Genomic DNA, 228,294 nt, shown 5'->3' with positions numbered 1-228,294 from the left:
CGGCTTCGGGGTCAGCCTGCCCTCGATGAACTCGACCTCGCTCATGTGCAGCCACTGGACGTTGCCGTCCTCGTCGCCCTCGAAGTGGGTGGTGGAGACGGCGTAGACCCGCTCGCCGCCCTCCTCGTGGGCGCTGGTGACCTTGTAGAGCATGGGGAAGGTGGGCCACGGCTGGCGCACCGCGTCCCGCTCCTCGCCCGGCCGGGGCATGATCTCCAGCTGGGTGACGGAGGCCGCGCCCTGGCGGTGGGCGGTGCCCACGCAGTCGGCGCCGGTGTCGCCGCCGCCGATGACGACGACGTGCTTGCCCTCGGCCGAGATCGGGGGCGCCACGTAGTCGCCCTCCTGGACCTTGTTGGCCAGCGGCAGGTACTCCATCGCCTGGTGGATGCCGTTCAGCTCGCGGCCGGGGACCGGCAGGTCGCGGGCGGTGGTGGAGCCGGCGGCGATGACGACGGCGTCGTAGCGCTTCTTCAGGTCGGTCGCCTTGAGGTCGCGGCCGATCTCGACGCCGGTGCGGAAGCGGGTGCCCTCCGCGCGCATCTGCTCTATGCGGCGGTTGATGTGCCGCTTCTCCATCTTGAACTCGGGGATGCCGTAGCGGAGGAGGCCTCCGATGCGGTCCGCGCGCTCGTAGACGGCGACGGTGTGACCGGCCCGGGTGAGCTGCTGGGCGGCGGCGAGACCCGCCGGTCCCGAGCCGATGACGGCGACGGTCTTGCCGGACAGGCGCTCCGGGATCCGCGGGGCGACGTCCCCGGTCTCCCACGCCTTGTCGATGATGGAGACCTCGACGTTCTTGATGGTGACCGGCGGCTGGTTGATGCCGAGCACGCACGCCGACTCGCACGGGGCCGGGCACAGGCGGCCGGTGAACTCCGGGAAGTTGTTGGTGGCGTGCAGGCGCTCGGACGCCGCCGACCAGTCCTCGCGGTAGGCGTAGTCGTTCCACTCGGGGATCAGGTTCCCGAGCGGGCAGCCGTTGTGGCAGAACGGGATGCCGCAGTCCATGCAGCGGCTGGCCTGCTTGCTGATGATCGGCAGCAGGGAGCCGGGGACGTAGACCTCGTTCCAGTCCTTGACGCGCTCCTCGACGGGGCGGGTCCTGGCGACCTCGCGTCCGTGGTTCAGAAAGCCCTTGGGATCAGCCATTGGTCGCCGCCTCCATCATCTTCTCGGTGGTCTCGGTCTCGGAGAGACCGGCTCGCTCGGCGGCGTCCTTGGCGGCGAGCACTGCCTTGTACGTGCTGGGGATGAGCTTGCTGAAGCGCTCCACGGCGGCGGGCCAGTCGGCGAGCAGCTTCCCGGCGACCGTGGACCCGGTCTCCTCGGCGTGGCGGCGCACCACGTCGTGCAGCCATTCCTTGTCGGCGTCGTCCAGGGCCTGTACGGCGTCGGCGTTGCCGGCGTTGACGTTGTCCGGGTCGAGGTCGACGACGTAGGCGACGCCGCCGGACATGCCGGCCGCGAAGTTGCGTCCGGTCTCGCCGAGGACGACCGCGTGGCCGCCGGTCATGTACTCGCAGCCGTGGTCGCCGACGCCCTCGGAGACGACCAGCGCGCCGGAGTTGCGGACGCAGAAGCGCTCGCCGACCTTGCCGCGCAGGAACATCTCGCCGCCGGTGGCGCCGTAGCCGATGGTGTTGCCGGCGATGGTGGAGTACTCGGCGAGGTGGTCGGCGCCCCGGTCGGGGCGGACGACGATCCGGCCGCCGGACAGGCCCTTGCCGACGTAGTCGTTGGCGTCGCCCTCCAGGCGCAGCGTGACGCCGCGCGGGACGAAGGCGCCGAAGGACTGGCCGGCGGAGCCGGTGAAGGTGATGTCGACGGTGTCGTCGGGCAGGCCCGCGCCGCCGAACTTCTTGGTCACCTCGTGGCCGAGCATGGTGCCGACCGTGCGGTTGATGTTGCGGATGGCGACCTGGGCGCGCACCGGGGCGGCCTGGGTGGCGTCCGCGGCGGCCAGCGCGTCGGAGGCGAGCTTGATCAGCTGGTTGTCGAGCGCCTTCTCCAGGCCGTGGTCCTGGCCGACGGCCCGGTGGCGCACCGCGCCCTCGGCCAGTGCGGGCACGTGGAACAGCGGCTCCAGGTTCAGGCCCTGCGCCTTCCAGTGGTCGACCGCGCGGGTCACGTCGAGGGTCTCGGCGTGGCCGACGGCCTCCTCGATGGAGCGGTAGCCCAGCTCGGCGAGGATCTCGCGGACCTCCTCGGCGATGAACCGGAAGAAGTTCACGATGTACTCGGCCTTGCCGGAGAACCTCTCGCGCAGCACCGGGTTCTGGGTGGCGATGCCGACCGGGCAGGTGTCCAGGTGGCAGACGCGCATCATGACGCAGCCGGAGACGACGAGCGGCGCGGTCGCGAAACCGAACTCCTCGGCGCCGAGCAGCGCGGCGATGACGACGTCGCGGCCGGTCTTGAGCTGGCCGTCGGTCTGGACGACGATGCGGTCGCGCAGGCCGTTGAGCAGCAGGGTCTGCTGGGTCTCGGCGAGGCCCAGCTCCCAGGGGCCGCCCGCGTGCTTGAGGCTGGTCAGGGGCGAGGCACCCGTGCCACCGTCGTGACCCGAGATCAGCACCACGTCCGCGTGCGCCTTGGACACACCCGCCGCGACCGTGCCGACGCCGACCTCGGAGACCAGCTTGACGTGAATCCGCGCCTGCGGGTTCGCGTTCTTCAGGTCGTGGATCAGCTGGGCCAGGTCCTCGATGGAGTAGATGTCGTGGTGCGGCGGCGGGGAGATCAGGCCGACGCCCGGGGTGGAGTGCCGGGTCTTGGCGACCCACGGGTAGACCTTGTGGCCGGGCAGCTGTCCGCCCTCGCCGGGCTTGGCGCCCTGGGCCATCTTGATCTGGATGTCGTCCGCGTTGACCAGGTACTCGGAGGTGACGCCGAAGCGGCCGGAGGCGACCTGCTTGATGCTGGACCGGCGCGCCGGGTCGTACAGGCGCTCCGGGTCCTCGCCGCCCTCACCGGTGTTGGACTTGCCGCCCAGCTGGTTCATGGCGATGGCGAGGGTCTCGTGCGCCTCCTGGGAGATGGAGCCGTACGACATGGCGCCGGTGGAGAAACGCTTGACGATCTCGGAGACGGGCTCGACCTCGTCGAGGGGGATCGGCTGCCGGTCGCTCTTGAAGCCGAAGAGGCCGCGCAGCGTCATCAGCCGCTCGGACTGCTCGTTCACGCGCTCGGTGTACTTCTTGAAGATGTCGTACTTGCCGGAGCGCGTGGAGTGCTGGAGGCGGAAGACCGTCTCCGGGTCGAACAGGTGCGGCTCGCCCTCGCGGCGCCACTGGTACTCGCCGCCGATGTCCAGGGCGCGGTGGGCCGGCGCGATGCCGCTGGCCGGGTACGCCTTGGCGTGGCGGGCGGCGACCTCCTTGGCGACGACGTCGATGCCGACGCCGCCGATCTTGGTGGCGGTGCCGTTGAAGTACTTCGCGACGAAGGCCTCGTCCAGGCCGACGGCCTCGAAGACCTGGGCGCCGCGGTAGGAGGCGACGGTGGAGATGCCCATCTTGGACATGACCTTGAGGACGCCCTTGCCGAGGGCGTAGATCAGGTTGCGGATGGCCTGCTCGGTCTCGATGCCGGGCAGGAAGGTACCCGCGCGGACCAGGTCCTCGACGGACTCCATCGCGAGGTACGGGTTGACCGCGGCGGCGCCGAAGCCGATGAGCAGGGCGACGTGGTGGACCTCGCGGACGTCGCCGGCCTCGACCAGCAGGCCCACCTGGGTGCGCTGCTTGGTGCGGATGAGGTGGTGGTGGACGGCCGCGGTGAGCAGCAGCGAGGGGATCGGCGCGTGCTCGGCGTCCGAGTGGCGGTCGGACAGGACGATGAGCCGGGCGCCGTTCTCGATGGCGGCGTCGGCCTCGGCGCAGATCTCCTCTATGCGCGCGGCCAGGGCGTCGCCGCCGCCGTGCACCCGGTAGAGACCGGAGAGGGTCGCGGCCTTGAAGCCGGGCATGTCGCCGTCGGCGTTGATGTGGATGAGCTTGGCCAGCTCGTCGTTGTCGATCACCGGGAAGGGCAGCAGGACGCTGCGGCACGAGGCGGCCGTCGGGTCCAGCAGGTTGCCCTGGGGGCCCAGCGAGGAGCGCAGGGAGGTGACCAGTTCCTCGCGGATGGCGTCCAGCGGCGGGTTGGTGACCTGCGCGAAGAGCTGGGTGAAGTAGTCGAAGAGCAGCCGGGGGCGCTCGGAGAGCGCGGCGATCGGCGAGTCGGTGCCCATGGAGCCGATCGGCTCGGCGCCGGCCTTGGCCATCGGCGCGAGGATGACGCGCAGCTCCTCCTCGGTGTACCCGAAGGTCTGCTGGCGGCGGGTGACCGAGGCGTGGGTGTGCACGATGTGCTCGCGCTCGGGCAGGTCGGACAGCTCGATCTCGCCGGCTTCCATCCACTCGGCGTACGGCTGCTCGGCGGCGAGCTGGGCCTTGATCTCGTCGTCCTCGATGATGCGGTGCTCGGCGGTGTCCACGAGGAACATGCGGCCGGGCTGGAGGCGGCCCTTGCGGACGACCTTGGCGGGGTCGATGTCGAGGACGCCGACCTCGGAGCCGAGGACGACGAGGCCGTCGTCGGTGACCCAGTAGCGGCCGGGGCGCAGGCCGTTGCGGTCGAGCACGGCGCCGACCTGGGTGCCGTCGGTGAAGGTGACGCAGGCGGGGCCGTCCCAGGGCTCCATCATCGTGGAGTGGAACTGGTAGAAGGCGCGCCGGGACGGGTCCATGGAGTCGTGGTTCTCCCACGCCTCCGGGATCATCATCAGCACGGAGTGCGGCAGCGAGCGCCCGCCGAGGTGGAGCAGCTCCAGGACCTCGTCGAAGGAGGCGGAGTCGGAGGCGTCCGGCGTACAGATCGGGAAGATCCGCTCCAGGTCGGACGACGAGCCGAACTGGCCGGAGGCCAGCTGGGACTCGCGGGCGCGCATCCAGTTGCGGTTGCCCTTGACCGTGTTGATCTCGCCGTTGTGGGCGACGAAGCGGTACGGGTGGGCGAGCGGCCAGCTCGGGAAGGTGTTGGTGGAGAACCGGGAGTGCACGAGCGCGATCGCGGAAGCGAAGCGGCGGTCGGACAGGTCCGGGAAGAACGGCTCCAGCTGGCCGGTGGTCAGCATGCCCTTGTAGACGATGGTCCGCGCGGACAGCGACGGGAAGTAGACACCGGCCTCGCGTTCGGCGCGCTTGCGCAGCGCGAAGGCGTGGCGGTCCAGGGCGATGCCCTGCGAAGCCCCGTCCGTCACGAAGATCTGGCGGAAGACCGGCATGGTCGAGCGGGCGGTGGCGCCCAGCATCTGCGGGGCGACCGGGACCTCGCGCCAGCCGAGGACGGTGAGGCCCTCCTCGCCGGCGATGGTCTCGATGCGGGAGACGGCGTCCCCGGTGCCGTCGACCGGCAGGAAGGCGATGCCGACGGCGTACGACCCGGCCTCGGGCAGTTCGAATCCGGCTACCTCGCGGAAGAACGCGTCCGGCACCTGGGAGAGGATGCCCGCGCCGTCGCCCGAGTCGGGCTCGGAGCCGGTGGCGCCGCGGTGCTCCAGGTTGCGCAGCACGGTGAGTGCCTGGTCGACCAGGGTGTGGGACGCCTCGCCGGTGAGGGTGGCGACGAAACCGACGCCGCACGCGTCGTGTTCGTTGCGGGGGTCGTACATACCCTGCGCGGCAGGGCGAGCATCCATGAAGGACCAGTTCTGGCCATTCGCGGAGTGCTGGGACGGCTGGCGCGGCGTACGCATCGGCTCTCCCGTCGTCGTCATCTGGCATGTGGCAAGTGCCGAGGGACGACGTTGGCCCTCTGCGGTGGGTGTAAGCGGGTGCAAAATTCGGTGCAGGTTACATGATGGATCGGTTCTCGGTAAACGGGACAATCCGTTCCAGCATGCGGACACCAGAGGGTCGCGGCAAGGGTTCCGCACCCGTGATGGAAGCTTTGGAGACCGAAGCGAACAGATCGATGTCCGTCGGTCCGAGGGCGCGGAGGGAGCGTCGTCGCCCACTCCGCGGATGCGCGGCAGGCTTCATTGCCCACAGCGCTTACGGCTCATGCCCGGAGATTACGCACTCGAAACCAGCGAGTAACGGCTACGAGCGGCGGCCATGTGCAGCAACCACGCGCAGCGACTACTTATGCGGCCCGCCGCATAAGTTCGAGCCGGGCTATCCTACGGCCGTTCCGAACAGACTGCCCAGGAGATACGTCACACCGGCCGCCGCGCCACCGAGGGCGAGCTGCCGCAGGCCGCTGTACCACCAGCTGCGGGCCGTGACCTTGGCGACCACCGCGCCGCACAGGAAGAGCCCGGCCAGCGCGAGCAGCACCGCGGGCCACAGCGCACTGGCGCCGAGCAGGAACGGCAGGACGGGGAGCAGGGCGCCCAGCGCGAAGGACCCGAACGAGGACACGGCCGCGACCGTCGGCGAGGGCAGGTCGGAGGGGTCGATGCCCAGCTCCTCGCGGGCGTGTATCTCCAGCGCCTGCTCGGGGTCGCTGGACAGCTGGCGGGCCACCTCGCGGGCGAGCTCCGGCTCGACGCCGCGCGCCTCGTAGAGCGCGGCCAGCTCGGCCTCCTCGTCCGCCGGGTGCTTGCGCAGCTCGCGGCGCTCCACGTCCAGCTCGGCCTCGACCAGCTCGCGCTGGGAGGCGACGGATGTGTACTCGCCGGCGGCCATGGAGAAGGCACCGGCGGCCAGCCCCGCGAGCCCGCTGATCACCACGGTCTGCTGGCTCGCCGTACCGCCGGCGACGCCGGTCATCAGGGCGAGGTTGGAGACCAGTCCGTCCATGGCGCCGAAGACGGCGGGGCGCAGCCAGCCGCCGTTCACGTCGCGGTGGGTGTGGTTGTCGCGGTGCGCCTCGTGGAGCGCCGCCTCGGTCTCGATGATGGCCATGAACGTTCCCCCCGGGAACTTGTTTGGACTCGTTCTACTTTTTAACAACAACCAATCTACGCCGATCATTTCCGTCCTGCCAGCTAGGAAAGGCTGGGCTTACCTGCGGCTTTACCTCTCCGTACTCATTCGTGATCATGCTCGCTCATATGTCGACCGGGTGACGCTGCCCCCGGTTCGGCTGCGGCGCACACCGCACCGGGGACAGATACGCCGAGGGAGAGGAGAGGCCGCATGGCATCCACCGCCTGCATTCCCCCGGCCCCCGCGCCCCAGGGCGCCGTCGGGCTCCGCGACCGGGCCCGGGGCGCGCTGCTCGGGCTGGCCGTCGGGGACGCCCTCGGGGCACCGGCCGAGAACATGAAGCCCTCGGAGATCCGCGCCCGCTGGGGCCGCATCACGGGGTACGTGGCCGACCGGCCCGCCGGTACGGACGACACGGAGTACGCGATCTTCTCGGGCCTGCTGCTGGCCCGCCGCGGCGCCGGGCTCACCCAGGCCCACGTGGAGACGGCCTGGCACGAGTGGATCGCCGACCGGGAGGAGGGACCGTTCCGGGGCGCGGGCTTCAGCGAGCGCGGGACCCTGGAGAACCTGCGCCGGGGTCTCGCCGCCCCGATCTCCGCCCAGCACCGGCACGCCTGGAGCGACGGACTTGCCATGCGGGCCGCGCCGCACGGCGTGTTCGCGGCCGGGCGGCCCGCGGAGGCGGCCCGGCTGGCGGCGATCGACGGCTCGGTCAGCCACGAGGGCGAGGGCATCTACGGCGGCCAGGCGGTGGCGGCGGGCGTCGCGGCGGCGATGGCCGGGGCATCGACCGTCGCGGTCGTGGCCTCCGCGCTGGCCGTCGTCCCGGACGACTCCTGGACGGCGCGCTGTCTGCGCCGCGCGATGACGGCGGCCCACCGCGGCGAACGCGCGGTGCGCTCCGCCGTCGTCATCGGCGGCTACCCGTGGACCGACCTGGCGCCCGAGGCCGTCGCCCTCGCCTTCGGCGCGTACGCGGCGGCCGACGGCGACTTCACGGACGCCGTACTGACGGCCGTCAACATGGGCCGCGACGCCGACACCACGGCCGCGGTGGCCGGCGCCCTCGCGGGGGCGACCCGGGGCGTCCACGCCATCCCGGCCGACTGGGCCGCCGCCATCGGCCCGGTCCGCGGCACCTGCCTGCCGACGATGGCCGGACACCACGTACTGGAGGTGGCGGACCTGCTGACGCGGGCGCCGCGGGAGGCTCCGCCGGGCGCGGAGCCCGTACCGGGGTCCACGACGCGGGCACCCGGATGCCCGGAGCGGGTGCCGCCGGGCACGGAGCGGCTGCCGTCGGGCCCGGAGCGCGGTCGGCCGGGCACTGAACCCGCGCCAGAGGTCACGGAACCCGTGCCAGGGCTCACCAACCGAGCACCCCGAGGCCCGGAACAGGTACCGCCAGGCACGGAGCAGGTACCACCAGGCCCGGAGCGAGGCCGACCAGGCACGGAACCCGTGCCCGGGCTCACCAACCGGGCACCCCGAGACCCGGAGCAGGTACCGCCAGACACGGAGCGCGGTCGGCCGGGCACGGAGCAGGTGCCGTTGGACACGGAACCCGCAGCGCCCGGCGCGAACGGATCGGCCCAGAGCCCGGAGCGGGCTCCGTGGGGAGCAAGGGGGGCACTGTCCCGGGAGCCGGAGCGGGTGACGTCAGGTCCTGAGGCGGCTCCGTCTCCCGTACGGGGCGAACCACCCGACGGCGCCGCCCCCGTCGGCACCCGGCCCCCGCCCGCCCCCGCCGTGCATCCGCCCGTCCCGGGGACCGACGCGGCGGCGCAGACGCCCCGAAGCCCGGACGGGGCTCCGCACCCCGTACCGGACGAACCACCCGCCGACACCCTCGAGCCCGGCGGCACCGACCTCGCCGCACGTCCACCCGTCCCGGACCCCGGCGCACCGGCGGAGGTGGGGCCATGAGCAGGGCACGGGGCGGGGACGGGGTGACGGGCACCACGGCGTACGTCGAAGGGCCCGGTGTTCCGGAGGGGAGGGTGTCCAGCGGGAGCGGGCACCGGACGGGAGCCGAGCCGGGTACGGCTGTGGCCTCCCGCGCGGTACCGCTCTCCGACCGCATCGAGGGGCTCCTGCTCGGGCTCGCCGCGGGAGACGCCGCCGGCTGGCCCGCCGCCCGGCACCGGGCCGCCCGGATGCCGGAGTGGACGCGCCGGCTCACCCGCGAGCTGGACACCTTCGCCGAGCAGAACGCGACCACCACCCTCCCCGTCCCCATCGCCCTGAACCAGTCCCCGGAACCGCTGCGCCTCGGCCCCTCGGACGACGCCGAGTGGGCGGCGTTCGCGGCGGAGGCGGTGCTGCGGGCCGGGGACGACAGCCTGCTCGGGGACCTGAGCCGGGACCGCCGGATGCGAGCCGCGATCGACCTGACCTGGAACGCCGTCGCCAGCGAGGTCGCCGCGGCGGCCGACCGCGCTCCCGAGGTCGAGTCGGCGGTGCTGCCGCTGCGCGCCCGCATCTCGGTGCGCGCCGGGCTCGGCAACCTTGCCACCGGCCTGCGCCCGCCCGCCACCGGCCACGACAACCCGCACTACTTCGACGACGCCGCCTGCGTACGGGCCTGCGTCCTCGCCGTCGCCCACCCCGGCGCCCCGTGCCCCGCCGCCGACCTCGCCGAGTTCGACGCCCGCTACACCCAGGACGGCGACGGTGTGCACGGCGCCCGGGCCATGGCGGCGGCGCTGGCCTGCGCCCTCGACGGCGCCGCCGTGGACGCCTGCGTGACGGCCGCTCTCGCCGAACTCCCCGAGGCCACGGAGATCGGCCGCAACGCCCGCCAGGCCCTGGCCCTCGCGGCGGACGCCGAGAGCACCTTCGCCCTCGTCCCGCTCCTCGAGCACCGCATCGTCGACCACGTCTACAGCTACGGCATCGCCGCCGCCGAGACCGTCCCGGTCGCCCTCGCCCTCGCCACCGCCGCCGGGGGCCGCATCGCCGAGGCGGTACCGGCGGCGGCCTGTCTGTCCCGGGTCGCGGACTCCGCCCCCGCCCTGGCCGGCGCCCTCACCGGCGCGCTCGGCGGCGGTACGTCGATCCCAGCGCCGTGGCGGGACGCCTGCCGCACCCTGCCCGGCTGCGTACTGCCCCGGCTCACCGGGACCGACCTGGTCGAACTCGCCGCTCTCCTGCACGCCACGCAACCGTCCCGACCGGAAGGACGAGGCACCACGCCATGACCCCCAGCACCCCGGACCACAGCACCACCGCGCCCCTCGACGAGCGCGTCACGGGCGCCCTCGTCGGCGCGGCCGTCGGCGACGCGCTCGGCGGCCCCGTCGAGGGCTACTCCCCCGAGCAGATCCTCGAACGCCACGGCGGCCGCGTCCACGGCGTCGTCGGCCCCTGGAACGGCGACGCCTGGCGCACCGCGCGCCCCGTCGCCCCGTACCACAAGGGCGACGGCCACGTCACCGACGACACCCTGATGACGCACGCGCTGGTCCGGGTCTACGGCACGGTCCGCGACCACCTCGACGCGTACGCGGTCGCCGAGCACCTGGTCCCGGACCTGATCACCAACCCGCGCTGGATCCCGGAACTGGAGGCCGAGGCGCTCCCGCTCCAGCGGATCTTCCTCGCCGAGAAGTGGCTGGTCGCCCGGATCCACTACGGCCACGTGGACCCGCGCGAGGCCGGCACCGGCAACATCGTCAACTGCGGTGCCGCGATGTACATGGCCCCGGTCGGCCTGGTCAACGCGGCCCACCCCGCGGCCGCCTACGCCGAGGCCCTGGACGTCGCGGGCGCGCACCAGTCGTCGTACGGCCGTGAGGCGGCCGGTGTCTTCGCGGCGGCGGTGGCCGCGGCCTGCGTACCGGGAGCGACTCCGGACTCCGTGGTGGCCGCCTGCCTGTCCCTGGCCAAGGACGGCACCCGGGCGGCGATCGAGGCCGTGTGCGAAGTGGCCGCACGCCACTCGGACTTCGAGTCGGCGCTCGCACCAATGCGGGCGGCGGTCGCGCCGTTCGACACGGTGGGCCCCGACTACCGCGCACCCTCGCTCGGCGCCCGCCGCCCCTCGCGCCTGCACGCGATCGAGGAACTGCCCGTCGCCCTCGGCATGCTGCTCGTCTCCGGCGGCGACTTCCGGCACGCGGTCCTCGGCGCGGTCAACTACGGCCGCGACTGCGACTCCATCGCCACGATGGCGGGCGCGGTCGCCGGGGCGCTGGGATCCCCGGTTCCGGAGGACTGGGCCAAGACCGTCGCGGAGGCGAGCCGTCTGGACCTGTGGGCGCCGGCGACGACGCTCACCGCCGTCGCGCGGGAGGTCTTCGCGCGTGACGTACGGCGCCGCCGGGCCCATGAGGAGGCGTTCGCCGCGATCGGGGGCGCGGGATGCTCCGACTGACCTGGGTGCAGCCCGAGGACCTGATCGGCCACGAGTTGCGCCAGGCACGGCTGGACGGCCGCGACGCCTCGGCGGTCGCGGCCCGATGGCGGGCGGCGGGCGGCGGCGAGGCACCACCCCGGGCAGGCGCCTCCGCCCGGCCCGTCTCCCCCGGCCTCCGTCGCCTGGCGGAAGACCTCCTGGACGAACTGGCCCGTCTGCCCGCCCCGTTGGCGGAGTCCGAGCCGACGGACCTCGGCCGGATCAGGGCGCTGTGCCCCGACTGGCCGTCCCCGCACCCCGCCGCCTCCGTGTCCCCCGCCCGGCTGGAGGCCGCCTGGCTCGGCCGCGCCGTCGGCTGCCTCCTCGGCAAACCCGTCGAGAAGCTGCCCCTGACCGGCATCCGTCTCCTCGGCCGGGCCACCGGCAACTGGCCCCCGGCCACGTACTTCACCGCCCGGGGCGTCCCCCACGACCTGCTCACCACGTACCCCTGGAACCGCCGCTCCGCGGCCACCTCACTCGCCGAGAACATCGACGGCATGCCGGTGGACGACGACCTCGACTACCCGCTCCTGAACCTCCTGCTCCTCCAGCGCCACGGCAGGGCCTTCACCACCGACGACGTGGCCCGCGTCTGGCTCGACGAGCTCCCGCCCGGCCGCGCCTTCACCGCCGAGCGCGTCGCCCACCGCAACCTCCTCACCGGCCTCGAACCCCCGGACACCGCCCGCCACCGCAACCCCTTCCGCGAGTGGATCGGCGCCCTGATCCGCGCCGACGTGCACGGCTGGACCAACCCCGGCGACCCGGCCGCCGCCGCCGAGCAGGCGCACCGCGACGCGACCCTCAGTCACACCGCCAACGGCGTCTACGCGGCGATGTTCGCGGCGGCCGTCATCGCCACCGCCGCCGCCACCGACGCGCCCGACGTCCACGCCTGTCTGCGCGCCGGACTCGCGGTCGTACCGCCCCGCTCCCGCCTCGCCAGGGCCGTCCGGCACGCCGTACGACTCGCGGGCGCGCACGGCGACTTCGACACGGTCGTGGACGAGCTCCACGCCGTGCACTCCCCCGCGCACCACTGGGTGCACGCCGTTCCCAACACCGCCCTGATCGCCGCCGCGCTCACCCACGGGGACGGCGACTTCACCGGTTCGCTCGCGCGCGTCGTCTCCGGCGGCTGGGACACCGATTCCAACGGCGCCACCGTCGGCAGCGTCGCCGGACTGCTCGCCGGCTCCCCCGCCGCGCTGCCCGGGCACTGGACGGCCCCGCTGAAGAACCGCCTGGCCACCTCCGTCGGCGACTTCGACGGCACCGGCTTCGACGCCCTCGCCCACCTCACCCACCGGGAGGCCACCCGCCCATGCCCGAGCCAGAGCACGCCGTGACCGCCGCCCCCACCGCCTCCGCCGCCCCCGGCCCCGCCCCGCTGACGGGCCTGCGCGTCCTCGATCTCGCCACCCTCTTCGCGGGGCCCCTCGCCGCCACCATGCTCGGCGACTTCGGCGCCGAGGTGATCAAGGTCGAGCACCCCAACCGGCCCGACCCGTCCCGGGGGCACGGCCCGTCGAAGGACGGGGTCGGCCTGTGGTGGAAGCTGCTCGGCCGCAACAAGCACACGATCACCCTGGACCTGTCCAGGCCCGCCGGGCGCGCCACGCTGCTCCGGCTCGCCGCCACCGCCGACGTCGTCGTCGAGAACTTCCGGCCGGGCACCCTGGAGAAGTGGGACCTGGGCTGGGACGAGCTGTCCGCCGTCAACCCGCGCCTGGTCCTGACCCGGGTCACCGGTTTCGGCCAGTTCGGGCCGTACGCGCGCCGCCCCGGCTTCGGCACCCTCGCCGAGGCCATGAGCGGCTTCGCCGCGATGACCGGCGAACCGGACGCGCCCCCGACACTGCCGCCGTTCGGCCTCGCGGACTCGATCGCGGCGCTGGCGACGGCGTACGCCGTGATGACCGCGCTGGCCGCACGCGAGCGCACCGGCGAGGGCCAGGTCGTCGACATGGCGATCATCGAGCCGATCCTGACCGTGCTGGGCCCGCAGCCCCTCTGGTACGACCAGCTCGGCCACGTCCAGCCGCGCACCGGCAACCGCTCCCAGAACAACGCCCCGCGCAACACCTACCGCACCGCCGACGGCACCTGGGTCGCCGTCTCCACCTCGGCCCAGTCGGTCGCCGAGCGCGTGATGCGGCTGGTGGGCCGCCCCGAGCTGATCGACGAGCCCTGGTTCGCGACGGGCGCCGAGCGGGCCCGGCACGCCGACGTGCTGGACGCGGCGGTCGGCGACTGGATCGCCAGGCACAGCCGCGCCGACGTGCTCGCCGCGTTCGAGAAGGCCGAGGCGGCGGTCGCGCCCGTCCAGGACGTGCGGGACGTGATGAGCGACCCGCAGTACCGGGCGCTCGACACGGTCACCACCGTCGACGATCCCGAGCTGGGCCCGCTGCGCATGCAGAACGTCCTCTTCCGGCTCTCCGCCACCCCGGGAGCGATCCGCTGGGCGGGCCGCCCGCACGGCGCGGACACCGAGGAGGTGCTGACCGGGCTGGGGCTCACCCCGGCGGACGTGAAGGAGCTGCGTGAGGAGGGCGTCGTATGACCGCACCCCCGCTGACCTGGTTGTACGCCCCCGGGGACCGGCCCCGGGTGGTGGCCAAGGCGCTGGCCGCCGGTGCCGACGTGGTGGTGGTCGACCTGGAGGACGCGGTCGCCGCCGACCGCAAGGAGTACGCCAGGGACGCCACGGCCGAGCTGCTCACCGAGCCGCAGCCGGTGCCGGTGCACGTCCGCGTCAACGCCCTGGACGGTCCGCTCGCCGCCGCGGACCTGGCGGCGCTGGCCGCGCTGCCCGGCCTGTCCGGGCTCCGGCTGCCCAAGGTGACGGCGCCGGAACAGGTCGCCGAGGTCGCAGCGGCCGTCGGCGGGCCGCCGCTGTACGCCCTGCTGGAGACGGCCCTGGGGGTCGAGCGGGCGTACCGGATCGCCACCGCCCACCCGGCGCTGCGCGGCATCGCCCTCGGGGAGGCGGACCTCCGGGCGGACCTGGGCGTGCGCGGGGACACCGGCCTGGACTGGTCGCGCTCGCGCGTGGTCGTGGCCGCGCGGGCGGCGGGCCTGGCGCCGCCGTCCCAGACGGTGCATCCGGACACCCGGGACCTGGAGGGCCTGGCGGCGTCCTGCGCCCACGGCCGCGCCCTGGGGTTCCTGGGGCGGGCCGCGATCCACCCCCGTCAGCTGCCGATCATCGAGCGGGCGTACCTGCCGACCGAGCGGGAGCTGGAGGAGGCGGAGACGATCGTGAAGGCGGCCACGGTCCAGCCGGGCGCGCAGGCGCTGCCGGACGGCCGGTTCATCGACGCGGCGGTGGTGGCGACGGCCCGGCGCACCCTGTCGCTGGCCAGGCGCCCCTCCCTGTCCTGAGCCGGGTTCCCGGCAGACGCCGAGGGCGCCCGGTGGGTCCCGGGCGCCCTCGGCGGCATGTACGGCGGGCGGGGTCAGCCCTTCTTGGCGGAGTCGGCCCCGTTCGTCACGCCCTCGGTGTCCTTCGTGTCGTCCTTGTCCGCCGCGTCCGTGTCCTCGGTGGCCCCGGCGTCCTCGGGGGGACCGGTCTTCTCCGCGGTGTCCGCATCGTCGGTCCCGGCGTCCGCGTCCTCCTTGGCGTCCTTCTCCCCTTCGGGCCCGGCTTCGCCGGCGGCGGACTCCGCGCCCGGCTCCACCACGGCCTCCCGGCCCGGCCGCATCCGCGCCGAGAGCACGATGTACAGCACGGCGAGCAGGAACACGAAGAGCGCGGTCCAGTTGTTCAGGCGCAGGCCGAGGATGTGGTGGGCGTCGTCGACGCGCATGTACTCGATCCAGAACCGGCCCGCGCAGTACGCCGCCACGTACAGGGCGAAGGCGCGCCCGTGGCCGAGCTTGAAGCGGCGGTCGGCCCAGATGACGAGCAGCGCGACACCGATGCACCACAGCGACTCGTACAGGAACGTCGGGTGGTACGTGCCCGGCAGCCGTCCGTCCGCCGTCGAGGTGATCTCCACGGCCCACGGCAGGTCGGTCGCCTTGCCGTACAGCTCCTGGTTGAACCAGTTGCCCCAGCGGCCGATGGCCTGGGCGAGGGCGATGCCGGGGGCGACGGCGTCGGCGTACGCGGGCATCGGAACGCCCCGGCGCCGGGCACCGATCCAGGCGCCCACCGCGCCGAACGCGATCGCACCCCAGATGCCGAGCCCGCCCTCCCAGATCTTGAAGGCGTCGACCCAGTCACGGCCCTCGCTGAAGTACAGCTGGTAGTCCGTGATCACGTGGTAGAGGCGTCCGCCGATCAGGCCGAAGGGAACGGCCCAGACCGCGATGTCGGCCACCGTGCCGGGCCGTCCGCCCCGGGCGATCCAGCGCTTGTTGCCGAGCCAGACGGCAACGAAGACGCCGATGATGATGCAGAACGCGTAGCCGCGCAGCGGGATGGGACCGAGGTGCAGCACCCCGCGCGACGGGCTGGGAATGAAGGCAAGTTCCATGGCAGGGTCGACGCTACCGTGTCGGACGGGACGCGCGGCGGGCAGCCCGGCTACGGGTCCGTAACGAGCGGGCGCGCTACTTGTTGGCGTCCTCCACCATCTGCTTGAGCTTGGCCGGTGTCATGGAGCGGTCCTGGTAGATGTTCTTGCCGTCCAGGAGCACGGTGGGGGTGCCGCTGAAGCCGCCGTTCTGGAAGGCCTTGTTGGACTTCTCCACCCAGCTGTTGTGCTTGCCGTTCTTCAAGCACTCCTGGAACAGGGTGGTGTCGAGGCCGTCGACCTTGCCCGCCAGGTCGAGCAGCTTGTTCTCGTCGGCGAAGGCGTCGTCGGTCTCCGACGGCTGGTTGTCGTACAGCACGTCGTGGTACGCCGGGAACTTGCCGGCGTCCTGGGCGCAGGCGGCGGCGTTGGCGGCCTTGCGGGAGCCGGTGCCGCCCATGTTGCCGTCGATGATCGTCGCCAGGTGGTACTCGACCTTGAGCTGCCCGGCGTCGGTGAGCTCGTGAACGGTGTCGCGGTACGCCAGCTCGAAGGCCTTGCAGGCCGGGCAGCGGAAGTCCTCCCAGACGGTGAGCGTCGACTTGGCGCTCTCCTTGCCGACCGGGATGGCGAGGCTGTCCTTGCCCTGGGCGCCCGAGGGCGCCACGATCGGGCCCGCCGACTCGCTGCCGTCGTCCTTGCCCGCGTTCGCGGCGATCGCGCCGATCACCGCCGCGAGTCCCAGGACGCAGACCACGCTCGCGCCGACGATCAGCGCACGGCGGCGCTTGTCCCTGGACTTCTGCTTCTCGCGCTCGGCCGCCAGCTTCTCGCGGGCGCTGCGCTTTCCCTGTCGGTTCTTCTCGCTCACACCCCGCAGAACGAACCGGGGAGGCGCAGCGCGCCTCCCCGGTCCCAGGTCCACTCGTACGAGGGACCTCTGTCATGCTCTCGTCCGTCACATGCGGGCGGTCACGCCTGTCCGCGCACGCCCTTCGCCAGGTCGGCGGCGAGCTCGCGGACGCCCTCGAGGCCGGCCGCGTCGTCGGGCGCGTCCAGCATCCGCTTGACGAAGGCCGAGCCGACGATCACGCCGTCGGCGAAGCCGGCGACCTCGGCGGCCTGAGCGGCGTTGGAGACGCCGAGACCGACGCAGACCGGGGTGTCGGTGGTGGCGCGGGTGCGCCGCACCAGGTCCTCGGCCTGCGCGCCGACCGACTCGCGGGTGCCGGTGACGCCCATGAGGGAGGCGGCGTAGACGAAGCCGCTGCCGGCCGCGGTGATCTCGGCGAGCCGCGCATCCTTGCTGCTGGGCGCGACCACGAAGACCGTGGCGAGCCCGTGCTTGTCCGCGTGCTCCCGCCACAGCGCCGACTCCTGGACCGGCAGGTCGGGCAGGATGCACCCGGCGCCGCCCGCCTCGGCCAGCTCGGCGGTGAAGCGCTCCACGCCGTAGCGGTCGATGGGGTTCCAGTAGGTCATGACCAGGATCGGCTTGCCGGTGGCCGCGTGCGCCTCGCGGACCGTGCGCATCACGTCGGCGATCTTCACGCCGCCGCGCAGCGCGATGTCGTCGGCGGTCTGGATCACCGGGCCGTCGAGCACCGGGTCGCTGTGCGGCAGGCCCACCTCGACGACGTCGGCGCCGCCGTCGATCGCGGCCTTGACCGCCTCGATGCCGCCGTCCACGGTCGGGAACCCGGCCGGGAGGTAGGCGATGAGGACGGCGCGGCCCTCGGACTTCGCCGCGGCGAGGGTGTCGTTCAGCAGCTGTACGTTCCCGCTCACTTGGCGTCCCCCTCGATCTCGGCGGTGCCGGAGGCGTCCTCGGCGACCTCGGCGTCGGTGTCGTACAGCCCGAAGTAGCGGGCGGCGGTGTCCATGTCCTTGTCGCCGCGGCCGGACAGGTTGACCACGATCAGCCCGTCCTTGCCCAGCTCCCTGCCGACCTCCAGGGCTCCGGCCAGGGCGTGGGCGCTCTCGATGGCCGGGATGATGCCCTCGGTGCGCGACAGCAGGCGCAGCGCCTGCATGGCGGCGTCGTCGGTGACCGCGCGGTACTCGCCGCGGCCGGAGTCCTTGAGGTAGGCGTGCTCGGGCCCGATGCCGGGGTAGTCCAGGCCGGCCGAGATCGAGTACGGCTCGGTGATCTGGCCCTCGTCGTCCTGGAGGACGTAGGACCGGGAGCCGTGCAGGATGCCGGGCTCGCCCGCGGTCAGGGTGGCCGCGTGCTCGCCGGTCTCGACGCCGTGCCCGGCGGGCTCGCAGCCGATGAGGCGTACGTCCGCGTCGGGGATGAAGGCGTGGAAGAGGCCGATGGCGTTGGAGCCGCCGCCGACGCAGGCGATCGCGGCGTCGGGCAGGCGTCCGGCCTGCTCCAGGAGCTGGCGGCGGGCCTCGACGCCGATGACGCGGTGGAAGTCGCGGACCATCGCCGGGAAGGGGTGGGGTCCGGCGACGGTGCCGAACAGGTAGTGGGTGCGGTCGACGTTGGCGACCCAGTCGCGGAACGCCTCGTTGATCGCGTCCTTGAGCGTGCGGCTGCCGGACTTCACGGCGATGACCTCGGCGCCGAGCATGCGCATGCGGGCCACGTTGAGGGCCTGGCGCCGCGTGTCGATCTCGCCCATGTAGATGGTGCAGTCGAGGCCGAACAGCGCGCAGGCCGTCGCCGTCGCCACGCCGTGCTGGCCGGCGCCGGTCTCGGCGATGACGCGGGTCTTGCCCATGCGCTTGGTGAGCAGGGCCTGGCCCAGCACGTTGTTGATCTTGTGCGAGCCGGTGTGGTTCAGGTCCTCGCGCTTGAGGAAGACGCGGGCGCCTCCGGCGTGCTCGGCGAAGCGGGGGACCTCGGTGAGCGCCGAGGGGCGGCCCGTGTAGTGGACCAGGAGGTCGTCCAGCTCGCGTGCGAACTCCGGGTCGGACTTCGCCTTGTCGTACTCGACGGCGACCTCGTCGACCGCCGCGACGAGGGCCTCGGGGATGAACTTGCCCCCGAAGGCGCCGAAGTAGCCCTCGGCGGAGGGGACTTGGCCCTCCGGGTCGGGGATGAAGAAGTTGCTGGGCATGCGTGTACCTCACGGTGAGTCTCTGGTGGTGACTGATCGCCGTGGGGGCGGGGACCTATCTGTCGGCCGCGGGCCGTGTGTGGTTGCTCGGGCCCGCGCGACGGAGTCGCAGACTCAATACAGCCCCGCGCCCCTTGCAGGGCGCTTGAGCCATCGCATGCCGTTTACTTGCCCCGGTTCGTCTCCGATGACGTACCGCACCCGGCGGCCGTGCACCCTGCGTGCGGGCGCGCGGCAGCCTCGGGGCCGGCAGCCGCGCGCGAGGCGGGCGTACGGGTCCCGGGGGGCCGGAGTGAGTGCGGGTGTCATCGGGGTCAGCCTATCGGGGTCTCAGCCCCGGCCGTGGCGGAGCGCGGGATGTTCGCCCGCCGCCACCAGGTCGGAGACGGCCGTCTTCGGGTCGCGGCCGGTGACCAGGGACTCGCCGACCAGGACGGCGTCGGCGCCCTCGTTGGCGTAGGCGATGAGGTCGTGCGGGCCGCGGACGCCGGACTCGGCGACCTTGACGATGTGCGCGGGGATCTCGGGGGCGACCCGTTCGAACGTGCCGCGGTCGACCTCGAGGGTCTTCAGGTTGCGCGCGTTGACGCCGATGACCTTGGCGCCCGCGTCCACCGCGCGCTCGGCCTCGTCCTCGTCGTGCACCTCGACGAGCGGGGTGAGTCCGATGGACTCCGCGCGCTCGATCAGCGACTCCAGGGCCGGCTGGTCGAGGGCCGCGACGATCAGCAGCACGAGGTCGGCACCGTGCGCGCGGGCCTCCCACAGCTGGTACGAGGTGACGACGAAGTCCTTGCGCAGTACGGGGATGTCCACGCGTGCGCGGACCGAGTCCAGGTCGGCGAGCGAGCCGCCGAAGCGGCGCTCCTCGGTGAGGACGGAGATGACGGCGGCGCCGCCCGCCTCGTAGTCGGCGGCGAGCCCGGCCGGGTCGGCGATGGCCGCCAGCGCGCCCTTCGACGGGCTGGAGCGCTTGACCTCGCAGATGACCTTGACGCCGTCGCCGCGCAGCGCGGACACGCCGTCCTTGGCGGGGCGAGCCTTGGCCGCGCGCTCCTTGAGCTCGTCGAGGCTGACGCGCGCCTGCCGCTCCGCGAGGTCGGCACGGACTCCGTCGATGATCTCGTCGAGCACACTCACGCGAGCGGCCCCCTTTCAGACGGCAAAACGTGTGGTCACTGTGATGATATCCGGAGCCGGGCACCGGTCCCGCATCCGCCCGATCCGGGTCCCACTACCTGGGCATTCCATGGATGATCAAGGAAGGAGCCAGCCGCCGAACGGCAGGTTCCGGACAACGGTGAAGACCAGCACCAACGTCCCCAGCGTCCACAGGTGGACCGGTCCGAGGTCGATGCGTACGGGACGCCCCCGGGCCGCGCGGATCACCCAGACGGTCCACAGGACGGCGAAGCCCAGGTAGGCGAGGACGGCGGGCGCGTTGGCGTGCAGCGCGGCGGTCAGGTCCCCGTGGACGAAGGCGTGGGCGCTGCGCAGGCCGCCGCAGCCCGGGCAGTAGAGGCCGGTGAAACGCAGCAGGGGGCAGACGGGGTAGTGGCCGGGTTCGTAGGGGTCCACGCTCCCCACGTACGCGAAGGCCCCGGCGACGGCCGCGAGCACTCCCGCCGGGACGGCCAGGCGGAGGACCGCGCCGCGGGGCTGGATGGTGCTGGTCCGGCTGGGTTTCCCGCTCTCGACGTCCACGCCCGCATTCTGCCCCCGCCGGCCCTCACCCGCACGCGAGGGGCGGTCCCGGCACCCGTGTGCCGATCCGCCCCTCGGGAACTCCGTGCCCGGTCAGCCCTTGGTGCCGGCCTCCGCGCGCTCGCCCGCGACCTGGTGCACGGGGTGGTTCTGCTTCGGCTGGCCGAGGCCCATCATCCGCATGATGTAGCCCACGACACCGCCGAGGAGCACGACCGCCAGGCCGGCCCAGAAGCCCCACGGCTGGGCCGCCACCATGAACATGCCCGCGATGCAGAAACCGATGAAGGCGATGATGACACCGGTCCAGGCGGCCGGGGTGTGACCGTGGCTGCTGCCCGCCATTGCTTGCTCCTCGTTGCTGTGTGCCATGTCTGAGCAGGACGCTCACACCCATTGTCGCGCACGGGGGCACGCGCCGTGAGCGGGGGTGCTCCGGTGGGTGAACGCCGGTCCGCAGGCGGGTCAGGCGCTGGTGGGGTCCTCGCCGCGGTCGATGGCCTTCCACAGGTCCTCGGGGCGGTCCGGGTCGACGGTCTGCGGCCTGCGGCGCGGGCGCGGGGTGCCGTCTCGCTCGTAGCGGCCGGACATCGCGGGCCACTGGCGGCCGTAGCGCAGCGCGAGCAGCCCGGCCACCAGGAGCAGGGCCCCGCCCACGGCCGCCACGTACGGCCAGGCGGTGTGGGAGAGGGCGTCGACGGTGGCCGAGGTGTCGCCGGCCGCCTTGGCGGCCTGGTCGTCAAGGGCGGAGCTGTCGGAGGCGCCCACCAGGGCGGCGGCGACGGTGCCCGCGCCGCTCAGCGCGAGCAGCGCGGCGACGGCGAAGCGGCCGGCGCGGCGGACGGCGAAGACGGCGACGAGCGCGGCGAGGCCGACTATGGCGAGGGCCGCGGGGACGCCCGTGACGTCGCTGCCCTTGGCGGTCAGCGAGAACGCGCCGCCGGCCACGGTCGCGGTGCCCTCCGCCCACTCCTGCCGGGTGGCGAGCAGGGCGACGGCGGCGCCGAGCGCGCCGCACAGCAGGGCTACGGCGAGGCTCCGGCGGCCGGCCCGGGCGGGTCCTGCGGCGGGGGTGCGGGGATGAGGAACGGCTGTCACGTACTCCACTATCACCCGAACACCGGGCGAACCGTCACCCGGGGTTCGGATTGGGGTACGTGAGAATTACCCCACCATCGTGTCCGGTTGGCCCTGTTGCGCCAGCCGGTTGGCCGTGTGCACGGCCCTGAGCACCGCCGCCGCCTTGTTGCGGCACTCGGTGTCCTCGGCGACCGGGTCGGAGTCGGCGACGACTCCCGCGCCCGCCTGGACGTAGGCCGTGCCGTCGCGCAGCAGCGCCGTGCGGATGGCGATGGCGGTGTCGGAGTCGCCCGCGAAGTCGAGGTAGCCGACGCAGCCGCCGTACAGGCCGCGCCGGGAGGGTTCGAGCTCGTCGATGATCTGCAGGGCGCGCGGCTTGGGCGCGCCGGAGAGGGTGCCGGCCGGGAAGCAGGCGGTGAGGACGTCGAAGGCGGTGCGGTCCGGGGCGACCCGGCCGGTGACCGTCGAGACGATGTGCATGACGTGCGAGTACCGCTCGACGGACATGAAGTCGACGACCTCGACGGAGCCGGGTTCGCAGACGCGTCCGAGGTCGTTGCGGCCGAGGTCGACGAGCATCAGGTGCTCGGCGCGCTCCTTGGGGTCGGCGAGCAGTTCGTCGGCGAGGGCCTGGTCCTCCTGCGGGGTGGCGCCGCGCGGGCGGGTGCCGGCGATGGGGTGCACCATGGCACGCCCGTCCTCGACCTTGACCAGGGCCTCGGGGGACGATCCGACGACGTCGAAGCCGTCGAGGCGGAGCAGGTACATGTACGGGGAGGGGTTGGTGGCCCGCAGCACCCGGTACACGTCGAGCGCGCTCGCCGTGCAGGGCGTCTCGAAGCGCTGGGAGGGGACGACCTGGAAGGCCTCGCCCGCGCGGATGCGCTCCTTGATGTCCTCGACGGCGTCCTGGAAGTCGGGGCCGCCCCACAGCGCGGTGTACTCGGGCAGCTCGGAGGGCGGCAGCGCGGCCGGGGGCTGGGCGACCGCGCGGGTGAGGTCGGCCTCCATGGCGTCCAGGCGGGCGATCGCGTCGGCGTAGGCCTCGTCGACGCCGGTCTCCAGGTCGTTGTGGTTGATCGCGTTGGCGATCAGCAGGACCGAGCCCTCCCAGTGGTCCATGACGGCGAGGTCGCTGGTGAGCAGCATGGTCAGCTCGGGCAGCTTCAGGTCGTCGCGCTCGCCCGGGCCGACCTTCTCCAGGCGGCGCACGATGTCGTAGCCGAGGTAGCCGACCATGCCGCCGGTGAAGGGCGGCAGGCCCAGGTCGTGGGCGAGGTCGCGCGGGGTGTGCAGGGCCTCGACGGTGGCGCGCAGGGCGGCGAGCGGGTCGCCGTCGGTGGGGACGCCGACGGGCGGGGTGCCCTGCCAGTGGGCCTGCCCGTCCTTCTCGGTGAGGGTGGCGGCGCTGCGGACGCCGACGAAGGAGTACCGGGACCAGGAACGTCCGTTCTCCGCGGACTCCAGCAGGAAGGTGCCGGGGCGCTCCGCGGCGAGCTTGCGGTACAGGGCCACGGGGGTGTCGCCGTCGGCGAGGAGCTTGCGGCTGACCGGGATCACCCGGCGGTCGGCGGCCAGCTTGCGGAAGGTGTCGAGGTCCATGTCATGCGTGACGTCCATGGCGGCAGACCCTACTGACCCGCGTGGGGCGCGTCGGCGCCCGTGACGTCTTCGGCGAGGAGCACGTCGGTGTCGAAGCAGGTGCGGGTGCCGGTGTGGCAGGCGGCGCCGACCTGGTCGACCTTGACGAGCACGGTGTCGGCGTCGCAGTCCAGGGCGACGGACTTCACCCACTGGAAGTGTCCGGAGGTGTCGCCCTTGACCCAGTACTCCCGGCGGCTGCGCGACCAGTAGGTGCAGCGTCCGGTCGTCAGCGTGCGGTGCAGCGCCTCGTCGTCCATCCAGCCGAGCATCAGCACCTCCCCGGTGTCGTACTGCTGGGCGATGGCGGGCAGGAGGCCGTCGGCGCTGCGCTTGAGACGGTCGGCGATCTCCGGGGCGAGCGGGCTGGGGCGCCCGGGGCCGCCGCTGGTGGGGGAGCTGCTGGTCATGCGCCCATTGTGCCGCGCGGGACGGACAGGTCCCCGGGATGTCCATTGGGCGGACCCTGCCGGGCGCCGTAGGCTGACTCCATGTCGACTTTCGCCAAGCGTGAACGACTTCTGCTCGCGGACCTGTTGGAGACGGCTGGTCCGGACGCCCCGACCCTGTGCGAGGGCTGGCGGACCCGTGACCTGGCCGCGCACGTGGTGGTGCGCGAGCGCCGGCCGGACGCCGCCGGGGGCAGCATGATCAAGCAGCTGGCGGCCCGCCTCGACCGGGTGATGGAGGAGTACGGGGCGAAGCCGTACGAGGAGCTGCTCCAGCTGATCCGCACGGGCCCGCCCCGCTTCTCCCCCTTCCAGCTCAAGCAGGTCGACGAGGCCGCGAACACGGTCGAGTTCTACGTCCACACCGAGGACGTCCGCCGTGCCCGGAGCGACTGGTCGCCGCGCGAGCTGGACCCGGTCTTCCAGGACGCCCTGTGGTCCCGCCTGGAGCGGGCCGCCCGCCTGATGGGCCGCGGCATCCCCACGGGCCTGGTGCTGCGCCGCCCGAACGGCCAGACGACGGTCGCCCACCGGGGTACGCCGGTGGTGACGGCGACGGGCGAGCCGTCCGAGCTGCTGCTGTTCGCGTACGGCCGGCAGGGGGCGGCGAAGGTGGAGCTGGAGGGCGAGCAGGACGCGATCGCCAGGCTGCGGGAGACCAAGCAGCTCGGGATCTGATCTCGGGGTCGCTCACTTCGGCAGCTCGGCCCGCCGTACGCCCGGCGCGCACAGGGCGACGACCCCGCCGAGGCCGCAGACGGCGGCGCTGACGGCGAAGACGGGGCCGGTGCCCCAGACGCCGATGGCGGCGGCCGACAGGGGCATGCTCAGCGGTGCGATCCCCAGGCTGACGATGCCGCCGACGGCGGTGACGCGGCCCAGGTAGGCGGGGTCGGACTGGGTCTGCAGCAGGGCGCCGCACATGGCGCCGCTGAGCCCCGTGAGCAGCCCGACGAGCACCGCCGTGCCGACGGCCGCGGGAAGGCCGGGCGCGTGGGCCAGGGCGGCGATCGCGGCCGCGCCGGGGATGATGGCGCCGGCGGCGACGCACCCGGCGCGCGGCAGGCGTCCCCGTACGGTCAGCAGCAGGGCGGCGACTCCGGCGCCCGTGCCGAAGCCCGCGAGCACCCAGCCCATCCCGGACGCGCCCCAGCCCCGCTCGTCCGCGAGCAGGGTGAGGCCCACGTTGAGGGGGCCGACGAAGCCGAGGTCGCCCAGGGCGATGGCCACCATGAGCGGGCCGAGGACACGGTGCCGGCGGACGTAGCGGAGCCCGCCCACCAGGTCCCGCCAGGCGGTGGTCTCGCGCGCGGCGCTCGCGTCGTCGGCGGGCAGGCCACGCATCCGGACGGAGATCAGCAGCGGCACGGACACGGCGATCAGCAGCCCGGCGAACGCGAAGGCCGCCGCCGCGCCGCCGGCCGCCACGCCGAGCCCGCCCAGCGGTGCCCCCACGACGGCGGCGAAGCGTATGGCGAGGCCGCGCATGCCCTGGACGCGGGCGAGCTGGTCCTTGCCGGTGATCCGCGCCGGGAGCGCCCCCACGGCGGGCATGAACACGGCGTCGACGGTGCCGAAGACGACGGCGAGCAGGGCGAGGAGCCACAGCCCGGGGTCGGCCGCGAAGAGCACGGCGGCGACCGCCAGGACGGTGACGCACCGTACGGTGTCGCTGCCGATGACGACCCGGCGCGGCCCCAGCCGGTCGGCGACCACTCCCCCGCCGAGCATGAGCAGCGCCCGGGGCACCGCGCTGACGGCGGTGACGAGGCCGGCCTGCGCGGGAGTGCCGTTCTGCACGGCGGCCCAGGACAGCGCGAGGAAGAACACCATGTCGCCGACCATGGACGCGGTGTAGGCACCGACCCAGCGCAGGACGTTGGGGTCACGGTGGGCGGGGACGGAGACGACGGCGGGTATCTGTACGTCCGTCACGGACGTGGTCGCCTCAGACACGGAAGGGGAATCCGTAGACGTGCAGCGCGACGTTCTCGCGCCCCTCGGTGTCGCCGGCGGCTTCCGCGGCCCGGCCGCGCTCGTCGTACTTCTTCGCCAGGGCGAGCAGTTCCTCGCCCAGTTCTTCCAGGTCGGCGGGGGTGAGCCGCAGCAGTGACTCGTTGTCCGGAGCGGCGGAGTTCCACTCGGGGCCCCAGGTGGGGCGTTCGTCGAGGTACCGGCGGTACATGTCGGCGCGCTGCTCGTGGAAGAGCCGGGTGGCCGCCAGGTGGGCGGCCGCGCGCTCGGGGGCGTCGCGGAAGTTCTCGTCGCGGATGCTCACCCCGTCCGAGGCGGGCTGCCACCACCGTTCCCTGCCGTCCGCGCTCTGCGGCTCGGCCTCCTCGACCAGCCCGTGCTCGGCCAGCTTGCGCAGGTGGTAGCTGACCAGGGAGACGGCCTCGTCCACCTGCTCGGCGAGCTGCGACGCGGTCGCGGTGCGCGCCACGCACAGCCCGCGGTAGAGCTGCATGCGCAGCGGATGGGCCAGGGCTTTGAGGGTGCCCAGGTCGGTGATGGAACGGTTCTCCTGACTCGGCATGCCGCACACGCTAGACTGCGAAAGGAAAGTTGCGCAATACTCGTTGCGCAACTTTCCTTTCGTATCGCTGGTGCTCCCGACGGGCCTACCTGACGGGGTGTCCCGCCTCGCGGAGCGTGTTCTTGACCTCGCCGATCCGCAGGTCGCCGAAGTGGAAGACGGACGCCGCCAGGACCGCGTCCGCGCCCGCCTCGACCGCCGGGGCGAAGTGGGCGAGGCTGCCCGCGCCGCCCGAGGCGATGACCGGGACGGTCACGTGCTTGCGCACGGCCGCCAGCATCTCCAGGTCGTAGCCGTCCTTCGTGCCGTCCGCGTCCATCGAGTTGAGCAGGATCTCGCCCGCGCCCAGCTCGGCGGCCCGGTGGGCCCACTCGACCGCGTCGATGCCGGTGCCGCGCCGGCCGCCGTGGGTGGTCACCTCGAAGGTGCCGGCCTCGGTGCGGCGGGCGTCGACCGACAGCACGAGGACCTGCCGGCCGAAGCGCTCGGCGATCTCGCGGATCAGGTCGGGGCGGGCGATGGCGGCCGTGTTCACGCCCACCTTGTCCGCACCGGCCCGCAGCAGCTTGTCGACGTCGTCGGCGGTGCGCACCCCGCCGCCGACGGTCAGCGGGATGAAGACCTGCTCGGCGGTGCGGCGCACCACGTCGTAGGTCGTCTCGCGGTTGCCCGACGAGGCGGTGATGTCCAGGAACGTCAGCTCGTCGGCGCCCTCGGCGTCGTACACCTTGGCCATCTCGACGGGGTCGCCCGCGTCGCGCAGGTTCTGGAAGTTGACGCCCTTGACGACCCGGCCGTTGTCCACGTCCAGGCAGGGGATGACTCGGACCGCCAGGGTCATGAATCCACGGCTCCTCTATACGCTTCCACTTCGACTGACACCAGGACCCGCGAGTCGATGAAGCCCTGCACGACCAGCAGGGTCGTGACCGGGCGTACGGAGTCGAACAACTCCTTGTGGGCGCGGCCCACCGCATCGACGTCGCGGGAGTGTGCCAGGCACACACGGGTCCGGATCACGGACTCGATGCCGAGCCCGAACTCGCCGATCGCCTCGACGGCGGTGGCGAAGGCGACCTTGGTCTGTTCGTACGGGTCGCCCTCGCCGTAGAGCATGTCGCCCTTGAAGGCGGTGGTGCCCGCCACGATGACTCGGTCGCCCGCCGCCACGGCGCGTGCGAAACCGAAGGACTCTTCCCAGGGACTTCCGCTCTGCACGCGCCGTACGGCTTCGGATGTCATGGCGACACAGCCTCCAAGGCTTCTTCCAGGGTGAACGCCTTCGCGTACAGGGCCTTCCCGACGATGGCCCCCTCGACACCGGCCGGGACGAGGCCCGCGATCGCGCGCAGGTCGTCCAGGGACGAGACGCCGCCCGACGCCACGACCGGGCGGTCGGTGGCCGCGCAGACGTTCTTCAGCAGCTCCAGGTTGGGGCCCTGCAGGGTGCCGTCCTTGGCGATGTCGGTGACGACGTAGCGGGCGCAGCCCTCATTGTTCAGGCGGTCCAGCGTCTCGTAGAGGTCACCGCCGTCGCGGGTCCAGCCGCGGCCGCGCAGGGTGGTGCCGCGTACGTCGAGGCCGACCGCGATCTTGTCGCCGTGCTCGGCGATGACCTTGGCGACCCACTCGGGGGTCTCCAGGGCGGCGGTGCCGAGGTTCACCCGGGTACAGCCGGTGGCGAGGGCGGCGGCGAGGGTGTCGTCGTCGCGGATGCCGCCGGACAGCTCCACCTTGATGTCCATGGCCTTCGCGACCTCGGCGATCAGCGCGCGGTTGTCCCCGGTGCCGAACGCGGCGTCCAGGTCGACCAGGTGCAGCCACTCGGCGCCGGAGCGCTGCCAGGCGAGGGCGGCCTCCAGCGGGGAGCCGTAGGAGGTCTCGGTGCCGGACTCGCCGTGCACGAGGCGGACGGCCTGGCCGTCGCGGACGTCGACGGCGGGGAGGAGTTCGAGCTTGCTCATCTCTACAGGGTCTCGATCCAGTTGGTGAGGAGCTGGGCTCCGGCGTCGCCGGACTTCTCGGGGTGGAACTGCGTGGCCCACAGCGCGCCGTTCTCCACGGCGGCCACGAAGGGCTCGCCGTGCGTGGACCAGGTGACCCTGGGGGCGGCGATCAGCGGGTTGTGCGCCTCCTGGGTCCACTCGTGGACGGCGTAGGAGTGCACGAAGTAGAAGCGGGCGTCGGCGTCCAGGCCGGCGAAGAGCTGGGAGTCGGCCGGCGCCTCGACCGTGTTCCAGCCCATGTGGGGCACGACGTCGGCCTGGAGCGGTCCGACCGTGCCGGGCCACTCGTCCAGGCCCTCGGCCTCCACGTCGTGCTCGATGCCTCGCGAGAAGAGGATCTGCATGCCGACGCAGATGCCCATGACCGGGCGCCCGCCCGCGAGCCGTCGGTCGACGATCCAGTCGCCGCGGGCGGCCTTCAGGCCGTCCATGCAGGCGGCGAAGGCGCCGACGCCGGGGACCAGCAGCCCGTCGGCGTTCATGGCCTTGTCGTAGTCACGGGTGATCTCGACGTCGGCTCCCGCGCGCGCGAGGGCGCGCTCGGCGGAACGGACGTTGCCGAAGCCGTAGTCGAAGACGACGACCTTCTTGGCCGGGGCGGCGCCGGTCAATTCCAGACCTCCAGCCTCAGGACGCCCGCGAGCAGACACATCGCGGCGCCGATGGAGAGCAGCACGATCAGGCCCTTGGGCATCTGCTGCTTGGCGAAGGAGTAGATGCCGCCGAGGAGGAACAGACCGACGACGATCAGTGCGGTGGACGTACCGTTCATCGGTTACAGCGCGCCCTTCGTGGAAGGCAGGATGCCGGCCGCGCGCGGGTCTCGCTCGGACGCGTAGCGCAGGGCCCGGGCCAGCGCCTTGAACTGGCACTCCACGATGTGGTGCGCGTTGCGCCCGTACGGCACGTGCACGTGCAGGGCGACCTGGGCCTGGGCGACGAAGGACTCCAGGATGTGCCGGGTCATCGTCACGTCGTACTCGCCGATCATCGGCGCCATGTTCTCGGGCTCGGTGTGCACGAGGTAGGGGCGGCCGGAGAGGTCGACGGTGACCTGGGCGAGGGACTCGTCCAGCGGGACCGTGCAGTTGCCGAAGCGGTAGATGCCCACCTTGTCGCCGAGGGCCTGCTTGAAGGCGGCGCCCAGCGCGAGGGCGGTGTCCTCGATGGTGTGGTGGGAGTCGATGTGCAGGTCGCCGTCGGTCTTCACGGTCAGGTCGAACAGACCGTGCCGGCCGAGCTGGTCGAGCATGTGGTCGTAGAAGCCGACGCCGGTGGCGATGTCGGTCTTGCCGGTGCCGTCGAGGTCGATCTCGACGAGGACCGAGGTCTCCTTGGTCGTGCGCTCCACGCGTCCCACGCGGCTCATGTGTTCTGCTCCTTCTTGACTTCACGGACCGCGTCGAGGAACGCGTCGTTCTCCTCCGGGGTGCCGGCGGTGACCCGCAGCCAGCCCGGTACGCCGTTGTCCCGGACCAGGACGCCCCGGTCGAGGATCTTCCGCCAGGTCTCGTGCGAGTCCGCGAACCGCCCGAACTGGACGAAGTTGGCGTCGGACTCGGTCACCTCGTAGCCGATGGCCCGCAGTTCGGCGACCAGCCGGTCCCGTTCGGTCTTCAGCTGCTCGACGTACTTCAGCAGCGTGTCCGTGTGTTCCAGGGCGGCCAGCGCGGTCGCCTGGGTCACGGCCGACAGGTGGTACGGCAACCGTACGAGCTGGACGGCGTCGACGACGGCCGGGTGCGCGGCGAGGTAGCCGAGGCGCAGGCCCGCCGCGCCGAACGCCTTCGACATGGTGCGGGAGACCACGAGGTTGGGCCGGCCGTCCAGCAGCGGCAGCAGCGAGGCGCCGTGGCTGAACTCGATGTACGCCTCGTCCACGACGACCATCGACGGCTTGGCGCGCTGCGCGGCCTCGTGGAGGGCGAGGACCGACTCGGCCGGGACCGCGTTGCCGGTGGGGTTGTTGGGGGTGGTGACGAAGACGACGTCCGGGCGGTGCTCGGCGATCGCCCGCTCGGCGGCGGGCACGTCGATGGTGAAGTCCTCGTGGCGCGGCCCGGAGATCCAGCCGGTGCCGGTACCGCGCGCGATGAGGCCGTGCATCGAGTACGAGGGCTCGAAGCCGATCGCGGTGCGGCCCGGCCCGCCGAAGGTCTGCAGCAGCTGCTGGATGACCTCGTTGGAACCGTTGGCCGCCCAGACGTTGCTCACGTCCAAGGGGTGCCCGGAGGTCTTCGTCAGGTACTCGGCGAGCTTCGTGCGCAGCTCGACCGCGTCCCGGTCGGGGTAGCGGTTGAGGTCGCGGGCGGCCTCGCGGACCCGCTCGGTGATCCGCTCGACCAGCGCCTCGGGCAGCGGGTAGGGGTTCTCGTTGGTGTTCAGCCGTACCGGCACGTCCAGCTGGGGCGCGCCGTAGGGGGACTTGCCGCGCAGCTCGTCCCGTACGGGGAGATCGTCGATGCCGAACGTCACTTGCTCTCGGGGACCTTCCACTCGAACCTCGCCTTGATCGCCGCGCCGTGCGCGGGCAGGTCCTCCGCCTCCGCCAGCGTCACCACGTGGTGCGCGACCTCGGCGAGCGCGTCGCGCGTGTAGTCGACGATGTGGATGCCGCGCAGGAAGGACTGCACGGACAGGCCGGAGGAGTGGCAGGCGCAGCCGCCGGTGGGCAGGACGTGGTTGGACCCGGCCGCGTAGTCACCGAGGGAGACGGGCGCCCAGGGGCCGACGAAGATCGCGCCGGCGTTCTTGACGCGGTCTGCCACGGCGGCGGCGTCGGCGGTCTGGATCTCCAGGTGCTCCGCGCCGTAGGCGTCGACCACGCGCAGTCCCTCGTCGAGGCCGTCGACGAGGACGATCGCGGACTGGCGCCCGGCGAGGGCCGGGCGGATCCGGTCCTCGATGTGCTTGGTGGCCTCGACCTGGGGCTGGAGCTCCTTCTCCACCGCGTCCGCCAGCTCCACGGAGTCGGTGACCAGGACGGCGGCGGCCAGCGGGTCGTGCTCGGCCTGGCTGATCAGGTCGGAGGCGACGTGCACCGGGTCGGCGGTCGAGTCCGCCAGGACGGCGATCTCGGTCGGTCCGGCCTCGGCGTCGATGCCGATCTTCCCGGTGAAGAAGCGCTTGGCGGCGGCGACCCAGATGTTGCCCGGGCCTGTGACCATGTTGGCGGGCGGGCAGGACTCGGTGCCGTAGGCGAACATCGCGACGGCGGTGGCGCCACCGGCCGCGTACACCTCGTCGACGCCGAGCAGGGCGCAGGCGGCCAGGATGGTGGGGTGCGGGATCCCGCCGAACCCGGCCTGCGCGGGCGAGGCGAGCGCGATGGAGCCGACCCCGGCCTCCTGCGCGGGCACGACGTTCATGATCACGGACGAGGGGTAGACCGACCGGCCGCCGGGTACGTAGAGCCCGACCCGCTCGACCGGCACCCACTTCTCGGTGACCGAGCCGCCGGGCACGACCTGCGTGGTGTGCGTGCTGCGGCGCTGCTCGCGGTGGACGAGGCGGGCGCGGCGGATGGACTCCTCCAGGGCCGCGCGGACGGCCGGGTCGAGCTCCTCCAGCGCGCGTGTGAGCGCGGCGGCCGGGACGCGCACCTGGTCCAGCCGGACGCCGTCGAACTGCTCGGTGAAGTCGATCAGCGCCGCGTCCCCGCGATGATGCACGGCCTCGCAGATCGGACGCACCTTCTCCAGGGCGACCGAGACGTCGAAGTCGGCTCGGGGCAGCAGGTCGCGCAGGGCGGGGCCCTCGGGGAGGGCGTCGCCGCGCAGATCGATTCGGGAGATCACGGAACCAATTCTCTCAGACCCGCGTCCGGCACCGTCCGCGCGTATCAATGGCTGATACAGAACGCGACGGAGCTCACACCCCACGGTGAACTCACGCGATCCGTGCTCACTTTGAGTGTTCGGAAGGTCACGCAGTGGGCATGAACGGTTGTACGAAGCGTGAGCGACCGACGAGTAGTTGGGGAGGGAGTGAAGCACCGTGACCGAGGGGGCCGGCCATCGTGACGGAGAGCTGCCGGACGACCTGACCACCGCCGAGGCCGGCATGTGGCAGGCCTTCCGCAACGGCAGTGTGTACGACCTGAGCAGCGGCGACCCGCTCGTCGACGACCCGCACGGCGGGCGTCCGTGGGGGCCGGAGCGGACGGTGCGGGCCCGCGTCGTGTGCTGGCTGCTTCTCGACGGTCCGCCGGCGCTCGCGGGCCGGGTGTCCTCGCTGCAGCTGGTGGGCGTGCGGATCAGCGACACGATGGATCTGGCGGGCGGCACGGTGGTGCCCTACGTGGAGCTGCGGCGCTGCCGCTTCGACCGGGAGGTGCTGCTGCCGGAGACCCGGTTCACGACGGTGCGGCTGGTGGACTGCGCGGTGCCGCGCCTGGAGGCGGCCCGGCTGCACACCGAGGGCGACCTGCACCTGCCGCGCTCCCGCTTCCCGGGCGGCATCCGGCTCACGGACGCGCAGATAGGCACCGACCTGCTGCTCAACCAGGCGATCGTGCACCGGGACCGCAGCGGGCGTTCCATCGCCGCGGACGGGATGACGGTCGGGCAGGACCTCCAGGCGGAGATGCTGGAGTCGCACGGCGAGGTGAGCCTGCGCAGCGCCCAGGTCGGCGTGTCGCTGAGCCTGCGCGGCGCCCGGCTCCTGAACCCGTACACGCGGCACGCGCTGAACGCGCCGCAGCTGACGGTGGAGCGCACGCTGTACCTGACCCCGGCGGGCCTGGGCAGCCCGCTGCTGCGCGGCACCACCCCGGCGCAGGGCACCCGCATCCAGCACTTCGAGTGCGAGGGCGGGGTGCGGCTCGACGACGGGCGGTTCGGCGACGCCCTGGACCTGGAGCACGCCCGCTTCACCTTCACCGACGACCAGGAGCTGTCGCTGCGCCGGGTGCAGACGCCCGAGCTGCGCTTCCTGGGCGAGCGTCCGGCGCGCGGGCGGGTGGTGCTGTCGGGGGCGCGGGTGGTCAACCTGATGGACCGGGCGGACAGCTGGCCGGGCCCGGGGCGGCTGCACATGGGCGGCTTCGCCTACGAGAACCTGGTGCCGCGCGGGCCGTTCCCGTTGGAGAAGCGGCTGCGGTGGGTGGGCGCCGCGACGGCCGAGTACCACCCGGAGCCGTACGAGCGCCTCGCCGCCGTGCTGCGGGCCGGCGGCGAGGACGAGGACGCCCGCGAGGTGCTGCTCGCCAAGCACCGCAGGCGCCGCGAGAGCCTGCCGGTCGCCGCGAAGCTGGTGGGCTACGCGCAGGACTGGACGGTCGCCTACGGCTACCGGCCGGGCCGGGCGGCGGTGTGGATGGCGGTCCTGTGGGCGGCCGGCTCGCTCGCCTTCGCCCGCGCGGAGCCGCCCCCGCTGAAGAGCGGCGAACACCCGGACTGGAATCCCGCCCTCTTCGCCCTCGACCTCCTCCTCCCGGTGATCGACCTGGGCCAGGCGGGCTCCTGGCAGCTCCAGGACGGCTGGCAGTGGCTCTCGACGGCCCTGGTCCTGCTGGGCTGGGTCCTGGCGACCACCGTGGCGGCGGGCGCCACCCGCCTGCTCCGCAGAAACTGACCGCTCCGGAGGGTGCCGTCGCGAAGGCCCGTGACCCGCCGGGGCCGCCCGCGCCCGGCGGCGCGTTCCGCGTGTGTGGTGCGGGTGGGGCACGGCCGGTACGGGGTGGCCACACGACCGGCCGAAGGGGGAGCCGGGGCCGCACAACCATCCCGAACCCTCGACCGTCGTACTGGCCATGCTGCGCGCGTTCCTGCGGACCGCCGCTGCCCGGGCCCGTTCCCGGTCACCACGGCCCGCCCAAGACGACGACGTGCTCCTCGACGCCCCCGACGACCGCCTCGCCCCCGCCCTCGTCGCCGCGGCCCGCGGCGAGCACGGCCCCGCGGCCGGCCTTCTCGCCGGTACCCGCGAGAACGCCGAATGGGACCACCGCGACCGTTACGCGACCCGGCTCGCCGCCTTCGCCCGCTCCCGTTCCGAGTGGCTCGACACCTGGCGGGCCACCGCCCCGGACGACCCCGACGCCCTGCTGGTGGCGGCCCGGCTGGCGGTCCACCGTCGCTGGGACTCACCGGCCCGCACCGAACTCCTGCGCGAGGTGGTCCCCGCGGTCGTCGCCGCCGCCGAGGCCGCCGGCCCCGTCGACCCGGTGCCGTGGCGGACCGCGCTGGACGCCGCACGGGGCGCACGCGCCCCCCACGCCGAGTTCGAGCGGCTGTGGGAACAGGCGGTCCGCCGCTCCCCGCACCACTACGGCAGTCATGTCGCCGCCCTGGAGTACCTGGCCGACGCCTCGCCCGACGCCCACGGCGAGTGCCTGGACTTCGCGGAGACGGCCGCACAGGACGCTCCCGAGGACGCGCTCGTACGGGCGCTGCCCCTGCGCGCGGCCTTCACCTGCCTGACGACGGTCGCCGGCACCTCCGCCGACGGCGCCACCGCCGTACGCGCGCACCGCCCCCGCCTGGACGCCGCCGCCGACCGTGCGACCGCCCTCTCGGCGGCCCACCCGGCGGCCGATCCCTGGGCGGCCGAGCTGCGGAACCTGCTCGTCTACGTCCTCGTACGCCTGGAACGCCACCGGGATGCCGCGGAGCAACTGCGGCTGACCGGCCCGTATGTCACGTCCTTCCCGTGGGAGCGGGACACGGACGACCCCGACCCGCTCGGCCGCTTCCTCCAGGTGCGCGCGGACGTCCGTGCGCACCTGGAGGAAGCGGCCGCGGCGGCCGGCCCGACGGGTCCGGGACGGCCACGAAGCGGGCACGGCGGACGCGTCCGGCCCGACGACCATTAGGCTTCTGCGTCGTGACCACCGTCCGGCTCCCCCTCTTCCCCCTGAACTCGGTCCTGTTCCCGGGGCTGGTGCTACCGCTCAACATCTTCGAGGAGCGCTATCGCGCCATGATGCGCGAGTTGCTGAAGACCCCGGAGGACGAACCACGCCGGTTCGCCGTCGTGGCGATCCGCGACGGCCACGAGGTGGCCCGGACCGCCCCCGGCCTGCCCGATCCGACGGCCACCGTCGAGCGCGGGCCGACGGCCGGGTTCGGGACCGACCCGCTCAAGGCGTTCCACAAGGTGGGCTGCATCGCGGACGCGGCGACGATCCGCGAGCGGGCCGACGGCACCTTCGAGGTGCTCGCCACCGGCACCAACCGGGTGCGCCTGGCCTCCGTGGAGACCTCGGGCCCCTTCCTGACCGCCGAACTGGAGCCGCTGCCCGAGGAGCCCGGCGACGAGGCGGGTGCGCTGGCCGAGGGCGTGCTGCGATCCTTCCGGCAGTACCAGAAGCGGCTGGCGGGGGCCCGCGAACGGTCGCTGGCGACCGGCGCCGACCTGCCGGACGAACCGGGTGTGGTCTCCTACCTGGTCGCCGCCGCGATGATGCTGGACACGCCGACGAAGCAGCGTCTGCTCCAGTCCCCGGACACCGCCTCGCGTCTGAGGGACGAGCTGAGACTCCTTCGCTCCGAGACCTCCATCATCCGTACGCTGCCGTCCCTGCCGGCGTCGGACCTGACGCGCGGCCCGACGAGTCTCAACTGAGGTACTGGCCCGCATGGCGAAGAAGCCGAGCAAGGCGAACAAGAAGCAGCAGCAGTCCGGCGGCACGCCCGCGACGGTGGCGCTCACGGCGGCCGGGGTGACGTACACGGTCCACGCCTACGAGCACGACCCGGCCCACCCGTCCTACGGCGAGGAGGCGGCCGAGGCGATGGGCGTCTCCCCGGAGCGGGTGTTCAAGACGCTGGTGGCGGACGTCGACGGCGCCCTGACGGTCGCGGTGGTGCCCGTGGCGGGTCAGCTGGACCTCAAGGCGCTGGCGGCCGCGGTCGGCGGCAAGCGCGCCGCGATGGCCGACCCGGCCCTGGCCGAGCGCACCACGGGCTATGTGCGCGGCGGCATCTCCCCGCTGGGCCAGCGCAAGCGGCTCGCGACGGTCCTGGACGCCTCGGCCCCGGACCACGCCACGATCTGTGTCTCGGCGGGCCGCCGCGGCCTGGAGGTCGAGCTGTCCCCCGACGACCTCGCCAAGCTCACGGACGCGGTCCTGGCCCCGATCGGCCGTGCCTGACCCCTCGACGGACGTCCCGTTGCCGGCTGATCGGACAGGACATGCCGAAACGAACGCGCGAACGCCGGTGGCGCACCGAGAAGGGCCGGGCGAACCACGGCCGCCGCCCCGCCTAGGCCGACTTGTCCCCGTACGGCGCCGACGGAAACTGCCCAGGTGCCGGCCAGGGATCGGGCTCCGGGTCCCGGGGCCCGAACAGTCCCGTCAGCCCCAGATGGACCACCAGCGCCGCGAACGACCACGCCAGCAGCACGCCCTTCGCCCCCAGCTTCAGCGGGGCGGAGAACGTCACCCCCTTGCCCACGTCCTTGGCGTGCGCGATCACGTCCTGCGTCGGCCCGAGCCACACCCCGAGCCGCCACGCCAGCAGCGACCCGAGCAGCCCGCCGACGCCGAGGGCCACCACCAGCGGCACACCCCCGCGCCGCCGCAGCAGGAAGACCACGACCGCGCTGAGCGCCCCGAACGCCAGCGCGAGCAGCGTGAACGTTCCGTCGACGCCGATCGCCTGCTCACCCTCGGAGTCCTTGAGGTAGACGACCCAGCTGCCGCCGACCACGTCGCCCACCAGCGGCACGCTCGGCGCCAGCTTCCACCACAGCACGCCCAGCAGCGCGCCGAAGAGCGCGACCGCCACCACGGTCACGGCGGCCTGCCGCACTTCCTTCAACATCCCGGGGCCGTCCTGTTCGCCATGAGGGTCACCGTGAAAGTCGTACGGGCCGCCGGGCGCGGCGCCCACAGCGTGCGCGCCGACGGGCGGCGGCACCGGCCCGCCCTGGTACGACGAGCGTTCGTTCGGCGGCGGTGGCGGGGTCAAGGGTGCGGTCACCGTGCCATCGTGCCAAACCCGCCTGTGCGGCGCGTCACCGGACGGCGGCCCGGCGGTACGCCCAGGTGGCCACGGCCAGCGAGATCACCCCGACCGCGGCGCACACCGCGAGGTCGCCGAGGACGAAGCCCCAGTCGGGCCGTCCGCCGAACGTGCGCGCGAAGGCCTCCACACCGTACGTGGACGGCAGCAGGTCCCGGGCCAGGCGCACCACCTGCGGCATCCGTTCGGGCGGCAGCACGCCGAGCAGCAGGGCCGCCGACATGCCGAGCTGGCCGAGGAGCGTGGCGAACTCGGGCCGGGGGGCGAGCAGGCCCAGCGCCGCGCCCAGCCCGGCGAGGGCGGCGCCCGCCAGCGGGATCACGGCCAGCAGCACCCACAGGTGGGTCATCGGGAGGTCGAACAGCAGGCAGCCGAACACCGCCGTCACCACGGTCCCGGGCGCGGTGAAGGACGCGTACGCGCCCGCCGCGCCCAGCACCACCGCGGCGGGCGGCACCGGCAGCGTCGCGTAGTGGTCGAGGCCGCCGCTCGCGCGCAGCTGCCCGAAGTACTGGGCGAGGAGGTTCAGCGCGACGAAGGCCACGACGAGCACCGCCGACCCGGCGACCACGGCCCGCGCCTCGCCGCCGCCGTCCACGACGCCCCGCATCAGGATCATGATGCCGATCGACTGGAAGGTCGCCACGAACAGCAGCGGGATGCGCGCGACCCGCGCCCGGGACAGCTGCGCCCGGTACACGGCCGCCAGGGAGGGCCACAGCCGTGCCCTGGGCCCCAGCTCGGCCGGGCCGGCCACGTGCCCCTCGGCTGCCGGGGCAGCACCCTGCAGGGCATCGGCGGGTACGACACTCACGTCGCGCTGCTCCCCTTCGCTAGGGTCGTTCGAAGCGGTCGCCCGAACGGGTGCGGTCGCCCCGACGGGTACGGATGCCGCGGCCGGTGCGCTCACCGCTCGCGCGCTCACGCCCTCACCAGCCCCTGCCGCGCGGCGCCGCCCAGCGCCAGGTACACGTCCTCCAGGCTGGGCGTGGCCAGGGTGAAGTCGTCCAGGGCGGCGAAGGCGGCGCCGCCGGTGACGGTGGCGACGACCGCGCGGGCCTCCTCGGGGGCGAGCCGCAGCGTCCAGCGGCGCCCCGACTCGACGACGCGGTCGCGCAGGGCGGCCACCTCCGGGACGTTCAGCGGCGCGCTCTCGCGCCACACCAGGTCGACGCGGACCTCTCCGGCGACCTTCTCCTTGAGCCCGGAGGGCGTGTCGCAGGCGATCACGCGGCCCCGGTCGAGGACGGCGACCCGGTCGAGCACGGTCTCGGCCTCGATGACGTTGTGGGTGACGAGCAGCACGGTGGTGCCCTGTTCGGCGCGCCGCCGGTCGACGGCCGACCACACCGCGCGCCGGGCCACCGGGTCCATGCCGGTGGTCGGCTCGTCCAGGACGAGCAGCGGGCGCTCCCCCACCAGCGCGGCGGCGAAGCAGGCCAGGCGGCGCTGGCCGCCGGAGAGCTTCTTGATCGGGCGGGCGGCGAGGCCGGTCAGGCCCAGTTCCTCGAGCACGGCGTCCCGCTCGGCGCGGGCCCGGCGCACCTCGAGGCCGCGCAGCCGCCCGGTGGTCTCGGCGGCGAGCGACACGGTCAGCTCGTCCAGGGCACTGGACTCCTGGCCCAGGTAGGCGAGGATCCGCGCGGCCCGCTCCGGATGGCGCACGATGTCGTGCCCGAGGATCTCCACGCTGCCGCCGTCGGGCCGCATCAGCCCGGTGAGCTGGCGGACGAGTGTGGACTTGCCGGCGCCGTTGGGTCCGAGCAGTCCGAAGATCTCGCCGCGCCGGATGTCCAGGGTGACGTCGTCGGTGGCCCGTACCTCGGGGGTGGCCGGAGCGCCGCGCCGGCCGCGCACGGCCGGGTAGGTCTTCGTCAGTTCGCGCACCACGCACACGGCATCGCCACCGGGTCGAGATGCCTGTGCCGCGCGCGTACTCACAAGGGAGGAGACTACGGGGTCGGTCGCCCCGGCCCGCTCCCGGGTCCGCGCATAAGTGTCGATTCGGCCAGTGCCGGTCCGGCCGGGGAGCCGCACAGCACGCCGGAGCGTCTCACTCCGCCGCGGGCGTGCGTTCGGTCGCCGTCCGCACGTCGACCTCCCGCCAGAATCCGGCCCGGATCGCGTACCGGTCGTGCTCGTCGATCTGGTCGTCCTTGTGCGCGAGCAGCCCGAAGCGGGCCGCGTAGCGCAGCAGTTCACCGTCGACGCGGTGCGGGATGCGCGGGTACATCCCGGACAGTTTCTGCAGGTGGCCGTGGTCGCCGAGGCGTTCGAGCCAGCGGCGGGCGAAGACCTGCCCGACCTCGTACGGGTCGCCGCCGACGGTGGTGATGTCCTCCTCGCGATCCGCCCAGCGCTGCTCGGCCGTGGTGAGCTGGGCGAGCGTCGGCAGCGATGCGGCCTCGGACGGCTCGGCGGCGGGCCGGTCGACCCAGCCCTTGTCGGAGGACCAGCGCAGGGTGGCGTTGGCCGGCTGCGGGGCGGGGTGGGCGCCGGGGGCCCGCAGGGCGGCGAGGTCCTTGGGGGTGGGGACGCCCTTGGCGGGCGGTACCCGCTCGTCGGTGCCGGCCGGCCCGGCGGCGGCCGTGGTGGGGTGCTCGGGCGCCTCGGTGGACCGCCGGCCGGCGGCGGAGAGGGCGGACTCGGGCAGCGGCGCGGAGAGGATCGCGGCGATCTCGGGGCGGGGCACGGGCGGCGGCGCGCAGATGCCGCCGACCTCCTTGGCGCGTACGGCCTTGGTGATCCACACACGGTCGAGGACGCGGCGTTCGTCGGCCTCGGCGACCAGGTCCTCGGACTGGTTGTAGTCGCCGTCGGCGGCCTGTACGGCCCACAGGTGGACGGCGACGCCGTGTTCCTTGGCGGCCATCATGCCGGGCAGCAGGTCGCCGTCGCCGGTGACCAGGACGACGTCGGAGCAGGCGCGGTTGCGGGCCAGCTCGGTCAGTTCGGCGTGCATGGCGGCGTCCACGCCCTTCTGGGCCCAGCGCCCGTCACTGCGCGTGAGGGCGCCGAGCCGGACGGTGACCCGGGGCATCACACGCAGGCGGCGGTGTTCGGGCTGCGGGACGCGGTCGGGGGCGCCGTCGAACCAGTAGATGCGCAGCAGGGGCTGCTGCGTGTCGGATTCGGCGCGGTCGCGCAACCCCTGGATGAGGGCGGCGTGATCGACGGTGATGCGCGAGCGCGAGGGCTCTCCTGCCAGGAGACTCGCGGCGGCCCCCAGCAGATACCCGGCGTCCACCAGGACGATGCAGCGGTCCACGCGATCCACCCTCTTTCCGGGAGGTTTGCTTCGGGCTTCCTTCGAGTCTGCCCGACCACGCGGAGGTTAACGGCCCGAACTCGATCTTCGGCGTGGCGTTTCGGCGCTCCGCACCCTGCCCGGCCGCGTCACGGACGGTAATTGCCCGATATGCGTTCTTTGTTGGCCTATGTGAATCTGGTTTCGGCCCTGGCCCCTAGATCCCCCTCAGGAGGTAGATCACCATGGCCAAGAACAAGAACAACCGTGATCGTAAGCAGCCCCGGTCCGAGCGCTCCCCGCAGGCCGCCGAGTCGGCCGTACTGGACCGCGAGGAGCAGCACTCCCCGCAGCTGACGACGCCCGGCGACGCGGCCTCCCGCAAGCGGCAGAAGCGCTTCGGCCACAACTGACATCCGCGGTACGGGCCGTCGCGGCCCCCCGCACGACGAGGGGCGCACCCGGCAACCGGGAGCGCCCCTCGCTCGCTTTCTCCGAACCCGCCGAACCCGCTCAGCCCGCCAGGCAGGACGGACCGAGCAGCACCTTCAGGTCGCCGAACAGGGCCGGATCGGGCTTCACCCGGTGCCGGTCCAGACGCAGCACCGTCGTCTTCGTCGGCCCCTGCAGCTTGATCCGCACCTCGCTGTCGCCCCGGTGGTGGGTGAGGATCTCACCGAGCCTGCTGACCATCGGCGGAGTGACGCGGGTGGCCGGGATGGTGAGCACGACGGGCGCGTTGGCGCCCGCGTTGGACAGGTCGGGGATCATCAGCTCCATCGCGACCAGCCGGGGCACGTCCTCCCGCTTGTCGAGGCGGCCCTTGACGAACACCACGGCGTCCTCGACGAGTTGCGTGGACACCAGCTGATAGGTCGCCGGGAAGAACATGCACTCCAGCGAGCCCGCGAGGTCCTCGACGGTGGCGATGGCCCAGGCGTTGCCCTGCTTGGTCATCTTGCGCTGGAGGCCGGAGATGATGCCGCCGATGGTGACGACCGCGCCGTCGCCGAAGTCACCGCCGGTGAGCTGGGAGATGCCCGCGTCGGCCTTGTCGGACAGCACGTGCTCCAGGCCGAAGAGCGGGTGGTCGGAGACGTAGAGGCCGAGCATCTCCCGCTCCTGGGCGAGGAGATAGGTCTTGTCCCACTCGTCCTCGCCGAAGACGACGTCGAGTCCGAAGCCCGGCTCGTCGTTCTGCTCGTCGCCCATGCCGCCGAAGAGGTCGAACTGGCCCTCGGCCTCCTTGCGCTTGACCGCGACCACGTTGTCGATCATCGGTTCGTACTGCGCGGTGAGGCCCTTGCGGGTGTGCCCCATCTCGTCGAAGGCGCCGGCCTTGATCAGCGATTCAGTCGTCCGCTTGTTGCAGACGACCGCCTCGACCTTGTCCAGGTAGTCGGGGAAGGACGCGTACTTCCCCTTGGCCTTGCGGCACCTGATGATCGACTCGACGACGTTGGTGCCGACGTTGCGCACGGCGGAGAGGCCGAAGAGGATCACGTCGTCGCCCTGTGCGGCGAAGTTCGACATGGACTCGTTGACGTTGGGCGGCAGAACCTTGATGCCCATGCGCCGGCACTCGTTCAGGTAGACGGCCGACTTGTCCTTGTCGTCCTTGACCGAGGTGAGCAGGGCGGCCATGTACTCGGCCGGGTAGTTCGCCTTCAGGTATCCGGTCCAGTACGAGACCAGGCCGTACGCGGCCGAGTGCGCCTTGTTGAAGGCGTAGCCGGCGAAGGGGACCAGTACGTCCCACAGCGCCTGGATGGCCTCGTCGCTGTAGCCGTTCTTCCTGGCTCCGGCCTGGAAGAGGACGAAGTTCTTCGCCAGTTCGTCGGGCTTCTTCTTGCCCATCACGCGGCGCAGGATGTCGGCCTCGCCGAGCGAGTAGCCCGCGATGATCTGGGCGGCCTTCTGCACCTGCTCCTGGTAGACGATCAGGCCGTAGGTGACCGCGAGGACCTCCTGGAGGGGCTCCTCCAGCTCCTTGTGGATCGGCGTGATCTCCTGGAGCCCGTTCTTGCGCAGCGCGTAGTTGGTGTGCGAGTCCATGCCCATGGGGCCGGGACGGTAGAGCGCGGAGACGGCGGAGATGTCCTCGAAGTTGTCGGGCTTCATCAGCCGCAGCAGGGAGCGCATGGGGCCGCCGTCGAACTGGAAGACGCCGAGCGTGTCGCCGCGCTGCAGCAGTTCGAAGGTCGTGGGGTCGTCCAGCGGCAGCGACAGCAGGTCGAGGTCGATGCCCTTGTTGGACTTCACCATCTTGACGGCGTCGTCCATGATCGTGAGGTTGCGCAGGCCGAGGAAGTCCATCTTCAGCAGGCCGAGCGACTCGCACTGCGGGTAGTCCCACTGCGTGATGGTCACGCCGTCGGTGTGCCGCACCCAGATCGGGGCGTGGTCGACGATGGGCTCGCTGGACATGATGACGCCGGCCGCGTGCACGCCCATCTGCCGCACCAGGCCCTCGACGCCCTTGGCGGTGTCGATGACCTTCTTCACGTCCGGCTCGTTCTCGTACATCGAGCGGATCTCGCCGGCCTCGCTGTAACGCGGGTGGGTCGGGTCGGTGATGCCGTTGAGGTCGATGCCCTTGCCGAGGACGTCGGCGGGCATGGCCTTGGTGAGCCGGTCGCCCATCGCGTACGGGTAGCCCAGCACGCGCGCGGAGTCCTTGATGGCGTTCTTCGCCTTGATCTTGCCGTACGTGCCGATCATGGCGACCTTGTCGGCGCCGTACTTCTCGGTCACGTACCTGATCACCTCGACGCGCCTGCGCTCGTCGAAGTCGATGTCGACGTCGGGCATGGAGACGCGCTCGGGGTTCAGGAACCGCTCGAAGATCAGACCGTGCGGGATGGGGTCGAGGTCGGTGATGCCCATCGCGTACGCCACGATCGAACCGGCCGCGGAGCCTCGGCCGGGGCCGACCGCGATGCCCTGCTTCTTGGCCCACATGATGAAGTCGGCGACCACGAGGAAGTAGCCCGGGAACCCCATCTGGATGATGACGTCCATCTCGTACTCGGCCTGCTTCTGGCGATCCTCGGGGACCTGGCCCGCGAAGCGGCGCTCCATCCCGCGGCGGACCTCCTCCTGGAACCAGGTGACCTCGGTGAAGCCCTCGGGGATGTCGAACTTCGGCATGAGGTCGCGCTTCTCGAACATGCCGGTCGTGTCGACCATCTCGGCGACCAGGCGGGTGTTGGCGCAGCCCTCCTGCCAGGCGTCGGAGGAGTCGACGGCGTACATCTCGTCCGTCGACTTCAGGTAGTAGCCGGTGCCGTCGAAGCGGAAGCGGTCCGGGTCGGAGAGGTTCTTGCCGGTCTGGATGCACAGCAGCGCGTCGTGGGCGGTCGCCTCGTGCGCGTAGGTGTAGTGCGAGTCGTTGGTCACCAGCGGCGGGATGCCGAGCTTCCTGCCGATCTCCAGCAGTCCGTCGCGGACCCGGTGCTCGATCTCGATGCCGTGGTCCATCAGCTCCAGGAAGTAGCGGTCCTTGCCGAAGATGTCCTGGTAGTCGGCGGCCGCCTTCAGGGCCTCGTCGAAGTGGCCGAGCCGCAGCCGGGTCTGCACCTCGCCGGAGGGGCAGCCGGTGGAGGCGACGATGCCCTCGGACCACTGGCTGATGGTCTCCTTGTCCATCCGGGGCCACTTCTGCAGCCAGCCCTCGGCGTAGGCGTCGGAGGAGAGGCGGAAGAGGTTGTGCAGGCCGGTGCTGTTCGTCGCCCACATGGTCTTGTGGGTGTAACCGCCCGAACCGGAGACGTCGTCCCGCTTCTGGTGCGGCTGGCCCCACTGGATCTTGCGCTTGTTGCGGCGGGACTCGGGGGCGACGTACGCCTCGATCCCGATGATCGGGGTGACCCCGGCCTTCTGCGCGGAGTGGAAGAAGTCGTACGCCCCGTGCAGGTTGCCGTGGTCGGACATGGCGATGTGCGTCATGCCCATCTCGTTGCAGGCGTCGAACAAGTCCTTGAGCCGCGCGGCACCGTCCAGCAGCGAGTACTGGGTGTGGACGTGCAGGTGCGTGAACGGCGGCTTGGTCACGTGCGGCCTCCTGAGAAAACTGCGGACGACGGACGGGCGACGGGCTGCGGTCGGTCCGGGGGGTCAGCGTCGAAGTCTATGCCTCGGGACTGACACTCCGAGGCTCCCCACGCGTACCTTCTGGGGCGGGCACTCCCGCACCCCTTCGAACGTTGGCCCGAGTGGAGATCCGCTCCACTCGTCAGGCACCACCCGCACCAGGAGGCACCAGGCATGTCGGTCCCGCAGCTCAACGAGGAGCACCGCGGCGAGGAGATCCTCGCCGTCTTCGACACCGCCTTCGGCCGGCTGCTGGCCGCGGATCCCGCGGCGTTCCGCGTGAAGTTCCGGAAGATGGCGGCCTCGGCCTTCGCGTTCTACCGCGGCACCGCAGGTCTCTTTTACCGCGATTTGACCGAGGACCCCGAGTTCGGTGATCAGCAGGGCGGCGCCTACCTGGACGAGCGGACCTCCCGGGTGTGGATCCACGGCGACCTCCACGCTGAGAACTTCGGCACGTACATGGACTCCACCGGGCGGCTGATCTTCAACGTCAACGACTTCGACGAGGCCTACGTCGGCCCCTTCACCTGGGACCTCAAGCGCTTCGCCGCCTCCGTCGCGCTGATCGGGTACGCGAAGGCGCTCAGCGACGAGCAGATCACCGAGCTGGTGGGGGTGTACGCGGGCGCGTACCGCGAGCGGATCCACGCCCTGGCCACCGGCGCCAAGAGCGACGAGGTGCCGCCCTTCAACCTGGACACCGCGGAGGGGCCGCTGCTGGGCGCGCTGCGGGTCGCCCGCTCGCTGACCCGCTTCGGGCTGCTGGACTCGATGACCGAGATCCGTGACTTCGAGCGCCGCTTCGCCCCCGGCGGCGGCTCCATCGAGCTGGACGCCGCCACGCGCTACAAGGTGCTCGCGGCCTTCGACGGCTACCTGGAGACGCTCCCCGAGTCCTCCCTGGCCCGCCCTGACTCCTACCGCGTCAAGGACGTCGTCGGCCGCCGGGGCATCGGCATCGGCTCGGCCGGCCTGCCCTCGTACAACATCCTGCTGGAGGGCAACAGCGACGCCCTGGAGAACGACGTCGTGATCTACATCAAGCAGGCCCAGACGCCGGCCGTCTCCCAGCACATCACCGACCCGGCGATCCGGGACTACTTCCAGCACGAGGGCCACCGCACGGTGATCTCCCAGCGCGCCCTGCAGGCGCACGCCGACCCGTGGCTGGGCTGGACCGAGCTGGACGGCGCCGGCCAGCTGGTCGCCGAGGTCTCGCCGTACGCCGTCGACCTGGACTGGGGCGACATCGACGACCCGGAGGAGATCGCCGAGGTCGTCGCCGACCTGGGCCGGGCCACCGCCACCATGCACGCGGCGGCCGACGACCAGTCCGGGGAGTCCCTGGTGCCGTTCTCCACCGAGCGGGCCATCGACGCGGCGATCGCGGCCGACGAGGAGGGCTTCGCGCCCCTGCTGGTCGACTTCGCGCACCGGTACGGCGCACGCGCGCGTGCCGACCACCAGACCTTCGTCGACCTGTTCCGCAACGGCCGGATCCCGGGCCTGTAGCAAGCCCGCCGCCTGTCGCTACGCTCACAGGAACCCTTTAGGGGTCCCTTACCGGACCCCGTGACACACTCTTCTACTGCTATGGACATATCCGGAACCCCGCTCAGAGCCGTACGCGCGGCGCTGTTCACGGCACTCGCCGTGACCCTCAGCACCGCGTCGCACGTGCTGCTGTCCGGGGTTCCGCTGCCCCTGCCCACGGTGGCGGCGGTCGCCGCCGCCGTGTTCCTGATCGCGTACGCCCTGGCCGGGCGGCGCGAGCGCGGCTTCGGGCGGATCGCCGCCCTGCTGATCCCGCTGGAGCTGGCCGCCGACACGGTCTTCACCACCGGCCAGCACGTCTGCTACGGACGGGCGGGCGGCCCGGTCGCGGGCCCGCTGCGCTCGGTCGGCTTCGACGTGCTGTGCGGCGACGGGACCGGCATCCACGCCGGGGTGACCGCGCCGCTGACCCGGGTGACCGGGGCCGAGACCGACCGGATGGCGTCGGTGCTGGCCCAGGCCGGCCCCAGCACGGCCTGGCTGCTGCTGGGCGCGCACGTCGGCGTCGGGCTGCTGGCGGCGGCCTGGCTGCGGCGCGGCGAGCGGGCTCTGGCCCAGTTGCTCGGCGCGGTGGCCGCGACCACCTTCCGGCCGCTGCTGCTCGCGGTCGCGGCCGTGAGCGGACGCCGGGCGCCGGCGGTGCGCCGCCCGGCGCGCCCGGCCCGCCGCACCGCCGGCGCCCGCCGGCGGATCCTCACACACTCCCTGGGACGTCGCGGACCGCCGCGCCCGGTGGTCGCCCCCGTGTGACCCGGCCCGCGGGCCGCACGAGCACCACCGAGCACGGCAGTCCCCCGTACGTACTTCCGCACACCCCCGTGTGCGCGTCCCCGGAGAGATCACCATCATGAGCAAGCGGAACAGCCAGGCGGCGAAGACGGCGGCCCGTGAGCGCCTGCGCCAGGAGCGCGAGCGTCAGGCCAAGCGCGACAAGGTCAAGCGGCAGGCCATCGTGGCCGCCTCCATCGTCGGTGTGCTGGCGATAGCCGGCGGCATCAGCTACGCCGTCGTGCAGAACAACAAGCCCACCGGCTGGGACAAGGCCGCCGAGGCCGAGGTGGTGGCCCCGGCCAACACCTCGGGCAAGGACGGCACCACGGTCGTCATGGGCGAGTCCAAGTCCGACAATGTCGTCCACCTCTACGAGGACCCGCGCTGCCCGGGCTGCGCGGCCATGGAACAGAGCATCGGCGAGACCGTCAACAAGGGCATGGAGGACGGCGACTACAAGCTCTCCTTCACCATCGGCACGTTCCTCGACGGCAACCTGGGCGGCGAGGGCTCGAAGAACGCGCTGAGCGCGCTCGGCGCCGCGCTGAACGTCAGCCCCGAGGCGTTCGTCGACTACAAGACCGCGCTGTACTCCACCGAGTACCACCCGGAGGAGTCGACCGACGAGTTCGCCAAGGACGACTACCTGATCAAGGTGGCGAACTCGGTGGACGCCCTGAAGAACAACAAGAAGTTCCAGAACGCCGTGGAGAAGGGCACCTACGACGCCTGGGCGATGCGGATGAGCAAGTCCTTCGACAAGGCCGAGGGCGTCGAGTCGACGCCGACGGTCAAGATCAACGACAAGGTGATCGAGACCCCGAGCACGCCGGACGCGTGGCAGAAGGCCCTGAAGGACGCGGGCGTCACCAAGTGACCCGGTGACTCCGCCGGTTCCGGTGATCGTCATCTGACGAGTGGGCGAACTTTTGCGAGTTCGCCCACTCGCGCGCATACCGATCAGTAACCTGATCGGCCGTGACCAGTCGACACAGAGCGTCCGAAACCAACGACAACTCCGAGAACGTCCGCACCCCGAGCCGCCGTACGGTCGTCAAGGCCGCGGCGGCCGGTGCCGTTCTGGCCGCCCCGCTCGCGGCGGCGCTGCCCGCGGGCGCGGCCGGCGCGGCCCCTGCCTTCCTGCACGGCGTCGCCTCCGGCGATCCCCTGCCCGACGGCGTCCTGCTGTGGACCCGGGTGACACCGACGCCCGAGGCCATACCCGGCTCCGGGGCCGGCCCGGACACCGAGGTGAACTGGGTCCTCGCCATGGACAAGGCCCTCACGAACATCGTCGCCAAGGGGTCCGTCACCGCGACGGCAGCCTCCGACCACACCGTCAAGGCGGACGTCCGCGGCCTCGCGCCCGCCACGGACTACTGGTTCCGTTTCTCCGCCGGCCCCACCGACTCCCCCGTCGCCCGCACCCGCACCGCCCCCGCGCACGACGCCGCCGTCCCTGGCCTGCGCTTCGGCGTGGTCTCCTGCGCCAACTGGGAGGCCGGGTACTTCTCGTCGTACCGCCATCTCGCGGCCCGCGGCGACCTGGACGCCTGGCTGCACCTGGGCGACTACATCTACGAGTACGGCACCGGCGAGTACGGCACCCGCGACACCGTCGTGCGTCCGCACGCCCCGGCCCACGAGATCCTCACCCTCGCCGACTACCGGACCCGCCACGGCCGTTACAAGACCGACCCCGACCTCCAGGCGCTGCACGCCACGGCTCCGGTGGTGGCGATCTGGGACGACCACGAGATCGCCAACGACACCTGGTCGGGCGGCGCCGAGAACCACACCGAGGGCGCCGAGGGGAGCTGGGCGGCGCGTCAGAGTGCCGCCAAGCGGGCCTACTTCGAGTGGATGCCGGTGCGCCCGGCGATCGCCGGCACCACGTACCGGCGGCTGCGGTTCGGCAAGCTGGTCGACCTGTCGCTGCTCGACCTGCGCTCCTTCCGTTCGCAGCAGGTGGCGCTCGGCAACGGCGAGGTCGACGACCCGGACCGCACCGTCACCGGCCGTGCCCAGCTGGACTGGCTCAAGGCCGGGCTCGCGTCCTCCGACGCCACGTGGCGGCTGGTGGGCAACCCGGTGATGATCTCGCCGTTCGCGATCGGCTCGCTGCCCGCCTCGCTGCTCGGGCCGCTCGCCGAGCTGCTCGGGCTGCCGAAGGAGGGCGTCGCCCTCAACACCGACCAGTGGGACGGCTACACCGACGACCGCCGTGAACTGCTGGCCCACCTGCGCGCGCACGCCATACGCAACACCGTGTTCCTGACCGGCGACATCCACATGGCGTGGGCCAACGACGTGCCGTACAACGCCGGGACCTACCCGCTGTCCGCCTCGGCGGCCACGGAGTTCGTCGTCACGTCGGTGACCTCCGACAACCTCGACGACATCGTGAAGGTCCACGAGGGCACCGTCTCGGCGATCGCGGCGCCGGTGATCCGGGCCGCGAACCGGCACGTCCACTGGGTCGACACCGACCGGCACGGCTACGGCGTGCTGGACATCACCGCGGACCGGGCGCAGATGGACTACTACGTCGTCTCCGACCGCACCGACGCGGACGCCACGTCCGCGTGGGCGCGCTCCTACCGCACGCGCAGCGGCACGCAGCGCATCGAGCGCGTCTACGCCCCGGTCTGAGCCTCCTGAAGGGACTCGAGGAAGCCGAGCGCCACCCGCCAGGTGGCCTCGGCCGCCTCCGCGTCGTAGTCGGGCAGCTCCGGGTCGGTGTAGAGGTGACCGGCCCCGGCGTATCTGTGCACCTCGACGTCGGCGCCGATCCGGCCCATCTGGAGGTACCAGGCGCTGAGCCAGTCATCGGTCTCGAAGGGGTCCGGCTCGGCCACGTGCAGCTGGACCGGCAGCTCGTCCACCGAGGCGTTGGGCGCGATGTCCGAGGTGCCGTGCAGGAGCAGCAGTCCGCGCGCCCGGTGATCGCCCAGGGCGAGGGTCTGGGCGATGGAGGCGCCGAGCGAGAACCCGGCGTACACCAGTCCCCGCTCGGAGTAGGGCGCGGCGGCCAGCACGGCGCGCTTCAGCAGCTCCTCCCGGCCGATCCCGTCCTGATGGGCCATGCCCTCCTCGACCGAGTCGAAGGTCCGGCCCTCGTACAGGTCCGGGGTCCACACCTGGTGCCCGGCGTCGCGCAGCCGGTCGGCGGCCTGCCGCACCGCGGGCCTCGGGCCGAGGGTCGAGTGAAAGAGCACGATGTTCATGAGGCCATGGTGCCAGCCGGGTGTGACAACGCGGCGCGCGGTGATGCCCCGGGCGGGACGTATGTCACAGGTTCACAGGGCCGCGCGTCCGGTTACGTTCGAGGGATGGAGACCATACTCCGCCCGCTGATCGTGGTCGGCGGCTCCGTCCTGCTGACCCTGGTCATCGGCTGGGCGACCGACCTGTTGCTGTGCAAGGCCGACGGACGACACCCCGAGACACCGCTGTGGGGGCTGCTGCGGCGCGCCCGCGTGCCCTACCAGATCGTCCTCTGCGCGGGCCTGCTCAGAGGCTCGTACGTCGAGGCCGAGGTGTTCCCCGAGCACCAGACGGGGGTCGGCCGGACGCTGACGCTGGCGCTCATCGGCTCGGCGGCCTGGCTGGTGGTCCGGATCGCCGCGGCGGTCGTCGAGACGTCATACTCCCGTTACGCCCACGCCCACGCCGAGCGGGATCCGGCCCGGGTGCGGCGGGTGCGGACCCAGGTGTCGTTGATCATGCGGGTGGTCACGGCGGTCGTCGGCGTGGTCGCCGTGTCGTCGATGCTGCTGACGTTCCCGGCGATGCGCGCGGCGGGCGCCTCGCTGCTGGCCTCGGCCGGGATCATCGGCATCGTCGCCGGTGTGGCGGCCCAGTCCACGCTGGGCAACCTGTTCGCCGGGTTCCAGATCGCCTTCGGCGACATGGTGCGCATGGGCGACACGGTCGTGGTGGACGGGGAGTGGGGCACCGTCGAGGAGATCACGCTGACGTACCTGACCGTGCGCACCTGGGACGAGCGCCGGATCACGATGCCGGTGTCGTACTTCACCTCCAAGCCGTTCGAGAACTGGTCGCGCGGCACCCCGCAGATGACCGGGACCGTCTACTGGCACCTCGACCACACGGCGCCGCTGGAGGCGATGCGGGAGCGGCTGCGTGACCTGCTGCGCGAGTGCCCGGCCTGGGACGGGCGCAGCTACAACCTGACCGTCACGGACACCACCCCGAACACCATGGAGGTGCGGGCCCTGGTGACGGCGAAGGACGCGGACGACATCTGGACGGTACGGGTCACGGTCCGCGAGGGGATGATCCGCTGGCTGGCCGACGAGCACCCGTACGCACTGCCGCGGATCAACGCGGCGGAGGCGGCGCTGCGCCCGCTCCGCGACGGCTTCCCGCACGCCCGCCGCTCCCCCGACGCGGACTCCCGGCGCTCGTCCGACGGGGGCTCCCGCCACTTCACGGAACGGCCGACGAAGAGCAGGTGACCGGGGCGGGGCCGCGCAGGCGGGTCAGCGCAGGCTGCGTACGTCGAGGTGGCGCAGGACCCGGTCGACGATCTCCGGGTCGGCGCCGGGTTCGCTGCGGGCCGCCAGCACCTCGTGCCGGGCGGCGCTCAGCATCTCGCCCTGGATGCGCCGGACGCGTTTGATCCGGCGCGCCCGTTGCCGCTGCGCCTCCCGGCGCTCCTCGTCCCCGAGGTCCGGGCTGATGCGTATGCCGATGTCGAAGGCGCGCCGCAGCATCTGCTCGGACAGCTCTTCCGGCAGCTCCTCCACCGACTCGATCTCCTTGAGCCGCTGCTTGGCCGCCCGGGCCGCCCGCAGGGCGAGGTCCCGCTCGAACTCCTGCTCCCGCTCGGTGTCCGCCCGTACCCCGAGCCGGCCCACCAGCCAGGGCAGTGTCAGACCCTGCAGCAGCAGCGTGCCCATGATCACGCCGAACGCGATGAAGACGATCTCCTCCCGGTGGGGGAAGGCCGCTCCGTCGTCCGTCTCCAGCGGGATCGCCAGGGCCAGCGCGACCGAGGCCACGCCCCGCATCCCCGCCCACCACATGACCACGGTCTCCCGCCAGCTCGTCGGGATGTCCTCGTCCTGGTCGCGCCTGGCGTGCAGCCGCTGGGTCAGCCAGGTGGCCGGCAGCAGCCACAGCAGCCGGACCAGGACGACGACGACGAGGATCGCTGCCGCCCAGCCGAGCAGTTCCGTCCACCGGCCGGAGGCGGTGCGGACGGCGTTGTGCAGTTCGAGTCCGATCAGGCCGAAGGCCACCCCGGTGACCAGGGTGTCGACCACGTCCCAGACCGTGTGGCCGCCGAGCCGGGTCACCACGTCGTCGGCGTCCGAGGCGTACTCGGCGAGGAACATGGCGGTGGTGAGCACGGCGAGCACGCCCGAGCCGTGCAGTTCGTCGGCGGCGACGTAGCTCACGAACGGCACCAGCAGGGTCAGCCCGATCTGCAGCGTCGGGTCCCCCAGCACGCTCATGAGCTTGTTGGAGCCCCAGCCCAGGGCGAGCCCGATCGCGACGGCGACGACGGCGGACAGTACGAGGTCGAAGCCCGCCTGCCACGGCGAGAAGGAGCCGCCGACCGCCGCGGCGATGGCGACGTGGTACAGGACGATGGCCGTCACGTCGTTGAAGAGCCCCTCGCCCTCCAGGATCGACACCAGGCGCCGCGGCAGCCCCAGTTGCCCGGCGACGGCGGTCGCGGCGACCGGGTCGGGCGGCGCCACCAGCGCGCCCAGCGCGAAGGCGGCGGCGAGCGACAGCCCCGGCACGATCGTGTGGGCCACGGAGGCCACGCAGACCATGGTGACGAAGACCAGGGCGACGGCGAGCAGGAAGATCGGGCGTTTGTTGGCCGCGAACTGCCGCCAGGACGTGCGCCGCACGGCGGCGTACAGCAGCGGCGGCAGCAGTCCGGGCAGGATCAGTTCGGGCGGGATGTCGACGTTGGGCACGAAGTCGAGCAGGGCCAGGACGATCCCGAGGAGCGTCATCAGCACCGGCGCCGGCAGTCCGAGCCGGTCACCGATCGGGACGCTCAGCAGGGCCCCGAGCAACAGCATGAACAACAGGGCCAGCTGATCCACGGTCACCGCTCCGGTGGGTTTCGGCGTTACACGGCGGACCTCAAGCCTGCCACGCCACCGCCCTCACCAGCCCGTTCGGCGCCCCGGCTACAGGGGTCGCCGCATCGCGCGGTGCGGAATCCCGGCGTCCGGGAACTCGGGTCCGTAGGCCTGGTACCCCAAACGTTCGTAAAAACCCAGGGCTTGGGTCTGCGCGTGCAGGTCCACGGCGGTGAGCCCACGCGCGCGTGCCGCGTCCTCGATCGCCCGCACCAGCGCGGCCCCGACGCCGAGACCGCGGGCCGCCGCGGTCACCGCGAGCCGGCCCAGGGAGCCGACGGCCGGATCGCCGTCACCGTTCTTCGCCGCGGCGGCCGCGCCGTGCAGCAGCCGGCCGGTGCCGAGCGGCACGCCGTCCGCCCGGACCGCGAGGAGATGCACGGCTGCGGCGTCGTAGGCGTCGTACTCGATGTCCTCGGGGACCTTCTGCTCGGCGACGAACACGTCCTTGCGCACCGCGAAGCAGGCCTCCCGGTCGGCGGGGTCCTCGGCGACGCGCACCTCGTAGGCCGGGGCCCGGCTCGGGGTGCTCATCCGTAGGTCTCCTCGCGGACCTGGTCGAGGGCCTGCTGGAGGTCCTCGGGGTAGTCGCTGGCGTACTCCACCCACTGGCCGTCGCCGGGGTGCTCGAAGCCGAGGCGTACGGCGTGCAGCCACTGGCGGGTCAGGCGCAGCCGCTTGGCGAGGGTGGGGTCCGCGCCGTAGGTCAGGTCGCCGACGCAGGGGTGGCGGTGGGCGGCCATGTGGACGCGGATCTGGTGGGTGCGGCCGGTCTCCAGCTTCACGTCGAGCAGGGAGGCGGCGCGGAAGGCCTCGATGAGGTCGTAGTGCGTGACGGAGGGCTTGCCCTCGGCGGTGACGGCCCACTTGTAGTCGTGCTGCGGGTGGCGGCCGATGGGGGCGTCGATGGTGCCGCTGGTCGGGTCGGGGTGGCCCTGTACGAGCGTGTGGTAGCGCTTGTCGACCGTGCGCTCCTTGAACTGGCGCTTGAGCGAGGTGTACGCGCGCTCCGACTTGGCCACCGCCATCAGACCGGAGGTGCCGACGTCGAGGCGGTGCACGATGCCCTGGCGCTCGGCGGCGCCGGAGGTGGAGATGCGGTACCCGGCGGCGGCCAGTCCGCCGATGACGGTCGGCCCGTTCCAGCCGGGGGACGGGTGGGCGGCGACGCCGACCGGCTTGACGATCACGACCACGTCGTCGTCGTCGTGCACGATCTCCATGCCCTCGACGGGCTCGGCGACCACCTGCACGGGCGCGGGCGCCTGCGGCATCTCGACCTCGAGCCAGGCACCGCCGTGGACGCGCTCGGACTTGCCGACCACCGATCCGTCGACCTGCACCTTCCCCGCCGCCGCCAGCTCGGCGGCCTTGGTGCGGGAGAAGCCGAACATGCGGGAGATGGCGGCGTCGACGCGCTCGCCCTCCAGGCCGTCGGGCACGGGCAGGGTACGGATCTCGGGAATCGTGCTCACCCGTCGAGTATGCCGGACGGCCCGGACACTCCCGAACGCGCGCCCGGTCCCTGTGGACGGCCGGGCCCCGGTGGAGGTCAGTCCTTGTGGACGGTCCCGTCCGGGTCCAGGCCCCGGAAGGAGAGGATCACGATCAGGATGCCGCCGCAGACGATCGCCGAGTCGGCGAGGTTGAAGACGGCGAAGTGCTTGGGCGCGATGAAGTCCACGACCGCGCCCTCGAAGACGCCGGGCGCGCGGAAGATCCGGTCGGTGAGGTTGCCGAGGGCACCGCCGAGCAGCAGGCCGAGTGCGATCGCCCACGGCAGGCTGTGCAGCTTGCGGGCGAGGCGGGCGATCACGACGATCACGGCCGCGGCGATCACCGTGAAGATGATCGTGAAGGCCTCGCCGAAGCCGAAGGCCGCGCCCGCGTTGCGGATCGCGGCGAACCTCAGCCAGTCGCCGATGATCTCGATCGGCTCGTGGTGTTCCAGCTTCGCCACCACGATCATCTTGCTGACCAGGTCGAGCAGGTACGCGAACACCGCGACCGCGAACAGCACGGCGACCCGACGCTTGCCCCGAGGGCGCTCCGGAGCCTGCTCCTGCTTCCGCTCCTGCTCGGCGTCGGGCCGCTCCCGCCCGTCCCCCGCCGCGTCCGGGGTGTCCGGAGTACCGATGATGCGCTCCGCCTCTGCCACGTGAGTCCCTCAGCCTAGGTCCTTGACTGAGGACGAGGGTACGGCACGCCTCCCGTCCCGGCTGCTGCTCAGTACCGGCGCTCCTGCTTCTGCTTGCACTCGACGCACAGGGTGGCTCGCGGGAAGGCCTGCATCCGCGCCTTGCCGATCGGGTTGCCGCAGTTCTCGCACAGGCCGTAGGTGCCCGCGTCGAGGCGTTCCAGGGCGCGCTCGGTCTGGGTGAGCACGTCGCGCGCGGTGGCGGCCAGCGCCAGTTCGTGCTCGCGCGTGATGTTCTTGGTGCCGGTGTCCGCCTCGTCGTCGCCGGCGCCGTCGCCGGAGTCGCGCATCATGCCCTGGAGCGAGCGCTCCGAGGAGTCGATCTCGGTGCGCAGCCGGTCGGCCTCGGACTGCAGCTCCCCGCGCGCCTCCTCGACCTCTTCCGGCGTCCAGGGTTCCTCGCCGGGGCGTACCGCGAGTTCGCCGGGGTCCGCGGCGGTGCCGCGGGCCTTGGGGACAGCGGTCTTGGCCGCCGTGGCCGTGCCAGGAGTCTTCTTCGCAACCACCGTCGTGGCTCCCGTCTGCTCCGCGGCCTCGGCCGCGCCCGCTTTCTTGGCCGTGCTCTTCTTCGCCGTGCTCTTCTTCGCAGCACTTCCGCTCGCCGCGGTCTTCTTTGCCGTGGTCTTCGTTTCCGTGCTCTTCGTTTCCGTGGTCTTCTTCGCAGGGGTCTTCTTCGCCGCGGTCTTCTTCGCCGCGGTCTTCTTCGCCGCGGTCTTCTTCGCAGGGGTCGTCTTCGCCGGGTTCGTCCTCGCCGCCGCCTTCTTCTCCGGGTCCTGCTCAGCGGCGCTCTCCTCGGCGGCGCTCTGCTTCGCGGCCGTCGTCTTCTTTTTCGCCACCATGGCCGCGGCCCCTTCACATATTGTGATCTTGCGCGCGAATCGTGCTGGGACGATAAATCGACTCCGGTCCCGCGGCAACGGGGCACGCCGCCCGACTCGCCCGCCCACCGTGCACCGCGCGGCGAGCATGAATGCGTTGTGCCCAGCTCCCCGCCCGGTAATCCGCCCGAAGGCCCCCGGCCGGGCCGCCCGGGACCCGTATCTGGGACAGCGGCATTCGGGTCACACGAAATCCGGTCGGCCGCTGTCCGCCCGGCGCCGTACACTGGGCGCAGCGGAAAGCGTGGATGGGGACGAGTAGCGGCGTCAGCAGCCCAGAGCGACCCGGGGACGGTGTGAGCCCGGGGGCGAGCGCGACGTGAAGATCACCCCGGAGCCGCCGGAAGAAAGCCGTGGCAGGACAGCCGCGGCGAGTAGAACCGGCTCGCGACCCCAATGAGGGGGCTCACCGGAGCACACGACGCACCGGCGGGCCAAGGAGGGTGGTACCGCGGGAGCACGGCTCTCGTCCCTCCGACGGAAGGCAGCACGTCCGCCGGAGGAAGCTCGTTGAATACGCAGCCGCAGTACCGCCAGGTGCCCGCCCAGGTCGACCTGCCCGCGCTCGAACACGCGGTGCTCGACTTCTGGCGTGAGCAGAAGATCTTCGCCAAGAGCCTGGAGCAGTCCGAGGGCCGCCCCGAGTGGGTGTTCTACGAGGGCCCGCCCACCGCCAACGGCATGCCCGGTGCCCACCACATCGAGGCGCGCGTCTTCAAGGACGTCTTCCCCCGCTTCCGCACGATGCGCGGCTACCACGTGGGCCGCAAGGCCGGCTGGGACTGCCACGGCCTGCCGGTGGAGCTGGCGGTGGAGAAGGAGCTGGGCTTCTCCGGCAAGCAGGACATCGAGGCGTACGGCATCGCCGAGTTCAACGCGAAGTGCCGCGAGTCGGTGACCCGCCACACCGACGCCTTCGAAGAGCTCACGACCCGGATGGGCTACTGGGCCGACCTCCAGGACCCGTACCGCACGATGGACCCGGAGTACATCGAGTCCGTCTGGTGGTCGCTGAAGGAGATCTTCGACAAGGGCCTGCTGGTCCAGGACCACCGCGTCGCCCCCTGGTGCCCCCGCTGCGGCACCGGCCTGTCCGACCACGAGCTGGCCCAGGGCTACGAGACGGTCGTCGACCCGTCCGTCTACGTCCGCTTCCCGCTGACCTCCGGCCCGCTGGCCGGCGAGGCCGCGCTGGTCGTCTGGACGACGACCCCGTGGACCCTGGTCTCCAACACCGCGGTCGCCGCACACCCCGAGGTCACCTACGTCGTCGCCACGAACGGCGAGGAGAAGCTGGTCGTCGCGGAGCCCCTGGTGGCCAAGGCGCTCGGCGAGGGCTGGGAGACCACCGGGCAGTCCTTCACCGGCGCGGAGATGGAGCGCTGGACGTACCGGCGCCCCTTCGAGCTGGTGGAGTTCCCGGCGCCCGCGCATTATGTGGTGAACGCCGAGTACGTCACCACCGAGGACGGCACCGGCCTCGTCCACCAGTCCCCCGCCTTCGGTGAGGACGACCTCAAGGTCTGCCGCGCGTACGGCCTGCCCGTGGTCAACCCGGTCCGCCCCGACGGCACCTTCGAGGAGGACGTCCCGCTGGTCGGCGGCGTCTTCTTCAAGAAGGCCGACGAGAAGCTGACGGAGGACCTGGACACCCGGGGCCTGCTGTTCAAGCACATCCCCTACGAGCACAGCTACCCGCACTGCTGGCGCTGCCACACGGCCCTGCTCTACTACGCGCAGCCGTCCTGGTACATCCGCACCACCGCCGTCAAGGACCGCCTCCTCCAGGAGAACGAGAAGACCAACTGGTTCCCGGAGGCGGTCAAGCACGGCCGGTACGGAGACTGGCTGAACAACAACATCGACTGGGCGCTCTCCCGCAACCGCTACTGGGGCACCCCGCTGCCGATCTGGCGCTGCGAGGAGGACCACCTCACGGTCGTCGGCTCCCGCACGGAGCTGACCGAGCTGTCCGGCACCGATCAGTCGGCCCTGGACCCGCACCGCCCGTTCATCGACGACGTGACCTTCGCCTGCCCCGAGGACGGGTGCGGCAGGACGGCCACGCGCGTGCCTGAGGTGATCGACGCCTGGTACGACTCGGGTTCGATGCCGTTCGCGCAGTGGGGCTACCCGTACAAGAACAAGGAGCTGTTCGAGAGCCGCTACCCGGCGCAGTTCATCTCCGAGGCCATCGACCAGACCCGGGGCTGGTTCTACACGCTGATGGCGATCGGCACGCTGGTCTTCGACAAGTCGTCCTACGAGAACGTGGTCTGCCTCGGTCACATCCTCGCCGAGGACGGCCGCAAGATGTCCAAGCACCTGGGCAACATCCTGCAGCCGATCCCGCTGATGGACCAGCACGGCGCCGACGCGGTCCGCTGGTTCATGGCGGCCGGCGGTTCGCCCTGGGCGGCCCGCCGGGTCGGCCACGGCACCATCCAGGAGGTCGTCCGCAAGACGCTCCTCACGTACTGGAACACGGTCGCCTTCCAGGCCCTGTACGCCCGCACCTCGGGCTGGGCGCCGAGCGAGGCGGACCCGGCCCCGGCCGACCGCCCGGTCCTGGACCGCTGGCTGCTCTCCGAGCTGCACGCGCTGACCGACCAGGTGACCCAGGCGCTGGACGCGTACGACACCCAGCGCGCCGGCAAGCTGCTGTCCGCGTTCGTCGACGACCTGTCCAACTGGTACGTGCGCCGCTCCCGCCGCCGCTTCTGGCAGGGCGACAAGGCAGCGCTGCGCACCCTGCACGAGGTCGTCGAGACGGTCACCAAGCTGATGGCGCCGCTGACCCCGTTCATCACCGAGCGGGTGTGGCAGGACCTGGTCGTGCCGGTCACCCCGGGAGCCCCGGAGTCGGTCCACCTGTCCTCCTGGCCGGAGGCCGACCTCACGGCGATCGACCCGGAGCTGTCGAAGCAGATGCTCCTGGTCCGCCGCCTGGTCGAGCTGGGCCGCGCCACGCGCGCGGAGTCGGGCGTCAAGACCCGGCAGCCGCTCAGCCGCGCCCTGATCGCCGTGGCGGGCTTCGACGCGCTCTCCCCCGAGCTGCACACGCAGATCACGGAGGAGCTGAACGTCGAGTCCCTCGCCTCGCTGAGCGAGGTCGGCGGCTCCCTGGTCGACACGACCGCGAAGGCCAACTTCCGGGCGCTGGGCAAGCGGTTCGGCAAGCGCGTCCAGGACGTGGCGAAGGCCGTCGCCGGCGCGGACGCCGCCGCGCTGTCCCTCGCGCTGCGCGAGGGCACGGCGTCGGTGGAGGTCGACGGCGAGACGATCACCCTCGCTCCGGACGAGGTGATCATCACGGAGACGCCGCGCGAGGGCTGGTCGGTCGCCTCCGACTCGGGCGCGACGGTGGCGCTCGACCTGGAGCTCACGGAGGAGCTGCGCCGCGCGGGCCTCGCCCGGGACGCGATCCGCCTGATCCAGGAGGCCCGCAAGAACAGCGGCCTCGACGTCGCCGACCGGATCGCCCTGCGCTGGACGTCCACGGACCCGGCGACGATCGCGGCCCTGACCGACCACGCGGGTCTGATCGCCGACGAAGTCCTGGCGACGGACTTCACCCAGGGCGAGGCGGACGACACCTACGGGGCTCCGTTCACGGACGAGGGCCTGTCCTTGGTGTTCCGCCTGCGCAAGCAGTAACCAAGCAACGCCCGGGCCCGGCCTCCCTTCTCTGAGGGGAGGCCGGGCCTTCTTGTCTGCGGGCAGCCGCCGACGCCGCCACAGCTATGGGCAGCCGCCGTCGCTGCGGGCAAGCCGCCGTAGCTGCGGGCAGTCGTGCCGCTGGGGCGGCACGGGTGGGCGGTGGGGGTACCTCCCGCTCGAGCGAAGCCGAGAGTGGGGGAGGCACCCCGCCACGCCGGGCAGCGCACCCCCCGCCTGCACCGACATCGGCACCGGCACCGGCACCGGCACGCAACACAGGGGCGGGCCCCGGGTTCGAAAACCCGGGGCCCGCCCCTGAACGCTGCCGAAGGCAACGCCGTACTACCTACCGGACGTCAGTCCGAAGCAGCTCAGTTGTCGTCCTCGTCGATCAGGAACCCCCGCATCGGCGAAGGCGCCTGCCCCATCGGCGACGGCCCCTGCGGCCGCACCGGTGCCATCGGCTGGGTCATCGCCGGCGACATCTGCTGCTGACCGCCGTAGGACGGACCGGACTGGCTCGGGCCGTTGCCCATCGACTGGTTGCCGCCGTAGGACGGGGCACTCGCGCCGGCCGGTGCCATCGAGGGCGCCGGGGACGGCGGCAGAGAGGCCGTCGCGGGCGTACGCGGCGGGGCGAGCGAGTCGTCCGCCTGGGTCTCCAGCTGACGCAGCTGCGACTCCAGGTACGACTTCAGCCGCGTCCGGTACTCGCGCTCGAAGCCGCGCAGGTCCTCGACCTTGCGCTCCAGCGTGGCGCGGGCGGACTCCAGGGAGCCCATCGCGACGCGGTGCTTCTCCTGCGCGTCCCGCTCCAGGGCGTCCGCCTTGGCACGGGCGTCCCGCTCCAGACCCTCGGCACGCGAACGCGCCTCGCCGACGATCTTGTTGGCCTCGGAACGGGCCTCGGCGATCGCCTGGTCGGCGGTCTGCTGGGCCAGCGAGAGGACGCGGGCGGCGCTGTCGCCACCGGGGCCGCCCTGACCGGGCATGCCGGGACCACCAGGGCCACCGGGCCCCTGCGGGCCGCCCATGGGGCCGCCCATCGGGCCGGGACCCATCTGGCCCTGCATCGGACCCGGGCCCTGGCCCATCGGCCCCGGACCCTGACCCATCGGGCCGGGACCCTGCGGGCCGCCCTGTCCGCCGGGGCCGGCGGGCAGCTGCGGGGCACCGCTCGGCAGCTGGGGCGGACCACCCATGGGGCCACCCATCTGCTGCTGCGGCGGGCCCGATATGCCGGCGGGCACCGGAGCGCCGGGACCTCGCATGCCCTGCTGCGGCATACCGCCCTGCTGCGGGGGATGCCCCTGCTGGTGCTGCGGCGGCTGCTGATCCTGCGGCGGTTCCGGAGGCTTGCGCATGTTCTGCTGGTTCTGCGCGGCCGCACGCGTCGCCGCGGCCAGCTTGGCGCGCAGGTCCTCGTTCTCGCGGAGCAGCCGGGTCAGTTCGGCTTCGACCTCGTCGAGGAAGGCATCGACCTCGTCCTCGTCATAGCCTTCTCGGAGGCGGACGGTCGTGAACTGCTTGTTCCGCACGTCCTCGGGGGTCAACGGCATCTCTTCACCTCAACGTTGTCGTCGGCATTCGGCAAGCCCGTATCTCTCTCATCGATCACAGCCGGCTCACGATCGAGATCAGGATGTAGACGATGATCATCAGTACGAAGAAGGACAGGTCGAGCGCCACGCCCCCGAGACGCAGCGGCGGGATGAACCGCCGCAGAAGCTTCAACGGTGGATCGGTGACAGTGTAGGTGGCCTCAAGAACGACCACCATCGCCTTGCCGGGTTGCCACGAGCGGGCGAACTGGAAGACGTAGTCCATGACCAACCGGAAGATGAGCACGATGAGGAAGCACATCAGCGCGATGTAGACGACATCCAGGACCACGCTCATGACCCTTGCTTCCCTCTCCCCTGAACCATCTCTCGGACCCGTTGTCGGGCCCGTGGCTTGCTCACTGCCGGTGTTGCGTCTCAGCTCTGGTTGAAGAACCCGCCCTCTGCGATGCGGGCCTTGTCCTCCGCCGTGACATCGACGTTAGCAGGAGACAGCAGGAACACCTTCTGCGTCACCCGCTCGATACTGCCGTGAAGACCAAACACCAAACCGGCCGCAAAGTCGACAAGTCGCTTCGCATCTGTGTCATCCATCTCAGTGAGATTCATGATCACCGGAGTGCCCTCACGGAAGTGTTCCCCGATGGTACGGGCCTCGTTGTAGGTCCGGGGGTGAAGCGTGGTGATCCGGTAGGGCTCTCGTTCGGACACGACCTTGGGCATGATGACCGGTGCGCTCTTTTCCAGGCTTGCGCGTTCTTGTGTGATGGACGCCACGGGCGCGATGCGCGCCGGACGACTCGATTCCGCCGCGAGCGAAGCGGAACGGGGCATCGGCTCGCGCTGCGCGGGCGGTTGTACGACTCGTACCTCTTCGTCCCTTTGGGGCTGATGTGAACCATGTGACTGGTGCGCCGGTTCATGGCGCCGGTGATCCCGCTCGGGTTCCGGGTCCAGTTCGGGTTCGAAGTCGTCGTCGGGGTCGAACCCCCTGCCGTCGTACCCATCGTCCTCCACGAGGCCGAGGTAGACCGCCATCTTGCGCATCGCGCCGGCCATGCTCTGAGTCCTCCGCTCTGTGGTGGATCTGCTGACGACTCCAAGTGCCTGCGATCCACGAGGTCGTTGCGTCCGCCTTTCGGCGGTAATGACCATATTTTCTGCTGTGGTCCGACTTCTTGGCGACGTTACCCGAGCCTGGGTCGGACTCCGAGTACCGCAGTGCCGACGCGTACATGTGTCGCCCCGGCGGCCACGGCCTGTTCGAGGTCCGCACTCATCCCCGCGGAGACCATGTTCGCAGCCGGATGAGTTCGGCGCACGTAGGTCGACAAATCCATGAGGTGCTCGAACGCCGCCTGTTGGCGTCCCGCGTACTCGCCGGTGAGCGGGGCCACGGTCATCAGGCCGTCGAACCTCAACCCGTCCGATCCGGCGACCAGGTCGGCCAACTCTTCGATTCCGGCGGGCGAGACCCCGCCACGCTCCCCGCGCCCGCTCTCCCCCGCGTCGAGCGCGACCTGGAGGAGGCAGCCCACCTCGCGACCGGCCCGTACGGCCTCCTTCGACAGAGCCGTGACGAGCCTGGCCCGGTCCACGGACTGCACGACATCCGCGTAACCGACCACGGAACGCACTTTGTTGGTCTGCAGCTGGCCGACGAAATGCCACGAAAGCGGCAGATCCGAGCATGCGGCGGCCTTGGGCGCCGCGTCCTGGTCGCGGTTCTCCGCGACGTGGCGCACGCCGAGTTCGGAGAGAATGCGCACATCGTCCGCCGGGTAGGTCTTGGTGACCACGATGAGGGTCACCTCTTCCCGCGGGCGGCCCGCGGCCGCGCAGGCGGCGGTGATGCGCTCTTCCACTTTCGCCAGGTTCGCGGCGAGTTCCTGCTTACGGTCCGTCATGCCCCATCAGTCCAGCCACACATAGCCCGCGAGCCGCCCGGTGGTGCGGTCGCGTCGGTACGAGAAGTGGTCCTTCGACTCCCGGGTGCACACCGGCGACTGCGCCCGGTCGCGCACCCCGAGGCGCTCGAGCTGCGCGTGCACTCCGGCGCTCACGTCGAGAGCCGGCGTGCCCCAACCGGTGTCGGCGTACGCGGCCGGCTCGACGGCGGCCACTTCGGCGCGCATCTCCTCGGGCACCTCGTAGCACCGGCCGCACACGGCGGGTCCGGTGCGTGCGGTGATCCGGGCGGGGTCCGCGCCGAGTTCGGTCATGGCCCGTACGGCGGCGGGGACGACCCCGGCGACCAGTCCGGGCCGGCCCGCGTGGGCCGCGGCGGCGATGCCGGCGACCGGGTCGGCGAGCAGGACGGGCACGCAGTCGGCGGTGAGGACGGCGAGGGCGAGACCGCGTTCGGCGGTGACCACGGCGTCGACCCGCGGAACCGGCCGCTCCCCCCAGGGTGCGTCCACCACGGCGACGTCGGCCCCGTGCACCTGGTTCATCCAGACCACCCGGGCCGGGTCGACGCCCAGCGACCTGGCCGCCAGCTCCCGGTTGGCCGTGACGGCGCCGGGGTCGTCGCCGACCGCGCCGCCGAGATTGAGCTCCTCGTACGGAACGGCGCTCACTCCGCCCCACCGGTCGGTGAAGCCGAAGTGCGCGCCGTTCACGGTGTCGCGCTGTCCTATCACTTCAGGAAGTCCGGCACGTCCAGTTCCTCGGCGGCGCTGTCCGAGTAGGTGCGGGACGGCGGGACCGGCGGCGGGGAGACCGGCGGCAGGTCGCTCACCGGCTCCGGCGCGGGGGCCGGCTCCGGCTCCTCCTTCGGCTTGACGCTGCCGAGCGAGCCGAAGGACGGGCGGCTCTCGGACGGCCGGGCCGGGGTGGGCTCCTCGCGCTTGGCCGAGGAGGACCCGAGGACGTTGTCCCGCTTGGACGGCGGCTGGCCCCCGTCGAAGCCGGCCGCGATCACGGTGACCCGCACCTCGTCGCCGAGGGCGTCGTCGATGACCGCGCCGAAGATGATGTTGGCCTCGGGGTGGGCGGCCTCGCTGACCAGCTGGGCGGCCTCGTTGATCTCGAAGAGGCCGAGGTCGGAGCCGCCGGAGATGGAGAGCAGCACGCCCCGGGCGCCGTCGATGGACGCCTCGAGCAGCGGGGAGGAGATCGCCATCTCGGCCGCGGCCACCGCGCGGTCGTCGCCGCGGGCGGAGCCGATGCCCATGAGCGCCGAACCGGCCTCGGACATGACCGACTTCACGTCGGCGAAGTCGAGGTTGATCAGGCCGGGGGTGGTGATGAGGTCGGTGATGCCCTGGACACCGGACAGCAGCACCTGGTCGGCGGACTTGAACGCGTCGAGCACGCTGACCTGGCGGTCCGAGATGGACAGCAGCCGGTCGTTGGGGATGACGATGAGGGTGTCGACCTCTTCGCGGAGCTCGGCGATGCCGTCCTCGGCCTGGTTGGCCCGGCGCCGTCCCTCGAAGGTGAACGGGCGGGTGACCACGCCGATGGTGAGGGCGCCCAGCGAGCGGGCGATGTTGGCCACGACGGGCGCGCCGCCGGTGCCGGTGCCGCCGCCTTCACCGGCTGTCACGAAGACCATGTCGGCCCCCTTGAGGACCTCCTCGATCTCCTCGCGGTGGTCCTCGGCGGCCTTGCGGCCGACGGCCGGGTTGGCTCCGGCGCCGAGTCCGCGGGTGAGTTCGCGGCCGACGTCGAGCTTGACGTCGGCGTCGCTCATCAACAGCGCCTGCGCGTCGGTGTTGATGGCGATGAACTCGACGCCCTTGAGACCGACCTCGATCATCCGGTTGATGGCATTGACACCACCGCCGCCGACACCGATGACTTTGATGACTGCGAGGTAGTTCTGCGGTGCTGCCACGTCGAAGGCCTCTCGCCTCGAGTTACGTGTCGTCCGGCCGCCGAAGCACTGATGCCCCCGCGACCCGACGACTGATGCCGATTGGGACGGTCCGTAGCGCCGACCCGAACCCTAACGCTGAAGTTTAGGGTTACCAGTGTGTCTGTTCCTTGGACTCTTCCGAACAGGACACTAAGTCGACAAGTGGCGCACGTTCAACGAACACGCCGAACCTCCCGTTTTTCTTTTCACCCTATGTGATCAGCCGTAGCGCTGCCCAACCAGGGTGCTGGCCTGCACGTATACCCGTCAACTCCCGGATGACGCCGGGGCGGTGGGAACACTTACGTCGAAGTGCCGCGCCTCGGGCGTCGCTTTCATGAGCGCGGTGAGCGCGCGGGCTTTGCGCACACCCTGCTCACCGCTCCCCCACGACACGGTCCGCTCGCCGCTCAACTCCAGTGAGATGTCGTCGTAGGAACGGACCTTGACGAGCCGTGTGTTCCGGGCGACCTTGTCCGGGAGCCGGCCGGCCACCCGTACCGCCTCGCGCACCAGGCGGTCGTCGTCGAAGCGGCGCAGGCTCGCAGCGGCGGATCCGGAACGGGCCGGTTCCAATTCCAGCTCGGGCACGTCTTTCGGAGCGCGGGAAACCGTGGCGAAACGGACGCCTTCATCGTCCACTTCCACGAACTTTCCGCCCTTTTGCACAATCAGGACCGCAGTACGCTCCGTCACTTTCAGCCCGATTCCGTGCGGCCAGGAACGCTCCGCCTCGACCTCGTCAATGCGCGGCAATTTCCGGCGCAGTCGGGCCTCGACCGCTTCCGTGTCGACCGAGACCAGCGGGTCCCCGACCGGCACGTCGGCGGCCTCGCGCACCTGCGCGGGCGTCAGGACGCGGGTTCCCGAGACCGACACGTCTTCGAGGCGCGTCCAGTTGGAGCCGTAGAGCACCCAGACGGTTCCGCCCGCGACGAGCACGAGCGCGACGACAAGGATGATGATCGTACGAAGACGGGGTGGGCGGAACCGGCGCGCCCGGGGCGGGCCGGACGACTCCTGCTGGCGTGCACCGCGCTCGGCGGTGGTCGGTCCGGCCACGCTCCCTGCCTTCCGTCAGACGTGTCTAGCGGTGCGCACGGGCGGCGATCGCCTCGTACACCATGCCGACGAGGAGGTCGTCGGCGTCCCGGCGGCCGAACTCGGCGGCGGCGCGGGACATCTCGTACAGCCGGTGCGGGTCGGCGAGCACGGGCAGGACGTTCTGCTGGAGCCACTCGGGCGTGAGTTCCGCGTCGTCGACCAGCAGTCCGCCGCCGGCCTTGACCACCGGCTGGGCGTTGAGCCGCTGCTCGCCGTTGCCGATGGGCAGCGGGACGTAGGCGGCCGGGAGCCCGACGGCGGAGAGTTCGGCGACGGTCATCGCGCCCGCGCGGCAGAGCATCATGTCGGCCGCGGCGTACGCGAGGTCCATCCGGTCCAGATAACTTACCGGGATGTACGGGGGCATCCCGGGCATCTGGTGGACCTGCGGCAGTTCGTTCTTGGGCCCGACCGCGTGCAGGATCTGGATCCCGGCCTGCTGGAGCCAGGGGGCGACCTGCTGGATCACCTCGTTGAGCCGGCGGGCGCCCTGCGAGCCACCGGTCACCAGCAGCGTCGGCAGGTTGGGGTCGAGCCCGAACATCGCGCGGGCCTCGGGGCGCGCGGCGGCGCGGTCGAGGGTGGCGATGGAGCGGCGCAGCGGGATGCCGATGTAGCGGGAGTTGCGCAGCTTGCTGTCGGGAGTGGAGACGGCGACCTGGGCGGCGTAGCGCGAGCCGATCTTGTTGGCCAGGCCGGGGCGCGCGTTGGCCTCGTGGACGACGATCGGCACGCCGAGCCGCTTGGCCGCGAGGTAGGCGGGCAGCGCCACGTAGCCGCCGAAGCCGGCCACGGCGTCCGCCTTGGTGCGCTCCAGGATCTGCTCGGCAGCCTTGATGGTGCCGCGCAGCCGGCCCGGGACGGTGATCAGCTCGGGGGTGGGCTTGCGCGGCAGCGGTACGGCCGGGATCAGCGCCAGCTCGTAACCCCGCTCGGGCACCAGGCGGGTCTCCAGGCCACGTTCCGTGCCCAGGGCCGTGATCCCCACGGTCGGATCCTGCCTGCGCAGGGCGTCCGCGAGGGCGAGCGCGGGCTCGATGTGGCCCGCGGTTCCTCCGCCGGCGAGTACGACATGCACCGAAATTCACCGCTCTCCGGACGTACGCGCCGCCGAGGCGCGCCGTCGCATCGTGTTCCAACTCCCAGGGCTCCGCTTGGCCGCGGGTCCCCTGGCTCCCCGCTTTCTACCAAAGCGAGGTTGCCGCAACGCAAGCGCCGCCCGCGCACCGGGTTCGTCACGCGCGAAGGCGATCAGCAGACCGATGGCGAACATGGTCGGCAACAGGGCGGAACCCCCGTAGGAGAACAGCGGGAGCGGGACACCGGCGATCGGCAGCAGCCCGAGGACCGCACCGATGTTGATCACGGCCTGGGCCGTGATCCAGGTGGTCACGCCTCCCGCGGCATACCTCACGAAGGGGTCCTCCGTGCGTCCGGCCACGCGGATACCCGCATAGCCTAGAGCCGCGAACAGGGCGAGCACCGACAGTGTCCCCGCCAGGCCCAGTTCCTCACCGGTGACGGCGAAGATGAAGTCGGTGTGCGCTTCGGGGAGTTGGCCCCATTTCTCCACACTGGCACCGAGCCCGGAACCGAACAGTCCGCCCGAGGCGAGGGCGTAGATTCCGTGCACGGCCTGCCAGCAGGAGTCGCCCGGTCCCGGGTCGGTGGCGCCCAGGCAGTTGAGCCGGGCCATACGGTTGGGGCTGGTCTTGATGAGGACGAAGCCGAGCAGCACCGCGATGGACAGCACGCCCGCGAACAGCCGGGTGGGCGCGCCGGCCAGCCACAGCAGGCCGAACAGGATCGCCGTCAGGATGATCGCGGTCCCCATGTCGCCGCCGATCATGATGAGCCCGAGCAGCATGAACGCGGCCGGCACCAGGGGCACCAGCATGTGCTTCCACTGCGTCAGCAGCTTCTTGTCCTGCTTGCGGGCGAGCAGGTCCGCGCCCCACAGCACCAGGGCCAGCTTGCCGAACTCGCTGGGCTGGATCTGGAAGGAGCCGCCCAGCGCGATCCAGTTCTGGTTGCCGTTGACCGCGACTCCTATCCCCGGCACCTGGACCAGGATCATCAGGAAGACGGCGCCGGCGAGGATCGGGTAGGCCAGCGCCCGGTGCAGCTTGACCGGCATGCGCATCGCGGCCACCAGGAGACCGGCCCCGATCAGGGCGGCCATGGCCTGCTTGCGGAAGAAGTACGAGCCGGGCAGCGACAGCTGGAGCGCGGTGATCTGGGAGGCCGAGTAGACCATCACCAGGCCGAGCACGGTGATCAGCGCGCTGCCGCCGCAGATCAGGTAGTACGCGGTCAGCGGCCGGTCCCAGGCGCGGCGCAGGCGCAGATACAGGCGGAGCACCGGGTTCTCGTGCTGCGGCCCCGGCGCGGCCGGTCGCTTGACGGCCCGCTGTACGGGCGGTCGTCCGGTGCGGCTCTGGGGACTACCGGGCATCACGGCCTCCGCTGTACGTCGGCATGGACCGTCCCACGCGTCCTCCCGAGTTCACCCGGCGGCAGGAGGCGGCCGGGTCAGGCGCCGAGTTCGCGAACGGCCTGCGCGAACGCGTCACCGCGCTGGTTGTAGTTGGTGAACATGTCCATGGAGGCACAGGCCGGGGCCAGCAGCACCGTGTCACCGGGCCGGGCGAGCCGCCGCGCCTCCTGGACGGCCTGGAGCATCGCACCAGTGTCGGTCCGGTCGAGGTCGACCACGGGTACTTCGGGGGCGTGTCGCGCCAGGGCTTCGCGGATCAGGGCGCGGTCGGCGCCGATGAGGACGGCGCCGCGCAGCCGCTTCGCCGCGCCCGCGACCAGTGCGTCGAAGGTCGCGCCCTTGGCCAGCCCGCCGGCGATCCACACGATCGACTCGTAGGCCGCCAAGGAGGCTTCGGTGGCGTGGGTGTTGGTGGCCTTGGAGTCGTCCACGTACGCGACGCCGTCCACGTCGGCGACGTGCGCGATGCGGTGGGCGTCCGGCGTGAAGGCACGCAGTCCGTCCCGTACGGCGGCGGCGGAGACACCGAAGGCGCGGGCGAGGCCCGCGGCGGCAAGGGCGTTGGCGATGTTGTGCGGGGCCGGCGGGTTGACGTCCGAGACCTCGGCGAGTTCCTGGGCGTTCTTCTGCCGGTCCTCGACGAAGGCGCGGTCGACCAGGAGGCCCTCCACGACGCCGAGTTGGGAGGGTCCGGGCGTGCCCAGGGTGAAGCCGACCGCCCGGCAGCCGTCCTCGACGTCGGCGGCGCGGACCAGGTCCTCGGTCGCCTTGTCCGCGACGTTGTAGACGCAGGCGATCCGATTGCCCTCGTAGATCCGGCCCTTGTCGGCCGCGTATGCCTCCATGGAGCCGTGCCAGTCGAGGTGGTCCGGGGCGAGGTTGAGCACGGCGGCCGAGTGGGCGCGCAGGGAGGGCGCCCAGTGCAGCTGGTAGCTGGACAGCTCCACGGCGAGGACGTCGTACTCCTCCTCGCCCGTGACCGCGTCCAGCAGGGAGACGCCGATGTTGCCGACGGCGGCGGTGCGCAGACCGGCCGCCTTCAGGATCGAGGCGAGCATCTGGACGGTGGTGGTCTTGCCGTTGGTGCCGGTGACGGCGAGCCAGGGCGCGGCCTTTCTGCCGTCCAGGCCGCGCAGGCGCCAGGCCAGCTCCACGTCGCCCCAGACCGGGACGCCGGCCTGTCCGGCCGCCGTGAACAGGGGCTTGGTGGGCTTCCAGCCGGGTGCGGTGACGATCAGCTCGGTGCCTTCGGGCAGCGTGTCCCCGTCGCCGAGGCGCACGGTGACACCGAGCGACTCCAGCTCCGCCGCCTGCGCGCGCGCCCGTTCGTCGGCGCCGTCGTTGACGACGGTGACGTGCGCGCCGAGTCCGTGCAGGACCTTGGCCGCCGGGACGCCGGAGACGCCGAGTCCGGCGACGGTGACGTGCTTGCCGGTGAATTCCGAAGGCACCGAGGAGGTCACTTGTCCGCTGCCCATCCCGCGTAGAAGAGGCCGAGTCCGACGATCACACAGATGCCCTGGATGATCCAGAAACGGACCACGACGAGGACCTCGGACCAGCCTTTGAGTTCGAAGTGGTGCTGGAGTGGCGCCATCCGGAAGACCCGCTTGCCGGTGAGACGGAAGGAGCCGACCTGGATGACCACCGACATGGTGATCAGGACGAACAGGCCGCCGAGGATGGCCATCAGCAGTTCGGTGCGCGAGCAGATCGCCAGACCCGCGAGCACACCGCCGAGCGCGAGCGAACCGGTGTCGCCCATGAAGATCTTGGCCGGCGAGGTGTTCCACCACAGGAAGCCGAGGCAGGCGCCCATCAGCGCGGACGCGACCACCGCGAGGTCCAGCGGGTCTCTCACCTCGTAGCAGGCGCCCGGGTTGGTCAGGGTCAGCGCGTTGGCGCAGGACTCCTGGAACTGCCAGACGCCGATGAAGGTGTAGGCGCCGAAGACCAGGACGGAGGCACCGGTGGCCAGGCCGTCCAGGCCGTCGGTGAGGTTCACGCCGTTCGACATCGCGAGGATCATGAACAGCGCCCAGATGACGAACAGCACCGGGCCGATGGTCCAGCCGAAGTCGGTGATGAACGACAGCTTGGTGGACGCCGGGGTGTTGCCCCGGTTGTCCGCGAACTGCAGCGAGAGCACGGCGAAGCCGATGCCGACGATCAGCTGGCCGGCCATCTTCGCCTTGGCCCGCAGTCCCAGCGAGCGCCGCTTGACGATCTTGATGTAGTCGTCGAGGAAGCCGACCAGGCCCATGCCCACCATCAGGCCGAGCACCAGCAGACCGGAGAAGGTCGGCCCCGCGTCGATGTCGGGGTCCAGATAGCTGGTGATGCCCTTGGCGAGGAAGTACGCGGCGACCGTCGCCAGGATGAAGGCGATACCACCCATGGTCGGCGTACCGCGCTTGCTGGCGTGCTCGCGCGGTCCGTCGTCGCGGATGTACTGGCCGTAGCCCTTGCGGGCCAGGAGCTTGATCAGCAGCGGGGTGCCGACCAGCGTCAGGAAGAGGCCAATGACTCCTGCGAACAGGATCTGCTTCATCATCGGGCGGCAACCTCACCCTCGGCGCCGGTCTCCAGCAGCGCCGTGGCGACGCTCTCCAGACCCACCGAACGGGACGCCTTCACGAGCACGACGTCCCCCGGGCGCAGCTCGCTGCGCAACAGGTCGACCGCCGCCTGTGCGTCGGACACGTGCACCGACTCCTCACCCCACGAACCCTCGTTATATGCGCCCAGTTGCAGCCATTGGGCTTCCCTGCCCCCGACCGCGACGAGCTTGCTGACGTTGAGCCGGACGGCGAGCCGTCCGACCGCGTCGTGCTCGGCGAGCGCCTCGTCCCCGAGCTCGGCCATCTTGCCGAGCACCGCCCACGTACGGCGCCCCTTGCTCATGGCCACCAGCGCACGCAGCGCGGCCTTCATGGACTCGGGGTTCGCGTTGTAGGCGTCGTTGACGACCGTCACGCCGTCCGGGCGCTCGGTGACCTCCATCCGCCAGCGGGAGAGGGAGCCCGCCTCGGAGAGCGCGGTGGCGATCTCGTCTGCGGACATGCCCAACTCGTGGGCGACGGCGGCCGCGGCGAGCGCGTTCGACACGTGGTGCTCACCGTACAGGCGCATGGTCACATCGCTTGCACCGGAGGGTGTGTGAAGGCTGAAGGAAGGCTGTCCGCTGTCCGTGAGTCGCACGTTCTCGGCGCGAACGTCCGCTTCGCCGGACTCTCCGAAAAGGATCACCTTCGCCTTCGTTCGGGAGGCCATGGCCCGTACGAGCGGGTCGTCCGCGTTGAGGACCGCGGTGCCGCCCTCCTCGGCCGACGGCAGCGCCTCGACGAGCTCGCCCTTGGCCTGGGCGATCTGCTCCCGGCCGCCGAACTCGCCGATGTGCGCGGAGCCGACGTTCAGGACGAGGCCGACCTTCGGCGGGGTGAGTTCGCAGAGGTACCGGATGTGGCCGATGCCGCGGGCGCCCATCTCCAGGACGAGGAACTTCGTCTCGTCGGTGGCGGTGAGCGCGGTGAGCGGCAGCCCGACCTCGTTGTTCATGGAACCGGGCGTGAACACCGTGGGCGCCTTGCGCCGCAGTACCTGGGCGATCAGGTCCTTGGTGCTGGTCTTGCCGGCCGACCCGGTGAGGGCCACGAGGGTGGTGCCGAGGCGGCGTACGACGTGCCGGGCGAGGGCACCCAGGGCGGTCTGGACGTCGTCCACGACGATCGCGGGCACGCCGACGGGGCGGGAGCCGAGGACGGCCACCGCGCCCGCTTCGACGACCTGCGCGGCGAAGTCGTGGCCGTCCACCCGTTCGCCGACGAAGGCGACGAAGAGGCTGCCGGGCCCCGCTTCCCGGGAGTCCCGGACGACCGGCCCGGTGACCTCGGCGGACGCGTCCGGTATGTCGTGCATCCGCCCGCCGACGACTTCTGCGATCTCGGCGAGTGAGAGGGTGATCACAAGTTCGTCCCCTGGATCAGGATCAGGATCGGCTGGATCATTCGGGATCTCATCCCTGGATCTTCTTGATGGCTTCGCGAAGCACCTGGCGGTCGTCGAAGGGACGGACGACCCCGGCGATGTCCTGGCCCTGCTCGTGGCCCTTGCCCGCCACCAGCACGGTGTCGCCGGGCTCGGCCCGGGCGACGGCGGCGGCGATCGCGGCGGCCCGGTCCTCGAAGACCTGCACCTCGCCGCGCTCGTGCGCGGGCACGGACGCCGCGCCCTGGAGCATGGTGGCGAGAATCGCGAGGGGGTCCTCGGAGCGCGGGTTGTCGGAGGTCAGTACGGCGGTGTCGGCGAACCGGGCCACGGCGGCGCCCATCGGCTCCCGCTTGGTGGTGTCCCGGTCGCCGCCGCAGCCGAGCACGGCGTGCAGCTTGCCCTCGGTGACCTTGCGCAGGGCCCGCAGCACCGACTCGACGGCGTCGGTCTTGTGGGCGTAGTCGACCACCGCGAAGAAGGGCTGGCCCTCGTCCACGCGCTCCAGGCGGCCCGGCACGCCCGGTACGGCGGCGACACCGTCGGCGGCGCTCTGCGGATCGAGTCCGGCGGCGGCCAGGGCGACGATCGCGGCCAGGGTGTTCGCCACGTTGAACGGTCCGGCCAGCGGCGACTTGGCGGCGATCCGCTCGCTCTTGGGCCCGAGCACGGTGAACGTGGAGTCCAGCGGGCCGACCTCGACCTCGTCGGCGCGCCAGTCGGCGTCCGGGTGGCCCTCGGCGGAGTAGGTGACGACCGGGACGGTGGCCTCGTTGGCGAGGCGGCGCCCGTACTCGTCGTCGACGTTGACCACGCCGAGCCTGCTGCGCTTCGGCGTGAAGAGCTGCGCCTTGGCCTGGAAGTAGTCCTCCATGCCGGAGTGGAACTCCATGTGCTCCGGGCTGAGGTTGGTGAAGACCGCGATGTCGAAGACGCAGGCGTCGACGCGACCGAGCACCAGGGCGTGACTGGAGACCTCCATGGCGACCGCGTCGGTGCCGCGCTCGCGCATCACCGCGAACAGGGCCTGGAGGTCGGTGGCCTCGGGCGTGGTGCGCTCGGACTTGATGCGCTCGTCGCCGATGCGCATCTCGACCGTGCCGATCAGCCCGGTGGACTTCGCCGTGCGCAGGCCGCCCTCGACGAGGTAGGCGGTGGTGGTCTTGCCGGAGGTGCCGGTGATGCCGATCTGGAGGAGATCGCGGCCGGGGTGGCCGTAGATCGTGGCCGCCAGTTCGCCCATCCGCGCGCGCGGGTCGTCGACGACGAGCGCCGGCAGCCCGGTGGCGGCGACGCGCTCCGCGCCGGCCGGGTCGGTCAGCACGGCGGTGGCGCCGAGACCGGCGGCCTGGGTGACGAAGTCGGCGCCGTGGGCGCGGGCTCCGGGGAGGGCGGCGTACAGGTCGCCGGGGCGGACGGCGCGCGAGTCGTGGGTGATGCCCGTGACCTCGGCGGAGCCGTCCGGCGCGGCGGCACCCAGCTGATCGGCGAGTTCCGCCAGGGGTGTGGCGGAGATCCGCACCGGCCGGGGCGGTCCCGGGTATGTCACGGGGTGGCCCTTCTGGGTGGTTTGGGACTGATCAGGGTGTGGCACGGCGGTGAGCGTACCGGGAGTACCCGTCTGGGGGCGAAGTGAGGTGCGGGGGCTGCTCTGGTTCCCGGGGTCGGGGGTGATCGTCGTCACGGGTGGTTCCTGGTGGCTCGGTACTGAAACGGCGCTGGCTCGGTACGGGCTCGGTGGGGCTCAGGGCTTGAAGGTGACCGGGAGCCTCGCGGGGTCGGCCCCGGTCGGCGGTACCTGAAGGGTCTTCAGGGCGAACTCCATGACCTGCTTGTAGATGGGGCCGCAGATCTGGCCGCCGAAGTAGCTGCCCTCGGTGGCGTTCTGGATGGCGCAGTAGACGGTGACGCGGGGCTTGTCGGCGGGGGCGAACCCGGCGAAGGACGAGGTGTAGCCGCGGTACTTGCCGGTGGCCGGATCCACCCGGTTGGCCGTGCCCGTCTTGCCCGCCACCCGGTAGCCGGGGATACGGGCCTTGGTGCCGGTGCCCTCCTCGTCGTCGACGACGGACTCCAGCATCTGCGCGAGCGTCTTCGCAGTCTTCTCGCTGGTCACGCGGGTCTTCTCGGGTTCAGGGGCCGGGGTGAAGCGCCCGTCGGCGCCCTTGGTGCCGCGGACGAGCGTGGGTTCGACTCGGACGCCGCCGTTGGCGATGGTCGAGTAGATGGAGGCCGCCTGGAGCGCGTTCACGGAGACGCCCTGGCCGAAAGGAATCGTGTACTGCTGCGAGGTCGACCACTGGTCGGGCGGCGCGAGGATGCCCTTGGTCTCGCCGGGGAAGCCGAGCCCGCTGTAGCCGCCGAGGCCGAACTTGCGCAGGTAGGAGTAGAGCACCTTGTTGGCCTCGGCCTGGGTCTTGCCCAGTTCGCCGGTGGCCATGATGGTGCCGATGTTGCTGGACTTGGCGAGCACGCCGTTGAGCGTGAGGTACCAGGTCGGGTGGTCGATGTCGTCCTTGAAGAGCCGGTCGCCGCGCTTGAGCCGGTTGGGGACGGTGATGTGGGTGCCGGGGGTGGCGGCGTTCTCCTCCAGCACGGCCGCCATCGACAGCACCTTGGCGGTGGAGCCCGGTTCGAAGGCGTCCTGGAGGGCGGCGTTGCCGAGCGCGTCCGCGTCGGCGTGGGCGAGGTCGCCGGGGTCGAAGCTCGGCGCGTTGGCCATGGCGAGGATCTCGCCGGTCTGCGTGTCCTGGACGATGACGTAGCCGCCGTCCGCCTTGGACTTCTCCACCTGCTCGGTGATGGCGTGCTGCGCGGCCCACTGGATGTCGCGGTCGATGGTGAGCTCGACGTCGCTGCCCGGCACGGCGGGCGTCTCGGTGGAGCCGGCGGTGGGCACCTGGCGCCCGCCGGACTGCGCGTAGCGGATCTTGCCGTCCTCGCCGGCCAGCGTCTTGTCCAGCTTCCGCTCCAGGCCGCCGCCGCCCTTGCCGTCGGCGCCGACCCAGCCGAGGACGCCGGCGGCGAGGTCGCCGCCCGGGTACACGCGCTTGCTGCTGGGGTCGGCGAAGACGCCCGCGAGCACGTTGACCGCGGACTTGTCGGTCTCCGCCTTGGTGGTGAGCGCGGTCTTCAGGTCCTTGATCTGGTTCCAGACCTGGGGGGTCTGCCGGCGTGCGAGGCGGACGTAGCGCAGCTTCTTGTTCTTCGGGCGGAGCACCTCGGCCAGCTGCTCCTGGTCCTGGCCGAGGATCGGGGCGAGCAGCGCCGCCGCCTGCTCGGGTCCGTCGCCGACCTTCAGCTGCTCGCGGGTGAACATCGTCGGGTCGGCGGTGATGTCGTAGGAGTCCACGGTGCTCGCGAGGGCGACGCCGTTGCGGTCGGTGATCCCGCCGCGCTCGGCGGGCAGGGTGTGCACCACGTAGCGGTTCTGCTCGGCCTTCGCGGAGTACGTGCCGGCGTCGACGGCCTGGACCTGCAGGAGCCGTACGACGAAGGCGGCCAGCACGAGGGTCAGCGCGAGGCCGATCATGCGCAGGCGGGGGCGCGGGCTGCCCAGCCGGAAGGCGCGGGGCGCCGGCCGGGGCGGTCCCGGCCGGCGGGCCGGCCGGGCGCCGGGTCCCGGGCGACGTCCGCCGCCGGGGCGGGCGGGCCTCGCGGGTCCGGGCACACGGCGGCGCGGCGGTTCCCTGTCGGACACTTCCGTCACCTGCCGGGAGTCGGGGTCGGGGTGGGCGTCGCCGCCGTGGTGGGGGTGGCGGCCGTGCCCGCGGTGGTGGACGTGGGGGCCGGGGCGGACGGCTCGGCGTAGGGGGACGGTGGGTCCGCGGACGGGCTGCCGGACGTCGCGGTCAGCGCCTCGGGGGCGAGCACGAGCGGGGTGGCCGCGGCGGGCGCGGGGCTGGGCGAGCCCTTGACGGTGCCGTCGGGGTCGAGGAAGGCGGGGTCGCCGCCGGGCACCATGCCCAGTTCGCGGGCGCGGCGCTGGAGGGCCTGGGGGGCGGAGTAGGCGTCGATGTCCCGCTGGAGCGCCTGTTCCTCGTCGGTGAGCTCCTTGGTCTGCTGCTTCAGGTCGTCCAGCTTGAAGGAGCCCTCGCTCAGGGCGGAGTTCAGCACCAGGAGCCCGATGAGGCCGCCGCCGAGGAGAACGACGACGAGGAGGACGAAGGGGGCACGGGCCGCCTGGCCGCGGGCGCTGCCCGTCGGGAGGAGCCGGGCGAGGCGGGCCGCCCTGCCCTTCAGTTCGGGTTTCCTGCTCACTCGCCCTCCCCTGGGTCCGGGCGGGCCGTCCGCGTCCGCCCGGCCCTGACCTGCCGCACTGGTTTCACCCGAGGGACTCCCTGATGCGCTCGGCGCCGCGCAGTCGTGCCGGTGCCGCCCGCCGGTTCTCGGCGATCTCCTCCTCGGTGGGAAGTTCGGCACCGCGCGTCAGCAGCTTGAGGCGCGGCGCGTAGCGTTCGGGGACGACGGGCAGACCGGGCGGCGCGGTGTTGGCGGCGCCGGCCGCGAACACCTGCTTGACCAGCCGGTCCTCCAGCGAGTGGTACGACAGCACGGCGATCCGCCCGCCGACCGCGAGCGCCTCGACGGCCGCCGGGATCGCCTGCTCGAGCACGGACAGCTCGCCGTTGACCTCGATACGCAGGGCCTGGAAGGTGCGCTTGGCCGGGTTGCCGCCGGTGCGCTTGGCGGCCTGCGGCAGCGCCGCGCGGATCAGCTCGACGAGGCGGGCGCTGTTGGTGAACGGCTCCTTCTCGCGCTCGCGCACGACGGCGGACACGATCCGCTTGGCCTGCTTCTCCTCGCCGTACGCCCTGAGGATGCGGACGAGTTCGCCGGGCGGGTAGGTGTTGAGGACCTCGGCGGCGCTCATGCCGGTGCTCTGGTCCATCCGCATGTCGAGCGGGGCGTCCTGGGCGTAGGCGAAGCCGCGGTCGGCCTCGTCGAGCTGCATGGAGGAGACGCCGAGGTCGAAGAGCACGCCCTGGACGCGGGGGACGCCGAGCCGCTCGAGCACGTCGGGCAGCTCGTCGTAGACGGCGTGCACGAGGATGGCGCGCTCGCCGTACGGGGCGAGCCGCTCGCCGGACAGGCGCAGGGCCTCCTTGTCGCGGTCGAGCGCCACGAGCCGGGCCTCGGGGAAGCGTTCGAGGAGCGCTTCGCTGTGCCCGCCGAGTCCCAGCGTGCAGTCGACGACCACGGCTCCCGGCTCCTGGAGGGCGGGCGCCAGCAGGTCCAGACACCGCTGGAGCATCACCGGGACGTGTCGACTCTGGCTCAAGTGGGGCGGCCTCTCAGGTCCGGCGCGGCGTCACGCACCGCCGGGTCCCCTCCCGCTCGCATCTGAAGGGGAGGCCTGCCGGCGCCAAAAGCGTCGGCCGGCCGGGAGCGGGAGGAGGCCGAGCCGTACGTACGCGCCGCGCACGTGGGGAGATCTGGCGGGACGTCGCCCAGGTCTCCGGGGAATTCAGTCCAGCAGGGAGATCCTCGCCTCCCGCTTCGCGTCACTTTAGTCCACCGTGTCGCCCGGTCAATCAACCGGCCTGCGCGTCGCGGTCGCCGGCGTCCGCAAACCGGCATCGCACGGCTTTTCACTCATACGGCCGCCTTCGCACCGCCCTGTGGGTTGGCTCACAACAGGCCTCGATGACGTTCTTTGTCCCGCTTCACAGCGGGCCACCGGCCGGGACGGCCAGTAACGTCATGCATATGACGACTTCTGCATCGGTACCCGCAGGCTCCGAATCCGCCACTGTGGCCGACCACACCGTCACCGACCGGCTCGTCGAAGCGAACGAGCGCTACGCCTCGGCGTTCAGCGACCCCGGGATGGATGCCCGCCCCGTCCAGCGCGTCGCGGTCGTGGCCTGCATGGATGCACGCCTTGACCTGCACGCCGCGCTCGGTCTGAAGCTCGGTGACTGTCACACGATCCGCAACGCGGGCGGTGTCGTCACCGACGACGTGATCCGCTCCCTGACGATCAGCCAGCGGGCGCTCGGCACTCGCAGCGTTGCCCTCATCCACCACACCAACTGCGGCATGGAGTCCATCACCGAGGAGTTCCGGCACGATCTGGAGCTGGAGGTCGGCCAGCGTCCCGCGTGGGCGGTGGAGGCTTTCCGGGACGCCGACCAGGACGTGCGGCAGTCGATCGAGCGGGTGCGCACCTCGCCGTTCCTGCTGCACACCGAGGACGTGCGCGGTTTCGTCTTCGATGTGAAGACGGGCCTGCTGCGCGAGGTCGACCCCGCCTGACCCGGTGGCACACCCCCGACATTCCCGCCGGGCGAGCGCCGCCCGGCCCGCACGGGCCGTAACGGCGGACATGTCGCGGCCAGTTGTCCACAGGCAGTGACACGAATCGGTAACGGCGGCAAGAATGCGGGAAGTGGTGTCGCACGGAACTTTTTCCGGGCGGCGTCCGTGATTCGGGGTGGGCCGGTCCGCGCAGTGGGGCCGGCCCGGCAAGTTGGGGTACCCCCATTTCTCAGGGAGTGCGGGGAAAGGCCGAGGAGGGCCGGGTGACGACCTATGACGATCAGGCGAGCCAGGGGGGCGCCGCCGCGCGAGCGTACGGAAGCGTGGGGGAAGATCTGACCGCCGTGGTCGAGCGGGTCCGCGGTTCGGTGGAGGACGTGATCGAGGGCAAGCCCGAGGTCGTACGGCTCTCGCTGACCGTGCTGCTGGCCGAGGGACACCTGCTGATCGAGGACGTCCCGGGGGTCGGCAAGACGATGCTGGCCAAGGCGCTGGCGCGGTCCATCGACTGTTCCGTGCGCCGGATCCAGTTCACGCCGGACCTGCTGCCCTCGGACATCACCGGCGTGTCCATCTGGGACCAGCAGCGCCGGGACTTCGAGTTCAAACCGGGTGCGATCTTCGCGCAGGTGGTGATCGGCGACGAGATCAACCGCGCGTCGCCGAAGACGCAGTCGGCGCTCCTCGAGTCGATGGAGGAGCGCCAGGTCACCATCGACGGCCAGACCTACGAGCTGCCCAGCCCCTTCATGGTGGTGGCGACGCAGAACCCGGTCGAGATGGAGGGCACCTATCCGCTGCCGGAGGCTCAGCGGGACCGCTTCATGGCCCGGGTCTCCATCGGTTATCCGAGTCCGGACGCCGAGCTGCAGATGCTCGACGTGCACGGTGGGGTCAGCCCGCTGGACGATCTGCAGCCCGTGGCGCACGCGCACGAGATCCTGAAGCTGATCGAGGCGGTCCGCGGCGTCCACGTGGCGGATCCGATCCGGCGGTACGCGGTGGACCTGGTAGCCGCGACCCGCACCCACCCCGACCTCAGACTCGGGGCCTCGCCGCGTGCCACGCTGCATCTGCTGCGCGCGGCGAAGGCGTCCGCCGCACTGAGCGGCCGGGACTACGCGCTGCCGGACGACGTGCAGGCCCTCGCGGTCGCCGTCCTGGCCCACCGGCTGCTGCCGACCGCGCAGGCCCAGCTCAACCGCCGCACCGCCGAGCAGGTCGTCCAGGAGATCCTGCAGCGCACCCCGGTGCCGGCGGAGCCCCAGCAGCAGACGGGTCTCGGCGTGGGCCGCGGCCCGTCGGCGTACGGTCAGCAACCGCCGCGGAGGCTGTGATGGACGCCGGGGGGACGGCCGGGGCCGGGGAAGACCGGGGCGAGGGCGGCGGCATGCGGACCGCCCTGGCCGGTCTGACCACCCGCGGGCGCTCCTTCCTGGCCGCCGGCATCGCGGCCGCGGTCTGCGCCTACGTCCTCGGACAGAGCGATCTGCTGCGCGTCGGGCTGCTCCTTGGCGTGCTGCCCCTGGTCTGCGCGGCCGTGCTCTACCGCACGCGCTACCGGGTCGCGGGCAGTCGCCGCCTCTCCCCCGGGCGGGTGCCCGCGGGCAGCGAGGCCCGGGTTCATCTGCGCGTCGACAACGTCTCCCGGCTGCCCACCGGTCTGCTGATGCTCCAGGACCGGGTGCCCTACGTGCTCGGCCCGCGGCCCCGCTTCGTCCTCGACCGGGTCGAGCCGGGCGGTCGCCGCGAGGTGTCCTACCGGGTCCGTTCCGACCTGCGCGGCCGCTACCCGCTGGGTCCGCTGCAACTGCGCCTGACCGACCCGTTCGGCCTGTGCGAGCTGACCCGCTCCTTCTCGGCGTACGACACCCTGACCGTGATCCCGCGCGTGGAGGCGCTGCCGCCGGTGCGGCTGAGCGGGGAGGCGAAGGGGTACGGCGAGGGCCGGCAGCGCTCGCTCGCCCTGGCCGGCGACGACGACGTGATCCCGCGCGGGTACCGGTACGGCGACGACCTGCGCCGCGTGCACTGGCGCTCCACCGCCCGTTACGGCGAGCTGATGGTGCGCCGGGAGGAGCAGCCGCAGCGGGCCCGCTGCACGGTGCTCCTGGACACCCGGGTCGTGGCCTTCGAGGGCACGGGCCCCGACTCGGCCTTCGAGTGGGCGGTGTCGGGCGCCGCGTCCGTGCTGGTGCACATGCTGGAGCGGGGCTTCTCCGTCCGGCTGCTCACCGACACCGGCGACTCGGTGCCGGGCGAGGGCGCCGACGGCTTCGCGGGCGCGAGCCAGGGCACGGCCGACGCGGCCGGCCTGATGCTGGACACCCTCGCGGTGATCGACCACTCCGACGGCACGGGCCTGTCCTCGGCGTACGACATGCTGCGCGGCGGGAACGAGGGGCTGCTGGTGGCGTTCTTCGGCGACCTGGACGAGGAGCAGGCCGCGGTGGCCGCGAAGATGCGGCAGCGCAGCGGCGGCGCCCTCGCCTTCGTCCTGGACAGCGAGACGTGGTCCCGGGAGCCGGCCGATGTGCCCGGCCCGTTGGACGGGAGCGGGGAGCGACTGCGCATGCTGCGCGAGTCGGGCTGGACCGCCGTGACCGTCCCTCGGGGCGCCACGGTGGAGGAGCTGTGGCGCACGGCCGACCACGAACGCACCACACTCACGGCCCCGGCCGGCGGAAAGGCGACGCGATGAGCGGGCGGGCGCGACCGGCGTACTCCGGCCCGGCGACCGGACGGGCCCCGGGCGCCGGACCGGGCGGGCGGGCGCGGCTCGCGGCTCATGCGGGCGGTGCGGCGCACGGGCCGCAGGGGCGGCCGGCCGGCACCGGTCACCACCTGCCCGCCATCACGACCACCGACCGGAGGGCGACGCGATGAGCGGGCGGGCGCGGCTGGCTTTGTGTGCGTGGGCGGCCACCTTGATGGCGTCGTGTGCGTTGTTGCCGTTGGTCGACCCGGCCACGTGGATTCTGCAGGCGGCGGTCCTGCTGGCGGTGCAGTCCGGGGTGGGCGCGGCGGCGCGGCGGGTGCCGCTGGCGCGGCCGCTGATCATCGCCGCCCAGGCCCTGGTCGCGCTGCTGCTGCTCACCCTGGTCTTCGCCCGGGAGCAGGCGATCGCCGGGCTCGTCCCCGGCCCGCAGGCCTTCCAGCACTTCGCCGACCTGTTTCAGCAGGGCGGCGACGACATCGCCCGGTACGCGATCCCGGCGCCGCTGGAGTCCGACGGCATCCGGCTGATGCTCGTCGGCGGGGTCCTGGTGATCGGGCTGCTGGTGGACACCCTCGCGGTGTCCTTCCGCAGCGCCGCCCCGGCCGGCCTGCCGCTGCTCGCGCTCTACTCGGTGGCCGCGGGGCTGTCCGAGGGCGGCGCCGAATGGCTGTGGTTCCTGGTCGCGGCGGCCGGCTATCTGATGCTGCTCCTGGCCGAGGGCCGTGACCGGCTCTCGCAGTGGGGCCGGGTCTTCGGCGGCTCGTCACGTGCCCCGGGCGCGGACCAGGGGCGCGCGCTCGCCCCGGTCCGCACCGGACGGCGCATCGGCGCCTTCGCGCTGGGCATCGCCCTGGTGGTGCCGCTCGCCCTGCCCGCGATGGACGGCGGGCTGCTGGACAGCGCCCGCGGCGGCGTGGGTTCCGGGACCGGGGGCGGCGGCACGATCTCCGCGGTGAACCCGCTGGTCTCCCTGCGGGACAATCTCAACGTGAACGAGGACCGCGAGGTCCTCACCCTCCAGACCGATTCCGAGAACCTGTCCGACCTGTACCTGCGCATCGTCTCCCTGGACGACTTCGACGGCACCACCTGGAAGCCGTCCAAACGGCACATCACCGCTGTGCCGGACGGCACGTTCCCCACCCCGGCCGGCCTCGGCCCCGACATCAAGCGCACGGAGATCCGGTCCCTGATCTCGGCCGCGGACGGGTTCGCCCAGGACTGGCTGCCGATGCCCTACCCGCCCAGCGGCGTGCGCGTCGCGGGCAACTGGCGCTACGAACCCGTCGGCATGACCCTGGTCGGCGACCACGGCCAGAACACCCGCGGGCTGACGTACGAGGTACGGAGCCTGAGCCTGCAGCCGACGGCGCAGCAGCTCGCCGCGGCGCCACAGCCGTCGGCGGCGCTCAGGCGCGAGTACACGGAGCTGCCGGACTCGCTGCCCGAGGTGGTCTCCCGGACCGCCCGCGAGGTCACCGCGGGCGCGGCGAACCCCTACGAGCAGGCCGTCAAGCTCCAGGAGTACTTCGCGGTCAACGGCGGCTTCGAGTACGACACCCAGGTCGACATCGGCAGCGGCTCGGAGGCGATCGCCCGGTTCCTCAAGGAGAAGGAGGGCTTCTGCGTCCACTTCTCCTTCGCCATGGCGGCGATGGCCCGCTCCCTGGGCATACCGGCCAGGGTCGCGGTGGGCTTCGCGCCCGGCTCCCCGCAGGCGGACGGCTCGATCTCGGTGGGGCTGCGGGACGCGCACGCGTGGCCCGAGGTGTACTTCGAGGGCGTGGGCTGGACCCGTTTCGAGCCGACGCCGACGCGTGGCTCGACCCCGGCGTACACCATCACGGACCGGCCGGGCAGCTCGGTGCCGGACCCCGCCCTGCCGTCGCGGAACACCCAGACGGAGCCGTCGGCGGCGCCCTCGGAGAGCGACACCTGCTCCCCGCAGGACAAGAAGCTGGACGCCTGCGCCAGCGAGTCCGCGGTGGCCGTGCCCGTCGCCGGCGGCGACGGACCGAAGTGGTACGCGCTGCTGGCCTGGGCCCTGGCCGGACTCGTCGTGCTGCTGGTCCCCCTCGCACCGTTGCTGTGGCGGCTGCGCGTCAGGGCGGTACGGCTCGGGGCGCACGGCCGCGGTGAGGCGGACGCCGGCCCGCACACCCTCGCGGTCTGGCAGGAGCTGACCGACACGGCGTGGGACCTCGGGATCCTGCCGGAGGAGTCGCAGACCACGCGCAAGGCGGCGGCCCGCGTCGTCCGGCTGGGCGGGCTCGGCCCGGAGGCCGCGGCGGCGGTGCACCGGGTGGCGGACGCCGTGGAGCAGGTCCTCTACGCGCCCCGCCCGCGCCTGACGGCCGGGCTGACCGAGGACGTCCGGCTGGCCACCGCCGGTCTGCGGGCCACGGCCGGCCGCGGCACACGGTTGCGTGCACGGCTCGCCCCGCGTTCGGCCGTACGGGTGGCCTGGGCGGTGTCGGCCCGGTGGACGGCCCTGAAACGGCGTGCCGCGGCGGCCCGCCCGGTGTGGCGCAGGACGTCGGACCAGCAGGGCTGAGCCCTGAGGGCGCCGGCCCCCCGCGGGGCGGTGCCCTCAGACGTCCCCGGGCGCCCTCAGGCATTCACGGTCACCCGGGCACTCATGGCACGGCCGCTCCGGGCACTCAGCGCACGGCCGCTCCGGGGCACTCATGGGCACGCGTGAGGGGGTGACCACCCGGACGGTGGTCACCCCCTCACGCGGATGTCCTGGTGAGCGGTTGCTCGGGCGCGCTACTGGCCGCCCTGCTGCTCGTCTCTGCGGCGCTGCCAGCGCTCGTCGATACGGTCCATCATCGAGCGTTTCTGTCGTCCCTGGCGGCGTGCCGCCTGCGGACCGGCGCCGGCCGCCTGCTGCTCGCCCGGCTTGGGGGCCTTGCGCCAGCCGGTCACGGCGAGCACCGCGCAGCCCAGCATGACGAGGAAGCCCACCACACTGAGCCACACCTGCTGGGCGACCATACCGGCCATGAGGAGCGCAATACCTACGAGGAAGCCCGCGACCGCCTGGTAGACCCGTCGCCGGGTGTACGTACGCAGCCCGCTTCCCTCGAGCGCTGTCGCGAACTTGGGATCTTCGGCGTACAGCGCTCGCTCCATCTGCTCGAGCATGCGCTGCTCGTGCTCCGAGAGCGGCACGGAGTCCTCCTCATCGTGCAGTCGCCGGGGCGACCCGGGGGGTCCCTTCAGGATAGGCAGGGAATCGCCCCCGTGAAACCCGCCCCTCTGCGCCAATTGACCAACCGGACTCCGTCATGGCCGTGCCGGCTCGCTGAAGTTCCCATTCCCCAGCGGCCGACCCGTCATGCCGGGCCGTCTCCCTCGATCATACGGCGACTGCCCCCCGTTCGGGGGGCCTGTGGCGTACTCCATCTGCAGTCGCGCCCCTGATCAGCGCCTTACCCCACCGGGCGCTCAGGCCTCGTCGGCACCTCGCGTCTCACCGAGCACATGGAGCTGCGTGGCCACGGAGTGGAACGCGGTGAGTTCGGCCGCCGCGGCCTCCAGCTTCAGCAGGGCGTCCATGGCGCCCGGCTCGGTGTCCACCAGCACGCCGGGAACGAGGTCGGCGAAGACCCGTACGCCGTGCACGGCGCCGATCCGGAGCCCGGCGGCCTCGACCAGTCCGGTGAGCTGTTCGGCGGTGAACCGGCGCGGCACGGGGTCACCCGTGCCCCAGCGGCCGTCCGGGTCGGCCAGGGCCTGCCGGGCCTCGGTGAAGTGACCGGCGAGGGCACGCGCGAGCACGGCACCGCCCAGGCCCGCGGCGAGCAGGCTGAGGACGCCGTCGGCGCGCAGGGCCGCCACCGCGTTGCGGACGCCCTCCGCGGGGTCGTCGACGTACTCCAGGACGCCGTGGCACAGCACCGCGTCGTAGCCGCCGCGCTCGACCACGTCGAAGAGGCCGCGGGCGTCTCCCTGGACGCCCCGCACCCGGTCGGCGACGTCGGCCTCGGCGGCGCGGCGCTCGAGGGCGAACAGGGCGTTGGGGCTCGGGTCCACGACGGTGACGCGGTGGCCGAGGCCGGCCACGGGCACCGCGAAGTTGCCGCTGCCGCCGCCGGTGTCGAGGACGTCCAGCGTCTGCCGGCCCGTGGCCTTGACCCGGCGGTCCAGGGCGTCCTGGAGGACGTCCCAGACCACGGCGGTACGAAGGGCCGCCCGGGAACGGGAGGGCTCGGAGCGCGGCGACGCCGTCTGCGGTCGGGGATGGGAGGCGGGCGGGCGCATCGGGTCCGACACGGCAGTTGACTCCTCGGCGCGGCACCGCCCCGGACACGGGCGGAGCGAACGGGCTGCCGCCCCCGCCCGGTGCGGGGAGGGGGAGGCTTCAGGCGTCTCCCACCCTATTGCCTCAGCTGCGCCCGCCGGTCACCCGCTCGTCACCCGCTCATCCCGCGTCCGGCAGGTCCCGGCCCGGGTGACCGGCGTCGGGGCGGTCGGGGTGCTCCGGGCCCGGTGGGTCCGTGTCGGGGCGTGGCTGGGGCAGGACCGGCTGGAGCACCAGCATCCGCTCCACCAGGCGCAGGAACATGGCCACGTCGCGTATCAGGTCGTCGGCGTCCCGGCGGCCCGCCGCGCCCTGGATACCCGCCTCGGCCCGCGCCCTCCGGCGAGCGCCGGAGGCGAACAGCGCGCTCCAGTCGGACAGCTCGGGCGCGATCTCGGGCAGCACCTCCCAGGCGCTGCGGATGCGCGCCCTGGCCCGTGGGCTGGTCTCCGGGCGGCCGCGCGCGGCCAGCACCGCGGCGGCGGTGCGCAGGGCGGCGAGATGGGCCGTCGCGTAACGCTCGTTCGGCGTTTCGAGGACGGCGGCCTCTTCCAGTCCGGCCCGGGCCTGGGCGAGCAGGTCGAGGGCGGCGGGCGGGGCTGTTGTCCGGCGGAGCACGGGGTGCACGTCGCTCGCCGGTCCGGTCAGTGAGGGTGCAGGGCCGGCTGCGCGGCGCCGCCGGGCGGCGGCTGCGGACGAGTGGGCCATGACGATCCTCCTGTCGTCTCCGTGACGGCACGTCCTGGCAGGAGGTGCCGTATGTGCCCATCGTGAGGTATGGCACTGACAATCCGTTCTGACCTGGTCTTTTGTTTCGATCGACAGTTCGGTTCGGTGCGTTGGTCCGTAGGGTTCGGTGCGTTGGTCCGTAGGGTTCGGCGGGTCGGTGCGGCCGGTGGGCGTGCCCTGCGGTGACATCGCCGCGCGGGGTGCTGTGAGAATCGGGACCATGGAAAGCAGCAGCACCGCCTCGCAGAGCGGCAGTCGTCGCGAGGCCACCCGGCAGAAGCTGTACGAGGCGGCGGTCACCCTCATCGCCGAGCAGGGCTTCTCCGCCACCACCGTGGACGAGATCGCCGAGCGGGCCGGGGTCGCGAAGGGCACGGTCTACTACAACTTCGCCAGCAAGTCCGTCCTCTTCGAGGAACTGCTGCGGCACGGTGTCGGCCTCCTGACCGCCTCGCTGCGCCAGGCCGCGGAACGGGCGGCCCGGGAGGGGCTCGACCACGTCGACGCCCTGGACGCGATGATCCGCGCGGGGCTCGTCTTCATCGACCGGTACCCGGCCTTCACCCAGCTGTACGTGGCCGAGCTGTGGCGCACCAACCGGGCTTGGCAGTCCACGCTGCTGGTGGTCCGGCAGGAGGCCGTGGCGGTGGTGGAGGGCGTGCTGCGCGAGGGCGTGGCGAGCGGTGAGTTCAGTGAGGAGATCGACGTGCCGCTGACCGCCGCAGCGCTCGTCGGCATGGTTCTGGTGGCCGCGCTGGACTGGAAGGCGTTCCAGCCGGAGCGCTCCCTGGACGACGTGCACGCCGCGCTGTCGCGGCTGCTCCAGGGGCGGGTGAGCGGACGGGGCTGAGCGGCCACCGGCCCGCACGGGCCGGCGCGGGGCGCACGGGCCGGTGTGGGTCGCGCACGAAGAACGCCGGTCCGTGGTGGCCGCGTCCCCCGCGGGCCGCCGTCGGACCGGCGCCTTCTCCTGTTCCCCCGTACGTCCCCTCGTCGGAACTCCCGTCGCCGGTCGTCCCTCCGGGCTCCCCCGTGTCTCGCTCCCGCCGACCGTGGCCGGCGGAAGGAGCGGATCGCGGGCCCGGCTCCGTTCCGGCGCCCCGTGTCGCCGGTGCCGGAGCCGTGCCCCTCTCCGTGTCTCCACTCTCTCGTTCCCGCAGGTCGGGGCCCATCCGCGCGCGTACTCATCTGCCGGACTAGGTACACCTACTCAGGCCTGGGCACCCCGCCCCACGGCGCGGCGCCGCCGACCGGTCACATGGACGTCCGTTGCGGTGCTCAGCCCTCGCACGGCGGTGTCGGTGGTGGCGGATAAAGTCCCTGGCATGGCACGGATTGCGGTGATCGGCGCCGGGATGGGCGCGATGGCGGCCGCCGCCCGGCTGGCCGTCGCGGGCCACCGGGTGGTGGTGTACGAGCGGACGCGGACCTACGGCGGAGCCCTGGGCCGCTTCGAGCGGGACGGGTTCTCCTTCGACACCGGTCCCGGTCTCCTCCCGCTGCCGGCGGTCTGGCGCGATCTGTTCGTGAAGACCGGCAAGGAGCCGCTGGAGTCGTGCGTCGACCTGGTCCAGGTCGACCCGTCGTCCCGGCACGTGTTCGCGGACGGCACGGAGGTCTCGCTGCCGAACGCCTCACGCGCGGGTGTCGTCGCCGCCCTGGACGCCGCGCTCGGTGCGGGCGCCGGGCAGCGCTGGGGCGACTTCCTGGTGCGGGCCCGGGAGACCTGGGACCGGACCCGCCGCCCCCTCCTGGAGGAGCCGCTCTGGCCGAACTGGCAGGTGCTGGCCGAGCGCGAGCCCTATCCGGCGGTCCCGCACAAGCGGCTGCTGCGCACCCGCCGGGCCGGCACGCTCGCCGAGGTCGGCGCCTGGGAGCTGCGCGACCCCCGGCTCGCCGCTCTGCTGGAGAGCCACGCCCTCGCGTACGGCCTGGACGCCCGCACCGCCCCGGCGAACGCCGCCGTGCTGCCGTACATGGAGTACGCGTTCGGCGTGTGGTACGTGCGCGGTGGCGGTCTGCGGGAGCTGGCGCGGGCGGTGTACGAGCGGTGCCTCGCCCGCCGGGTCGAGTTCCGCTTCGAGGCCGAGGTCACCGGGATCGTCGAGAAGGACGGCCGGGTGGCGGGCGTGGAGCTGGCCGAGGGGGCCGTGGCGGAGGCCGAGTTCGTGGTCTCCGGCGTGGCGCCGGGGGTGCTGGACCGCCTGCGCGGTGGATCGCCGATGCGCGGCGAGGGCGAGGTGCCGGCGCAGCGCCGTGGGGCGAGCCGGCTGACGGTGCTGCTGGCGCTGCGGGGCGGGCGTCCCGGGGGCACGGCGCACCGGACGGTGGTGCACGCGGCGGACCGGGAGACCGAGTTGGACTGCTTGTTCGGCGCCGCTCCCGGGATGGCCGCGCGGCCGACCGTCACCGTCCTGCGGCCCGACGACCCCGCGCTGGTGCCGGACGCGGGCCATGAGGCGGTCGCCCTCTCGGCGGTGGTGCCTGCCCTGGGCGGCGAGTCCGACTGGGCCACGACCGAGGTGTTCGCCCACTGGGCCGAGCAGATGATCGACGTGGCCGAGCGGGCGGTGCCCGGCCTGCGCGACCGGCTGCTGTGGCACGAGGTGCGGACCCCGGCCGAGGTCGCGGCGGACACCGGTGTGCCGGACGGCGCGATTGCGGTGCCGGCGCTGGCGGGGGCCGCCGGACGCCTGCTGCACGCGGCGAACGGCACGCGTACGGGCGGCCTGTTCACGGTCGGCGGCTGGTCGCACCCGGGCGGGGGTCTCCCCCACGCGGGTATGTCGGGCGCGCTGGTGGCCGGACTCGTGGTGGAGGGACCGGAGTTCCGCGGCTCCCAGTGAGCGGCCGACGGGCCGGTCACCGGGCGCCGGAGTCCCTGTAGGCGGACAGGGCCCTCAGAAGCGGACAGGGCCCTCAGTAGCGGTACTGCTCGTCGTAGCCCTGGCCCTGCGTCTGGTCGTTGCCCTGGTAGGGATACGGCTGCTCGGCCGGGAGTTCGCCGCCGTAGGGGTCGTCGGTGCTGCGCTGCTGCGGCACCCACACCCCGCCGGCCGGGGTCTCGCCGCCGTAGCCGCCGGGGGCGCCGGTGGCGTACGGGTCCTGCCCGTAGCCCTGCTGGCCGTACCTCTGCGTACCGGTCGTGTCGTAGCCGCCGGTGTCGTACGCCCCGCCGCCGTAGGTGTGGGTGCCGATGTACGGGTCGGAGTAGGCGGCGTACTGCTGCTGCGCGCCGGTGTCGTAGCCGTAGCCCTGCTGCTGCCCGTAGCCCGAGTAGTCGTAGGCGTAGGCCTGGTCGGCGCCCGGCTCGGCCGCCGCCTGCTGCTGGCCGGTGCCGTAACCGGCGTCGGCGTACACGCCGTACGAGCCGGTGTCGTCCGGCATGGGCTGCGGTTCGTAGACGGCGGTCGTCTCCGCGGCCGTGGGGTCGGCGGCGGGGCGGGCCGGGGCGAAGACGTCGTCGCGGTCGTAGTCGTCGGGTCCGTACGGCGGGCCGTCCTGGCCCGGGGCGTGGCCCTGGGCGCGCTCGTCGTAGCCGTCGTGGTGGCCCTGGGCGCGCTCGTCGTAGCCGTCGTGGTCGTCCTGGCCGCCCTCGGCGGGTTCGAGCCCGGAGACCTCCAACGTCGGGTCCTGGCGGCCCCGTTCGGGACGCCCGCGTTTGCCGACGAGGCTCGCCGGGGCGTTGACCGCCCAGCCCGCCTCGAAGCCGCGGCGGAACGACAGGGTGACGTAGGTCTGGCCGACCGCGAAGGCGGCGGCGCCGACACCGATGACGAGCACGTTCGACATCAGCACACCGGCGACGACGCCGACGAAGCCGCCGAAGGCGAGCAGCCGCCAGCGCAGCCGCGCCTTGTACTGCAGCAGCACCTCGCCGAGCAGCCACAGCGCTACGACGCCGAACGCGATGTAGAGGACCGTCCAGCCCATGTACGCCCCTCTCCCAGTGGCCGTTACGCAGTGTGTCGCAAATACGTGCGGCCGGTCTAGGCCCGCGGTGGGTGGTGCAGGCCCAGGTTCTCGTAGATTTCCAGCGTCGCCGTGGAGTTGTTGAGCGTGATGAAGTGCAGTCCGGGCACACCCTCGGCCAGCAGCCGCGCGCAGAACTCCGTGGCGAACTCGATGCCGATCGAGCGTACAGCGGCCGGATCGTCCTTGACCGCGAGGATCCGCTCTTTCAGCTCCGCGGGGAACGAGGCGTTGCTGAGCTTCGGCAACCTCTCCAGCATCTTCACACTGGTCACCGGCATGACCTCGGGAATGACCGGGGTCTCGCAGCCGGCCGCGGCGACCCGGTCGCGCAGCCGGAGGTAGGACTCGGGCTGGAAGAACATCTGGGTGATCGCGTAGTCGGCGCCGGCCCGGCACTTGTCGACGAAGTGCGCCACGTCCGTGTCCCAGTCGGCGGAGCGCGGGTGCATCTCGGGGAAGGCCGCGACGCCGACGCAGAAGTCACCCGACTCCTTGATGAGCCGGACCAGTTCGGCGGCGTAGGTCAGGCCCTCGGGGTGCGCGATCCAGTCGGCGTTCGGGTCGCCGGGCGGGTCGCCGCGCACGGCGAGCATGTTGCGGATCCCGGCGTCGGCGTACTGGCCGATGATGTTGCGCAGCTCGGCGACGGAGTGGTCGACGGCGGTGAGGTGGGCCACCGGGGTCAGCGTGGTGTCGGCGACGATCTGCTGCGTCTCCCGGACCGTGCCCGCGCGCGTGGAGCCGCCGGCGCCGTAGGTCACGGAGACGAAGTCCGGGGCCATGGCCTCGACCCGCCGCAGCGCGCTCCAGAGGTTCTTCTCGCCCTTGGGCGTCTTCGGCGCCGAGAACTCGAACGAGTACGTCGTCTTGCCGGTGGCGAGGATGTCACGCACCGTGCGGGCGCGATCAGTCCTCGTGCTTGCGGTTCCGAGGGCCATACGGGCAGGTTAGCCAGGGTGTGGCGGCCACCCAACCGGATGCGGGATATTTGTCCATATTGTCGAGTTGTTGTCCACCTTTTGGACACCCGGCCCGCGATCGGCTCCGGTGCGGCTCCCCGCGGCCCCGTGCGACTCCCCGCGGCCTCGTGCGACTCCCGCGTCTCCGTGCGGCTACTGCCCTGCCGGGGCCTGTCGCAGCCGCTTCGCGAACTCGGCGGCCGCCGCGCCCGGGTCGTCGGCGGCGGTGATCGCGCGGACGACGACCACGCGCCGGGCGCCCGCCTCCACCACCTCGTCGAGGTTGGCGAGGTCGATGCCGCCGATCGCGAACCAGGGGCGGTCGGTGCCCAGTGCCGCCGTGTACCGGACCAGGTCGAGGCCGGGTGCGTGGCGGCCGGGCTTGGTGGGGGTCGGCCAGCACGGACCGGTGCAGAAGTAGTCCACGCCCTGCTGGACGGCGGCAGCGGCGGCCTCGGACTCGGCGTGCGTGGAGCGGCCGACGAGGACGTCCTCGCCGAGGATCGCCCGGGCGGCGGGCACCGGCAGGTCACCTTGGCCGAGGTGCAGCACGTCGGCGCGGGCGGCGTGCGCGACGTCCGCGCGGTCGTTGACCGCGAGGAGCTTGCCGTGGCGGGCGCAGGCGTCGGCGAAGACCTCCAGGTGTTCCAGTTCCTCGGCCGCCTCCATCCCCTTGTCCCGCAACTGCACGATGTCGACCCCGCCGGCGAGCACGGTGTCGAGGAACTCGGGCAGGTCGCCCTGGCTCCGGCGGGCGTCCGTGCACAGGTAGAGCCGGGCGTCGGCGAGCCGGGCGCGGGCGGTGGTCGGGGCGGTGTCGGGCATGCGGGTGTCCCCCCGGTTCGGTGGCGTGGGCCCACGACGGGCCGCGCGATTCTGGCATACGGGCCGCGGACCGGGCCTCTCCCGGGCCGGGGTCCGCGGCTCGTACGCCGGGCAGTGTGGCGGATCAGCGACGGGCGAATCCGCGATGTGGCGGATCAGCGACGGGCGGATCCGTGATGTGGCGGATCAGCGACGGGCGGATCCGCGATGTGGCGGGTCAGACGGCGAGCGCCTGGGCGCGGCGCTTCACCTCCGTACCGCGATTCTCGGTCAGCGCCTGGGCGGGGGTGCCGGGCAGGCTCGGGTCCGGCGTGAAGAGCCACTCCAGCATCTCCTCGGCCGTGAAGCCGTCGTCCCGCAGCAGCGTCAGCGTCCCGACCAGGCCCTTGACGACCTTGTCCTCGTCGATGAAGGCCGCGGGGACGTGCAGTGCGCGGTTCTCACCGCGGCGGACGGCGATGAGCTGGCCTTCCTTGATCAGCTGGCGTACCCGGGTCACCTCGACACCGAGCTTCTCGGCGATGTCGGGAACGGTGAGCCAGGCGGGCACGAGAGCATCGGTCTTTGCGTCAATCTCGGTCACGCCCCAAGCCTGCCACCTGGCACTGACACTCGGAAACCGGACTACGCCGTCGCCGCCGTCGCCGCCTTCAGCGGCTTCGCCGGGTCGGCCAGCAGATCCGGGTCCATCGTCGTACCCGCCTGGATCAGGCGTTTGCCCTGTGCCAGGTCGCGGGGGCGGCCCACCGCCAGCAGGGCGACCAGGCGGCCCTCGCGCAGCCAGCAGACCGTCCAGGCCGGGCTCGACGGGTCGCCGCGCCACAGGGTGGTGTCCGCGGCCGTGTGGTGACCGGCGTACTGGACGAAGCGGCCGAACTGCTCGGACCAGAAGTACGGCACCGGGTCGTAGGCGGCCGGGGCCTCGCCGCCCGGGGCGCCGACGATGCCGGCGGCGACCGTGCGCGGCCCCTGGAGGGCGTTGTCCCAGTGGTGCACCAGCAGTCGCTCGCCGTAGCGGGCGGAGGGGAAGGAGGCACAGTCGCCCACCGCGTGGACGTCCGGCGCGGAGGTGCGCAGGCGGTCGTCGGCCAGGACCTCGCCGTGCGCGCCGAGGGCGATGCCGGAGCCGGCGAGCCAGCCGGTGGCCGGGCGGGCGCCGATGCCGACGACGACCGCGTCGGCGGGCAGGCGGGTGCCGTCGTCGAGGACGACCCGGCCGGACTCGCCGGGGCCGCCGGGCTCGACGCGCTCCACGCGCGCGCGGGTGCGCAGTTCAGCGCCCGCGTCGGCGTACCAGGCGGTCATCGGCGCGGCCACCTCGGCGGGCAGCGCGTCGGCCAGCGGCCGGTCGGCGGCCTCCACCACGGTCACCGCGCAGCCCGCCTCGCGCGCGGCGGTGGCGAACTCGGCGCCGATCCAGCCCGCGCCGACGACCACGACGTCGTGCTGCCGGGCGAGCACCGGGCGCAGCCGTTCGGCGTCGTCCAGGGTGCGCAGCAGGTGCACGCCGGGCACGCCCTCGGCGCCGGGGAGCCGGACCGGTTCGGCGCCGGTCGCAAGGACCAGGACGTCGTAGGGCACGGGGCCCTCGGCGGTGTCCAGGACGTGCGCGTCGGGGCGGACGCCCAGGGCCTCGCAGCCCAGCCGCAGGGTGATGCCGAGTGCCTCGAAGTCGACGTCGAAGGCGGAGCCCTCGGCGGTGCCGAGCAGGACGGCCTTGGACAGCGGGGGGCGGTCGTACGGTTGGTGCGGCTCCGCACCGATCAGGGTCACCGTGCCGGTGAAGCCCTGTTCCCGCAGGGCGACCGCGGTCTGCACGCCGGCCATCCCGGCGCCCACCACGACCACACGGCGCTCCGCGTCCGCTGCCGGTCCCTGTCCCCGCGTCTGCTCACTCACCTGATCACCATAGACACCTGGCAAATCGTCAGTCAGCGCTCGCGCACGGTGAGCTGCGCGACGTCCCCGGCCGCGGAGGCTCCCTTACACGTGCGACACGCTGCGGGCTAGGGTGGCCGACGTAAGGCACTCGCGGGAGCCCGGACGCACCGGGCTGAGAGGGAGGCTGGCGGCCTCCGACCGTACGAACCTGATCCGGGTCATGCCGGCGAAGGGAGGGGCTGGACGCCCATGTCGTCTCCACCACACACGCCTCGTACGCCTCGTACACCCGACGTGCTCGTCGTCGGCGGCGGGATCATCGGGCTGGTCACGGCCTGGCGGGCCGCGCAGCGCGGGCTGGTCACGGCCCTCGTGGATCCCGAGCCGGGCGGCGGGGCGGCCCAGGTGGCGGCCGGGATGCTGGCCGCCGTCACGGAGCTGCACTACGGCGAGGAGACGCTGCTCGCGCTGAACCTCGCCTCGGCCCGCCGCTATCCGGAGTTCGCGGCCGAGCTGACCGAGCTGACCGGTCACGACCTCGGTTACCGCCGCTGCGGCACGCTCGCCGTCGCACTGGACGCCGACGACCGCGCCCACCTGCGCGAGCTGCACGCGCTCCAGCAGCGCTCCGGCCTGGAGTCGGAGTGGCTGTCGGGGCGTGAGTGCCGGCGTCTGGAGCCGATGCTCGCGCCGGGCGTGCGCGGGGGGCTCCGGGTGGACGGCGATCATCAGATCGACCCCCGTCGTCTCGCCCGCGCGCTGGTGGCCGCCTGCGAACAGGCGGGCGTGGCCTTCCACCGGGCGTGGGCCGAGCGGCTCACCGTCGGGCGCGGGGACCGGGCCACGGGTGTCGTCACCGCCGACGGCACGGCGCTGGAAGCCGGGCGGGTGGTGCTGGCCGGGGGCAGCCTGAGCGGGCGGCTGTCGGGCGTGCCGGAGGCCGTACTGCCGCCGGTGCGGCCCGTGAAGGGTCAGGTGCTGCGGCTGACCATGCCCCGCACGCGGTCGCAGGCGCCGCTGCTGAACCGGACCGTGCGCGCCGTGGTGCGCGGCAACCACGTCTACCTGGTGCCCCGGGAGAGCGGCGAGCTGGTCGTCGGCGCCACCAGCGAGGAGCTGGGCTGGGACACGACGGTCACCGCGGGCGGCGTCTACGAGCTGCTGCGCGACGCCCACGAGCTGGTTCCCGGCATCACGGAGCTGCCGCTGACGGAGACCCGCGCGGGTCTGCGCCCCGGCTCCCCGGACAACGCGCCGCTGCTCGGCCCGACCGCTCTGGACGGCCTGCTGCTGGCCACCGGGCACTACCGCAACGGCGTCCTGCTCACCCCCGTCACCGGCGACGTCATGGCGCACGCCCTGACCACCGGGGAGCTGCCGGACGATGCCCGTCCCTTCACCCCGCGGCGCTTCGGCCCCGCCCCCGCACTCCCGGAACTCCCGGCACCCTCGGAACTTTCGGAGCAGCCCGTATGAGTCCTCTCCACATCTCCGTCAACGGCGAGCCGCGCGAGGTGGCTGCCGGCACGGCCCTGGACGCGCTGGTGGGCACGCTCACCGCGGCGCCGTCCGGAGTGGCCGCCGCCCTGAACGAAACCGTCGTCCCGCGCGCGCAGTGGCCCGCCACCGCTCTGGCCGACGGCGACCGCGTCGAGGTCCTCACCGCTGTCCAAGGAGGCTGACCATGGCCGACGATCCCTTTGTCCTCGGCGGTACGTCGTACGGGTCCCGTCTGATCATGGGTACGGGCGGGGCGCCCAGCCTGGACGTGCTGGAGCGCGCGCTGGTGGCCTCCGGGACGGAGCTGACGACCGTCGCGATGCGGCGGGTGAACGCCTCGGTGCACGGGTCCGTGCTGTCCGTCCTCGACCGGCTCGGCATCCGCGTCCTGCCCAACACGGCCGGCTGCTTCACGGCCGGGGAGGCGGTGCTCACCGCGCGGCTGGCGCGCGAGGCGCTCGGCACCGACCTGGTCAAGCTGGAGGTCATCGCCGACGAGCGCACGCTGCTGCCGGACCCGGTCGAGCTGCTGGACGCGGCGGAGACGCTGGTCGACGACGGGTTCACGGTGCTGCCGTACACCAACGACGACCCGGTGCTCGCGCGGAAGCTGGAGGACGTCGGGTGCGCGGCGATCATGCCGCTGGGCTCGCCGATCGGCTCCGGGCTCGGGATCCGCAACCCGCACAACTTCCAGCTGATCGTGGAGCACGCGCGCGTGCCGGTGATTCTGGACGCGGGGGCCGGTACGGCGTCGGACGTCGCGCTGGCGATGGAGCTGGGGTGTGCGGGTGTGATGCTGGCCTCGGCGGTGACGCGGGCGCAGGAGCCGGTCCTCATGGCGGAGGGGATGCGGTACGCCGTGGAGGCGGGGCGGCTGGCTCGGCGGGCGGGGCGGATTCCCCGGCGGCACTTCGCCGAGGCGTCTTCTCCTGCGGAGGGCTTGGCGGTACTGGATCCGGAGCGGCCCGCTTTCTAGCGCACCGGTGTCGGGGCCGGGCGGGGGGTGCGCAGCCCGGCGTTGCGGGGTGCCTCCCCCAGTGCCTGAACGGCCTGGGAGGTGCCCCCATCGCCCACCCTCCCCCACTCACGGTTTCGCTCGAGCGAGGGGGCCCCGTCGCCCCAGCGGCACGACTGCCCGCAGCGGGGGTGCGGTACGTCACAGCTCCGCTTCAGTCCCGCCCCGATTTCGGGCAGCGGCGCGGGGTGTCCGTGGCGGCTCGTAGACTCACCTGCGTGGACACGACCCTTCAGGACCCTCTCGTCGGGCAGATGCTCGACGGCCGGTACCGCGTCGAGGCGCGGATCGCGGTCGGCGGGATGGCCACGGTCTACCGGGCCGTGGACACCCGCCTGGACCGCGTGCTCGCGCTGAAGGTGATGCACCCGACGCTCGCGACCGACGCCACCTTCGTCGAGCGGTTCATCCGCGAGGCCAAGTCGGTGGCCCGGCTCGACCACCCCAATGTCGTCCAGGTCTTCGACCAGGGGGCCGAGGGGGCGTACGTCTACCTGGCGATGGAGTACATCGCCGGCTGCACCCTGCGGGACGTGCTGCGCGAGCGCGGGGCGCTCAGGCCGCGGGCCGCACTGGACATCCTGGAGCCGGTGCTGGCCGCGCTCGGCGCCGCGCACCGGGCGGGGTTCGTGCACCGGGACATGAAGCCGGAGAACGTGCTGATAGGGGACGACGGCCGGGTCAAGGTCGCCGACTTCGGCCTGGTCCGCGCCGTGAACACCGTGACCAGCACCACCGGCGCCGTCCTCGGCACCGTCTCCTATCTGGCGCCCGAGCAGATCGAGCACGGCACGGCCGACCCCAGGGTCGACGTGTACGCGTGCGGTGTCGTGCTGTACGAGATGCTGACCGGCGCCAAGCCGCACGACGGGGACTCGGCCGCGGCAGTGCTCTACAAGCACCTCCACGAGGACGTGCCGCCGCCGTCGGCCGCCGTGCCGGAGATGGCGTTCGAGCTGGACGAGCTGGTCGCCGCGGCGACCGCGCGCAACCCGGAGATCCGGCCGCACGACGCCGTGGCGCTGCTCGCGCGGGCCCGCGAGGCGCGTGAGGCGCTGAGCGCGGCCCAGCTGGACGCGGTGCCGCCGCAGGCGCTCGCCGCGGAGCACGACAACGCCGAGGACCGTACGAGCGTGATCCCGCGCGCGCTGACGATGCCTCGCCCCCTGCCGGTGAACGAGGACGAGGGCGACGGCACGGGCGGCGGGTTCGCCGCGGACGGGGTCCACCGCACCAGCCGGCTGGCGGCTCCCCCGCCGGCCCCGCCCCGGTCCCGCCTGCGCCGGCCGCGGCGCGGTCCGCTGGCGATCGTCGTGGCCGTCCTGCTGGTGCTCGGGGTCGGTACGGGCGTCTGGTACATCAACTCCGGCCAGTTCACCAAGGTGCCGCCGCTGCTGTCCAAGACCGAGGCGCAGGCCCGGGACCGGCTGGACGAGGCCGGTCTTGACGTCGGCAAGGTGCGGCACGCCTACAGCGACACCGTGGAGCGCGGCAAGGTCATCAGCACCGATCCCGGGGTGGGCGACCGCATCCGGAAGAACGACTCCGTGTCGCTCACCGTCTCCGACGGCCCCGACACCGTGAAGCTGCCGGACGTGGCCGGCTACAAGCTGGACCGGGCGCGCAAGCTGCTGGAGGACGAGGGCCTGCAGCCCGGCATGGTGACCAAGGCGTTCAGCGACGAGGTGGCCAAGGGCTTCGTGATCTCCACCAAGCCCCGGTCGGGCACCACGGTGCGCGCGGGCTCCGCGGTCGCCCTGGTCGTCAGCAAGGGCAGCCCCGTCGACGTCCCGGACGTCACCGGCGACGACCTGGACGACGCGCGGGACGAGCTGGAGGAGGCCGGCCTGAAGGTGAAGGTCGCCGACGAGCGGGTGAACTCGGAGTACGACAGCGGCCAGGTCGCCCGGCAGACGCCGGACCCGGGCGGCCGGGCGGCCGAGGGCGACACGGTGACGCTCACGCTGTCCAAGGGCCCCCGGATGATCGAGGTCCCGGACGTGGTCGGCGACAGCGTGGACGACGCCAAGCAGAAGCTGGAGGACGCGGGCTTCGACGTGGACGAGGACCGCGGTCTGCTCGGCCTGTTCGGCGACACCGTCAAGAAGCAGTCCGTGGACGGCGGGGACACGGCTCCCGAGGGGTCCACCATCAAGATCACCATCAGGTGACGGGGCACCGCCCGCCGCATGACACCCTGAATGGGTGAAGAGTCAACAGTCCGCCCCCTCGGCCATCCCCGCCGCCCTCCCCCGCAACCCCGTCGGCGGCCACGTCCCGGTGGCCGGCGGGCTGCACTCCGTGGGGCTCTCCTACGCCCGTGAGCTGAAGGCGGAGACCGTGCAGGTCTTCGTCGCCAACCCGCGCGGCTGGGCCACGCCGGCCGGCAACCCGAAGCAGGACGAGGCCTTCCGGGAGGCCTGCGCGGCCGGGTCGACCCCCGCGTACGTGCACGCCCCGTACCTGATCAACTTCGGTTCGCACACCGAGGCGACGGTGGAGCGGTCGGTGGAGTCGCTGCGGCACTCGCTGCGGCGTGCGCGTGCCATCGGGGCGCTCGGCGTCGTCGTGCACACCGGGAGCGCCACCGGCGGACGGGACCGGTCGGTGGCGCTGAAGCAGGTGCGGGAGCACATGCTGCCGCTCCTCGACGAGCTGACCCACGACGACGACCCGTACCTGCTCCTCGAGTCGACCGCCGGACAGGGCGCCTCGCTGTGCTCGCGGACCTGGGACTTCGGGCCCTACTTCGAGGCGCTGGACGCCCATCCCAAGCTGGGCGTGTGCCTGGACACCTGCCACATCTTCGCGGCCGGCCACGACCTGACCGGTCCGTCCGGCATGCACCGGACCCTCGACCTGCTGGTGGACACCGTCGGCGAGGGCCGGCTGAAGCTGATCCACGCCAACGACTCCAAGGACGTGGCCGGCGCGCACAAGGACCGCCACGAGAACATCGGCGCCGGTCACATCGGCGAGGACCCGTTCCGGGCGTTGATGACCCACCCGGCGACCGAGGGCGTGCCGCTGGTCATCGAGACACCCGGCGGCAAGGAGGGGCACGCGGCGGACGTGGAGCGGCTCAAGAAGCTGCGCGACGGCTGACCCCCGAGGGGGCCGCGGCGGGTCACAGCTCGGGGCCGTCCCCGGGCTCCTCCTGGTAGGAGTAGCGCTGCTCCCGCCACGGGTCGCCGATGTTGTGGTAGCCGCGCTCCTCCCAGAAGCCGCGCCGGTCGGCGGTCATGTACTCGATGCCGCGGACCCACTTCGGGCCCTTCCAGGCGTACAGGTGCGGGACGACCAGCCGCAGCGGAAAGCCGTGCTCGGCGGTGAGCAGCTCGCCGTCCTTGTGGGTGGCGAAGAGGGTGCGCTCGGCGGCGAAGTCGGACAGTCTGAGGTTGGAGCTGAAGCCGTACTCGGCCCACACCATCACGTGGGTGACGCCGGGTGCGGGCGGGGCGAGGTCCAGGATCGTGGTGGCCGGAACGCCGCCCCATTCCGAGCCGAGCATGCTGAACTTCGTGACGCAGTGCAGGTCGGCGACGACCGTGGTGTACGGCAGGGCGGTGAACTCGTCGTGGGCCCAGCCGTGCTTCTCGTCGTCGGTGGTGGCGCCGAAGACCCGGAACTCCCAGCGCTCCGGGCGGAACTTGGGGACCGGGCCGTAGTGCGTGACGGGCCAGCCGCGCTGCAGTCGCTGCCCGGGTGGGAGCTCGAACCGCGACGCTCCTTGCGAACCGTCTTCTCCCGATCCGTGTTCCACCGGCTGACCCATGCCTCCATCCTGACAGACCCGGACCGATGCCCCTGACCCGCCCCACTTACATTCGGGCAAACCACCCTCAATCTCCGCCAAGGCGACTAAGCCTGTACTTACTTACTAAGTCAACACTTACTGGACGATCTTCGACTCCGGTGCAATCATGCCGCGCAACACGCCTGTTCCCGTTCGAAGGAGCGTCAAGCGATGCAGGGCGACCCGGAAGTCATCGAGTTCCTCAATGAGCAGCTGACCGCCGAGCTCACGGCCATCAACCAGTACTTCCTGCACGCGAAGCTGCAGGACCACAAGGGCTGGACCAAGCTCGCGAAGTACACGCGCGCGGAGTCCTTCGACGAGATGCGCCACGCCGAGGTGCTCACCGACCGCATCCTGCTCCTGGACGGCCTGCCGAACTACCAGCGGCTCTTCCACGTGCGGGTCGGCCAGAGCGTGACCGAGATGTTCCAGGCCGACCGGGAGATCGAGCTCGAGGCGATCGACCGGCTGCGCCGGGGCATCGAGGTGATGCGGGCCAAGCACGACATCACGTCGGCCAACGTCTTCGAGGCGATCCTCGCCGACGAGGAGCACCACATCGACTACCTGGAGACCCAGCTCGACCTGATCGAGAAGCTGGGCGAGTCGCTGTACCTGTCGACGGTGATCGAGCAGACCCAGCCGGACCCGTCGGGACCGGGCTCGCTGTAGCCGGACCCGGCCTCAGGCCGCCTCGGGAAGCTCCGCGAGGACCGGTGCACCCTGGTCGGCCAGCTGCCGGCGGGGGCAGGCGCCGCGGCCGAGCAGGGCCTGGATGCGGCGTACGCAGCCGCCGCAGTCGGTGCCCGCCTTGCAGGCGGAGGCGATCTGGCGGGGCGTGCACGCGCCGGCCTCCGCGTGGCTCTTCACCTGTTCCTCGGTGACACCGAAGCAGCTGCAGACGAACACGCGGTTCACCTCCCGGACGGGGTACAAGGTCGTGCCGTACCGACGACCGGAGGGCCCGCTGATCGGTGAGGCAAACCTAACCTTACCCATCGCGCAAGGCCGGCAAAAGTGGGAGGGGCGCGGATCCCGTGTGACCCGCGCCCCATTTCACCCGCCCGCCCGGGGGCGGACCGTCACTGGTCCCGGTACATCTCCGCCACCAGGAACGCCAGGTCGAGCGACTGGCTGCGGTTGAGCCGCGGGTCGCAGGCCGTCTCGTAGCGCTGGTGCAGGTCGTCGACGAAGATCTCGTCGCCGCCGCCCACGCACTCGGTGACGTCGTCGCCGGTCAGCTCGACGTGGATGCCGCCCGGGTGGGTGCCGAGCGACTTGTGCACCTCGAAGAAGCCCTTGACCTCGTCGAGCACGTCGTCGAAGCGGCGGGTCTTGTGACCGGAAGCCGCCTCGTAGGTGTTGCCGTGCATCGGGTCGGTGATCCAGGCGACGCCGGCACCGGACGCGGTGACCTTCTCCACCAGCTCGGGGAGCTTGTCGCGGATCTTGTCCGCGCCCATCCGGACGATGAAGGTCAGCCGGCCGGGCTCGCGGTCGGGGTCCAGGCGCTCGATGTACTGCAGCGCCTCCTCGGCCGTCGTCGTCGGGCCGAGCTTGATGCCGATCGGGTTGCGGATCCGCGAGGCGAACTCGATGTGCGCGTGGTCCAGCTGCCGGGTGCGCTCACCGATCCACACCATGTGCCCGGAGACGTCGTACAGCTGCCCGGTGCGCGAGTCGACGCGGGTGAGGGCCGACTCGTAGTCGAGCAGCAGCGCCTCGTGCGAGGAGAAGAACTCGACGGTCTGGAACTCGGCCGGGTCCGTGCCACAGGCCCGCATGAAGTTCAGCGCGTTGTCGATCTCCCGGGCGAGCTGCTCGTAGCGCTGGCCGGAGGGGGAGGACTTCACGAAGTCCTGGTTCCAGGCGTGCACCTGCCTGAGGTCGGCGTAGCCGCCGGTGGTGAAGGCGCGCACCAGGTTCAGCGTGGACGCCGAGGCGTGGTACATGCGCTTGAGCCGCTCGGGGTCCGGGACCCGGGCCGCCTCGGTGAAGTCGAAGCCGTTGACGGAGTCGCCGCGGTAGGTGGGCAGCGTCACGCCGTCGCGGGTCTCGGTCGGCTTGGAGCGCGGCTTGGAGTACTGGCCGGCGATCCGGCCGACCTTCACCACGGGCACGGACGCGGCGTAGGTGAGGACGGCGCCCATCTGGAGGAGGGTCTTGAGCTTCGCCCTGATGTGCTCGGCGGACACCGCGTCGAACGACTCGGCGCAGTCGCCGCCCTGGAGGACGAACGCCTCTCCCCTGGCGACCGCGGCCATGCGAGCACGCAGTTGGTCGCACTCTCCGGCGAACACGAGCGGCGGATACGATTCGAGCTCGGCGATCACATCGCGCAGAGCCTCGGCATCCGGGTACTCGGGCTGCTGCGCCGCGGGCAGGTTTCGCCATGTCGCCTGAGCGGCGACACTTCGGGAATCAGCGTTCACGGTCACGCGCCCAACAGTACGCGGTCGGCCGTGGCGTCCAGCACCACGCCCAGTCCGTGAGACGGGCGCACCCGTCGCAGGAGTACGCCCGTCAGCCCCGCGGGTGCGGGGAGCACATCGACGGTTCGGCCGAGGGCTCGCGCCCGGTGGTCGTGGGCGACACCGCGTCTCAGGCGTCCGGATGCGCTAGGGTCGACGGCATGTTCGCGCACTCGACCCAGAACTGGTGGTGGACCGCTCATCCGGCGGCCCACTGACTGCGCGTACGCAAGACTTCGCGAAGGCCGCCCGAGGGGCGGCCTTCGGTGTTTCCGCGACCGGGCCCGTCCCTCCTCGACACAGGGACACCACTCATGACACCGCCCGCCGCACCGCGCACGACTCCGCTCGACGGCCTCCTGGCCGATCCCCGCCCGTTCGCCCTGCTCCGCCGCCGCGCCCCCGGCCACGACCACGACCTCGTCGAGCTGCTGCTCGGCCCGGTCACGGAGCACGGCAGACTCGCCGACCTGCCCGACGAGGGGCTGGCGCTCGTCCCCTTCCGGCAGATCCGCGAACGCGGCTTCGACGTCCGCGACGACGGCACACCGCTGCTGATGCTCACCCCCGAGGAGCGGTACGACATCCCGCTCGCCGAGGCGCTGGCGCAGCTGCCCGCGCACGAGGTCCGGGTCGAGGGCGGCGGCTTCGATGTCGGCGACGAGGAGTACGCGCGGATCGTCGGCCGGGTGCTCGACGAGGAGATCGGGCGGGGCGAGGGCGCCAACTTCGTGATCCGGCGGACGTACGAGGGACGCATCCCGGGGTTCGGGCGGGCCGACGCGCTGGCGCTGTTCCGGCGGCTCCTGGAGGGCGAACGGGGCGCGTACTGGACGTTCGTCGTGCACACCGGGGACCGCACGCTGGTGGGCGCCAGCCCGGAGGTGCACGTCCGGATGTCCGGGGGCACGGTGGTGATGAACCCGATCAGCGGCACGTACCGCTACCCCGCCGAGGGGCCGACCCCCGAACACCTCCTGGACTTCCTCGCCGACGGCAAGGAGATCGAGGAGCTGTCGATGGTCGTCGACGAGGAGCTCAAGATGATGTGCACGGTCGGCGACAGGGGCGGGGTGGTCGTCGGCCCGCGGCTGAAGGAGATGGCGCACCTCGCGCACACCGAGTACGAGCTGCGCGGGAGGTCCTCCCTGGACGCGCGCGAGGTGCTGCGGGAGACGATGTTCGCGGCGACGGTCACCGGCTCGCCGGTGCAGAACGCCTGCCGGGTCATCGAGCGGCACGAGACCGGCGGGCGGGGCTACTACGCGGGCGCGCTGGCGCTGCTCGGGCGGGACCCGGGCGAGGGGCCGGGGCGGGCGGCCGGACCGCAGACGCTCGACTCCCCCATCCTGATCCGTACCGCCGACATCGACGCGGCCGGGCGGCTGCGGGTGCCGGTCGGCGCCACGCTGGTGCGGGGTTCGGACCCGGCGGGCGAGGTCGCGGAGACCCACGCCAAGGCGGCCGGCGTACTGGCGGCGCTGGGCGTACGCCCGTCCCGGCCGCGTGCGGAGGCCGGGCGGCCGGGGCTGGCCGACGATCCCCGGGTGCGGGCCGCGCTGGACGGGCGCCGTGCCTCGCTGGCCCCGTTCTGGCTGCGGATGCAGGAGCCGTCGGCCGCGCTGACCGGGCACGCGTTGGTCGTCGACGCGGAGGACACCTTCACGGCGATGCTCGCGCACGTGCTGCGCTCGTCGGGGCTCGCGGTGAGCGTGCGGCGGTACGACGAGCCGGGGCTGCGCGAGGCGGTGCTGGGGCACGAGGGCGGCCCTGTGGTGCTGGGGCCGGGTCCCGGCGACCCCTGCGACCCGGCCGACCCGAAGATGCGCTTCCTGCGGTCCCTGACCGCCGAGCTGCTCGGGGCGAACCGCCACGACGTCCTCGGCGTCTGCCTCGGGCACGAGCTGATCGCGGCGGAGCTGGGGCTCGACATCGTCCACAAGGAGGTGCCGTACCAGGGCGCGCAGACGGAGATCGACCTGTTCGGGCGGCCGGAGACGGTCGGCTTCTACAACAGCTTCACCGCGCGCTGCGACGACGCGACGGCCGCCGGGCTGGCCGCGCACGGCGTCGAGGTGAGCCGCTCGGCGGGCGGCGAGGTGCACGCGCTGCGGGGCGAGGGCTTCGCCGGCGTCCAGTTCCATCCCGAGTCGGTACTGACGCTGAACGGCACGGCGATCGTCCGGGAGCTGACCGGTCAGCTGCGCGGGACGAGCACGTTCTCCGAGCGGCGGCCCTCCCGGTAGTCGAGGACGTTGCGCACCGTCGTGTCGACGATCTGACCGACGGCGTCCTCCGTGTAGTACGCCTGGTGCGAGGTGACCAGGACGTTCGGGAAGGTGACGAGGCGGGCCAGGGTGTCGTCCTCGATGGCCTCCAGGGACTTGTCGAGGAAGAACAGGCCCGCCTCCGCCTCGTACACGTCCAGGCCGACACCCGCGAAGCGGCCCGCGCGCAGCTCGCCGACGAGGGCCGCGGTGTCGATCAGGCCGCCGCGGCTGGAGTTGATCAGGATGGCGTCGTCGCGCATCGCCTTCAGGGCGGCCGCGTCGATCAGGTGCCGGGTCTCGGCCATCAGCGGAACGTGCAGGGTGATCAGGTCGGAGCGGGCGAGCAGCTCGTCCTTCGGGACGTACCGCATGCCGAGTTCCGCGCAGGCCGGGTTCTCGGCGACGTCCCAGCCGAGCAGGCGCATGCCGAAGCCGTGGGCGATCCGGGCGAAGGCCTCGCCGATCTTGCCGGTGCCGAGGACGCCGGCGGTGCGGCCGTGCAGGTCGCGGCCCATCAGGCCGTCGAGGCGGAAGTCGAAGTCGCGGGTGCGGATGGAGGCGCGCACGATCCGCCGGTTGACGGCCATGGCGAGGGCCCAGGCGAACTCGGCGACCGAGTACGGCGAGTAGTACGACACCCGGGCCACGGTCATGCCGAGCCGCTCGGCCGTGTCCAGGTCGACGTTGTTGAAGCCGGTGGAGCGCTGGGCCACCATCCGGGTTCCGCCGGCCGCGAGGATCTCCAGGACGTCCGCGCCGAGGTCGGCGTTGACGGACGTGGAGACGATCTCGTGTCCCGCCGCGATGGGGGCGGTGTCCCCGTTGAGGAAGACGTCCAGGCAGCGGACGTCCTCGTGGTCGCGGAAGGCCCGCTCGATCAGGGGCTTCTCGTCGGCCTGTACGCCGAAGGCAAGGATCTCCATGACCGCTCCCGTTCCGGTGGGCTCCGGGCCGAATATACGACCCTCGGCCCACCCTCGCCGGTCAGCCGAAGAAGACGCCGACCTCCTCGTACAGCGCCGGGTCGACCGTCTTCAGCCGGGCCGTGGCCTCGGCGATCGGGACGCGGACGATGTCCGTGCCGCGCAGGGCGACCATCTTGCCGAAGTCCCCGTCGTGGACGCAGTCGATGGCGTGCAGGCCGAATCTGGTGGCGAGCCAGCGGTCGAAGGCGCTGGGGGTGCCGCCGCGCTGGACGTGCCCGAGGACGGTGGTGCGGGCCTCGTTGCCGGTGCGTTTCTCGATCTGCTTGGCCAGCCACTCGCCGACCCCGGACAGCCGGACGTGCCCGTAGGAGTCCAGCGACTCGTCCTTGAGCACCATGTCGCCGTCGCGCGGCATCGCCCCCTCGGCGACGACCACGATCGGGGCGTAGGACGCGCGGAAGCGGGAGGTCACCCAGGCGCACACCTGCTCGACGTCGAAGCGCTGCTCGGGGATGAGGATGACGTTGGCGCCGCCGGCCAGGCCCGAGTGGAGGGCGATCCAGCCGGCGTGCCGGCCCATGACCTCGACGACCAGGACGCGCATGTGGGACTCGGCGGTGGTGTGCAGCCGGTCGATGGCCTCGGTGGCGATGCCGACGGCGGTGTCGAAGCCGAAGGTGTAGTCGGTGGCCGACAGGTCGTTGTCGATGGTCTTGGGGACGCCGACGCAGGGCACGCCGTACTCGTCCGCGAGGCGGGTGGCGACGCCGAGGGTGTCCTCGCCGCCGATGGTGATGAGGGCCTCGACGCCGAGTGCGGCGAGGTTGTCCTTGATGCGCCGGATGCCGTCCCGCTGCTGGAGCGGGTTGGTGCGCGAGGAGCCGAGGACGGTGCCGCCGCGGGGCAGGATGCCGCGGACGGCCGGGATGTCGAGCGGGACGGTGTCGCCCTCCAGGGGGCCGCGCCAGCCGTCCCGGAAGCCGGTGAAGTCGTAGCCGTACTCCTGGACGCCCTTGCGGACGACGGCCCGGATGACGGCGTTGAGCCCGGGGCAGTCGCCGCCTCCGGTCAGAACTCCGACCTTCATCGCACAACCCCTTTGCCAGGGTGAGTGGTTGAGGCCACTGTCCCGCGTGGGTCAGGCGTCGTCCAGACCCCGTTCTATCGCGTACCGCACCAGCTCCACCCGGTTGTGCAGCTGGAGCTTGCCCAGGGTGTTCTGGACGTGGTTCTGCACGGTGCGGTGGGAGATGACGAGGCGTTCGGCGATCTGCTTGTAGCTCAGGCCCTTGGCGACCAGGCGCAGCACCTCGGTCTCCCGGTCGGTGAGCCGGGGCGCGCCGGGGTCGTCGGTACCCGCGGCGGGCGCGGGTTCGGAGGCCAGGCGGCGGTACTCGCCGAGGACCAGTCCGGCGAGACCCGGGGTGAAGACCGGGTCGCCGGCGGCCGTACGGCGCACCGCGTCGCGCAGTTCCTCGGTGGAGGCCGACTTCAGCAGGTATCCGGTCGCGCCGGACTTCACCGCCTCCAGCACGTCGGCGTGCTCCCCGCTCGCCGAGAGGACGAGCACGCGCAGCTTCGGGTCGGCGCCGACGACCTCCTTGCAGACCTGGACGCCGGGCTTGCCGGGCAGGTTGAGGTCGAGTACGAGGACGTCGGGGCCGGCGGCCCGGGCCCGGCGCACCGCCTGGTCGCCGTCGCCGGCGGTGGCGACCACGTCGAAGCCGGACTCGGCCAGGTCCCGGGCGACGGCGTCGCGCCACATCGGGTGGTCGTCGACCACCATGACCCTGATCGGGTCCTGTCGTTCACTCATGGTCCGCTGCCTTCCCCCGTGCGGTGGTACTGACGGTCTTCTTCGGTGCCTTCAGTTCGACCTCGGTGCCCTGCCCGAGCACCGAGATCAGTTCGGCCGTGCCGCCGAGGTCGCGCAGCCGGCCGCGGATCGACAGGGCCACGCCGAGCCGTCCCTCGCCCTCGGCCTCGGCGAGCCGCCCGTCCGGGATGCCGGGCCCCTCGTCGCGGACGGTGACGATCACCTCGTCCGGTTCGTCCTCGACCAGGATCCACGCGCGGGCCCGCTCGCCCACGTGCTCGCGGACGTTGTCCAGGGCCGCGCCCACGGCGGCCGCCAGCTCCCGTGCGGCGAGGGGGGCGAGGAGGACCGGGGCGCCCGGCTCGGCGAGGTTCACCAGCGAGCCGGCGTACGGGGCGAGCAGGGCGCGCAGGTCGACGGGACCGTCCGGGTCCTCCCCCTCCGGTTCCTCGACCATCCGGACGACCGCGCCCTCGGCGGCGTCCTCCGACACGCGGGAGACGGGCACCAGGCCCCCGGAGACCAGGGTGCGCAGGGCCACCTCCTGCTCACCGGCGAGGCGGCCCAGCTCGGCCGCCTCGCCGCCGATGACGGCGCCCCGGCGCTGCACCATCGCCAGCACCTGGAGGACGCTGTCGTGGATGTCCCGGGCGAGCCGCTCGCGCTCCCTGGTCGCCGCCTCGATCTCCAGGGCGCGCGCGAGGGTGCGCTCGGAGGCGCGGGCGACCTCGACGACGTAGCCGATGGCGATGGAGGCGACCCAGACGAGGATGACGTTGTGGACGGTGTCGCGGGCCGGGGTGCCGCGTTCGACCAGGTTGGCGACGGCGACGAGGGTGGAGGCGGCGGCCGCCCAGCGCCAGCCGCCCTTGATGGCGAAGGCCAGCACGGAACCGGCGGTCCATATCGACGGCAGGGTCGGGCCGCCGTCCATGACGCGTTCGTGGGCGTCGGCGAAGGGCGTGAGCAGGATGCCGGTCAGGGCGACCGTGAGGTCGGCGGCGAGGAACCGCTTGGTGCAGCTCGCGGCGTTCGTGACCTTGGGGAGGGTGGCCAGGGTCCAGACGAAGAGCACGGCGTAGTAGGCGACGGCGAGCCAGGGGCGGGCGAAGCCGGAGTAGGCGGTGGCGAAGAAGCCGATCGCGTACAGCATGGTGAGCACGCGGTAGCCGGCGAGCGCGCGCCACAGCGGCAGCTCGACCGACATCCTCATGACTCTCTCGCGCCTGGCCATGTCCCCCCTCCCCCGGCGACCGGTGCCCGGATGCCCGGTGCCCCGGTGCCCCGGTGCCCGGACTAAGTCCCGCTCTTGTCGGCCTTGGCCGCCTTCTCGCTCTTTGCCGCCTTCTCGGCCTTCGCCGCGTCCGCGAGCTGCCGCTTCATGGCGGTCGCGTACATGTCGACGTACTCCTGGCCGGAGAGCTTCATGATCTCGTACATGACCTCGTCGGTCACCGCTCGGAGCACGAAGCGGTCGTGCTCCATGCCCTGGTAGCGGGAGAAGTCCAGCGGCTTGCCGATGCGGATGCCGGGCCGCATCAGCTTCGGCATCACCTGACCGGGCGGCTGGATCTTCTCGGTGTCGATCATGGCGACCGGGACGACGGGCGCGCCGGTGGCGAGCGCCACGCGCGCGAGCCCGCCCGGCTTGCCGCGGTAGAGGCGGCCGTCCGGGGAGCGTGTGCCCTCGGGATAGATGCCGAACAGTTCGCCGCGCTCCAGGACCTCTATGCCGCTCTTGATGGCGGCCTCCCCCGCGCCGCGCGCGCCGGACCGGTCCACCGGGAGCTGGCCCACGCCCTTGAAGAAGGCGGCGGTCAGCCTGCCCTTGATCCCGGGGGTGTTGAAGTACTCGGCCTTGGCGATGAAGGTCACCTTGCGGTCGAGGACGGCGGGCAGGAAGAACGAGTCGGAGAACGACAGGTGGTTGCTCGCCAGAATCGCGGGACCGTCGGCCGGGATGTACTCCAGGCCCTCCACCCAGGGCCTGAAGGCAAGCTTCAGCGACCCCCCGATGGTGACCTTCATCGTGCCGTACAACAACCCAGTGCCTCCCGTGTCCGTGGCTCAGACCTTAACCCGGGACACCGTCAATGGCCCCGACGGCCCTGGTCGGTGTCAGTGCGGTCGCGTACGGTGAAAGACCCGCGAGTACCCCTGACGACAGGAGACCGAGACGTGTCGGTCCTGCCCGGAGCCGAGCCGTTCCGCCACGAGGGCGGTGAGGTCGGCGTCCTCCTCTGTCACGGTTTCACCGGTTCCCCGCAGTCGCTGCGTCCCTGGGCCCGGTACCTGGCCGCGCGCGGACTGACCGTGTCGCTGCCGCTGCTGCCCGGGCACGGCACGCGCTGGCAGGACATGCAGGTCACGGGCTGGCAGGACTGGTACGCGGAGGTGGACCGCGAACTGCGCGCCCTGCGCGAGCGCTGTACCCGGGTCTTCGTGGCCGGCCTGTCCATGGGCGGCGCGCTGGCGCTGCGGCTCGCCGCGAAGCACGGGGACGCGGTGTCGGGCGTCGTCGTCGTGAACCCGGCGAACCGGATGCACGGCGTCGCCCAGCACGCCCTGCCGGTCCTGCGCCACCTGGTGCCCGCGACGAAGGGCATCGCCAGCGACATCGCCAAGCCGCTCAGCGCGGAGCTGGGGTACGACCGGGTGCCGCTGCACTCGGCGCACTCGCTGCGCGCCTTCTTCCGTCTGGCCGACGGCGACCTGCCGCAGGTGACCCAGCCGCTGCTGTTGCTGCGCAGCCCGCAGGACCATGTGGTGCCGCCCGCCGACTCTGCGCGGATCCTGGGCCGGGTGTCGTCGACGGACGTGACGGAGATCCTGCTGGAACAGAGCTACCACGTGGCGACGTTGGACCACGATGCGGACCGGATCTTCGCGGAGAGCGTCGCGTTCATCGGCCGGCTCGCGCCCGGTTCCGTCGGGGAGCCGGAGCCCGGTCTCGGCAAGGAAGGGACGGCCGCAGGTGGCTGAGCACGACTCCGACCGCGAGGACCGCGAGGAGCGGGACCTGGAGCGGGAGCACCACGAGGCACGGGGGCGCGCGGCGGACGGCGGGCCCGAGGCGCAGGGCGTGCCCTTCGACGAGGACGCCGCCTGGGACGCGATCGTCGCCGGGTACGGGGAGGAGCCCCCGGACCCGCCGGGCGCGAAGCCGTTCAAGTCGGTCGAGGACCTGGCACTGCTCGAGCCCGAGGTGAACGACGAGAAGCCCGCGGCGGACCGGCCCGCCTCGGACCGGCCGCTGGGCAGCTCCGTCGCGTTCGCGCCCGGCATCGGTCCGCGCGACCACACACCCGCCGAACCGTCCGACGACGACTTCGACGCGGACGACGAGGGCCACTTCGTGCCGCCCGAGCCGCCGCCGCTGCCCGACGCGGACCCCACCGCGAAGTTCGCCTGGCTGGGCGTGCTCGGCGGCCCGGTGCTGCTCCTGCTGGCGGTGGTGCTCGGCTGGGACATGACCTGGTGGCTGACGACCCTGAGCATCGGCGGCTTCCTCGGCGGCTTCGCCACCCTGGTCATGCGAATGCGGACGGGCGACGAGGACGACGACGATCCGGGGCGCGGCGCGGTGGTGTAGCCCGCGGGACCTGCGATCAGGCGGTCGTGGAGGGTACGCGGAGGGCGGTCAGGACCGGGAGGTGGTCCGTGGCCGCCCTCAGGTCGTCCTCCGCCACGCCGGGCAGTCCCGACGGCACCCCGCAGCCCAGCACCTCGACGCCCTCGGTGACGAAGACCGCGTCGATACGGCGGTCCGGGGCGGTGGCGGGGAAGGTGTACTCCCCGCCCCAGGGCGCGGCGGTCCAGCAGTCGCGCAGCCCGTCGCCGAGCCGCCGGAAGGTGCGGCCGCCGGGGCGCTCGTTCAGGTCGCCGCCCGCCACGGCGTGCGTCACGCCGAGGGCGGCCAGTTGGTCGAGGAGCAGACCGGCCTGCTCGTGGCGCTCGTCCGGCCGCAGCGACAGATGGGTGCTGAGTACGCCGAGACGGGCCCCGCCGATCCGGACCACGGCGGTGGCCAGGCCCCGGCGGTGCTGACCGGGGGTGAGCGGGAGCAGCACGTCCTCGGTGCGCTCCACGGTGGCCCGCAGGTTGCAGAGCAGCGCGGGGCCGGCGGCGGTGCCGCCACCGGAGAGGAGCACCAGGCCGGACGCGGCGGCGAGCCGGGTGATCTTCTTGCGCCAGCGGAAGAAGCGGGGGGCCTCCTGGAGGAGGACGAGGTCGGGGGCGCAGGCCTTGATGACGCGGGCGAGGGCGTCGGTGTCGTCGCGCAGGGAGCGGACGTTGTAGCTCAGGACGCGGACGACCGCGGAACCGTCCGGTTCGGTACGGGAGTTGGGGAGGGGAGGAAGGGAGGACGTTGCCATGCGGATCAAGATACGACGAGGCCCGTCGTCCCCCGGAGAGGGCTCGACGGGCTCTGTCGTACCGGAGGGCCTCGCGGCCGCTACATGATCGGGTCGGGTTCCCTCGCCAGGTCGGCGGCGCCGACCAGGCCGGCCTTGTTGCCGAGCTGGGCGGCGATGACGTCGGCGACCGGGCGCCAGTTGCCGCCGACCAGCCAGCGCTTGTAGGACTTGCGGATCGGGTCGAGGACCAGGTCGCCCTCGTCCGAGAGGCCGCCGCCGACGATGAAGGCGGACGGGTCGAAGAGCGAGGCCAGGTCGGCGAGGCCGGCACCGGCCCAGCGGGCCAGTTCCCGGTAGGAGTCGACGGCGACGGGGCAGCCCTGGCGGGCGGCGACCGAGATGTGCTTGCCCTCGATGCCGTCGGGGGTGCCGTCGCCGAGCGCGAGCAGTACCTCGGCGCGCTCGGGGGTGGCGTTGGCACGCTGCTTGGCGTACCGCACCAGTGCCCGTCCCGACGCGTACTGCTCCCAGCAGCCCTGCGAACCGCAGCCGCACAGCAGGCCGTCGGGCACCATGCGGATGTGGCCGAACTCGGCGGCCACCCCGAAGTGACCGCGGCGCAGCTTGTTGCCGATGATGATGCCGCCGCCGAGGCCGGTGCCGAGGGTGATGCAGATGACGTTGCGGTGGCCCTTGCCGCCGCCGAACTTGTACTCGCCCCAGGCCGCGGCGTTGGCGTCGTTCTCCACGACCACGGGGAGGCCGACGCGCGCCTCGACCTTCTCCTTGAGCGGCTCCTGGCGCCAGTCGATGTTGGGCGCGAAGTAGACCGTCGAGCGCTGGCGGTTGACGTATCCGGCGGCACCGATACCGACGCCGACGATCTCGTGCCCCACGCGCGCGCCCTCCACCGCGGAGGCGATGGCGTCCACGATGGCCTCGGGTGTGGTGGGGGTCGGCACCTTGTGGGTCGAGAGGATGTTGCCTTCCTCGTCGACCACGCCGGCCGCGATCTTCGTGCCGCCGATGTCGACGCCGATGGTGAGTCCCATGAATCCCTCAGTTCGGTCGAGCCCCGCTAAGGGCAACCGTACCCGAGGCGGGGCTCAGTCCAGGTCGATGCGCTGTCCGGGGCCGGTGCCCCCGTCGCCCTCGTCACGGCCGTCGGCGCCGCGTCCGTCCAGGTCGCGGGGGTCGCGGGGATCCTCGGAGGCGGTGTCCCCGCTGGTCCAGCGGCGTTCCTGGTTCTGGACGGCGGAGCGGTAGGCGGCGAGGAGTTCACCGCCGGCGGCGGCGAGGTGGTCGAACACGTCCGGGTTGCGCTCGATGACCGGTTCGACGGCGGCCTTCGCCTGCTGGACGACCTGCCGGACCACCTGCTGGGCGGCGGGTCCGGCGACCTGGCCGAGCAGCGGGGACTGGAGGCCGGACAGCTTGTCGGCGACGGTGTCGACGAGCCGGCGCAGCTCCTCGGCGGCGGAGCCGGGCGGCGGCCCGTACGCGGCACGGCGGCGGGACTTCTCCGCCTCCAGGTCCTCGGCGCACGCCGTCGCCCAGGCGTCGGCGTCGGTCGCACGCGCCTCGTCGGCCGCTCGCGCCTCACCGGTCGCACGTGTCTCGTCGACCGCGTCGGCCTCGTCGGGGCGGGACGCCTCGGACGGGGGGAGCTCTTCGCTCATGACGGACTCCTGACTACGGTTCGTCCTTACGACGTTACCCGAACGGGCGCGGCCCCCGTCGGGTCATCGTCCCTGCGGCCACAGTCCCGGGTCCGGCGCGAACCGGACGGCGAGCGTGCCGTCCCGCAGCGCGGCCCCGTCGACGGTGCAGCGGCGCAGCGCGGACGGCAGCGGGACGATGCGGCGGAAGGAGCCTGCCGCTACGACCAGTTCGTCCCCGCGGCGGATCAGGTCGAGCTCCTCGCGTACGGCGCCGGGCAGCGGGATGTGCCAGACCAGCACGCCGTCCTCGGCCAGCCGGTCGGTGACGGGCCACTCGACCGGGGAGGCATCCGGGTTGACGCCCGGCACGTCGAGGGCCGCGAGGTCGTCCGTGCCGCGCGGGTCGCGGCCGAGATGGGCGACGGCGCGGACGTCGTACGTCCCCCGCCACTCCTCCAGTGTCTTGCGCTGCTGGGCGAGGGGGCCGCTGAGCCAGCTGTCCGCCGGGGCGTCCTCGGGCAGGACGCGGTTGGCGACCAGCAGGTCGGTGCGCAGGCCGCGCAGGGCGAGGCCGAGGGTGGTGGTGCGGACGGCGTCGGCTCCGGCCGGTCCGGGTTCGGCGACGAGCCGTACGGCGGTGTTCCGGTCGGCCAGGACGGCCTCGGCGGCGGCGAGTTCCAGGTCCCAGCGGGCGGTGGCCTCGTAGAGTGCCTCGGCCGGCATGGGGACGCCGGCGAGTCGGCCGAGTACGGGGCGCAGGGCGCGGGCGGCCTGCCGCTCGGGCGGGAGCAGGCGGCGCAGACTGCGGCGCAGTTCCTCGGGCGCGGCGAGCAGGGCGAGGGCGCGCGGCGCGGGCGGGAGGTCCACGACGAGGAGGTCGTGCGCCTCGGCGAGGGCGGCCTCGCGCAGGGCGCGCAGCAGGGCGAGGTCCTCGGCGCCGGGCAGCGGGGTGAGGTCCTCGGGGTCCAGGCGGGAGGCGCCGAGGAGGTCGAGGGCGGAGGCGGCGCGGTCCTGGAGGGCGGCGAGGGCGTCCCGGAAGCCCTGGGCGGAGTCGGGGCGCCAGGCGGTGAGGCCCGGTTCGACGGGGGTCGGCGCGGGGCCCGTGGGCACGCCGAGCGCGGCGCCGAGGGTGTCGTCGCGGTCGGTGCCCAGGAGCAGGGTGCGGGTGCCCTGGCGGGCCGCGGTGAGCGCGGTGGCGGCGGCGACGGTGGTACGGCCGGTGCCGCCGGGGCCTGTGATCAGGAGGGTGCGCATGGGGGTGAACGGTACCGGTGCCTGGGCGGCGCCGGGTGCGGGTGCGGGGGGGTGCGGGTGCCGGGAGGTGCGCAGCCCGGCGTTGCGGGGTGCCTCCCCCACTCTCGGCTTCGCTCGAGCGGGAGGTACCCCCACCGCCCACCCGTGCCGCCCCAGCGGCACGACTGCCCGCAGCTGCGGCGGCTGCCCGTGGCTAGGGCTGGTTCGACTCCACGCGCTTCTTCAGGCCTGCCAGGGCTCGGTCGATGATGACCTTCTCGGCCTTGCGCTTGATCATGCCGAGCATCGGGATCTTGACGTCCACCGTGAGGCGGTAGGTGACCTCCGTGCCCGTGCCCGCCGGGCGGAGCAGGTAGGAGCCGTCGAGGGAGCGCAGCATCTGGGACTTCACCAGCGTCCAGGACACCTCGTGCTCGCCGGTCCAGGTGTAGCCCAGCGTCTGGTCGTCCTTGATCGCCCCGGCGTCCATGACGAGCCGGACCTGCTCGGCGCGCCCCTGCGCGTCGGTCGCGAGGACCTGCGCCTCCTTCACCTCACCGGTCCAGTCCGGATAGCGCGCGAAGTCGGCGATCACCGCCATGACGTCGGCCGGTGCCGCCTCGATGGTGATGCTCGAGCTGGTGTGTTCCGCCATCGCCGTGGCTCCTCCGGATGCGGGCCGCTACTGAGGTCGTCGTGCGCCCGTCGCGCGCACGTGTGTGCCGCGTGAAGGCTATCGCGCACGGGCGGAGCGCATGTCACCACCCACCTGCGCGGGTCCGCCGCACAGGTTCACCACTCCAGCGCCCACGGCCGTCCCGTCGACGCGAAGTGGCCGACGTTCACGCACTCGGTCGCCCCGACGCGCATCCGCCGTGTCAGCGGCTGGTGGACGTGCCCGAACAGGGCGTAGCGGGGACGGGTGCGGCGGATCGCGTCCAGCAGCGCGCGACTGCCCCGCTCGAAGCGGCGGGCCACCGTGTCGTAGACCAGTTCCGGCACCTCGGGCGGGATGTGCGTGCACAGCACGTCCACCTCGCCGACGGCCTCGATCTTCGCGGCGTACTCCTCGTCGCTGATCTCGTACGGCGTGTTCATCGGGGTGCGCAGCCCGCCGCCGACGAAGCCGAAGACGCGGCCGCCGATCTCCACCCGCTCCCCGTCGAGCACGGTGGTGCCGGGGCCGGCGTACTCGGACCACAGCGGCGGCACGTCGACGTTGCCGTAGGTGGCGTACGTCGGAGTGGGGAACGCGGCGAACAGCTCGGCGTACTGCTTGCGCACCGCCCCTTCGATCAGCTCGCGCGGGTCCCCGCCGGTCTCCGCCCACAGCCGCCTGCCGAACTCCCGGGCCTCGGCGAAGCGGCGGGCGGTGCGCAGCGCGACGATGCGGTCGGCGTTCGCGACGCCGAACAGGTCGGGGAAGATGCCGCGCGAGTGGTCGGCGTAGTCGAGGAAGAGGACCAGGTCTCCGAGGCAGATCAGGGCGTCGGCGCCCTCGCCGGCCCGGGCCAGGTCGCGGGCGTTGCCGTGGACGTCGCTGACCACGTGGACGCGTGTGCTCGTGTTACGGGGCGGTGTGGGTGCCATGGCGATCAAGCGTAAGCAGCGCACACCTCTTGTGAACAGTGGCGGTCGGACCTGCGGTTACTGGCTGGTCGGTTGATCCGTCGACTACTGTGCGCAAAGCAAACCCCATCCGTGTGACGCAGCGAACATCTCGCGGGGACCCCCTGTCGGAGAACGCATACCGGCGGGTAACGTCCGGGCAGTCCAGTCGTGCTCTGGATTTCAACATGTGAATCGCGCATGAGTTCTCCCGAGCACTTGCCCGAGCCTTGGACCGCACCGTCGCATCACACAGTGTCGTGGCGCCGGCGCCCTATGAGGAGCAGCAGTCTTGCGCGAGTTCAGCCTTCCGGCCTTGTACGAGGTCCCTACGGACGGAAACCTGACCGACATCGTCCGCAGAAACGCCGCGCAGCATCCCGACGTCGCCGTCATCGCCCGCAAGGTGAGCGAAGCGAAGTGGGGGTCCCCCCGGACGGAGTCTGGGGGAGACGCCTGGCAGGACGTGACCGCGCGCGCCTTCCTCGCCGAGGTGCACTCCGCCGCCAAGGGCCTCATCGCCTCCGGTGTCCAGCCGGGCGACCGGGTCGGGCTGATGTCCCGTACGCGCTACGAGTGGACGCTGCTGGACTTCGCGATCTGGAGCGCGGGCGCGATCACCGTGCCGGTGTACGAGACCAGCTCGCCTGAGCAGGTGCAGTGGATCCTCAGTGACTCGGGTGCCACGGCGTGCGTCGTGGAGTCGGCCGGGCACGCCGCCACCGTCGAGTCGGTGCGCGAGCAGTTGCCCGCCCTCAAGAACGTCTGGCAGATCGACGCGGGCGCCGTGGAGGAGCTGGGTCGTCTGGGCCAGGACGTCACGGACCGGACCGTCGAGGAGCGCGGCTCGATCGCGAAGGCCGACGACCCCGCGACCATCGTGTACACCTCCGGCACCACGGGCCGCCCCAAGGGCTGCGTCCTCACCCACCGCAGCTTCTTCGCGGAGTGCGGCAACGTCGTCGAACGGCTGCGTCCGCTCTTCCGCACCGGTGAGTGCTCGGTCCTCCTCTTCCTGCCGCTCGCCCACGTCTTCGGCCGCCTGGTCCAGGTCGCGCCGATGATCGCGCCGATCAAGCTGGGCAACGTCCCCGACATCAAGAACCTCACCGACGAGCTGGCCGCCTTCCGGCCCACGCTGATCCTCGGCGTGCCGCGCGTCTTCGAGAAGGTGTACAACTCGGCGCGCGCCAAGGCGCAGGCGGACGGCAAGGGCAAGATCTTCGACAAGGCCGCGGACACGGCGATCGCGTACAGCAAGGCGCTGGACACCCCGTCGGGCCCGTCCGTCGGCCTGAAGATCAAGCACAAGGTCTTCGACAAGCTCGTCTACAGCAAGCTCCGTACGGTCCTCGGCGGCCGCGGCGAGTACGCCATCTCCGGCGGTGCCCCGCTCGGTGAGCGGCTCGGCCACTTCTTCCGCGGCATCGGCTTCACGGTCCTGGAGGGCTACGGCCTGACCGAGTCCTGCGCGGCCACCGCCTTCAACCCCTGGGACCGGCAGAAGATCGGCACGGTCGGCCAGCCGCTGCCCGGCTCCGTGGTGCGCATCGCGGACGACGGCGAGGTGCTGCTGCACGGCGAGCACCTGTTCAAGGAGTACTGGAACAACCCGGGCGCGACCGCGGAGGCGCTGGCCGACGGCTGGTTCCACACCGGCGACATCGGCACCCTCGACGAGGACGGCTACCTGCGGATCACCGGCCGCAAGAAGGAGATCATCGTCACGGCCGGCGGCAAGAACGTCGCCCCGGCCGTCCTAGAGGACCGCATCCGCGCGCACGCGCTGGTCGCGGAGTGCATGGTGGTCGGCGACGGGCGGCCCTTCGTGGGCGCGCTGGTCACCCTCGACGAGGAGTTCCTGGGCCGCTGGTGCGCGGAGCACGGGAAGCCGGCCGGCTCGAGTGCGGTGTCGCTGCGGGAGGACCCGGACCTGCTGGCGGCGATCCAGGACGCGATCGACGACGGGAACGCGGCGGTGTCGAAGGCGGAGTCGGTGCGGAAGTTCCGGGTGCTGGGGGCGCAGTTCACCGAGGACTCGGGGCACTTGACGCCTTCGCTGAAGCTGAAGCGGAATGTTGTGGCGAAGGATTATGCCGACGAGATCGAGGCTATCTACGCCAAGTAGCCGGGCGGGGGCGCCTGGTGGGGTGCCTCGTTGTGGTTTCTCCCGCAGTTCCCCGCGCCCCTTGGCGGCATGCACCCGCCCCTTGCTTCCCAAAGAGCACCCTGCGTCACAGCAAGGCCTTCAGGTGCTGCGCAAGCAGGTCCCAGCGCCACTTTTCCTCGACCCACGACCTGCCCCGTTCGCCCATTCTGCGGCGGAGTTCCGGGTCGGCCAGGAGGGTCGTGATGCGGTCGGCGGACTGGTTCGGGTCGTCGCCGCGGACCACCCAGCCCGTCTCACCGTCGAGTACGGCGTCGGGCGCGCCGCCCGAGTCGCCGGCGACGACGGGCAGGCCGGTCGCGGAGGCTTCGAGGTAGACGATGCCGAGGCCCTCCACGTCGAGGCCGCCCCGGCGGGTGCGGCACGGCATGGCGAAGACGTCCCCGGCGCCGTAGTGGGCGGGCAGCTCGGACCAGGGCACGGGGCCCGTGAAGTGGACGGAGGCGGCCACGCCCGTCTCGACGGCGAGGCGGCGCAGGTCCTTCTCGTAGGGGCCGCCGCCGACGATGAGCAGGACGGCGTCCGGCTCGGCGGCGAGGATGCGGGGCATCGCGCGGATCAGGGTGTCCTGGCCCTTGCGCGGGACCAGGCGTGAGACGCAGACGACGACGGGGCGGTCGGTGAGTCCCAGGCGGGCGCGCACCTCGTCGCCGCCGCTGGCCGGGTGGAATGTCTTCTCGTCGACACCGGGCGGCAGTTGCACCATCCGGGCGGCGGCCTCGGGCGTGAGCGCGCTCGCGATGCGGGAGCGGGTGTACTCGCCGAGGTAGGTGATCGTGTCGGTCGACTCCCCGATCCGGCGCAGCAGTTGGCGGGCCGCGGGCAGCTGGGCCCAGCCCGCCTCGTGGCCGTGGGTGGTGGCGACGAGGCGCTCGGCGCCCGCCTTGCGCAGGGCCGGGGCCATCAGGCCGAGGGGCGCGGCCGCCCCGAACCACACCGACGTGCAGCCGTGCTCGCGCAGCAGGCCCACCGCCCGCCGGGTCGCGCCCGGCGTCGGCAGCAGCATCGTCGTACGGTCCCGTACGACCGTGAAGGGCTGTTCGGCGTCGAAGGCGGCGGTGGCCTCGATGCCCTCGCGGCTCCGCTTCCACGTGGAGGCGTGGACGACCAGCCGCTCGGGGTCCAGGCGCAGCGCCATGTTGTGCAGAAAGGCCTGGATGCCGCCCGGGCGGGGCGGGAAGTCGTTCGTTACGATCAAGGTCTTTCGCACGCCGCCGACCCTACCGAACCGGCCGCCGGATGCTGGGCCCGGCCGCCTCCTGTGGCACGCCCACGACTGTCCGGGTCATCATGTCCGCACCAGCAGGCAGGCATGGACCGGCGGGCACGGACGGGCAGGGAGCACGTGAAGACGAAGGACGCGGGGCGGTCACCGGTGTGGCTGCTGACGACCTGGGGCGCCTCGCGGCTGGTGCTGATGCTGCTCGTGCTGAAGGTGCTGGTCTTCCCCGGTCCGGACGTCACGAGCGACGTGTCCGTCATCTACCACGGCTGGTACGACGTCCTGCGCACCGGAACGTTTCCGCTGGACGACGTCACCTGGCAGTACCCGCCCGCCGCGGCCTTCGCGATCCTCTCGCCCGCCCTGCTGCCCTTCCTGGAGTACGCGACGGCGTTCTTCGTCCTCGTCTGCGTCACGGACGCCGCCGTCCTCGCGCTGCTGTGGCACGCGGGCCGGGGGGCGGGGCGCTCGCGGCGCGGTGCGTGGGTGTGGGTGGTGGGCGTACCGCTGCTCGGTCCGACGGTGTACGCCCGCTACGACGTGATGGTCACCGCCGTCGCGGTGGCCGCGCTGCTCGCCGCCGGGCGGCATCCGCGCGTGGCGGGGGGCCTGGCGGCTCTCGGGGCGCTGCTGAAGGTGTGGCCGGCGCTGGTGCTCCTCGGGATGCGGGGGCGGGCGCCGTGGGTGTCCGCGGTGCTGAGCGGTGCCGGGCTCGCCGCGCTGTTCGCCGTGTCGATGCCCGGGGCGTCCGCGTTCCTGACGTTCCAGCGTGAGCGGGGCGTCGAGGTGGAGTCGCTGGGCTCGCTGGTCTTCCACGTCGCCCGGCACTTCGGCTGGGAGGGCGGGGTGCTGCTGAACTACGGCTCGATGGAGTTCCTGGGCCCGCACGTGGGCACGGTGGGCACGGTCTCGCTGGGGTTGAGCGCGGTGGCGTTCGGCTGGCTGCTGCTGTGGCGGCTGGTGGCCGCGCGGCGGTCGGTGGCTGAGCGGTTCGCGGCGCACACGGCGGCGGACGCGGCCTTCGTGGCGGTGCTGATGTTCACGGTGACGAGCCGGGTGATCAGTCCCCAGTACCTGGTGTGGCTGATCGGCATCGGTGCGGTCTGCTGGTGCTTCCGGTCGAGCCGGATGCGGGTGCCGGTCACCCTGGTGCTGGTGGCGAGCCTGGTGACGGTGCTGGAGTTCCCGCTCCTGTTCGGCGACGTCGTGACGAGCACCCCGCTCGGCATCACGCTCCTGTTCGTCCGCAACGGCCTGCTGGTGGCCGCGTCCCTCGTCGGTGCCCGTGCCCTGTGGCGGGACACGGTGCGGCGCGGGGCCCCGGATGCGGCCGGGGAGCCGTCCGGACCCGTCAGCCGAGCCCCGTCCGCAGATACTCCCGCCAGCGCGCCGTGAAGTCCTCCGAGCTCGTACCGAGCACCTTCTTCATCGCGTCCTCGACGGCGCCGGCGCGCTCGTCGTGCGCGCCCACGGAGCGGTAGAAGGCGTCCAGCCGGTCCTCGCCCCACTGCTCGGCGATCATCCGGCAGGCCAGCCAGCCGCCCTCGTACGCCCGGGCCAGTTCCTCCGCCTCGGCGGTGAAGCCGAAGTCCTCGTCCGTCGGCAGCCGCGCCGGCACCTCGCCTCCGGCGACCGCGGCGGCCAGTTCGGGGGCGGCCTGGGCGGCGGGGCGTCCGCTGTCGCGGTAGCCGACCCAGTCGGCGTAGCCCTCGGAGAGCCACAGCGGCGTGGCGGAGGTGGTGTCGGCGCGGGTGGCGACGTGGGTCGTCTCGTGGGTGAGCACCACCTGCTTGCCGAGGTCGCCGAGGAGCCCGTACGCGTCGGGGTTGACGATGATCCGGTCCGCGGGGGCGTGTTCCCGGCCGCCCGTCTCCCCGGTGGTGACGGCGGCGATGCCCCGGTAGGACGAGGCGGGGGAGCCGAGCAGGCCCGCCATGCCCTCCAGCGACCGGGGCACGACCACGACCACCCGGCGGGCCCAGGCGCCGTCCCAGGCGTCCGAGACGGCGGGCACCGCCCGGTCGGCCAGGCCGGCGAAGCGGCGCAGGGTCCCGGTGGGCTGCCCGACGCCGAGGACGAGGCTGTGCTTCCCGCGGACGACCTCGACCGCGCCCTGGTCCCAGGGCTGCTGGCCGGACTTCTTCGCCGGCCGGTCGGAGTCGACGGACCACCGCCCGCCGGTGCCGTCCCGGCTCAGCCGCACCGTGCGGCCGGTGGCGACGGCACCCCGGTCGTAGCCCTCGACGCGGTAGCGCAGCTCGACGTCGGCGGTGGCGGTGTCGCCGGCGCGGTCCACGTCCCGCACCCGGTAGGACCAGGCGGCCAGCGGGACCGCGCTCAGGTTGCCGAAGCCGGTACCGGTGCCGGTGCGTGCGTAGGCGGCCGCGTCGTGGGCCAGGACGGCCGCCGCACGCCGGTCCAGGACCCGCTGGACGTCGGCCCGCGCGGGGTCGGCCACGGTGCGGCCGCCGCATGCCACGAGCCCGACGAGCAGCAGGCACAGCGCCACCACCGAGAACCCCGACACCCGCCTTCGACCAGCCACCTTCCCGATCGTACGGGCGAGGCACAGCGGAAAGCACCGGGCGCGAGCGCCGAAAGCCGCGAGGACCGGAGGGCTCACGGGGGCGGGAGGGGGCGTGGGTGCGGGAGGGCTCACGGGGGCCGGGAGGGGGCTGTGGGGGGTGCTGGAGGGCTCACGGGGCCGGGAGGCCCGCGGGAGGCCGAAGGGCCCGCGGGAGGCCGAAGGGCCCGCGGGAGGCCGAAGGGCAGGCCGCCGGTGATGAAGAGGCCACAGGGGCCGGAGCGGCAGGAGAGGCCCAACAGGCCGCCGTGGATCAGAAGCCACCGAGCCACCGGCGGCCGGAGAGACCGCATAAGCCGCGGGAGACCGAATAGGCAGGCCGCCGGTGATGAAGAGGCCACAGGGGCCGAAGCGGCAGGAGAGGCCCAACAGGCCGCCGTGGATCAGAAGCCACCGAGCCACCGGCGGCCGGAGAGGCCGCAGGAGCCGCGGGAGGCCGTAGGGCCCATAGGACCAGCAGCACCAGCAGCACCAGCAGGACCAGCAGCACCAGAGGGACCAGAGGGACCAGAGGGCTCCGTAGGCCCAGCGGCCCCCATCGACGTCACACCCTGGTGACCGAGGAGACCGGCATCATGCCGACCGGGTCGTAGCGCACCGGCGCGCCGGGGTAGGGCGCGTGGATCACCTGACCGTTGCCGGCGTACATGCCGATGTGGCTGGCGTCGTCGCGGTAGGCGACCAGGTCGCCGGGCCGCGCCTCGGCCAGGGACACCCGCCGCCCCGCGCCGGACTGCGCCTGCGAGGTGCGCGGAATGCCGACGCCTGCCTGGGCGTAGGCCCACTGGGTCAGGCCCGAGCAGTCGAAGCCGGAGGGGCCGTTGGCGCCCCAGACGTAGGGCTTGCCGAGGGCGGAGCGGGCGGCGGCGAAGGCGGCCGCGGCCCGGCCGGAGGCGGGAGCGGCGGCACCGGCCAGGGCGGTCAGGTCCTCGCGGCCCGAGCGGGACCCGCGCCGGTAGGCGGCGCGTTCGTCGTCCGGCAGGGCGGCGAGCAGTGCGCGGGCCTTGGCGAGCTTGCGCTCCACGGTCTTCTTGTGGGCCGCGACGGCCTTGCGGCCCTTCTCCAGCTCGGCGAGCTTGCGGGCCGCCTCGGCACGGTCCTGGGCGAGGTCGCGCATGGCCTGCTGGAGCTCTTTCAGCTCGCCGGCCTGGCGGGTGGTGATCCGGTCGAGCACGGAGGCCCGGTCGAGGTAGTCGTCCGGTTCGGCGGAGAGCAGCAGCGCCAGCGACGGGTCGATGCCGCCGGAGCGGTACTGGGCGCCGGCCAGCGAACCGAGCGCGTCCCGCATGGTGTTGACGCGCTCCTGCTGCCGGGCGATGGACTCCTGCGCGGTCGAGACCTCCTCGCGCAGCGCGTCGGTGCGCGCGTCGGCCTTGTTGTAGGCCTCGGTCGCCTGCTCCGCCTCGGTGTGGAGCCGGTCCACCTCCGCCCGCCGGTCGTCGTGCGGGGCGGCCGTGGCCGGTACGGCGCCCAGGAGTGCGGCGGCGACGGAGAGCAGGCCGACGGCGGCGGTGGAGCCACGGTCGAACCCGGTTGGTGCAAGGCGGCGATGGGACCCCACGGGAAGCCGCACTCCTTCCGCTGGCGGACGGGGAAACGCGGCAGACAGTAACCCCGCGGCGGGGCACCGGCCAACGACCTCCGGGGCCGCGAAGCGCGACGCCCCGCCGCTGACGCAGGTCACCGGCGGGGCGGGGGTCACAGGCCCCGGCCGTGATTCGCCCGAACGGGGGCACGGCGGGGACGACTTCGGGTGGCGCAGGGCATCGGCTCAGCCCCGCGCGCGGCACACGGTCAGACGCGTACGCCGAACATGAACGGACCGCCGATGGTGCCCATCGACTCGTAGCGGACGTTCGTGCCGGTGCGCGGCGCGTGCAGGACCTGGCCGTTGCCGGCGTAGAGGCCGACGTGGTGCAGGTCGCTGAAGAAGAAGACGAGGTCGCCGACCTGGAGGTCGCTCATCGAGGAGATGCGGGTGCCCGCGCCCGTCTGGGCCTGGGAGGTCCGCGGGATGCCGACGCCGGCCTGGGCATACGCCCAGGAGGTCAGGCCCGAGCAGTCGAAGGAGGACGGGCCGGTGGCACCGTAGACGTACGGCGTGCCTATCTTGCTCTGGGCGGCGGCGAAGGCGGCGGCGGCCCGGCCGGAGGCGGGAGTGGAACTTCCGCCGGTGAGGACCTGGCGCTCGCTGGTGCGGTTGGCGCGCTGCTCCTCCTCCTGGAGGGCGGCCTTCTCCTGCGCCGTGAGCGTGTTGAGCAGCTTCTGCGCGGAGGAGAGCTTGCCCTGGACTTCCTTCTTCTTCTTGCCCAGTTCGGTGCGGGTGGCGGAGAGGTCCTTGAGCTTCTCGGACGCCTCGGAGCGCTGCTGGGCGAGGTCGCGCTGCTTGACCTGGATCTTCTTCAGCGCCTCGACCTGCTGACCGCTCAGCTGGTCGAGGGTGGAGGCCTTGTCCAGGTAGTTGTCCGGGTCGGCGGACAGGAAGAGCTGGAGGGAGGGGTCGATGCCGCCGGAGCGGTACTGGGCGCTGGCCATCGAACCGAGGCCGTCGCGCAGGTCGTTGAGCTCCTCCTGGCCGCGGGCGACGTTGTCCTGGATGGTGGAGATCTCCTTCTGGAGCTTCTCCTGCTTCTCCTTGGCGCCGTTGTACTTCTCGGTGGCCTGCTCGGCCTCCTCGTAGAGCTTGTCGACCTTCGCCTTGACCTCGTCCTTGCTCGGCTTCTCGCTCGGGGCGGCGTTGGCGGCCTGGGAGCTGAGGGCGACGGCGGCGGCGGCAGCGGTGGTGAGCACGGTCACACGCGTGCGGCTCGGCTGCTTGGGACGACGGTGGGACGCCACGGAGACGAGCTCCTTCTTGAGAGGGATCACCCGTTCGAGGGTTCGAAGGATGACCCTAGTGACCCACTCGTGATCAGTTCAAATCCTCCGCCGAAAAATCACGGTTACGCACCGCGTTATTTGCCACAACTCACCTGCAGTGACGTCCACCTGACACTACGTTGCGTGACGGTTCCGTCAATTCGGGCATGCAACGCCTATGTTGCGGTTGGTGCGGAAGCGAAGAGAAGTGGCTGGAAGCCGACGCGGGCCTAGGAAAGCCGCTTGAGGAGCACCGCGGACGCCACCGGGCGTGCGCCCGCGCGCGCCACGCCGTCGGCGACCTCGCGGTCGGTGGAGACGACGATGACCGGCCGGCCCGGGGGCTCGGCCCGCACCAGCTGGCGGATCAGCTCGTCGGCGGTGACCCCGGGCTTGGAGAACAGCACCCGCACCCCGCGCGGCGGCGCGAGCAGCACGGGCGCCACGAGTTCGGCCCCGTCGAAGACACAGGTCATCTCGGCACCGGTCTGCGCGGCGAGCTGGGAGAGCTGGCCGAGCAGCCGCAGCCGCTGCTTCTCCAACGGCATCTGCGGATAGCCGGTCTTGGTGACGTTGTAGCCGTCGACGACCAGGTGGGCCTGGGGCAGCGCCAGCAACTGGTCGAGGACGGCCGGGTCGTTCTCGGACAGGGCGCGGTTGGCGATGTCCTTCGGCGTCATCCGGCCGGGCTCGACCGCGTCCACGGTCTCGGCGGGCCGCACGGACACCGGGGGCAGCGCCAGCTCGCGGCGCAGTCCCTGGGTGGCGTCGAGGAGGGTGTCCAGGAGCAGGCGTACGCGCATGTCCTCGACGCTGCGCCCCTCGCGGGCGGCCTTGCGGGTGGCCTCCAGGGCGGCCTCCGCCTCCCCGAGGCGGGCCTTGAGCCGCCGGGTCTCGCTCTCGGCGGCGGACACCTGGGTGTGTGCCTCGGTGCGGACGGCGTCCGCCTCGGCCCGGATCTTGCGCAGCGCCGCCTCGCCGCGCTTGACGTCGCTGAGGGCCGAGCGCAGCTTGCGGTGCAGCGACTCGCTCTCGCGCTTCGCCGCGTCCAGCTCGGCGCGCAGCCGCTCGGTCTCGGTTCTGGTGTGCTCCCGGGCCCGGGCCAGCTCCTCGTGCAGCCGCTCCAGCTCCGCGCGGCTCTCCTCGCCGGCGCGCTCGGCGTCCGCGCGCTGTGCCTCCTCGCCGGCTGCGGTCACCAGCTTGACCCAGCCGTGCGGGCGCAGCACGTAGGCGGCGGCGGCCACGTCGAGGGGGTCGGCGGCCGGGAGCGCGGACCCGGCGTCCAAGGCGCCGGCCAGTTCCGGCTGGGCGTCGCGGAGCTTCTCGCCGATGCGCTGGCGGAAGAGCGGGTCGGTCTCCACGGCGGCGGCCATGGCGTTGCCGGCGAACTTGGCCCGGCGGTTCGGGGCGAACCTGGCGTACTGCCTCAGCTGTGCCGGCAGCTCGCCGAGGGTGAGCGAGCCGAAGCCGTCGGACACGATCTGCACGACCCGGCGGCGCACGCCGTCGGGCAGCGGGCGGTCGAGCACCTCAGCGGCGCCGTCGCCCGGCCCCCCGCCGTGTGTCTCCACCATCCGTCACCCCAATGTCTCAGGGCGATCCCGGGCCGGAATCGCCTTGTGCGGGGCCGCTCCGCTCAGGAGGCGGCATCCGGCCTGTCGACGAGTTCCACCTGGTCCACGGCGTTGCACCAGCGGCACCGCACCGACTCGATGGTCTCACTGAGCACCTCGCGCTCCTCCACCGTCGGCTCGCCGGCCAGATCGAGGTGCACGTACTCGACGACCTTCGAGGCCCGGGTCACGTCGAAGCGGGTGAGGTTGCCGCAGAGGGTGCAGCGCCACCGCGTCGTGTCGGTCGGCAGGGGAACCGTCATCGTGGCTGTTCGCTCTCTTCCAGTGTCGGTGACGCGCCGGGCTCCCCCGGTGCGTGTGGCACGTAACCCTACGGCCTGGCGGGTACCCGATGCCCGCGTGTCCACGGCGGCGAGGCGCTATGGCCGCTTGCGCCCGTTACGTCATGCTCTGTAGTCATGATCCGCAACTGGAGCACGGCGGTCCGCAGAACGGTCGGGGCGGTCAGGAGGCTCGCCCCGGCCCGCCCGTCCGGGCGCCGGACGGCACCGGTGACGTACACGCTGATCACGCTCTGCTGCCTGCTGTTCCTGCTCAGCCCGGCGGCCGGCCTGAACCCGGTGTACGGCACCGGGGAGGAGCTGCTGGCGGCGCAGCGCGCCTACTTCCGGCGCTGGGGCGTGATCCCCGCAGAACTGTTCGAGGACTCCCCCGGGTCGGCGCTCACCCCGGCCACGGCGCTGTTCGTCCACGGCGGCTGGGTGCACCTGCTGGGCAACATGCTCTTCCTCTACGTCTTCGGTGCGATGACCGAGGAACGGATGGGCCGGCTCCAGTTCGCCCTGTTCTACCTGGGCTGCGGCTACCTGGCCCTGCTGGGCTACGCGGGCGCCAACGCCCATTCCCAGGAGTCCCTGGTCGGCGCCTCGGGGGCGATCTCCGCGGTCCTCGGCGCGTTCCTGTTCCTCTTCCCGCGGGCCCGCGTGACCAGCCTCCTGCCCTTCCTCTTCTTCCTGCCGCTGCGCTTCCCGGCCTGGGTCGTGCTGCCGTTCTGGGTGACCCTGCAGTGGATGGCGGCGGGGCGGGCCGGCGACGGTCCGGGGGTGGCGTACCTCGCGCACCTGGTGGGCTTCGGGCTGGGCTTCGCCTTCGCCTGGGTGCGGTTCGGACGTACGACTAGAGTTGGTGGCGTTCCAGTGGCGGCGCCCGAGGGAGAGAACCAGCCGTGATCAGCGCGATCGTCCTCATCAAGACCAGCGTGGACCGCATTCCCGAGATCGCGGAGCAGATCGCCGCGCTGGAGAGCGTCAGCGAGGTCTTCTCCGTCACCGGCACCTACGACCTGATCGCCATGGTGCGGGTGAGCCGGCACGAGGACCTGGCCGAGGTCATCCCCGGCCGGATCAGCAAGATCCCGGGCGTGGAGGGCACGGACACCCACGTGGCGTTCCGGACGTACTCGCAGCACGACCTGGAGGCGGCGTTCGCGATCGGGCTCGACAACTGAGTCGGTGCCGCGCCGCGCGTCGCGGTCCCGGATGAAGAGTTCTTCATCCGGGGCTCATCCCGCCCACCGGATCCGCCGCGCAGAATCCGGGGCATGGTCTTCTCCCGCCGGATGGCGGCCCTGGCGGCCGTCGTCCTGATCCCGCTCGGCATCGCCGCGACCAGTTTCGCCCTGACCGACAGTCCCCAGGAGCCCCGGGTCCCGGCCGAGGTGGAGCTGGAGAGCGGCTCCCCCGCCCCGGAGCCGGCCTCCTCCTCGCCCGAGCCGACGCGCAGCGACCAGGTGGTGACGCGGCCGCCGGTCACCGACGGCCCTTCGGATGACGACGATGACGACGACCGGGGCCGGGACGCCGGGGACACCGGGGACACCGGGGACTCTGCGGACGACACAGCGGGGGACGACGGACCCGGCGACGGGTGAGCGCGAGCGCCGCCGGATCTCGGCCCGGGTCCGCATCCTGCTGTGGCTGCTGCTCGTGATGGCGGTCGCGCTGTCGTCGGTGGCGGCGACCACCCGCTCGATCCTGCTGCGCGACACCGACCAGCGGATCAACGGCCTGCTCGCCCAGGAAGCCGGCGAGTTCGCCAACTTCGAGGAGCAGGGCTTCGACCCGGAGACGGGCCGCCCGTTCACCGACCCGGGCCGGCTGCTGCGGGTCTTCCTGGAGCGGCAGTACGCCGACCTGGACGAGGAACTGGTCGGCCTGGTGGGCGAGGCGGGCAGCAGGCCCACGCAGATCATCCAGCAGCGCGAGATCCCGGTCGGCCGGCCCCTGCACCGGGACGCCGACGCCCGGCGCCGCATCCACGCCTCCCCCGACTCCACCGGCACCCTGCACCGGCCCGAGGGCGAGATCCGCTGGGCCAAGGTCACCGTGGCCCGCTACGGCGGCGAACCGGCGGCCGCGTTCGTGGTCGCCTTCCACCCGGGCCGCGAACAGGCGCGCGCGGACGAGGTGTTCCGCGTCCTGCTCGCCATCTCCGGCGTCGCCCTGCTGATGACGACCGGCATCGCCTGGGTGGTCGCGGGCCGCATCCTGAAACCGGTACGGCTGGTGCGCACGACCGCCGCCCAGCTCACCGAGCAGGACCTGACCCGGCGCATCCCGGTGCACGGCCGCGACGATGTGGCGGCCCTCGCCGAGACGTTCAACGCCATGCTGGACCGGCTGGAGCGTGCCTTCGCCACCCAGCGCCGGTTCGTCGACGACGCCGGCCACGAACTGCGCACCCCGATCACCATCGTGCGCGGCCACCTGGAACTGATGGGCGACGATCCGGCGGAGCGCGAGGAGACCGTCCGCCTCGTCACCGACGAACTGGACCGGATGAGCCGCATCGTCGAGGACCTGCTGCTGCTCGCCAAGGCCGAACGCCCCGACTTCGTCACCCCCGAGCCGGTGCAGCTCGCCGAACTCACCGCCGACGTCTACGTCAAGGCCCGCACCCTCGGCGACCGTGACTGGGTGCTGGCCGAGGTCGCCGACCGGGAGGCCCACCTGGACCCCCAGCGGATCACGCAGGCCATGGTGCAGCTCGCGCAGAACGCCGTGCAGCACACCACGCCCGGTCAGACCGTCCGCATGGGGTCCCGCGCCGACGGCCCGCACATCGAGCTGTACGTCGCCGACTCCGGCCCCGGAGTCCGGCCGCAGGACGCCGAGGTGATCTTCGAACGGTTCCGGCGCGGCACGGCCCGGCGCGGGGTGCGCGGCACGGGCGCCGGACTCGGGCTGTCCATCGTGCGGGCGATCGCCGAGGGCCACGGCGGCCGGGTCGACCTGCGCGCCACCGAGGGCGGCGGCGCCACCTTCGTACTCACTCTGGAAGAGGCACGACCATGAACCGCATCCTCATCGTCGAGGACGAGGAGCGCATCGCCTCCTTCGTCGAGAAGGGCCTGCGCGCCAACGGCTTCACCACCACCGCGGTCGCCGACGGCGACGCCGCCTACGAGTACGCCCGCACCGGCGGTTTCGACCTGGTCGTCCTGGACATCGGGCTGCCCGGCCGGGACGGCTTCACGGTCCTGCGCGAACTGCGCGAGTCCCGGGTGACGACCCCGGTGATCGTACTGACCGCCCGGGACTCCGTACGGGACACGGTGGCCGGTCTGGAGGGCGGCGCGGACGACTGGATGACCAAGCCGTTCCGCTTCGAGGAACTGCTCGCCCGGGTACGGCTGCGGCTGCGTACGGCGGCCAGGGCGCCCGAGGTGACGGTGCTGCGGTCCGGCGACCTCTCCCTGGACCTGCGCACCCGCCGCGCCCGCGCCGGTGAGCGGACGGTGGACCTGACGGCCCGTGAGTTCGTGCTCCTCGAACTGTTCCTGCGGCATCCGGGGCAGGTCCTGTCGCGGGAGCAGATCCTGTCCCACGTGTGGGGCTACGACTTCGACCCGGGCTCCAACATCGTGGACGTCTACGTGCGGGCGCTGCGCAAGAAGCTGGGGGCGCAGCGGGTGGAGACGGTGCGGGGCATGGGGTACCGGCTGCCGGGATGACCGGCTTTCGCGTGAAGTTTCCTTCATGCCGGGCTCATTGAGGGCTCACCGCCCGGAAGGACCCTCGATGACGTGACGTTGAACCTCCGCCTGGCGGCGGCCCTGTGCGCGGCGCTGTCCCTGTGCGCGCTGCTGGCGGTCCCCGCCGGCTTCCCCGCCCTGGGCGGCGACGCGCGCCTCACCCTCGCCGTGTTCGCGCTGGCCACCTGCGCCTGGATCGGTACGCCGATCGACGACACGTACATCGCGCTGGGTGCCGGACTCGCGTTGACCGCGACCGGCGTGATCAGCAGCGACACCCTCTTCGGCACCCTGGGCGACGCCACGGTGTGGTTGCTGATCTGCGCGTTCGTGCTGGCGGCGGCGGTGGCCCGGACGGGGCTCGCGGGCAGGGCGGCGGCGTTCCTGGTGGGCGGGGCGCACACCGTACGGCAGTTGGTGCACCTGACGACGGCCGCGCTGGTCGTCACGGCCTTCGCGGTGCCGGCCACCTCGGGCCGGGCGGCACTCGCGCTGCCGGTGTTCCTCGCCCTGGCCAAGGCGCTCGCCGACCGGAAGCGACTGGTCGTGATGCTGGCGCTGCTGTTCCCGACCGTGATCCTGCTGTCGGCGGTGGCGACCCTGATCGGTGCCGGTGCGCATCTGATCACGGTGTCGGTGCTGTGGGAGGCGACCGGGGACCGGATCGGCTTCACCCAGTGGCTGCTGCTCGGCCTGCCGCTGGCGGTGGCCTCCTCCCATCTCGCCGCCGAGACCGTGCTGCTGACGACCACGCGGCGCGCGGACCGCGCGGGCCCGGTCCGCATCACCGCCGAGGAGATACAGCGGCACAGCGACAGCCCGGTCACCGGTCCCTGGACCCAGGCCGAGAAGCGCTGCGCGCTGCTGCTCGCCACGGTGGTGACCCTGTGGTGCAGCGAGCCCCTGCACCACGTCTCCCCCGCGGTGGTGGCGCTGATCGGCGCGGTCGTCGCCTCCTCGCCCGCGCTCGGCACCGTACGGCTCAAGGACGCGCTGCGGACCGTCCCGTGGTCGCTGCTGCTGTTCATGGCGGCGACGATGGCGATGGGCGTCGCGCTGGCCGACTCCGGTGCGGCGAAGTGGCTGGTGTCGGGCCTGCCCTCGGACGTCGCCCCGGCCGTCTTCCTCGGGGTCGTGGTCGCCGTGAGCACGGCGGCCCACCTGGTCCTCCAGTCCCGCTCCGCCCGCTCCTCCGTCCTGGTCCCGCTGGTGATCGCCGCGGCCGTCGGCGCCGGGGTCAACCCGGCCGCCGCCGCGCTCGCGTCCACGGCGGCGGCCGGGTTCTGCCACACGCTCCCGGCCTCCGCCAAGCCGGTCACGCTCTTCTCCGACGTCCCCGGCGTCCCCACCTACACCCCGCGCGACCTGCTGCGGCTGTCGGCCGTCCTGGCGCCGCTGACCGCCGCGCTCGTGCTGTTCTTCGCCGCCGCCGTCTGGCCGCTGCTCGGCGTACCCGTGACCCGTTGAAGGAGTCCCGCATGTCCTGTGTGCTGAACCGTGTCGTCGTGGCCCCCAGCGGCTTCAAGGAGTCCCTGTCCGCCCAGGCCGCCGCCGACGCCATCGCGGCGGGCGTCCGCCGGGTCCTGCCGGATGCCGAGATCGACCGCGTCCCGCTGGTTGACGGCGGCGAGGGCACGGCCGTCGCGCTGGCCTCGGCGACCGGCGGGCGACTGGTCGCGCTGGCCGCCACCGGCCCGGTCGGCGAACCCGTCGGCACCCACTTCGCGCTGCTCGGGGCCGGGGACACGGCGGTGGTGGAGATGGCGGCCGTCGCGGGTCTGTCCCTGGTCCCGCGCGCCCTGCGCGACCCGGGCGCCACGACGACCCGCGGCGTCGGCGAGCTGATCCGCGCCGCCCTCGGCACCGGGGTGCGGCGCGTCCTCGTGGGCTGCGGCGACTCCGGTACGTCGGACGGGGGCGCCGGCGCGCTCCAGGCGCTCGGGGCCCGGCTGCTGGACGCGGACGGCTTCGAACTCCCCTGCGGCGGACGGGAACTGAGCCGCCTCGCCCGCATCGACCCGTCCGGTCTGGACGCCCGGCTCGAGGACACCGAGCTGCTCGTCGCCTGCAACCCGTTCAACGTGCTGTGCGGAGAGCGCGGCGTGGCCCGGGTGTTCGGCCCGCAGAAGGGGGCGACGCCCGCGCAGGTGGACGAGTTGTCGGCCGGCCTGGAGAACTGGGCGCGCGTCCTCGTCCGCGACCTCGGTGTCGTCGGCACCGACCTGCGCCACGGCCCCGGCACCGGCGCGTCCGGCGGTCTCGGCGCGGGGCTCGCGGCGGTCGGGGCCCGGCTACTGCCCCGCTTCGACGTGCTGCTCGACCACCTCGACCTGGACGCCCGCCTCGCCCGCGCCGACCTGGTCCTCACCGCGGAGGGCGCCCTGGACCACCAGACGCCGCGCGGCAAGGTCCCGGCCGAGGTGGCCCGCCGCGCCAAGCTCCACGGCCGTCCCGTACTCGCCCTGGCCGGCACGCTCGGCGAGGGCGCGCACGACGTGCCGGGGGTGGACGCCTGCCACGGCATCCTGCCTGCGCCGATGGCCCTGGCGGACGCGCTGCTGTGCGCCGCCGAGCTCCTCACGGACGCCACGGAACGCGCGCTGCGGATGATCCTGCTGGGGTCGCGGTTGCCGGGCCCGGCGGCTCGGACCGCTCAGGCGTCGGCGGCCGAGGTGGTGTCGGGGACGCACCGACCGTCCTCGGTGCGGTAGCTCCACCGGGCGCCGTCGCTCACCAGCTCCTTGACGGCGTTCACGAACCGCTCGACGTGCTCGTCCGGGGTGCCCGCGCCGAAGCTCACGCGGACGGCGTTGAGGGACTTCTCTCCGGGTGCCGCCTCGGGGGCGCCGCACTCGCCCTGCGCCTGCGGGTCGCTGCCGAGCAGGGTGCGCAGCAGCGGGTGGGCGCAGAAGAGGCCGTCGCGCACGCCGATGCCGTACTCGGCGGAGAGGGCCGCGGCGAAGTGCGAGCTGTTCCAGCCCTCCACGACGAAGGAGAGCACCCCGACGCGCGGCGCGTCGTCGCCGAAGAGGGAGAGGATCCGCACCTCGGGCACCCCGGCGAGGCCCTCCCGCACCTTCCGGATCAGGTACTCCTCGCGGGCGACCAGTGTGTCGAACCCGGCCTCCGCGAGCGCCTTGCAGGCGGACGCGACGGCGTAGGCACCGATGACGTTGGGCGACCCGGCCTCGTGCCGGGCGGCGCTGTCGTGCCACTGGACGTCCACCCCGCCGTCGGCGCGCCGGCTCACCCTGCGGCTGGCGCCGCCGCCGGCGAGGTACGGCTCGGCCTCCCGCAGCCAGTCGGCCCGCCCGGCCAGCACACCGGAGCCGAAGGGGGCGTAGAGCTTGTGCCCGGAGAAGGCGACCCAGTCCACGTCCAGGCCGGCCACCGAGACCGGGTGGTGCGGGGCGAGCTGGGCGGCGTCCAGCACGATCCGGGCGCCGTGCGCGTGCGCGGCGGCGGCCAGTTCGCGCACCGGCCACAGCTCGCCGGTGACGTTGGAGGCGCCGGTGACGCAGACCAGGGCGGGCCCGTACGGCTCACGGGCGGCCAGGGCCCGCTCCAGGGTCTCGACGGCCTGCGCGGAGGTGCGCGGGGCGTCCAGGTACGTCACGTCGGCCTCTCGCCAGGGCAGCAGCGAGGCGTGGTGCTCGGTCTCGAAGACGAAGACCCGGCTCCCGGCGGGCAGCGCGGCGGCGAGCAGGTTGAGGGAGTCGGTGGTGGACCGGGTGAAGACGACCTGGTCGTCGTCCCGGCAGCCGAGGAACTCGGCGACGGTCCCGCGGGCGCTCTCGAACAGGTCGGTCGACAGCTGCGACAGGTACCCGGCGCCGCGGTGGACGCTCCCGTAGTACGGGGCGTAGGCGGCCACGTCGTCCCACACCCGCTGCAGCGCGGGCGCGCTGGCGGCGTAGTCGAGCGCGGCGTACGTGACCTCCCCACCGGTGACGAGCGGGACGGTGACGTCGCGGCCGAGGACGGGCAGCGGGGTGGCGACAGCGGTGGGTACGGACATGGCGGACTCCCGTGAGGACCAGCGCGGGGAAGGGCGCTGTGAAAGAGAAGAAAAAGGGGTGTGCGGAGGCGGGGCTCTGCGGCCCTATCGCATTCGCTGATTCACGGGAGACTCCCTCGGACGACCCAGGACCCCTGGTTTCGCGAGGGGTCCGCGCTTGCCGTGGACCTTGCTGTCCACGACCTGGTCTTCACCCGGGGCACCCCGCCACGGACGGAGGGTTGCCGGACAGTCGGCCGGGGCCTCATGACTGTCACTCATGACCTGACGAAAAACCTAGGGGAAGTGATCGGCGCCCCGCAACCCGAGTCCGGATCGCGGGACGCACGTCACACGAGAAGGCGTCTGCGGCATGATCCGCCGGACGGACCCTACGCGTGGGTCGCCGCCACCCAGCGCTCCAGGACGCGCCTGGCCGCGCCGGAGTCGATCGACTCCGCGGCCCGGTCCATCCCGGCCCGGATCTGTTCGGCCAGCGGTCCCGCGCCCGGCTCCAGGGCCACGAGGGCCGCCGCCGAGTTCAGCAGCACCGCGTCCCGCACGGGGCCCGACTCGCCGGCCAGCAGGCGACGGGCGACGTCGGCGTTGTAGGAGGCGTCGGCGCCGCGCAGTGCCTCGACCGGCACGAGCTCGAGCCCGACGTCGCGGGGGTCGAAGGTCTCCTCGGTCACCCGGCCGTCCCGCACGACCCAGACCCGGGACGTGGCGGTCGTGGTCAGCTCGTCGAGGCCGTCGTCGCCGCGGAAGACCAGGGAGGAGTGGCCGCGCTCGGCGAAGACGCCGGCGATGATCGGTGCCATCCGGGCATGGGCGACCCCGATGGCCTGGGCCTTCACCCGGGCGGGGTTGGTCAGCGGACCCAGGAAGTTGAACACCGTGCGGATGCCGAGTTGGCCGCGTGCCGCCGCCACATGGCGCAGGGCCGGGTGGAACTTCACCGCGAAGCAGAAGGTGATGCCGGCCTCCTCGGCGACCTCGGCCACCCGCTTCGGCGTCAGCTCCAGGTTGACCCCGAGCTTCTCCAGGACGTCGGAGGCCCCGGAGGCGGAGGAGGCGGCCCGGTTGCCGTGCTTGACGACCTTCGCGCCCGTGCCGGCCACGACGATCGCGGACATGGTGGAGATGTTGACCGTCTTGGCGCCGTCGCCACCGGTGCCGACGATGTCGACGGTCTCCCCCGGCACCTCGATCACGTTGGCGTGCTCGTACATGGTGCGGACGAGCCCGGAGATCTCCTCGACCGTCTCGCCCTTGTACCGCAGCCCCACCGCGAAAGCGGCGATCTGCGCGTCGGTCGCCTCGCCGCGCATGATCACGTCCAGCGCCCAGGCGGTCTCGTCCGCAGACAGGTCACGGCCGTCCAGCAGTCCGTTCAGCAGGGCGGGCCAGGAGCGGCCCGCCGCGGTGTCGCCTCCAGCGGGGGTCACAGCGCTCATGAGCCGCTCCTGAATCGTGTGTGTCGTGCAAAGTCGTGGACAGGGGATCGCGCTTCCACCCTATCCAGCCCGGACACGGTCGAAGGGCCCCGTCCGCGGAACGGACGGGGCCCTTCGACCGTGGTGTGGCGACGCTGGAGGGTCAGTGGTGGCCGTGGCCGCTCGTGATCTCCTTGTACTCCTCGACGGTCGGCTTCGGAATCTGCGACTCCTCGCCGTAGTAGGCCTCGCTGAGCTTGGCGCGGAGCTTCTCGGTGCTCTTCACCTTGCGCTCGACACCGTTCTCGTCGACCGCGGGGCCGATCTCGGCCGGCTTGTACTGCTCGTGCGCCGTGAGCGTGTGCAGCTGCTCCTGGCTGAGCGGCTCGTGGACCTCGATGAACTCACCGTGCGGCAGGCGCTTGATGATGCCCGACTCGCGGCCGTGCAGCACCTTGTCCTTGTCCCGGCGCTGGAGGCCGAGGCAGATCCGCTTGGTGACGACGAACGCGATGACCGGCCCGAGGAAGAACCCGATCCGCACGAACCAGGTGACCGCGTTGATCGACAGGTGGAAGTGGGTCGCGACGATGTCGTTGCCACCACCGATCAGCATGATCATGTACGCGGTGACCCACGCGACACCGAAGGCCGTACGTGTCGGGGCGTTGCGCGGCCGGTCCAGGATGTGGTGCTCGCGCTTGTCCCCGGTCACCCACGACTCGATGAACGGGTAGAGGGCGATGAGCGCGAGGAAGATTCCGAAGACCACCAGGGGGACGAACACACCGAGGACCAGTGTGTGACCCCAGAAGTTGATCTCCCAGCCCGGCATGGCGCGGACCAGACCCTCGGCGAAGCCCATGTACCAGTCGGGCTGGGCGCCGGTCGACACCTGGTCCGGACGGTAGGGGCCGATGGCCCAGATCGGGTTCACCGACACGATGCCGGCGATCGCCGCGATGACACCGAAGACCAGGAAGAAGAAGCCTCCCGCCTTCGCCATGTACACCGGCAGCAGCGGCATGCCGACCACGTTCTTGTTCGTCTTGCCGGGACCCGCGAACTGCGTGTGCTTGTGGTAGAAGACCAGGATCAGGTGGCCGACCACGAGCCCGAGCATGATGCCCGGCAGCAGCAGGATGTGGATCGAGTAGAACCGGGCGACGAAGTCGGTCCCGGGGAACTCCCCGCCGAAGAGGAACATCGAGATGTACGTGCCGACGATCGGCACGGACAGGATCGCGCCCTGGGTGAAGCGGACACCGGTGCCGGAGAGCAGGTCGTCCGGGAGCGAGTAGCCGGTGAAACCGGTGAACATGCCGAGGACGAACAGCAGGAAGCCGAACAGCCAGTTGATCTCACGCGGCTTGCGGAACGCGCCGGTGAAGAAGACGCGCATCATGTGCACGAACATGCCGGCGAGGAAGATGATCGCCGCCCAGTGGTGGATCTGCCGGATCAGCAGACCGCCACGCACGTCGAAGCTGATGTCGAGCGTCGACTTGTACGCCTCACTCATCAGCTGTCCCTGCATGGGGACGTACGAGCCGTGGTACGTGACCTCGTTCATCGACGGGTGGAAGAACAGCGTCAGGTACACACCCGTGAGGATGATGATGATGAAGCTGTAGAGGCAGACCTCACCCAGCATGAACGACCAGTGGTCGGGGAAGATCTTGCGCATGTTGGCCTTGGCCAGGGAGTAGATCCCCAGCCGGCCGTCGGCCCAGTCGGCGACGCGTTCGCCGGCCGGTGCCTTCCCGCGAGAGCGGGGTCCGTCGTTGGCTGCAGTACTCATCCGCGCTCCCAGAATGCAGGACCGACGGGCTCCTCGAAGTCGCTGAGCGCCTCGAGATACCCCTCGTCGTTCACACCGATGCGCAGCTGCGGCAGCGGGTGACCGGCGGGACCGAAGATGACCCGGGCGCCGTCGGCAAGGTCGAAGGTGGACTGGTGGCAGGGGCAGAGCGCGTGGTGCGTCTGCTGCTCGTACAGCGAGATCGGGCAACCGACGTGGGTGCAGATCTTCGAGTACGCCACGATGCCCTCGTGCGACCACTCGAGCTCGCGCTTGTCCTTGATGGAGTCCGGCTCCAGCCGGATGATCATCAGGGCCGCCTTGGCGATCTCGTTCTGGAAGTCGTGGTCGTCCTCCTCCAGGCCCTCGGGCTTGGCGAAGGTGAGGGAACCGACCCCGATGTCCGACGGACGCATCGGCTCGTTCGTGTTCATGTTGACGAGCAGCTTGCCCTTGGACCACAGCGTGTGGCGGAGCTTCGTCCCGGGCAGCGGGCCGAGGTCGCGCAGCAGGACGACGCCGGAGAGCGGCACCAGCGTGAGCGCGCCCAGCATCGTGTTGCGGATCAGCTTGCGCCGGCCGATGACCGACTCCTTGGCGCCCTGCTTGAAGTCCGCGTGGACCTTCGCACGGGTCTCGGGGTCGGCCTCGATCGGGTGGCGCTCGTCGGCGACCTCCTCGTCGGACATCAGGGTGCGCGCCCAGTGGACGGCGCCCGCGCCGATGGTGAACAGCGCCACGCCCAGCGTCAGGCCCAGCGCGAAGTTCATCGCGTTGATGTGCCCGAGCGGGAAGACGAAGATCGACTTGTCGTGCGGGATCGCGACGAACGAGGCGATGAAGCCGATGGTGGCCAGCATCGACACCGTGAACAGCAGGGCGACCGTGCGCTCGGACCGCTTGGCGGCCCGTTCGTCGACGTCCTGGATCCGGTGCTCGTGGGGCGGCAGCCCCGGGTCCGCGAACGGGTTCTTGTCGTCCGCGGGCTTCGGCACGCCGTGCGTGCGGCCCTGCTCAGCCGGCAGGTTCTCTTCTGGAATGTCTTGGCTACTCATGACTTCTTGGCCTTTGCGGTCCGAGCGGCGACCCACACGGCGACGGCGATGCAGGCACCGAGGCCGAAGATCCAGCCGAACAGGCCCTCGCTGACGGGGCCGAGGCCGCCGAGCGAAAGACCGCCCGGGTCCACGGTCTCGTCACCGTTGACCGCGTCCAGGTAGGCGATGATGTCCTTCTTGTTCTGCTCCGACAGCGTGGTGTCGGGGAAGGAGGGCATGTTCTGCGGGCCGGTCTGCATGGCCTCGTAGATGTGCTTCGGGTCGACACCCTCGAGGCTCGGCGCGTACTTGCCGTGCGTCAGGGCGCCGCCCTTGCCGGTGAAGTTGTGGCACTGCGCGCAGTTGGTGCGGAACAGCTCACCGCCCTTGGCGATGTCCGCGCCCTCGGGGCCGTACTTCTCCTCCGAGGGGATGGCCGGACCGGCACCCAGCGAGGCGACGTAGGCCGCGAGCTGGTCGATCTCCGCCTGGGAGTAGACGACCTTCTTCTTCGGGATCTGCGCGCCGGGCTGCTGGGCCGGCATACGGCCGGTGCCCACCTGGAAGTCGACGGCCGCGGCGCCCACGCCGACCAGGCTCGGACCGTCGGTGGTGCCCTGCCCTCCGGTGCCGTGGCAACTGGCACAGCCGACGGCGTAGAGCTTCTTGCCCTCGTCGATGGCGAGGGACTGGGCGGATTCATCGGCCTGCGCCTTGCTCGCGGGTGCGAACGCGGCGTACAGCCCCCCTGTGCATGCCAGCGCGAGGAGTAGGACGACGAGTGCCGCCAGCGGATGGCGTCGTCGTGCGGAGAGCTTTTTCACGGATTACCCCGGTGTCAGGATCTTCTGCGTCGATGCTTCTGGTATTGCGCGGGTGCGTGCCGCGACTACTTGATCAGGTAGATCGTGGCGAACAGGCCGATCCAGACCACATCGACGAAGTGCCAGTAGTAGGACACGACGATGGCGGCGGTCGCCTGCTCGTGGGTGAACCTCCGGGCCGCGTAGGTGCGGCCGAGGACCAGCAGGAAGGCGATCAGGCCGCCCGTCACGTGCAGTCCGTGGAAGCCGGTGGTCAGGTAGAACGCCGAGCCGTACGGGTCGGAGGACAGGGAGATCCCGTCCTTCTTGACCAGTTCGGTGTACTCGAACACCTGACCGCCGATGAAGATCGCACCCATCACGAAGGTGACGATGAACCACATCCGGAGCTTCTTCACGTCACCGCGCTCGGCCGCGAACACGCCGAGCTGGCAGGTGAGGGAGGAGAGCACCAGGATCGTGGTGTTCGTCGCGGAGAACGGGACGTTCAGCGCGTGGGCCTTCTCGGACCAGAAGTCCGGGCCCGTCACCGATCGCAGGGTGAAGTACATCGCGAAGAGGGCCGCGAAGAACATCAGCTCGGAACTCAACCAGATGATGGTTCCGACGCTGGTGAGGTTCGGCCGGTTGACCGACGGGTGCGCGTGCCCGGTTTCTACTGTCGTTGCTGTCGCCACGACCGACATTATGTCGGTCGCTTATCCCGCCCTCACCCCGGGGGGTGCCGTTCGGTGTGTTCCCCCTGCTTGTACGGCCCGGATGGCCCATCGAACGGCCCGTCGAAGCCCTGTCCGAACCAGTGCTGACGGGGCGTTCGAGGGAGTAGCATCCGGCCCACGGGCCACGACGGCCCTCACCGGTCTCACCGCGTATCGGAGGAAGCATGCAGGCGACCGCCACGGTGCTGGTCTACAGCGACGACTCCAACACCCGCGAACAGGTGCGGCTCGCGACCGGCCGCCGGCCGGCTCCCGACGTGCCCGTGGTCGAGTTCGTGGAGTGCGCGACCCCGGCCGCCGTGCTCAAGGAGCTGGACAAGGGCGGGATCGACGTCTGCGTCCTGGACGGCGAGGCCGTGCCCATGGGGGGCATGGGCGTGTGCCGCCAGATCAAGGACGAGGTCTTCCAGTGCCCGCCGGTGCTGCTGCTCATCGCACGGCCGCAGGACGCGTGGCTGGCGACCTGGAGCCGGGCGGAGGCGGCGGTGACGTTGCCGGTGGAGCCGGTGGAGTTCGCGTCGGCGCTGGCCGCGCTGTTGCGGGAGAAGAGGTTGCAGGGCGTCTAGGGGGTGTCCCTGGGGACGCTGCCCCCGGCGGCGTCTGTCAGGTGCTCTCCGGTCGCAGTCGGGCCTGCTCCCCCGTGCCGGCGGCGTCGCCGGTGCCGCCCGTAAGGGCGCTGCCGGTGCGCCACTTCGCCCAGTCCATGTTCCAGTCGCCGAAGCCGTTGCCGAAGGGTTCCATCGTTTCGCCGCCGGAGTTGACGACCTCGACGAGGTCGCCCTCCTGGACGGTGTCGAAGAACCACTCCGCGCTGTCGGTGCTCATGCCGACGCAGCCGTGGCTGACGTTGGCGATGCCCTGGGAGCCGACGGACCAGGGCGCGGCGTGCACGTACTCGCCGCTCCAGGTCACGCGGGTGGCCCAGTAGACCGGCAGGTCGTACGCCTCCGAGGAGCCCTCGGCGATCCCGACGGTGCTGCTGCGCATGCGTACGAAGGGTTCCTTGCCGAGGACGACCTTGACCCCGTTGCGGGTCTCGAAGCCGGGCTTGCCGGTGGTGACCGGGATCTCCCGGATCTTCTCGCCGTCCTGGAAGACCGTGAGCGTGTGCGCGGCGGCGTCGGTGACGGCCACGACGCGGTCGTCCGTGGTGATCTTCAGGGGTTCGGCCTTGCCGCCCCACATCCGGTCGCCGATCTTGATGCCGTCGAGGGTGCTGTGGACCTTGATCGTGGCGTGGGCGGGCCAGTAGTCCTCGGGCCGGTAGTGGAGCTTCTTGTCGTCCACCCAGTACCAGGCGCCCTTCACCGCGGGCGTGGAGTCCACCTTCAGGGCGCGCTCCACTATGGCCCGCTGGGCCGGGTCCTGGACCGGCTGGCTCAGTTCCGCCGTGATGGGCTGGCCGACGCCGTACGCGCCCGCCTTGGGCCCGAAGACGACGTCCAGGGCCTTCTTGGCGCTGGGCCTCCCGGTCTCGAAGGTGAGCACCTTGCGGCCGGGTGCGCCGTCCCCGTCCTCGGTGCTGACGCGCACCGTGTAGCCGGCGTTGGCGGCCAGGGGCGAGGTGCTGTGCCAGCGGGCGCCGTCGGCGGACAGCTCGCCCGCGACGTAGCGTCCGGTCGCGTCCATGGCCGTGACGTCCGTGATGCGCCCGTCGGCGCCCTCGGCGACCACCTCCAGGGGTTTGTCCGGGTCGGCCTTCTTCCCGGCGTCCGTGGGGCCGTTGAAGGAGATCTGGCCGGCCGCGTCGTACGGGGTGGCGGACAGTGGGTTGTCGTCGTCGCCGCTGCAGGCGGTGACGCTCGCGCCGAGGGCGATCACCAGCAGGGTGCAGCCGACGACCGTACGCCCCCGCGCCTGGAAGTGAACCGTGTTGCTCATGAGCTCACGCTAGGGAGAGACGTCAACGGCGGCACGGTGGATAAGCCGGAAGAGTGAGCGGCGGTACGACGAACGAAGGGGCCCGGACGCTCCTGACGGAGTGTCCGGGCCCCTTGGTGCTCAGCGCGTGCTACTGGGTGCGGTTCTCACCGCGGTAGTACTCGAAGACCCAGCCGAACAGGCCGATCAGGAGGATCGGTGCCGAGAAGTACATCAGCCACCAGCCGAGTGCCACGCCCATGAAGGCGAACGCGCCGCCGATGCCGAGCGCCAGCGGCTGCCAGCTGTGCGGGCTGAAGAACCCGACCTCACCGGCGTCGTCCGCGACGTCCGCCTCCGTGTTGTCCTGCGCGCCCACGTCGACCCGCCGCGCCGTGAAGGCGAGGTAGAAGCCGACCATGATGGCCAGGCCGAAGGCCAGGAAGAGCGCCGTGGTGCCCGCCGGCTCCTTCGACCAGTAGCCGTAGACGACCGCCACCGCGAGGAGGAAGACGCTCAGCCAGATGAAAATCTTGCCCTGGATCTTCACTTCCCGGCCTCCTTGCCGCCGGCGAGGGCCTTCTCACCGTGGCCGACGTTCTCCAGCTGGTCGATCGCGGAGATCTCGGGGTGGTGCAGGTCGAAGGCGGGGGATTCACTGCGGATGCGCGGCAGCGTGAGGAAGTTGTGCCGCGGCGGCGGGCAGGAGGTCGCCCACTCCAGCGAGCGGCCGTAGCCCCACGGGTCGTCCACCTCGATCTTCTTGCCGTACTTGGCGGTCTTCCAGATGTTGTAGAAGAACGGCAGGAGCGACATGCCGAGCAGGAACGAGCTGATCGTCGAGATCGTGTTCAGGGCGGTGAAGCCGTCCGCCGCCAGGTAGTCGGCGTAGCGGCGCGGCATGCCCTCGGCGCCCAGCCAGTGCTGGACCAGGAAGGTGCCGTGGAAGCCGACGAACAGCGTCCAGAAGGTGATCTTGCCGAGGCGCTCGTCCAGCATCTTGCCGGTGAACTTCGGCCACCAGAAGTGGAAGCCGGCGAACATCGCGAACACCACGGTGCCGAACACCACGTAGTGGAAGTGCGCCACCACGAAGTACGAGTCCGAGACGTGGAAGTCCAGCGGCGGCGAGGCGAGGACGACACCGGTCAGACCACCGAAGAGGAAGGTGATCAGGAAGCCGGTGGACCACAGCATCGGTGTCTCGAAGGACAGCGAGCCCTTCCACATGGTGCCGATCCAGTTGAAGAACTTCACACCGGTCGGGACCGCGATCAGGAAGGTCATGAAGGAGAAGAACGGCAACAGCACGCCACCCGTGACGTACATGTGGTGGGCCCACACCGTCACCGACAGACCCGCGATCGCGATCGTCGCGCCGATCAGGCCCATGTAGCCGAAGATCGGCTTGCGGGAGAAGACCGGGATGATCTCACTGACGATGCCGAAGAACGGCAGCGCGATGATGTACACCTCTGGGTGTCCGAAGAACCAGAAGAGGTGTTGCCACAGCAACGCCCCGCCGTTGGACGAGTCGAAGATGTGGGCGCCGAACTTGCGGTCGGCCTCCAGCGCGAACAGGGCCGCGGCCAGCACCGGGAAGGCGAGCAGGACCAGCACACCGGTCAGCAGCACGTTCCAGGTGAAGATCGGCATGCGGAACATGGTCATGCCGGGCGCGCGCATGCAGATGATCGTGGTGATGAAGTTGACCGAGCCGAGGATGGTGCCGAAGCCGGAGAAGGCCAGACCCATGATCCACAGGTCGCCGCCGATGCCGGGCGAGTGCACCGCGTCGGACAGCGGCGAGTAGGCGAACCAGCCGAAGTCGGCCGCGCCCTGCGGGGTCAGGAACCCGCCCACTGCGATGGTCGAGCCGAACAGGTACAGCCAGTAGGCGAACATGTTCAGCCGCGGGAACGCCACGTCCGGCGCGCCGATCTGCAGCGGCATGATCCAGTTCGCGAAGCCCGCGAACAGCGGCGTCGCGAACATCAGCAGCATGATCGTGCCGTGCATCGTGAACGCCTGGTTGAACTGCTCGTTCGACATGATCTGCAGACCAGGCCGGGCCAGCTCGGCGCGCATGAAGAGCGCCATCACGCCGCCGATCACGAAGAACGCGAACGACGTCACCAGGTACATCGTGCCGATCGTCTTGTGGTCAGTGGTCGTCAACCACTTGACCACGACGTTGCCGGGCTGCTTGCGCCGTACCGGCAGCTCGTTCTCGTACGAGTCCTCCGCTGCCGAGGCACCCTGGGGTTCGTTGAGGATGCTCACAGGTTGTTCGTCTCCCGGTTCTTCTCGTGGCTCGTCTGAGCGATGCCCGCGGGAACGTAACCGGTCTGCCCCTTCTTCGCGAGGTCCTGGAGGTGCTGCTCGTAGCGCTCCGGGGAGACGACCTTGACGTTGAACAGCATCCGGGAGTGGTCCACGCCGCACAGCTCGGCGCACTTGCCCAGGAAGGTCCCCTCCTTGTTGGGGGTGACCTCGAAGGCGTTGGTGTGGCCCGGAATCACGTCCTGCTTCATGAGGAACGGCACCACCCAGAAGGAGTGGATGACGTCACGCGAGGTCAGGACGAAGCGGACCGTCTTGCCCTTGGGGAGCCAGAGGGTCGGGCCCGGGTTGTTGGTCTGCGGGTTCCGGGTGCCGGGGGTACCGCAGTCGTAGACACCGCCGGCGTTCGCCGGGAAGTCCTCGACGAACCGGTCCGGGATGCCGGCCAGTTCCTTGGAGGTCTTGGCGTCGCCGGTGGAGCCCGGGACGTCCTCGATGTGGTTGAAGCACCAGCTCCACTGGAAGCCGACCACGTTGACCGTGAGGTCGGGCTTCTTGTTGAGGCTCATGAGATCGGACTCGTCGCGCGCGGTGAAGTAGAACAACACCGAGACGATGACGAGCGGAACCATGGTGTACAGCGCCTCGATGGGCAGGTTGTACCTGGTCTGCGGAGGGACCTCGACCTTGGTGCGGCTGCGCCGGTGGAAGAAGACACTCCACAGGATCAGGCCCCACACCAGCACGCCGGTGGCCAGCGCGGCAGCCCAGGAGCCCTGCCACAGGGAGAGGATCCGCGGAGCCTCTTCCGTGGTTGGGGTGGGCATGCCGAGGCGGGGGAAGTCCTCGTATGTGCAACCGGTGGCGGTCGCCAGGACCAGGCCCGCGGTCAGTGCCTGCAGCAGCTTCCGCCGCATCGGGCGCCGCGGCGAGCGGTCGGAGCCGTTGGGACTCACGTAGCGCCTTCCCGAGAGTCTCGCCCGCGCGGTTGGCTGCGGCCTGCCTTCTCGCTGGTCGGTCGCCGCCCTGCGTCGGGCAGGGGTTTGATGTTTATGCGGACCAAACCCTAGCCGACGCCCTCCGGGGGGTCGCGGGGAGGGTGGCATACGCGCCGGGGGTCACTCTTTAAGGGTGGGGTGGAGGCGCCCACGGGGCAGGGAGGTGCGGTTTCGTTGGCGGCTGACGGTTCGTTGTGGTTGTTCGCGCCCACGCGGCGGGGCCGCACATGTCACAGCCCCGCGCCCCTGACGGGGCGCTGCAGCCCCCGGCGTTCTAGCGTTGGCGTGTGGCCTACTTCGACGCTGCTTCCGCTGCTCCTCTCCATCCCGTTGCCCGCCAGGCTCTGTTGGCCTCGCTCGACGAGGGGTGGGCCGATCCTGCTCGGCTGTACCGGGAAGGGCGGCGGGCCCGGCTGTTGCTCGATGCCGCTCGGGAGGCGACAGCGGAGTGTGTGGGGTGCCGGGCGGACGAGTTGGTGTTCACGCCTTCGGGGACGCGGGCGGTGCATTCAGGTGTGGCGGGGGCGCTGGCCGGGCGACGGCGCACGGGGAGCCACCTGATCGTGTCATCGGTCGAACACTCCTCCGTACTCCATGCGGCCGAGGCGCATGAGGGCGGCGGCGGGAGTCTCACCCAGGTCCCCGTGGACCGGACGGGCGCGGTGGACCCGGCGGCGTACGCGGCGGCCCTGCGCGAGGACACGGCACTGGCCTGTCTCCAGTCGGCCAACCACGAGGTGGGCACCGAGCAGCCGGTGACGGAGGTGGCGGAGGCCTGCCGGGCGGCGGGTGTGCCGCTGCTGGTGGACGCGGCGCAGTCGCTGGGCTGGGGACGGGTCGAGGGCGACTGGTCGTTGCTCGCGGCCAGCGCCCACAAGTGGGGCGGGCCCTCGGGGGTGGGGCTGCTCGTCGTACGCAAGGGTGTCCGGTTCGCAGCGCAAGGGCCCGGGGACGAGCGGGAGTCGGGGCGGGCGCCCGGTTTCGAGAACCTGCCGGCGATCGTGGCCGCGGCGGCGTCGCTGCGGGCGGTGCGGGCCGAGGCGGCGGCGGAGGCGGCCCGGCTGCGGGAGCTGACGGAGCGGATCCGGGCCCGGGTGCCGGACCTGGTGCCGGACGTGGAGGTGGTCGGCGATCCGGCGCGCCGGCTGCCCGGGGTCGTCACCTTCTCGTGTCTCTATGTCGACGGGGAGACTTTGCTGCACGAGCTGGACCGTGCCGGTTTCTCCGTGTCGTCCGGGTCGTCCTGCACGAGCAGCACGCTGATGCCGAGCCACGTCCTGAAGGCGATGGGGGTCCTGAGCGAGGGCAACGTCCGGGTGTCGCTGCCGCCGGGCACCCCGGCCGAGGACGTCGAGCGGTTCCTCGAGGTGCTGCCGGGCACGGTGGCCGCGGTGCGCGCGAAGCTGGGGGCGCCGGCCGCGCCGGAGACCGTCCGTGCGGCCGGCAGCCCCGACCTCGTCGTGGACGCGCTGGGCCGGCGCTGTCCCATTCCGGTCATCGAACTGGCCAAGGTCATCGGCGACGTCCCCGTCGGCGGCACGGTCCGCGTCCTCTCCGACGACGAGGCGGCCCGCCTGGACATCCCGGCATGGTGCGAGATGCGGGGGCAGGAGTACGTGGGCGAGGAACCGGCGGAGAGAGGAACGGCTTACACGGTCCGCCGGACGAGCTGACCCACCCAGGGGCGCGGGGCTGTGTCAATGTGCGGCGCCGCCGCGTGGGCGCGACCGGCCCCCACGCACCCGCACACGGCATCGCGCATCAAGGGGCTCCCCCGTAGTCGCAACCCCCGCTTCAGCCCAGGTGCGCCTGAACCTCCCCCGCGGCGTCGTCCCCGTACGCCTTCGTGAACCGCTCCATGAAGTGCCCGCGCCGCAGCTGGTACTCCTGCGTGCCGACCGTCTCGATGACGAGCGTCGCCAGCATGCAGCCGACCTGCGCCGCGCGCTCCAGCGACACGCCCCAGGCCAGCCCGGACAGGAACCCCGCGCGGAAGGCGTCGCCGACGCCCGTGGGGTCGGCCTTGCGCTCCTCGTCGGGGACGCCGACCTCGATGGTCTCCTCGCCGACCCGCTCGATGCGCACGCCCCGCGCGCCGAGGGTGGTGACGCGGTGGCCGACCCGACCGAGGATCTCCTCGTCCGTCCAGCCGGTCTTGGTCTCGATGAGCCCCTTCTCGTACTCGTTGGAGAAGAGGTAGGTCGCCCCGTCCAGCAGTATCCGGATCTCGTCGCCGTTCATCCGGGCGATCTGCTGGGAGAAGTCGGCGGCGAACGGGATGGAGCGCGTGCGGCATTCCTCGGTGTGCCGGAGCATCGCCTCCGGGTCGTCGGCGCCGATGGAGACCAGGTCGAGACCGCCCACGCGGTCGGCGACGGTCTTGAGTTCGATGAGGCGGGCCTCGCTCATCGCGCCCGTGTAGAAGGAGCCGATCTGGTTGTGGTCGGCGTCGGTGGTGCAGACGAAGCGGGCGGTGTGCAGGGTCTCGGAGATGCGGACCGAGCCGGTGTCGACGCCGTGCCGGTCCAGCCAGGCCCGGTACTCGTCGAAGTCCGCGCCGGCCGCGCCGACCAGGATCGGCCGGGTGCCGAGCTGCCCCATGCCGAAGGCGATGTTCGCGGCGACGCCGCCCCGGCGTACGTCCAGCTGGTCGACCAGGAAGGAGAGCGAGACCGTGTGCAGCTGGTCCGCGACGAGCTGGTCGGAGAAGCGGCCGGGGAAGGTCATGAGGTGGTCGGTGGCGATGGAGCCGGTGACTGCGATGCGCACGGCGTGGACTCTCTCCTGAGGGGAGGCGGGTTGACGGTTCACGCTACCCGGCGGTGCCGCCAGGCTGAAGCAGGCGAAACTACCCGGTAGTACAACTTTCTCCGCGGGACGGGACGTGCCTACGGTTCTGTTATGACGAACCTGAGGGCCGCCGACCCCGCCCCGGCCGACCTGGACGGCGACCTGGCGTCGCTGCGCGGTGACTGCGCCCGGATGACCCCGCGCTGGTCGGCACCGGCCGACGCCTCCGCCCGGCCGGTACCGCTCGCCCTCATCCACGGCGTCCGGGTGCCGCCGGCGTCGGCCCGGTTGCTGGAGGCGATGTCGGACTACGGCGACTGAGGACCGACGGGCGGATCCGAGGCGGCTCCGGGGCGGTTCGGGCGGCTTTGAGGCTGTTCGGGCGACGCGCGCCGTCACCGGGAACCGGATCCCGGCCCACCGCGTCCCATCGCTGTCCCCAGTAACAGCCGAAGGAGCGATGCGGTGAACACCGAGCGACCCGACAACGACGACGCCCACGCCGCCGACGAGGCAGGCACGGGGCGTCCCGCGCGGCGGCGCCCCCGGGCGGTCGCGGTCGCGTCGGTCGCCGCCGCCGTGCTGCTCATGGGGGGCGGCGGCGCCTACCTGGCCACGTCCGCCGCCGGCGGTGACCCGGACGGCGGTACGGCGTCCGGGGCCTCGGGCGACGACACTCCCCCGCCGCTCCCTCTCGACGACCACGACGGGGCGTCCCCCGAGGGCGGCCCGAACGGCATCGCGCCCGGCGAGCCCGACCCGTACGGCGTCACCTACCGCGCCGACGGGCCGCTCCCGCAGGGCCCCGGCTCGGCGCCCGTGTACCGGGCGAAGGGCGACGTCACCGCGGCCGAGGTGGCGCGGCTGGCCGAGGCGCTGGGACTCGAGGGCGCCCCCCGCACCCAGGGCGGGGCGTGGCAGGTCGGCAACGCGAAGGACGGTTCCGGGCCGTTGCTCACGGTGGACCGGCAGGCGCCGGGCACCTGGACCTTCCACCGCTACACGCCCGGCACCGACAACTGCAAGAAGGGCGCCGTCTGCAAGGCCCCCTCGGCCGACGGGGACCCGGTGGGCGAGGCGGCCGCGAAGAAGGCGGCGGCGCCGGTGCTGAAGGCGCTGGGCCAGGACGACGCCAAGCTGGACGCGAGCCAGGTCATGGGCGCCCGGCGGGCCGTGAACGCGGAACCCGAGGTGGGCGGGCTGCCCACGTACGGCTGGACGACCGGGGTGGTCGTCGGCGCGCGGGGCGAGGTGGTCGGCGGCAGCGGCCAGGTGAAGACGCCGGTCAAGGGGGACACGTATCCCGTCCTGGACGCCGAGGAGACGCTGGCGCTGCTGAACGCGCCGGGCGCCGGTACCGGGGCCGGGGGTGCCGGGGGCATCGGCGGCTGTGCGAGTCCCGTACCGCATCAGGACGGGGCGGACCTGCCCTGCGCGCTGCCGACCGGCGCGTCGGGGAAGCCCGGGACGGGGAAGAAGCAGGTCGCCACCGTCGAGGAGGCGGTGTTCGGGCTGGCCGCGCATCCGGTGCGGGGACGGCAGACGCTGGTGCCGTCCTGGCTGTTCGAGGTGCGGGCGCCGGGTGCGGACGACGCCGTCACGGTCACCTACCCGGCGGTCGACCCGAAGTTCCTGACGACGGCGGCCCCCGCCTCGCCCGCCTCCCCCGTCCCGTCCGACGAGCCGACCTCGAAGCCCGGGGAGCCGCGGGACGTACGGGTGAGCGGGTACACGGCCGCCGACGGCGAGCTGACCGTGCACTTCACGGGCGGGGTGTGCTCCGACTACGACGCGAAGGCGAAGGAGAGCGGCGGGAAGGTGACCGTCACGGTGACCGAGACCCCGCACCCGGACAAGGTCTGCATCCTGATCGCCAAGGAGTACGAGCGGACGGTGCCGCTCGACAAGCCGCTCGGCGACCGGACGGTCGTCGGCTCGGACGGCGAGGACGTTCCCGTGCACAAGCCGGGCGCGCGGCTGCCGGCCCCGTCCGGGGGCCGGTGACACCGCACCCACCGCACGACGGAAGGGCGGCGGCCCGGGACGAATCCCGGGCCGCCGCCCTTCTCACGTTCGGATGCCTCGCGGCGGCTCAGCCGGTCAGCTGAAGGAGTCGCCGCAGGCGCAGGAGCCCGTCGCGTTCGGGTTGTCGATCGTGAAGCCCTGCTTCTCGATCGTGTCCACGAAGTCGATGGTGGCACCGCCGAGGTACGGGGCGCTCATGCGGTCGGTGGTGACCTTGACGCCGCCGAAGTCCTTCACCACGTCGCCGTCGAGCGAGCGCTCGTCGAAGAAGAGCTGGTAACGCAGGCCGGAGCAGCCGCCGGGCTGGACGGCGACGCGCAGCGCGAGGTCGTCACGGCCTTCCTGGTCGAGCAGCGCCTTGACCTTCGACGCGGCGGCGTCGGTCAGGATGATGCCGTCGGTGACGGTGGTGGTCTCGTCCGATACGGACATCTACATCTCTCCCGGGTTGTACGGAGACTGCTTGCCGACGGTTTCAACCGACGGAGCCGCGGATTCATTCCGGGCGCAACCGAGGTCTTTGTCCTCGGCGTTCCCCTTCATGCTCGCACACGCCCCCGCCGACGGTCAGCGGCTGTGGACGACGGCTCGGGCACCGGGATTCACGTCACACCGACACTATGGGCATCGTCAAAGTGACGTGAACCGGTTATGATATATAGCGTCAGTTCGACGAAAAGGGTCGACGAAAAGTAGAAAGGGTGCGTGTCGTGACCACCGCCCAAACCCAGGAGCTCGACGTACAGCCGACGCCCCTCGCCCTGCTGCTCCTCGGCCGTGAGGCCGACCCGAGGAGCGAGCGCGGTGTGGAGTGCCCCGGCGACCTGCCCTCGCCCTCGGACCCGGACCTGGTCGCGCGCGCCCGTGCGGCCAAGGAGAAGCTCGGCGACAAGGTCTTCGTGCTCGGTCACCACTACCAGCGCGACGAGGTCATCCAGTTCGCCGACGTCACGGGCGACTCCTTCAAGCTGGCCCGGGACGCGGCCGCGCGCCCGGAGGCCGAGTACATCGTCTTCTGCGGTGTGCACTTCATGGCGGAGTCGGCCGACATCCTGACCTCGGACGACCAGAAGGTGGTCCTGCCCGACCTGGCGGCCGGCTGCTCCATGGCGGACATGGCCACCGCCGAGCAGGTCGCCGAGTGCTGGGACGTGCTGACCGAGGCCGGGATCGCCGACCAGGTCGTGCCCGTCTCGTACATGAACTCGTCCGCGGACATCAAGGCGTTCACCGGCAAGCACGGCGGCACCATCTGCACCTCCTCCAACGCCGAGCGGGCCCTGAACTGGGCCTTCGAGCAGGGGGAGAAGGTCCTCTTCCTGCCCGACCAGCACCTCGGCCGCAACACCGCGGTGCGGGACCTGGGCATGTCGCTGGAGGACTGCGTCGTCTACAACCCGCACCGGCCGAACGGCGGGCTGACGACGGAGGAGCTGCGCGCCGCGAAGATGATCCTGTGGCGGGGTCACTGCTCGGTGCACGGCCGTTTCAGCCTCGACTCGGTCAACGACGTGCGTGCGCGCATACCGGGCGTGAACGTCCTGGTGCACCCCGAGTGCAAGCACGAGGTCGTCGCCGCCGCGGACTACGTCGGCTCGACCGAGTACATCATCAAGGCCCTGGAGGCGGCCCCGGCCGGTTCCAAGTGGGCCATCGGGACCGAGCTGAACCTGGTCCGCCGCCTGGCGAACCGTTTCGCCGCCGAGGACAAGGAGATCGTCTTCCTCGACAAGACGGTCTGCTTCTGCTCGACCATGAACCGCATCGACCTCCCGCACCTGGTCTGGGCGCTGGAGTCGCTGGCCGAGGGCACCCTGGTCAACCGCATCGAGGTCGACAAGGAGACGGAGGCGTTCGCGAAGCTGGCCCTGGAGCGGATGCTGGCGCTGCCGTAGGCGGTTCTTGCCGCGTGAGCACTGAGGGTGTCCCCACCGAGCGGTGGGGACACCCTCCTGCGTTCTGCCGCCGCCGTCAGACCTTCGCCGGCTCCGGCTCGTCCGACGCCTCCGCCTGCGGCGGCACATCGCCGCCGCCCTTCTTCGCGGCCCGCTTCTTCGCGCGCCGTTCCTTGCGGAGCTCCAGCATCGCGTAGAGGGTCGGGACCAGGAGCAGGGTCAGCAGGGTCGAGGTGATCAGACCGCCGATGACGACCACGGCCAGCGGCTGGGCGATGAAGCCGCCCTCGCCGGTGACGCCCAGTGCCATCGGGAGGAGGGCGAAGATCGTCGCCAGGGCCGTCATGAGGATGGGCCGCAGACGGTGGCGGCCGCCCTCGATCACGGCCTCGACGACGCCGTAGCCCTGCTTGCGGTACTGGTTGATCAGGTCGATCAGCACGATGGCGTTGGTGACCACGATGCCGATCAGCATCAGCATGCCGATCATCGCCGGGACGCCCATCGGGGTGCCCGTGGCGATCAGCAGGCCGATCGCGCCGGTCGCCGCGAACGGGATCGACACCAGCAGGATCAGCGGCTGGGCCAGCGACCGGAAGGTGCCGACCAGCAGCATGAACACGATCGCGATCGCCGCGAGCATGGCCAGGCCCAGGTTGACGAAGGCCTCGTCCTGGTCCGCCGTGACGCCGCCGATCTCGGCCGTGGCACCGGCCGGCAGGTCGAGCCCGTTGATCTTCGACTGGAGGTCCGCGCTGACCGCGCCGGTGTTGTCGCCGGTCGGCTTGGCGGTGATGGTCGCCGCGCGCCGGCCGTCGATGCGGGTCATCGAGACCGGGCCGTCCACCAGCCGCACGGTGGCGATGTCACCGAGCTTGGCCGGGCCCAGGTTCAGCGCCTTCAGCTCGGCCATCGTCCGGGCGGGCTGCGCCGACTTGATGACGACGTCGCGCTCGGTGTCGTCCAGGGTCGCCTTGGCGGCCGGGGTGCCGCGCACCGCCTGGGCGACAGCCGCGCCGAGGGTCTGGTCCGTGAAGCCGGCCCCGGCGGCCTTCGCGTTGGCCTTGACCGAGACGCGCGGCACGCTCTGCGCCAGGTCGCTGGTGACGTCGGTGACGTCGTCGAGGTCGGCGACGGTCTTGCGGACCTGCTCGGCGGCCTCGCGGAGCACCTGCGCGTCGGCCGCCTTGACGACGACGCTCAGGTCCTGGCTGCCGAAGCCGTCACCGGCGGCGATCGTGGTGGTGCCGATGCCGTCGAGCTTCGCCAGCCCGTCCTCGATGTGGTCCTGGACGTCCTCGTAGGACGCCGAGTCCTCCAGCATGATCTGGTACGAGGCCTGGTTGGTGTCCGTGCCGCCGCCGAAGGCGGCCATGAAGCCGGACGAGCCGATGGTGACCTGGTAGTCCTTGACGCCCTCGGTGTCGCCGAGCAGCTTCTCGACCTTCTCGGCCTGCTCGTCGGTGGCGCCGAGGCTGGTGCCGGGCTTCAGCTCCTGCTTGACGCTGAGGACCTTCTGCTCGCCCTGGTCGAAGAAGTTGGTCTTCAGCAGCGGCGCCATGCCGAACGTACCGAGCAGCACGACGACCGCGATGGCCACACTGATCAGACGGCGGCGGGTGGCGAAGCGCAGCACGGGGACGTAGAAGCGCTGCAGGCGGCTCTTCGCCTCCTTCTCCTCCGCGATGCGGCGGGCCTCGGCCGCGTCCTCGGGGGTGCCCTTCGGGGGCCGCAGGAACCAGTACGACAGGACCGGGACGACCGTCAGCGACACCAGCAGGGACGCGAGCAGCGCCGCCGTGACGGTGAGGCTGAAGGAGCCGAACAGCTCGCCGACCATGCCGCCGACCAGACCGATCGGCAGGAACACGGCGACCGTGGTGAGCGTGGACGAGGTGACCGCTCCGGCGACCTCGCGGACGGCCGTGAGGATGGCCTCCTTGCGCTCCTCGCCGTAGCCGAGGTGCCGCTTGATGTTCTCCAGGACCACGATCGAGTCGTCGACGACGCGGCCGATGGCGATGGTCAGCGCGCCCAGCGTCAGCATGTTGAGCGACAGGTCGCGCGTCCACAGGACGATCAGCGCCAGCACCACCGACAGCGGGATGGAGACCGCGGTGACCAGGGTGGAGCGGATCGACGCCAGGAAGACCAGGATGACCAGGACGGCGAAGAGCAGACCGAGCCCGCCCTCCGTGGTCAGGCCCGAGATGGCCTTGGAGACCGCCGGGCCCTGGTCGCTGACGACGGTGAGGGTCGCGCCGGAGCCGAGCTGTTCGCGCAGGCCGGGGAGCTTGTCCTCGACGGCGTTGGAGATGGAGACCGCGCTGCCGTCGTGGTCCATCGTCACGGCGACCGCGAGCGACGGCTTGCCGTTGGTGCGGGTCAGGGAGTCGGCCTTGGCCTCCTCCTCCTTGACGGTGGCGACGTCACCGAGGCGGACCGGCTTGTCGACGCCCTCACCGGTGACCATGAGGTCCTGGATCTGCTTGACCGAGGTGAAGCCGCCGCCGACCTGGACGGTGCGGTTGGCGCCCGCCTCGTCGAAGGAGCCGGCCGGGACGGTCGCGCCGCCGGCCTGGAGGGACTGGGCGAGCGCCTGCGGGCTCACCTTGGCCGCGGCCGGCTTCGCCGGGTCCGGCGTGACGGTGACCTGGACGTCGCGGACCCCGTCGACCACGACCTGGGCGACGCCGTCGATGTCCTTCAGCTCGGAGACGACCGTCTTGTCGAGCTGGTCGGCCAGCGCCTGCTGGTCCTTGTCCGAGGTGACGGCGAGGACGACGGTCGGGATGTCGTCCGTCGAGCCGGAGATGACCTGCGGGTCCACGGTGTCCGGAAGCTGGGCGCGGGCCCGGTTCACGGCCTGCTGGACGTCGGCGACCAGCTGCTGGGTGTTCGGGCCGTAGTCGAAGGACGCCATGATGACGGCGTTGCCCTCACTGGCCGTGGAGGTGACGCCCGAGATCCCGTCGACGGCCTCGAGGCTGTCCTCGATCGGCTCGACGACCTGCTTCTCGACCACGTCCGGCGAGGCACCCTGGTACGGGGCCAGCACCGACACCATGGGCAGTTCGATGGTGGGCAGCAGCTGCTGCTTGAGCTGGGGGATGGCGATCGCCCCGAAAACGAGCGCGACGATCGACATCAGCCCTATCAGGGCCCGTTGCGCGAGGCTGAATCTCGACAGCCAGGACATGGATCAGGGTCTCTCTTCTGTGGCCGAGCGGGGGACGGGGCACATGGCAGCGCCGGGCGCGGGCGGCACAGGTGAGCGCCCACTCCAACACCCTGAGCCATGCGCGACCCCGGTTCCCTAGGCCCCAGGTCCATTTCCTTATGCGGCGCATACTCCCGCCGCAGTACACGCGGGTAGAGGTCACTCCACCCTTGGACGTACCAGCCCGGATTCGTACGCGATGACGACCAGCTGGGCGCGGTCGCGGGCGCCCAGCTTGGCCATGGCCCGGTTGACGTGGGTCTTCACGGTGAGCGGGCTGACCTCCAGCCGCTCGGCGATCTCGTCGTTGGAGTGCCCGCCGGCCACCTGGACCAGCACCTCGCGCTCGCGCACGGTCAGCGACTCCAGCCGCTCGGCGCGGGCGGGGTCGCGTTCCTCGTCGTCCGTGCCCTGCTGGGCGAGGAAGCGGGCGATCAGTCCCTTGGTGGCGGCCGGCGACAGCAGCGCCTCGCCGCCGGCCGCGACGCGGATCGCGCTGAGCAGTTCCTCGGGCTCCGAGCCCTTGCCGAGGAAGCCGGAGGCGCCGGCGCGCAGCGACTGCACCACGTAGTCGTCGACCTCGAAGGTGGTCAGTATGACCACGCGGACGTGGGCGAGGGACGGGTCGGCGCTGATCATGCGGGTGGCGGCGAGGCCGTCGGTGCCGGGCATCCGGATGTCCATCAGCACCACGTCGGCCCGCCGTTCGGCGGCCAGCCGGGCCGCCTCCGCGCCGTCGGACGCCTCCCCCACCACCTCCATGTCGGGCTCGGAGTCGACCAGCACCTTGAAGGCGCTGCGCAACAGCGCCTGGTCGTCGGCGAGCAGGACACGGATCGTCATACGGGGTCCTTGGTGGCGTCGGTGGCGGCGTCGGTGCGGTTCTTGACCGGAAGGATCGCATGCACGCGGAAACCGCCTCCGTAGCGGGGACCGGTGGTGAGGGTGCCGCGCACGGCGGTGACGCGCTCGCGCATGCCGAGCAGACCGTGCCCGCCGCCCTCGGCGGGAGCGTCGGGGTCCTCACCGTCGCCGGCGCCGTCGTCGAGCACGGTCACCTCGATGTCCGGCCCGACCCGTACGACGCTGACCTCGGCCTTCGCCTGCCGCCCCGCGTGCTTCTGCACGTTGGTCAGCGCCTCCTGGATGATGCGGTAGGCGGCCAGGTCGACGGCGGCGGGCAGCTCGGTGCCCTGGTCGGTGCGGGCCACCTCGACCCGCAGTCCGGCGTGGTGGAAGGTGCCTACGAGGTCGTCGAGGCGGGCCAGGCCCGGGGCGGGCTCGGTCGGTGCCTCCGGGTCGCCGGACTGGCGCAGCAGACCGACGGTGGCCCGCAGTTCGTCCAGCGCGGAACGGCTGGCCTCCCGTACGTGCGCGAGCGCCTCCTTGGCCTGGTCGGGCCGCTTGTCCATGACGTGCGAGGCGACCCCGGCCTGCACGTTGACCAGGGCGATGTGGTGGGCGACGACGTCGTGCAGGTCGCGGGCGATGCGCAGCCGTTCCTCGGCGACGCGGCGGCGCGCCTCCTCCTCCCGGGTGCGCTCGGCCTTCTCCGCCCGGTCGCGGATGGCCTGCACGAAGGCGCGGCGGCTGCGGACGGCGTCCCCGGCGGTGGCGCCGATGCCGGTCCAGGCGAAGACGGCGAGGTTCTCCTGCGCGTACCAGGGCAGGGTCCCGGCCAGCATGGCGGCGCCGGTGAGCACGGTCATGGTGAGCAGGCCGACCCGCCAGGTGGTGGGGCGGTCGGTGGAGGCGGCGACGGTGTAGAGGGCGACGACGGCGGACATGACGACGGGGGCGCGCGGATCGCCGGTGACGCTCTCGACGACGGAGACGCAGCCGGTGACGGCGAGGACCGTCATCGGCGCCCGGCGGCGGAAGGCGAGCGCGACGGCGCCCGCGGTCATGAGGGCGAGGCTGAGCGCGTCGGGGGTGCGCAGGCCCCAGCTGACGCCCTCCGGGCCGTGCGGGTCCACGAAGGAGCCGGCGACCATGCAGACCAGGACGGCCACGGCGAGGGCGGTGTCCGTGGCGGAGGGGTGGGCGCCGAAGACGCAGCGGGCTCTCGCAAGGGTGCTCACGGTTTTTTACGGTAGCCGGACCGGGCGTGTCTCGTGAGTGGGCCCGCGTTCCGTGGACGTTGGCTGGGGGCTGCGCCCCCAGACCCCCGCCATCGGCCTGAACGGCCTCGTCCTCAGACGCCGGACGGGCTGTGCATGCCGGCCTGCGCCAGTAGGCCGGACAGGCTGAAAGGTCACGCACCGCCCGGGATGAGGCCGTCGTCGCTCAGGAGCTCCCGGACCTCCTCCAGGGTGGCGTCCGGGGAGGGGAGGATGAGGTCGGACGGCTCGAGGGTGTCGTCCGGGAGGGGCTCGCCCAGTTCGCGGACCTTGGCCAGGAGGGCCTGGAGGGTCGCGCGGAAGCCGGGGCCGTCGCCGTTCTCCATCTCGGCGAGGAGTTCGTCGTCCAGCTTGTTCAGCTGTGTGAGCCGGCCGTCGGCCAGCTTCAGCTGTCCCTCCCCCATGATCCGTACGATCATGTCGGCCCTCCTAGGCGTGGGCTACTGCTTGTCGAAGCGCGGGGTGTCCTGCGGCTGCTGCTGGGACTGCGACGGGGCCTGGCCCTGACCCTGGCCGCCCTCGATGGCCTGGCGGTCGGAGGTGGAGCCCCCGGCCAGCTCGGCCTTCATGCGCTGCAGTTCCAGCTCTACATCCGTACCACCGGAGAGCCGGTCCAGCTCGGCCTGGATGTCGTCCTTGTGCATGCCGGACTGATCGTCGAGGGCGCCGGAGGCGAGCAGTTCGTCGATGGCGCCGGCCCGGGCCTGGAGCTGGGCGGTCTTGTCCTCGGCCCGCTGGATGGCCAGGCCGACGTCGCCCATCTCCTCGGAGATGCCGGAGAACGCCTCGCCGATGCGGGTCTGCGCCTGGGCCGCCGTGTAGGTGGCCTTGATGGTCTCCTTCTTCGTGCGGAAGGCGTCCACCTTGGCCTGGAGGCGCTGGGCCGCAAGGGTGAGCTTCTCCTCCTCGCCCTGCAGCGTGGCGTGCTGCGTCTCCAGGTCGGTGACCTGCTGCTGGAGCGCGGCGCGCCGGGACAGCGCCTCGCGGGCCAGGTCCTCGCGGCCCAGCGCCAGCGCCTTGCGGCCCTGGTCCTCCAGCTTGCCCGACTGGGACTGGAGCTGGTTGAGCTGAAGCTCCAGGCGTTTGCGGCTGGTGGCCACGTCGGCGACGCCGCGGCGCACCTTCTGCAGCAGCTCCAGCTGTTTCTGGTACGAGTAATCGAGGGTCTCGCGCGGGTCCTCGGCCCGGTCAAGGGCCTTGTTGGCCTTTGCGCGGAAGATCATCCCCATACGCTTCATGACACCGCTCATGGGCTTCGCGCGCCCCCTTCTGACCGACTCCAGCTCCAGCGACTGCAACAGAACCCACAGTACGGGCCCTGCATCCATTACCGCACTGTTCGGGGACGGATGCGCTCATCCCCAAGGACGACTGCGTACGTTCCCCGTCCGGCGCAGGGAGTAGGTGCTTCCCGGGGTTGTCCGGAAAGTCCCGGTGTCCGGGGCTGTACGCACCATCCGCTCTGTACATCCGCTCTGTCCACTTACAGACGTCCGGCGTTGCCGGATCGTTCCCCACCGGGCTGGGGTCCACACCCCGGCACCCCGTACCCTTGGGTTTTGTGTTCCGTAGCCGTGCCAAGGATGAGAAGGCCCAGAGCGCCGTCAGCGCGCAGGTGACCGACTCCAAGCAGCCCCGTGACCCGCAGGCCCCGAAGGGAAGGCCCACGCCCAAGCGCAGTGCGGCCCAGTCCCAGCGCCGCAGCGTCGCCCATACGCCGATGACGCGCAAGGACGCCGCCAAGCGGCAGCGCGAGGAGCGGCGGACCGCGATGGCGCGGCAGCGCGAGGCGCTGGCGAAGGGCGACGAGCGGTACCTGCCGGCCCGTGACAAGGGCCCGGTCCGCAAGTTCGCGCGTGACTTCATCGACTCGCGGTTCAACATCGCGGAGTACTTCCTGCCGATGGCCGTGATCATCCTCGTGCTGAGCATGATCCGGGTGGCCTCGCTGCAGAACATCGCGCTGCTGCTGTGGCTGGTCGTCATCGTGCTGATCGTGCTGGACTCGATCGTCACCGGCTTCCGGCTGAAGAAGCGGCTCGCCGAGCGCTTCCCGGACGAGCGCAAGCGCGGCGCGGTCGCCTACGCGCTGATGCGTTCGCTCCAGATGCGCCGGCTCCGGCTGCCGAAGCCGCAGGTCAAGCGCGGGGAGCGGCCCTGAGCACGACGCCGTTCGCCGGGGGCGCGGCCGAGGCCTGGACAGCGGGGCTGTCCGGGCTTCGCAACGTCGTACGGCAGGAGATGGTGGCCCGGCAGCTGGACGAGCAGATGGCCGGGCGCTTCGCCGTGGGCAGGCGGCTGCGCGTGCTCGACGTCGGGATGGGCCAGGGCACCCAGGCGCTGCGGCTGGCACGGGCCGGGCACCAGGTGACCGGCGTGGAGCGGGACGCCACGATGATCGCCGCCGCGCGGGACGCGCTGGCCGGCCAGCCGGAGGGCATCCGGGAGCGGATGCGGATCGTCGAGGGCGACGGCCGGGACACCGGTGTGCACTTCCTGCCGGGCAGCTTCGACGTGGTGCTGTGCCACGGCGTGCTCATGTACGTCGAGGAGCCCGATCCGCTGCTCGCGGGGCTGGCCAGGATGCTCGCACCCGGGGGCCTGCTGTCGCTCGTGGTGCGCAACGGCGACGCGCTCGCGCTGCGCCCCGGCCTGCACGGCGACTGGGCGGGCGCGCTGGCCGCCTTCGACACCACGAACTACCGCAACCGCCTGGGCCTCGACGTCCGCGCGGACCGGCTGGCGACGCTGACGGCGAGGCTCGCGGGCATCGGCGCCCCGCTGCACACCTGGTACGGCGTGCGGGTCTTCACGGACACGGCACCCGACGGAACGACACCGCCCGACGACCTCGAGGCCCTGCTGGCCGCCGAGGAACGGGCCGGCCGGACGGACCCGTACCGCGCGGTCGCGGCCCTGCTCCACCTGTGCGGAGTGCGGGGCTAGCGGGTACGGCCCCCGGCTCGGGCGCCCGTTCGGGTGTTCCCCGGGGGCCGGGCTCCGGGTGCGCGGTGAGACTCGGGCCATGGACATCTCCCGCACCCGTCTGCCCCGGCTGCTCGCTCCGATCGCCGTCCTGGCCTGCTCCCTGCTGCTCGCGACCGGCTGCTCCGACGCCGGTTCGGGGACCGACCGGGGCTCGGGGAGCGCGCGGGAGGGCGACACGGCGCAGGCCGCGGCGCCGCGCGCGGCCAGTGAGCTCCAGGCCGACTACGAGCGGGTGATCAAGGACGTACTGCCGTCGGTGGTGCAGATCCAGGCGGGCGACTCGCTGGGGTCGGGGGTCGTGTACGACGACAAGGGGCACGTCGTCACCAACGCGCACGTCGTCGGGGACGACAAGTCCTTCCGGGTGACGACGGCCCGCAACGAGGGTGCCCTGACCGCGAAGCTGGTCTCCTCCTACCCGGAGCAGGACCTGGCGGTCCTCAAGCTGGACAAGGTGCCCGGCGGCATGAAGGCGGCCCGCTTCGGGGACTCCGCGAAGGTCGAGGTCGGGCAGATCGTGCTGGCGATGGGTTCGCCGCTCGGCCTGTCCTCCAGCGTGACGCAGGGCATCGTGTCGGCGACGGGGCGGACCGTCACCGAGGGCAGCAGCGGGGGCGGCACGGGCGCGACCATCGCCAACATGGTGCAGACCTCGGCGGCCATCAACCCGGGCAACAGCGGGGGCGCCCTGGTGAACCTGGACGGGCAGGTGATCGGCATCCCGACGCTGGCGGCGACCGACCCCGGCCTCGGCGACAGTGCGGCGCCCGGCATCGGGTTCGCGATCCCGGCGTCGATGGTGACGACGGTGGCCGATCAGATCGTCGAGGACGGCAAGGTCACCGACTCGGGCCGGGCCGCGCTGGGCATCACCGCCCGGACGGTCGTCGACGACAGCTACCGACCGGCCGGTGTGGCCGTCGTCGAGGTGAGCGACGGCGGGGCCGCGGCCGAGGCGGGGCTGCGGTCCGGGGACGTCATCGTCAAGCTCGGGGACACGGACATCACCACCATCACCTCGCTGTCCGAGGCGCTGGCGTCGATGCGGCCGGGCGACCGGACGAAGGTGACATACACCCGGGACGGTGACCAGCACACCGCCGAGGTGACGCTGGGCGAGCAGTGACGGGGGCGAAACCGCCCCCGCCCGCCCTGGAGCCCCGGCCCCCCGGGCCTCAGGCCTCGGTCCCTGCCTCGGCCTCGGCCTCCGCGTCCTCGGCGTGCAGGCTCATCGGGCCGTAGATCTCCGTGGAGTCCTCGAAGAGCCGCACCTGGTCGGTGCCGCCCGCCCGGAGGTCCTTCCACTGCTCCCCGATCCAGGACTCGGCGTCCCCTTGCGTGGTGAACTCCTCGGGCTGCACCGCGGGCTGGACCTCCGTCCCGTCGGCCGTCTCGAACCGCCACGTCCATGCCGCCATGTACGCCTCCAAGGTGTGAGCACATGCAGAGCGGAACCCGGATCTTGATCCGACCTCCGCCCGCAGCCTATGCGCTGAAACTGGCGTACCCCAGAAGGCCCGGGGAGAAGACCCGGAGAGGGGCACCGGGGACGAGAACGGCCCCGTCGCACGCCCCTCGGGGGACTCGGGCGCGCATGTCGCAGGGCGACCGGTGAAAATCGGTGCGTGGACGTGACTCTGCTCGGCACCGGTGCCCCCGCGGGACTGCCCCGCCCCGACTGTCCCTGCGCGGCCTGTGCCGCGGCACAGGGCGAGGACGCGCGCGCGGCGACCGCGCTGCTGGTGGACGGGGCGCTGCTGCTCGACCTGACGCCGGGCGCCGCGTTCGCCGCGGCCCGGGCCGGGCACTCCCTGGCCGGCGTACGGCAGGTGCTGCTCTCGCACCCGCACGACGGCCCCGCCGTGGAGGTGCCGGCCGGGCTGCCGCAGCCGGGCCGGGTGCCGGACGGGCGGGAGCTGGCACTGCTGACCGGGCACCGGGTGCGGGCGGTGGCGCTGGACGCGCCGGGCACCGGGTACGCGGTGACGGGACCGGACGGCGGAAGGCTCCTGTACGTGCCGCCCGGCGGCGCCCCGGCCGGTCTCGAGGCGCCCGCGGAGCCGTACGACCTGATCCTCGCGGACGTCGTGGGGCGGCCGGACGCGCTGGCGAAGCTGCGGGCGGTGGGCGCGGCGGGCCCGACGACGGACGTCGTCGCCGTCCACCTGGACCACGACGTGCCGCCGGGCCGGGAGCTGGCGCGGCGGCTCGCGGCGGCCGGCGCGCGGGCGGTACCGGACGGCACGACGCTGGCGGTGGGTTCGTACGAGGACGTACCCGACGTACCGCGGCGCGTCCTCGTCCTGGGCGGCGCCCGGTCGGGCAAGTCGGTGGAGGCGGAACGCCGGCTGGAGTCCTTCCCCGACGTGCTCTACGTCGCCACCGGCGGCTCCCGCAACGGCGACACCGAATGGGCGGCCCGGGTCTGCGCCCACCGGGAGCGCCGCCCCGGATCGTGGCGTACCACCGAGACCTGCGACCTCGTACCCCTCCTGAAGGACGAGGGCCCGCCCCTCCTCATCGACTGCCTGTCCCTGTGGCTGACGGACGCGATGGACGCGGTCGGGGCGTGGGACGACGCGGAGTGGGCCGACGGCGGCGAACGGGCGCTCAGGGACCGGGTGCGGGAGCTGACGGAGGCGGTCCGCGCCACCCGGCGCACGCTGGTGGCGGTGTCGAACGAGGTCGGCTCGGGCATCGTCCCGGCCACGGCGTCCGGCCGCCGCTACCGCGACGAACTCGGCCGGCTGAACGCGGCGTTCGCGGCCGAGTGCGAGCAGGTACTGCTGGTGGTGGCGGGCCAGGCGCTGGTGCTACGGGGCTGAGGCGTCCTTGCGCGCGATGACGCGGTGCCCTCGGCCGCCGGTGAGGACCGTGCAGCCCTGGGCCACGAGTTCGGCGCTCAGCCCGACGGGGTGCACGGGAAGCAGGCGGCGCGGGTCGGCCACGTCGACGAGGAGGTGCCCGCCGGGCCGCAGCACCCGCAGTGCGGCCCGCAGTTCGGCGCGGGGGTCCGGAACGCGCTCCAGATACTGGAAGAGGCTGACGACGTCGTACCGCTCCCGCAGCCGGACCGCGAGGTGATGATCCGTCAGCCGCCCGACGAACGCCTCCTCCACCCGCTCCACGGCGCGGGCCCGCAGCACGCGGTGGGTGGGGTCGAGGCCGTCGAACGAGGTGTACGGGAAGTGCGCACGGGCGGTCAGCGGGAAGTCGGCGTCCCCGGTCCCGACGTCCAGCCAGCTCTCGGGGTCGGGGCAGCGGCGGACCATCGCGCGGGCGGCCAGGCCGTGTCTCAGCCGGACACCCGCCCGGACCAGCGGGTGCTCGGGGCCGAGCGTGAGCGGCGGATTCCGGAAGACGTGCCGGCAGTCCGAACACCGCTCGATCGGGGACCGGTGGGGTGCGCCCTGCCGCGGTCCGTCACCGCGCGGCCGGGCACGCAGCCGCCGCGATCCGCACCAGGGGCAGTCCTGGCGGTACGGCCCGTACGGAGGGACGGGAGGCACCGAGGGGGCGGAGGGTCCGGACACGGGCGGCTCCCGACACGAGACGAGGGCGTACGCGGGGCGTACGACATTCCAGGCAAAACGTTACGTAGGTGATCGTGATCCGGGGTGCAACGACGCAGCCCGGGCGCGCTGCCCACGGGCCTTCCTTCGGGTTCGACCGGGGCCGGTACTGTTCGGCGAATGAGCTCGCTGAATCTCGACGACTTCACCGACCTGATCGAGCGCCCCGACGGCGGGGTACGCCGCGACGCGGAGGCGCGCCGGGAGCGTCAGGCCGTCCCGCCCGGATCGCTGGGCCGCCTGGACGACCTGGGCGAGTGGCTGTCGGCCGCGCAGTCCGCCGTACCGGTACGGCCCGTCGTACGGCCCCGGGTCGTGCTCTTCGCCGGTGACCACAAGGTCGCCGAGCTGGCCGTCTCGGCGCGGCCCGCGGGCGGCGCCGGTGAGCTGGTGCGCGAGGTGCTGGAGGAGAGCCGGCCGGTGTCGGTGCTCGCCAGGCGCCTGGACGTACCCGTGCGCGTCGTCGACATGGCCCTGGACTGCGACCCGGAGACGTTGCCGGCCGAGGTGGCGGGACACCGGGTGCGGCGCGGCGGCGGACGCATCGACATCGAGGACGCGCTGACCCTCGAGGAGGCGGAGGCGGCCTTCCGGGCCGGGATGGCGGTGGCCGACGAGGAGGCCGACTCGGGCACGGACCTGGTGGTGCTCGGCGACGTGAGCGTGGGCGGTACGACGGCGGCGGGCGTCCTGGTCGCGGCGCTGTGCGGGACGGACGCGTCGGTCGTCACCGGCCGGGGCGGGGTGCCGATCGACGACCTGACCTGGATGCGCAAGTGCGCGGCGATCCGCGACGCGTTGCGCCGCGCGCGGCCCGTCCTCGGCGACCAGCTGCAGCTCCTCGCGACGGTCGGCGGCGCGGATCTCACCGCCATGACGGGCTTCCTGCTGCAGAGCGCGGTGCGGAAGATGCCGGTGATCCTGGACGGCGTCGTGACGGCCGCGTGCGCGCTGGTCGGGCAGCGGGTCGCCTTCCGGGCGCCGGACTGGTGGCTGGCCGCGCACGACAGCGGGGAGCCGGGCCAGGCCAAGGCGCTGGACCGGATGGCCATGGAGCCGCTGCTGTCCCAGGGCGTGAAGGTGGGCGAGGGAGCGGGTGGACTGCTCGCACTGCCCCTGGTCCAGGCGGCGGCGTCGTTGGCGGCGGAGCTGCCGGAGGTCTCCGACGGGGGCGAGTGAACGCGGTTCGGGGGACCCGGTTTCTCGGGTGCCCGGCGTAGGTGTGGGCGCGGGGGTGGGGAGCGCGCCCCGGCGCTACGAGGTGCCGCTGCGCCCACCCTCCCCCACTCTCGGCTTCGCTCGAGCGGGGGACCCCCATCGCCCCAGCGGCACGACTGCCCGCAGCTGGGGCGGCATGCGACTGCCCGCAGCTACGGCGGGGAGCCGCGTACGGCGGGACGGGGCAGCGACGGTGGGCGGCCGGCAGTCGCGTACGGCGAGAAGGGGTCGTGTCGGGGGGTGTCCGCCCGCAGCGGTTGGCGCGTTCTGTGGCCGACCGATTCCGCGCCGTTCCGAGGACGGACACCCCCCGGCGCGGCCCCGACCCACCACCGAACCCAAGGCGCTACGCGCACCCCACCCCACCCGCACAGGCCGCCGCAGGCACCCCGCCCCACCGCCGGAGGCACCCGCACCACCGCCGGAGGCACCCGCAGGCGTCGTCACCGGGGGTCCGGGCGGCCGCCGATCCAGTCCTCGACGGCGCGGCGTGGGCCGGACCAGCGGCGGTCGTGGTGGTAGGCGCGCAGGCGGGCCCTCGCACGGGCGCGTGGGCGGCGGGCGTAGAAGCGGCGGGCCCACGGCGAGCCGGGCCGGGCCAGGCGGACCGCGCCGACCAGGGCGATCACGGGCACGATGACCCCGAAGATCGCCAGCCGTGCCTTGCCCTTGGCCAGGGCGAGGAGGGAGAACAGGAAGTTGCCCGCGACGGTCGCGATGACGTTCGCGCGGTCCTGCAACTCGTCCTGGGACACGCCGTCGACACCGAACGGCGTGAACCCGGCGAGGACCAGCCCGACCAGGGCCGCGGTGAGCACCACGACCTCCACGCTCTTGCGCCCCGCCTCGGTCCAGTAGACGTCGTCGAGGTGCAGGATCAGCGCGAACTCGTCCAGGACGAGCCCCGCCCCGATACCGAAGACCACCGCCGCGAACGCGGATCCGAACCCGTGCCGGCCCCCCGCGACCGCGCCGAAGCCGCCGATGACGGTGAGCACGACGCCCGGGACGACGTGGTGGATGTGCACTCCGCCCGCCTTGACGTTCCCGAAGGGCCCCTTGCCCGCCCTGATCAGGCGGGTGACGACCCGGGTGATCAGGAACGTCAGCACGAACGCCGTCAGCGCGAGGAGCAGCGGCAGCTTGCCCGGTTCCATGATGTTGCGCTGCCACCAATCTCCCATATGTGCACTTTATCCTCGGGACCCGTCAACGCCCCGCCGACCGCCGGGTAGTCTGCGCCGGTGCTCAGGACCCCCTGCCCCGACGGCCTCCGTTTCGCCTTCGGCACTCTCACCGTGCTCCCGGTCAAAGTGACCCGCTGGGACCGGGACGCCGCGCGCGGCGGCATGCTGTGGGCGCCGCTGGCCGGGCTGGCCGTGGGCGTCACCGCCGCGGGCGTCGGACTGGCACTGCTCGCCCTGGGCGCGGGGAGCCTGCTCGCCGCGGTCGCCACGGCCGCCGTACCCGCCGTACTCACCCGCGGACTCCACCTGGACGGGCTGGCCGACACCGCCGACGGTCTGGGCAGCGGCAAACCCGCCGAGGACGCCCTGCGGATCATGAAGCAGTCGGACATCGGGCCGTTCGGCGTGCTCACCCTGCTGTTCACGCTGCTCGCCCAGGTGGCCGCCCTCGCGCAGGCCTACGACGGCTCGTGGGCGCGGGGCGCGGTCGCCGCCGTGGTGTCGGCGACCGCCGCCCGGCTGGCGCTCACGACGGCGGCCCGGGCCGGGGTGCCCGCCGCCCGTCCGGAGGGGCTGGGCGCGGCGGTCGCCGGGGTGGTCCCGGCCGGCGGGGCGCTGGCCGCGGCGGCGGTCGTCACCGTGGCCGGCGCGGCGGCGGGCGCGTACCTGGGCCCGTACGACGCACTGCGCACGGCGCTCGCCGTGGTGTGCGCGGTCGCCGTCGCCGAACTGCTGCTGCGGCACTGCGTCCGCCGCTTCGGCGGCGTCACGGGCGACGTCTTCGGCGGGGTGGCGGAGACGGCGGCCACGACCGCGCTGGTCGTCCTGGTCCTGGGCTGAGATTCAGGCGCAGGCCACAGGAGTTCAAGGCTCAGGAGTTCAGCAGGCCTCGCGCCACACGCCCAGTTCGTACTTCTTCAGCATCGAACTGAGCCGCAGCTCACGGGAGTCGGCGCAGAAGCGTTCGGTCGGCAGCTCGTACTCGACGTGGAAGACCGCCTTGCCCGCGTCGATGAACGGCCGGTTGTCGGCGCACTCGCCGTACTGGGCGCACTGCTCGTTGACGGCGAAGTCGAAGTCGTCCACCAGTTCCGGGATCTGGTCCAGGTCGTTCTTCAGGCCGACGGCCATCCCGCGGTCGTGGGCGAGCTTCGCGATCAGCCGGTTGTAGCGGAGCTGGTCGTCGCCGGTGAGCGGGAAGCCGGTCTCGTTCTCGTAGCCGTCCATGTTGTCCGGCTCGACGGCGTCGAAGCCCTTCTCGCGGCACATGTCGAGGCGCTCGGCCATCAGCGGCTCCAGGACGTCCGTCGCGCGGATGTCCAGCCACCGCTCGCCCTCCCAGCCGTTGCCCTTGCCCAGCACCGCCGCCGGGAACGCGTCGGCGTCGGGCCGGAAGTCCTCCCAGGCGCCGGTGGAGACGTAGCAGACGACCTTGCGTCCGTCCTCGTGCAGGCCCGCCACCGTGGCCTTGCCGTGGTCGAAGCCGTCGATGTCGTAGACCGGTACGTCGACGGACGTGTCGAGCTTGCCGCTGAGCTGCCACTGCCAGGCGGTGCCCGGCGTCGGCCGCCAGTGGCCGGCGGCCTCGCCGTCGTCGCCGTCGTCGCCCGGGGCCGACGTGCAGCCCGCGAGCAGCAGCAGGAGGAGGGCTGTCGACAGGACCGGGCGTCTCACGAGGGGTGCTCCAGAGTGCGGTTGGGGTGGGCGGCGTACCCCCGGAATGATCTCCCGTCCGCGGCGCCGCGAGGAAACCGCGGCCCCGTGGGAGGGAGCGCGGCCGGGGGCGAGCGTAGTCTCGTGCCGAGTGTTCGCCTGCCCAGGCGAGGACCGCATCGCAGGAGGGATCTAGGGTCGGATGTCGGGCCCGGTCGACCCACCCGCATTCGGCCACACCAGACTTCATACGGAAGCGAGATTTCACCACCGTGACTGCTCTCACTCTCTCCACCGCCGCGGCGCCCGGCCTCCGGGCCGACGCGATCGTGATCGGCGTCGCCAAGGGCGCGGACGGCCCGTCCGTCGCACCGGGCGCCGAGGCCGTGGACAAGGCGTACGACGGCCGGCTCGCCGGCGTCCTGGAGACCCTCGGTGCCTCCGGCTCCGAGGGCGAGGTGACGAAGCTGCCCGCGCCGTCCGGCTTCAAGGCGCCCGTCGTGGTGGCGGTGGGCCTCGGTGCCGAGCCCGAGAAGGACGCCGGTTTCGACCCCGAGTCGCTGCGCAGGGCCGCCGGCGCGGCCGCCCGCGCCCTGGCCGGCGCGAAGAAGGCCGCCTTCGCCCTGCCGCTCGCCGAGGCCGCCGACGCCGGCTTCGTCGCCGAGGGCGTGCTGCTCGGCGCGTACTCCTTCGACGCGTACAAGGAGTCCGCGAAGGACGCCAAGGACGCCAAGGCCAAGGGCAACGGCAACGGCAAGGCCCCGCTGGCGGAGGCGGCGCTGCTCGGCGGCAAGCCCCGCGACAAGGCGTACAAGGCGGCCCTCGAGCGTGCCGCGGCCGTCGCCGAGGAGCTGAACCGCGCCCGCGACCTGGTCAACACCCCGCCGAACGACCTCAACCCGGAGGCGTTCGCGGCGGTGGCGCAGGCCGCCGCCAAGGAGCACGGCATCAAGGTGCAGGTGCTCGACGAGAAGGCGCTCACCAAGGGCGGCTACGGCGGCATCCTCGGCGTCGGCGCCGGTTCGGCCTCGGGTCCGCGGCTGGTGAAGCTGTCGTACACCTCGCCCAAGGCGACGAAGTCCCTCGCCTTCGTCGGCAAGGGCATCACCTACGACTCGGGCGGCATCTCGCTGAAGCCGGCCGGGCACAACGAGACGATGAAGTGCGACATGGCCGGCGCCGCCGCCGTGTTCGCCGCGGTGGTCGCCGCCGCGCGGCTCGGCCTGGAGGTCAACGTGACCGGCTGGCTGGCGCTGGCCGAGAACATGCCGTCGGGCTCCGCGACGCGCCCGGGTGACGTGCTGCGCATGTACAGCGGCAAGACGGTGGAGGTGCTCAACACCGACGCCGAGGGCCGGCTCGTGCTCGCCGACGCGCTGTGGGCGGCCTCGCAGGACAAGCCCGACGCGATCATCGACGTGGCGACCCTGACCGGCGCGATGATGCTGGCGCTGGGCAGCCGGACGTACGGGATCATGGCGAACGACGACGCGTTCCGCTCCGCGGTGCACGAGGCGGCGGAGGAGGCCGGCGAGCCGGCGTGGCCGATGCCGCTGCCGGAGCACCTGCGCAAGGGCATGGACTCGCCGACCGCGGACATCGCGAACATGGGCGAGCGGATGGGCGGCGGTCTGGTGGCCGGCCTGTTCCTGCGCGAGTTCGTGGGCGAGGGCATCACCTGGGCGCACCTGGACATCGCGGGTCCGGCCTTCAACGAGGGCGGTCCGTTCGGGTACACGCCGAAGGGCGGCACGGGCACGGCGGTGCGGACGCTGGTGCGGGTTGCCGAGCTGGCGGCTGCGGGTGAGCTGGGCTAACGGCGCCCAATGAGTCGGGGGTGCGGGTGGTTGTGCGGCTGCGGGCCCGTCGTGGCTCGTCGCGCAGTTCCCCGCGCCCCTGAGGGGGATGCCCTTCCCTCGGCCGAAGAAGCACGCCGGCCCGGTCGCGCCCACGCGGCAGAGCCGCAGATCGGACACAGCCCCGCGCCCCTGAGGGGGGATGCCCTTCCCTCGGCCGAAGAAGCACCCCGGCCCGGTCGCGCCCACGCGGCAGAGCCGCAGATCGGACACAGCCCCGCGCCCCTGAGGGGGGATGCCCTTCCCTCGGCCGAAGAAGCACCCCGGCCCGGTCGCGCCCACGCGGCGGAGCCGCAGATCGGACACAGCCCCGCGGCCCCTGGGTTGGACGCCCTTCCCTCGGCCGAAGGAAAACCCTCGGTCCAAGGAGGAGCCCGCTCATGTGAACGTGGGGCGTCTCACACCCCGGCCCCACGTCTCGTTCGCCTCTCACAAGTGCGAAGATGGAGCCCGGCAGGACAGGGCCCACCCAAGGGCCGAGAACAATGAGCGGCCGGACACCAGCCGCCGACCGGTCACTGGAGACCGGCGTGGCGCACATGCATGGAGGACGTGACGTGGCGAACGACGCCAGCACCGTTTTCGACCTAGTGATCCTCGGCGGTGGCAGCGGTGGTTACGCCGCGGCCCTGCGCGGGGCACAGCTGGGCCTGGACGTCGCCCTGATCGAGAAGAACAAGCTTGGCGGCACCTGCCTGCACAACGGCTGCATTCCCACCAAGGCCCTGCTTCACGCGGGCGAGGTCGCCGACCAGTCCCGCGAGAGCGAGCAGTTCGGCGTCAAGACGTCCTTCGAGGGCGTCGACATGGCGGGCGTGCACAAGTACAAGGACGAGGTGATCGCCGGCCTGTACAAGGGCCTGCAGGGTCTGGTCGCCTCCCGCAAGATCACCTACATCGAGGGTGAGGGCCGGCTGTCCTCCCCCACCTCGGTCGATGTCAACGGTCAGCGCGTCGAGGGCCGCCACGTCCTGCTCGCGACCGGCTCCGTGCCGAAGACGCTGCCGGGCCTGGAGATCGACGGCAACCGGATCATCTCCTCGGACCACGCCCTCACGCTCGACCGCGTGCCGAAGTCCGCGATCGTTCTGGGCGGCGGCGTCATCGGCGTCGAGTTCGCGTCCGCGTGGAAGTCCTTCGGTTCCGAGGTCACGGTCATCGAGGGCCTCAAGCACCTGGTCCCGGTCGAGGACGAGAACAGCTCCAAGCTCCTGGAGCGCGCCTTCCGCAAGCGGGGCATCAAGTTCAACCTGGGCACCTTCTTCCAGAAGGCCGAGTACACCCAGGACGGCGTCAAGGTCACCCTCGCCGACGGCAAGGAGTTCGAGGCCGAGGTCCTGCTCGTCGCCATCGGCCGCGGCCCGGTCTCGCAGGGCCTGGGCTACGAGGAGAACGGGGTCGCGACGGACCGCGGCTTCGTCCTCGTCGACGAGTACATGCGGACCAACGTCCCGACCATCTCCGCCGTCGGTGACCTCGTTCCCACCCTCCAGCTCGCACACGTCGGCTTCGCCGAGGGCATCCTGGTGGCGGAGCGGCTCGCCGGCCTGAAGACCGTGCCGGTCGACTACGACGGCGTGCCGCGGGTGACGTACTGCCACCCGGAGGTCGCCTCCGTCGGCCTGACCGAGGCCAAGGCCAAGGAGGTCTACGGCGCGGACAAGGTCGTCTCGATCAAGTTCCCCCTGGGCGGCAACGGCAAGAGCCGCATCCTGAAGACCGCGGGCGAGATCAAGCTCGTGCAGGTCAAGGACGGGGCCGTGGTCGGCGTCCACATGGTCGGCGACCGTATGGGCGAGCAGGTCGGCGAGGCGCAGCTGATCTACAACTGGGAGGCGCTGCCGGCCGAGGTGGCCCAGCTCATCCACGCCCACCCGACGCAGAACGAGGCGCTCGGCGAGGCCCACCTGGCGCTGGCCGGCAAGCCGCTCCACATGCACGACTGACCGCTTCGGTCTTCGGGCGCGACGAACACAGACTTCCGCAAATTCGTAAGGAGCAACCGAAACCATGGCGGTTTCCGTAACCCTTCCGGCGCTCGGCGAGAGCGTCACCGAGGGCACCGTCACCCGTTGGCTGAAGGCCGAGGGTGAGCGCGTCGAGGCCGACGAGCCGTTGCTCGAGGTCTCGACCGACAAGGTCGACACCGAGATCCCGGCCCCCGCCTCCGGCGTGCTGTCCTCCATCAAGGTCGCCGAGGACGAGACCGTCGAGGTCGGTGCCGAGCTGGCGCTGATCGACGACGGCAGTGGCGCCCCGGCCGCCGCCGAGGCCCCGCAGGCCGAGCAGGTCGCCGAGCCGGCCCCCGAGCCCGCCCCGGCCGCCCCCTCCACCGAGCAGGCCGCCCCGGCGCCCGCTCCCACGGCCGACGCCTCGACCGGCGGCGGCTCCGCCGAGGGCACGGACGTCGTCCTGCCCGCGCTCGGCGAGTCCGTCACCGAGGGCACCGTCACCCGCTGGCTGAAGTCGGTCGGTGACAGCGTCGAGGAGGACGAGCCGCTGCTGGAGGTGTCGACGGACAAGGTCGACACCGAGATCCCGGCGCCCGCTTCCGGCACCCTGCTGGAGATCGTGGTCGGCGAGGACGAGACCGCCGAGGTCGGCGCCAAGCTCGCCGTCATCGGTGCGGCGGGTGCCGCTCCGGCCGCCGCCCCGGCCCAGGAGGCCCCTGCCGCCCCGGCCCAGCCCGAGCCCACCCCGGCTCCGGCCGCCCCGGCCCCGGCTCCCGCGCAGGCCGCTCCGGCTCCGGCTGCCCCGGCTCCGGCCCCGCAGGCGCCGCCGGCTCCCGCCCCGCAGCCCGCCGCCCCGGCACCGGCCCCGGCCGCCGCTCCGGCTGCCCCGGCCGCCGCCCAGCCGGTGGACGACGGCGCCTACGTCACCCCGCTGGTGCGCAAGCTCGCCGCCGAGAACGGCGTCGACCTGTCCACCGTCAAGGGCACCGGCGTCGGTGGCCGCATCCGCAAGCAGGACGTCGTCGCCGCCGCCGAGGCCGCGAAGGCCGCCCCGGCTCCGGCCGCAGCCCCGGCCGCGCCCGCCGCGAAGAAGGCCCCCGTCCTGGAGGCCTCCCCGCTGCGTGGCCAGACCGTCAAGATGCCGCGCATCCGCAAGGTCATCGGCGACAACATGGTCAAGGCGCTGCACGAGCAGGCCCAGCTGTCGTCGGTCGTCGAGGTCGACGTCACCCGTCTGATGAAGCTGCGCGCCCGTGCCAAGGACGCGTTCGCGGCGCGTGAGGGCGTCAAGCTCTCGCCGATGCCGTTCTTCGTCAAGGCCGCGGCCCAGGCGCTGAAGGCCCACGCGCCGGTCAACGCCAAGATCAACGAGGCCGAGGGGACCATCACCTACTTCGACACCGAGAACATCGGTATCGCGGTGGACTCCGAGAAGGGCCTGATGACCCCGGTCATCAAGAACGCCGGTGACCTGAACCTGGCCGGCATCGCCAAGGCGACCGCCGACCTGGCCGGCAAGGTGCGGGCCAGCAAGATCAGCCCGGACGAGCTGGCCGGGGCGACCTTCACCATCTCCAACACCGGTTCGCGCGGCGCGCTGTTCGACACGATCATCGTGCCGCCGGGCCAGGTCGCCATCCTCGGCATCGGTGCCACGGTCAAGCGTCCGGCCGTCATCGAGACGGAGGACGGCCCGGTCATCGGCGTCCGCGACATGACGTACCTGACCCTGTCCTACGACCACCGTCTGGTGGACGGCGCCGACGCCGCCCGCTACCTGACGGCGGTCAAGGCGATCCTGGAGGCGGGCGAGTTCGAGGTCGAGCTCGGCCTGTAGTTCCCCCCGCCAGCGGGCCTGTACGGTGCCCCCGCCCGGAACTTCCCGGGCGGGGGCACCGCCGTGTTCGGAGCCGGGGCATCGCCGCGTCCGGAGCCGGGGCATCACCGTGTTCCGGCCGGGGCACGCTGTGTAAGTCTCGTCTCACCTGCGTAAAAGCGCCCCCATGCGCCCTTCCCGCCCGCCGTGACGGCCGTATTGTCTAAACGTCAGCCGCCCCAGGGGTCCGAAGGGGACCCTCCCGAAGGAGCTCCCATGACCGCGCCCGTCGTCCACTCGCTGCGCGAACAGATCCGCGAGCACATCCTGGAAGGGATCATCAGCGGACGCTGGCAGCCGGGCGAGCGGATCGTGGAGCGCCGGATCGCCACCGAGCTGGAGGTCAGCCAGACGCCGGTGCGGGAGGCGCTGCGGGAGCTGGAGTCACTGCGGCTGATCGAGTCGGCGCCGAACAAGGGCGTACGGGTGCGGAACCTGACCGCCGCCGACCTGGAGGAGAGCTACCCGGTCCGGGCCGGCCTGGAGGCGATCGCGGCCGAGCTGGCGGCGGAGCGGCTCGCCGAGGACTGCTCGGCCCTGGAACCGCACGTCGCCGCGCTGTACGAGGCCGACCGGGTCTCCGACGGCACGGGCCAGGTGCGGCACACGGTGGGCTTCCACCGGGAGTTGGTGCGGGCGGCGGGCAACTCGGTGCTGCTGCACACGTGGGAGGGGCTGGGGATCGAGGTGTTCACGGCACTGTCGATACGGTGGCTGGGGACGGTGCAGCAGTCGTACGCGGAGGAGCACGAGGAGCTGGTGGCCGCGTTCCGACGCCGGGACCCCCGGATCCCGGAGATCGTCAAGTCCCACGTCCTGGGCTGCGCCCCCCGGGCCTAGTCTCTTTCGCCCCCGCCGCCCCTTCCCGTTCCCGTTCCCGTCCCCGTCCCTGGGGGCTACGCCCCCAGACCCCCTTTTCGCAGTTCCCCGCGCCCCTGAACCACCCGAGCCGCACCGCGCTCACCTGCACAAACCCCCAATTTCAAGGTCACCCCGTGCCACCGCCGGAGGCACCCCGTGCCGACTTTCTCGTGATCAAGAGGTTTTGCCCCTCAACCCTTTGATCGATCATCGATCAGGGAGTTACAGTCACGCTTGGACTCCCACCGGAGCCCAGCCCTGTCCTGCCAAAGACCTAGGGCACCCCGAACCCTTGCCGATGAGGGAACCCCCTTCGACTGAGGAAGGCGGCGACATGACCGACCCCAAAGCCATCCAGCCGAGCGAGCTCGACCAGCTCCCGGACCGCGACCCCGAGGAGACCGCCGAGTGGCAGGCCTCCCTGGACGCCGTCACCCAGGCGGCCGGGCCGCACCGTGCCGCGTACCTGATGCGCCGCACGCTGGAGCGCGCCGAGGGCGCGGGCCTGGCGCTGCCCAAGCTGCTGGAGACCGACTACGTCAACTCCATCCCGACCGCCGACGAGCCCACCGTGGACGGCGACGAGGCGATGGAGCAGCGGATCACCGCCTGGAACCGCTGGAACGCGGCGGCGATGGTGACCCGCGGCAGCAAGTACGGCGTCGGCGGCCACATCGCCACCTTCGCCTCCGCGGCCTGGCTCTACGAGACCGGCTTCAATCACTTCTTCAAGGGCAAGGAGGGTGACGGCTCCGGCGACCAGCTCTACGTCCAGGGCCACGCCTCCCCCGGCATCTACGCCCGCGCCTTCCTCGACGGCCGCCTGTCCGAGGAGCAGCTGGACAACTTCCGCCGCGAGGCCGGCGGCAACGGACTGCCGTCCTACCCGCACCCGCGCCGCCTGCCCTGGCTGTGGGAGTTCCCCACCGTCTCCATGGGCCTCGGCCCGATCTCCGCGATCTACCAGGCGCGGTTCAACCGCTACCTGACCAGCCGCGGCATCAAGGACCTGACGAACTCCCACGTGTGGGCGTTCCTCGGTGACGGCGAGATGGACGAGCCGGAGTCCACGACCGCGCTCACCCTCGCCTCCCGCGAGGGCCTGGACAACCTGACCTTCGTCATCAACTGCAACCTGCAGCGCCTCGACGGTCCGGTCCGCGCCAACTTCAAGATCGTGCAGGAGCTGGAGGCCCAGTTCCGCGGCGCCGGCTGGAACGTCATCAAGTCGCTGTGGGGCACGGCGTGGGACGAGCTGTTCCAGCTCGACACCACCGGCGCGCTCGTACGCCGGCTGCGCGAGGTACCGGACGCGCAGGTGCAGACGTACCAGACGCGCGACGCCGCCTACATCCGCGAGGACTTCTTCGGCAAGGACCCGCAGCTCGCCGAGATGGCGAAGCTGCTGTCCGACGACAAGATCCTCGAGTGCTTCCACTTCTCGCGCGGTGGTCACGAGGCCCGCAAGGTCTACGCCGCGTACAAGGCGGCGCTCGCCCACAAGGGCGCGCCGACCGTGATCCTGGCCCAGACGGTCAAGGGCCACACCCTCGGCACCGGCTTCGCGTCCAAGAACGCCAACCACCAGATGAAGAAGCTCTCGGTGGACGAGTTCAAGGACATGCGCGACCTGCTCGGCCTGCCGATCAAGGACAGCGACTTCGTCGACGGCGTGGTCCCCTACGGCCACCCGGGCGCCGACTCCCCGGAGGTGCGCTACCTCCAGGAGCGCCGCGCCGCCCTCGGCGGTCCGGCCCCGGCCCGCCGGGTGCACCCGCTGGCGCCGCTGCCCGCGCCCGCCGACAAGGCGTTCGCGTCCTTCGACAAGGGCTCCGGCTCGCAGAACGTGGCCACCACCATGGCCTTCGTCCGCCTGGTCAAGGACCTGGTCCGCGACAAGGAGACCGGCAAGCGCTGGGTGCCGATCGTCCCCGACGAGGCGCGCACCTTCGGCATGGAGAGCCTCTTCCCGTCCCTGGGCATCTACTCCCCCAAGGGCCAGACGTACGAGCCGGTCGACCGCGACCAGCTGATGTACTACAAGGAAGCCAAGAACGGCCAGATCCTCAACGAGGGCATCACCGAGGCCGGCTCGATGGCCGACTTCATCGCCGCGTCCACCGCGTACGCGACGCACGGCGAGGCGATGATCCCGTTCTACATCTTCTACTCGATGTTCGGCTGGCAGCGCACGGCCGACCAGATGTGGCAGCTCGGCGACCAGCTCGGCCGCGGCTTCCTGGTCGGCGCGACGGCCGGCCGCACCACGCTGACCGGTGAGGGCCTCCAGCACGCGGACGGCCACTCCCCCGCCATCGCGGCGACCAACCCGGCCGCGCTGTCGTACGACCCGGCGTTCGCGTACGAGATCGCCACGATCGTCAAGGACGGTCTGCGCCGCATGTACGGCGAGGCGGCCCCGGGCGAGGACCCGAACGTCTTCTACTACCTGACGGTCTACAACGAGCCGATGCCGCAGCCGGCCAAGCCGTCCGCGCCCGGCGTCGACGAGGGCATCGTCAAGGGCCTGTACCGCTTCAACACGGCGGAGACGGCGGGCCTGACCCCGGCCGCCAACGCCCCGCGCATCCAGCTGCTGGGCTCCGGCACGGCGATCCACTGGACGCTCAAGGCGCAGCAGCTGCTCGCCGAGGAGTGGGGCGTGGCCGCCGACGTGTGGTCCGCGACCTCCTGGACGGAGCTGCGCCGGGACGCGATGGACGCCGACGCGGCGCTGCTGCGCGGCGAGGAGCGGGTGCCGTACGTCCGCCGGGCGCTCCAGGGCGCCGAGGGCCCGGTCCTCGCGGTCTCCGACTACATGCGCCAGGTCCCGGACCAGATCGCGCAGTGGGTGGAGCAGGACTGGTCCTCGCTGGGCGCCGACGGCTTCGGTCTGTCGGACACCCGTGACGCGGCCCGCCGCCACTTCGGCGTCGACGCCGAGTCCATCGTGGTCGCGGCCCTGGCCCAGCTCGCCCGGCGCGGCGAGGTCAAGGCGACGGCCGTGAAGGAGGCGCGCGAGCGCTACGGCCTGTAGAGGCCCCCGAGTCACGAACGGAAGGCCCCCGCCACGGCGGGGGCCTTCCGCGTCCTCCTGCATCATGTGGGGATGCGTGCTGCCCGCCTCATCAAGATGGTGCTGCTCCTCCAGTCCCGCCCGGCCATGACCGCCGCCGAGCTGGCCCGGGAGCTGGAGGTGTCGGAGCGCACCGTGACGCGGGACGCGCAGGCGCTCTCGGAGGCGGGCGTACCGGTGTACGCGGAGCGGGGACGGACCGGCGGCTACCGGCTGATCGGCGGCTACCGCACCCGGCTGACCGGGCTGGCCCGGGGCGAGGCGGAGGCGCTGTTCCTGTCCGGGGTCCCCGGAGCGCTGCGCGAGATGGGCCTGGAGGACGCGGCCTCGGCGGCCCGCCTGAAGGTGTCGGCGGCCCTGCTCCCGTCCCTGCGGGACGCCTCCCGTACGGCGGCCCAGCGGTTCCACCTGGACGCGCCGAACTGGTTCCGCGAGCCCGAGACGCCCGAGCTGCTGCCGACGATCGCGGACGCGGTCTGGGACGACCGGCGCGTCGCCGCGCGTTACCGGCGCGGGGAGGAGGAGGTCGTACGGGAGCTGGAGCCGTACGGACTCGTACTGAAGGCCGGTGTCTGGTACCTGTGCGCGAGGGTCGCGCGGACGACGGGCGACGGGCCCTTCCGCGTGTACCGCATCGACCGGTTCACGGCGGTGGACGCGGGCGAGGAACGTTTCACCCGGGACGAGGACTTCGACCTGCCCGCGTTCTGGACGGAGCGGGCCGAGCAGTTCGCGCGGTCGATCCTGCGGGCCGAGGTCGTGGTGCGGCTGTCGGCCCAGGGCGTACGGGCGCTGCCGCACGCCGTCGACGCGCTGTCCGCCCGGGAGGCGCTGAAGGCCGCCGAGGCGCCGGACGCGGACGGCTGGGTGACGGTGACGCTGCCGGTGGAGTCGGAGGAGGTCGCGCACGAGCAGCTCAGGGGGCTCGGGCCGGAGGTGGAGGTGCTGTCGCCGGCGGCACTGCGGGAGCGCTTCGCGCGGGATGCGCGGCGGTTGGCGGCGTTGTACGGGGGCTGAGCGCGGGGTGCCGCGGGGCGGCGTGGTCCGGTTGCCCGGGGTGGGCGTGGGTCGCGCGGCCCGGCGCTACGGGGTGCCTCCCCCACTCTCGGCTTCGCTCGAGCGGGAGGTGCCCCCACCGCCCACCCGTGCCGCCCCAGCGGCACGACTGCCCGCAGCGACGGCGGGGAGCCGCGTACGGCAGGACGGGGCAGCGACGGGTAGGCGACCGGCAGTCGCGTACGGCGAGAAGGGGACGTGTCGGGGGGTGTCCGCCCGCAGCGGTTGGCGCGTCCGCGCCGGTGAGATCTGTGGCCGACCGATTCCGCGCCGTTCCGAGGACGGACACCAGATCGGNTCGGGGGGTGTCCGCCCGCAGCGGTTGGCGCGTCCGCGCCGGTGAGATCTGTGGCCGACCGATTCCGCGCCGTTCCGAGGACGGACACCCCCCGACGCGGCCCCGACCCACCCACAACGCACCGCGCTACGCGCACCCCCACCCCACCCGCACAAGCCGCCGCAGGCACCCCGCACCCCCACCACCGCCGGAGGCACCCGCACAGGCCGCCGCAGGCACCGCACCGCCCCCACCGCCGGAGGCACCCGCACATAACGATCCGCCGCACTCCACGTGCGCCACCCCCGCCCAGGGCCGATGCTGGAGCCGTGATGGACGAGACGGAGTTCTGGGAGCTGATCGACGCCGCCCGGCAGCGCGCCGACGGCGATCCCGAGGACCAGGCCGACCTGCTCGTGGAGCGGCTGCTCGGCATGGACCCGGACCTGGTGCTCGACTTCGCCCGCCACTTCGAGGCCCGGTACAACCGCGCCTGCACCTGGGACCTGTGGGGTGCCGCGTGGGTGCTGCTCGGCGGGGCGAGCGACGACGCCTTCGACTTCTTCCGGTGCTGGCTGATCGGCCAGGGGCGCGAGGTGTACGAGGGCGCGGTGCACGAGCCCGACTCGCTCGCCGAGCTGCTGGACGACTTCGACGAGGAGCTGGACGGCGACGGCGAGGAGCTGGGCTACGCGGCCGACGAGGCCTACGAGCAGCTCACCGGCACCGTCGCCCCGGACCTGGGCATCGCGCCCGCGCCCGCCGAACCGCTGGGCACGCCGATCGACCTGGAGGACGACCGGGCCCTCGCCGAGCGCCTGCCCCGCCTGTGGGCGAGGTTCGGGCCGGACTGAGGCGCGCCGCCCGCCCGGCGGTCAGGCGCGGCCCTGGAGGCGGGCCGCCGTGTCCCTGATGTCGGCGAGGCGGGCGGTGAGGGCGGCGCCCGGGCAGCTGGTCGCGTAGCCGTCGTCGTGGCCCGCGACGGCGGGCAGGGTGGCGGTGGCGCCCGCGGCGTAGCGGCTGAGGCCGTTGCTGGAGACCAGGGCGACCTTCGCGCGCGGGTCGGTGCCGCTCTCGCCGAGTTTCCAGGCGGCCACGGCGGCGATCGCGTCGGTCAGTTCGTCGGGCACGGGCACCCCGGCGGTGTAGGTGCCGAGGGCGGCGATTCCGGTGGTGCGGTGGTTGAAGCCCTGGGTGTGGGCGCCGGTGACGGGACGGTCGATGCCGCCGGCGCGGCCCTCGTAGATGGTGCCGCAGCGGTCGACGACGAAGTTGTAGCCGATGTCGTCCCAGTCCCGGGCGCCGGTCTGGCCCTGGTACACCCCGCGCAGGATGGCCGGTACATCGGCACAGTCGTAGCCGTTCGGCGTGTCCGTGTGGTGGACGAAGACGGCGATGACCTTGTCGTCGTAGCGGGGAGCGGGCTGGGCGCGGGCGGCGTCGCCCAGCCAGGCCGACCGGGGCACGATGTCGGGCCGGGGCGCGGCGTACCGGTCGGTGGCGGCCGCCGGAGCGGCCTCGGCGTCGGCCGCCCGTTCCACGCCGTTCGCGCACAGGAAGAGCGCGGCGACGGCGGCCAGCCCGGGCAGGGCGCCGAGCAGCGCCCGTGCCGCGGCCGGCGTACGGGCGGCGCCGGGTATGCGGGAGGCACGGCGCTCCCGGGCCCGGCGCGGTCCTCGGAAGACTGGCATGGTCCTACTGTCCGGCGGATCCGCTCTGTCCGCGATGTGTGGTGTGCCACCCGGTGGAACCATCGTCCCGGTGCACGGCGTTTCACGGTTGACCGCACACGTTCGCTCGCATGGATGGCCGCTTTTCGGACAGTCGTGCGTCTCAGGCTGATCATCGGCCCGGTACGGCACGTACTGAGGGTCCCGGGATCCGGCAGAAAGGCGGTTCGCGTGGACCTGCTCGACATCGTGCTGGCGCTGGTGGTGCTGGTCTACGCGGCGTCCGGATACCGGCGCGGGCTGGTGGCCGGCTGTGTGTCGCTGGCCGGCTTCGTGGGCGGTGCGGTGCTCGGGGTGTGGCTCCTGCCGTGGACGATGGACCTGGTGGCGCGTGGCTCGACCGGGGCGACGGTGGTCGCGGTGGTCACGGTGCTGCTGCCGGCGATGGTGGGCCACGAACTGGCGGGGCGTCTCGCGCTGCGGCTGCGCCGGGAACTGGACGCCGGTCCGCTCCGGGTGGCCGACGGGGTGGGCGGTGCGGTGGCGAACTCGGCGGCGGCGCTGATCGTGGCGTGGGTGGCGGCGAGCGTCCTGGCGGCCTCCTCGTCCTCGCTGCTCACCTCGGCCATCCGGGACTCGACCGTGCTGGGCGCGGTGCAGCGGGTGATGCCGGACACCACCCCCACGTGGTTCTCCCGGGCGACGTCCGCGCTGGCCGACGCCGGGTTCCCCCAGGTCTTCAACCCGTTCGAGAACGAGTCGGCCGCCGAGGTCGCCGAACCCTCGGGCGACAGCGTCACGCCCGCGGCCACCCTGGCGGCCAAGCTCAGCACGGTGAAGGTGGAGGGCGTCGCCGGCGCCCAGGGCCGGGAGGGCAGCGGCTTCGTGTACGCGCCGCAGCGCGTGATGACCAACGCCCACGTGGTGGCCGGCATCGACGACCCGAGCGTCCGGGTCGGCGGCGTGGGCCCGGCGTACGAGGCGCGGGTGGTGCTGTTCGACCCGGACAAGGACGTGGCCGTGCTGTACGTCCCCGGCCTGCGGGCGCCGGTGCTGCGGTTCGACGAGGACGCCTCGCGCGGCGACGCGGCGGTGGTCGCGGGCTATCCGCAGGACGGCGCCCTGGATCTGCGGGCGGCGACGGTGGCGAACCGGATCCGCGCCACCGGCCAGAACATCTACAACGACGAGAACGTGACCCGGGAGATCTACTCGATCCGTTCCACGGTCCGCCCCGGCAACTCGGGCGGACCGCTGCTGACCACCGACGGCCGGGTGTACGGCGTGGTGTTCGCCCGTTCCACCTCCGACGCGGAGACCGGCTACGTGCTGACGGCGGCCGAGGTGGCCCCGGATGCACGCAGCGCGGCGGACGCCACGCGGGCGGTGGACACGGGCGAGCCGGTCACGTCGTGAGCGCGGTCAGCATCTGTCCCATCAGCACGTCGTCGACGTACTGGCCGTCGAGGTGGAACTCCTCGGGCTGTACGCCCTCGACGACGAAGCCCTCCGACTCGTAGAGCCCCCGGGCGGCCGTGTTGTGGCCGAGGACCCGCAGGGTGATGCGGCGGAAGCCCTCTTGCCGGGCCTCCTTGACGGCGGCCCGGACCAGGGCCCGCCCCACGCCGTGGCCGCGGGCCGCGCCGGCGACGGCGAGGCCGCGGATCTGGCGGACGTGGGTGTTGGAGGCCAGCGGGGTGGGGAAGCCGAGGCGGACGTAGCCGACGACGGCGCCGTCGAGTTCGGCGACCAGGTGGGCGTCGGGCCCGCAGGTGTCACGGAAGAAGGGGTCGTCCGGTCCCGGCGGGGGCGAGACGGCGTGCAGGTGGGACCAGGTCTCGAGGTCGATCCGGCGCAGCGGTTCCTCGTCCTCGGGCCTGGCGCGGCGTATGTGCGGGGCTGGCATGACGGTCACTGTACGGCGCGGTGACGGCGACCGTTCCGTGGTTTTCTCCGGGCCACCCGGCAGGATGGCCCCATGAACGACGGACGCGTGGACGACGGACGCTCGGGCAGGGGACGTTCCCGCATCGCGGTGGCCGGCGCGTCCGGTCTCATCGGCGGTGCACTGGCGCGGTCCCTGACCGCGGACGGCCACGAGGTGGTGCGCCTGGTGCGGCACGCGCCCGGGGGTGCGGACGAAATCCGCTGGGACCCCGAGAACGGGCGGGTGGACGCGGCCGGACTCGAAGGCTGCGACGCCGTGGTCAATCTGGCCGGGGCCGGGGTGGGAGACCGCCGCTGGACCGACGCGTACAAGACGCGCATCCGCAGCAGCCGGGTGCACGGCACGACGGCGCTCGCGGAGGCCGTCGCCTCGATGGAGCGGCCGCCGCGCGTCTTCGTGAACGGCAGCGCGGTGGGCTTCTACGGGGAGACCGGCGACCGGCCCGTGGACGAGAGCGCGCCCGCCGGGGAGGGCTTCCTGCCGGGCCTGTGCGTGGAGTGGGAGGCCGCGGCGGCCCCGGCCCGGGAGGCGGGCGTGCGGACGGTGTTCACGCGGACCGGGCTGGTCGTCGCGCGCGGGGGCGGCGCCTGGGGTCGGCTCTTCCCCCTCTTCCGGGCGGGACTCGGCGGGCGGCTGGGTGACGGGTCGCAGTACTGGTCCTTCGTGGCGCTGCACGACGAGGTGGCGGCGATCCGGCACCTCCTGGACCGGGACGACCTGTCCGGCCCGTTCAACCTGACCGCCCCGCAGCCGGTGACGAACCGTGAGGTCACGGTGGCCATGGGCCGGGTGCTGCACCGCCCGGCGCCGTTCGCGGTGCCCGCGCCGGTGCTGCGGGCGGCGCTCGGCGAGATGGCGGGCGACGTCCTCGGCAGTGCCCGGGTCCTGCCCTCCCGCCTCCTGGAGTCGGGCTTCCGCTTCGCGTTCCCGGAGATCGACGGAGCGATCCGGGCGGCGCTGTAGGCGTACCCCGTGGCGTTCGCCGACCGCGCGCCGACCACCTGGCGACCGGATGACGACTGTTTCGCGCGCGTATGCGACCGGCGTGCGACCGTGTACCGCCTCCGTGCGACTCCCCGTGACCGTTCCGGACCCTAACCTCGTGTCGAACTCGGGTATTCCTCAAGCCTGTTGGGGGCATGACGTCTCCAGCGGCCGCGCAACCTCGAGGAGGGGCACGTGCTTGAGCCCGCGTACCAGGCGGACGTCGTCGTCGTGGGGGCCGGGATCGCCGGACTCGCCGCGGCGGAACGGCTGACCAGCGCAGGAGTGACGACCACGGTCCTGGAGGCCGCCCATACGGTGGGCGGCCGGATGGCCACCGAGAAGGTCGACGGTTTCCGGCTCGACAGAATCGGACAGTTGCTGTCCACGGCGTATCCCGAACTGCGTCGCACCCCCGGGCTCGACGGCCTCGCGCTGCTGCCCTTCGCCCCCGGGGTCCTGCTGCACAGCGAGGGCCGTCACCACCGCGCGGGCGCCCCGGCGGGCGTACGGAGCGCGCGGGGCGCACTCCATGCGGTGCGCGCCCTCGCGAGCGCCCCCCGCTCGATGCCCTCACCCCGGCGCACGGTCAACGCGCCCGGCGCGTCCGGCAGGCCGGCCGCCGCGCCCCGCACCCGTGCCGGCGCCCCGCTCGGCACCGCCGTCGACCAGGCCCGGCTCGGCGCCGCGCTGGCCCGGCTCGCGCACACCCCGGCCGAACGGCTGCTGGCCCGCCCGGAGCTGCCCGCCGCCCGGGCGCTGGCCGCCCGCGGGCTGCCGGCCCGCACGATCGACGGCTTCCTGCGCCCGCTGCTCGCCGCCCTGCTGTACGACCCGGACCTCACGACGTCCAGCCGGTGCGCGGACCTCGCGCTGCGCGCCTTCGCCGGCGGGCGGCTGGCGCTGCCGGAGGGCGGCGCGGAGGCCCTGCCGGAGCACATGGCGCGGTCGCTGCCGCCGGGCACCGTGCACACCGGGGTGCGCGTCACCGCGGTCGCGACCAACGCCGTGACCACCGCGGAGCACGGCGTCATCCACTGCCGGGCCGTCCTCGTGGCGACCGACGCCCGCGCGGCGGCCGAGCTGCTGCCGGGCCTGAGGGTGCCGGACTTCCACCCGGTGACGGTGGTCCACCACACGACCGACGAACCGCCGACGACGACCGGCGCGTCCCTGCTGCTCGACGCCGACCGCGGCGGCCCGGTCGCCCACACGGCGCAGATCAGCCGGGTGGACCCGTCCCGCGCGCCCGCCGGACGCACCCTCGTCTCGTCGACGGTCCTCGGCCCTCCCCCGCCCGACCTCGACACCGCCGTACGCATGCACCTGTCCCGCCTCTACGGCACCCCGACCACCCGCTGGGAGACCCTCGCCGTGCACCACACGCCCGAGGCGGTGCCCGCGATGCGCCCGCCGCACGACCCGCGCAGGCCGGTGCGGCTGCTGGCCGGCCTGTACGTGTGCGGCGACCACCGCGACACCAGCACCGTCCAGGGCGCGCTGCACTCGGGCCACCGGGCCTCGGCGGCGATCCTGTCCGACCTGGGAGCGGGCCGCCCGATGCACTCGGCGGAGGCGGTGGGGTCGGCGCGGGCGGCTTAGCCACCCCTCCGGGGGCGCGCCGCACCCAGGCACGATGCCGAGGCCGGCGGCGACAGCCCCGGCGGTGACCCGGGATCGTCGCCGCCGGGACGGCCCGCGCCCGTCGTCTACCCCAGGGCGGCCACCTTGTCCCGGTACCCCCGGACCGGGGCCGCGTCCCGGTACGGCTCCAGGCGGCGCTCGAAGTCGCGGACGTACTCCGCGGCGCGCACCGAGCGCATCTCGGCCGCCTGCCCTGCCGCCTCGGCGGCCAGCTGGCAGGCCTGGTCGAGTTCGCCGAGGCCGAGCCGGGCGGTGGCGAGGACGACCCGGCAGAACAGCCGGCTGCGGGCGTAGACGGGGGCGCGCAGTTGCAGCGAGCGCTCCGCGTGCTGGGCGGCGGCCCGGAACTGCTGCAGGTCGCGGTGGCAGTGCCCGAACTCGTCGGCGAGCTGCGCCTCGTCGAAGAAGCGCGCCCAGTGCGGCACCTCGTCGCCGGGCCGGGCGGCCTCCAGCGCCCGCTCGGCCCGCACCAGGGCCGCGGTGCAGGCCCGCACCTCGCCGAGGACGGCGTGCGCCCGCGCCTCGGCGGCGTGCAGCAGCGTCTGCACGACCGGCGGCGCGGAGGTCCCCACGCCCTGCTGCGCCACCCGCGCGAGCTGCACGGCCTCCCGCCCGTGCCCCAGGTAGACGGCCTGCCGGCTCATGGTGACCAGCACGTACGAGCCGTACGCCCGGTCCGCCGCCGCCTGCGACAGCCGCAGCGCCTGCACGAAGTAGCGCTGGGCGAGGCCGTGCGCGGCGATGTCGTACGACGTCCAGCCGGCGAGCCGGGTCAGGTCGGCGGCGGCGGCGAAGAGGCGCCGGCCGGTCTGCTCGCCGTAGGTGCCGCGCAGCATCGGCTCCAGCTCGTGCTCCAGGTAACGCACGAGGGCCTGGCGGGCGTGTCCGCCGCCGTACCGGTCGTCGAGGCTGCGGAACAGCTCGCCGACCGAGCGCAGCGCGGCGAGGTCGCCGCCGCTGACCTTCTGACCCGGGCCGCGTTCGGCCGGGGCCCGGCGCCGGGACGGATCGAGCGGGACGGCGAGCCTGGGGGTCGCGGGCCGGCCCTGCGCGGGGATGCGGACGGGCACCTCGACGCGGGCCACCTTCTCGTCGGCGCGGCCGATCAGCCAGTCCCGGCTGGGCACGACGAGCCCGGCCGGGGTGAAGGCGATCTTCCGCAGCTCGGCGTGGCTGCCGGAGTCCTTGCGCCACAGCCCGCCGACGATGTCGACCGCCTCTTCCGGGCTCCCGGCGAACTCGAGGCCCGCGTAGACGGGCGCGCAGGCGTCCAGGCCGAGGTCCTGGGCGGTCAGGCGGCGGCCCAGGCGCCGGGTGAAGACCTCGGCGATCAGGGCCGGGGTCGTGCCGCGGGGCTGCTGGCCGCGCAGCCACCGGGTGACGGACGTCTTGTCATATCTCAGGTCCAGGCCGTGTTCGAGTCCGAGCTGGTCGACGCGACGCGCGAGACCCGCGTTCGAGAACCCCGCTTCGGCGATGAGCGCGGCGAGCTGGCGGTTGGGGGTGCGCTGCGCGGGTCGTTCCGTCATGGTGCGGTGCGGTCTCCTGCCTTCCGGGCGTTCGAAGTGCCCGGAGCGCTTGTGAGCAGCCCTTATGGCCTCGTGAAGGCGTGAATGTAGCGGAGAGTAAGCACCCGATCGCACAATTCGCCCGGCATTCATCCGATCGTGTGAGGATTGCCCGCCCGGCTGACGACGCGCGGGCGGTCGTACAGTGGCGTGGGCACGCTTCGTGCCTTACGACCTTGCAGGGAGGCACGTGCCGTGAGTGAGCTGCGCTTCGTCCGGATGGGGTTCGGTGCCGAACGCGTCGAGTACCAGGAGGCGTGGGACGAACAGCGCCGGGTGCACGCCGCGCGGTTCGTCGACGAGGTCCCCGACACCGTGCTGCTCCTCGAACACCCGCCGGTCTACACCGCCGGCCGGCGCACCGAGGAGAGCGAGCGCCCGCTGGACGGCACGCCGGTCATCGACGTGGACCGCGGCGGCAAGATCACCTGGCACGGTCCGGGCCAGCTGGTGGGCTACCCGATCCAGAAGCTGCCGCGCCCCGTCGACGTGGTGGCCCACGTCCGCCGCCTGGAGGAGGCCCTGATCCGCACCTGCGCGGAGTTCGGCCTGGAGACCACCCGGGTCGAGGGCCGCAGCGGCGTCTGGGTTCTCGGCGACCCGGTCGAGCATCGCCCGGCGCTCGGGGGACTCTCCCTGGACTTCGACCCCCGGCTGACCGACGACGAGTTCGACCCCCGGCTCAACGGCCCCGAGTACGCCCCGTCCAACGCGGGCCAGCGCCGCGAGGACCGCAAGATCGCCGCGATCGGCATCCGGGTCGCCAAGGGCGTCACGATGCACGGGTTCGCACTGAACGTGAACCCCGACAACAAGTGGTTCGACAAGATCATCCCCTGCGGCATCCGCGACGCGGGCGTCGCCTCCCTGGCGAACGAACTCGGCCGCGACGTGACCATCGACGAGGTCCTCCCGGTGGCCGAACGCCACCTCCGGGACGTCCTGGAGAACGCGGAACTCAAGCCCCGGGTCATCGAGAAGACACCGGCATGAATCCAGCCCGTCCGGCGTTTGAGGACAAGGCCCGTTCAGGGCCGGAGCGGGGGCCTGGGGGCGGCAGCCCCCAGAGGCCAGCACCCTCGCCGGGCATTCAAATCCACGGGCGTACGCTTAAAGGCGCCGAAGAATCAAACGCTAGGGAGCCGGTCGTGTCCGCAGTCGCACCCGACGGACGCAAGATGCTGCGCCTGGAGGTCCGCAACAGCCAGACCCCCATCGAGCGCAAGCCCGAGTGGATCAAGACCCGGGCGAAAATGGGCCCCGAGTACACCAAGATGCAGAACCTCGTGAAGAGCGAGGGCCTGCACACGGTCTGCCAGGAAGCCGGCTGTCCCAACATCTACGAGTGCTGGGAGGACCGCGAGGCGACCTTCCTCATCGGCGGCGACCAGTGCACCCGTCGCTGTGACTTCTGCCAGATCGACACGGGCAAGCCCGAGGCGCTCGACCGCGACGAGCCCCGCCGGGTCGGCGAGTCCGTGGTCACGATGGACCTGAACTACGCCACCATCACCGGCGTCGCGCGCGACGACCTCCCCGACGGAGGCGCCTGGCTGTACGCGGAGACGGTGCGCCAGATCCACCAGCAGACCGCCGATCGCGAGACCGGCCGCACCAAGGTCGAGCTGCTGGCCCCCGACTTCAACGCGGTCCCGGAGCTCCTCCGGGAGGTCTTCGACTCCCGCCCCGAGGTCTTCGCGCACAACGTCGAGACGGTCCCGCGGATCTTCAAGCGCATCCGCCCCGGCTTCCGCTACGAGCGCTCCCTGAAGGTCATCACGGACGCCCGCGACTACGGCCTGGTCACCAAGTCGAACCTGATCCTCGGCATGGGCGAGACCCGCGAGGAGATCAGCGAGGCGCTGAAGCAGCTGCACGAGGCCGGCTGCGAGCTGATCACCATCACGCAGTATCTGCGCCCGTCCGTGCGCCACCACCCGGTGGAGCGCTGGGTCAAGCCGCAGGAGTTCGTCGAGCTGAAGGAGGAAGCCGAGCAGATCGGCTTCTCCGGCGTGATGTCGGGCCCGCTGGTGCGGTCCTCGTACCGGGCGGGACGGCTCTACGGAATGGCCATGGAGCAGCGCCGGTCCGCCACCGTGTGAATTCCCGCACAAGTCACTACTGGCCAGTAATGGCCGAGTTGCCGCGGCCCCGACCGTCCTCGCTGATGAGGGCACCGGTCGGGGCCGCGCGTCCGTTCCAGGGCCCGGCAACGCGGCTTCATGTGCGTTTGACCGGCGGGTCACGTCCTGGTAACACCAATCAGTGACCCTGGAATCACAGCACGTACACCACCGCGTACACCCGTCTCCGTACCCGGAGCCGTACCGAGGGGGGACCTCCACGATGCAGGCCGCGCCCGTTCGCGCCACCGCCGTCCGCGCCACCGCCATCCCGTCGTTCACCACCGCCCTGCGGGCCGTCGAGTCGCTGCTGATGAGCGGCGGCCAGCGCACCGCCCGGCGCAACGCGTGGAACTCCGTCCTCGAGGACCGCCGCCGCGCCAAGGACCGGATCGAGACGGAGCGCGCGCTGCGGCAGTCCGTCGCCGGCCGCCCCTGACCTCGCACCCGACCGCGCCCGTGGGCGCGCCCCGGCCGCCGTCCCGCCTCCCCCGCCGGGCACTGCCGTCGTCGGCGCTTTCGGGGGCACGTAGACTTCGTGCCATGGCGAGGAAGGAACCTGCAGCGGACGCTGCGAATCCCGGGCGACTGAAGCAGATCGCTCTGACCTACAAGATGACCCGCAAGGCCGACAAGAAGATCGGTCTTGTGCTCGCGGGTGTCGGCATCGTCGTCTTCGGTGTCCTCCTCGGGATCGGTTTCTTGATCGGTCACCCCATCTATCTCGGCATCCTGGGCCTGCTGCTCGCCTTCCTCGCGACGGCGATCGTCTTCGGGCGCCGGGCCGAGCGGGCGGCCTTCGGCCAGATGGAGGGACAGCCGGGCGCGGCGGCGGCCGTACTGGACAACATCGGCCGGGGCTGGACGACGACCCCCGCGGTGGCGATGAACCGCAACCAGGACGTGGTGCACCGCGCGGTCGGCAAGGCCGGCATCGTGCTGGTCGCGGAGGGCAACCCGAACCGGGTGAAGTCCCTGCTCGCGGCCGAGAAGAAGAAGATGAACCGCATCGTCTCGGACGTGCCCGTGCACGACCTGGTCGTGGGCACCGGCGAGGGCCAGGTCGAGCTGAAGAAGCTGCGCACGACCATGCTCAAGCTCCCCCGCGTCCTGAGCGGCCCGCAGGTCACCGTGACCAACGACCGACTGCGTGCCCTGGGCGACCTGATGAGCAACATGCCGCTGCCCAAGGGCCCGATGCCGAAGGGCATGCGGATGCCCCGGGGCGGCAACCCCAGGCAGCGCTGACCCGCAGAACTCCGAAACGCCGGTACGGCGATGGGGGCGGCCCGATCCACTCGGGCCGCCCCCATCGCCGTACCGTTCGTCGTACCGGCGTCGTCGTACCGGCGTCTCGCCGTACCGGTCGTCCTACCGGCGTCGTGCCGCGCGTGGGTCAGATCCGGACTTCCACGGTGCGTGCCAGCCGGTCGTGCAGGCCCCGGCCGTCGCGGTCCCAGATCAGCGCCGGGAGCGCGAGGCACAGCAGGACCGAGCGCAGCAGGGCGCGCAGCGGGCTGGGGTGACCGGTGGCGAGGTCCACGACCCGCAGGCCGAAGAGGCGCTTGCCCGGCGTGGAGCCGACCGTGCCGACGGTCAGCACGCTCAGCACGAAGAAGATCAGCAGGGCCCAGTTGCTCGCCGTCTGCCCGTAGCTGCCCGTGATCAGGCCGTATGCGATCAGGGAGCACAGGGCCCAGTCGACGGCCAGCGCGCCGAGCCGCCTGCCCGGACGGGCGATCGAACCCGGTCCCTCCTCGGGCAGACCGAGCTGCTCGCCGCGGTATCCGAGATCGGCGCCGGCCTCTTCGATGGCCGCGCGGGGACCGGAGAGCCACGAGCCGATTGCTTGCCTGTTGTCCACCCGACCACGGTACTGCGCCCCTGTACGTACCGAGAACGGTGGGGTGTGAGGGGCCCCGATCCGGCCTAGGCTGGGCAGGGAGCCGGTTAACTTCTGCGAAACAAATGGGTCACGCCCGAGAAATCACCCGTCCCTAGGGTCGAGGAAGCGTGGGCCACCCGCACTGGCCGCACGAACGATCTACCACCCCGGCGGGACGGTCGGGAGTAGGAGGAGCTGGATGTTCCAGAACGCCGACGACGTCAAGAAGTTCATCGCGGACGAGGACGTCAAGTTCGTCGATGTCCGGTTCTGCGACCTGCCGGGCGTCATGCAGCACTTCACGTTGCCCGCCGAGGCGTTCGACCCCGACGACGAGCAGGCCTTCGACGGATCCTCGATCCGCGGCTTCCAGGCCATCCACGAGTCGGACATGGCCCTGCGCCCCGACCTGTCCACCGCGCGCGTCGACCCGTTCCGCCGGGACAAGACGCTCAACATCAACTTCTTCATCCACGACCCGATCACGGGCGAGCAGTACTCCCGCGACCCGCGGAACGTGGCGAAGAAGGCCGAGGCGTACCTGGCGTCCACGGGCATCGCCGACACGGCGTTCTTCGGTCCGGAGGCCGAGTTCTACGTCTTCGACTCCGTCCGCTTCGCCACCAGCGCGAACGAGTCCTTCTACCACATCGACTCCGAGGCCGGCGCCTGGAACACCGGTGCCCTGGAGGACAACCGCGGTTACAAGGTCCGTTACAAGGGCGGCTACTTCCCGGTCCCGCCGGTCGACCACTTCGCCGACCTGCGCGCCGAGATCTCCCTGGAGCTGGAGCGGTCCGGCCTGAAGGTCGAGCGCCAGCACCACGAGGTGGGCACCGCCGGCCAGGCCGAGATCAACTACAAGTTCAACACGCTGCTCGCCGCCGCCGACGACCTCCAGCTCTTCAAGTACATCGTGAAGAACGTGGCCTGGAAGAACGGCAAGACGGCGACCTTCATGCCGAAGCCGATCTTCGGCGACAACGGCTCGGGCATGCACGTCCACCAGTCGCTGTGGACGAACGGCGAGCCCCTCTTCTACGACGAGCAGGGCTACGCGGGCCTCTCGGACACCGCCCGCTACTACATCGGCGGCATCCTCAGGCACGCCCCGTCGCTGCTGGCCTTCACCAACCCGACGGTGAACTCCTACCACCGCCTGGTGCCGGGCTTCGAGGCGCCGGTGAACCTGGTGTACTCGCAGCGCAACCGCTCCGCCGCGATGCGCATCCCGATCACGGGCTCGAACCCGAAGGCCAAGCGCGTCGAGTTCCGCGCCCCGGACGCCTCCGGCAACCCGTACCTGGCCTTCTCGGCCCTGCTGCTCGCGGGTCTGGACGGCATCAAGAACAAGATCGAGCCGGCCGAGCCGATCGACAAGGACCTCTACGAGCTGGCTCCCGAGGAGCACGCGAACGTGGCACAGGTCCCGACCTCCCTCGGCGCGGTCCTCGACCGCCTGGAGGCCGACCACGAGTTCCTCCTCCAGGGCGACGTGTTCACGCCGGACCTGATCGAGACGTGGATCGACTTCAAGCGCGCCAACGAGATCGCCCCGCTGCAGCTGCGTCCGCACCCGCACGAGTTCGAGATGTACTTCGACGTGTGATCGACCGGTCACACCCGGCCCGTCCGGCGCCCCCGTCCCTCTTCCCGGAGAGCGGGGGCGCCGTCGTGCGTGGCCGAAAACACTTCACAGGGTGGGGGCATGCCGGGATCATGTCTACTGACACGGTTGTTCGAGTCAGGGGGACGGGGAGAGTGCCGGAGATGCCGGAACGGGACGACGAGGAGCGCGAGTACGACCTGAAGTGGGCGGACGGTGCCGAGCACAAAGAGCCCTCCGCGCGGGCCCGGATGCTCGCCGCGCGCTGGAAGGAGAACCCTCCCGGGCCGGTCCCCTTCCGCGCCGACCCCGACCACGTGGGCTCCGGGCGCCGGTCGTCGTGGGTGTCCACCGCCGTGGTGCTCGGCTGCGTGGCCGCGGTGATCGTGCTGCTGGGCTACATCAACTTCCGGGCGCCCTACTAGGAGCCCGCGCCGGGTGCACACTGGACAGCGGGACGAGTGCCCGACTGTGAGGTGACGCAGATGCAGAGCCGCTTCCGGAGTGACCGGCGGTTGACCGTGCGCATGGGGATCACCCTGTTCCTGCTCGGCCTGTTGTACGTGGGCTTCATTGCCGCGCTGATCGCGCTGCTGAAGTCCTGGGTACTGGTCGTGGTGATCGTGGCGGCGGTGTTCGGGGCGCAGTACTGGTTCTCCGACCGGATCGCGCTGTTCGCGATGCGCGGCCGGGTCGTGGAGCGGGACGAGTATCCGGAGCTGCACGGGGTGGTGGACCGGCTGGCGGCGATGGCGGACATGCCGAAACCGGTGGTCGCGGTGTCGGAGATGGAGATGCCGAACGCGTTCGCGACCGGCCGCAATCCGGACAACGCGGTGGTCTGTGTCACCACCGGGCTGCTGCGGCGGCTGGAGCCCGCGGAGCTGGAGGGCGTGCTCGCGCACGAGCTGTCGCACGTGGCGCACAAGGACGTCGCGGTGATCACGGTGGCGTCGTTCCTCGGCGTGATCGCGGGGCTGATCGTGCGGTTCGCCTTCTACTCCCAGCTCTTCGGTGGGCGCCGGGACCAGAACACGATGGCCGTCCTGGCCGTGGTGATGGGCGTCTCGGCCGCCGTGTACGCGCTCAGCTTCCTGCTGATCCGGGCCCTGTCCCGGTACCGGGAGCTGGCGGCCGACCGGGCCGCGGCCCTGCTCACCGGGCGCCCCTCGGCCCTGGCGGCGGCCCTCACCAAGGTCACCGGCGACATCGCGCGCATCCCGACCAAGGACCTGCGCACGGCACAGGCCTTCAACGCCTTCTACTTCACTCCGGCCTTCGGCAGCGACCCCGGCCTCGGCCGGTTCTTCGCCACCCACCCCAGCCTGGAGCAGCGGCTCGACCAGCTGGGCCGCATCTCCACCGAGCTGGGCGAGGCGACGGCCCCCGGCAAGGCCTGAGACGCGGGAAGTCGCGGGAAGGACGGACACAGGGGCATGGGACTGCTGGACATCCTGCTCGGCCGGTCCAGGGCGGTGGGGCCCGATCTCGACCGGCTCTTCGCACTGCCCTCGGCGGCGGTGGGCCTGGAGGCCGCGGCCGGCTTCCGGCCGACCGGGCAGGGGGCGGTGTGCTTCGCGACGGTCGAGGGCGCCGCCTTCGAGCGTACGCACCGCGAGATCCGCGCCCTGCTGGACGCGGACGCCGGCCGCACCCCGGTGGAGCTGACCCACGACTCCTACGGCTACTCCTGGCTCGTCTCCCGGCGCTCCCCCGGCGAGCTGTCGCAGCTGGTGAACGACCTGCACGCGGTGAACAGCACCCTGGAGGCGGGCGGTTTCGGCCCGCGGCTGCTGTGCTCCCTGGCCGGTTTCGCGAACGACGACGGCCGGCGGCTCGCCCTGGTCTACCTCTACAAGCGCGGCACGTTCTACCCCTTCGCGCCCCTGCCCGGCGAACGGCGGCAGCGGGACAACGCGCTGGAGCTGCGGATACGGGCGGTGCTCGCCGACGAACTGCCGGTGGAGGGCGACCTGGGCCGCTGGTTCCCCGTGTGGGGAGCGCCCGGACTCTGACCGCCGGGGCCCCGCCTGTCAGTGGTGTCGTGCACGATGGCCACACCGAGGACGCGTACCGGTACCTGGGACGCTGCGGACGTACGGACGGGCGGAGGGCCTGCATGGGTGACGGCGGACGACGACACATCGAGGCGGCCGAGCGGCGGGACCGGCTGGCCCTGCGGCAGCGGCTGGTGGGGGCCGCGCGGGCGGGGAGTCCGGAGGAGGTCGCCGGGTCCCTGGTCGCGCTGCACGGCACGGACCCGGCGGCGGTGCACCTGGCCGTGGGCGCGCGGCTGGCGGACGCGGCGAAGACCGTGGGCGAGACGGAGCGGGCACTGTACGAGGACGGGACGCTGGTCCGGATGCACGGCATGCGGCACACCGTGTTCGTGTTCCCGACGGAGCTGACGGCGGTCGTGCACGCCTCCACCGGCCGCACCGTCGCCGCCCGGGAGCGGGCCAGGCTGCTCAAGAACATGGCGGAGGCCGGGGCCCCGGACGCCGCCTGGCTGACGGAGGTCGAGGAGTCGGCGCTGGCCGCGCTGGCCCGGCGCGGCCAGGCCACGGCGGCCGAACTGGCCCGCGACGAGCCGCGCCTGAAGGAGCAGTTCGTCTACGCGGCCGGGAAGAGCTACGAGGGCGTGCACACCGTCTCCGGCCGCCTGCTGAAGGTGCTGGGCGTCGAGGGCAAGGTGGTGCGGGGCCGGCCGCTGGGCTCGTGGACGTCCAGCCAGTTCCGCTGGGCACCGGCGCCCGAGCATCCCGAGCTGGACCCGGGCGAGGCGCAGGCCGAGCTGCTGCGGCGCTGGCTGGCGGCATGCGGTCCGGCGACCGAGGACGACCTCAAGTGGTGGACCGGGTGGCGGGTGACGGAGGTGCGCCGGGCGCTGACCGCGATCGGCGCGGAGGCGGTCTCACTGGACGAGGGCACGGGGTACGTCGTCGCCGGTGACGCCGGCCCGGTCGCCGGGCCGGCCGAGCCGTGGGCGGCGCTGCTGCCCGCCCTGGACCCGACGGCGATGGGCTGGCAGCAGCGGGACTGGTATCTCGCCCCCGAGCTGCGGCCGATGCTCTTCGACCGCAGCGGCAACGTCGGCCCGACGGTGTGGTGGAACGGCCGCGTGATCGGCGGCTGGGCCCAACGCGCCGACGGCGAGATCGTCTGGCGACTGCCGGCCGGCGAGGACATCGGCCGCGACGCCGAGACCGCGATCGGGGCGGAGGCGGAACGCCTGTCGTCCTGGGTGGGCACGACCCGGATCACGCCCCGGTTCCGGACGCCGCTGGAGCGGGAGTTGTCTGCGTAGGCAGGCCTTCCAACGCCGGGCGGTGCTCTTCAGCCCGTCCGGCGATCGAGGACGAGGCCGTTCGGGCCGAAAGCGGGGGTCCGGGGGCGGCGGCCCCCAGGGACAGCAGCCCCCAGGGACGGCAGCCCCCAGGGACGGCAACACGAGCGCAGGGCACCGCAGAACGAACGGCGCCCTGCGCCCCGCTCACCGCGAGTACCGCATCAACGCCCGCACCATGTGGCACGTGGTGTCCGACGGCGGGTGAACCCCGATGGCCAGCGCAGCGCTCCGTATCCTCTCGTTGCGCGCCTGGTTGGGCAGGTAGACGCCGGAGTCCAGCAGGGCGATGGCGAGCCGCATCGCCTTGAGCCGGCGGTTGTGCGTGACGTACCACTCGCGGGGGCGGCCCGCCGGCAGCGGACGCTTCTCCACGGGTTCGTACGGCAGGTCGAGCAGGACGGGCCGCTTGGCGGTGGACTGGGTGGGCAACGGCTTCGGCTTCAGTGCGGCAGCGGGCACGGGCATCCTCCTGTCGCGGTCAGGGCGCCGTCCGGACCTCCCGGCGACACCCTCGAACACTGCTTCTATTTTACCGCCCCCCACTGACAAAAGCCCCTGCCCACAAGGCCTTTCGAGGCCGCTGTGGCCCACGTGGTGAACGAGTTTTCGCACCCCTCCGGCTACCGTGTGCGGCATGGAGATCTGGATCAATCCGGCCTGTTCGAAGTGCCGCAGCGCCATCAGTCTGCTCGACGCGGAGGGGGCCGACTACACCGTCCGCCGCTATCTGGAGGACGTGCCGAGCGCGGACGAGATCCGCGAGGTGCTCACCCGGCTCGGGCTCGAACCGTGGGACATCACCCGCACCCAGGAAGCGGCCGCCAAGGAACTGGGCCTGAAGGACTGGCCCCGTGACGAGGCGTCACGCGGCCGCTGGGTCACCGCGCTCGCCGAACACCCCAAGCTGATCCAGCGCCCGATCATCACGGCGGACGACGGAACGGCCGTGGTGGGCCGCACCGATGACGCGGTTCGGGACGCTCTGTCCCGGTAGCGGGTGAATTGTCGCGCGCCGCGACTCGGGGCGGTCCACGCTGTTACCCTGCGCCGCCATGACCCACGATGATCAAGGACCGCACTACGGGCAGTCCACGCCGTACGGACAGCCCACGCCGTACGGACAGCCCACGCCGTACGGACAGCAACAGCCGTACGGACAGCAGCAGCCGCCCGAGCAGTACGGTCCGTACGCCCCCTCGGCGACCCCGGCCCCCTGGCCCGCCGAGCAGCACCGCGCACGCGGCCGCCGCATCCGGCCGGCGGTGATCGCGGTGACGGGCGTCGTCCTCGTCGCGGCCGTCGCCGGCGGCGCGCTGATGTACACGGGCGGCGACGACGGCCCGGCCGCGTCGCCCGCCGCGCCGGGCACCACGGCGGCCGTGACGCCCGCCGCCGTCCCCTCGGTGACCGGCACCCTGCCCTCCGACGCCCCCTCCGACCTGCCGTCGCTGCTCGCGCGGCCGGTCGTACGGCCCGAGCAGGCCTTCCCGGAGACGGCCGTGCGCCTGTCCGACGGCTCCCGGTACGAGCGCGTCGACCTCGCCACGACCACCGACTGCGCCCGGGGCATGTCGCAGGAACTGGCCGCCCTGGTCGACCAGGGCCAGGGCTGCTCGCGGCTCACCACGGCCCTGTTCACGGACGCCGAGCGGCGCTCGCAGGTGTCCGTGACGGTGGCGAGCTTCGTGCGCGCGGAGGACGCCGGGACGGTGTTCGCCATGGCCTCCATGGACCCGGTGACCTACCAGACCGTGTCGCTCGATCCGCCGCCCTCAGCGGGGCTGCCGACGGTGCCACCCGGGTCGGCCGGCGTCTTCCGGCGGCTGATGACCGTACGGTCCGTGGTGTTCGCGAACGGCCAGTGGGGCGACGGGTCGGAGGCGCGGGAAGCGGACCTCACCCGGCAGACGGAGGGTCTGCTCCAGTACGTCGACGACAACGTGGTGGCGTACGAGGAAGGCTGAAAGAGCCGTAGGGGCGTGTGACGCAGGTTACGTGCGCGCGTCGACTCGACCGCTGAGCAACTCCGTTCGGTATCTCGTACATAGCGGCGTACGCTCCCCTACCTCTTCAGGAGGCGCGCATGTCGCGCAGGAGAACTCTCGGTACGAAGAAGAAGATCGCGCTACTGGTGGGCGCCGCCACCGTGGCGGGCGGCGGCGCCTTCGTCATGGCGAACGCGTCGAACGCCGCGCAGCCCGCCCAGGACGCCCGGACGAAGGCCGCCCAGGACGCGGGCGTCTGCCAGGGCCTGGCCACCGCGCTCGGCAACAACCAGCGGTTCATCGAGGGCCAGCGGGCCGATCCCGACGCGCAGTCCGAGGCCCGGATCGAGAACCGTGAGGCCGTCGTCGCGGAGATCGAGCGCAAGCAGGCGGCGTCCGGCTGCGCGGTGGGGGAGTCGGCTCAGGACTCCCAGGCCGCGCAGCCGCCGCAGGCCGGGCAGGAGGCGGGTCAGGAGGCGGGTCAGGACACCGGCCAGGACGCCGGGCAACAGGCCGGGGACCAAGCGGGTGACCAGGCGGGTGACCAGGCCGGGGACCAAGCGGGCGGCCAGGCCGGTGACCAGGCCGGGGGCGCCGCGCAGGCCGGGGGGCAGGTCTGTGCCGGCTCCACCGTCACCCTCTCCGGCGAGGGCGGCGCGCCCGGCGCCTCCAGCGACCGGTTCCCGGTGGGCACCAAGCTCAGGGTGACCAACCTCGACAACGACAAGTCCACGACCGTGGAGGTGAACTCGGTCTCGGGAAGCTGCGCGCTGCTCAACAACGCGGCGTTCGAACAGGTCCGGGAGGAGGGCAAGTTCCTGATCCGGCGGGCGCTGATCGAGAAGGTCGGCTGAGGCTCAGCCGGCCGGTGCGGTGAGGAAGTCGCCGAGGCGGCGGGCCAGTCCGGGCGGCGCGGACTGCGGCAGCGCGTGGTGGGACACGTCCGGCAGGACGGCCGCCTCCACGCGCGGCAGCAGGGTCCGGGCCCGGGCCGCCACCTCGGCGGGGTCGTGGGTCCTGCTGTTCCCGGCCAGGAGCAGCAGGACCGGTACGTCCAGTCCGCGCAGTGCCTTCGGGGCCGGGCCCGGTCCGGTGACCGGCCTGCGCTCCGGGAAGCCGGCGGCGGCCTCCTGGAGGGCGAGCCAGTCGGCGTCGAGCGGGGTCGCGCCGGTCTCCCAGTCCAGGAAGGCGCGGACCCGGCGGGGCGTGGGGCGCAGCAGCATCGGCAGCGCGTGCAGCAGGTAGGCCGCCTTGAACCCGGCGAAGCACCGGGTCGGGTCCAGGAGGAACAGGCGGCGTACCCGGTCGGGCGCGTGCAAGGCGTAATGCAGGGCGATCCAGGCACCGAAGGAGTGCCCGCCGAGGTCGGTCTCCGCGATGCCGAGGCCGTCGAGGAGCGCGTCCAGCCAACCGGTGAGGTCGGCGACCGTACGGGGGTGGCGGTCGTCGGCCGGGGTGCTGCGGCCGGGGGCGCCGACCAGGTCGACGGCGTGGACGCGGTGGGTGCGGGACAGCTCGGCGGCCTGGGCGTACCAGGACGCGGAGGTCGCCGCACCGCCGCCCGGCAGCAGGACGAGGGGGCGGCCGTCGGCCGGGCCGGTCACGTTGACGTGCGTCTCGCCGAAGGGGGTGGGCACGGTCACCGCCTCGGTCACCGCGGGCCACTTGGCCATGACCTTGTCGTAGGCGTCGTGGAAACGGCCGGCGTCGTACGGACCGCGAGCGCTCATGAGCGGTGCCCCCTGTCTCTCTTGTTCCCCTGTTCCCTGCGTCCCCGTTAGTATCTCGCCCAGCGAGATACTTGTCGAGCGAGAAGACCGTCGAGGGAGCGCCCACATGTCCGACCGGGGACCGGAGAGCGAGAGCGGGACGGAGAGGGAGACACAGCGGGCGACGCAGACGCAGCGGGAGATGGAGATCGTCCACCTGCTGCGCGCGGTCACCGTCGAACTGGGCGCGCACAGCGCGCGGTTCGCGCGGCGCAACGGCATGCACCCCACCGACGTCCGTGCGCTCATCGCGCTCATGGACGCCGCACGCGTGGACGAGGCGATGACCGCCGGGCGCCTGGGCGCCGCGCTCGGGCTGAACTCCGCGGGGACGACGGCGCTGGTCGACCGGCTGGAGCGGGCAGGGCATGTGCGGCGGGTGCGTGACGGACGGGACCGGCGCAGGGTCACCGTCGAGGTGGACGAGCGGGCCGTCACGCTGGGCTGGTCCCACTTCGGACCGCTGATCGGGCGGTCGGTGGAGCTGCTGCGCGGATACGACGAGCGGGAACTGGCGGCGATCAGGGGCTTCCTGACCGGCGTGCGGGAGGCGGCCGAGGACGAGGGGGGTGAGCCTCACCACAACGACCGCAGGTAACACGGGGTTCACATACGGGCAACGGTCGGGAAATCGCCCGTTGGCACGCTGCACGGCAGTAGACGCGGCACCCCTGCCGCCCCCGCGCCGCCGCACCCGCACGTGCGCCGAGACCCACCCCGAAGGATGTGGCCCCGTGACCTTCAAGGCCGAGTACATCTGGATCGACGGCACCGAGCCGACGGCCAAGCTCCGTTCCAAGACGAAGATCATCACGGACGCCCCCGCCGGCCCGGACGCCCTGCCGGTCTGGGGCTTCGACGGCTCCTCCACCAACCAGGCCGAGGGCAACTCCTCGGACTGCGTGCTCAAGCCGGTCTTCTCCTGCCCCGACCCGATCCGCGGCGGCGACGACATCCTGGTGCTGTGCGAGGTCCTCGACACGGACATGACGCCGCACCCGAGCAACACCCGCGCCGAACTGGCCGCGCTGTCCGAGCGCTTCGCCGCGCAGGAGCCGGTCTTCGGCATCGAGCAGGAGTACACCTTCTTCAAGGGCGCCCGCCCGCTCGGCTTCCCCGAGGGCGGCTTCCCGGCCGCGCAGGGCGGCTACTACTGCGGTGTCGGCTCGGACGAGATCTTCGGCCGCGACGTCGTCGAGGCGCACCTGGAGAACTGCCTGAAGGCCGGTCTCGGCATCTCCGGCATCAACGCCGAGGTCATGCCCGGCCAGTGGGAGTTCCAGGTCGGCCCGCTGTCCCCGCTGGAGGTCTCCGACCAGCTGTGGGTGGCCCGCTGGCTGCTCTACCGCACGGCCGAGGACTTCCAGGTCTCCGCCACCCTCGACCCCAAGCCGGTCAAGGGCGACTGGAACGGCGCGGGCGCGCACACCAACTTCTCCACCAAGGCGATGCGCGAGGGTTACGACGCGATCATCACCGCCTGCGAGTCGCTCGGTGAGGGCTCCAAGCCCATGGACCACGTCAAGAACTACGGCGCCGGCATCGACGACCGCCTCACCGGCCTGCACGAGACCGCCCCGTGGAACGAGTACTCCTACGGCGTCTCCGACCGCGGCGCCTCGGTGCGCATCCCGTGGCAGGTCGAGAAGGACGGCAAGGGCTACATCGAGGACCGCCGTCCCAACGCCAACGTCGACCCGTACGTCGTGACGCGTCTGCTCGTCGACACCTGCTGCACGGCGCTGGAGAAGGCCGGCCAGGTCTGATCCCGGCCGCGTTGTCAGTGGCGCGTGCGATGGTGGGGACATGGAGATCGACGGGGACCTCGCCATCAGGGCCGAGACGGAGAACGGGCAGACGCACACCCGCATCCGGGCGGCGGAGCTGCGGAAGCTGGTGACACGTATCGGCCACGCCGGCGACCGCTTCCTGGTGGTGCAGCGGATACCGGACATCCCCGACGTGTTCGCGCAGGTGTGGCACGAGGAGGGCGGGGAGTACCGGCTGGAGCACCGGGCCGCCGCGGACGCGTTCTTCGGTGCCGACCTCGACGATCCCCACCGCGTGGCGGACCTCCTGACCGGCTGGGCACGCCGGGAGACCGGCTGGGACGCGGGCGTCGCCTGGGAACCGATCGACCTCGGGCCCGAGAAGGACGTCCCGGAGCTGCCGGACGAGGTTCTGCGGAAGGTCGAGCGGCTGGTCCGGGAGCGGCTGCGCTGCGGATACGACAGCCGCAAGGCGCTGGTCGAGATCGCGGAGGACTACCGGGACCCGGACGCCGACGACGAACGCCCGGTGTCCCGGGCCCAGGCCTGGCGGTTGGTGGACCGGCTGTGGCTGGAGCGGCTGGCCGAGCAGGAGACCTGGGGCGGGGAGACCACCGACCCGGACCGGCTCACCCGGGTTTTCGAGGCCCTGGACGCGGCCGGTGTCACCGCCCGGGAGAACTTCGCCTGCTGCCGGGGCTGCGGCACGGCGGAGATAGGCGCGGAGCGCAAGGATGCCCGGGGCTTCGTCTTCTTCCACCGGCAGAGCACCGAGGCCGCCGCCGAGGGGCACGGACTCATGCTGCACTACGGCGGTTTCGACGGCTCCGAGGAGACGACCACGGCCGTCGGACACGAGGTCGTGGCGGCGTTCGCGGGGTCCGGGCTGTCCACGCAGTGGAACGGCGATCCGGGCAGCGCGATCGGCGTCGCCCCGCTGAACTGGCGCAAACGGCTGGAGGGATGACCGGTCCGGCGACCGGTTCAGGCCAGTCGGCGTCCACACACTGAGAGGAGTCTCCTCTCCTCCGCCGCCGTCTGCTTCAATGAGCCCATGGTCGGCTTCCGGAAGTACGCAGCGACGGGTCGCCATGACCTCGAGCCCTTCTGGCCTTCCCGTCAGCACGACGACTTCGACCGGGTGTGTTGCCGCGCGACGATCGCGCCGGCCCGCTAGAAGCCCTGCATCACAGGCCTTCTGCGCCTGCCGCCGGTGCGCACGACGTACGTCCCGCGACGCGCCCGACCACGAACTCGCGCCCGTCGCCCCTCCCGACGAACCTCTCGCGCGAAAGAGCTGACGTCTCATGGCGACCACCCGTTCCCTGTCCACCGTCACCCTCGACTCCCCCACCGCCCTCCCCGACTCCGCCGGCCCCCGGCACCGGCTGCGCGCCGTCGCCCCGGACGAGGTGGCGGACGTGGCGGACCTGCTGCCACCGGGCGCCACCTGGCTGCCCGCGCCCCCGCACACCCTGCCGGCGCTGCCGGGACACCCGCCGATGGTCGGCTACCTCGTACTCGTCCCGGCCGACCGGCAGCCGCCGTTCCGGGACCCGCACCACGGCCGGGCCCGGAGCCGGAGCCGGGACCAGGCGGAGAACCCGCTCGTCCGGATCGACCCCGCACGGCGCACCGCCGCCGTGGACGGACGTGAACTCGATTTGACCTACCTGGAGTTCGAACTGCTCGCCCACCTCGTCACGCATCCGCACCGGGTGCACACCCGAGACCAGCTGGTCACCACGGTGTGGGGCTACGGACACGTGGGCGACGGCCGCACCGTCGACGTGCACGTGGCCCGGCTGCGCCGCAAGCTCGGGGCGGAGCACCGGCAGACGATCCAGACCGTGCGGCGCGTCGGCTACAAGTACACGCCGCCCACCGGCCGCTGAGCCCCGGCACCCGTCTGCTGACGGCAGAGGGCCGTTCCCCCGGGCCGCCGCGCCCGGCACAGTGACCGGTATGAGACTACTGGTGCTGGGCGGTACGGAGTTCGTGGGGCGGGCCGTGGTCGAGGCGGCCCTCGGCCGCGGCTGGGAGGTGACCGTCCTGCACCGCGGACGGCACGCCCCGCCGCCCGGGGTGCGGACGCTGCACGGCGACCGCACCGCGCCCGACGGTCTCGCCGCCCTGGCCGAGGGCACCTGGGACGCCGTCGTCGACACCTGGTCGGCGGCGCCCCGCGTGGTACGGGACGCGGCGCGGCTGCTGCGGGGCCGCGCCGGACGGTACGTGTACGTGTCGAGCTGCTCGGTGTACGCCTGGGCCCCGCCCGCCGGGTACACCGAGGACGCCCCGCTCGTCGAGGGCGCCTCGGCGGACGCCGGGCAGAGCGACTACGCCCGGGACAAGAGGGGCGCCGAGCTGGCCGCCTCGGACGCCTTCGGCGCGGACCGCTCGGTGCTCGTGCGGGCCGGGCTGATCCTCGGCCCGTACGAGAACATCGGCCGGCTGCCGTGGTGGCTGAACCGCGTCGCCCGCGGCGGGCGCGTCCTCGCACCGGGCCCGCGGGACCTGCCCCTGCAGTACATCGACGTCCGCGACCTCGCCGACTGGGTGCTCGGCGCGGTGGAGCGGGAGCTGAGCGGACCGTACAACCTGGCCTCCCCTGCGGGCCACACCACCATGGGCGGCCTGCTCGACGCCTGCGCGACGGCCACGGGCGGCACCGCGGAGCTGCGCTGGACCACCCCCGAGACCGTCCTCGCCGCCGGCATCGAGCCCTGGGGACAGCTGCCGGTGTGGACGCCCCCGGGCAGCGACCTGCACGACGCCCTGCAGAGCGCGGACGTCTCCCGCGCCCTGGCGACGGGCCTCGCCTGCCGGCCCGTCGCCGACACCGTGGGCGACACCTGGACCTGGCTGCGGGACATCGGCGGCACGGCACCGCAGCGCCCGGACCGGCCACCGGTCGGCCTGGACCCGGAGACGGAGGCGAAGGTCCTCGCTTGCGCCGACGGCCCCCTGGAGAGCGGAGGTGTACCTGGCACCACCCCCTGACCGGGGTACCCGGCCCAGTGCCCCGTGCCGTCGCCTGGGCGAGACTGCTGTCATGAGCATCGAGACGAAGAGCGGCACACGGCAGACACACATCCCGGCGCTGACACGGACGCGGGGTGTGGCGCTGTCGGCCGTGCGGGGCCTGGCACTGACGTTCATCGCCCTGCCCGGCGCGGTGGTCTGCTTCTGCCTGACCCTCGTGTCCATCGCCCTCGTCCCGATCGGGATAGGCATCGTCACCACGCCGTGGGTGCTGACGGGGGTGCGGGCCTTCGCGGACCGGCGGCGGCTGCTCGCCGCCGAGTGGGGCGGGGTGCGGATCCCGCGGGCGTACCGGCCGCTGCCCGCGGACGCCAATCCGTGGTCCCGCACCTTCGGGATGCTCCGTGACCCGGCGACCTGGCGGGACATCCTGTGGCTGCCCGTCGACATGACGGCGGGCGCCATCACCGCGCTGCTGGCCTTCTCGCTGGCCGTCTACCCACTGGAGGGCTTCGCCATCGCGGCCGGGCTGTGGCGGGTGCTGCCCGACGGGTACTGGTACGGCTTCGTCAAGGTCACCGACCAGACCTCCGCCCTCTACGCCGCGGCGCTGGGCGCCGTGCTCGTCCTCGCCGCCCTCCGGCTCACCCCCCTCCTGCTGCACGCCCACTTCCGGCTCACAAGTGCGGTGCTCGGATCCGGCCAGGGCGAACTCGCCGAGCGGGTCCGGGTACTGACCGAGACCCGGCGCGACGCCGTCGACACCTCCGCCGCCGAACTGCGCCGCATCGAGCGCGACCTGCACGACGGGGCGCAGGCCCGGCTGGTCGCCATGGGCATGGACCTGGGCACCATCGAGGCGCTGCTGGAGAAGGACCCGGCGAAGGCGAGGGAACTGCTCGCCCAGGCCCGCCGCTCCTCCGCCGACGCCCTGACCGAGCTGCGCGAACTCGTACGCGGCATCCACCCGCCGGTGCTCGCCGAACGCGGCCTGGGCGACGCGGTGCGTGCCCTGGCGCTGCGGCTGCCCGTCGCCGTCGAGGTCGCCGTGGACCTGCCCGGCCGCGCCGACGCCCCCGTGGAGTCGGCCGCGTACTTCGCGGTCAGCGAGGTCCTCACCAACGCCGTGAAGCACTCCGGCGCCGACCGGATCTGGATCGACGTGCACCACGACGAGGGGCGGCTGCGTGTCTCCGTCACCGACAACGGCAAGGGCGGTGCCGCGATCGGAGCGGGTTCGGGCCTGGCCGGGGTGGAGCGGCGACTCGGTACATTCGACGGTGTCCTGGCCGTCAGCTCGCCCGCGGGCGGCCCCACCATGGTCACCATGGAGATCCCTTGCGCGTTGTCCTAGCCGAAGACCTGTTCCTGCTGCGCGACGGGCTGGTCCGGCTTCTGGAGGCCCACGACTTCGAGATCGCCGCGGCCGTCGAGACCGGCCCCGAACTCTCCCGGGCCCTGGCCGAACTGGAGCCGGACGTCGCGGTGGTCGACGTCCGGCTGCCGCCCACGCTCACCGACGAGGGCCTGCAGTGCGCGCTGGAGGCCCGGCGCAACCGGCCCGGGCTGCCGGTCCTGGTCCTCTCCCAGCACGTGGAGCAGCTGTACGCGCGCGAGCTGCTGGCCGACGGGAGCGGCGGGGTGGGGTATCTGCTCAAGGACCGGGTCTTCGACGCGGAGCAGTTCGTGGACGCCGTACGACGGGTGGCGGCGGGCGGTACGGCGATGGACCCGCAGGTCATCCAGCAGCTGCTCAGCCGGCGGGCGGCGGAGGACCAGCCGCTGGAGCGGCTGACGCCCCGCGAGCTGGAGGTGCTGGAGCTGATGGCGCAGGGCCGGACCAACGCGGCGATCGCCGGCAAGCTCGTCGTCACGGAGCGGGCGATCGCGAAGCACACGGCGAACATCTTCGCGAAGTTGAGCCTCGAGGTTTCGGACGACGACAACCGCCGTGTACTGGCGGTTCTGGCATACCTGGACCGCGGCCGCTGACCCTTTCGCACGTCCCGTGCGTCCCACGGGCCCCAGCAATTCCCGAGACGGGTGAACACCCCTGAGGCGGCTTCCGTATGGAAGGAAGCCGCTTCACTCCTGTCGGGCGCCCTCGATGCCCCGCAAGCGATGCCCCGCAAGGAAGTCAGAGGAGTTCCATGGGACGCAACACAAGAAAACGCCGCACGCCGCTGGCCACCAAGATCGTTGCCGGGGCGGCGGCCCTGGCGGTCGGCGGGGGCGGGCTGGTCTGGGCCAACTTCTACGCTTCGGCGCACGAGGAGCATTCGGGCCACAACCGGACCAGGTCGGCCGCCGCGCAGGTGGCGACGATCGACTGCCCCGACGTCGGTCAGAGGATCCGTGACGTACCGGACCGGGCACGCGGGGAGGTGGACGGCGAACTGGCCACGATGGACAGCCAGATCACCGACGCCTACCAGCGCCTGGCCACCACGCGGCGGGCGCAGGCGGGTGACTCGCAGTTCGTCCGGAACACCATTCTCGGCCCGCTCAAGGACCGGCGGAAGGCGATCATCGACCGGATCCAGCTGGAGATCAACCGGGCCGGCGGCAAGGCCGACGACAACATGGACGAGCTGGCCGAATGCCAGGGCCGCCCCGCGGACCAGATGCAGAACGGCGACGGCCAGAACGGCGACGGCCAGGACGGCGACGGCCAGAACCAGGGCGGCAACGACGACAACGGCAACGGTGTCGCGGGTCCGGTCGCCGAGGACTTCATCGACATCAACGACGTCCAGCCGAACTCGCGCAACAGCCGCAACGGCCTGGCCGCGAACGGCGACGGAGGTTCCACCGGCACCTTCACCACGGACTGCGGCGTCAACGAGAACAACCTGTTCAACAGCGACAACCTGATCGCCGCGCCGGGTGTCGACAACGGCGCGCACCACACGCACGACTACGTCGGCAACCAGGACAACGACGCCTTCTCCAGCGACGAGGACCTGGCGAACGCGGACACCTCGTGCCAGAACCAGGGCGACAAGTCCACCTACTACTGGCCGGTGCTGCGCCTCCAGGACGGTACGCAGGAGTTCGACGCGAACGACCAGGGCGGTGGCGCCGAGGGCAACATCGGCAAGATCCTCAAGCCCGCCCGGGCCGAGATCAGGTTCGTCGGCAACCGACAGGGCGACGTGGTCGCGATGCCGAAGTTCCTGCGCGTCATCACCGGTGACGCCAAGTCCTTCACCAACGGCGACGCGAACGCCAACTCCTCCTGGAGCTGCTCCGGCTTCGAGGACCGCCAGGTGACGGACAAGTACCCGCTGTGCCCCGACGGCAGCCAGGTGCTGCGCACGGTCAACTTCCAGAGCTGCTGGGACGGCCAGAACATCGACAGCGCCAACCACCGGGACCACATGGCGTTCGTCCAGGAGGACGGCAGCTGCGCGAACGGCTTCCGGGCCGTCCCGCAGCTGCAGATCCGCCTCGCGTACGACATCCCCGCCCCGACCGTCGAGAACGGCCAGGTGCAGAACCCGTACGCCGTGGACAGCTTCCCGGAGCAGCTGCACAAGCCGATCACCGATCACAACGACTTCATCAACGTCATGGACGAGGACCTGATGAACGAGGTGGTCGACTGCATCAACAGCGGCGAGGACTGCCAGTAGCACTGCCGGCCGGCCAGTCGGGAGAGGGCCGGTGGCGGGGATCCGCCACCAGATNATCTGTGGCGGGGATCCGCCACCGGCCCTCTCCGTGTTCCCGTACGTCCGGTCAGCCGCCGTGTCCGGTGTGCGCGCCGTGCCCGGCCGAGTGCCCATCGCCGCCACCGTGCTGGACGCCCTGTTCCAGGGTTCCGCCGAGCCGGCCGCGCAGGTCCGCCACCACGTCCTCGTGGCCGACGGCGACCCATTTGCGGCCGACGAGGTAGTAGCCGCCGTAGTCCTTGGCGGTGTTGATCCACTCGCGCTGGCCGCGGTCGGTGGAGAAGGTGGCGAGGACGTACTTCTCGTCGCCCTTGCGGCAGATGGCCTGGCGGATGGTGTCGGCGTCGGTCTGCATGTTCGGGGCGCACTTCACCTCGGCGGCCAGGTGTTCCAGGCTGCCGGTCGCCGTCGCGGGCACGGCGGCCTCGCCGTCCCCGTCGGCGCCGCAGCCCGTCAGCGCCAGGACCGCCGCCAGGGCGGCCGATGCGAGCATCGGTCGGGTCAGCCTCATGTGTTCCTCCGGTCCGCTGGGGCGACATGCCGCACGGAGCCCCCACGAGGGGCTCTCGTCATCGATACGGGCGCGGGGCGCGAAGTACTCACGAACCCGGGTGCCCTTGTGCCGGGACCGTGCGAGAGTGGCGTGGTGGACCAGGACTGGGAAGAGCGCGTGACGGCCGCCTGGGCGGCGTTCGACGACTACGCCGAGGAGGATGCCGCCGACTTCCGGGCGGTCATCGGCTCCCTCGCCGACGAGTTGCCCGCCGACAGCCCCCTCGGTCTGTTCGAGCGGGCCTGCGCCTGGGACTCCACGGGCCACTCCGACCGGGCCGTGCCGCTGTACCGCGAGGCGCTGGAGCGCGGGCTCGGCGAGGTCAGCCCCTACAAGGGGCGCCGGGCGAAGATCCAGCTCTCCAGCTCCCTGCGGAACACCGGGCACCCGGAGGAGGGCGTGAAGCTCCTCTCGCCCGAACTGGTCGCGCCGTCGGACGAGTTGGACGACGCCGTGCGCGCCACGCTCGCGCTGTGCCTGTCGAGCATGGGCCGCGACCGCGAGGGCCTGTCCCTGGTGCTCGGCGCGCTGGCGCCCCATCTCCCCCGGTACCAGCGGTCGATGGCCAACTACGCGCGGTTGCTCGTGGAGCCGGAGGAGTAGCGCGCCCTCGCCCGGGGCGGCCGTACGGTGACCATCGACCCGTTCGCTCGTTCTGCTGAACGTGCAGCCACAGGATGTCGCCCCGCGCCCCGCACCGTCCTCCGCCTCTTCGGCCGATCCGGTCGTCGACGTCGAGCAGGCCGAGGCCGCGCTCGTCGAGCACTATCCGCGCCTGGCCCGGCTGGCCTATCTGGTGCTGCCGCCGGGTCTCGGCCGGGGCCGCCGCGTCCTGACCGCGCACGCTCTCACCCAGCGCGCCCTGCCCCGGAACCGGACGACGACCCCGGTGATCCCGGCCCAGTCCACCGGCCGTGAGGTCGACCCCGGGTACGCGCTGGTCCGGCTCCGGGTGGTGCGTACGGCGCTGGAGGCGGGGCTCCCGCTGCGGCGGCGGGCGTGGCCCCGGCGGTCCCAGCTGCCGCCGCTGCTGCCCCACGTGCGGGGTCTCAAGCTCTTCCCGCGCTCGGGCGGCGCCGACGAAATCGCCCTGGACCAGCGGCTGTCCGCGCTCTCCGCTCCCGGCCGGGCGGCGTACGTGCTGCGCGGTCTTGAGCGGCTCCCCGACGACGGGGTGCGGCAGGTGCTCCGTGCCGCCGGGGTCGCCGACGCGGACGCCGCGCTGCGGGAGGCCGACGGGGTGCCGGGGCAGTACGGGCTGCTCGGCTCCTCCGAGTTCGACCCCTGTTCGTTGCAGGCCAGGCCGACCGATCTGCTGCGCCGGCGGCAGCACACGAAGGCCGCGCTGGTCGCCGGGGCGGCGCTGGTGGTGTGCGGGGCGCTGCTCGGGCTGCCCGGGGACGGCTGGGGGCCGGACGGTGCCGCCGCCCCGCCCTACGCGCAGAACCCGGCGGCCGAGGCCGCCCTCGACCCCGGCAGGCTCACCGAGGCCGTGCCCGCCGCGTGGGAGACGTCCGCGCGCACGGACTTCTCGGTGTGGCCGGCGCGCGGTGACCTCACCGGCGACAAGGAGCTGCTGCGCCGTGCCCTGGCCGTCTGGGCCCGGCCCGGCGAGAGCGTGGGGGTGTCCGCGACGCCGGGGACCCAGACCGGCGGTCCGGCCGGTCCGCCTCAGCTGCTGTACGCCGGGAACGTGGACAACGCGCGGGTGGTGATCCTGCACGACGGTCTGCGCCTCGTCCGGTACGCCGAGCCGAAGGACGGTTCCGCCGGTGCCGCCCTGGACTTCGCGCGGACCGACGGGGCCGGCCGGGCCACGGCGACCGCGGTCGTGCTGGGCCGGGCCGACGGGAACGTCCGCTATCTGACGGCCCCCTGGGTGACGAAGGCGGCCGGGCGCGATCTCGTCGAGCCGGACTCCGGCGCCAAGGAGCTGACGCTCACCGACGGCGTGACGTCTCCGCTGGCCAGCCCCGTGCAGCAGCAGTCCGGCGGGTGCACGTCGTGGAACGTGCTGGAGCTGACCGACGGTTCGGACACCCGGGTGGTGACCGACCTGGGCGAGCTGGTGCCGGCCCGACTCACCACCGGGCACCCCGGTTCCGCGAAGGACGCCGCGGGCTCGAAGGCGCTGGACGCATGGGCGCCGTACGCCTGCTCGCTGGGGGCGGTGCGCGGGCAGGGGGTCCGGTCGGTGAACGCCTGGGAGTTCGCGACGCAGCCGCTGCCCGACGGTACGGGGTCGGGCGCGTGGGTGTGCACCCGCGCCGAGACCTGGCGCGGCGAAGGGCCCCGGGTGCTGGCGCAGTTCCGGACGCCGGGCGGGGCACAGGGCGCGGTGGCGGCGAAGGCGCAGGACGTGCCGGCCTGCGGCGAGCGCGACCCGCACGTGCTGGCGGGGGTGCTGTGGAAGTCGGAGGGCGGGCACTGGTACCTGCTCGCCGCGGGCAGTCGCGGCACCGAGTCCATCGAGGCGACGGGCGGCATCACCGGCGCCGCCGACGGCAACCTGCTGACGGCGAAGGCCGAGCAGGGCGCGCGGGCCGAGCTGAAGGGCACGCTGGAGAACGGGCGGACGATCGGCGGACTGCGCTAGGTCAATACAGCTAGGGGCCCGTAACCCGCTAGCTGACACTGGCGTCAACAAGTATCGCCGGAAGGGTTCCTCACGGGGCTACCGGTCAGTACATTGACGCCATGTCCAACAAGCCTGTCCCGCTCCTGGCACGGCTGCCGAGGCCGACGGCCCTGCTCTTCGCGGCCGGTGCCGCGCTCGTCGTCGGCCGGGCGGTGCGGCGCCGTTCGCCGGGCTCGCCGCCCCGGACGGGGTCCGTCCCGCGCCCGCCGGTCTCCGGGCCGCCCCGTTCCCGAGCGCTGACGCTGCTGGTGACCGCGCACGAGCGGCTGGCCGACGGGGTGGTGCGGCTGCGCCTGGAGGGCACCGACCTGCCGCCCTGGGAGCCGGGTGCCCACCTGGACCTGGTGCTGCCCTCGGGTCTCGTACGGCAGTACTCGCTGTGCGGCGACCCGGAGGACACCTCGTCGTACACCGTGGCCGCGCGGCTGGTCGCCGACGGGCGGGGCGGCTCGCGGGAGGTGCACGAGCAGGTGCAGGAGGGGACGGAGCTGGAGGTGCGCGGGCCGCGCAACCGCTTCCCGCTGGTCGAGGCGCCCGCCTACGCGTTCGTCGCCGGGGGCATCGGCATCACGCCCGTGCTGCCGATGCTGCGAGCGCTGCCGGAGGGCACCGAGTGGCGGCTGCTGTACGGCGGGCGGACACGGGCGTCGATGCCCTTCCTGGAGGAGATCGAGAAGCTGGACCCGGAGGGCGGCCGAGTCACCGTCGTCGCCGAGGACGAGGACGGGCGGCCCGATCTCGACGCCTTCCTGGCGGACCTGCCCGAGGGCGCGGCCGTCTACTGCTGTGGCCCCGAGGGTCTGATGGCGGCCGTGGAGGAACGCCTCCCCGGGGGCGCCGCACTGCACCTGGAGCGGTTCGCGCCGCGTACGACGGCCGACGGCGACGGGGAGTTCGAGGTCGAGCTGCACCGCAGCGGGCGCACGCTGACCGTGCCCGGCGACTCCTCGGTGCTGGCAGCCGTGCGCGCCGAGCTGCCGAACACCCCGTACTCGTGCGAGCAGGGCTGGTGCGGGACCTGCCAACAGAAGGTGCTGGAGGGCGAGATCGATCACCGGGACGAGCTGCTGACCGACTCGGAGCGCGGCGACTCGATGCTCATCTGCGTCTCCCGGTGCCTCGGTACCCGGCTCGTGCTCGACATGTGAACGCCGATGCCCGGTCCGGCCCGTTCGGGGCCGGATTCGATCGGTAAGGTGTTCGTATGACTACCGGGGTACGCCGCAGAATGGGCGTCGAGGAGCGGCGGCAGCAGTTGATCGGCGTCGCGCTCGATCTGTTCAGCCGCCGCTCGCCCGACGAGGTCTCCATCGACGAGATAGCGTCGGCGGCGGGCATCTCGCGCCCGCTGGTCTACCACTACTTCCCCGGCAAACTCAGCCTGTACGAGGCCGCGTTGCAGCGCGCCTCGGACGACCTGGCGGCCCGGTTCGTGGAGCCGCGCCAGGGTCCGCTGGGCGCGCGGCTGCTGCGCGTGATGGGCCGCTACTTCGACTTCGTCGACGAACACGGCCCGGGTTTCTCGGCCCTGATGCGCGGCGGCCCGGCGGTCGGCTCGTCCACGACCAACGCGCTGGTGGACTCCGTACGGCAGGCCGCGTATGTCCAGATCCTTTCGCACCTGGACGTCACCGAGCCGCCCGCGCGGCTGGAACTGGTCGTCCGCTCCTGGATCTCGCTGGCCGAGTCGACGGCGCTGCTCTGGCTGGACGGGCGCCGCATCCCGCGCGCCGAGCTGGAGACGCAGCTCGTGCACGACTTCGCCGCGCTGGTGGCGGTGAGCGCCGCCTACGACGAGGAGATGGGTGCCCTCCTGCGCCGCGTCATCGCGGACGAGCCGGCCGACGGCCCCTTCGGTGACCTGGTGGGCCGGCTCATCACGCTGACGGCCCGGTGAGCGCCGCGCCGACGTGGGGCCTGGTCGTGGAGACGACCGTGGGCACCGGGGAGCGCAAGCACACCGAGGCCCAGGTGGTGGGGCAGGTCACCGGGTCCCGGGCGGAGGCGCTCGCGGAGCTGGAACGGCGGGTGCGGAGTTACTCCCCCACCCACCCGCTCAGCCCCCGGCGCCGTCGCCTGCTGCGGGTCGGCGACGGGTTCCTGCTTGTGGTGGACGGGGCCTTGCAGTCGTTCGTCACCCGGTTCACGGTGGCGGAACTGCTGGAGGACTCTGCGGCGCCGAAGGCCCCCGAACCCGTGGTGGAGGCGTCCCCGGAGCCGGTCGCCGAGGCGTCCCCGCCGGACCGGCGGGAGCCCGAGCTGGACGCGGACGGGGTGCCGGTGCGGCCGGCCTGGCTGGGCCGCCGCGACCTGCCCTGAGGCCTTGGGCCCGTCCGGCTACTCGGTCTCGAACTTCCGGTACGACGGGTCGAGGTCGCGGACCTCGGCGGAGGCGTGCAGGGCGAGGCCGTCGCCCGGCTTGGCGTACTGCCGCAGCAGTTCCAGGACGGCCTCGGTCAGCCGCACCTTGGTCTCGTCGGTGCGGCCCGCGAGCAGCCCCAGCGTGACGTGCACGACGGCGTGCCCCTCGGTGTCGGGGCCGACCACGGTGTCCTCGGTGCGGCGGAACTGCGTCTTGCAGGCCGGCGGCCGGGCGGCCGCGATCTCGACGACGGCCTCGTGCAGGGCCCGCGCGAAGGCGGGCCGGTCGAAGGCGCCGGCGAGCCGGTCGGAGTAGTCGACGGTGATCTGCGGCATGAGCCCTCCCGTTGCGTGAACAGCAGGGCTCACCCTAACCGCAGACCCCCTGACCTCAGCCGGCCCGCTCGAAGACGGCGACCGTACGGGCCGGCACGGTGAACGTGCCGGTCTTCGCCGCGTACGCCGACTCCTTCACGACCGTGTCCGCGCCCGCCGCCTGCACCGGGTGCAGCCGGTAGCCGGTCCCGGCCGCCGCTCCGACGCGCTGCTCCTGCCGCTCGGGCGTGGCGTTGAAGACGACCACGAGGTCACCGAGGCTCATGGTGATCACGCCGGGCGTCTCGTCCTCGCCGGAGAGCGGGAAGGAGAGCCGGGACTGCACCTGCCCCGCCGTGGCGAGGGAGAAGTCCTTCTCGCCACTACGGATCCTCAGCAGGTCCCGGTAGGCCGCCGAGGCGCCGGTGATCTGCGGGCAGCCCACCTTGACCGCGCCCAGCAGGGGCTTGGCGTAGGGCCACTTGTCCTGGTTGTCGGCGGCCGGCGGCAGCCCCCGGCCGAAGCCGTTGCCGTCGGCGCAGTTCCAGTGGAGGGCGTTGAACCAGTCGCCGCTGTCGTAGGAGTTGCGGTCCAGCGACTTGGAGCGCAGCAGGTCGGTGCCCGCCTGGGAGAGCGCCGGTCCCTGCGAGAGGGCGGCGGTCGCCAGGGCGAGGACCTGCATGCGGGCCCGGTCGTCGGCGGACGTGTCCTTCGGCAGCTTGAAGGCGAGCGCGTCGAACAGGGACTCGTTGTCGTGCGCGTCGGCGTAGGCGAGGGCGTCGCCGGGTGCCGCCGCGTATCCGGCGGGGGCGCCGTTGTAGTCGACCTCGGAGCCCTTGACCTCCTTGCCGTCGGTGTCGGTGAAGGCGTAACCGGCGAGGTTGCCGGTCAGCCCGACCTTGATCAGGTCCTGGTAGTGCAGCAGGCGGGCCCTCTGCTCGGCCTCGGTGCCGTTGGCCTTCGAGGAGTTCGGGTCGGTGTAGAGGCCGGAGGCGAAGCCCTGGACGCCGGGGTCCTCGTCGAAGGGGCCGCCGCCGCGCACGGCGTCGCGGGCCCGGTCGGAGAAGGTGGCGATGCCGGTGCCGGCCATGTTCTTCTGGGTGGCCTGGACGAAGCGGGCGTCGTCGGCGACCTCGCCGAAGTTCCAGCCCTCGCCGTACAGGATGATCTTCTTGCCGTCGACGCCGTCCTTCTTGAGGGTCAGCTCGTCCAGCGCCTTCCTGACCGCGAGGATGTTGGCCTTCGGGTGGTGGCCCATGAGGTCGAAGCGGAAGCCGTCGACCTTGTACTCCTTGGCCCAGGTGACGATCGAGTCGACGACGAGCTTGCCCATCATGGCGTTCTCGGTGGCGGTGTTCGCGCAGCAGGTGCTGTTGGCCACCGAGCCGTCGGCGAGCAGCCGCTGGTAGTAGCCGGGCACGATCCGGTCGAGGACGCTCGTCCTGGCCTGGCCGCTCGCGGCCGTGTGGTTGTAGACGACGTCCATGACGACGCGCAGGCCGTCGTCGTTGAGGGCCTTGACCATCTTCCGGAACTCGACGGTGCGCTCGGTGCCGTCCGGGTCGGTGGCGTAGGAGCCCTCGGGGACCGTGTAGTGGTACGGGTCGTAGCCCCAGTTGAAGGCGTCCTTCGCGGCGGCCTTCGTCACGCACTCCTGCTGCTCGTCGGAGTCGGCCGGGTAGGAGGCGAGGTCGCAGTCGGGCGTCGTCTGCTCGGACTTCTTCTCGGCGATGGTGGCGATGTCGAAGGCGGGCAGCAGGTGCACGTAGGACGTGCCGGCCTCGGCCAGCTCGCGCAGGTGCTTCGAGCCGTCGCTCTTGTCGTCGGTGAAGGCGAGGTAGGTGCCCCGGTGGTCCGCGTCCGCGGTCGGGTCCGCGACGGAGAAGTCCCGGATGTGCAGCTCCTGGATCTGCGCGTCCCTGAGCGGCACCGCCTCCGGCTTGTCGTAGTCGTCCCAGCCACGCGGGGCGAGGGACCGGTCGTCCAGGTCGACGACGAGGCTGCGCTCGGAGTCGGTGGTCAGGGCGAGGGAGTAGGGGTCGGTGACCTTGTTGGTGACGATCTCGCCCGCGGTGGGTGCCCAGACCTTGACGGCGTACCGGTAGGCCTTGCCCTTCCAGGACTTCGGGCCGGTGACGGACCAGACGCCGGTGGCGTCGTCGCGCCGCATCCGCACGGTGCGGTCGCCGATCTCCAGGGAGACGTCCTGCGCGGTCGGCGCCCACACGGAGAGCGTGGGCCGGCCGTGCCGGAAGACCGGGCCGAGGTCGGCCTCGGTCGCCCGGTCGGCGTACAGGTCGTCCAGGACGCCGGCGGTCTGCACGCCCGTCGCCGCGAGCAGGGCGCCGGTGGCGGTGCGCTGGGAGGCGACGACCTGGCCGCGCAGGGCCTCACGGACCCGGTCGCGGTCGCGCGGGTCGACCGACCAGGCGGTGTACTCCTTCATGTGCGGGAACTTCGCCTTCTGGGCGTCGGTGAGGGCGCTCTTCGTGAGGCGGAGCCACTGCTGGTCGTCGCCGGTGAGCCTGCCGTCCTCGGCGGCGATGGAGCCGGTGCGGGAGGCGAGCAGCTGGGTGGAGGCGGCGCCCTCGGAGCCGTTCCAGGCGACGGTGTTCCGGTCGATCCAGACCGCCTTGGAGGTGGTGAGGTCGACGGCCGCCGCCGAGCCCGCGGGCTGCGGCAGCAGGTACTCCTCCTGGCCGTTCAGCAGCCACACCTCGTGGCCGTCGGCCTTGAGGTCCAGCGCCTGGTCGGTGGGCAGGTCCTTCTCGTCGCCCTTGTGGACGATGTAGCTCAGGCTGCTCGCGCCCTCGGTGAGGGGCACCTCGAAGACCGCGCCGTAGGAGTCGGTCCGCACCGGCGTCAGCGGCTTCGCCCAGTCGGTGGGGTTGGCGGCGTCGCCCCAGACGTGCAGGCCCCAGCCGTCGTAGTTCCCGTCGGCGCGGTGGTAGTGCAGTACGGCCTTGGTGGTGTCCTGGGCCGGGTACTCGGGCCGCTCCGTGGCGACCTGCTCCTTGCCCTGCTCGATCCACACCTCGCCGGTCTGGGCGACGTCGACGGTGCGGTCGGCGGCGACGTCCTTGTTGCCGTCCTTGTCGATGACGAGGAAGCCGACGCTGGACGCGCCCGGCTTGAGCTTGACGTAGGCGAAGGCGCCGTAGGCGTCCCGGCCCACGAAGGGGTGGGTCTCGGGCCAGGTGGTCGCCTCGCCGTCGGCGAGGTCGCCCCAGGCGTACAGGCCCCAGTCGTCGTAGTTCCCGTCCGCGCGCTTGTAGTGGACGATCGCGTAGTCCCGGGAGGCGGCGGTGGGGATCTCCTCGGCGGGCGGGGTGCCGGTGGTGGACGCGGCCGTGGCGCTGGCGGTGCGGCCCGCCGAGTCGACGACGACCGCCTTGTAGCGCAGGGCGGTGCCGGCGGGGGTGTCCGCGTCGACGGTGTGGGTGACCTTGTAGGGGGCGTGGTCGGCGGTGCCGAGGGTGTGCCACTTCCCGTCGCCGGTCTGGGCGGCGAAGACGACGCGGTTGAGCTGTCCGCCCGCGACGTCGGCGCTCAGCTCGACGGTGCCGGTGGCGCCGGGGTCCGGGGCGCGGAGGGTGATCGTCGGCTTGGCGGCGGGCGCGGCGAGCCTGCCCGCGGCCTTGAGGACGACGGCCGACCGGGCCGGGACGGTGACGGTGACCTTCTTGTCGGCGCCCGACTTCGCGTCGTCGTCGGTGCCGTAGAGGCCGCGGAAGGTCATGTTCGCCGAGCCGGTGGCGAAGGTGGCGGTCTTCGCGGCGTCGGCGTTGTTGAAGGCGACGACGTACTCGGCGCCGGTCTTGGCGTCGGTGCGGGAGAAGGCGTAGACGCCGGCGCCGTCGGCCGCGTAGCGCTCGGTCTGGACGCCGTCGGCGAGGGCGGGGTTGGCCTTGCGCAGCTTGGCGAGAGCACTGATGTGCCGGTAGAGCGGGGCGCCCGTGTCGTAGGCCGCCTCGGCGTGGGTGCGGTCGGTGCCGAGCTGGTCGTCGTCGAGGTAGTCGGCGGTGCGGGAGGCGAACATCGGCTGGCGGGCGTCCTTGTCGCCGCCGGCGCCGGTGAAGCCCTGCTCGTCGCCGTAGTAGATCACCGGGTTGCCGCGGCTGAGGAACATCAGCTCGTTGGCGAGCTTGTCCTTCTTCAGCAGCTCCGCGTCGGTGGCCTTCGGGTCGTCCTGCTTCAGGAAGGTGCCGAAGCGGCCCATGTCGTGGTTGCCGAGGAAGGTGACCTGCTCGTAGGCGTTGGCCTTGTCGGTCGTGTACTTGTAGTCGTCGCCGAAGACGGAGGCGAGCTTCTGGGCGCTGCCGTCCTGGGAGGCGTAGGCGCGGGCCGCGTCCTGGAAGGGGAAGTCCAGGGTGGAGTCCAGGCGGCCCTCGGTGACGTAGGGCGCGGTGACGGAGGTGTCGGCGGAGTAGACCTCGCCGAACATGAAGAAGTCGTCGCGGCCCTTCTTCGCGGCGTAGGCGTCCAGCGCGGTCGCCCACTGGGTCCAGAACTCCATGTTGACGTGCTTCACGGTGTCGATCCGGAAGCCGTCGATGGCGAAGTCCTTCACCCACCGCTGGTAGATCTTCTCCATGCCGCTGACGACCTCGGGCCGTTCGGTCCACAGGTCGTCGAGGCCGGAGAAGTCGCCGTAGGTGGCCGACTCGCCGGCCCAGGTGGAGTCGCCCCGGTTGTGGTACATCGCCGGGTCGTTGAGCCAGGAGGGGACCTTGAGGTTCTTCTTGGCGGCCGGGACCGTCGGGGTGCGCGGGAAGGAGCCGGCGTCCACGCGGGGGAAGCGGCTCGATCCGTCGGCGTAGTCGGCGTCGTCGAAGGGCTGGCCGTCCTTGGTCAGGTACGGGAAGGCGCCCTTGGAGAGGTAGTCGTAGGACTTCTCCTCGTAGTCGACGACGTCGGCGGTGTGGTTGGTGATGACGTCGAAGAAGACCTTCATGCCCTTGGCGTGGGCCTTGGAGATGAGGTTCTTCAGGTCCTGGTTGGTGCCGAAGTGCGGGTCGACCTGGGTGAAGTCGGTGATCCAGTAGCCGTGGTAGCCGGCCGAGGCGTTCTCCCCCGTCCCCTGCACGGGCTGGTTCTTGAAGATGGGCGCCATCCAGATGGAGGTGGTGCCCAGCCCCTTGATGTAGTCGAGCCTCTCGGTCAGGCCCTTGAGGTCGCCGCCCTGGTAGAAGCCCTTGTCGGTGGGGTCGTAGCCGGTGGTGAGCCGGGTGCCGGTCAGGCCGCCCTTGTCGTTGCGGGTGTCGCCGTTGGCGAAACGGTCCGGCAGGACGAAGTAGAACTGCTCACGGGTCAGGTCGTGGCGCGCGGCGGTCTTCGCCAGCTTCGCGTCGGGCGGGGGCGCGGGCGGGGCGTCGGCCCGCGCGGCGAGCGGGGGAAGCAGGGCGGCGGCGAGCGCGGTCACGGTGACGGCCGCGACCCGTCTCACTCGTGCGGTACGGCGCGCGACAGGCACCGGCCATCTCGGTATCACAGGCGTGAGCTCCTTGCGAGTACGGCTCGTTCGGGTCCGACCCCGGCGAGACCGTAGCGCTGCCGCAAGTCTTGCGGCAAGACTTGCGAAAGTAACGGAAAGGATTTTCACAGGACTTGCTCGGTGCGGACCGGACCGACCGACGTGCGAGGGCCCGCCGCTCTCCCCGTGGGGAAGCGGCGGGCCCTGTGCGAGTGGGCGCCTGCCGGGTTGTCAGGCCCGGGTCCACCACACCGTCGTGTCCGCCGGCACCTTCGCCTCGCCGGCCGCCTCGGTGACCTCACCGCTGGCCAGCAGGACGCGCCCGTACGCGGGCATCGCCACCGACTCGCCGGTGGTGTTGGCGACGCACACGAACTCCCCGCGCCGGAAGGCGACGACGCCCTCGGGGGCGCGCAGCCACTCGACCGCGTCGCCCGCGCCGAGGTCGGCGGTGGAGCGTCGGACGGCCAGGGCCTCGCGGTACAGCTCCAGGGTCGAGCCGGGCTCGCCGGTCTGCGCCTCGACGCTCAGCTCGCCCCAGCCGGCCGGCTGCGGCAGCCAGCTGCCGCCGTCGCCGAAGCCGTACGACGATCCCTCGCGGGTCCACGGGATCGGCACCCGGCAGCCGTCGCGGAAGCCGTCCTGGCCGGCGCCGCGGAAGTAGGCCGGGTCCTGGCGGACCTCGTCGGGCAGGTCGACGACGTCCGGCAGGCCCAGCTCCTCGCCCTGGTAGACGTAGGCCGAGCCGGGCAGGGCCAGCATCAGGAGGGTTGCGGCGCGGGCCCGGCGCAGGCCCAGTTCGCGGTCGCCGGCCAGGCGGATCTGGGTGCCGAGGCCCGCCGGGTTGGCGAAGCGGGTGGCGTGCCGGGTGACGTCGTGGTTGGACAGGACCCAGGTGGCGGGGGCGCCGACGGGGCGCATGGCGTCCAGGGTGCGGTCGATGACCGTGCGCAGCTCCTCGGCGTCCCAGTGGGTGCCCAGGTACTGGAAGTTGAAGGCCTGGTGCAGCTCGTCGGGACGGACGTAGTTGGCGGTTCGCTCGACGGTCGGGGTCCAGGCCTCGGCGACGAAGATGCGCTCCCCGCTGTACTCGTCGAGGATGCGCCGCCACTGCCGGTAGATGGCGTGGACGCCGTCCTGGTCGAAGAACGGCATGACATCGTTGCCCAGCAGCTTCAGCTGGTCGTGGTCACCGAGGTCGGGCAGGCCCTCGGCCTTCACCATGCCGTGGGCGACGTCGATGCGGAAGCCGTCCACGCCCATGTCCAGCCAGAACCGCAGGATGGAGCGGAACTCGTCGCCGACGGCCGGGTGCTCCCAGTTGAAGTCGGGCTGCTCGGGGGCGAACAGGTGCAGGTACCACTCCCCCGGCGTGCCGTCGGGCTCGGTGACCCGGGTCCAGGCGGGGCCGCCGAAGATGGACTCCCAGTCGTTGGGCGGCAGTTCGCCGTTCTTCCCCTTGCCGGGGCGGAAGTGGTACCGGTCCCGGGAGGGGGAGCCGGGGCCCTCGGCCAGCGCGCGCTTGAACCACTCGTACTGGTCGGAGGAGTGGTTCGGCACCAGGTCGACGATGATGCGCAGACCCAGCGCGTGGGCGTCGCGGATCAGCGCGTCGGCGTCCAGGAGGGTGCCGAACATGGGGTCGACGGCCCGGTAGTCGGCGACGTCGTAGCCGGCGTCGGCCTGCGGGGAGGCGTAGAAGGGGCTGAGCCACACGGCGTCCACGCCCAGGTCGCGCAGGTACGGCAGGCGGGTGCGGACGCCCTCCAGGTCGCCCATGCCGTCGCCGTTGCTGTCGGCGAAGCTGCGCGGGTACACCTGGTAGATGACCGCGTCCCGCCACCAGTCGTGGCGCTTGGAAACGGTGGCGACGGCGGAGGTGGGGGCCGGTGCGGCGGAAGGCTGCTGGCTCATGTCGTCCTTGGTACGTAACGGAGTGGAGGCGTGGGTGGGGGAAGAGCGGCCGGCCGCGGTGCTGCGGGGTCGGATGGGCACCGCGGCCGGACGTTTTCCGGGTCGGGCGATCAGCCCTTCGTGCCGCCCGCGGTGAGGCCGGTCACCAGGTTCTTCTGCACGAGGTAGAAGAACGCGGAGACGGGTATCGCGACGAGCACGGCGGTGGCCGCCATCAGGTTGCGCTGCGCGTCGTGCTCGCTGACGAAGCTCTGCAGTCCGACGGCGAAGGTGTACTTCGTGTCGCTCAGCATGAACGTCGAGGCGAAGGCGACCTCGCCGAACGCCGTGATGAAGCTGTAGAAGCCGGCGACCGCGAGGCCCGGCCGGGCCAGCGGCAGGATCAGCCGGAAGAAGGTGCCGAACGGGGACAGCCCGTCCACGCGCCCGGCCTCGTCGATCTCGAACGGGATGGTGTCGAAGTAGCCCTTGAGCAGCCAGGCGCAGTACGGCACCGCGGTCGAGCAGTAGACGAGGATCAGGCCGAAGTAGTTGTCGATGAGCTGGAGCTTCGACAGGATCTGGTACATCGGCACGATCAGGACCGCGATGGGGAACATCTGGGTGACCAGCAGGACCCACATGAGCTTCTTGTAGCCGGGGAAGCGCATCCGTGAGACCGCGTAGCCGGTCGTCGCGGCGACCATGACGCCGATGACGGTGGTGCCCAGCGAGACGATCAGCGAACTCTTCAGCCAGTCGAAGAAGTTGGTGTCCTGGAGCACGAACGCGTAGTTGTCGAAGGTCATCTTCGACCAGATGCGCCCGGGGTGCAGGTAGTCGTTCTTGTCGGGGCCGAGGGAGAGGAAGACCAGCCAGGCGACCGGGAAGAGCGCGACGAGGCTCGCGAGGGTCAGGACGCCGTGGGAGGCGAGGGACGCGGCGCGGCTGCGTTCGCCGCGGCGGCGCACCTTGCGCGGCGACGCGGTGGGCGCGGTGACCTGCTCGGCGGGGGCCTTGGTGGGCGCGGTGCTTGTACTCATGGCGGCTCCTGCCTCAGTTCGCGAGCTGCTGCTCATTGCGGTTCAGCCAGCGGCGGTAGAAGGAGGTGAAGACGATCAGGATGGCCAGCAGCAGGATGCCGTAGGCCGCGGACTGCGCGAAGTCGCGCGGCTGCTGTCCGAAGCCGAGCTGGTACGCCCAGGTGACGAGGATCTGCGCGTCGGGGGCGGTGTTGCCGAACAGCAGGAAGATCACGGCGAACTGGTTGAAGGTCCAGATGATGCCGAGCAGCACGACGGTGGAGCTGACCGACCTCAGGCCGGGCAGGGTGACGTAGCGGAAGCGCTGCCAGGCGTTGGCGCCGTCCATCTCGGAGGCCTCGTAGAGGCTGTTGTCGATGGACTGCAGGCCGCCGAGGAGCGAGACCATCATGAACGGCACACCGCACCAGGTGTTGACCATGATCGCGGAGAACCGCTGCCAGAAGGTGTCCTCGAGCCACGCCGGGGTCGGCAGGTGCAGCCAGTCCAGGGCGGCGTTGATGACGCCCTCGTCGGCGAGCATGAAGCGCCAGCCGAAGACGGTGACGAACGTGGGCACGGCCCACGGCAGGACCAGGACCAGCCGGTAGAGGGTGCGGCCGCGCAGCTTCTGGTTGAGCAGCAGCGCGAGCCCGAGGCCGATGAAGAAGTGCAGGCCGACGCAGACGGCCGTCCACACGATGGTCCAGATGAAGTGCGACCAGAAGCGGTCGTAGGCCGTCGGGCCCCACAGGATGTCGGCGTAGTTGTCCAGGCCGACGAACTTGTAGGTGGCCTCGATCTCGTTGACGCCGATGGTGCGCGCGCTGTTGAGGCTGTTGGCGTCGGTGAGGGTGAGGTAGAGGCCGTAGCCCAGCGGGTACAGCACGAGGACGCCGATCACGACGGCCACCGGCGCGATCATGGCGTAGGCGTACCAGTGCTTCTGGTAGCCGTCTTTCAGACGCCGGCCGAGGCCGGGCCGCGGGGTGCGGTCACCGCGGCGCTTGCCGGTCGCGCGGTCGATGGCGACTGTCATGGTTCGACACCTTCGGGAGCATCAGGAAGAACAGGGGTGCGGCGCACAGGCCGGTGACCGCCGGGCCCCTCCCCCAGTGCGGGGGCCCGGCGGTCGGGTGGTTCTACTTGCTGAAGTCCGGCACCAGCTTGGCGATCGCGGTCTCGACGTCGCCCAGCCCCTCGTCCAGCGACTTCTTGCCGCCGGCGATCTGGGGCAGCTCGTCGTCCAGCGGCGTCCACAGGGAGCTGTACTCGGGCAGCGCCGGGCGCGGCTGGGCGGCGGGCAGGACCGTCTGGAAGCCGGCGATGCCCGGGTCGGCCTTGACCTTGTCGGTGTAGGCGTCGTCGCGGGTCGGCAGCGTGGAGTTCTTCAGGGCGACGGTCTCCTGGGACTTCGCCGAGGTCATGAAGTTGACGAACTTCAGCGCCGCCTCCTGGTGGGCCTTGTCCGAACCGGCGTAGACCGACAGGTTGTGGCCGCCGGTCGGGGCGCCCGCCTTGCCGGTGGAGCCGGCCGGGACGGTGGCGATGCCGAGGTTGTTCTTGTCCTTGAAGGCGGAGCCCTTGTAGAAGTTGGTGATCTCCCACGGGCCCTGGATGATCGAGGCGACCTTGCCGCTGACGAACGCCTCCTGGATGTGGGCGTAGGCGTCCGCGGTGGTGTCGGCCTTGTGCAGGCCCTTGCCGTCGAAGAGGCTCAGCCAGGTGCCGTAGCCCTTTTTGGCCTCGGCCGAGTTGACGGTGACCTTCTTGGCGTCGGCGTCGACCGTGTCGGTGCCCTCGCCGTAGAGGAACGGCTGCGCGTAGTAGCCGGCCGTGGAGGCCCAGTAGCCGTCGGCGCCGGTCTTGTCCTTGATGGTGGCGGCGGCCTTCTTCAGGTCGTCCCAGGTCTTGGGGGCCTCGACGCCGGCCTTCTCGAAGAGTTCCTTGTTGTAGACGAAGGCGAGGGTGTCGGTGACCAGCGGCACGCCGTAGGTCTTGCCCTCGTACTTGGCCTGCTCGATCAGGTTGGGCTGGAACTTGTCCTGCTCGGCGAGGGCCTCGGTGCCGTCCAGCGGCAGGAAGAAGCCCTTCTTGGCGAAGGCGGGCGTCCAGCCGACCTCGGAGCGCAGCACGTCGGGGGCGCCCTTGGAACCGGCGGCGGTGTCGAACTTGTTCTGCGCCTGGTCGAAGGGGACGTTGACGAAGTTGACCTTGACGCCCTTGTTGGCGGCCTCGAACTCCTTGACCAGGGCCTTGTAGGTCGGCGCCTCGTTGGTCGCGTTGGAGGTGTCCCAGTAAGTGATGGTGACCGGTCCGCCCGACTCGCTGTCGCTGTCGCCGTCCCCGCCGCACGCCGTCGCCGCCAGGGCGAGGGACGCCACCAGCGCGGTGGCCGCTATGCCACGCCGCATGAGTTCTCCTTGAGGGTGAAAAGCCCGAGTGGTGCAGGGTGCGGGCCCGTCCGCCGCTCCTGCCACTGTCGGCCGCGTCGTTGCCGCCGCCGAGCGACGTGAACGTAACAGCGTTGAAAGCCCGGCGAAAGGTCTTGCAGCAAAAATGTGCAAGAGATCTCCGAAGTTATCCGGGCGTGACCTCTCGGCGACCGTCATGAGACGCTTGTTTACGGGGCCCGAGCGGTATCGGGCCGGTTGTGCAAGACTCTGCAAGCTCTTGCCGCCACTTTCTCGAGGGAGCGCGATGACGCAGCAGCCCGCGCCGGGCCGTCCGACGGGCCGTCCACCAGGCCGCCCACGGCGCCCGATCGGTGTGCAAGGAGGCGGCCGACAGGTACAGTCCACCCCTGTGACCACACGGCTTGCCGACATCGCCGCCCAGGCGGGAGTGAGCGAAGCGACCGTCAGCCGCGTCCTCAACGGGAAGCCGGGCGTCGCCGCCACCACCCGTCAGTCCGTACTCGCCGCCCTCGACGTGCTGGGCTACGAGCGCCCCGTGCGGCTGCGGCAGCGCAGCGAGGGCCTGGTCGGCCTGATCACCCCGGAGCTGGAGAACCCGATATTCCCTGCGCTGGCCCAGGTCATCGGCCAGGCGCTGACCCGCCAGGGCTACACGCCGGTCCTCGCCACCCAGACGCCGGGCGGTTCCACGGAGGACGAGCTGACCGAGATGCTGGTCGACCGCGGCGTCGCCGGCATCATCTACGTCTCGGGACTGCACGCCGACACCACCGCCGACATGCAGCGCTACGAGCGGCTGCGCGCGCAGGGCGTGCCCTTCGTCCTCGTCGACGGTTTCTCGTCGCAGGTGCAGGCGCCGTTCATCTCCCCCGACGACCGGGCCGCGATGAGCCTCGCGGTCACGCACCTCGCCTCGCTCGGGCACACCCGGATCGGACTGGCCCTCGGACCGAAGCGGTTCGTGCCGGTGCAGCGCAAGATCGAGGGGTTCGTGCGCACCGTCCAGGAGCAGTTGGGGCTGAGCGCCGAGACGGTGGAGAAGGAGCTGGTCCAGCACTCGCTCTACACCCTGGAGGGCGGCCAGGCGGCGGCCGCCGCACTCATCGGGCGGGACTGCACGGCGGTGGTCTGCGCCAGCGACATGATGGCACTGGGCGCGATACGCGCGGCCCGGCAGCTGGGCCTGGACGTGCCCAAGGACATCTCGGTCGTCGGCTTCGACGACTCGCCGCTGATCGCCTTCACCGACCCGCCGCTGACGACGGTCCGCAAGCCGGTCCCCGCGATGGGGCAGGCGGCGGTGCGCACACTGCTCGAGGAGATCGGCGGGACGCCCGCGCCGCACAGCGAGTTCGTGTTCATGCCGGAGCTGGTGGTGCGCGGATCGACGGCGTCGGCACCGGGCGAGCGCGTCCGGCCCTGACCCTCCTCGGGGTGTCGGATCCGGGCCGGATGCGGGTCGGATCGGCATGAGGGATGATCGGTGGGAGAGGGCTTTTCTGGCAGACTTCATGCCTATGGGTGACGCGACCGTGAGGACTCGGGAACGCCTGGAGGACGGCGTTCCGCACCCCGTCACTGAGACGACGGGGAAGGGCCTCCTGCGTCGGCTCCGCACCCCGCGCCGCCCCCGCCTCTGGTTCGAGATCCTGCTCATCGGGCTCAGTTACTGGACGTACTCCCTCGTCCGCAACGCGGTGCCGGAACAGCGGACGGCGGCGCTGCGCAACGCCGACTGGATCTGGCGCGTCGAGCAGCAACTCGGTGTCGCCGTCGAGGAGTCCGTCAACCACGCGGTCAACTCGGTCACTTGGCTCGTCGTCGGCATGAACTACTACTACGCCACGCTGCACTTCGTGGTGACCCTGGGTGTACTGGTGTGGCTCTACCGCAGCCATCCCGGGCGCTACGCGGCGACCCGGCTGGTCGTCTTCGCGACCACGGGCGTCGCCCTGGTCGGCTACTACCTGTACCCGCTCGCCCCGCCCCGGCTGATGAACGGCGGCCACTTCGTCGACACGGTGATGGTGCACGAGACGTGGGGGTCGATGGCGTCCGGGGACCTGAAGAACATGTCCAACCAGTACGCCGCGATGCCGTCGATGCACATCGGGTGGTCGGTGTGGTGCGGGCTGACGATCTTCGCGCTGGCCTCGGTGCCGTGGGTGCGGGTGCTGGGGCTGGTGTATCCGGCGCTCACGCTGGTGGTGATCGTGGCGACGGCGAACCACTTCTGGCTGGACGCGGTGGGGGGTGTGCTGTGCCTGGGGTTCGGGTACGGGGTGGCTTTCGTCTGGTACGGGCGGTTGCCGTACGCGTTGCCCCGGGTGGTGCCGGTCGCTGCGCGGCGGCGGAGGGTGTGGTTGCCTTACGCGTAGAACAGCTCCTCCACCACCGTCCGGGCCCGGCGGGCCGTGCGGCGGTACTCGTCGAGCATGTCGCCCGCGTGGCCGGACCCGTGGCCCAGGTAGCGGCCCACGGCCGCCAGCTCGCGCGGGTCGGTCGGGAAGGTGTCGCCGGCCCGCCCGCGGACCAGCATGACCGCGTTGCGC

General features: G+C 72.2%; 204 protein-coding genes, 1 pseudogene and 2 riboswitches (2 of these 207 running past the window's edge). Of the genes and pseudogenes, 91 read left to right on the top strand and 114 right to left on the bottom strand.

The genetic code is table 11. The features are described from left to right. The 3 genes from ABS735_RS07545 to ABS735_RS07535 all read right to left on the bottom strand — a co-directional run. A protein-coding gene (locus tag ABS735_RS07545; RefSeq protein WP_373902089.1) for a glutamate synthase subunit beta crosses the window boundary here: on the bottom strand, positions 1-1,152 show its 5' portion. 312 nt of this gene lie to the left of the window's left edge; 1,152 of the gene's 1,464 nt are visible here — the first part of the coding sequence; the start codon lies at positions 1,150-1,152; its stop codon lies off the left edge, out of view. Next, positions 1,145-5,683 carry a glutamate synthase large subunit gene (gene gltB, locus ABS735_RS07540; RefSeq protein WP_476755877.1) on the bottom strand — a complete coding sequence of 1,513 codons (4,539 nt, stop codon included), beginning with the start codon at positions 5,681-5,683 and terminating at the stop codon, positions 1,145-1,147. Before gltB ends, ABS735_RS07545 begins: the two co-directional genes overlap by 8 nt. A 478-nt stretch (positions 5,684-6,161) precedes the next feature. Beyond that, on the bottom strand, positions 6,162-6,893 hold the full coding sequence (locus ABS735_RS07535) for a VIT1/CCC1 transporter family protein (RefSeq protein ID WP_061445294.1): 732 nt from the start codon (positions 6,891-6,893) through the stop codon (positions 6,162-6,164). Between the two features lie 234 nt (positions 6,894-7,127). Between ABS735_RS07535 and ABS735_RS07530 the strand changes: the two are divergent. The 6 genes and pseudogenes from ABS735_RS07530 to ABS735_RS07505 form a co-directional block, all read left to right on the top strand. Then, positions 7,128-8,111, top strand: a pseudogene (locus ABS735_RS07530) (ADP-ribosylglycohydrolase family protein); the annotation flags it as partial. Between the two features lie 731 nt (positions 8,112-8,842). After that, on the top strand, positions 8,843-10,120 hold the full coding sequence (locus ABS735_RS07525; RefSeq protein ID WP_373902087.1) for an ADP-ribosylglycohydrolase family protein: 1,278 nt from the start codon (positions 8,843-8,845) through the stop codon (positions 10,118-10,120). Next, entirely contained in the window at positions 10,117-11,295 is a 1,179-nt protein-coding gene (locus tag ABS735_RS07520; RefSeq protein WP_373902086.1) for an ADP-ribosylglycohydrolase family protein, read from the top strand. The genes ABS735_RS07525 and ABS735_RS07520 overlap by 4 nt, the downstream gene beginning before the upstream one ends. Beyond that, on the top strand, positions 11,283-12,668 hold the full coding sequence (locus tag ABS735_RS07515; protein ID WP_373902085.1) for an ADP-ribosylglycohydrolase family protein: 1,386 nt from the start codon (positions 11,283-11,285) through the stop codon (positions 12,666-12,668). Before ABS735_RS07520 ends, ABS735_RS07515 begins: the two co-directional genes overlap by 13 nt. Further along, entirely contained in the window at positions 12,644-13,885 is a 1,242-nt protein-coding gene (locus ABS735_RS07510; protein WP_373902084.1) for a CaiB/BaiF CoA transferase family protein, read from the top strand. Before ABS735_RS07515 ends, ABS735_RS07510 begins: the two co-directional genes overlap by 25 nt. Continuing rightward, on the top strand, positions 13,882-14,706 hold the full coding sequence (locus tag ABS735_RS07505; RefSeq protein WP_373902083.1) for an HpcH/HpaI aldolase/citrate lyase family protein: 825 nt from the start codon (positions 13,882-13,884) through the stop codon (positions 14,704-14,706). The genes ABS735_RS07510 and ABS735_RS07505 overlap by 4 nt, the downstream gene beginning before the upstream one ends. Positions 14,707-14,780: 74 nt before the next feature. Here ABS735_RS07505 and lgt read toward each other — a convergent pair whose 3' ends face one another. The 11 genes from lgt to hisI form a co-directional block, all read right to left on the bottom strand. Then, positions 14,781-15,803: a prolipoprotein diacylglyceryl transferase gene (gene lgt, locus ABS735_RS07500; RefSeq protein WP_373902082.1), complete on the bottom strand. Its 1,023-nt coding sequence runs from the start codon at positions 15,801-15,803 to the stop codon at positions 14,781-14,783. Positions 15,804-15,879: 76 nt separating this feature from the next. Continuing rightward, positions 15,880-16,653, bottom strand: coding sequence for a DsbA family protein (locus ABS735_RS07495; protein WP_373902081.1), 774 nt, complete (start codon positions 16,651-16,653; stop codon positions 15,880-15,882). A 101-nt stretch (positions 16,654-16,754) separates the two neighbouring features. Next, complete coding sequence (gene trpA / locus ABS735_RS07490; RefSeq protein ID WP_373902080.1) at positions 16,755-17,570, bottom strand: tryptophan synthase subunit alpha; 816 nt, start codon at positions 17,568-17,570, stop codon at positions 16,755-16,757. Continuing rightward, entirely contained in the window at positions 17,567-18,850 is a 1,284-nt protein-coding gene (trpB, locus tag ABS735_RS07485; protein ID WP_373902079.1) for a tryptophan synthase subunit beta, read from the bottom strand. The genes trpA and trpB overlap by 4 nt, the downstream gene beginning before the upstream one ends. 114 nt (positions 18,851-18,964) lie before the next feature. After that, the gene (trpM, locus tag ABS735_RS07480; RefSeq protein WP_373902078.1) at positions 18,965-19,159 is read right to left on the bottom strand and encodes a tryptophan biosynthesis modulator TrpM; all 195 of its coding nucleotides are present in this window, start codon (positions 19,157-19,159) and stop codon (positions 18,965-18,967) included. 21 nt (positions 19,160-19,180) lie between these two features. Then, complete coding sequence (trpC, locus tag ABS735_RS07475) at positions 19,181-19,990, bottom strand: indole-3-glycerol phosphate synthase TrpC (protein WP_373902077.1); 810 nt, start codon at positions 19,988-19,990, stop codon at positions 19,181-19,183. A gap of 117 nt (positions 19,991-20,107) precedes the next feature. After that, positions 20,108-20,554, bottom strand: coding sequence for a DUF2752 domain-containing protein (locus tag ABS735_RS07470; protein ID WP_373902076.1), 447 nt, complete (start codon positions 20,552-20,554; stop codon positions 20,108-20,110). Positions 20,555-20,647: 93 nt separating this feature from the next. Continuing rightward, positions 20,648-20,899, bottom strand: a complete 252-nt coding sequence (locus ABS735_RS07465; protein WP_373902075.1) for an HGxxPAAW family protein — start codon at positions 20,897-20,899, stop codon at positions 20,648-20,650. A gap of 120 nt (positions 20,900-21,019) precedes the next feature. Continuing rightward, complete coding sequence (locus ABS735_RS07460; RefSeq protein ID WP_373902074.1) at positions 21,020-21,661, bottom strand: TIGR02234 family membrane protein; 642 nt, start codon at positions 21,659-21,661, stop codon at positions 21,020-21,022. Between the two features lie 57 nt (positions 21,662-21,718). Then, on the bottom strand, positions 21,719-23,254 hold the full coding sequence (locus tag ABS735_RS07455) for an anthranilate synthase component I (protein ID WP_373902073.1): 1,536 nt from the start codon (positions 23,252-23,254) through the stop codon (positions 21,719-21,721). 11 nt (positions 23,255-23,265) lie between these two features. Continuing rightward, a complete protein-coding gene (gene hisI, locus ABS735_RS07450) occupies positions 23,266-23,685 on the bottom strand; it encodes a phosphoribosyl-AMP cyclohydrolase (protein WP_373902072.1) in 420 nt (139 codons plus the stop codon). Between the two features lie 81 nt (positions 23,686-23,766). Here hisI and ABS735_RS07445 point away from each other — a divergent pair, with 81 nt between their 5' ends. Then, positions 23,767-24,402, top strand: coding sequence for a TIGR03085 family metal-binding protein (locus ABS735_RS07445; RefSeq protein ID WP_373902071.1), 636 nt, complete (start codon positions 23,767-23,769; stop codon positions 24,400-24,402). Positions 24,403-24,414: 12 nt separating this feature from the next. On the opposite strand, the gene ABS735_RS07440 is transcribed toward ABS735_RS07445, so the two are convergent. From ABS735_RS07440 to hisD, 10 genes are all read right to left on the bottom strand, one after another. Then, positions 24,415-25,680 (bottom strand): MFS transporter, encoded by a 1,266-nt coding sequence (locus ABS735_RS07440; RefSeq protein WP_373902070.1) that lies wholly within the window; start codon positions 25,678-25,680, stop codon positions 24,415-24,417. Next, positions 25,673-26,260: an ArsR/SmtB family transcription factor gene (locus ABS735_RS07435; protein WP_373902069.1), complete on the bottom strand. Its 588-nt coding sequence runs from the start codon at positions 26,258-26,260 to the stop codon at positions 25,673-25,675. Before ABS735_RS07435 ends, ABS735_RS07440 begins: the two co-directional genes overlap by 8 nt. Before the next feature lie 85 nt (positions 26,261-26,345). Next, complete coding sequence (gene hisF / locus ABS735_RS07430; protein WP_373902068.1) at positions 26,346-27,101, bottom strand: imidazole glycerol phosphate synthase subunit HisF; 756 nt, start codon at positions 27,099-27,101, stop codon at positions 26,346-26,348. Continuing rightward, positions 27,098-27,502 carry a RidA family protein gene (locus ABS735_RS07425; RefSeq protein WP_373902067.1) on the bottom strand — a complete coding sequence of 135 codons (405 nt, stop codon included), beginning with the start codon at positions 27,500-27,502 and terminating at the stop codon, positions 27,098-27,100. Before ABS735_RS07425 ends, hisF begins: the two co-directional genes overlap by 4 nt. Beyond that, positions 27,499-28,224 (bottom strand): bifunctional 1-(5-phosphoribosyl)-5-((5-phosphoribosylamino)methylideneamino)imidazole-4-carboxamide isomerase/phosphoribosylanthranilate isomerase PriA, encoded by a 726-nt coding sequence (gene priA / locus ABS735_RS07420; protein WP_373902066.1) that lies wholly within the window; start codon positions 28,222-28,224, stop codon positions 27,499-27,501. Before priA ends, ABS735_RS07425 begins: the two co-directional genes overlap by 4 nt. 2 nt (positions 28,225-28,226) lie before the next feature. Then, complete coding sequence (gene hisH, locus ABS735_RS07415) at positions 28,227-28,877, bottom strand: imidazole glycerol phosphate synthase subunit HisH (protein ID WP_373902065.1); 651 nt, start codon at positions 28,875-28,877, stop codon at positions 28,227-28,229. Next, positions 28,874-29,038 (bottom strand): hypothetical protein, encoded by a 165-nt coding sequence (locus ABS735_RS07410; RefSeq protein WP_373902064.1) that lies wholly within the window; start codon positions 29,036-29,038, stop codon positions 28,874-28,876. The genes hisH and ABS735_RS07410 overlap by 4 nt, the downstream gene beginning before the upstream one ends. 3 nt (positions 29,039-29,041) lie before the next feature. Further along, positions 29,042-29,635: an imidazoleglycerol-phosphate dehydratase HisB gene (gene hisB / locus ABS735_RS07405; RefSeq protein ID WP_030186039.1), complete on the bottom strand. Its 594-nt coding sequence runs from the start codon at positions 29,633-29,635 to the stop codon at positions 29,042-29,044. After that, positions 29,632-30,741, bottom strand: coding sequence for a histidinol-phosphate transaminase (locus ABS735_RS07400; protein WP_373902063.1), 1,110 nt, complete (start codon positions 30,739-30,741; stop codon positions 29,632-29,634). The genes hisB and ABS735_RS07400 overlap by 4 nt, the downstream gene beginning before the upstream one ends. Beyond that, on the bottom strand, positions 30,738-32,063 hold the full coding sequence (gene hisD, locus ABS735_RS07395) for a histidinol dehydrogenase (RefSeq protein ID WP_373902062.1): 1,326 nt from the start codon (positions 32,061-32,063) through the stop codon (positions 30,738-30,740). The genes ABS735_RS07400 and hisD overlap by 4 nt, the downstream gene beginning before the upstream one ends. A 199-nt stretch (positions 32,064-32,262) precedes the next feature. Here hisD and ABS735_RS07390 point away from each other — a divergent pair, with 199 nt between their 5' ends. From ABS735_RS07390 to ybaK, 4 genes are all read left to right on the top strand, one after another. Next, positions 32,263-33,840, top strand: a complete 1,578-nt coding sequence (locus ABS735_RS07390) for an oxidoreductase (protein ID WP_373902061.1) — start codon at positions 32,263-32,265, stop codon at positions 33,838-33,840. Positions 33,841-34,018: 178 nt separating this feature from the next. Next, positions 34,019-35,080 carry a hypothetical protein gene (locus ABS735_RS07385; RefSeq protein ID WP_373902060.1) on the top strand — a complete coding sequence of 354 codons (1,062 nt, stop codon included), beginning with the start codon at positions 34,019-34,021 and terminating at the stop codon, positions 35,078-35,080. A gap of 11 nt (positions 35,081-35,091) precedes the next feature. Further along, positions 35,092-35,832 (top strand): LON peptidase substrate-binding domain-containing protein, encoded by a 741-nt coding sequence (locus ABS735_RS07380; RefSeq protein ID WP_373902059.1) that lies wholly within the window; start codon positions 35,092-35,094, stop codon positions 35,830-35,832. A gap of 13 nt (positions 35,833-35,845) precedes the next feature. After that, positions 35,846-36,361, top strand: a complete 516-nt coding sequence (gene ybaK / locus ABS735_RS07375; RefSeq protein WP_373902058.1) for a Cys-tRNA(Pro) deacylase — start codon at positions 35,846-35,848, stop codon at positions 36,359-36,361. A 112-nt stretch (positions 36,362-36,473) separates the two neighbouring features. Here the strand turns inward: ybaK and ABS735_RS07370 are convergent, their stop codons facing one another. The 4 genes from ABS735_RS07370 to ABS735_RS07355 form a co-directional block, all read right to left on the bottom strand. After that, positions 36,474-37,193, bottom strand: coding sequence for an AAA family ATPase (locus tag ABS735_RS07370; protein WP_373902057.1), 720 nt, complete (start codon positions 37,191-37,193; stop codon positions 36,474-36,476). A gap of 34 nt (positions 37,194-37,227) precedes the next feature. Next, positions 37,228-38,049: an ABC transporter permease gene (locus ABS735_RS07365; RefSeq protein WP_373902056.1), complete on the bottom strand. Its 822-nt coding sequence runs from the start codon at positions 38,047-38,049 to the stop codon at positions 37,228-37,230. 107 nt (positions 38,050-38,156) lie between these two features. Then, the gene (locus ABS735_RS07360; RefSeq protein ID WP_373902055.1) at positions 38,157-39,131 is read right to left on the bottom strand and encodes an ABC transporter ATP-binding protein; all 975 of its coding nucleotides are present in this window, start codon (positions 39,129-39,131) and stop codon (positions 38,157-38,159) included. A gap of 157 nt (positions 39,132-39,288) precedes the next feature. Beyond that, on the bottom strand, positions 39,289-40,503 hold the full coding sequence (locus ABS735_RS07355; RefSeq protein WP_373902054.1) for an NYN domain-containing protein: 1,215 nt from the start codon (positions 40,501-40,503) through the stop codon (positions 39,289-39,291). Positions 40,504-40,727: 224 nt separating this feature from the next. On the opposite strand from ABS735_RS07355, the gene ABS735_RS07350 reads away from it, so the two are divergent. After that, positions 40,728-40,895, top strand: coding sequence for a hypothetical protein (locus tag ABS735_RS07350; RefSeq protein ID WP_373902053.1), 168 nt, complete (start codon positions 40,728-40,730; stop codon positions 40,893-40,895). A 100-nt stretch (positions 40,896-40,995) separates the two neighbouring features. Here ABS735_RS07350 and dnaE read toward each other — a convergent pair whose 3' ends face one another. After that, the gene (gene dnaE / locus ABS735_RS07345) at positions 40,996-44,535 is read right to left on the bottom strand and encodes a DNA polymerase III subunit alpha (RefSeq protein ID WP_373902052.1); all 3,540 of its coding nucleotides are present in this window, start codon (positions 44,533-44,535) and stop codon (positions 40,996-40,998) included. A 213-nt stretch (positions 44,536-44,748) separates the two neighbouring features. Here dnaE and ABS735_RS07340 point away from each other — a divergent pair, with 213 nt between their 5' ends. The 4 genes from ABS735_RS07340 (at position 44,749) to ABS735_RS07325 (ending at position 49,554) form a co-directional block, all read left to right on the top strand. Beyond that, positions 44,749-46,089 carry a DUF2252 domain-containing protein gene (locus tag ABS735_RS07340; RefSeq protein WP_373902051.1) on the top strand — a complete coding sequence of 447 codons (1,341 nt, stop codon included), beginning with the start codon at positions 44,749-44,751 and terminating at the stop codon, positions 46,087-46,089. Between the two features lie 81 nt (positions 46,090-46,170). Beyond that, positions 46,171-46,881, top strand: coding sequence for a hypothetical protein (locus tag ABS735_RS07335; RefSeq protein WP_373902050.1), 711 nt, complete (start codon positions 46,171-46,173; stop codon positions 46,879-46,881). A gap of 97 nt (positions 46,882-46,978) precedes the next feature. Beyond that, positions 46,979-47,779 carry a DsbA family protein gene (locus ABS735_RS07330; protein WP_373902049.1) on the top strand — a complete coding sequence of 267 codons (801 nt, stop codon included), beginning with the start codon at positions 46,979-46,981 and terminating at the stop codon, positions 47,777-47,779. Between the two features lie 101 nt (positions 47,780-47,880). Beyond that, positions 47,881-49,554, top strand: coding sequence for an alkaline phosphatase D family protein (locus ABS735_RS07325; RefSeq protein WP_373902048.1), 1,674 nt, complete (start codon positions 47,881-47,883; stop codon positions 49,552-49,554). On the opposite strand, the gene ABS735_RS07320 is transcribed toward ABS735_RS07325, so the two are convergent. After that, on the bottom strand, positions 49,539-50,174 hold the full coding sequence (locus tag ABS735_RS07320) for a dienelactone hydrolase family protein (RefSeq protein ID WP_373902326.1): 636 nt from the start codon (positions 50,172-50,174) through the stop codon (positions 49,539-49,541). The two genes, ABS735_RS07325 and ABS735_RS07320, sit on opposite strands and share 16 nt — an antisense overlap. A 60-nt stretch (positions 50,175-50,234) precedes the next feature. On the opposite strand from ABS735_RS07320, the gene ABS735_RS07315 reads away from it, so the two are divergent. Then, positions 50,235-51,383, top strand: a complete 1,149-nt coding sequence (locus ABS735_RS07315) for a mechanosensitive ion channel family protein (protein WP_373902047.1) — start codon at positions 50,235-50,237, stop codon at positions 51,381-51,383. 24 nt (positions 51,384-51,407) lie between these two features. On the opposite strand, the gene ABS735_RS07310 is transcribed toward ABS735_RS07315, so the two are convergent. From ABS735_RS07310 to ABS735_RS07290, 5 genes are all read right to left on the bottom strand, one after another. Then, positions 51,408-52,994 carry a Na+/H+ antiporter gene (locus ABS735_RS07310; protein ID WP_373902046.1) on the bottom strand — a complete coding sequence of 529 codons (1,587 nt, stop codon included), beginning with the start codon at positions 52,992-52,994 and terminating at the stop codon, positions 51,408-51,410. An 87-nt stretch (positions 52,995-53,081) separates the two neighbouring features. Continuing rightward, complete coding sequence (locus tag ABS735_RS07305; RefSeq protein WP_373902045.1) at positions 53,082-53,567, bottom strand: GNAT family N-acetyltransferase; 486 nt, start codon at positions 53,565-53,567, stop codon at positions 53,082-53,084. Continuing rightward, positions 53,564-54,508: an RluA family pseudouridine synthase gene (locus ABS735_RS07300; RefSeq protein ID WP_373902044.1), complete on the bottom strand. Its 945-nt coding sequence runs from the start codon at positions 54,506-54,508 to the stop codon at positions 53,564-53,566. The genes ABS735_RS07305 and ABS735_RS07300 overlap by 4 nt, the downstream gene beginning before the upstream one ends. Before the next feature lie 77 nt (positions 54,509-54,585). Beyond that, positions 54,586-55,191, bottom strand: a complete 606-nt coding sequence (gene lspA / locus ABS735_RS07295) for a signal peptidase II (protein WP_373902043.1) — start codon at positions 55,189-55,191, stop codon at positions 54,586-54,588. 68 nt (positions 55,192-55,259) lie between these two features. After that, positions 55,260-56,069, bottom strand: coding sequence for a TraR/DksA family transcriptional regulator (locus tag ABS735_RS07290; protein ID WP_373902042.1), 810 nt, complete (start codon positions 56,067-56,069; stop codon positions 55,260-55,262). Positions 56,070-56,618: 549 nt separating this feature from the next. Here ABS735_RS07290 and ileS point away from each other — a divergent pair. After that, a complete protein-coding gene (ileS, locus tag ABS735_RS07285; protein ID WP_373902041.1) occupies positions 56,619-59,765 on the top strand; it encodes an isoleucine--tRNA ligase in 3,147 nt (1,048 codons plus the stop codon). Positions 59,766-60,139: 374 nt separating this feature from the next. Here ileS and divIVA read toward each other — a convergent pair whose 3' ends face one another. From divIVA to rsmH, 16 genes are all read right to left on the bottom strand, one after another. Further along, positions 60,140-61,327, bottom strand: a complete 1,188-nt coding sequence (gene divIVA / locus ABS735_RS07280; protein WP_373902040.1) for an apical growth/hyphal branching protein DivIVA — start codon at positions 61,325-61,327, stop codon at positions 60,140-60,142. A gap of 55 nt (positions 61,328-61,382) precedes the next feature. Beyond that, on the bottom strand, positions 61,383-61,667 hold the full coding sequence (locus ABS735_RS07275; protein WP_007448661.1) for a YggT family protein: 285 nt from the start codon (positions 61,665-61,667) through the stop codon (positions 61,383-61,385). 80 nt (positions 61,668-61,747) lie between these two features. After that, on the bottom strand, positions 61,748-62,389 hold the full coding sequence (locus ABS735_RS07270; protein ID WP_007448662.1) for a cell division protein SepF: 642 nt from the start codon (positions 62,387-62,389) through the stop codon (positions 61,748-61,750). Between the two features lie 128 nt (positions 62,390-62,517). After that, positions 62,518-63,237, bottom strand: coding sequence for a YggS family pyridoxal phosphate-dependent enzyme (locus ABS735_RS07265; protein ID WP_373902039.1), 720 nt, complete (start codon positions 63,235-63,237; stop codon positions 62,518-62,520). A gap of 6 nt (positions 63,238-63,243) precedes the next feature. Continuing rightward, a complete protein-coding gene (pgeF, locus tag ABS735_RS07260; RefSeq protein WP_373902038.1) occupies positions 63,244-63,972 on the bottom strand; it encodes a peptidoglycan editing factor PgeF in 729 nt (242 codons plus the stop codon). Next, the gene (ftsZ, locus tag ABS735_RS07255) at positions 63,969-65,171 is read right to left on the bottom strand and encodes a cell division protein FtsZ (protein ID WP_373902037.1); all 1,203 of its coding nucleotides are present in this window, start codon (positions 65,169-65,171) and stop codon (positions 63,969-63,971) included. Before ftsZ ends, pgeF begins: the two co-directional genes overlap by 4 nt. Before the next feature lie 288 nt (positions 65,172-65,459). Further along, positions 65,460-66,254: a cell division protein FtsQ gene (gene ftsQ / locus ABS735_RS07250; protein ID WP_373902036.1), complete on the bottom strand. Its 795-nt coding sequence runs from the start codon at positions 66,252-66,254 to the stop codon at positions 65,460-65,462. A 25-nt stretch (positions 66,255-66,279) separates the two neighbouring features. Continuing rightward, on the bottom strand, positions 66,280-67,374 hold the full coding sequence (gene murG / locus ABS735_RS07245; RefSeq protein ID WP_373902035.1) for an undecaprenyldiphospho-muramoylpentapeptide beta-N-acetylglucosaminyltransferase: 1,095 nt from the start codon (positions 67,372-67,374) through the stop codon (positions 66,280-66,282). A gap of 6 nt (positions 67,375-67,380) precedes the next feature. Beyond that, complete coding sequence (gene ftsW / locus ABS735_RS07240) at positions 67,381-68,751, bottom strand: putative lipid II flippase FtsW (RefSeq protein ID WP_373902034.1); 1,371 nt, start codon at positions 68,749-68,751, stop codon at positions 67,381-67,383. 77 nt (positions 68,752-68,828) lie between these two features. Beyond that, positions 68,829-70,244 (bottom strand): UDP-N-acetylmuramoyl-L-alanine--D-glutamate ligase, encoded by a 1,416-nt coding sequence (gene murD, locus ABS735_RS07235; RefSeq protein WP_373902033.1) that lies wholly within the window; start codon positions 70,242-70,244, stop codon positions 68,829-68,831. A gap of 8 nt (positions 70,245-70,252) precedes the next feature. Next, positions 70,253-71,344, bottom strand: a complete 1,092-nt coding sequence (mraY, locus tag ABS735_RS07230; protein ID WP_333751468.1) for a phospho-N-acetylmuramoyl-pentapeptide-transferase — start codon at positions 71,342-71,344, stop codon at positions 70,253-70,255. Then, on the bottom strand, positions 71,344-72,759 hold the full coding sequence (locus tag ABS735_RS07225; RefSeq protein ID WP_373902032.1) for a UDP-N-acetylmuramoyl-tripeptide--D-alanyl-D-alanine ligase: 1,416 nt from the start codon (positions 72,757-72,759) through the stop codon (positions 71,344-71,346). The genes mraY and ABS735_RS07225 overlap by 1 nt, the downstream gene beginning before the upstream one ends. Before the next feature lie 49 nt (positions 72,760-72,808). Next, positions 72,809-74,329 (bottom strand): UDP-N-acetylmuramoyl-L-alanyl-D-glutamate--2,6-diaminopimelate ligase, encoded by a 1,521-nt coding sequence (locus ABS735_RS07220; RefSeq protein WP_373902031.1) that lies wholly within the window; start codon positions 74,327-74,329, stop codon positions 72,809-72,811. A gap of 195 nt (positions 74,330-74,524) precedes the next feature. Further along, complete coding sequence (ftsI, locus tag ABS735_RS07215; protein WP_373902030.1) at positions 74,525-76,489, bottom strand: cell division protein FtsI; 1,965 nt, start codon at positions 76,487-76,489, stop codon at positions 74,525-74,527. Further along, complete coding sequence (ftsL, locus tag ABS735_RS07210) at positions 76,486-77,040, bottom strand: cell division protein FtsL (protein ID WP_373902029.1); 555 nt, start codon at positions 77,038-77,040, stop codon at positions 76,486-76,488. The genes ftsI and ftsL overlap by 4 nt, the downstream gene beginning before the upstream one ends. Before the next feature lie 64 nt (positions 77,041-77,104). Beyond that, positions 77,105-78,061: a 16S rRNA (cytosine(1402)-N(4))-methyltransferase RsmH gene (rsmH, locus tag ABS735_RS07205; protein ID WP_373902028.1), complete on the bottom strand. Its 957-nt coding sequence runs from the start codon at positions 78,059-78,061 to the stop codon at positions 77,105-77,107. Between the two features lie 428 nt (positions 78,062-78,489). On the opposite strand from rsmH, the gene ABS735_RS07200 reads away from it, so the two are divergent. From ABS735_RS07200 to ABS735_RS07185, 4 genes are all read left to right on the top strand, one after another. Further along, positions 78,490-79,038, top strand: coding sequence for a beta-class carbonic anhydrase (locus ABS735_RS07200; RefSeq protein ID WP_373902027.1), 549 nt, complete (start codon positions 78,490-78,492; stop codon positions 79,036-79,038). Between the two features lie 266 nt (positions 79,039-79,304). After that, positions 79,305-80,378 carry an AAA family ATPase gene (locus tag ABS735_RS07195; protein ID WP_373902026.1) on the top strand — a complete coding sequence of 358 codons (1,074 nt, stop codon included), beginning with the start codon at positions 79,305-79,307 and terminating at the stop codon, positions 80,376-80,378. Continuing rightward, positions 80,378-81,742: a DUF58 domain-containing protein gene (locus ABS735_RS07190; RefSeq protein WP_373902025.1), complete on the top strand. Its 1,365-nt coding sequence runs from the start codon at positions 80,378-80,380 to the stop codon at positions 81,740-81,742. The genes ABS735_RS07195 and ABS735_RS07190 overlap by 1 nt, the downstream gene beginning before the upstream one ends. A gap of 181 nt (positions 81,743-81,923) precedes the next feature. Beyond that, positions 81,924-84,314 (top strand): transglutaminase TgpA family protein, encoded by a 2,391-nt coding sequence (locus ABS735_RS07185; RefSeq protein ID WP_373902024.1) that lies wholly within the window; start codon positions 81,924-81,926, stop codon positions 84,312-84,314. Positions 84,315-84,529: 215 nt separating this feature from the next. Here ABS735_RS07185 and ABS735_RS07180 read toward each other — a convergent pair whose 3' ends face one another. The 3 genes from ABS735_RS07180 to ABS735_RS07170 all read right to left on the bottom strand — a co-directional run bounded on the left by ABS735_RS07180 (position 84,530) and on the right by ABS735_RS07170 (position 86,774). Continuing rightward, positions 84,530-84,934: a spore wall synthesis complex protein gene (locus tag ABS735_RS07180; protein ID WP_007448475.1), complete on the bottom strand. Its 405-nt coding sequence runs from the start codon at positions 84,932-84,934 to the stop codon at positions 84,530-84,532. A gap of 276 nt (positions 84,935-85,210) precedes the next feature. Further along, the gene (locus ABS735_RS07175; RefSeq protein ID WP_373902023.1) at positions 85,211-86,038 is read right to left on the bottom strand and encodes a methyltransferase; all 828 of its coding nucleotides are present in this window, start codon (positions 86,036-86,038) and stop codon (positions 85,211-85,213) included. A 148-nt stretch (positions 86,039-86,186) separates the two neighbouring features. Further along, on the bottom strand, positions 86,187-86,774 hold the full coding sequence (locus ABS735_RS07170) for an SAV_6107 family HEPN domain-containing protein (RefSeq protein ID WP_373902022.1): 588 nt from the start codon (positions 86,772-86,774) through the stop codon (positions 86,187-86,189). 241 nt (positions 86,775-87,015) lie between these two features. Between ABS735_RS07170 and ABS735_RS07165 the strand changes: the two genes are divergently transcribed. Further along, positions 87,016-87,645 carry a TetR/AcrR family transcriptional regulator gene (locus ABS735_RS07165; protein ID WP_373902021.1) on the top strand — a complete coding sequence of 210 codons (630 nt, stop codon included), beginning with the start codon at positions 87,016-87,018 and terminating at the stop codon, positions 87,643-87,645. A gap of 475 nt (positions 87,646-88,120) precedes the next feature. After that, complete coding sequence (locus ABS735_RS07160) at positions 88,121-89,641, top strand: phytoene desaturase family protein (protein WP_373902020.1); 1,521 nt, start codon at positions 88,121-88,123, stop codon at positions 89,639-89,641. Positions 89,642-89,714: 73 nt separating this feature from the next. Here the strand turns inward: ABS735_RS07160 and ABS735_RS07155 are convergent, their stop codons facing one another. The 5 genes from ABS735_RS07155 to ABS735_RS07135 form a co-directional block, all read right to left on the bottom strand. Further along, on the bottom strand, positions 89,715-90,728 hold the full coding sequence (locus tag ABS735_RS07155; protein WP_373902019.1) for an SCO2102 family sporulation regulator: 1,014 nt from the start codon (positions 90,726-90,728) through the stop codon (positions 89,715-89,717). A gap of 56 nt (positions 90,729-90,784) precedes the next feature. After that, on the bottom strand, positions 90,785-91,708 hold the full coding sequence (gene metF / locus ABS735_RS07150; RefSeq protein ID WP_373902018.1) for a methylenetetrahydrofolate reductase [NAD(P)H]: 924 nt from the start codon (positions 91,706-91,708) through the stop codon (positions 90,785-90,787). Positions 91,709-91,882: 174 nt separating this feature from the next. After that, positions 91,883-92,554, bottom strand: a complete 672-nt coding sequence (gene thiE, locus ABS735_RS07145) for a thiamine phosphate synthase (protein ID WP_373902017.1) — start codon at positions 92,552-92,554, stop codon at positions 91,883-91,885. A 217-nt stretch (positions 92,555-92,771) separates the two neighbouring features. Beyond that, positions 92,772-93,137, bottom strand: a complete 366-nt coding sequence (locus ABS735_RS07140; RefSeq protein ID WP_373902016.1) for an Rv2175c family DNA-binding protein — start codon at positions 93,135-93,137, stop codon at positions 92,772-92,774. Between the two features lie 41 nt (positions 93,138-93,178). Further along, positions 93,179-94,453: an NAD(P)/FAD-dependent oxidoreductase gene (locus ABS735_RS07135; protein ID WP_373902015.1), complete on the bottom strand. Its 1,275-nt coding sequence runs from the start codon at positions 94,451-94,453 to the stop codon at positions 93,179-93,181. 122 nt (positions 94,454-94,575) lie between these two features. Then, positions 94,576-94,687, top strand: a riboswitch (TPP riboswitch). Here ABS735_RS07135 and thiO point away from each other — a divergent pair. From thiO to ABS735_RS07110, 5 genes are all read left to right on the top strand, one after another. Next, positions 94,685-95,911: a glycine oxidase ThiO gene (gene thiO, locus ABS735_RS07130; protein WP_373902014.1), complete on the top strand. Its 1,227-nt coding sequence runs from the start codon at positions 94,685-94,687 to the stop codon at positions 95,909-95,911. (Overlaps the previous riboswitch by 3 nt.) Continuing rightward, positions 95,908-96,117: a sulfur carrier protein ThiS gene (thiS, locus tag ABS735_RS07125; protein WP_373902013.1), complete on the top strand. Its 210-nt coding sequence runs from the start codon at positions 95,908-95,910 to the stop codon at positions 96,115-96,117. Before thiO ends, thiS begins: the two co-directional genes overlap by 4 nt. A gap of 2 nt (positions 96,118-96,119) precedes the next feature. Next, complete coding sequence (locus ABS735_RS07120) at positions 96,120-96,914, top strand: thiazole synthase (protein WP_373902012.1); 795 nt, start codon at positions 96,120-96,122, stop codon at positions 96,912-96,914. A gap of 257 nt (positions 96,915-97,171) precedes the next feature. Beyond that, positions 97,172-99,124, top strand: coding sequence for a Stk1 family PASTA domain-containing Ser/Thr kinase (pknB, locus tag ABS735_RS07115; protein WP_373902011.1), 1,953 nt, complete (start codon positions 97,172-97,174; stop codon positions 99,122-99,124). 34 nt (positions 99,125-99,158) lie between these two features. Continuing rightward, positions 99,159-100,058: a deoxyribonuclease IV gene (locus tag ABS735_RS07110; RefSeq protein ID WP_373902010.1), complete on the top strand. Its 900-nt coding sequence runs from the start codon at positions 99,159-99,161 to the stop codon at positions 100,056-100,058. Between the two features lie 22 nt (positions 100,059-100,080). On the opposite strand, the gene ABS735_RS07105 is transcribed toward ABS735_RS07110, so the two are convergent. Beyond that, on the bottom strand, positions 100,081-100,728 hold the full coding sequence (locus tag ABS735_RS07105; RefSeq protein WP_373902009.1) for a sulfite oxidase-like oxidoreductase: 648 nt from the start codon (positions 100,726-100,728) through the stop codon (positions 100,081-100,083). Between the two features lie 192 nt (positions 100,729-100,920). Between ABS735_RS07105 and bfr the strand changes: the two genes are divergently transcribed. Further along, entirely contained in the window at positions 100,921-101,424 is a 504-nt protein-coding gene (gene bfr, locus ABS735_RS07100; protein WP_007448529.1) for a bacterioferritin, read from the top strand. A 12-nt stretch (positions 101,425-101,436) separates the two neighbouring features. Here the strand turns inward: bfr and ABS735_RS07095 are convergent, their stop codons facing one another. Next, complete coding sequence (locus ABS735_RS07095; protein ID WP_030869393.1) at positions 101,437-101,670, bottom strand: (2Fe-2S)-binding protein; 234 nt, start codon at positions 101,668-101,670, stop codon at positions 101,437-101,439. Positions 101,671-101,834: 164 nt separating this feature from the next. Then, a complete protein-coding gene (locus ABS735_RS07090) occupies positions 101,835-103,190 on the bottom strand; it encodes a class II 3-deoxy-7-phosphoheptulonate synthase (protein WP_373902008.1) in 1,356 nt (451 codons plus the stop codon). Here ABS735_RS07090 and ABS735_RS07085 point away from each other — a divergent pair. Together ABS735_RS07085 and ABS735_RS07080 are read left to right on the top strand one after the other, a co-directional pair. Continuing rightward, positions 103,145-103,441 (top strand): trp operon leader peptide, encoded by a 297-nt coding sequence (locus tag ABS735_RS07085; RefSeq protein ID WP_373902007.1) that lies wholly within the window; start codon positions 103,145-103,147, stop codon positions 103,439-103,441. The two genes, ABS735_RS07090 and ABS735_RS07085, sit on opposite strands and share 46 nt — an antisense overlap. 96 nt (positions 103,442-103,537) lie before the next feature. Then, positions 103,538-105,469 carry an anthranilate synthase family protein gene (locus ABS735_RS07080; RefSeq protein ID WP_373902006.1) on the top strand — a complete coding sequence of 644 codons (1,932 nt, stop codon included), beginning with the start codon at positions 103,538-103,540 and terminating at the stop codon, positions 105,467-105,469. Here ABS735_RS07080 and ABS735_RS07075 read toward each other — a convergent pair. The 5 genes from ABS735_RS07075 to ABS735_RS07055 all read right to left on the bottom strand — a co-directional run bounded on the left by ABS735_RS07075 (position 105,421) and on the right by ABS735_RS07055 (position 110,263). After that, entirely contained in the window at positions 105,421-106,416 is a 996-nt protein-coding gene (locus ABS735_RS07075) for a 2-hydroxyacid dehydrogenase (RefSeq protein WP_373902005.1), read from the bottom strand. The two genes, ABS735_RS07080 and ABS735_RS07075, sit on opposite strands and share 49 nt — an antisense overlap. A 61-nt stretch (positions 106,417-106,477) precedes the next feature. After that, positions 106,478-107,506 (bottom strand): 6-phosphofructokinase, encoded by a 1,029-nt coding sequence (locus ABS735_RS07070; protein ID WP_108987029.1) that lies wholly within the window; start codon positions 107,504-107,506, stop codon positions 106,478-106,480. A 51-nt stretch (positions 107,507-107,557) separates the two neighbouring features. Then, positions 107,558-108,235, bottom strand: coding sequence for a response regulator (locus ABS735_RS07065; protein WP_373902004.1), 678 nt, complete (start codon positions 108,233-108,235; stop codon positions 107,558-107,560). Then, positions 108,228-109,469 carry a MacS family sensor histidine kinase gene (gene macS / locus ABS735_RS07060; RefSeq protein ID WP_373902003.1) on the bottom strand — a complete coding sequence of 414 codons (1,242 nt, stop codon included), beginning with the start codon at positions 109,467-109,469 and terminating at the stop codon, positions 108,228-108,230. The genes ABS735_RS07065 and macS overlap by 8 nt, the downstream gene beginning before the upstream one ends. Positions 109,470-109,531: 62 nt before the next feature. Beyond that, positions 109,532-110,263 carry a lysophospholipid acyltransferase family protein gene (locus ABS735_RS07055; RefSeq protein ID WP_373902325.1) on the bottom strand — a complete coding sequence of 244 codons (732 nt, stop codon included), beginning with the start codon at positions 110,261-110,263 and terminating at the stop codon, positions 109,532-109,534. Between the two features lie 150 nt (positions 110,264-110,413). Between ABS735_RS07055 and ABS735_RS07050 the strand changes: the two genes are divergently transcribed. Together ABS735_RS07050 and ABS735_RS07045 are read left to right on the top strand one after the other, a co-directional pair. After that, entirely contained in the window at positions 110,414-111,217 is an 804-nt protein-coding gene (locus ABS735_RS07050) for an alpha/beta hydrolase (protein ID WP_373902002.1), read from the top strand. Beyond that, complete coding sequence (locus ABS735_RS07045; protein ID WP_373902001.1) at positions 111,210-111,827, top strand: hypothetical protein; 618 nt, start codon at positions 111,210-111,212, stop codon at positions 111,825-111,827. Before ABS735_RS07050 ends, ABS735_RS07045 begins: the two co-directional genes overlap by 8 nt. 16 nt (positions 111,828-111,843) lie before the next feature. Here the strand turns inward: ABS735_RS07045 and ABS735_RS07040 are convergent, their stop codons facing one another. From ABS735_RS07040 to ABS735_RS07015, 6 genes are all read right to left on the bottom strand, one after another. Continuing rightward, positions 111,844-112,611, bottom strand: coding sequence for an endonuclease/exonuclease/phosphatase family protein (locus ABS735_RS07040; RefSeq protein ID WP_373902000.1), 768 nt, complete (start codon positions 112,609-112,611; stop codon positions 111,844-111,846). Positions 112,612-112,691: 80 nt separating this feature from the next. Further along, a complete protein-coding gene (locus ABS735_RS07035; protein ID WP_007448618.1) occupies positions 112,692-113,645 on the bottom strand; it encodes an ROK family glucokinase in 954 nt (317 codons plus the stop codon). 54 nt (positions 113,646-113,699) lie between these two features. Further along, positions 113,700-114,272 carry a DUF5304 domain-containing protein gene (locus ABS735_RS07030; RefSeq protein ID WP_373901999.1) on the bottom strand — a complete coding sequence of 191 codons (573 nt, stop codon included), beginning with the start codon at positions 114,270-114,272 and terminating at the stop codon, positions 113,700-113,702. Positions 114,273-114,335: 63 nt separating this feature from the next. Beyond that, positions 114,336-115,508 (bottom strand): ArsA family ATPase, encoded by a 1,173-nt coding sequence (locus ABS735_RS07025; protein WP_373901998.1) that lies wholly within the window; start codon positions 115,506-115,508, stop codon positions 114,336-114,338. 193 nt (positions 115,509-115,701) lie between these two features. Continuing rightward, positions 115,702-116,142 (bottom strand): SRPBCC family protein, encoded by a 441-nt coding sequence (locus tag ABS735_RS07020; RefSeq protein WP_373901997.1) that lies wholly within the window; start codon positions 116,140-116,142, stop codon positions 115,702-115,704. A 137-nt stretch (positions 116,143-116,279) separates the two neighbouring features. Further along, positions 116,280-117,077: a metallophosphoesterase family protein gene (locus tag ABS735_RS07015; protein WP_373901996.1), complete on the bottom strand. Its 798-nt coding sequence runs from the start codon at positions 117,075-117,077 to the stop codon at positions 116,280-116,282. Between the two features lie 310 nt (positions 117,078-117,387). Here ABS735_RS07015 and ABS735_RS07010 point away from each other — a divergent pair, with 310 nt between their 5' ends. Then, a complete protein-coding gene (locus ABS735_RS07010) occupies positions 117,388-119,223 on the top strand; it encodes an AMP-dependent synthetase/ligase (RefSeq protein WP_373901995.1) in 1,836 nt (611 codons plus the stop codon). Between the two features lie 106 nt (positions 119,224-119,329). On the opposite strand, the gene ABS735_RS07005 is transcribed toward ABS735_RS07010, so the two are convergent. After that, on the bottom strand, positions 119,330-120,472 hold the full coding sequence (locus ABS735_RS07005; protein ID WP_373901994.1) for a glycosyltransferase family 4 protein: 1,143 nt from the start codon (positions 120,470-120,472) through the stop codon (positions 119,330-119,332). 135 nt (positions 120,473-120,607) lie between these two features. Here ABS735_RS07005 and ABS735_RS07000 point away from each other — a divergent pair, with 135 nt between their 5' ends. Next, positions 120,608-121,879: a glycosyltransferase 87 family protein gene (locus ABS735_RS07000; RefSeq protein WP_373901993.1), complete on the top strand. Its 1,272-nt coding sequence runs from the start codon at positions 120,608-120,610 to the stop codon at positions 121,877-121,879. Here ABS735_RS07000 and ABS735_RS06995 read toward each other — a convergent pair. The 5 genes from ABS735_RS06995 to ABS735_RS06975 all read right to left on the bottom strand — a co-directional run bounded on the left by ABS735_RS06995 (position 121,836) and on the right by ABS735_RS06975 (position 127,803). Further along, positions 121,836-123,029: a hypothetical protein gene (locus ABS735_RS06995; RefSeq protein WP_373901992.1), complete on the bottom strand. Its 1,194-nt coding sequence runs from the start codon at positions 123,027-123,029 to the stop codon at positions 121,836-121,838. The two genes, ABS735_RS07000 and ABS735_RS06995, sit on opposite strands and share 44 nt — an antisense overlap. A 583-nt stretch (positions 123,030-123,612) precedes the next feature. After that, positions 123,613-124,629 (bottom strand): C40 family peptidase, encoded by a 1,017-nt coding sequence (locus ABS735_RS06990; RefSeq protein WP_373901991.1) that lies wholly within the window; start codon positions 124,627-124,629, stop codon positions 123,613-123,615. A gap of 233 nt (positions 124,630-124,862) precedes the next feature. Then, positions 124,863-125,906 carry a C40 family peptidase gene (locus tag ABS735_RS06985; RefSeq protein WP_373902324.1) on the bottom strand — a complete coding sequence of 348 codons (1,044 nt, stop codon included), beginning with the start codon at positions 125,904-125,906 and terminating at the stop codon, positions 124,863-124,865. Positions 125,907-126,157: 251 nt separating this feature from the next. Beyond that, positions 126,158-127,501 carry an NYN domain-containing protein gene (locus ABS735_RS06980; RefSeq protein ID WP_373901990.1) on the bottom strand — a complete coding sequence of 448 codons (1,344 nt, stop codon included), beginning with the start codon at positions 127,499-127,501 and terminating at the stop codon, positions 126,158-126,160. Between the two features lie 62 nt (positions 127,502-127,563). After that, complete coding sequence (locus tag ABS735_RS06975) at positions 127,564-127,803, bottom strand: hypothetical protein (RefSeq protein ID WP_030402115.1); 240 nt, start codon at positions 127,801-127,803, stop codon at positions 127,564-127,566. Between the two features lie 156 nt (positions 127,804-127,959). Here ABS735_RS06975 and ABS735_RS06970 point away from each other — a divergent pair, with 156 nt between their 5' ends. The 7 genes from ABS735_RS06970 (at position 127,960) to ABS735_RS06940 (ending at position 134,245) form a co-directional block, all read left to right on the top strand. After that, complete coding sequence (locus ABS735_RS06970; RefSeq protein WP_373901989.1) at positions 127,960-128,730, top strand: rhomboid family intramembrane serine protease; 771 nt, start codon at positions 127,960-127,962, stop codon at positions 128,728-128,730. Further along, positions 128,727-129,008: an Lrp/AsnC family transcriptional regulator gene (locus tag ABS735_RS06965; protein WP_031035777.1), complete on the top strand. Its 282-nt coding sequence runs from the start codon at positions 128,727-128,729 to the stop codon at positions 129,006-129,008. Before ABS735_RS06970 ends, ABS735_RS06965 begins: the two co-directional genes overlap by 4 nt. 93 nt (positions 129,009-129,101) lie before the next feature. Further along, on the top strand, positions 129,102-129,431 hold the full coding sequence (locus tag ABS735_RS06960) for a small secreted hydrophilic protein (protein WP_373901988.1): 330 nt from the start codon (positions 129,102-129,104) through the stop codon (positions 129,429-129,431). Next, the gene (locus tag ABS735_RS06955) at positions 129,337-130,854 is read left to right on the top strand and encodes a sensor histidine kinase (protein WP_373901987.1); all 1,518 of its coding nucleotides are present in this window, start codon (positions 129,337-129,339) and stop codon (positions 130,852-130,854) included. Before ABS735_RS06960 ends, ABS735_RS06955 begins: the two co-directional genes overlap by 95 nt. After that, positions 130,851-131,513 carry a response regulator transcription factor gene (locus ABS735_RS06950; RefSeq protein ID WP_373901986.1) on the top strand — a complete coding sequence of 221 codons (663 nt, stop codon included), beginning with the start codon at positions 130,851-130,853 and terminating at the stop codon, positions 131,511-131,513. The genes ABS735_RS06955 and ABS735_RS06950 overlap by 4 nt, the downstream gene beginning before the upstream one ends. A gap of 72 nt (positions 131,514-131,585) precedes the next feature. Continuing rightward, positions 131,586-133,001 (top strand): SLC13 family permease, encoded by a 1,416-nt coding sequence (locus ABS735_RS06945; RefSeq protein WP_373901985.1) that lies wholly within the window; start codon positions 131,586-131,588, stop codon positions 132,999-133,001. Positions 133,002-133,021: 20 nt separating this feature from the next. Next, on the top strand, positions 133,022-134,245 hold the full coding sequence (locus tag ABS735_RS06940; protein WP_373902323.1) for a glycerate kinase: 1,224 nt from the start codon (positions 133,022-133,024) through the stop codon (positions 134,243-134,245). Here ABS735_RS06940 and ABS735_RS06935 read toward each other — a convergent pair. The 6 genes from ABS735_RS06935 to ctaE all read right to left on the bottom strand — a co-directional run bounded on the left by ABS735_RS06935 (position 134,188) and on the right by ctaE (position 141,315). Then, a complete protein-coding gene (locus ABS735_RS06935; RefSeq protein WP_373901984.1) occupies positions 134,188-135,552 on the bottom strand; it encodes an aminotransferase class V-fold PLP-dependent enzyme in 1,365 nt (454 codons plus the stop codon). The two genes, ABS735_RS06940 and ABS735_RS06935, sit on opposite strands and share 58 nt — an antisense overlap. A 148-nt stretch (positions 135,553-135,700) precedes the next feature. Next, positions 135,701-135,817, bottom strand: a riboswitch (SAM riboswitch). A gap of 106 nt (positions 135,818-135,923) precedes the next feature. Then, a complete protein-coding gene (gene trpD / locus ABS735_RS06930) occupies positions 135,924-136,988 on the bottom strand; it encodes an anthranilate phosphoribosyltransferase (RefSeq protein ID WP_373901983.1) in 1,065 nt (354 codons plus the stop codon). Between the two features lie 142 nt (positions 136,989-137,130). Next, entirely contained in the window at positions 137,131-138,768 is a 1,638-nt protein-coding gene (qcrB, locus tag ABS735_RS06925; protein ID WP_373901982.1) for a cytochrome bc1 complex cytochrome b subunit, read from the bottom strand. After that, a complete protein-coding gene (qcrA, locus tag ABS735_RS06920; RefSeq protein ID WP_373901981.1) occupies positions 138,765-139,823 on the bottom strand; it encodes a cytochrome bc1 complex Rieske iron-sulfur subunit in 1,059 nt (352 codons plus the stop codon). The genes qcrB and qcrA overlap by 4 nt, the downstream gene beginning before the upstream one ends. Beyond that, positions 139,820-140,629 (bottom strand): cytochrome bc1 complex diheme cytochrome c subunit, encoded by an 810-nt coding sequence (gene qcrC / locus ABS735_RS06915; RefSeq protein WP_373901980.1) that lies wholly within the window; start codon positions 140,627-140,629, stop codon positions 139,820-139,822. The genes qcrA and qcrC overlap by 4 nt, the downstream gene beginning before the upstream one ends. Positions 140,630-140,694: 65 nt before the next feature. After that, positions 140,695-141,315: an aa3-type cytochrome oxidase subunit III gene (gene ctaE / locus ABS735_RS06910; RefSeq protein ID WP_030186375.1), complete on the bottom strand. Its 621-nt coding sequence runs from the start codon at positions 141,313-141,315 to the stop codon at positions 140,695-140,697. 197 nt (positions 141,316-141,512) lie between these two features. Here ctaE and ABS735_RS06905 point away from each other — a divergent pair, with 197 nt between their 5' ends. Next, positions 141,513-141,914 (top strand): response regulator, encoded by a 402-nt coding sequence (locus ABS735_RS06905; protein WP_373901979.1) that lies wholly within the window; start codon positions 141,513-141,515, stop codon positions 141,912-141,914. Between the two features lie 37 nt (positions 141,915-141,951). On the opposite strand, the gene ABS735_RS06900 is transcribed toward ABS735_RS06905, so the two are convergent. The 4 genes from ABS735_RS06900 to ctaC all read right to left on the bottom strand — a co-directional run bounded on the left by ABS735_RS06900 (position 141,952) and on the right by ctaC (position 146,447). Beyond that, positions 141,952-143,229, bottom strand: coding sequence for a L,D-transpeptidase (locus ABS735_RS06900; RefSeq protein ID WP_373901978.1), 1,278 nt, complete (start codon positions 143,227-143,229; stop codon positions 141,952-141,954). A gap of 130 nt (positions 143,230-143,359) precedes the next feature. Next, complete coding sequence (locus ABS735_RS06895; protein ID WP_373901977.1) at positions 143,360-143,758, bottom strand: cytochrome c oxidase subunit 4; 399 nt, start codon at positions 143,756-143,758, stop codon at positions 143,360-143,362. Beyond that, complete coding sequence (gene ctaD, locus ABS735_RS06890) at positions 143,755-145,491, bottom strand: aa3-type cytochrome oxidase subunit I (RefSeq protein WP_373901976.1); 1,737 nt, start codon at positions 145,489-145,491, stop codon at positions 143,755-143,757. Before ctaD ends, ABS735_RS06895 begins: the two co-directional genes overlap by 4 nt. Then, entirely contained in the window at positions 145,488-146,447 is a 960-nt protein-coding gene (ctaC, locus tag ABS735_RS06885; protein ID WP_061445190.1) for an aa3-type cytochrome oxidase subunit II, read from the bottom strand. The genes ctaD and ctaC overlap by 4 nt, the downstream gene beginning before the upstream one ends. A 329-nt stretch (positions 146,448-146,776) precedes the next feature. Between ctaC and ABS735_RS06880 the strand changes: the two genes are divergently transcribed. Further along, on the top strand, positions 146,777-148,162 hold the full coding sequence (locus ABS735_RS06880; protein WP_373901975.1) for a cysteine desulfurase/sulfurtransferase TusA family protein: 1,386 nt from the start codon (positions 146,777-146,779) through the stop codon (positions 148,160-148,162). 121 nt (positions 148,163-148,283) lie between these two features. Here ABS735_RS06880 and ABS735_RS06875 read toward each other — a convergent pair whose 3' ends face one another. After that, positions 148,284-149,258, bottom strand: a complete 975-nt coding sequence (locus ABS735_RS06875) for a carbohydrate kinase family protein (protein WP_373901974.1) — start codon at positions 149,256-149,258, stop codon at positions 148,284-148,286. 132 nt (positions 149,259-149,390) lie between these two features. Between ABS735_RS06875 and ABS735_RS06870 the strand changes: the two genes are divergently transcribed. Beyond that, a complete protein-coding gene (locus ABS735_RS06870) occupies positions 149,391-149,600 on the top strand; it encodes a hypothetical protein (RefSeq protein ID WP_373901973.1) in 210 nt (69 codons plus the stop codon). Between the two features lie 144 nt (positions 149,601-149,744). After that, complete coding sequence (locus tag ABS735_RS06865; protein WP_373901972.1) at positions 149,745-151,283, top strand: hypothetical protein; 1,539 nt, start codon at positions 149,745-149,747, stop codon at positions 151,281-151,283. A 96-nt stretch (positions 151,284-151,379) separates the two neighbouring features. On the opposite strand, the gene ABS735_RS06860 is transcribed toward ABS735_RS06865, so the two are convergent. Beyond that, complete coding sequence (locus tag ABS735_RS06860) at positions 151,380-151,736, bottom strand: HesB/IscA family protein (protein ID WP_052839876.1); 357 nt, start codon at positions 151,734-151,736, stop codon at positions 151,380-151,382. 278 nt (positions 151,737-152,014) lie between these two features. Here ABS735_RS06860 and nadA point away from each other — a divergent pair, with 278 nt between their 5' ends. Further along, positions 152,015-153,199, top strand: a complete 1,185-nt coding sequence (gene nadA / locus ABS735_RS06855; protein ID WP_373901971.1) for a quinolinate synthase NadA — start codon at positions 152,015-152,017, stop codon at positions 153,197-153,199. 76 nt (positions 153,200-153,275) lie between these two features. On the opposite strand, the gene ABS735_RS06850 is transcribed toward nadA, so the two are convergent. The 5 genes from ABS735_RS06850 to ABS735_RS06830 all read right to left on the bottom strand — a co-directional run bounded on the left by ABS735_RS06850 (position 153,276) and on the right by ABS735_RS06830 (position 159,777). After that, on the bottom strand, positions 153,276-156,398 hold the full coding sequence (locus ABS735_RS06850; protein ID WP_373901970.1) for an efflux RND transporter permease subunit: 3,123 nt from the start codon (positions 156,396-156,398) through the stop codon (positions 153,276-153,278). Positions 156,399-156,578: 180 nt separating this feature from the next. Then, complete coding sequence (locus tag ABS735_RS06845; protein WP_373901969.1) at positions 156,579-157,262, bottom strand: response regulator; 684 nt, start codon at positions 157,260-157,262, stop codon at positions 156,579-156,581. Continuing rightward, positions 157,259-158,500: a sensor histidine kinase gene (locus ABS735_RS06840; protein ID WP_373901968.1), complete on the bottom strand. Its 1,242-nt coding sequence runs from the start codon at positions 158,498-158,500 to the stop codon at positions 157,259-157,261. Before ABS735_RS06840 ends, ABS735_RS06845 begins: the two co-directional genes overlap by 4 nt. A 173-nt stretch (positions 158,501-158,673) precedes the next feature. After that, on the bottom strand, positions 158,674-158,958 hold the full coding sequence (pspAA, locus tag ABS735_RS06835; RefSeq protein WP_373901967.1) for a PspA-associated protein PspAA: 285 nt from the start codon (positions 158,956-158,958) through the stop codon (positions 158,674-158,676). Positions 158,959-158,979: 21 nt separating this feature from the next. Further along, entirely contained in the window at positions 158,980-159,777 is a 798-nt protein-coding gene (locus ABS735_RS06830; protein WP_274543304.1) for a PspA/IM30 family protein, read from the bottom strand. A 284-nt stretch (positions 159,778-160,061) separates the two neighbouring features. Here ABS735_RS06830 and ABS735_RS06825 point away from each other — a divergent pair, with 284 nt between their 5' ends. The 3 genes from ABS735_RS06825 (at position 160,062) to ABS735_RS06815 (ending at position 162,653) form a co-directional block, all read left to right on the top strand. Continuing rightward, positions 160,062-160,700 carry a DUF3043 domain-containing protein gene (locus tag ABS735_RS06825; protein ID WP_373902322.1) on the top strand — a complete coding sequence of 213 codons (639 nt, stop codon included), beginning with the start codon at positions 160,062-160,064 and terminating at the stop codon, positions 160,698-160,700. A gap of 83 nt (positions 160,701-160,783) precedes the next feature. Further along, a complete protein-coding gene (locus ABS735_RS06820; RefSeq protein WP_373902321.1) occupies positions 160,784-161,485 on the top strand; it encodes a class I SAM-dependent methyltransferase in 702 nt (233 codons plus the stop codon). Between the two features lie 79 nt (positions 161,486-161,564). Beyond that, the gene (locus ABS735_RS06815) at positions 161,565-162,653 is read left to right on the top strand and encodes a S1C family serine protease (RefSeq protein WP_373901966.1); all 1,089 of its coding nucleotides are present in this window, start codon (positions 161,565-161,567) and stop codon (positions 162,651-162,653) included. A 49-nt stretch (positions 162,654-162,702) separates the two neighbouring features. On the opposite strand, the gene ABS735_RS06810 is transcribed toward ABS735_RS06815, so the two are convergent. Further along, positions 162,703-162,945 (bottom strand): hypothetical protein, encoded by a 243-nt coding sequence (locus tag ABS735_RS06810; RefSeq protein ID WP_373901965.1) that lies wholly within the window; start codon positions 162,943-162,945, stop codon positions 162,703-162,705. Between the two features lie 207 nt (positions 162,946-163,152). Between ABS735_RS06810 and ABS735_RS06805 the strand changes: the two genes are divergently transcribed. Further along, a complete protein-coding gene (locus ABS735_RS06805; RefSeq protein ID WP_373901964.1) occupies positions 163,153-164,352 on the top strand; it encodes a bifunctional adenosylcobinamide kinase/adenosylcobinamide-phosphate guanylyltransferase in 1,200 nt (399 codons plus the stop codon). Here the strand turns inward: ABS735_RS06805 and ABS735_RS06800 are convergent. Then, positions 164,341-165,060: a class I SAM-dependent methyltransferase gene (locus tag ABS735_RS06800; protein WP_373901963.1), complete on the bottom strand. Its 720-nt coding sequence runs from the start codon at positions 165,058-165,060 to the stop codon at positions 164,341-164,343. The genes ABS735_RS06805 and ABS735_RS06800 overlap by 12 nt on opposite strands. Positions 165,061-165,219: 159 nt before the next feature. On the opposite strand from ABS735_RS06800, the gene cobT reads away from it, so the two are divergent. Continuing rightward, the gene (gene cobT / locus ABS735_RS06795) at positions 165,220-166,278 is read left to right on the top strand and encodes a nicotinate-nucleotide--dimethylbenzimidazole phosphoribosyltransferase (RefSeq protein ID WP_373901962.1); all 1,059 of its coding nucleotides are present in this window, start codon (positions 165,220-165,222) and stop codon (positions 166,276-166,278) included. Between the two features lie 482 nt (positions 166,279-166,760). Here the strand turns inward: cobT and ABS735_RS06790 are convergent, their stop codons facing one another. Then, positions 166,761-167,501 carry a hypothetical protein gene (locus tag ABS735_RS06790; protein ID WP_373901934.1) on the bottom strand — a complete coding sequence of 247 codons (741 nt, stop codon included), beginning with the start codon at positions 167,499-167,501 and terminating at the stop codon, positions 166,761-166,763. Positions 167,502-167,561: 60 nt separating this feature from the next. Here ABS735_RS06790 and ABS735_RS06785 point away from each other — a divergent pair, with 60 nt between their 5' ends. Further along, complete coding sequence (locus tag ABS735_RS06785) at positions 167,562-168,344, top strand: adenosylcobinamide-GDP ribazoletransferase (protein WP_373901933.1); 783 nt, start codon at positions 167,562-167,564, stop codon at positions 168,342-168,344. 39 nt (positions 168,345-168,383) lie between these two features. Here the strand turns inward: ABS735_RS06785 and ABS735_RS06780 are convergent, their stop codons facing one another. Next, positions 168,384-169,178 carry an endo alpha-1,4 polygalactosaminidase gene (locus ABS735_RS06780; RefSeq protein WP_373901932.1) on the bottom strand — a complete coding sequence of 265 codons (795 nt, stop codon included), beginning with the start codon at positions 169,176-169,178 and terminating at the stop codon, positions 168,384-168,386. Between the two features lie 251 nt (positions 169,179-169,429). Here ABS735_RS06780 and ABS735_RS06775 point away from each other — a divergent pair, with 251 nt between their 5' ends. The 7 genes from ABS735_RS06775 (at position 169,430) to ABS735_RS06745 (ending at position 180,965) form a co-directional block, all read left to right on the top strand. Beyond that, entirely contained in the window at positions 169,430-170,974 is a 1,545-nt protein-coding gene (locus ABS735_RS06775; RefSeq protein WP_373901931.1) for a leucyl aminopeptidase, read from the top strand. A gap of 596 nt (positions 170,975-171,570) precedes the next feature. After that, positions 171,571-172,959, top strand: coding sequence for a dihydrolipoyl dehydrogenase (gene lpdA / locus ABS735_RS06770; protein ID WP_361007345.1), 1,389 nt, complete (start codon positions 171,571-171,573; stop codon positions 172,957-172,959). Between the two features lie 64 nt (positions 172,960-173,023). After that, the gene (sucB, locus tag ABS735_RS06765) at positions 173,024-174,802 is read left to right on the top strand and encodes a 2-oxoglutarate dehydrogenase, E2 component, dihydrolipoamide succinyltransferase (protein ID WP_373901930.1); all 1,779 of its coding nucleotides are present in this window, start codon (positions 173,024-173,026) and stop codon (positions 174,800-174,802) included. A 255-nt stretch (positions 174,803-175,057) separates the two neighbouring features. Beyond that, the gene (locus ABS735_RS06760; RefSeq protein ID WP_373901929.1) at positions 175,058-175,681 is read left to right on the top strand and encodes a GntR family transcriptional regulator; all 624 of its coding nucleotides are present in this window, start codon (positions 175,058-175,060) and stop codon (positions 175,679-175,681) included. A gap of 355 nt (positions 175,682-176,036) precedes the next feature. After that, the gene (gene aceE / locus ABS735_RS06755; RefSeq protein WP_373901928.1) at positions 176,037-178,739 is read left to right on the top strand and encodes a pyruvate dehydrogenase (acetyl-transferring), homodimeric type; all 2,703 of its coding nucleotides are present in this window, start codon (positions 176,037-176,039) and stop codon (positions 178,737-178,739) included. Between the two features lie 72 nt (positions 178,740-178,811). Then, positions 178,812-179,795, top strand: coding sequence for a helix-turn-helix transcriptional regulator (locus ABS735_RS06750; RefSeq protein WP_373901927.1), 984 nt, complete (start codon positions 178,812-178,814; stop codon positions 179,793-179,795). 648 nt (positions 179,796-180,443) lie between these two features. Next, positions 180,444-180,965, top strand: a complete 522-nt coding sequence (locus tag ABS735_RS06745; RefSeq protein ID WP_373901926.1) for a DUF4240 domain-containing protein — start codon at positions 180,444-180,446, stop codon at positions 180,963-180,965. Between the two features lie 21 nt (positions 180,966-180,986). On the opposite strand, the gene ABS735_RS06740 is transcribed toward ABS735_RS06745, so the two are convergent. Continuing rightward, the gene (locus ABS735_RS06740) at positions 180,987-181,865 is read right to left on the bottom strand and encodes a peptidoglycan recognition protein family protein (protein ID WP_373901925.1); all 879 of its coding nucleotides are present in this window, start codon (positions 181,863-181,865) and stop codon (positions 180,987-180,989) included. 147 nt (positions 181,866-182,012) lie between these two features. Here ABS735_RS06740 and ABS735_RS06735 point away from each other — a divergent pair, with 147 nt between their 5' ends. Beyond that, entirely contained in the window at positions 182,013-183,197 is a 1,185-nt protein-coding gene (locus ABS735_RS06735) for a MarP family serine protease (RefSeq protein ID WP_373901924.1), read from the top strand. Here ABS735_RS06735 and ABS735_RS06730 read toward each other — a convergent pair. Continuing rightward, positions 183,187-183,687, bottom strand: a complete 501-nt coding sequence (locus tag ABS735_RS06730; RefSeq protein ID WP_373901923.1) for a GNAT family N-acetyltransferase — start codon at positions 183,685-183,687, stop codon at positions 183,187-183,189. The two genes, ABS735_RS06735 and ABS735_RS06730, sit on opposite strands and share 11 nt — an antisense overlap. A 72-nt stretch (positions 183,688-183,759) precedes the next feature. Here ABS735_RS06730 and ABS735_RS06725 point away from each other — a divergent pair, with 72 nt between their 5' ends. After that, positions 183,760-184,692, top strand: a complete 933-nt coding sequence (locus ABS735_RS06725; protein ID WP_373901922.1) for a TIGR01777 family oxidoreductase — start codon at positions 183,760-183,762, stop codon at positions 184,690-184,692. Positions 184,693-184,908: 216 nt separating this feature from the next. Then, a complete protein-coding gene (locus ABS735_RS06720) occupies positions 184,909-186,315 on the top strand; it encodes an NAD(P)/FAD-dependent oxidoreductase (protein ID WP_373901921.1) in 1,407 nt (468 codons plus the stop codon). 107 nt (positions 186,316-186,422) lie between these two features. Here ABS735_RS06720 and ABS735_RS06715 read toward each other — a convergent pair whose 3' ends face one another. Next, positions 186,423-187,886 carry an NsdA family TPR-like regulatory protein gene (locus ABS735_RS06715; protein WP_373901920.1) on the bottom strand — a complete coding sequence of 488 codons (1,464 nt, stop codon included), beginning with the start codon at positions 187,884-187,886 and terminating at the stop codon, positions 186,423-186,425. 234 nt (positions 187,887-188,120) lie between these two features. Here ABS735_RS06715 and lipB point away from each other — a divergent pair, with 234 nt between their 5' ends. From lipB to ABS735_RS06695, 4 genes are all read left to right on the top strand, one after another. Beyond that, positions 188,121-188,918 carry a lipoyl(octanoyl) transferase LipB gene (gene lipB / locus ABS735_RS06710; protein ID WP_373901919.1) on the top strand — a complete coding sequence of 266 codons (798 nt, stop codon included), beginning with the start codon at positions 188,121-188,123 and terminating at the stop codon, positions 188,916-188,918. A 155-nt stretch (positions 188,919-189,073) separates the two neighbouring features. Continuing rightward, the gene (gene lipA / locus ABS735_RS06705) at positions 189,074-190,027 is read left to right on the top strand and encodes a lipoyl synthase (protein WP_373901918.1); all 954 of its coding nucleotides are present in this window, start codon (positions 189,074-189,076) and stop codon (positions 190,025-190,027) included. Positions 190,028-190,271: 244 nt separating this feature from the next. Continuing rightward, positions 190,272-190,487 carry an SCO2195 family GlnR-regulated protein gene (locus tag ABS735_RS06700; protein WP_373901917.1) on the top strand — a complete coding sequence of 72 codons (216 nt, stop codon included), beginning with the start codon at positions 190,272-190,274 and terminating at the stop codon, positions 190,485-190,487. 104 nt (positions 190,488-190,591) lie between these two features. Then, positions 190,592-191,296, top strand: a complete 705-nt coding sequence (locus tag ABS735_RS06695; protein ID WP_373901916.1) for a DUF4191 domain-containing protein — start codon at positions 190,592-190,594, stop codon at positions 191,294-191,296. A gap of 148 nt (positions 191,297-191,444) precedes the next feature. Here ABS735_RS06695 and ABS735_RS06690 read toward each other — a convergent pair whose 3' ends face one another. Then, complete coding sequence (locus ABS735_RS06690; RefSeq protein WP_373901915.1) at positions 191,445-191,912, bottom strand: RDD family protein; 468 nt, start codon at positions 191,910-191,912, stop codon at positions 191,445-191,447. A gap of 220 nt (positions 191,913-192,132) precedes the next feature. Here ABS735_RS06690 and glnA point away from each other — a divergent pair, with 220 nt between their 5' ends. From glnA to ABS735_RS06665, 5 genes are all read left to right on the top strand, one after another. Next, on the top strand, positions 192,133-193,542 hold the full coding sequence (glnA, locus tag ABS735_RS06685; RefSeq protein WP_373901914.1) for a type I glutamate--ammonia ligase: 1,410 nt from the start codon (positions 192,133-192,135) through the stop codon (positions 193,540-193,542). Positions 193,543-193,703: 161 nt separating this feature from the next. Next, on the top strand, positions 193,704-193,964 hold the full coding sequence (locus tag ABS735_RS06680; protein WP_373901913.1) for an SCO2583/SCO2584 N-terminal domain-containing protein: 261 nt from the start codon (positions 193,704-193,706) through the stop codon (positions 193,962-193,964). Positions 193,965-194,024: 60 nt separating this feature from the next. Then, positions 194,025-194,939, top strand: a complete 915-nt coding sequence (htpX, locus tag ABS735_RS06675; protein ID WP_373901912.1) for a zinc metalloprotease HtpX — start codon at positions 194,025-194,027, stop codon at positions 194,937-194,939. A gap of 36 nt (positions 194,940-194,975) precedes the next feature. Beyond that, a complete protein-coding gene (gene pspAB, locus ABS735_RS06670; protein ID WP_373901911.1) occupies positions 194,976-195,554 on the top strand; it encodes a PspA-associated protein PspAB in 579 nt (192 codons plus the stop codon). A gap of 104 nt (positions 195,555-195,658) precedes the next feature. Continuing rightward, positions 195,659-196,846 (top strand): winged helix DNA-binding domain-containing protein, encoded by a 1,188-nt coding sequence (locus ABS735_RS06665; RefSeq protein WP_373901910.1) that lies wholly within the window; start codon positions 195,659-195,661, stop codon positions 196,844-196,846. A 186-nt stretch (positions 196,847-197,032) separates the two neighbouring features. Here the strand turns inward: ABS735_RS06665 and ABS735_RS06660 are convergent, their stop codons facing one another. After that, positions 197,033-197,347, bottom strand: coding sequence for a hypothetical protein (locus ABS735_RS06660; protein WP_373901909.1), 315 nt, complete (start codon positions 197,345-197,347; stop codon positions 197,033-197,035). A 175-nt stretch (positions 197,348-197,522) separates the two neighbouring features. Here ABS735_RS06660 and ABS735_RS06655 point away from each other — a divergent pair, with 175 nt between their 5' ends. The 3 genes from ABS735_RS06655 to ABS735_RS06645 all read left to right on the top strand — a co-directional run bounded on the left by ABS735_RS06655 (position 197,523) and on the right by ABS735_RS06645 (position 199,727). Next, a complete protein-coding gene (locus tag ABS735_RS06655; RefSeq protein WP_373901908.1) occupies positions 197,523-197,882 on the top strand; it encodes an arsenate reductase family protein in 360 nt (119 codons plus the stop codon). 58 nt (positions 197,883-197,940) lie between these two features. After that, the gene (locus ABS735_RS06650) at positions 197,941-198,852 is read left to right on the top strand and encodes a hypothetical protein (RefSeq protein ID WP_373901907.1); all 912 of its coding nucleotides are present in this window, start codon (positions 197,941-197,943) and stop codon (positions 198,850-198,852) included. A 119-nt stretch (positions 198,853-198,971) separates the two neighbouring features. Then, the gene (locus ABS735_RS06645; RefSeq protein WP_373901906.1) at positions 198,972-199,727 is read left to right on the top strand and encodes an RlpA-like double-psi beta-barrel domain-containing protein; all 756 of its coding nucleotides are present in this window, start codon (positions 198,972-198,974) and stop codon (positions 199,725-199,727) included. A gap of 3 nt (positions 199,728-199,730) precedes the next feature. Here the strand turns inward: ABS735_RS06645 and ABS735_RS06640 are convergent, their stop codons facing one another. Beyond that, entirely contained in the window at positions 199,731-200,603 is an 873-nt protein-coding gene (locus tag ABS735_RS06640; protein WP_373901905.1) for an alpha/beta fold hydrolase, read from the bottom strand. Positions 200,604-200,784: 181 nt separating this feature from the next. On the opposite strand from ABS735_RS06640, the gene ABS735_RS06635 reads away from it, so the two are divergent. The 8 genes from ABS735_RS06635 (at position 200,785) to ABS735_RS06600 (ending at position 209,031) form a co-directional block, all read left to right on the top strand. Next, positions 200,785-201,240: a MarR family transcriptional regulator gene (locus ABS735_RS06635; RefSeq protein WP_373902320.1), complete on the top strand. Its 456-nt coding sequence runs from the start codon at positions 200,785-200,787 to the stop codon at positions 201,238-201,240. Between the two features lie 136 nt (positions 201,241-201,376). After that, positions 201,377-202,408, top strand: coding sequence for a glutamine synthetase (glnII, locus tag ABS735_RS06630; protein WP_373901904.1), 1,032 nt, complete (start codon positions 201,377-201,379; stop codon positions 202,406-202,408). 40 nt (positions 202,409-202,448) lie between these two features. Continuing rightward, positions 202,449-203,378 carry a DUF6891 domain-containing protein gene (locus ABS735_RS06625; RefSeq protein WP_373901903.1) on the top strand — a complete coding sequence of 310 codons (930 nt, stop codon included), beginning with the start codon at positions 202,449-202,451 and terminating at the stop codon, positions 203,376-203,378. Positions 203,379-203,718: 340 nt separating this feature from the next. Beyond that, positions 203,719-204,306, top strand: a complete 588-nt coding sequence (locus tag ABS735_RS06620; RefSeq protein ID WP_373901902.1) for a winged helix-turn-helix domain-containing protein — start codon at positions 203,719-203,721, stop codon at positions 204,304-204,306. A 70-nt stretch (positions 204,307-204,376) separates the two neighbouring features. After that, positions 204,377-205,414, top strand: coding sequence for an SDR family oxidoreductase (locus tag ABS735_RS06615; protein ID WP_373901901.1), 1,038 nt, complete (start codon positions 204,377-204,379; stop codon positions 205,412-205,414). 52 nt (positions 205,415-205,466) lie between these two features. Continuing rightward, positions 205,467-206,750, top strand: coding sequence for a sensor histidine kinase (locus ABS735_RS06610; protein WP_373901900.1), 1,284 nt, complete (start codon positions 205,467-205,469; stop codon positions 206,748-206,750). Continuing rightward, on the top strand, positions 206,735-207,388 hold the full coding sequence (locus ABS735_RS06605) for a response regulator transcription factor (RefSeq protein ID WP_373901899.1): 654 nt from the start codon (positions 206,735-206,737) through the stop codon (positions 207,386-207,388). The genes ABS735_RS06610 and ABS735_RS06605 overlap by 16 nt, the downstream gene beginning before the upstream one ends. A 158-nt stretch (positions 207,389-207,546) precedes the next feature. Continuing rightward, positions 207,547-209,031 carry a DUF1996 domain-containing protein gene (locus tag ABS735_RS06600; RefSeq protein ID WP_373901898.1) on the top strand — a complete coding sequence of 495 codons (1,485 nt, stop codon included), beginning with the start codon at positions 207,547-207,549 and terminating at the stop codon, positions 209,029-209,031. Positions 209,032-209,137: 106 nt separating this feature from the next. On the opposite strand, the gene ABS735_RS06595 is transcribed toward ABS735_RS06600, so the two are convergent. Continuing rightward, the gene (locus ABS735_RS06595; RefSeq protein WP_373901897.1) at positions 209,138-209,581 is read right to left on the bottom strand and encodes a hypothetical protein; all 444 of its coding nucleotides are present in this window, start codon (positions 209,579-209,581) and stop codon (positions 209,138-209,140) included. Between the two features lie 135 nt (positions 209,582-209,716). Here ABS735_RS06595 and ABS735_RS06590 point away from each other — a divergent pair, with 135 nt between their 5' ends. The 5 genes from ABS735_RS06590 to ABS735_RS06570 all read left to right on the top strand — a co-directional run bounded on the left by ABS735_RS06590 (position 209,717) and on the right by ABS735_RS06570 (position 214,580). Next, a complete protein-coding gene (locus tag ABS735_RS06590) occupies positions 209,717-210,226 on the top strand; it encodes a tetratricopeptide repeat protein (RefSeq protein ID WP_373901896.1) in 510 nt (169 codons plus the stop codon). Positions 210,227-210,287: 61 nt separating this feature from the next. Further along, complete coding sequence (locus ABS735_RS06585; RefSeq protein ID WP_373901895.1) at positions 210,288-212,219, top strand: hypothetical protein; 1,932 nt, start codon at positions 210,288-210,290, stop codon at positions 212,217-212,219. Between the two features lie 101 nt (positions 212,220-212,320). After that, complete coding sequence (locus ABS735_RS06580) at positions 212,321-213,409, top strand: PDR/VanB family oxidoreductase (RefSeq protein WP_373901894.1); 1,089 nt, start codon at positions 212,321-212,323, stop codon at positions 213,407-213,409. 56 nt (positions 213,410-213,465) lie between these two features. Next, complete coding sequence (locus tag ABS735_RS06575) at positions 213,466-214,158, top strand: TetR/AcrR family transcriptional regulator (protein WP_373901893.1); 693 nt, start codon at positions 213,466-213,468, stop codon at positions 214,156-214,158. Next, on the top strand, positions 214,155-214,580 hold the full coding sequence (locus ABS735_RS06570) for a hypothetical protein (RefSeq protein WP_373901892.1): 426 nt from the start codon (positions 214,155-214,157) through the stop codon (positions 214,578-214,580). Before ABS735_RS06575 ends, ABS735_RS06570 begins: the two co-directional genes overlap by 4 nt. Positions 214,581-214,598: 18 nt before the next feature. Here the strand turns inward: ABS735_RS06570 and ABS735_RS06565 are convergent, their stop codons facing one another. The 6 genes from ABS735_RS06565 to ABS735_RS06540 all read right to left on the bottom strand — a co-directional run bounded on the left by ABS735_RS06565 (position 214,599) and on the right by ABS735_RS06540 (position 225,739). Next, on the bottom strand, positions 214,599-214,958 hold the full coding sequence (locus tag ABS735_RS06565; protein WP_373901891.1) for a 5-carboxymethyl-2-hydroxymuconate Delta-isomerase: 360 nt from the start codon (positions 214,956-214,958) through the stop codon (positions 214,599-214,601). 55 nt (positions 214,959-215,013) lie between these two features. Continuing rightward, positions 215,014-220,428 carry a pullulanase-type alpha-1,6-glucosidase gene (pulA, locus tag ABS735_RS06560; RefSeq protein WP_373901890.1) on the bottom strand — a complete coding sequence of 1,805 codons (5,415 nt, stop codon included), beginning with the start codon at positions 220,426-220,428 and terminating at the stop codon, positions 215,014-215,016. A 213-nt stretch (positions 220,429-220,641) separates the two neighbouring features. Then, a complete protein-coding gene (locus ABS735_RS06555; RefSeq protein WP_373901889.1) occupies positions 220,642-222,324 on the bottom strand; it encodes a glycoside hydrolase family 13 protein in 1,683 nt (560 codons plus the stop codon). Positions 222,325-222,434: 110 nt separating this feature from the next. Beyond that, complete coding sequence (locus ABS735_RS06550; protein ID WP_373901888.1) at positions 222,435-223,346, bottom strand: sugar ABC transporter permease; 912 nt, start codon at positions 223,344-223,346, stop codon at positions 222,435-222,437. A gap of 13 nt (positions 223,347-223,359) precedes the next feature. Continuing rightward, the gene (locus ABS735_RS06545) at positions 223,360-224,364 is read right to left on the bottom strand and encodes a carbohydrate ABC transporter permease (RefSeq protein WP_373901887.1); all 1,005 of its coding nucleotides are present in this window, start codon (positions 224,362-224,364) and stop codon (positions 223,360-223,362) included. A gap of 103 nt (positions 224,365-224,467) precedes the next feature. Further along, complete coding sequence (locus tag ABS735_RS06540; RefSeq protein ID WP_373901886.1) at positions 224,468-225,739, bottom strand: extracellular solute-binding protein; 1,272 nt, start codon at positions 225,737-225,739, stop codon at positions 224,468-224,470. A gap of 391 nt (positions 225,740-226,130) precedes the next feature. Between ABS735_RS06540 and ABS735_RS06535 the strand changes: the two genes are divergently transcribed. Further along, on the top strand, positions 226,131-227,165 hold the full coding sequence (locus ABS735_RS06535; RefSeq protein WP_373901885.1) for a LacI family DNA-binding transcriptional regulator: 1,035 nt from the start codon (positions 226,131-226,133) through the stop codon (positions 227,163-227,165). A 94-nt stretch (positions 227,166-227,259) separates the two neighbouring features. After that, positions 227,260-228,120 (top strand): phosphatase PAP2 family protein, encoded by an 861-nt coding sequence (locus tag ABS735_RS06530; protein WP_373901884.1) that lies wholly within the window; start codon positions 227,260-227,262, stop codon positions 228,118-228,120. Here the strand turns inward: ABS735_RS06530 and ABS735_RS06525 are convergent. Next, positions 228,111-228,294, bottom strand: partial view of a bifunctional [glutamine synthetase] adenylyltransferase/[glutamine synthetase]-adenylyl-L-tyrosine phosphorylase gene (locus ABS735_RS06525; RefSeq protein ID WP_373901883.1) — the 3' portion only. 2,837 nt of this gene lie beyond the right edge of the window; 184 of the gene's 3,021 nt are visible here — the last part of the coding sequence; its start codon lies beyond the right edge, outside the window; it ends in the stop codon at positions 228,111-228,113. The genes ABS735_RS06530 and ABS735_RS06525 overlap by 10 nt on opposite strands.

The organism is Streptomyces sp. MMCC 100, assembly GCF_041538145.2.
Taxonomy (GTDB): Bacteria; Actinomycetota; Actinomycetes; order Streptomycetales; family Streptomycetaceae; genus Streptomyces.
The sequence above is the reverse complement of the archived record's forward strand: the minus strand, read 5'-3'. Positions and strand labels throughout refer to the sequence as shown.

Excerpts from the sequence above, each read along its gene's own strand:
- ABS735_RS07270 (WP_007448662.1), bottom strand. The coding sequence starts at position 62,389 with ATGGCCGGCGCGATGCGCAAGATGGCGGTCTACCTCGGCCTCGTGGAG.
- ABS735_RS07265 (WP_373902039.1), bottom strand. The coding sequence starts at position 63,237 with ATGACGGACCGTAAGCAGGAACTCGCCGCGAACCTGGCGAAAGTGGAA.
- ABS735_RS06845 (WP_373901969.1), bottom strand. The coding sequence starts at position 157,262 with ATGACGATCCGTGTCCTGCTCGCCGACGACCAGGCGCTGTTGCGCAGC.
- ABS735_RS06615 (WP_373901901.1), top strand. The coding sequence starts at position 204,377 with ATGAGACTACTGGTGCTGGGCGGTACGGAGTTCGTGGGGCGGGCCGTG.
- ABS735_RS07435 (WP_373902069.1), bottom strand. The coding sequence starts at position 26,260 with ATGCCGAGTCAGGAGAACCGTTCCATCACCGACCTGGGCACCCTCAAA.
- hisB (WP_030186039.1), bottom strand. The coding sequence starts at position 29,635 with ATGAGCCGCGTGGGACGCGTGGAGCGCACGACCAAGGAGACCTCGGTC.
- ABS735_RS07185 (WP_373902024.1), top strand. The coding sequence starts at position 81,924 with ATGAGCGGGCGGGCGCGGCTGGCTTTGTGTGCGTGGGCGGCCACCTTG.
- ABS735_RS06815 (WP_373901966.1), top strand. The coding sequence starts at position 161,565 with ATGGACATCTCCCGCACCCGTCTGCCCCGGCTGCTCGCTCCGATCGCC.
- ABS735_RS06640 (WP_373901905.1), bottom strand. The coding sequence starts at position 200,603 with ATGAGCGCTCGCGGTCCGTACGACGCCGGCCGTTTCCACGACGCCTAC.
- ABS735_RS06645 (WP_373901906.1), top strand. The coding sequence starts at position 198,972 with ATGTCGCGCAGGAGAACTCTCGGTACGAAGAAGAAGATCGCGCTACTG.
- ABS735_RS07055 (WP_373902325.1), bottom strand. The coding sequence starts at position 110,263 with ATGAAGGTCACCATCGGGGGGTCGCTGAAGCTTGCCTTCAGGCCCTGG.
- ABS735_RS06975 (WP_030402115.1), bottom strand. The coding sequence starts at position 127,803 with ATGACGGTTCCCCTGCCGACCGACACGACGCGGTGGCGCTGCACCCTC.
- ABS735_RS07165 (WP_373902021.1), top strand. The coding sequence starts at position 87,016 with ATGGAAAGCAGCAGCACCGCCTCGCAGAGCGGCAGTCGTCGCGAGGCC.
- bfr (WP_007448529.1), top strand. The coding sequence starts at position 100,921 with ATGCAGGGCGACCCGGAAGTCATCGAGTTCCTCAATGAGCAGCTGACC.
- glnA (WP_373901914.1), top strand. The coding sequence starts at position 192,133 with ATGTTCCAGAACGCCGACGACGTCAAGAAGTTCATCGCGGACGAGGAC.
- thiS (WP_373902013.1), top strand. The coding sequence starts at position 95,908 with ATGAGTCCTCTCCACATCTCCGTCAACGGCGAGCCGCGCGAGGTGGCT.
- ABS735_RS07445 (WP_373902071.1), top strand. The coding sequence starts at position 23,767 with ATGTCGACTTTCGCCAAGCGTGAACGACTTCTGCTCGCGGACCTGTTG.
- ABS735_RS06860 (WP_052839876.1), bottom strand. The coding sequence starts at position 151,736 with ATGTCCGTATCGGACGAGACCACCACCGTCACCGACGGCATCATCCTG.
- ftsW (WP_373902034.1), bottom strand. The coding sequence starts at position 68,751 with ATGCCCGGTAGTCCCCAGAGCCGCACCGGACGACCGCCCGTACAGCGG.
- ABS735_RS06905 (WP_373901979.1), top strand. The coding sequence starts at position 141,513 with ATGCAGGCGACCGCCACGGTGCTGGTCTACAGCGACGACTCCAACACC.
- ABS735_RS07425 (WP_373902067.1), bottom strand. The coding sequence starts at position 27,502 with ATGACATCCGAAGCCGTACGGCGCGTGCAGAGCGGAAGTCCCTGGGAA.
- ABS735_RS07305 (WP_373902045.1), bottom strand. The coding sequence starts at position 53,567 with ATGAGCACCCCGAGCCGGGCCCCGGCCTACGAGGTGCGCGTCGCCGAG.
- ABS735_RS06970 (WP_373901989.1), top strand. The coding sequence starts at position 127,960 with ATGATCCGCAACTGGAGCACGGCGGTCCGCAGAACGGTCGGGGCGGTC.
- ABS735_RS06655 (WP_373901908.1), top strand. The coding sequence starts at position 197,523 with ATGGAGATCTGGATCAATCCGGCCTGTTCGAAGTGCCGCAGCGCCATC.
- ABS735_RS07155 (WP_373902019.1), bottom strand. The coding sequence starts at position 90,728 with ATGGGCTGGACGGTCCTCTACATCGCGTTCGGCGTCGTAGCGCTGTGG.
- ABS735_RS07290 (WP_373902042.1), bottom strand. The coding sequence starts at position 56,069 with ATGGTGGCGAAAAAGAAGACGACGGCCGCGAAGCAGAGCGCCGCCGAG.
- ABS735_RS07515 (WP_373902085.1), top strand. The coding sequence starts at position 11,283 with ATGCTCCGACTGACCTGGGTGCAGCCCGAGGACCTGATCGGCCACGAG.
- ABS735_RS06680 (WP_373901913.1), top strand. The coding sequence starts at position 193,704 with ATGCCGGAACGGGACGACGAGGAGCGCGAGTACGACCTGAAGTGGGCG.
- ABS735_RS07455 (WP_373902073.1), bottom strand. The coding sequence starts at position 23,254 with ATGGACGTCACGCATGACATGGACCTCGACACCTTCCGCAAGCTGGCC.
- ABS735_RS06955 (WP_373901987.1), top strand. The coding sequence starts at position 129,337 with ATGACGACGACCGGGGCCGGGACGCCGGGGACACCGGGGACACCGGGG.
- ABS735_RS07080 (WP_373902006.1), top strand. The coding sequence starts at position 103,538 with ATGACACCGCCCGCCGCACCGCGCACGACTCCGCTCGACGGCCTCCTG.
- ABS735_RS07190 (WP_373902025.1), top strand. The coding sequence starts at position 80,378 with ATGGACGCCGGGGGGACGGCCGGGGCCGGGGAAGACCGGGGCGAGGGC.
- hisF (WP_373902068.1), bottom strand. The coding sequence starts at position 27,101 with ATGACCCTGGCGGTCCGAGTCATCCCCTGCCTGGACGTGGACAACGGC.
- ABS735_RS06935 (WP_373901984.1), bottom strand. The coding sequence starts at position 135,552 with ATGTCCGTACCCACCGCTGTCGCCACCCCGCTGCCCGTCCTCGGCCGC.
- ABS735_RS06725 (WP_373901922.1), top strand. The coding sequence starts at position 183,760 with ATGAACGACGGACGCGTGGACGACGGACGCTCGGGCAGGGGACGTTCC.
- gltB (WP_476755877.1), bottom strand. The coding sequence starts at position 5,683 with ATGGATGCTCGCCCTGCCGCGCAGGGTATGTACGACCCCCGCAACGAA.
- ABS735_RS06650 (WP_373901907.1), top strand. The coding sequence starts at position 197,941 with ATGACCCACGATGATCAAGGACCGCACTACGGGCAGTCCACGCCGTAC.
- ABS735_RS06620 (WP_373901902.1), top strand. The coding sequence starts at position 203,719 with ATGGCGACCACCCGTTCCCTGTCCACCGTCACCCTCGACTCCCCCACC.
- ABS735_RS07120 (WP_373902012.1), top strand. The coding sequence starts at position 96,120 with ATGGCCGACGATCCCTTTGTCCTCGGCGGTACGTCGTACGGGTCCCGT.
- ABS735_RS06700 (WP_373901917.1), top strand. The coding sequence starts at position 190,272 with ATGCAGGCCGCGCCCGTTCGCGCCACCGCCGTCCGCGCCACCGCCATC.
- ABS735_RS07035 (WP_007448618.1), bottom strand. The coding sequence starts at position 113,645 with ATGGGACTCACCATCGGCGTCGACATCGGCGGCACGAAGATCGCGGCC.
- trpB (WP_373902079.1), bottom strand. The coding sequence starts at position 18,850 with ATGCCCAGCAACTTCTTCATCCCCGACCCGGAGGGCCAAGTCCCCTCC.
- ABS735_RS07105 (WP_373902009.1), bottom strand. The coding sequence starts at position 100,728 with ATGGGTCAGCCGGTGGAACACGGATCGGGAGAAGACGGTTCGCAAGGA.
- qcrA (WP_373901981.1), bottom strand. The coding sequence starts at position 139,823 with ATGAGTAGCCAAGACATTCCAGAAGAGAACCTGCCGGCTGAGCAGGGC.
- ABS735_RS07015 (WP_373901996.1), bottom strand. The coding sequence starts at position 117,077 with ATGGCACCCACACCGCCCCGTAACACGAGCACACGCGTCCACGTGGTC.
- ABS735_RS07335 (WP_373902050.1), top strand. The coding sequence starts at position 46,171 with ATGGACATATCCGGAACCCCGCTCAGAGCCGTACGCGCGGCGCTGTTC.
- priA (WP_373902066.1), bottom strand. The coding sequence starts at position 28,224 with ATGAGCAAGCTCGAACTCCTCCCCGCCGTCGACGTCCGCGACGGCCAG.
- ABS735_RS06550 (WP_373901888.1), bottom strand. The coding sequence starts at position 223,346 with ATGAGTACAAGCACCGCGCCCACCAAGGCCCCCGCCGAGCAGGTCACC.
- mraY (WP_333751468.1), bottom strand. The coding sequence starts at position 71,344 with ATGAAGCAGATCCTGTTCGCAGGAGTCATTGGCCTCTTCCTGACGCTG.
- ABS735_RS07410 (WP_373902064.1), bottom strand. The coding sequence starts at position 29,038 with ATGAACGGTACGTCCACCGCACTGATCGTCGTCGGTCTGTTCCTCCTC.
- ABS735_RS07525 (WP_373902087.1), top strand. The coding sequence starts at position 8,843 with ATGAGCAGGGCACGGGGCGGGGACGGGGTGACGGGCACCACGGCGTAC.
- ABS735_RS06575 (WP_373901893.1), top strand. The coding sequence starts at position 213,466 with ATGACTACCGGGGTACGCCGCAGAATGGGCGTCGAGGAGCGGCGGCAG.
- ABS735_RS06980 (WP_373901990.1), bottom strand. The coding sequence starts at position 127,501 with ATGGTGGAGACACACGGCGGGGGGCCGGGCGACGGCGCCGCTGAGGTG.
- ABS735_RS07350 (WP_373902053.1), top strand. The coding sequence starts at position 40,728 with ATGGCCAAGAACAAGAACAACCGTGATCGTAAGCAGCCCCGGTCCGAG.
- ABS735_RS06530 (WP_373901884.1), top strand. The coding sequence starts at position 227,260 with ATGGGTGACGCGACCGTGAGGACTCGGGAACGCCTGGAGGACGGCGTT.
- ABS735_RS07065 (WP_373902004.1), bottom strand. The coding sequence starts at position 108,235 with ATGAGTGAACGACAGGACCCGATCAGGGTCATGGTGGTCGACGACCAC.
- thiE (WP_373902017.1), bottom strand. The coding sequence starts at position 92,554 with ATGCCCGACACCGCCCCGACCACCGCCCGCGCCCGGCTCGCCGACGCC.
- ABS735_RS06730 (WP_373901923.1), bottom strand. The coding sequence starts at position 183,687 with ATGCCAGCCCCGCACATACGCCGCGCCAGGCCCGAGGACGAGGAACCG.
- ABS735_RS06900 (WP_373901978.1), bottom strand. The coding sequence starts at position 143,229 with ATGAGCAACACGGTTCACTTCCAGGCGCGGGGGCGTACGGTCGTCGGC.
- ABS735_RS06545 (WP_373901887.1), bottom strand. The coding sequence starts at position 224,364 with ATGACAGTCGCCATCGACCGCGCGACCGGCAAGCGCCGCGGTGACCGC.
- ABS735_RS06740 (WP_373901925.1), bottom strand. The coding sequence starts at position 181,865 with ATGGTTCCACCGGGTGGCACACCACACATCGCGGACAGAGCGGATCCG.
- ABS735_RS06580 (WP_373901894.1), top strand. The coding sequence starts at position 212,321 with ATGTCCAACAAGCCTGTCCCGCTCCTGGCACGGCTGCCGAGGCCGACG.
- ABS735_RS07330 (WP_373902049.1), top strand. The coding sequence starts at position 46,979 with ATGAGCAAGCGGAACAGCCAGGCGGCGAAGACGGCGGCCCGTGAGCGC.
- ABS735_RS07465 (WP_373902075.1), bottom strand. The coding sequence starts at position 20,899 with ATGGCGGGCAGCAGCCACGGTCACACCCCGGCCGCCTGGACCGGTGTC.
- ABS735_RS06540 (WP_373901886.1), bottom strand. The coding sequence starts at position 225,739 with ATGCGGCGTGGCATAGCGGCCACCGCGCTGGTGGCGTCCCTCGCCCTG.
- ABS735_RS07315 (WP_373902047.1), top strand. The coding sequence starts at position 50,235 with ATGGAGACCATACTCCGCCCGCTGATCGTGGTCGGCGGCTCCGTCCTG.
- hisI (WP_373902072.1), bottom strand. The coding sequence starts at position 23,685 with ATGACCAGCAGCTCCCCCACCAGCGGCGGCCCCGGGCGCCCCAGCCCG.
- ybaK (WP_373902058.1), top strand. The coding sequence starts at position 35,846 with ATGGCGAAGAAGCCGAGCAAGGCGAACAAGAAGCAGCAGCAGTCCGGC.
- ABS735_RS06870 (WP_373901973.1), top strand. The coding sequence starts at position 149,391 with ATGACGAACCTGAGGGCCGCCGACCCCGCCCCGGCCGACCTGGACGGC.
- ABS735_RS06745 (WP_373901926.1), top strand. The coding sequence starts at position 180,444 with ATGGACGAGACGGAGTTCTGGGAGCTGATCGACGCCGCCCGGCAGCGC.
- macS (WP_373902003.1), bottom strand. The coding sequence starts at position 109,469 with ATGGCCAGGCGCGAGAGAGTCATGAGGATGTCGGTCGAGCTGCCGCTG.
- htpX (WP_373901912.1), top strand. The coding sequence starts at position 194,025 with ATGCAGAGCCGCTTCCGGAGTGACCGGCGGTTGACCGTGCGCATGGGG.
- ABS735_RS07040 (WP_373902000.1), bottom strand. The coding sequence starts at position 112,611 with ATGGCAACGTCCTCCCTTCCTCCCCTCCCCAACTCCCGTACCGAACCG.
- ABS735_RS07385 (WP_373902060.1), top strand. The coding sequence starts at position 34,019 with ATGCTGCGCGCGTTCCTGCGGACCGCCGCTGCCCGGGCCCGTTCCCGG.
- ABS735_RS06950 (WP_373901986.1), top strand. The coding sequence starts at position 130,851 with ATGAACCGCATCCTCATCGTCGAGGACGAGGAGCGCATCGCCTCCTTC.
- pspAB (WP_373901911.1), top strand. The coding sequence starts at position 194,976 with ATGGGACTGCTGGACATCCTGCTCGGCCGGTCCAGGGCGGTGGGGCCC.
- ABS735_RS06850 (WP_373901970.1), bottom strand. The coding sequence starts at position 156,398 with ATGTCCTGGCTGTCGAGATTCAGCCTCGCGCAACGGGCCCTGATAGGG.
- ABS735_RS07275 (WP_007448661.1), bottom strand. The coding sequence starts at position 61,667 with ATGAGCGTGGTCCTGGATGTCGTCTACATCGCGCTGATGTGCTTCCTC.
- qcrB (WP_373901982.1), bottom strand. The coding sequence starts at position 138,768 with ATGAGTACTGCAGCCAACGACGGACCCCGCTCTCGCGGGAAGGCACCG.
- ABS735_RS07085 (WP_373902007.1), top strand. The coding sequence starts at position 103,145 with ATGTCGCCTGAGCGGCGACACTTCGGGAATCAGCGTTCACGGTCACGC.
- pspAA (WP_373901967.1), bottom strand. The coding sequence starts at position 158,958 with ATGATCGTACGGATCATGGGGGAGGGACAGCTGAAGCTGGCCGACGGC.
- ABS735_RS07030 (WP_373901999.1), bottom strand. The coding sequence starts at position 114,272 with ATGAGCGAAGAGCTCCCCCCGTCCGAGGCGTCCCGCCCCGACGAGGCC.
- ABS735_RS07170 (WP_373902022.1), bottom strand. The coding sequence starts at position 86,774 with ATGGCCCACTCGTCCGCAGCCGCCGCCCGGCGGCGCCGCGCAGCCGGC.
- ABS735_RS06790 (WP_373901934.1), bottom strand. The coding sequence starts at position 167,501 with ATGGGAGATTGGTGGCAGCGCAACATCATGGAACCGGGCAAGCTGCCG.
- cobT (WP_373901962.1), top strand. The coding sequence starts at position 165,220 with ATGAGCTCGCTGAATCTCGACGACTTCACCGACCTGATCGAGCGCCCC.
- ABS735_RS06810 (WP_373901965.1), bottom strand. The coding sequence starts at position 162,945 with ATGGCGGCATGGACGTGGCGGTTCGAGACGGCCGACGGGACGGAGGTC.
- ABS735_RS06595 (WP_373901897.1), bottom strand. The coding sequence starts at position 209,581 with ATGAGGCTGACCCGACCGATGCTCGCATCGGCCGCCCTGGCGGCGGTC.
- ABS735_RS06750 (WP_373901927.1), top strand. The coding sequence starts at position 178,812 with ATGCGTGCTGCCCGCCTCATCAAGATGGTGCTGCTCCTCCAGTCCCGC.
- ctaE (WP_030186375.1), bottom strand. The coding sequence starts at position 141,315 with ATGTCGGTCGTGGCGACAGCAACGACAGTAGAAACCGGGCACGCGCAC.
- divIVA (WP_373902040.1), bottom strand. The coding sequence starts at position 61,327 with ATGCCGTTGACCCCCGAGGACGTGCGGAACAAGCAGTTCACGACCGTC.
- ABS735_RS06715 (WP_373901920.1), bottom strand. The coding sequence starts at position 187,886 with ATGACGGAACGACCCGCGCAGCGCACCCCCAACCGCCAGCTCGCCGCG.
- ABS735_RS07340 (WP_373902051.1), top strand. The coding sequence starts at position 44,749 with ATGTCGGTCCCGCAGCTCAACGAGGAGCACCGCGGCGAGGAGATCCTC.
- ABS735_RS07520 (WP_373902086.1), top strand. The coding sequence starts at position 10,117 with ATGACCCCCAGCACCCCGGACCACAGCACCACCGCGCCCCTCGACGAG.
- ABS735_RS06665 (WP_373901910.1), top strand. The coding sequence starts at position 195,659 with ATGGGTGACGGCGGACGACGACACATCGAGGCGGCCGAGCGGCGGGAC.
- ABS735_RS06625 (WP_373901903.1), top strand. The coding sequence starts at position 202,449 with ATGGAGATCGACGGGGACCTCGCCATCAGGGCCGAGACGGAGAACGGG.
- ABS735_RS07070 (WP_108987029.1), bottom strand. The coding sequence starts at position 107,506 with ATGAAGGTCGGAGTTCTGACCGGAGGCGGCGACTGCCCCGGGCTCAAC.
- sucB (WP_373901930.1), top strand. The coding sequence starts at position 173,024 with ATGGCGGTTTCCGTAACCCTTCCGGCGCTCGGCGAGAGCGTCACCGAG.
- ABS735_RS07535 (WP_061445294.1), bottom strand. The coding sequence starts at position 6,893 with ATGGCCATCATCGAGACCGAGGCGGCGCTCCACGAGGCGCACCGCGAC.
- ABS735_RS06565 (WP_373901891.1), bottom strand. The coding sequence starts at position 214,958 with ATGCCGCAGATCACCGTCGACTACTCCGACCGGCTCGCCGGCGCCTTC.
- trpM (WP_373902078.1), bottom strand. The coding sequence starts at position 19,159 with ATGACACCCGCACTCACTCCGGCCCCCCGGGACCCGTACGCCCGCCTC.
- ABS735_RS07020 (WP_373901997.1), bottom strand. The coding sequence starts at position 116,142 with ATGGCGGAACACACCAGCTCGAGCATCACCATCGAGGCGGCACCGGCC.
- ABS735_RS07200 (WP_373902027.1), top strand. The coding sequence starts at position 78,490 with ATGACGACTTCTGCATCGGTACCCGCAGGCTCCGAATCCGCCACTGTG.
- ABS735_RS06600 (WP_373901898.1), top strand. The coding sequence starts at position 207,547 with ATGGGACGCAACACAAGAAAACGCCGCACGCCGCTGGCCACCAAGATC.
- trpD (WP_373901983.1), bottom strand. The coding sequence starts at position 136,988 with ATGAGCGCTGTGACCCCCGCTGGAGGCGACACCGCGGCGGGCCGCTCC.
- ABS735_RS07160 (WP_373902020.1), top strand. The coding sequence starts at position 88,121 with ATGGCACGGATTGCGGTGATCGGCGCCGGGATGGGCGCGATGGCGGCC.
- ABS735_RS06760 (WP_373901929.1), top strand. The coding sequence starts at position 175,058 with ATGACCGCGCCCGTCGTCCACTCGCTGCGCGAACAGATCCGCGAGCAC.
- ABS735_RS06960 (WP_373901988.1), top strand. The coding sequence starts at position 129,102 with ATGGTCTTCTCCCGCCGGATGGCGGCCCTGGCGGCCGTCGTCCTGATC.
- ABS735_RS07025 (WP_373901998.1), bottom strand. The coding sequence starts at position 115,508 with ATGCGCACCCTCCTGATCACAGGCCCCGGCGGCACCGGCCGTACCACC.
- ABS735_RS07505 (WP_373902083.1), top strand. The coding sequence starts at position 13,882 with ATGACCGCACCCCCGCTGACCTGGTTGTACGCCCCCGGGGACCGGCCC.
- thiO (WP_373902014.1), top strand. The coding sequence starts at position 94,685 with ATGTCGTCTCCACCACACACGCCTCGTACGCCTCGTACACCCGACGTG.
- metF (WP_373902018.1), bottom strand. The coding sequence starts at position 91,708 with ATGGCCCTCGGAACCGCAAGCACGAGGACTGATCGCGCCCGCACGGTG.
- ABS735_RS06830 (WP_274543304.1), bottom strand. The coding sequence starts at position 159,777 with ATGAAGCGTATGGGGATGATCTTCCGCGCAAAGGCCAACAAGGCCCTT.
- ABS735_RS06610 (WP_373901900.1), top strand. The coding sequence starts at position 205,467 with ATGAGCATCGAGACGAAGAGCGGCACACGGCAGACACACATCCCGGCG.
- ABS735_RS06555 (WP_373901889.1), bottom strand. The coding sequence starts at position 222,324 with ATGAGCCAGCAGCCTTCCGCCGCACCGGCCCCCACCTCCGCCGTCGCC.
- ABS735_RS06635 (WP_373902320.1), top strand. The coding sequence starts at position 200,785 with ATGGAGATCGTCCACCTGCTGCGCGCGGTCACCGTCGAACTGGGCGCG.
- ABS735_RS07075 (WP_373902005.1), bottom strand. The coding sequence starts at position 106,416 with ATGGAGATCCTTGCCTTCGGCGTACAGGCCGACGAGAAGCCCCTGATC.
- lgt (WP_373902082.1), bottom strand. The coding sequence starts at position 15,803 with ATGGAACTTGCCTTCATTCCCAGCCCGTCGCGCGGGGTGCTGCACCTC.
- ABS735_RS07510 (WP_373902084.1), top strand. The coding sequence starts at position 12,644 with ATGCCCGAGCCAGAGCACGCCGTGACCGCCGCCCCCACCGCCTCCGCC.
- ABS735_RS06695 (WP_373901916.1), top strand. The coding sequence starts at position 190,592 with ATGGCGAGGAAGGAACCTGCAGCGGACGCTGCGAATCCCGGGCGACTG.
- aceE (WP_373901928.1), top strand. The coding sequence starts at position 176,037 with ATGACCGACCCCAAAGCCATCCAGCCGAGCGAGCTCGACCAGCTCCCG.